The following is a 230686-nucleotide window of genomic DNA, read 5'->3' as shown; positions in this document are numbered from 1 at the left end:
TCCGGCGAGCCGACCGAATGGCGGCGCACCAGCGTCGGACTGAACAGATTGGTCACCTCCGGCAGCGGCTGGTTATTAGCCAGCGCTAACGCCAGCTCCGCTGCCTGCTGCGCCATGGTGACGATAGGGTAGCGCACCGTGGTCAGTCTCGGGCGGACATAGCGCGATACCAGCACATCATCAAAACCAATCAGCGACATCTCTTCCGGCACCCGCACGCCGTTATCGCTGAGTACCGCCAGCGCGCCCGCCGCCATTGAATCGTTATAGCAGGCTACGGCGCTAAAGGCCTTGCCGCGCCCCAGCAGCTCCGTCATCGCCTGTTCGCCGCCGATCTCATCCGGTTCGCCAAACGCGACCAGGCGATCGCTGCCCGGCAGATTGTGCTCCTTCAGCGCGTCGTAATAGCCCTGCAGCCGCTCGTCCGCATCGGAAATAGGGTGGTTTGAGCAGATAAAAGCGATGTTCTGATGGCCCTGTTGGATTAGATGGCGCGTTGCCAGCCACGAGCCGTAGCGATCGTCCAGCGCAATGCAGCGCTTTTCAAAACCCGGCAGCGCACGGTTAATCAATACCATGCCGGGGATCTGCTTCATCAGAGGGATCAGGTCGGCGTCCGGGATTTTTTTTGTATGCACCACCAGCGCGCCGCAGCGGTGCCGGATCAGCTGTTCAATCGCCTGGCGCTCTTTTTGCTCATTGTGATAACCGTTGCCAATCAGCAAAAAGTTGCCGGTACCGTAGGCGACCTGCTCGACCGCCTTAACCAGCGCGCCGAAAAAGGGATCGGAAACGTCGCCGACGACCAGCCCCATGGTTTCCGTTGACTGCTGCGCCAGCGCGCGCGCGTTAGCGTTGGGATGATACTGCAACTCTTCCATTGCGCTGTTAACGGCCTGGCGAGAAGCGTCGCTGGCTTTAGGCGAATTATTAATTACGCGAGAGACCGTAGCGACGGACACACCCGCCAGCCTGGCGACATCCTTAATGGTAGCCATAGTGACAAAGCCTTCCAGGGTAAACGTTTACATGGCTCCAGTGTTGCGGAAATTGCCAGCTACTTCAAGCAGGCAGAATGCTGCGAATGTCGCAAAGCCGATGAAAAAGGCGAGGTATTATCGGCGGATCCTTTTACCGGGCCGTCTTTCCCTTAACGCTTTGCCGCTTCCCGCGCACAAGTACGCCAGCCCAGGCATTTGCAAAGAGCAGCTTCAGTAATGTGCTTTTAGCGCATCAGGCACCGGGTCAGCGGGCTTTTACCACCGCATATCGGCCGCACAGAAGTTTGCTGAAACGCACCGGAAAAATGGTAGCCTGTAGGCTGACACGAACACCAGCCGGACTGCCTGCCATGACTCTAAAAAAAGTGCCGCATCTCGCCCACTGGGGCGCCTTTACCGCCGTTGTCGAAAACGGCAAACTGCAGCGCTGCGAACCCTTTTTCGCCGATCGCGATCCGTCGCCAATGCTTAACACTATTCCCGAGCTGGTCTATTCCGACCGGCGCATTCGTCAGCCGATGGTGCGCCGCTCCTGGCTTAAATCGCGCGAGAAAAGCGACCGTACGCTGCGGGGACGGGAAGATTTTGTGGCGGTGGACTGGGAAACAGCGCTGGATTTAGTGGCGGAAGAAAACCGTCGGGTGCGCGATCGCTACGGCGCCGCCGGTATTTTTAACGGTTCTTACGGCTGGTCTTCGGCGGGGCGCGTTAACCATGCCCGCACGCTGATCCGTCGCTTCTACTTTACCGGCGGCGGCGGCGTCGATCAGCTGGGCAACTACAGCTGGGGTGCCGCGCAGTTTTTCCTGCCCTATATCATCGGCACCTATATGCCGTTGACCGGTCGCGTTACCGACTGGCCGAGCGTGGTAGAACATTGCGAAATTTTTGTCGCCTTTGGCGGACTGGCGCTGAAAAATGGCCAGGTTGCCTCCGGCGGCGCAGGGGAGCACAGCCTGAAACCGGCGCTGCTTGAACTGGCGGCCAAAGGCACGCCGGTGATCAACATCAGCCCGATGCGGGATGACTGCCCGGAATTTGTTAACGCCGAATGGATCCCGATCCGACCTAATACCGACGTGGCGCTGATGCTGGCGCTGGGGTACGAAGTGGAGCGGCTGGGCGCGGCGGATCGCACTTTTCTGGCTTCGCACTGCGTTGGCTATCCGCAGCTGCGTGGCTATCTGCTGGGCGACAGCGACGGGGTGGCAAAAACCCCGCGCTGGGCCAGCGAGATCACCGGTATTCCGGCTGCGCGCATTGAACTGTTGGCCAGACAGCTGATCGGCAAACGCAGTTTTATGACCAGTTCTTATTCCGTGCAGCGCGCCCATCGCGGCGAACAGCCTTACTGGATGATGATCGCGCTCTCGTCGATGCTGGGCCAGCCGGGCCTGCCGGGCGCCGGGTTCTCTTTTGGACATGGTTCCATGAACAGCGTGGGCAACCCGCGCATTGACGGGCCGGCACCGATGATGTCAACCGGCGTCAATCCCATTGCCGACCAGGCGATCCCGGTAGCGCGCATCAGCGATATGCTGCTGCATCCGGGCGAGCCATACGCTTTCCAGGGCCAAACCCATACTTATCCCGATATTCAGCTGATCCACTGGGCGGGCGGCAATCCGTTTCATCATCATCAGCAGCTTAACCGGCTGGTCGAGGGCTGGCAGAAGCCGGAAACGGTTATCGTGCAGGATATCGTCTGGACGCCTGCGGCGCAGATGGCGGATATCGTGCTGCCGGTGACCACCTCGCTGGAGCGCAACGATATCGGCGGCTCGTCCCGCGACCGCTTTGTGCTGGCTATGCATCAGGCGATCGAACCGCAGCATCAGGCGCGTAACGACTTTGATATTTTTGCCGATCTGGCGGAGCGCCTGGGCTATCGCGACGCTTTTACCGAAAACCGGAACGAAGCGCAGTGGATTGAGCACCTTTACCAGCAGTGCGGGGTGGCGCACCAGCGTCGGGGCGTCGACTGGCCGGATTTCCAGACTTTCTGGGAACGGGGCTACGTGGAGGTGCCAGAAGGCGACAAGCCGTTTATTTTTATGGAGGATTTTCGCCGGGATCCGCAGCAAAACCCGATCCAGACCGCCAGCGGCAAAATTGAGCTGTTCAGCGAAACCATTGCGGGCTTTGGCCTGGTGGATTTTGCGCCGCATCCGGAATGGCAGCCGCCGCAGGAGTGGCTGGGAGCGGAAATCCGCCAGCGCTTCCCGCTGCATATGATCTCCATGCAGCCTGGCGATCGTCTGCACAGCCAGATGGATGCGACGCCGACGGTGCAGGCTAACAAAACGGCCGGAAGGGAAACGCTGTGGATGCATCCGGAAGATGCCGAAACGCGCGGGATTGCCGATGGCGACACCATTGAGGTCAGCAACGATCGCGGGCGGATGCTGGCTGGCGTCAGGCTTACGGACGGCGTCAGCCGCAGCGTGGTGCTGATCGCCACCGGCGCCTGGTTCGACCCGGGTTTTGGCAAAGCCTGGCTGCCGTATGACCAGGCGGGCAATCCCAACGTGCTGACGCTGGATATCGGCACCTCGTCGCTGACGCAGGGGCCAAACGCCATGAGCTGCCTGGTAGAGATCCGCAAGGCGACGGAAGTCTGATGCCAGCAACAAAACGGACACCACTCTGATAGTGCCAATAATCGTTGATAATGGAGTGAAAAAGATTAAAAATTAGCCTGCTGACAGACCGGGCAATACAGATAAAAACCGTAAAGATCGTTTCTGCTGTCCCGGGATGGATGGCAGTTTTGAAAGCCTTCAAGGGATTATCATCCGGTTGTCCGCCGCCTGGCTAAAAAATAGCCATGACATAGCTATCAGGGAGGGATAAATTATGTATGGAACTGAAATGGATGCGGTGTCGCTTTCCGGCTACCAGGAAAACAGCGGCGGCAGAGGGGGAAATATGCGTGGTCGTGTAAGGAAGCTGGAAGAAGACGTGGCGGGCATTCGGATTGATATTGCCGTCATCAAATCGAACTATGTGACAAAGCAGGATCCCGGCGTTTTCAGAGACGAACTGAAAGGGGATAACAGCCCCCCTTTAGAAGAGGTTCGCAAGTTGAACGTGGCAATTAGCGATGCAAAAAACGCAATTATTTTTTGGTGCGTCAGCGTCGTGATTTTTGCCCAGATCATACCCACTCTGCCAGCTATCCTGAAAATTCTCTTTCCTTCCTGAGTCCGGCAGTCATCCCGCTAAGGCGGGATGTAGCTTTCAGCAACCCACTAACGTTGCAAAAACACATAGAAATCACATGGCTGGTTACATTTTGCGGGTAACTGTTGCGAATGTGGGCTGGCGAGCAGGCTGGCCCGGTTGCTACAGTTTATGTCCCAGAGGTATTGATGGGTGAACATCAAAATAACTTTGTTTCACCGACCTGCGCAGATGCGCAGGTTTTTTTTACCTGACGCTTTTGCTAAACCGCACGGCAATAATCACGATCTGAAACACAGTTTTCCTGTTATCACCCCTGCATTTTTTGTATAACTCCCGGTCAGTTATCCGCTATTCGCCGACAGAAGAGCCATGCCCCGCTTAAAGAAATCACTGGCTAAAGACCAGGAGCCGTTTCATCCCGTTCGCTTTCGCCTGATTTGTCTTGGCGTGTTCGTTTCCATGCTGCTGCTGTTGCTCTGGGTAGGGGATTTGCAGCTGATTAATCATCCTATGCTGGAAAAACAGGCGGATGAGCGCTCGCTGCGCACGGTCACTATTCCGACTAATCGCGGCACGCTGTTGGATCGTAACGGCGAAGCGCTGGCGCTGAGCGTGCCCTCGCGCGATATTATTGCCGATCCGCAGCGCGTGCTGGAAGCCAATCCCGATTTTACCAGCGCGAAATGGGAATATCTGGCTAACGCTTTGGATCAGCGACCTGAAGAGATCGCCCGGCAGATCAAAGCCAATCCCAACCGTCGCTTTCTTTACCTGGGCCATAAAATCGAGCTGGGTATCGCTAAAGATATCGCCAAACTGCATCTTTCCGGCATTTCCACCGTCTATGACGACAGCCGCTTCTATCCGATGAGCGAGGCGACTGCGCCGCTGCTCGGCATTGTCGGCGCGGACAATAGCGGCCTGAACGGGCTGGAAAAAGGTTTTGATAAGGTGTTGCAGGGCACGGCAGGCGTAGAGAAATATCGTCAGGATGCCCACGGCAATATTATCGCCATGATTAACTATGAGCCGCCTCGCCAGCCGCCGACGGTGCAGCTCAGCATCGATAAATTCGATCAGTACACCCTGTACACTAAGCTGCGCGATGGCATACTGCTGAACAAAGCCGATTCCGGCGCGGCGGTGCTGGTTAAAGTCGATACCGGCGAAATTCTGGGGATGGCGTCTTATCCTTCCTATAATCCCAATAATTTCAGCAACGTTTCGCCTGACCAGATGCGTAATGCGGCCATTAACGACAGCTATGAACCCGGCTCAACGGTAAAACCGCTGGTGGTGATGGAAGGGCTGGCGCGCAAGCTGGTGCGCCCGGATTCCGTGCTGGATACCACGCCTTATCGCGTTAACGGCCACCTGATCCGCGACGTGGGCCACTGGCCGCGACTGACCATGACCGGCATCCTGCAAAAATCGAGCGATATCGGCGTATCGCATATCGCGCTGGCGATGCCCGCTGAAGTGCTGGTCAACACCTTCCACTCTTTTGGCCTGGGGAAACCCACCGGCCTGGGGCTGACCGGCGAAAGCGTAGGCTACTTCCCGCTGCACCGTGAACGCTGGGCCGATATCGAACGGGCCACTTTCTCCTTTGGCTATGGTCTGCGCGTCACGCCGCTGCAAATAGCGCGTGAATACGCCACGCTGGGATCTTTCGGCGTTTATCGTCCGCTTTCGATTACCAAAGTGACGCCGCCCGTGATCGGCACGCGGGTAGCAGACGAAGATATCGTGCGCTCGGTGGTCCATATGATGGAAAGCGACGCGCTGCCCGGCGGCAGCGGCGTGCGCGCGGCGGTGCCGGGCTATCGACTGGCAATTAAAACGGGAACGGCCGAAAAAATGGGCTCGAGCGGTAAATATGACGGCGGCTATATCAACTATACCGCGGGCGTAGCGCCAGCCAGTAATCCTCAGGTCGCGCTGGTGATTATGATCAACCACCCGACGGCAGGGGATCACTTTGGCGGCTCGGTCGCCGCGCCGGTCTTCGGCAATATTATCGGCCCCGTGCTCAAGCATATGAACGTGGCACCGGACGCGCTCTACTCCAAGCACAGCGGCACCTGATACTGTCCAATACCTGAGGCCGCCGTCAACAAGAAGCCCACGCCAGCGCGTGGGCTTTTTTTATCTTAGCCTCCCGTCATCCGCTCCGGCTTTAACGCACAAATACCTCTGTTAAACATCAGCTATTCTGACAATTGGAAATTGTGTGATCTATTAAAATATCAATATCTGTTATATCTCCAGATAAGATCTAAACTGTTTATATCAAAGCATGGATGGCTCTACTTTCATACGATCCAAGAGGACATTCGTGCACATTATCAGATCGACTCCTGACTTTCCGGCACCTTCTCAGCTATCGGTGCTGGCCGTTTTAATCAGTACGTTATTACTTGTCGGATGTGGTGGTGGTGGTGGCGGCGGCGGTGGTGGTGGCGAAACGCTGAACATGGCGCCGGCGCCTGTAAACAATCCCGCGCCAACGCCAACGCCGACGCCGACGCCAACGCCGACAACCGAACCCGTAGCCGAGACGACGCCGACTACCGATTCGGCGCCAACCCCAGAGCCGATGCCGGTTTCGCCAGTCGTTACCTACGGCAAGGTTAAAGTCGGTATTGTCGATTCGGGCCTGGCGGCCGGTCGTTCTGACATCAACTACGACAATGTCCATTTCGCCTCTTATCTTTCCGGCGGCAGCCAGACCCTGAACGATAATAACGGTCAGGCAGGGCACGGCACGTTGGTGGCGCTGACGGCGGCCGGCCTGGCCAGCGGGGCGTTTGCCGGCGGCGTGGCGCCGGACAGCGATTTATGGATAGCGCAGGCTTCCAGTAATAACCTTTTTTATTACCAGGATACGCAAAAGGCTATCAGCGGGCTGCTCAATAACGGCGTAAAAATAATTAACATGTCTTATGCTTCCGGCGAGCGGCTGGCTACCACGGCACAGCAGCAAAGCGCCAGAACCAGCGGGCGTTACGATCTGCTGCGTGACAGCCTGAGCAGCATCGTCAGCGCTAACGCGTTGGGCGTAGTGGTGACCGGCAACAACGGGACGTCCACGCCTTCGCCGAACGCGCAGATCCCTTTAATCTACAATGACCCCAGCCTGCAAAAAGGGCTGATCGCCGTGACCGGCTATGTGCCTGGCTATACCGTGGCGCAGGGCAGCCGTCCGCCGGAGCTGTTTGTGTTTGACGCCTGTGGCGATGTCGCCGCCTGGTGTCTGGCCGCGCCCGGCTATGCGGATTACCTGCAGGACAACGGCACGCTGGGTCGCAAATACGGCACTTCTTTCGCCGCACCTCGCGTGACCGGCGCGGCATCCCGTGTGTCGGCGCAGTTTCCGTGGATGACCGGCTACAACCTTCAGCAAACTTTGCTGACGACGGCGGATTACCACAGCGATGCCGTGGCGGGCGTCAGCCAGGACACCGCCAACGGGCGGCCCTATAACAACACCTTCGGCTGGGGAAATGTGAATGTCGATAAGGCGTTACGAGGCCCGGGGATGTTTTATGGCGATGACTTTACCGCCGCGCTGACCTACGGCAGCTACGTGTTTGCCAACGATATCAGCGGCAGCGGCGGCCTGATTGTCAGCGGCGCCAGCAACGCGGGCGGCAGCCTGACGCTGAGCGGCAATAACACCTACACCGGCGCAACACGGGTGGAAAGCAACAGTCTGTTTATCGACGGCAGCGTCGCCAGCGACGTGCGCGTAACGGGCAGCGGGCTGCTGGCAGGCTCGGGCCGGATCAACGGTAATCTGAGCAACCAGGGCACGGTGGTAACCACCGCCGCTGGCGGGCTGCGCGTGGTCGGCAGCTATCAGCAAAGCGCCGACGGCACGCTGCGGATAACGCTCTCTCAGCCGCTGACGGTTGCAGGCCCGGCGACGCTCAACGGCGCGCTTCAGGTTACCTTGCCTTCCGATACCTATATTGTGCAGACCAACGAATCGCTGCTGGAAAGCGGACAGGGCATCAGCGGGCAGTTCGCCAGCGTGGATACCGGCGTCTTCCTGAAAGGCACGGTGGCCTACAGCGCCAACAGCGTTACCGGACATTTTCAGCGAGTGAATACCGTTCAGGCGGCCCAGGCGGCGGGACTGACCGGCAAAGCAACGCTGCAAAGCGCCGCCAACGTCGAGCGGGCGTTGCAGGCGGCCGACAGGCTGTCGACGCAGTCGGGCCTTTCCGCGCAGCAAACCGAACTGTTGCAGGATGCGGCGGCTTTCCAGCGTATCGGCAGCGGCGCGGCGGCTGAAGCGGTGCTGGATTCGCTTTCCGGCCAGGCACACGCCAGCGGCAATGCTATTCTCTTCAACAGCCTGGATTACCAGAACCAGCTGCTGAATAACCGCCTCGATCCGGCGCGGCAAAAGCCTTACGGCATGTGGGCGGAAACGGGCACGCTGCACGGCGATTTGCAGCAGGATGGTTATCAGGGCAGCCACTACCGCACCAACACTACGGCGATTGGCGTGGACAGCAGTTTCGACGTGCCGGGACTGCGGGTAGGCGCGGCCGTCACCGATAGCGAAATCCGGGCCAGCTACGAAGGCAGCGGCGGCAACAGCACCAACAGTTTGCAGGGCGTTATGCTTTATGGACAGTATGCCGTAACGCCGGAATGGTTCTGGCAGGGCAACCTGAGCTATCAGCATGGCGAGACCGATCTCGATCGCGTGCTGCTGCTGAACGGCGTGCGTTCATCTTCATCAGAAACGCGCAACGACAGCTGGCAGGCGCTGGTCAAAACCGGCTACCGCTGGTCGCTGGACGACAGGCTGACGCTGCAACCTTATGTCGGCATGAAGCTGAGCCAGCTCTATACCGGCGGCTTTAACGATGAGGCCGGCGCGCTGGGACTGCAAGGCGACAGTGCCCGTTACAGCCGCACCGTTGGCCTCACCGGCCTTAACCTGAGCGCGCCTCTGCTTGAGGTCGATCAATGGTGGTCGCTGCTTTCCGTCTACGGCGAGCACCAGCACGCCTTTACCAATCCGTCGCTGGATGTGAACGCCCGCTGGACAGGCACCGGTTCTGAAGGCGACAGCTTCGCCATTCCGGGCATGACGCTGGACAGGGATTCTCAGTGGTACGGGATGCGGCTGGACGTAGGCAAAGCGAAAGATGCGCGCCTGTTCCTGCGAGTGGACAAGCACGTGGCGGAGAAAGGCGACGAGTCGGTCTTCCGCGGCGGCGTGGATATCGCCTTTTAATCGCGGCGCGACAATGACAGAAGCTGGCCTTGCTGCCAGCTTTTTTTTCGCCCGTGCCTTAAAATGCCCACGCCCTGACGGCAGATGGCAATAACGCGGCGGTCTGAATTCGACGGCTGAGACTTGTAAACCACCCTTAACGGAAACCTTACGTTCTGAGCATGGAATTTAATCAGCCTGCTCAATCATAATACCGCCGGGTCAGATGACCTGCTTTTTTCTGGCGGTGACGAGATGCTGCCGCTTCTTTGTTTTATTTGATCCGACTGAGCCTCATGACCTCTACAACAGCAAAACCCTTCCGTCGCAAACTTATCCTTGCCGCTCTTATTATTCTGGCCATTTTGCTGGTCTGGCGTTTCTGGCCGCACGGCAGCGGCGCGGGCAGGCCAGGCGGCCCCGGCATGATGATGGCCGGCCCGGTAGCGGTTCACGCCGGGCTGGTTACGACCGCCGACGTGCCGGTTTACCTGACCGCACTCGGCACGGTGATCCCTAATGCTACCGTTACCGTTACCAGCCGCGTGGACGGGCAGCTGATGAAAGTTTACTTTACGGAAGGGCAGCAGGTCGAAGCCGGCCAGCTGCTGGCGCAGATCGATCCACGCAGCTATGAGGCCACGCTGGCGCAGTACCAGGGCGATCTCAGCCAGAACCAGGCGCTGCTGCAAAGCGCGGAGCTGACGCTGGCGCGCTACCGCAAGCTCTATGCGCAGGACTCTTTAGCCCGCCAGGATTTGGATACGCAGGCCGCCACGGTGGGGCAGTATCGCGGGGCGGTCAAAGCCGACCAGGCGCAAATCGCCTCGGCAAAGCTGAATATTGAATTTACACGCATCACCGCGCCGGTTTCCGGGCGCGTTGGCCTGCGCCTGGTTGACGAAGGCAATATGGTGCAGAGCAGCGACACCACCGGCCTGGTGACCATTACCCAGATGCAGCCCGCCGCCGTAACTTTCAGCGTTCCGCAAAGCAACATTCCCACGCTGATTAAGGCGCTGCACAACGGGCAGACGCTGCCAGCAACCGCGTTCGATCAGGATGGCGATAAGGCGCTGGCTTCCGGCAGCGTGCGGTTTATCAGCAACCAGATCGACACCGCTACCGGCACGGTCGAGCTGAAAGCGCTGTTCGACAATCAGGACGAGGCGCTCTATCCCAACCAGTTTGTGGATCTGCGGCTGCAAACCGGCACCCTGAAGCAGGCGACCGTGATCCCGGCGCAGGCGTTGCAGCTCAGCAGCGACGGCAGCTTCGTCTACGTGATCGGCAGCGATAAAACGGTTACGCGCCGCGCGGTGAAAACCGGGCCGACGCTGGGCGACACGCAGCAGGCGATTACCGAAGGCGTGAAGGCGGGCGAGCAGGTCGTTACCGTAGGCATCGATCGGCTAAGCAACGGCAGCAAAGTCACTGTGGTTACGGCTGATGAAACTCCGGCCGCCAGCGACAAAGCGAAAGCGCAATGAATCCGTCCCGCATTTTTATCGCGCGTCCGGTCGCCACTATCCTGCTGATGATCGGCGTGCTGATCTCCGGCGTTTTCGCCTATAAGTTTCTTTCGACCTCCGCGCTGCCGCAGGTGGATTATCCGACCATTCAGGTCACCACGCTCTATCCGGGCGCGAGTCCGGACGTGATGGCATCGGGCGTTACCGCGCCGCTGGAAAGGCAGCTGGGGCAGATGGCGGGCCTGAGCCAGATGGCCTCCAGCAGCTCGGGCGGCTCGTCGGTGATCACGCTGAAGTTCTCGCTGGATCTGTCGCTGGACGTGGCGGAGCAGGAAGTGCAGGCGGCGATCAACGCCGCCAACAGCCTGCTGCCCTCCGACTTGCCTAATCCGCCAACCTATAAAAAGGTGAACCCGGCGGATACGGCGGTGATCACGCTGGCGGCCAGCTCGGATACGCTGCCGCTGATTAAAGTCCAGGACCTGGTCAACACCCGCGTCGCGCTGAAGCTGTCGCAAATCTCCGGCGTCGGCATGGTGACGCTGGCGGGCGGCCATCAGCCCGCTATCCGCGTGCAGATGGATCCCAAAGCGCTGGCGGCGCACGGGCTGACGCTGGAAGACGTCAATACGCTGATTAGCAACAGCAACGTCAACGGCTCGAAAGGCGGTTTCGACGGCAAATACCATTCGATAACCATCGACGCCAACGACCAGCTGCGCACCGCAGAGGAATACGGCAACCTGATCCTTACATATCAGAACGGCGCGGCGCTGCAGCTGAAGGATATCGCCCATATCGAAGAGGCGGCGGAAAACAGCTATCAGTCGGCCTGGGCCAACAACAGCCCGGCGATTGTGATTAGCGTCCAGCGCCAGCCCGGCGCCAACGTGATTGCGGTGGTGGACAACATTAAAAAGCAGCTGCCGACGCTCCAGGCCGCGCTGCCGGACGGGGTAAAAGTGCAGATCCTCTCCGACCGTACCCAGACCATTCGCGCCTCCATCAGCGACGTGCAGTTTGAGCTGATGCTGTCGATTGCGCTGGTGGTGATGGTGACCTTTCTGTTTCTGCGCAACGTGGCGGCGACGCTGATCCCGAGCGTGGCGGTGCCGCTGTCGCTGGTCGGCACCTTTGGCGTGATGTATCTGGCGGGCTTCAGCCTGAATAACCTGTCGCTGATGGCGCTGACTATCGCCACCGGTTTCGTTATTGATGACGCTATCGTAGTGGTGGAAAATATCTCAAGGCGGCTGGAGCAGGGCGAAACGCCGATGGAGGCGGCGCTGAAAGGCTCGGCGCAGATTGGGCTTCACCATTATCTCGCTGACCTTTTCGCTGATTGCGGTGCTGATCCCGCTGCTGTTTATGGGCGACGTGGTCGGACGGCTGTTTCGCGAGTTCGCCATTACACTGGCGGTGTCGATTCTGGTTTCCATGCTGGTTTCGCTGACGCTTACGCCGATGCTTTGCGCCTGTCTGCTGCGCCATATCCCGGAAGAGAAGCAGAGCCGCTTTTACCGCAAGGGCGGCCAGTTCTTCGATAAGCTGGTGGCCGGTTACGATCGCCTGCTGACGATAGTGCTCAACCATCAGCGCCTGACGCTGCTGGTGGCGCTGGCGACGCTGGCGCTGACCGCGCTGCTCTATCTGGTTATTCCCAAAGGCTTTTTCCCGGCGCAGGATACCGGGTTAATCCAGGGCGTGACCGTGGCTTCTCAGGACGTTTCTTTTGGTGAAATGGCGAAGCGGCAGCAGCAGCTGGCGGCTATCGTGCTGAAGAACCCGGCGGTGGCGAGTCTTTCTTCCACTATCGGCATCGACGGCAACAATACCAGCCTGAACAGCGGGCGGCTGCAAATCAACCTGAAGTCGTTTGACCAGCGCGACGAGCGGGCCGACCAGGTGATTGCCGAACTGCAACAGGCGACCCGCAGCGTGCCGGGCATTCAGCTTTATATGCAGGCCGCGCAGGATCTGACGGTCAACGATCGGGTCACGCCGGATCGCTATCAGTTCTCGCTGGACGACGCCGACAGCGAGAACCTGGTCGCCTGGACGCCGAAGCTGGTGGCCGCGCTGGAAAAACGGCCGGAGTTCAGCTCGGTGGTCAGCGATTTGCAGGATCAGGGGCAGGTCGCCTGGGTCGAACTGAACCGCGATGCGGCGGCGCGTTACGGCATTACCGCCGCCGACGTGGATACCGCGCTGTATAACGCTTTCGGCCAGCGGCTGGTCTCCACCATTTTTACCCAGTCGAATCAGTACCGGGTGGTGCTGGAGGTCGCGCCGCAGTATCAGCAGTCTCCGGCCTCGTTTAACGACATCTGGCTGGCGGCTGCCGCTTCGTCCTCGACCACCTCCACGAGCAGCGGCACCTCAAGCGATACCGACAGCAGCTCGTCTGACAGCGCTTCTTCAACCAGCAGCGGCGGCATGGTGCGGCTGACCTCAGTCGCCACCATTCATCAGCGCATCGGCTCGCTGGTGCATATGCGGCTGAACCAGTTCCCGGCGGTGACCGTCTCGTTCAATCTCAACGACGGCTACTCGCTGGAAGAGGCGCAAAAGGCGATAGCGGAGACGCAGCAAAGCCTGAAGGTGCCGTCCAGCATGACGCTGCGCTATCAGGGCGAAACCGAAGCTTTCCAGAACGCTACCGGCAACACGCTGTGGCTGATCCTGGCCGCGCTGCTGACCATGTACGTGGTGCTGGGCATTCTTTATGAAAGCTTTATTCATCCGGTGACCATTCTCTCCACGCTGCCGTCGGCGGCGGTCGGCGCGCTGCTGACGCTGCTGCTGGCGGGCACGGAATTCAGCCTGATTGCGCTGATTGGGGTGATATTGCTGATCGGCATTGTGAAAAAGAACGCGATTATGATGATCGACTTTGCGCTGGATGCGGAGAAAAAGCAGCACCTCAGCCCGCGGGAAGCGATCCATCAGGCCTGTCTGCTGCGCTTCCGCCCGATCCTGATGACCACCATGGCGGCGCTGCTTGGCGCGCTGCCGCTGATGCTGGCCTCCGGCTCGGGCGCTGAACTGCGCCAGCCGCTGGGGCTGGTGATTGTCGGCGGCCTGATCTTCAGCCAGGTGCTGACGCTGTTCTCCACACCCGTGATCTACCTGTGGTTCGATCGCCTGGCCGGGCGGGCACGCCGCAGAATGCGGGCGGCTAAATGATTACGCGCTTTTTTATCTTCCGGCCCGTTACCACGCTGCTGTTAACGCTGGCGCTGCTGCTGCTGGGCGCGCTGGGCTATCGTTTGCTGCCCGTTGCGCCGCTGCCGCAGGTCGATTTCCCGACCATTATGGTTTCCACCAGCCTGCCGGGCGCCAGCCCGGAGACGATGGCGGCCACGGTCGCCACGCCGCTGGAGCGCGCGCTGGGGCAAATCGCGGGCATTACCGAGATGACCTCCAGCAGCTCGCAGGGCTCCAGCAATATCATTTTGCAGTTTGAGCTGACCCGCGACATCAACGGCGCGGCGCGGGATGTACAGGCGGCGATCAACGCCTCGCGCAGCCTGCTGCCGAGCAGCATGCCGTCGCTGCCGACCTATCGTAAAGCCAACCCGTCCGACGCGCCGATTGTGATGCTGGCGCTGACGTCCACTACGCGTTCCAAAGGCGAGCTGTACGATATCGCCGAGAGCAAAATCGACCAGAAAATCGCGCAGGTGCAGGGCGTCGGCGACGTCTCGCTGATGGGCAGCGCGCTGCCGGCGGTCAGAATAGATCTACAGCCGCAAATGCTGGCCCATGCCGGGATCTCGCTGGATACGGTGCGCGCCGCTATCGCCAACAGCACCAGCAATCTGCCGAAAGGGATGTTGCAGGGCGCTAACCAGAGCTGGGTGATTGACGGCAACAGCCAGCTGGACGGCGCAAAGCAGTACCGCGATTTGGTGGTCAGCTACCAGAACGGCCGCGCTATCCGCCTCAGCGACGTCGCCACCGTTTACGATTCGGTAGAGGACCAGTACAACGTCGGTTACTTCAACGGTTCGCCGTCGGTGATGATCGGCGTCACGCGCCAGGCGGGCGCCAATATGCTGCAAACTATTGATGCCATCAAAGCGCAGCTGCCGGCGCTGGAGGAAAACCTGCCGGCCGACGTCTCGCTGAAAATCGTGGTTGACCGCTCTCCCAACGTGCGCGCGTCCCTTTATGACACCGAAGAAACGTTGCTGATCGCCATCGCGCTGGTGATTGGCGTGGTCTTTATTTTCTTACGCAATTTGCAGGCGGTGGCCATTCCCGCGCTGGCGCTGCCCGTTTCGCTGGTGGGCACCTGTGCGGTGATGTATTTGCTCGGCTACAGCCTGGATAACCTGTCGCTGATGGCGCTGATCATCGCCACCGGCTTTGTGGTGGACGACGCCATCGTGGTGCTGGAAAACATCACGCGCTATATAGAAGAGGGGCTAAGCCCGGTGCGCGCCGCGCTGAAAGGCGCGAACGAGGTGAGCTTTACCGTGCTGTCGATGACGCTGTCGCTGGTGGCGGTGTTTATCCCGATCCTGCTGATGGGCAGCATCGTTGGCCGCCTGTTTCGCGAGTTTGCGGTGACGCTGACCGTTTCGCTGATTATCTCTATGCTGGTGTCGCTCAGCCTCACGCCGATGCTCTGTTCGCGGCTGCTGAAGCGTAAACCCGGCGTCACCGCGCGGCCGCATCCGCTTTATCAGTGGATCGAAAACGGCCTTAATCGTCTGCTGGCCGCCTACGCCCGCGGGCTGAACTGGGTGATGCGCCATCAGCGGCTGACGCTGTTTAGCTTGATGCTGACGGTGATCCTCAATCTGTTTCTCTATTCGGTGGTGCAGAAAGGCTTTTTCCCCAATCAGGATACCGGTCTGCTGATGGGGATGCTGCGCGCCGATCAAAACGTCTCTTTCCAGGCGATGAAGCCGAAAATGGAGGCGTTCGCTAAGCTAATCCAGCAGGATCCGGCGGTGGACGGCGTGATGTCGTCAATGGGCAGCGGCGCGTTCGGTTCGCGCAACACCGCCAACTTTTTCGTGCATCTGAAAGACTTCGACCAGCGTGACGCGACGGCGACGGAAGTCGCTAACCGGCTGAGCGGTAAAACGCGCAACGTGCCGGGCGTGGAGCTGTTTCTGATGGCGGCGCAGGATATTCATATCGGCGGCCGCAGCGCCAACGCCAGCTATCAGTACAGTCTTCAGGCTGACGATCTGGAGACGCTGCGCGTCTGGACGCCGAAGGTCAAGGCCGCGCTGGAGGCGATCCCGCAGCTGACCAGCGTCGATTCCGACTCACAAACCGGCGGCCAGGAGGTAATGGTCACGATCGACCGCGACCGCGCCAAACGGCTGGGGGTCAACGTTGAGATGGTCGATACGCTGCTGAATAATTCGTTTGCGCAGCGCCAGGTCGCCACGCTGTACAAGACGCTGAATCAGTATCATGTGGTGATGTCATTGCAGGATACATGGACGCGCGATCCGGAAACGCTTAACAAGCTGTATGTGATTAACGATGCCGGCGGCCAGGTGCCGCTTTCGGCTTTCGCCCGCTTCAGCGGCGCCAACGCGCCGCTGTCGGTGGCGCATCAGGGGCAGTCGGCTACCAGCACGATTGCCTTTAACCTGGCGGACGGCGTTTCGCTGGAGCAGGCTTCAGCACTGATTAAAGCCGCGATGGCGAAAATTGCGCTGCCGGGCGATATTCAGGCCGGTTTCCAGGGCACGGCGAAAGCCTTTGGCGATCTCACTGCGTCCATGCCGTGGCTGATCCTTGCCGCGCTGGCGGCCGTCTATATCGTGCTGGGGATGCTCTATGAAAGCTATATTCATCCGCTGACCATCCTTTCCACGCTGCCGTCCGCAGGCGTTGGCGCGCTGTTGCTGCTGCTGCTGACCGGCACGCAGCTGACGGTGATCGCCTTGATAGGCATTCTGCTGCTGATCGGCATCGTAAAAAAGAACGCCATTATGATGATCGACTTCGCGTTGGCGGCGGAACGCAAGCAGGGCATGACGCCGCAGCAGGCAATTGTGCAGGCCTGCCTGATGCGCTTCCGCCCCATTATGATGACCACGCTGGCCGCCTTTTTCGGCGCGCTGCCGCTGGCGTTGGGCAGCGGCGGCGATGCCGATCTGCGCAGTCCGCTGGGCCTGGCCATCGCTGGCGGCCTGGCGCTGAGCCAGCTGTTAACACTGTTTACCACGCCGGTGGTTTACCTCTATCTCGATCGTGCCAGCCGCGCCGCTAAACGTCAGTGGGCGCGCCTCAGAGCTTAAATAATGACAATGAAAAAATTACCGTTTCTGTCCGGGCAAAGGACAAGTTCCAGGCTCGCGCCTGTTTTCCTGGCGCTGCTGCTGAGCGGCTGCGCCGTCGGCCCGGATTACCATCGTCCGGCGGTGAACGTGCCCGCGCACTATAAAGAAGCGCAGGGCTGGCGCGAGGCCGCACCGCAGGATGCACAAAGCAAAGGCGACTGGTGGTCGGTCTATCATGACAATACGCTGAGCGGTCTGCTGCGGCAGGTTGCCGTTTCAAACCAGAACGTGGCGCAGTATGAAGCGCAGTATCGCCAGGCCAGGGCGCTGGTCAGTGAAGCGCGCTCTGACCTTCTGCCCGGTGCGACCTATAGCGGTTCCTCAACGCGCAGCGGCAGCGCTTCGACGGGCACGGGCCAGCGCACCGCCAGCGACAGCCATTCGCTACAGGCCAGCGCCAGCTGGGAAGTGGATATCTGGGGCAAGCTGCGGCGCACGCTGGAAGAGAACAAAGCCAGCGCGCAGGCCAGCGAGGCGGAGCTGGCGAATATCACCCTCAGCGCCCAGTCCGAGCTGGCGCAGGATTATTTTCAGCTGCGCATTATGGACCAGCAGATCGTGCTGTATCAGCAAAGCGTTGAGGCTTACCAGCGCTACCTGACTATTATTGAGAATAAATATCAGGCTGGCAGCGAGTCTCGCGCCACGCTCGCGCAGGCGCAAATGCAGCTGGAAACCTCGCGGGCTTCGGCGCTCGACCTCAGCTGGCAGCGGGCGCAAACCGAACACGCTATCGCTATCCTGCTCGGTAAAACGCCGGCGGAATTCAGCCTGCCGGTAACGAAAGCGATGACCGCCACGCTGCCCGCCATCCCGCAGGCCGTGCCCTCGACGCTGCTTGAGCGCCGCCCGGATATCGCTTACGCAGAACGCACTGTGGCAGCGGCCAATGCCGCCGTTGGCGTGGCGATCGCAGGCTACTATCCCGACCTCACGCTGAGCGCCACCGGCGGCTTTACCAGCTCGGCGCTGCATAATTTGCTGTCGCTGCCGAATCGCGTCTGGTCGCTCGGGCCGTCGCTCAGCGGCACGCTGCTGGACTTTGGCGCCACCTCGGCGAAAGTGGAGCAGGCGAGAGCGGCCTATGACGCCGACGTGGCCAGCTATCGCCAGGCGGTGTTGACCGGCTTTGAGGAGGTGGAAAACTACCTGGTGGAGCTGCATACGCTGCAAAACGAAATCGTGGCGCAGCAAAACGCCACCTCGGCGGCGCAGGAGTCGGCCCGCGTCACGCGTAACCAGTATGAAGCGGGGATGATTGACTATCTGGATGTCGCCACCACTGAAAACAGCAGCCTGAGCCAGCAGCAGAGCCTGCTGGCGCTGCAAAGCACGCAGTGGGTCGCCAGCGTGCAGCTGATCGCCGCGCTGGGCGGCGGCTGGCGGGAGGCATCGCGCTAACATATGGGCGTTATCGCCCCGGCGGAAACAGGTCTGAAAAGCAATTGGAATATCAGCATGGCGGGCAGTATCATCGTTAAGACTGCCCGCATCACGAATACAAATTCCAGTGCCCACAAATATCGCCACTTTGGCCGTAAAATATCTCTGGCAGCCTTAACTACATTATTTCCCGGCCAGTTGGGCCGCTGCAGCCGGGTCGTAACCTACATTATTTACCCGCCAGTTGTGCCGCCAGAGCCGGGTCGTAACGACCATCAAGCTGAACGAACAGGATACGGCAGGACTCCTGCGATCGGTTGGACCACGCATGATTAGTGCCCCGCTGTACAACTACGCTGCCGGGCCTGAGCAGCACCTCTGAGTCATCAAGCACGAGATAAACTTCGCCGTGTACTATCACGCAATAATCGACCGCCTCGCTGCGGTGCATCATGGGGTGGGGCGAATCGGCTTTTACCGTCAGCCCGTCGGTATAGTTAACCTGTTCAAAAAGATCTTTAATGCGGTTATCTTCCTGATCCAGATAAGAGGCATCGGGCGGCAGATCGACGAAGCGAATACGCGTGCCGTTGGTTGGCGCGTTGTGCATTACCGGTCCGCTAGTGGGATCCGGATCGTTATTAACCGGCGCGGGCGATGCCGACGTTTCCCAGACCTCGTGAAAAATCAGCCCCGGGATCGCTTCCGTCTCAATGACCGAAGGCAGCGAACCCTCGCTATAAATCGTTGATTTTCCTTTGGCGTCGTGTCCGGTAACAATGCGGTGGATGGCGGGTAACGGCATAGCGTACTTCTCCTCTGCGGCGAAAAATATAAATGCTCAGGCAATCCGAACATCCCTTTATTTCAGCCAGTATGTTTAAACATCTGTGTGACAGCGTTATGGCTGATGCAGCATAAATTGGGACGCGCCCATATAGCACGTCCGAAAAGTTTTAATCGCGCGTTATTAATGCTGCCCGGATGGCTCGGTGAAGTAGCGCAGCGTCCTGCTGTCATTCAGCATATGATCGCGCATGTAGTCCATATCAGCGGTGCTGAAATCCTTTTTTGTCTCCTGGCTGGTTTTTATTTCATTGGCTGCCAGATCGACGGAAAGCGCAGAGTGCGCGGTAGAAACATGGACGTTATCGTCGTCCAGATCCAGATAATCATATTGCGACCTGAGATTTTGCTGAAGCGCTGCTAAACGGGTTTGCTGCTGGTCGGCAACGGCCGGATCTTTGTCGAGAACGGTAGCCAGCGTGAGATTAATTTCAGATTCAAAATGATCGTCGAACGCCTGGCGGACGTTGGCAGCAAAATCTTTGATATCCGCTTCCGGTTGCAGATGAGCAAGCAACCCGCTTGTTTCCCCGTCACGAGAACGATAAGTGATGCCTACGCCAATACAGGGGCCGCATCCACCTGTCTCCATCTGCTGATTATCTCCTTTAAGCAAGGCGACCTGTCCCATCCCCAACAATCCTTGCCGAAGGTTGTCAGGGGCAACGCTTCCTTTAATGCCAGCCGCGCCATGATGCAAGCCGTTTAGCGGCCCTTGTAAATGGCGGGTTGCAGAGGCTGCCTGTTTATTCTGCTCTGTAGCCAGAGCGGGCGCCGATATGCCTGAACGATTAACCTGCACGCGTCTTCCTCAATAAAAGTGATGTGATATGAGGGGGCTTTAGTGTCCTTAACGCGTCAACGGTTCCCGTAAAATAATGGAATGGCCAGCAACCCGGGCGGAGCAATCGTTGTAAGGAACCATAAGTTTCACGTCGCCACTAAAGCGCTTTAGAAAATAAGGTGAACTTATGAAATTCGTTTCCGGCCAGCTAAGGCCATACCAAAACCCGAGCCAGGGAAACAGGTTACGTGAGGAAAGCACTACGCCGTTGCGCAGCGGAGAGGCTCACCAGGCCGGGCGGCCTGGCGGGCGTCGTCACAGTATGGATAGCGGGTCGGCGAATTTACATCTGCAACAACAGGTTACTGAGCTTGAAGAGCAGGTTAATAAGATCCGGGCAAAGGACGATCTCGAAGCCGCGCCCGGCACGTTCAGCGCTGATTTGCATCAGCATATGCTGGGCCAGCGTCGCTATGAAAAAGCGGCCACGGCTGATTTTTTGGGAACGCAAACCTGGAAGCGTATGCGGTGCGCGCAATTGAACGCTACTCCGGGCGGGCAGGTGGCCGCCGCGCAGTATGGGCTGGGATTTGCGCATGATGAAACAAGCGGTAAAGTCCCGTTCGGCAAGCTGGAGATCGGGCATGAAATGAATGGCTACTATCAGCGTATGGCGCCTTCGGGAAAAACCCTCAATCTGTGCCACCAGCTCTACCAGCTGCGTTATCCGCAGGCGAAGCAGCAGCAGCGTCTGTTTATCAACAGCGAATTTATGACGGATAAAATTGTTAAACGTTTCCAGGCCCAGCATCCCGGGCACGGGCCGTTAAAACAGGAAGCCGTCGCGCCGGGTATTATTGCCATCAGCTGCGACAGTGTGGATGACTGGCAAGCGCTGGATTTACTCGCTGATAAATTCGGCGCCCGTCCTTCGGCTTATCAGGTGGCCCGGAACGCCGTCGGCGCACAGCAGCAGCCTTTCATCAACGACCCGCGAGTACAGAATCACCTGACTGTTGCGGCGCTTCGCTCTCCTCATGCCCAGGGGCCGGTTACGCAGCTGAGAAAGATACCTGACTCGCTCAGCACCAGCGTGCTGGCCCGGGCGGATGCGGATATGATCGACGAACTTACCCGCATACTCAGCTACCCGCAGCTGGCCCAGCGTCATCAGCAAAATCCTTTGGTTGCGCAGGGATTGCAGGGCATCCGCTTTATTGCCGAAGCCATGCCCGCGCTGGCTACGGACAGCACCCGATTCGGCAACGCTCACCGGGCGCTGATGGAGGAAATGCAGGTGTTGCTGGGCGCCATAAGCCCGTACAAGGCCAACGCCTTTAAGGCGTACGCTTCGCAGCGCATCCGCGAAGCGCTGCCGCCGCAGCAGGCGATGCAGCTCAATCCGATCGAACCTTTCTTGTTATCCTCAGGAATGCAGGCGCTTACGGAAGCCCTTGAGGCCGCCCTGATCGCCAGCCGCAGCGGATTAGCGCCCCTGAAGAACGGGGAAAAGTGCACGCAATTCTATTACGAGGCCGAGGAGTATGCGGACAGCTTCGGCAAGCTGGCCGATCCGCAAAAGCAGTCGCCTGCGTTTTACACCTCTTTCTGCGACAGCTTTGTCGCCCACAACAGTCAACCCGAACACAGTTGGTCTTTGCAGGATATGATTGAGGGCATCGGGCAGGAGATGAAAAACCGCAAAAATAAAGCGGAGCCGCTTAACGTGGTTATCGACACCACCATTGAAAAAGAAGGAGAAATGAAGGCGCTAATGGGGACCTTTAGCGAAGCGTTAGCCAATAATGAACTCCGCTTATTCCTGTGCAAAAGCCATCAAAAGTTCGGCAATCTGGGCGCAACCAAAGTGCTGGGAGGGAGCCTGACGCTGGTGGGCGCGAAAACAGAGGGAAACGAAGCCCTACAAAAGCGGTTTCGCCATTACGAGGCCAGCCAGAACTGGTTTCATCATGGTGAAGGCCAGCTCCTTACGCACATTACTCATGCAGCCATCAGGCATGAGCCAAAAATGCTACAGCAGTCCATTGATAACGGTAACTTTATTGCTCAACACTGTTTTAACGGCGAAAACGGGCACGGCCGTTTTGCTGGTCACGATACCGATAAGCCTTTTTCCATGCTGAACACCTATAGCCTCGAACCGGAAGCGCGCTATCCCAGCTTTAAATTGAACGCAAATTCAGGGAAGGCGCAGCGCTGGTCGTACAGTCCTGCTGAGGTTGTAGAGAGTGATTTGATTCGCGCCCGAGGCTCCTTTGGCTTTACCGAAAGTACGATTAGCTCGATAGGTAATCTGCCGGGTTATGACGACAGAATGCTGCGTCTCAGTCACGGCAGCGAAACGAAACCTGAAAGCATTGAAAGAAACTGGATGCTGAGCAGGGAAATGCAGCTGGATCGTCCTTCTCTCACTATTGGGTCAGCTCTGCATCTGGCAAAACAGCTGGTTAATGATTCCCTGACGCCGGAGCAGCGCCGCTCGCTGCACGACAGGCCCTTCAGCGAAAAGCTGCGCCAGGCGGGGAAAAATGCCGCTCCGGTAATCAGTAATCAACAAAGAAATGAAGCCAGCGTCGCGGAGCTGCGCGCTACGGCGGCCCTTCCTGAAAACTTCACGCTGAATAAAGTGGCTTCGATTGTGGGGTATCTTAACCACCTGATAAGCAGTGAGGATCTGACGGAGGAAGTGGCCTACTCGGACGATCGTCAGGCGCTGGATGAACTGCTGGGGGGATTTATCGATTCCGGCATGCCCGGCGTTTCCCGTACGGGTCGTGAACAGGCGGTCAGATTACGCTGTGAGCTGAGCCTTGAAGATATGTGGAGCGACGATCCCGAAACGCGGCGGCGCGGCACCGATCATCTGCTGGCGGCTTCCGACAGCCATATCAGCCGCGGCATGGGCGTGCTTAAAGAGGCGGTGCCGGATAAAGCCTGGCAGGAAATGCCGCAAAAAGTGCGGGACCGGTTGGTCAGCGTTATTTTCGACAGGCTGGATGTTAACAGTCAGCTCGAATTTCTGCACCATAACAGCCAGTTAACCGGGCGCGGGCAGTTTACCCAGGAGTGTGCCATGCGGCTGGCCGGCAGTCTGAACGCCAGTTCGCCGGAAGCAACAAGCCAGCACTGGCAGGCCACAATAATGCAGGCCATGCTGCGTCGGGGCATTATTACGCCGGGCAATAGCTGAGAAAGGCATGGGCCGCAGGAAAATCAGCTTGCTGAGCCGGGCTGCCATCGCCTGATTTTTTATGCTGCCGTGTAGCGCAGGTGCTAAAAAAGCGTGAGCGCTACTGGTTTTGGTTGTTCGCCAGCAGGAGCCTGTTTCTTCGGCCAGCGCCGCAAATCTTTTTGCAACGCTGCGGTATCCACACATAAATTGATTCAGCACATCCTGATTTTTATGTTCCGCCATTGTCATGCGCAGCCATATCCTGCATCGTTACAGGCAAATTTATCTGCTAAGGAGATGGCATGCTGCTTTCATTTTTCCGTCTGCTGGTTGGGGTGCTCTACCGTACCCGGCTGGCTGGCGATCTTTCCCCGCTGCACCAGCCAAAGGTGCTGATTGTGCCCAACCATATGTCGTTTCTGGACGGCATGCTGCTGGCGCTGTTTTTGCCGGTTAAGCCGGTATTTGCCGTCTACTCTTCCATCAGCGAAAAATGGTATATGCGCTGGGTGCGCCCGCTGGTGGATTTTGTGCCGCTGGATCCGGCAAAGCCGCTGTCGGTCAAGCGTCTGGTAAAAACAATCGCGCAGGGCCGTCCGGTGGTGATTTTTCCCGAGGGGCGAATTACCGTCACCGGATCGCTGATGAAAATTTACGACGGTGCCGGTTTTGTCGCGGCAAAGTCGCAGGCTACCGTTGTGCCGCTGCGGATAGAGGGCGCGGAGTTTTCGCCGTTTGGTCGCCTGGCCGGCGTGTTTAAGCGCCGCCTTTTCCCGCGTATCAGCATGACCGTGCTTCCTGCCACCACCATCCCGATGCCGGAGGCCAAAACCGCGCGGGAGCGCCGCAGGCTGGCGGGAGAGCATCTGCACCATATTATGATGGAAGCGCGGATGGCGGTGCGCCCGCGCGAGACGCTTTATCAGGCGTTTCTGGCTGCCCGCACGCGCTATGGCTATTTCAAATCCTGTATTGAAGACGTCAATTTGCAGCCTGACAGCTACACGGGGCTGCTGAAGAAATCGCTGGGCGTCGGCCGGATCCTGGAGCGTTATACGTCGTCAGGCGAATACATTGGCCTGTTGCTGCCGAATACCACGGTGACCGCCGCCGCGATCCTGGGCGCGTCGATGCGTGGCCGCGTTCCGGCGATGCTTAACTACACCGCTGGCGTTAAAGGCGTGGGCAGCGCGCTGAAAGCGGCAGAGGTAAAAACGGTTTTCACCTCCCGTCAGTTTCTGGACAAGGGCAAGCTCTGGCATCTGCCGGAGCAGCTTACCGGGGTAAAATGGATCTTTCTGGAAGATCTGAAAGGAACGGTTACCACGCAGGATAAACTCTGGATCCTCGGCCATCTTCTTCTGCCACGCCATGCTGAAGTGCAGCAGCAGCCGGAAGACGCGGCGATGGTGCTGTTTACCTCCGGCTCGGAAGGCCATCCTAAAGGCGTGGTGCATTCGCATAAAAGCCTGCTGGCGAATGTGGAACAAATCCGCACGGTGGCCGACTTTACGCCGCGCGATCGCTTTATGTCCGCGCTGCCGCTGTTTCACGCTTTCGGCCTGACCGTTGGGCTGTTTACGCCGCTAATGACCGGGGCAGAAGTGTTCCTTTATCCCAGCCCGCTGCACTATCGTATTATTCCGGAGCTGGTGTATGACCGAAACTGCACCGTACTGTTCGGCACCTCCACCTTTTTGGGCAACTACGCGCGCTTTGCTAATCCGTATGATTTCGCGCGCCTGCGCTACGTGGTGGCCGGCGCAGAAAAATTGCAGGAGGGCACGCGTCAGGTCTGGATGGAGAAATTCGGCATCCGCATTCTGGAAGGCTACGGCGTGACGGAGTGCGCGCCGGTGGTGGCCATCAACGTGCCGATGGCGGCGAAAAACCATACCGTCGGGCGTATCCTGCCGGGCATGGATTCTCGTCTGATTTCCGTGCCGGGGATTGAGCAGGGCGGGCTTCTGCAGCTGCGCGGGCCGAATATTATGAAAGGCTACCTCCGGGTAGAAAAACCAGGCGTGCTGGAAGCGCCGCAGGCGGATAACGGCGAAGGACAGATGGAAGCAGGCTGGTACGATACCGGTGATATCGTCAGCTTTGACGAGCATGGTTTTTGTCAGATCCAGGGGCGCGCAAAGCGGTTTGCTAAGCTGGCGGGCGAAATGGTGTCGCTGGAAATTGTCGAGCAGATTGCGCTGAAGGCATCGGCAGAAAAACAGCACGCCGCGTCGATAAAGCCCGACGGCAACCGTGGCGAAGCGCTGGTGCTGTTTACCACCGACGGCGAATTAACCCGCGACAGGCTGCAGAAGGCGGCTCGCGAGCTGGGCGCGCCGGAGCTGGCGGTGCCGCGCGATATTCGCGTGTTGCCGCAGCTGCCGCTGTTGGGCAGCGGGAAACCCGACTTCGTTACGCTGAAAAGCATGGCGGAACAGCCGGAAAAAGAGGCGGAAAATGCATAACTCATCCGGCAGCGAAAAGCTGCTTTCGCGCGGCATGATGGCGGTTATCGCCGCGCAGTTTTTGTCGGCTTTTGGCGATAATGCGCTGCTCTTCGCCACGCTGGCGGTGCTTAAAAACCAGGTCTATCCGGACTGGAGCCAGCCGGTGCTGCAAATGGTTTTTGTCGCCACCTATATCATCCTGGCACCTTTCGTCGGCCAGGTTGCGGACAGCTTCGCCAAAGGTCGGGTGATGATGGTCGCCAACGGCCTCAAGCTGCTGGGCGCGCTGACTATCTGTTTCGGCTTTAATCCTTTTATCGGCTATGCACTGGTTGGCGTTGGCGCGGCGGCCTATTCACCAGCCAAGTACGGCATTTTGGGCGAAATCACCGGCGGCGAAACGCTGGTCAAGGCAAACGGCCTGATGGAATCCTCAACCATTGCGGCTATTTTGCTGGGATCGATCGCGGGCGGCGTGCTGGCGGACTGGAACCTGACCGGCGCGCTTATCGCCTGCGTGCTGGCCTACGGGCTTGCCGTAGCGGCGAACGTGCTGATCCCAAAACTGGCGGCGGCGAGGGCGGGGCAAAGCTGGCATCCACTGCGCATGTCGCTCAGCTTTTTCCACGCCTGTCGCGAGCTGTGGCGCAATGGCGAAACGCGTTTTTCGCTGGTGGGCACCAGCCTCTTCTGGGGCGCGGGCGTCACCCTGCGTTTTCTGCTGGTGCTGTGGGTGCCGGTCGCGTTGGGTATTACCGATAACAAAACGCCCACGCTGCTGAATGCCATGGTCGCCATCGGCATTGTGTTCGGCGCAGGCGCGGCCGCGAAGCTGGTGACGCTGAAAACGGTCGGCAGATGCATGCCGGCAGGCGTGCTGATTGGCGTGGCGGTGGTCTTTTTCGCCTTGCAGCACACGGCGGCAGGGGCTTACGGATTACTGATAGTTATCGGCATGCTTGGCGGCTTCTTTGTGGTGCCGCTGAACGCGCTGTTGCAGATGCGCGGCAAGGAGAGCGTCGGCGCAGGCAACGCTATTGCGGTACAAAACCTGGGTGAGAACGGCGCGATGTTGATCATGCTGGGGCTTTACTCGCTGGCCGTGAAGCTGGGCGCGCCGCCGGTAGCCACCGGCGTGGGCTTCGGTGCGCTGTTTGCGCTGGCGATTGCCGTGCTGTGGGGCTGGCAGCTGGCGCAGCATCGCCACACCAGAGTGGGGAAATAAACGGATTTTCAGAGCAAAAAAGGGGCGGAATTATTCCGCCCCTTTTTACTGGCTACCGTTAACCGTTTTCGTCAAAAAACGAGTTAAGGCGACGGGAAGGTGTAGCGGCGATGGATAGCTTCCAGCCCCTGCATCACTTCCTCATCCAGCGTCAGATTATAGCTGTCGATATTCAGCTGCAGCTGTTCCAGGGTAGTCGCGCCCAGCAGCGTACTGGCGACGAAAGGCTGCTGACGGACAAAAGCCAGCGCCATCTGGGACGGGTCAAGATTATACTTTTTCGCCAGCGCCACATACTCGGCAATAGCCAGCTCGGCCTGTTCGCCGCTGTAGCGGGTAAAGCGGCTGAACAGCGTGTTGCGCGCGCCGGCAGGCTTAGCGCCGTTCAGGTATTTGCCGCTCAGCGTGCCAAAGGCCAGGCAGGAATAGGCCAGCAGCTCGACGCCTTCGTGCTGGCTGATTTCCGCCAGACCCACTTCAAAGCTGCGGTTCAGCAGGCTGTAGGGGTTCTGAATAGAGACAATGCGCGGCAGCTCGTGCTTTTCCGCCAGCTGTAAATAGCGCATCACGCCCCACGGCGTTTCGTTCGAGACGCCGATATAGCGTATTTTACCGGCACGAACCTGCTCGTTCAGCGCTTCCAGCGTCTCCAGCAGCGTGACCGTGGCGGTATCTTCCGCATATTCGTAGTTCAGCCGTCCGAAGTAGTTGGTCTGTCGCTGCGGCCAGTGCAGCTGGTAAAGATCCAGATAGTCGGTGTTCAGCCGCTTCAGGCTGGCGTCCAGCGCCTGACGGATGTTCTTGCGATCCAGCGCCTGGCCCGGTCGGATTGAAGCATCCGCACCGCGTACCGGCCCGGCGACTTTAGAGGCCAGCACCACTTTTTCGCGATTGCCGCGCGCCTTCAGCCAGCTGCCAATATAGGTTTCGGTTAACCCCTGCGTTTCCGGGCGCGGCGGCACCGGATACATCTCAGCGGTATCGATCAGGTTAATGCCGGAACGGAGCGCCAGATCAAGCTGCGCATGGGCATCGGCTTCACTGTTTTGCTCGCCAAACGTCATGGTGCCTAATCCCAGGCTGCTGATTTCCAGCGTACTGTGGGGGATGCGATGATAATGCATGTGCCGGCTTCCTTTTTTCATTATTAAAAGACCAGCCTGGCGTGCGGGGTAGAACTGTTGAAGCAAACGCCAGATCCGGCTTTTGACTATAACCGTCGGGCGCTACAGGGGGAAGAGCGGATTTATCGGGAAGTGCGGTGGGGGCCACCTGTCGGAAAGCGTCAGGTGGCGGGATTGGGCTTAGCGTTCAACAATCGATGAAACCTCATCGCCGTTGATTTGCAGCTCATGGCCGGAGCGATCGGTGTACTTCACCAGACCGGTATCCTGATCGATCTCCGGTTTACCCTGGGTCATAATCATCTTGCCTTCTTTTGTCGCCATCACGTAATCACTGCTGCAACCGCCGAGCAGCGTGGCCAGCATCAGAACGGCCGCGCCAGACATCAACTTCATACTTCGCTCCCTTAGCCTTCAATTTGCCTGCATCAGTAATAGCGCATTTTACAGAAAGCGTTAACCGCAGAACTCCTAAAAAGGCGTCACAGCACGACGAACTATTGACTTTGATCGTAAAAACAACGGGAAGAAGCCGACCGGCAGCGCCGGTCGGCCTGGTATCAGGCGTGGTTTTTTTTGCCGCGTAGCAGGTTAAGACACTCAACCGACATGGAGAAGAACATCGCGAAATAGATATAGCCTTTTGGCACGTGAATATTGAAGCTTTCCAGGATCAGGGTGAAACCTACCAGGATCAGGAAAGTCAGCGCCAGCATTTTTACTGAAGGATGGCGGTCAACAAATTCACCGATAGCGCGGGCGGCAAACATCATCACGCCCACTGCAATTACCACGGCCGCCATCATAATAATCAGATGATCGGACAGGCCAACGGCAGTAATTACCGAATCAAGACTGAAGATAATATCCAGCAGCATAATCTGCACAATCGCGCCGGCGAAGGAATGAACATTGCTTTTATGTTCTTCTTCACCGCCTTCTATTGTTTCATGGATCTCCATACTGGACTTCCACAGCAGAAAAAGCCCCCCGAACAGCAGGATTAAATCGCGCGCGGAAAAAGAGTGGTCCATCAACGTAAACAGCGGCGTGGTCAGGCGAATGACCCAGGCAATCGAGGCCAACAGACCCAGACGCATCAGCATGGCGCCCGCCAGGCCGATACGGCGCGCGGCGTTCTGCTGCTGTTTGGGAAGTTTAGCCACCACCAGAGAAAGAAAAATAATATTATCAATACCCAGAACGATTTCCAGAATCGTCAGTGTACCCAGCGCCAGCCAGGCGTTGGGATCGGCAATCCAGTCAAACATACAACGTTGCATCCTAAACGAAAGTTAAACGAAGAGTATACTCATCCGGATGCCGCTCAGCTAAAGCTTTACAGTAAAAAATGACGTGCCAGTAAGGGCGCGGTGAAAGCCTTTTTCAGGTAGAAGCCCCTGGGCAGCGTCATCACCGGCTGGCCGTTTTCGCCAATGCCTTCCGTCAGGGCTTTGCTGTTGGCGGCTTTGGGCCGGATTTGCAGCACTTCGCCGTGGCGGGCGGTAATACGCTCTACCTGTCCCAGCACGATCATATCCATCAGCTCTTCCCAGTCGCGCCGCAGCAGCAGCTCTTCTTCTTCACTGGGACTCCACAGCAGCGGGGCGCCGACGCGACGTTCGGCCAGCGGAATAGCCCGATCGCCTTCTACCGGTATCCACAATACTCTCGCCAGCTTATGTCGCACATGGCTGGTTTCCCAGACCAGACCGCTGTTGCCGGTCAACGGCGCCACGCAAACAAAGGTGGTTTCCAACGGGCGGCCCTGCGCGTCGACAGGAATAGTTTTCAGCTCCACGCCGATGTCGGCAAAATCCTGTTCCGGCTTGCTGCCTGCGCTGGCGCCCAGATAGCGTTCCAGCAGCATACCCACCCAGCCCTTATCGCGACGCAGGTCGCGCGGTATCGTAAGGCCCGCTCTCAACGCCAGTTCGCCCAGCGTAAAGCCAGCCAGCTGGCGCGCGCGTTCCAGTAACGCGGCTTCGTTTTCCGGCGGTAAAACCGGAGAAAAATAGTCTGGCATCGCCTGCTCTTGGTTGTTGGTTAAAAAATGAACAGTAGTTTTCCATATTAAAAAGGATGCGTTCATCCCTGAGGAAAAGCGCAATAATAGCATGATTAATCGCGGCTTTTTTTTGTCACTTTGCGGCCGCGATCGGGAAGTTGAAAAGGTTATGCCTGTCTGCGCACCGACAATGAACAGGATCTTACACGTAGTTATCCACAGAAAAATGGGATAAGTCGATTTTTAAAATAATACTGTTTCGATTTACAGGCTTGACGCGGCGGTTTTACCCGGGTTACCGCATTTTTTGCTTAGGATAGCAACATATCCTGTGGATAAAAAAATCGGTGTTCGATCTTTCGCCACCTGCCTGGTGTCGTTATTGATCGGGGGCCCTGAAACAGCCGAAGGACGCGGTAGAATTGGATAAATCTCAATATTTATAATGCGTTAACCAAAGTATTAACCTTAGGCTAAAAGGCGCCACTCTAAGTTTTCCCCAGCGGCCAGGAGAGTTCTGCACAAAGATATCCACAGAAAAGGTGAATAAGATCGCGCAAAAGTGGCGATTTCTGTTTATAACTCTACGAATGTTCGCAAGTTATCCCGCGAATGCCGTCAGTAACGGCCCAAAAGCAGTGGTTTACCGTCTGTAAGGAGTATGAAACAATCAGGCTATCCGAGTATTAGTTTTGAGGTAGTCCAGTGATCGATGATGATGGCTACCGCCCGAATGTTGGTATCGTAATTTGTAACAGGCAGGGACAAGTGTTGTGGGCCAGAAGGTATGGCCAGCACTCCTGGCAGTTTCCTCAGGGAGGCATCAACCCTGGCGAAACGGCAGAACAGGCGATGTATCGAGAACTCTTTGAGGAAGTCGGTTTGCACCGCAAAGATGTGCGCATCCTTGCCTCTACCCGGAACTGGTTACGCTATAAGTTGCCGAAACGTTTGGTGCGTTGGGACACAAAGCCGGTTTGTATCGGCCAGAAACAGAAGTGGTTTCTTCTGCAACTCTTGTGCAATGACGCGGATATCAACATGCAAACCAGCAGCACGCCGGAGTTCGACGGCTGGCGCTGGGTGAGCTTCTGGTATCCTGTACGTCAGGTTGTCTCTTTTAAACGCGACGTTTATCGCCGGGTGATGAAGGAGTTCGCCAGCGTGGTGATGCCCCTGCAGGAGAATGCCGTACCGCGAAATACGCCTTATCGACGGAAGAGAGGGTAAGCCGCTCAGATATGCTTATACAGCTGCGCGAGATAGTGGAGAAAGTGGCAGGAGCACCCCGGCTGACCGAGGCGCTCGACATTCTGGTCAGCGAAATCTGCCTGGCAATGGATACCGAAGTCTGTTCGGTCTACCTGGCCGATCACGACCGTCGCTGCTATTACCTGATGGCGACGCGCGGCCTGAAAAAGCCGCGCGGCCGCACCGTCGCGCTGGCTTTCGACGAAGGGATCGTCGGGCTGGTAGGGCGTCTGGCTGAACCTATCAACCTTGCCGATGCGCAAAGTCATCCCAGCTTCAAATATATTCCTTCCGTAAAAGAAGAGCGCTTCCGTTCTTTTCTCGGCGTGCCGGTTATCAGCCGCCGCCAGCTGCTGGGCGTACTGGTCGTTCAGCAGCGCGAGCACCGCCAGTTTGACGAGAGCGAAGAATCGTTTCTGGTGACGCTGGCTACGCAAATGGCCACTATTCTCTCTCAATCGCAGCTTAATACGCTGTTCGGACAGTACCGGCAAACCCGCGTGCGCGCCCTGGCCGCCGCGCCGGGCGTGGCGGTGGCCGCAGGCTGGGTAGAAAGTAACCAGCCGTCGCTGGATACCGTTTCGGCGGCCTCCACGCTGGATGCGGTGCGCGAGCGCGAAAGGCTGTCGCTGGCGATGGACGAGGCTTCCGGCGAGTTTCGCCGCTACAGCAAACGTTTCACCTCCAGCGTGCATAAAGAAAGCGCCGCCATTTTCGATCTCTATTCGCACCTGCTCAGCGACAACAGGCTGAAAAAAGATCTCTTTGCGGAGATCGACAACGGCTTCGTGGCGGAATGGGCGGTAAAGAAGGTCATTGAGAAGTTTGCCGCCCAGTTTGCCAGCCTGCAGGACAGCTATCTGCGTGAAAGGGCGGGCGATCTGCGCGCGCTGGGGCAGCGTTTGCTGTTTCACCTCGACGACACCATGCAGGGCACCAATACCTGGCCCGAACGCTTCGTGCTGGTGGCCGACGAGCTGACCGCCACGACGCTGGCCGAGCTGCCGCACGATCGCCTGGCAGGCGTGGTGGTCAGGGATGGCGCGGCCAACTCGCACGCGGCGATTATGGTGCGCGCGATGGGCATTCCGACCGTGATGGGCGCGGATATTCAGCCCGAGGCGCTCAACGGCAGGCTGCTGATCGTGGACGGCTATCGCGGCGAGCTGCTGGTGGATCCGGAACCGGTGCTGGTGCAGGAATATCAGCGGCTGATCAGCGAAGAAAACGAGCTGAGCAAGCTGGCGGAAGACGTGGTGGAGCGGCCTGCGACGCTGAAGTCGGGCGAGCCGGTAAAAGTGATGCTCAACGCGGGCCTGAGCGCGGAGCATGAGCAGGCGCAGGGCGGTCGCGTGGATGGCGTCGGGCTTTACCGTACGGAAATCCCCTTTATGCTGCAAAACGGTTTCCCTTCCGAAGAGGAGCAGGTCGCGCAGTATCAGGGGATGCTGCAACTCTTCCTGGAAAAGCCGGTTACGCTGCGCACGCTGGATATCGGCGCTGACAAACAGCTGCCCTACATGCCGATAAGCGAGGAGAACCCTTGCCTGGGCTGGCGCGGTATCCGACTAACGCTGGATCAGCCGGAGATTTTTCTGGTCCAGGTACGCGCCATGCTGCGCGCTAACGTCGCCAGCGACAACCTCAGCATTCTGCTGCCGATGATCACCAGCATTGATGAAATCGACGAGGCGCTCAGGCTAATCGAACGAGCCGGAAAGGAAGTGGAAGAGATGCTGGGCTACCCGATTCCCAGGCCGCGCGTCGGCGTGATGATTGAGGTACCCTCGATGATCTTTATGATCGGCCACCTGGCAAAGCGGGTCGATTTTATCTCCGTCGGCACTAACGATCTGACGCAGTACCTGCTGGCCGTCGATCGCAACAATACGCGCGTCGCCAGCCTTTACGACAGCCTGCATCCGGCGATGCTGCGCGCGCTGAAAACCATTGCGGAAGAGGCGAAGCGGGCCAATATCGAACTCTGTCTGTGCGGCGAAATGGCGGGCGATTCCAGCTGCGTCGCCCTGCTGGTGGGGCTGGGCTATCACCATCTGAGCATGAACGGACGCAACGTCGCCAGGGTGAAATATCTTCTGCATCATATTGATTACGAAGAGGCGCAGAAGCTGGCGGAAGCGGGCCTGCAGGCGGAACAGGCAAATGAGGTGCGCCACCTGGTCGCCGCCTTTATGGAACGGCGCGGGCTGGGCGGCCTGATCCGCGGTGGTCGATAGCTCTCTTATTAAAGTTTACAAAGTTCCATCGGGCCGCCTTCGTGCGGCCTGTGCTATGATGCGCGCCTCTGCGCGGCGCCGCACGCGCGCTTTATTCATTCCGTCACCTGAAATCAGGGACTATTAATAATGGTGAAAGATGACTAACGGCTATCTGGCTTTCCCCCAATTTGATCCGGTAATTTTCTCCGTCGGGCCGATCGCCCTGCACTGGTATGGCCTGATGTATCTGGTCGGCTTTATCTTTGCCATGTGGCTGGCCGTACGCCGCGCCAACAAGCCGGGCAGCGGCTGGAAAAAAGAAGAGGTTGAGAATCTGCTCTATGCGGGGTTCCTCGGCGTCTTCCTGGGCGGCCGCATCGGCTACGTGCTGTTTTATAATATGCCGCTGTTTCTGGATAATCCGCTCTATCTGTTCAAGGTCTGGGATGGCGGCATGTCGTTCCACGGCGGCCTGCTGGGCGTTATCTGCGTGATGCTGTGGTTCGCCCACCGTACCAAACGCAACTTTTTCCAGGTGGCGGATTTTATCGCGCCGCTGATCCCTTTCGGGCTGGGCGCCGGCCGTCTGGGCAACTTTATCAATGGTGAACTCTGGGGACGCGTAGCGCCCGATCTGCCATGGGCGATGCTGTTTCCCGGCTCGCGCGGCGAAGACGTAGCGCTGGCCGCCACCCATCCTGAATGGCAGTCGCTGCTGGCTACTTACGGCGTGCTGCCGCGCCATCCTTCTCAGCTCTATGAACTGCTGCTGGAAGGCGTGGTGCTGTTTATCATTTTGAACGTTTTTATCCGTAAAAATCGTCCGATGGGCGCGGTATCAGGCTTGTTCCTGATCGGCTACGGCGTATTCCGCTTTATCGTGGAGTATTTCCGTCAGCCAGACGCCCAGCTGGGCCTGTTCGACAATTTTATCAGCATGGGGCAAATCCTTTCGACGCCGATGATTATCGCCGGCGCGATTATGATGATTTGGGCGTATCGCCGCCGTACCGTGCAACACGTTCGTGAGGAAAAATGAAACAGTATCTGGAATTAATGCAGAAAGTGCTCAACGAGGGCACGCCGAAAAATGACCGTACCGGTACCGGCACGCTGTCGATTTTTGGTCATCAGATGCGTTTCAACCTGCAGGAAGGCTTTCCGCTGGTGACCACCAAGAAGTGCCATTTGCGTTCGATTATCCATGAGCTGCTGTGGTTTCTGAAGGGCGACACCAATATCGCCTATCTGAAAGAAAATAAAGTGACCATCTGGGACGAGTGGGCCGATAAAAACGGCGACCTTGGCCCGGTATATGGCAAGCAATGGCGCAGCTGGGGCGCGCCGGACGGCCGCCAGATTGATCAGCTGGCAAAAGTGATGGAGCAGCTGAAAAACGATCCGGACTCGCGCCGCATCATCGTCTCCGCGTGGAACGTGGGCGAGCTTGACGAGATGGCGCTGGCGCCGTGCCATGCCTTCTTCCAGTTCTACGTGGCGGACGGCAAGCTTTCCTGCCAGCTCTATCAGCGCTCTTGCGATGTGTTCCTTGGCCTGCCGTTTAATATCGCCAGCTATGCGCTGCTGGTGCATATGGTGGCGCAGCAGTGCGATCTGGAACCGGGCGACTTTGTCTGGACGGGCGGCGACACGCACCTCTACAGCAACCATCTGGAGCAGGCGAATCTGCAGCTGACCCGCGAGCCGCGTGAGATGCCGAAGCTGGTGATCAAACGTAAACCCGCTTCGCTGTTTGATTATCGTTTTGAAGATTTCGATATCGAAGGTTACGATCCGCATCCTGCCATTAAGGCGCCGGTCGCCATCTGACCGACTAAGGGAGCGAGCTTTCGCTCCCTTTTTTACGACCCGACAAAGCTGCTGCCGTTCTCTTTGCTGTACTAAATTTAAGTATCCCCGTGTTGCCACCGTTATTTCTGCCTCTTTATTTCCTGCCCAGAGCTTAAGCGCCGCTATCTTGCCGCTGCTGTTCTCTTAACCGCTTTCTTTTCTGCCCGGAGCTTAAGCGCCCACCTGTCTGAACTTTATTTTTGCCGACAGGATGGCGCGGTAAAACCGCAGCGGAAAAGGTTGTTTTTCCAATACAGGCCGCAAAAAAACAGGTAATGAAACATCCAAAGCGTAAACGGCCGGAAAGCCGCTCGCATGATGGCTTTTTGTGGCTGGCAACTTTGCTCGCCAACGGCACAATAGAGCACATGAACAGAGCAGGCTTTACCTTACCGGAATTGCTGATCGTCATGACTATCGCCAGCATGCTGATGGCCGGCGCGGTCGGTGGCTGGCAGCAGTGGCAGCAGACGCAGCGGCTAAACGCGAGCGCGCGGCAAATCCAGCATTTTTTACTGCGGCTGCGCAGCGAGACAAACTGGCATAACCGGCAGGCGCTGCTGTGGAAAACGGATGGCGCTTCGTGGTGCCTGGGCAGCGGCCCGGTGCAGGCGTCCTGCCATGGCCGCCAGCGCCGAACGTTAACTGCGCCCTGGCCTGCGATAAAAATAGCCTCGCTCACGGAGGGGATGGGATTTTATGGCCGCCGCAACGTGGCCAAACCGGGCCGGATCGTGATCGTCGGCGCGGCGGGCGAACGTCATATTATCCTGTCGTCGAGGGCAAGGGTGCGCATTTGTCAGGATGCCTGTCCGTGAAGCGCGGTGGTTTTACCCTGCCGGAAATGTTAGTGGCGTTGGCGATTAGCGGCGTACTGATGCTGGGCGCGGCAAAATTTCTGCCGCTGTTGCAGATCGGCAATCTGCGGATCCTGCTGACCTTTCAGCTTCACGAAGAGCTACAGCTGATGATGAGCACGCTGGAAAAAAGCGTGCGGCGCGCGGGCTACTGTCACGGCAAATGCCAGGGCGAAGGGCTGCAGACGATCGGCGAAAAAAACGCATGCCTGCTGGTGCGCTGGGACGAGAACAGCAACGGCCGCTGGGAAGGGCCGGGCAATGACAACAGCGACTACTATGGCTTCCGGCTGCGCGACGGCAATCTGGAGGCGCAGCGCGGCGTACAGAGCTGCGACAGCGGCGGATGGGAAAAAATGAACGACCCGGACAGCATAGTAATCAGCGATTTTCGCGTGCTTAAGCAGGCGAGACAGATCCGACTGCTGCTTGGCGGCTATGCCAGACGTTTTCCGCAGCTGCCGCTAACCGTCGAGCGCTGGATCACGGCGGAAAACTTGTGAATACGCAGCAGGGAAGCGGTGCGCTGCTGATGGCGATCCTGCTGTTGCTGATGTCGACGGCGCTGCTCAACGCCACCCGACAGCAGCTGGATGCATCGTTAAGCCTTGTGGCGGACGAGCGGCTTTATCTGCGGCAGGCCAGCCTGGCCGCTTCGGCGCTGGAGGCGGGGAAAAGGGAAAAATGGGCGTCGACGGTGGTTTGGCGCTGCCTTACGGCACGGCAGCAGCCTGACTGGCGGGCCTGTTTTAAAGTGACAACGAAAGGCGAAGCCTTATTACGTGGTGACGGCGGCAAAGACACTATCGCCTTTTATCAATGGGTAACCCACGATGAACAAAATGGCCGCGTACATCCACAGCCGCACGGCTGGCTTGATTTTTGTCCGTTGGCGCAGGAAGAAGACTGCCTGCCGGACAGGGAAACCGCAGGGCTTTAGCCTGCCGGAAACGCTGGTGGCGCTGCTGCTGTTTAGCCTGAGCTCGCTGGCGCTGGTTCAGTATCAGCTGGCGCTGGGAAGAAGCTTTCAGCTGCAGCTACAGCAGCGGGAAGCGGTCAGGCTGGCCCGGCAGCGGTTCGAAGGCTATCAGGCGCCCGGCTGGCAGACGATGCTGGAACAGCAAACGCTGACCGAAGGCTGCATGCTGTTAACGGCGCGGGTTATCAGTCCTGCCGGGGCTAAAGCTGCATTATCGCAGCTGAGCTGTAAAAGCGAAGACCAACAGGAAAGTGCAGAGCTGCACAGGTAGTTTATGCTGTCGTCGTTTTGAAAAAGCCTGAAAGCAGCCAGCGGCCGATTATCTCTTTATGAGAGATAACAGCCGGAAATCTTTTTTCTGCTGCCACAGAAAAAAACAAGCTGGCAAAATAGCGAAGGTTCGGGACGTAACTATCCATTACTTTCCCTGTCATAATATTTTTGTTTTTATCAAGTAACTTTGCTTTTCAGGCGGTTTTGAAAGTTTTTATAAAAATATCTTTTCCCGTGTCAGTATTAACACAGAACGGCAGCGGCTTTTTGTATTAAGGAGGTATACCAGGACGGTTAACTATCCCGACTGAATCTGCCTGGCAATTAATGCAGTCAGTAACAGGCTCTTTTAATAAACCTTCACGGATGAAACAAGATGAAAATAGCAACGAAACTTTTACTCTCCCTCTCTTTATCCGCGGTATTTCTTCCCCCGGCGGGCGCAGATGCCGTCAAAGATGTGACCGTGGATTATCGACACGGCTACCGCCTGCGCGACCGCACCCACTACGATAAGCTGGCGCTGGGTGCCAGCCTGCCTGATAATTACGTTTTTAGCGTCGAAACCAAATTTAAAACCGGCGGCCCGGACCCGAAAGATAAATATTATAACGACATAGTTTTGAACGTAGTCGAAATGACGCTGATGAAAAACTTTTTTTATGGCGACTGGACTTTTACCCCTTTTATTCAGCCAGAGTTCAGTTCGGTGAGAACGGAATGGAAATTTGGCGTCGTGCCCTGGTATAAAATTAATGACAGCTGGTCTGTTGGCGGTATGTATCGCCTGGAGCTAAGCGACTATGCGCATGACGGCCAGTGCGGTGAAGCCGGTCACGACTATTGCAGCCTGGACAAGCACCGTACCGTTAACCGCTTTGATGCCTATTTCCGCTACCGCTGGAAAGATTTAACCACCACCTATAAATACATTTATATGCACGGTGACGATTTACTGTTCGCCAATAAGAAAAATAACTACGAGCAGGAGCTACAGTTTGATTATGTAGTTGGCGCGAACAGAGAGTGGCGGCCTTATGTCACCTTCGCCGATATCGGCCGCAGCGCTTATTCCAGCGAGCGCCAGCTCCGCTTAAGGCTGGGGGTCGCTTACACCTTTAAATAACTTTCGGCTACATAAACGGTAAACGGCCTGACAGCCGCATTTGCAACAGCCTCCGGACGGGGTAGAGTGTGCACGCAGAGCGCAACACCGTACCAGGAGCAGGCATGTTTACCGTTTATCACTCGAATCAGCTGGATCTTTTAAAAACGCTGGCGGCTTTTCATATTGAAAACCAGCCGCTGCGCGATCCTTTCCAGTCCGAAGTGGTGCTGGTGCAGAGTCCCGGTATGGCGCAGTGGCTGCAAATGTCGCTGGCCGAGCAGTTCGGCATTGCGGCTAATATCGCCTTTCCGCTGCCCGCATCCTTTATCTGGGATATGTTTGTCCGCGTTCTGCCGGGCATTCCTAAAGAGAGCGCCTTCAGCAAAGCCAGCATGAGCTGGAAGCTGATGACTATCCTGCCGAAGCTGCTGTCGCGGCCGGAATTCGTTATGCTGAGCCACTACCTTTCCGATGATGAAGACAAGCGCAAATTGTTTCAGCTCGCGTCGCGGGTAGCCGATCTTTACGACCAGTATCTGGTTTACCGCTCGGAGTGGCTTAACAGCTGGGAAAAAGGGCAGCAGATCGAAGGGCTGGGCGAAGCGCAGCAGTGGCAGGCGCCGCTGTGGGCGGAGCTGGTTGCCTGGAACCGCGAGCTGGGCCATCCGGAATGGCACCGCGCCAATCTTTACGCGCGGTTTATCGCCACGCTGGAACAAAGCAGTACCCGGCCGCCAAACCTGCCGGATCGCGTATTTATCTGCGGCATCTCCGCGCTGCCGCCGGTGTACCTCCAGGCGCTTCAGGCGCTCGGCAAGCATATCGATATCCACCTGCTGTTTACCAACCCGTGCCGCCATTATTGGGGTGACATTCAGGATTACGCTTTTCTGGCTAAGCTGCAAAGCCGCCGCCGCGAGCACTACAAACAGCAGCGGGAAAGCGCGCTGTTTCGTGAAGAAGACGCCGCCAGCCTGTTTAACGAGGCGGGCGAGCAGCAGCTGAGCAATCCGCTGCTGGCTTCCTGGGGTAAGCTGGGGCGCGACAACCTGTTTTTGCTGGCGCAGATGGAGTGTCGGGAAATCGACGCCTTTGTCGATATCGAACCGACCACGCTGCTGCAAACGCTACAGCACGATCTGCTGGAGCTGGAAGACAATGCCGTGATCGGCCTGAAGCGGGAAGAGTGGGAATCCAGCCTGGGCAAGCGGGTGCTGGATCCCGACGACCAGTCGGTGACTTTTCACCTCTGCCACAGCCCGCAGCGCGAAGTGGAAGTGTTGCAGGACAGGCTATTGGCGATTATGGCGGAAGATCCGCAGCTTTCGCCGCGCGACATTATCGTGATGGTGGCGGATATCGACGCCTACACGCCGTTTATCCAGGCGGTTTTCGGCAATGCGCCTGCGGAACGCTGGCTGCCTTTTTCCATCTCCGACCGTCGCGCCAGCCAGGCGCATCCTGCTTTGCAGGCCTTTATTGCGCTGCTGAGCCTGCCGGACAGCCGCTTTACCTCCGAAAGCGTACTGGCACTGTTGGAAGTGCCGGCGGTTGCCAGCCGTTTCTCTGTTGATGAAGAAGGGCTGCGGCGGCTGCGGCACTGGGTCGGCGAGTGCGGCATTCGTTGGGGGCTGGATGACGACACGGTGCGCGAGCTGGATCTGCCGCCAACCGGACAGCATACCTGGCAGTTCGGCCTGACGAGAATGCTATTGGGCTACGCCATGCACAGCGATATCGGCCACTGGCAGGGCGTGCTGCCCTATGATGAATCCAGCGGCCTGATTGCCGAGCTGGTGGGGCACCTGGCCGAGCTGTTAATGCAGCTGCGTCGCTGGCGCGAGCGGCTGAGCGAGCCAAGAGCGCTGGAGGCGTGGCTGCCGCTCTGTCGCGAGCTGCTTGGCGATTTCTTTGAAGGCGATGCCGAGGCGGAAGCGGCGCTGGCGCTGATTGAAGAGCAGTGGCAGCAGGCCATCAGCTACGGTATTCAGGCCGAATATCAGCAGGCTATCCCGCTGTCGCTGCTGCGCGACGAACTGCGCGCCAGGCTGGATCAGGAGCGGATCAGCCAGCGCTTTCTTGCTGGCCCGGTTAACTTCTGTACGCTGATGCCGATGCGATCCATTCCCTTTAAGGTGGTTTGCCTGCTGGGCATGAACGACGGCGTCTACCCGCGCACGCTGCCGCCGCCGGGTTTCGATCTGATGAGCCAGCAGCCGAAAAAAGGCGACCGTAGCCGTCGCGACGACGACCGCTATCTGTTTCTGGAAGCCATTAACTCCGCTCAGCATCAGCTCTATATCAGCTATATCGGCCGCACCATTCAGGACAATTCGGAACGATTCCCTTCGGTGCTGGTCAGCGAGCTGGTGGATTATATCGGGCAAAGCTTCTGTCTGCCGGAAGACCGTCAGAGCGATGTGGATACCAGCGCGGCGCGGGTTATCGCGCATCTGCATCACCTACACAGCAGGATGCCGTTTGCGGCGGAAAACTTTCTGCCGCAGGCGCGTTATCAGAGCTATGCGGCGGAGTGGCTACCGGCAGCGAAGGCGAGCGGCGTGCCGCATCCGCCATTTATGCAGCCGCTGCCGGAGGAAAATATTACCGAGCTTAACTTCGACCAGCTGCTGCGTTTCTGGCGTCATCCGGTACGCGCCTTTTTCAGCCTGCGGTTGGGCGTCAGCTTCAGCGCGGAAGACATGGAACTGCCGGATGCGGAACCTTTTATTCTGGATAACCTCAGCCGTTACCAGCTCAATACCCAGCTGCTGAATACCCTGATTGAAGGCCAGCCGGGCGAACCGCTGTTCGATCGTCATCGCGCGGCGGGCAATCTGCCGTATGGCGCCTGGGGCGAACTGTTCTGGCAGGATCAGCTGGCGGATATGGCCGAACTGGCCGGCGTGGTGCGCGAGCAGCGCAAGGATGCCGTCAGCCAGGAAATCAATCTTCAGGTTGGCGGGCTTCAGCTGAGCGGCTGGCTGCCTGCCGTACAGGACGATGGCCTGCTGCGCTGGCGGCCAGGCCACCTTAACTTTACCGACGGGCTGGCGCTGTGGCTGGAACATCTGGTCTACTGCGTGCTGGGCGGCAGCGGCGCCAGCCGCATGTACGGACGTAAAGAGAGCCGCTGGTGGTTCCCGCCGCTCTCCGACATTGAGGCCAGCGGCTGGCTTGAACGCTATATCGAAGGCTATAAAGCAGGCATGTGCGCGCCGCTGCTGCTGCTGCCCAAAACCGGCGGTGCCTGGCTGGAGGCCTGCTATGACGAAAAGGCGGCGGCGGTCTCTTACGATGAGGCGACGCAGGCAAAAGCGCGCAATAAGCTGCTGCAGGCCTGGCAGGGCAATATGCAAATAGAAGGCGAGGGCAGCGATCCCTATCTGGCCCGGCTGTTCCGCACGCTGGATGAAGCAACGCTACAGCAAATCACGCACAACGCCGAAGTCTGGCTGCTGCCGCTGCTGCGGATGAATGACATTAACTGAGACATCCTGTAGTGTTACTTTATAACCCCATTTCGCTTTTTTTTCTGTCCGCTCTTAGCCAGCGGAGTCTTTAGGGTCGTCGTTTAGCTGTCGCCGCTTCGGGGGCGCAGAAAGCACGTTAGATTGTCGAGGAGTTTGAATGCGTCGTTATGCAGTCTGGTTCACCACGCTGTTTCTGCTTTTTACCTTCTGGAGTCCGCTGAGCCAGGCACAGTCAGGCTGGCAGCCGATCCCTGAAGCTATCCGCAAAAGTGAAAAAGATCCGCGCCAGTATCAGGCGATCAAACTCGACAACGGCATGACGGTACTGCTGGTTTCCGATCCGCAGGCGACAAAATCCCTGTCGGCGCTGACGCTGCCCATCGGCTCGCTGGACAACCCGCGTAACCAGCAGGGTCTGGCGCACTATCTTGAGCATATGCTGCTGATGGGGTCAAAACGCTATCCGCAGCCGGATAATCTGGCGGAGTTCCTGAAAAAGCACGGCGGCAGCCACAATGCCAGCACGGCGTCCTACCGCACGGCTTTCTACCTGGAAGTGGAAAACGATGCGCTGGCCCCGGCGGTGGATCGGCTGGCGGATGCCATCGCCGAACCGCTGCTGGATCCGGTTAATGCCGATCGCGAGCGCCATGCGGTGAATGCGGAGCTGACGATGGCGCGCTCGCGCGACGGCTTGCGCATGGCGCAGGTCGGCGCGGAAACGCTGAATCCTGACCATCCCAGCTCGCTTTTTTCCGGCGGCAACCTGGACACGCTGAAAGACAAACCGGACAGCAAGCTGCACGATGCGCTGAAGGATTTTTATCAGCGCTACTATTCGGCCAACCTTATGAAAGCAGTGATTTACAGCAATAAGCCGCTGGCGGAACTGCAAAAAATCGCGGCCACTACCTTTGGCAGAGTGGCGAACCACAATGCCGCAGTGCCTGCGATTACCGTGCCGGTGGTGACGGACCAGCAGAAAGGCATTGTGATCCACTACGTGCCGGCCCAGCCGCGCAAGCAGGTCAGGATCGAGTTTCGCATCGACAATAACAGCGACCAGTTTCGCAGCAAGACCGATACGTTAATCGCCTATCTGATCGGCAATCGCAGCAAAAATACGCTTTCCGACTGGCTGCAAAGCCAGGGCCTGGCCGATTCTATTGATGCCGGCGCCGATCCGGTTATCGATCGCAACGGCGGCGTCTTTTCCATCTCTATTTCGCTGACCGATCGGGGGCAGGCAAACCGCGATCGGGTGGTGGCCGCCGTGTTCAGCTATCTGAACAAGCTGCGTAACGAAGGCATCGACAAACGCTATTTTGATGAAATGGCGCACGTGCTGGATCTGGACTTCCGCTATCCGTCGATCACGCGTGACATGGACTATATCGAATGGCTGGTGGATACCATGCTGCGCGTGCCGGTTACCGACACGCTGGTCGCGTCCTATATCGCCGATCGCTACGATCCGCAGGCGATTAAAGCGCGTCTGGACGGCATGACGCCGCAGAACGCCCGGATCTGGTTTATCAGCCCGAACGAGCCGCACAATAAGACCGCCTATTTCGTTAATGCGCCTTATCAGGTCGATCGCATCACGCCGGAGCGTTTTGCCGCCTGGCAGAAGGAAAGCGCGGCTATTTCGCTGGATTTGCCCGTGCTGAATCCCTATATCCCGTCTGATTTCACGCTGATTAAACCGGCGCAGCAGGTTGACCGTCCGCAGACGCTGGTTAACCAGCCGGGCCTGCGCGTGTTTTATATGCCAAGCCGCTTTTACGCGGACGATCCCAAAGCCAACATCACGCTGGCGCTGCGGAATAAAGAGGCGATGAGTACCGCCAAAAATCAGGTACTGTTCGGCATGAATGACTACCTGGCAGGCCAGGCGCTGGACGAGCTGAACTCGCAGGCTTCGGTTGGCGGCATCAGCTTCTCCACCAGCGAAAACGACGGCGTAACCTTTAACGCCAGCGGCTTTACTCAGCACCTGCCGGAGCTGATGCAGACGCTGCTGAAACAGTACGCCAGCTATCAGCCAACGCAGCAGCAGCTGGATCAGGCGAAGTCATGGTATCTGGAGCGTCTGGACGCCGCCGAAAAAGGGAAGGCCTTCGAGCTGGCTATTCAGCCCGCGCAAATGCTGTCGCAGCTGCCCTATACCCAACGCAGCGAGCGCCGTAAGCTGGTGGCCGGTATTACGCTGGCCGATCTGAAGAATTACCGCAGTATGCTGTTGGAAAAAGCGACGCCGGAGCTGATGGTGGTCGGCAATATGACGCCGGAAAGCGTCAAGGCGCTGGCGACCACGCTGAAAGCGCAGCTTAACTGCGAAGGGCAGAGCAGCTGGCACAGCGATTATCTGACGGTGGATAAAACGGCAAACGCCAATTTACAACAGGCCGGCAGCAGCACCGATTCCGCGCTGGCCGCGCTGTACGTGCCGCTCGGCTATGAAGAGTTCGACAGCATCGCCAGCAGCGCCATGCTCAGCCAGATTGTGCAGCCGTGGTTCTATAACCAGCTGCGTACTGAGGAGCAGCTTGGCTATGCGGTATTCGCCTTCCAGATGCCGGTTGGTCGCCAGTGGGGCATCGGCTTCCTGCTGCAAAGCAACGTTAAGCAGCCCGCTTATCTGCTGCAGCGCTTTGAGGCGTTCTATCCGACGGCGGAAAAGCGCCTGCGCGAGATGAGCAAAGAGGATTTCGCCCAGTATCAGGCGGCAATGATCAACGAGCTGAAGCAGCGTCCGCAAACGCTGGATGAAGAAGCGGGCCGCTACAGTAAAGATTTCAACCGGCAGAACTACCGCTTCGACACACGTGAAAAAGTGGTTGCCCGTATTCAGGCGCTGACGCCAGAGAAGCTGGCGGCCTTTTTCCACGATGCGGTCAGCAAACCGCAGGGCCTGACGCTGCTGTCGCAGATCTCCGGCAGCCAGCACGACAAGGCCGACTATGCGAAGCCGGCGGGCTTTACCACCTGGCAGGAAGTGTCGAAGCTACAGCAATCTTTTCCGGTGCAAAGCGATAAATGAAGGTCCAGCGTCTCGATCCCCTGACGCTGCCGCTGAAAGGCGAAAGGCTGATAGAAGCCTCGGCGGGCACGGGGAAAACCTTTACCATCGGCCTGCTCTACCTGCGTCTGCTGCTGGGGCTGGGCGGCGAAGCGTCGTTCGGGCGGCCGCTGTCGGTTGAAGAGATCCTGGTGGTGACCTTTACCGAAGCGGCCACCGCAGAGCTGCGCGGCCGCATCCGTGAAAACATCCACCGGCTGCGTATCGCCTGCGTGCGCGGATATACGGCTGACGGCGTGCTGGCCCAGCTGCTGACGGAAATCGACGACCTGCCGCAGGCGGCCGCGCAGCTGCTGGCCGCAGAGCGCCAGATGGACGACGCCGGGATTTTTACCATCCACGGCTTCTGCCAGCGCATGCTGAACCTGAACGCCTTTGAGTCAGGCATGCTGTTTGAGCAGCAGCTGATTGAGGATGAGTTTCCGCTGCGCCGTCAGGCCGCCGCCGACTTCTGGCGCCGCTACTGCTATCCGCTGCCGCTGCCGATCGCGCGGGTAATGACCCAGATGTGGCAGGGGCCGGAGCAGCTGCTGACCACGCTGCTGCCCTGGCTGAACGGCGAAGCGCCGGTGCTGAAATATCCGCTTGATTTGCAGGAAACCTTTAGCGAACGTCACGACAAAATTATCGCGCAGATCGACGGCCTGAAAGCGGCCTGGCTGGCGGCCGGTAATTTGCACGATCTGATAGCGCAATCGGGCGTGGATAAGCGAAGCTACAGCAGTAAGCACTTACCTAACTGGCTGGACAAGCTGAACCAGTGGGCGATGGCGGAGACGCTGGACTATCTGTTTCCCAAAGAGCTGGAACGCTTTGGCCAGCGCGTGCTGCATGAAAAAACCAAAAAGGGCGAGCCGCCGCAGCATCCGCTGTTCGAAGAGATCGACCGTTTTCTGGCCGAGCCGCTGTCGCTGCGCGATTTAGTGATCGCCACCGCGCTGGAGGAAATCCGCCAGGCAACCCAGAAAGAGAAGCGCCAGAACGCGCTGCTGGGGTTTGACGATTTGCTACAGCGCCTCGACAGCGCGCTGCGGCAGCCGGGCGGCGAGGCGCTGGCGCAGGCGATCAGAACCCGCTATCCGGTCGCGCTGATTGATGAATTTCAGGATACCGACCCGCAGCAGTACCGTATTTTCCGCGGTATCTACGGCCAGCAGCCCGACAACGCGCTGCTGCTGATTGGCGATCCCAAACAGGCGATTTACGCTTTTCGCGGCGCGGATATTTTTACCTATATGAAAGCGCGTGGGGAAGTCAGCGCTCACTACACGCTGGAAACTAACTGGCGCTCGTCGCCGATGATGGTTAACAGCGTTAACCAGCTCTTTTCCCGCATGCAGGATCCCTTTCTGTTCAGCGAAATTCCCTTTATTCGCGTTGAGCCAGCCGCGCCCAACGCCGCGCTGAGCTTTACCGTTGAGGGCAAGGAGCAGCCCGCGCTGCGCTTCTGGCTACAGCCGGGCGACGGCGTGGGCGTGACGGAATATCAGCAGTTTATGGCGCGCCAGTGCGCGGCGGATATCTGCCGCTGGCTGAGCGCGGGACAGCAAGGCACGGCGCAGATCGGCAAGGGCGACGAGCTACGGCCGGTGCAGGCTTCGGACGTCACCGTGCTGGTGCGCAGCCGCAGCGAAGCCGCGCTGGTACGGGAAGCGCTCAACGCCCTGAATATTCCTTCGGTCTACCTTTCCAACCGCGACAGCGTGTTCGCCACCCAGGAAGCGCGTGAAATGCTGTGGCTGCTTCAGGCGGTGCTGGCGCCGGAGCAGGAACGCATTCTGCGCAGCGCGCTCGCTACCAGCATCTTCGGGCTGGATGCGCCGACCTTGCAGGATCTGAGCGAGGACGAGCGCAAATGGGATGCGCTGGTGGATGAGTTCGACCACTATCGTCAGCGCTGGCTGAAGCGGGGCGTGCTGCCGATGCTGCGCGAGCTGATGGTCAACCGGCAGATTGCGGAAAACCTGCTGGCTTCAGAAAGCGGCGAGCGCCGCCTGACCGATCTGCTGCATCTGGGCGAGCTGTTGCAGGAAGCTTCCGCGTCGCTCGACAGCGAGCACGCATTGGTGCGCTGGCTGGCGCAGGAAGTAGCGCAGCCCAACGGGCAGTCGGCCAGTCAGCAGCTGCGGCTGGAGAGCGATCGCCACCTGGTGCAGATCGTCACTATCCATAAATCGAAAGGTCTGCAATATCCGCTGGTGTGGCTGCCGTTTGTTGCCAACTATCGCGAAGCGGCCACGGGCATCTATCACGATCGACAGAATTATCAGGCGCTGCTGGATCTGCGCGAGGACGAGGAAAGCCTTGCGCTGGCCGAGCAGGAGCGGCTGGCCGAAGATCTGCGCCTGCTCTATGTGGCGCTGACGCGCTCCGTTCATCACTGTAGCGTGGGCGTTGCGCCGCTGATCAAGGGCAACCGTAAAAAAGAAGGCAACAGCGATCTGCACCGCAGCGCGCTGGGCTGGCTGTTGCAGCAGGGCGAACCGGCTGACGCCACCGCGCTACGCGAGCAGCTGCTTACAATGCAAAACGAGGCGGTAGAAACCGTGCTGGCGGAGACGCCGGAAAGCGCTCCCTGGCAGCCGCAGCAGCACGCCTTACACGCGCTCAGCAGCAAAGCGATGGCGCGCAAGCTGCGCGACGAGTGGCGGGTGACCAGCTATTCCGGGCTACAGCAGCACGGCCATTCCGTCACGCTGGATCTGCTGCCGCGCCTGGACGTTGACGCGGCGGGCGAGGCGCAAAGCCAGCAGGCTGCGCAATTGACGCCGCATACTTTTCCTCGCGGCGCGGCGCCGGGCACTTTTCTGCACGGCCTGTTTGAAAACCTCGACTTTACCCAGCCGGTGGATGAAGCCTGGCTGAGCGAACAGCTTGCCGGACAGGGGCACGACCTTGCCTGGCTGCCGGTGATGAAACAGTGGCTGGAAAACGTGCTGACCACGCCGCTGAATGAAACCGGCGTCAGCCTGAGCCAGCTACCGGCGGAAAGCCGTCAGGTGGAGCTACAATTTTATCTGCCCATCAAACAAATGCTGATGGCGGAAAAGCTGGATCGGCTGGTGCGCCATTACGATCCGCTGTCGGCCGGCTGCCCGCCGCTTAACTTTCAGCAGGTGCAGGGAATGCTGAAAGGTTTTATCGATCTGGTGTTTTGCTGGCAGGGAAAATATTATCTGCTGGATTATAAATCCAACTGGCTGGGCGAGTCGGGCGAGCACTACACGCCGGAAGCGATGGCGGAAGCGATGCGCGCGCACCGTTACGATCTGCAATATCAGCTTTATACGCTGGCGCTGCATCGCTATTTGCGTCATCGTCTGGCTGACTACGATTATCAGCGCCACTTCGGCGGCGTTATCTATCTTTTCCTGCGCGGCGTGGACGGTACGGCGCGTGAAAACGGCATCTTCCGCACCTGCCCGGAAGCGGCTTTTGTGCAGTCGCTCGACGCGCTGTTTGCCGGGGAATTTCAGGAGGAACTATGGCCATAGCGCAACTGCTGCTCTCCGCCTGTGAGGCGCGACTGCTGCGTCCGTTGGACGTGCAGTTCGCCCGCATGGTGGCGGGCGACGATCATCCCGCGCTGATGCTGGCTGCGGCCTGCGTCAGCGCCGAAGCGGGCGAGGGGCACGTGTGCCTGCCGCTGACGCATCTCAGCGAAGCGCTGCTGTTCGGCGGACGCCATCCTGAGCTGGCCGGTCAGCTGTGGCAGGCCGTTGGCGAGCCGGACTGGCATCACCTGCTGTCATCGGCGCAGGCCGTGGGCGACGGCACGACGGCAACGCCGCTGGTACTGCATCAGCAGCGGCTCTATCTGCATCGCATGTGGCAGTCGGAAGGGCAGGTGGCGCAGTTTATCGTGCGTGAAGCCCATACGCCCTTTGACGAACAGCGGCTGCGCAGCGCGCTCGACAGGCATTTTGGCGAGCAGCCGGATAACTGGCAGAAAATCGCCGCAGCGGTGGCGATCACGCGGCAAATTGCGGTGATCTCCGGCGGGCCGGGAACGGGCAAAACCACCACGGTAGCCAAACTGCTGGCGACGCTGCTGGAGCTTTCTTCCGGCTCGCTGCGTATTCGCCTGGCCGCCCCGACGGGTAAAGCGGCGGCGCGGCTGACCGAATCCCTGGGCAAAGCGTTGCAGCGGCTTGAAGTCAGCGAAGCGGAAAAACAGCGTTTTCCTGCCGAGGCCACCACGCTGCATCGCCTGCTGGGCGCGGTGCCCGGCAGCCAGCGGATGCGCTATCACGCGGGCAATCCGCTGCATCTGGATCTGTTAGTGGTGGATGAAGCTTCTATGGTGGATTTGCCGATGATGGCGAGCCTGATCGCCGCGCTGCCGCCGCACGCCAGGGTGATCTTTCTGGGCGATCGCGACCAGCTTGCCTCGGTGGAAGCGGGCGCGGTGCTCGGCGATATCTGCCGCTGCGCGGAGTCCGGCTACAGCAGCCAGCGCGCGGAAATGCTGATGCGCCTGACCGGCTGCGAGATTGCAGGCCAGGAGAACAAGCTGGCGCCAGCGGTGCGCGACAGCATTTGCCTGCTGCGTAAAAGCTACCGTTTCGACGCCTCATCGGGCATCGGGCAGCTGGCGCTGGCGGTCAACGCGGGCGATATCCATCAGGTTGAAAAAGTATTTAACGCGGATTTTGCTGATATTACCCGCTTTACGCTGAGCAGCAGCGCAGAGTATCAGCATCTGCTGGACACCAGCGTGGCAGGCTATCGCGACTATCTTGAGCAGATTGCCGACCAGGCGGAACCTCGCCGGGTGATTGAGGCGTTTGGCCGCTTTCAGCTGCTGTGTGCGCTGAGGGAGGGGCCGTTTGGCGTGTTCGGACTTAATGAGCGTATTGAGGCCGCCTTGCAGAAAAAACGGCTGATCCAGCGCCAGCCGGGCAGCAAATGGTATATCGGCAGGCCGGTAATGATCGCCCGCAACGACAGCGCGCTGGGGCTGTTTAACGGTGATATCGGCATTGCGATGAACGATGCGGAAGGCGCGCTGAAGGTGTTCTTCCCGCTGCCCGACGGCAGCATTCGGGCCGTGCAGCCCAGCCGCCTGCCGCCGCATGAAACCGCCTATGCGATGACCGTGCATAAATCACAGGGCTCGGAGTTTGATCATACGCTGCTGGTGCTGCCGAATCAGTTTGCGCCGGTACTGACGCGCGAGCTGGTTTACACCGCCATCACCCGCGCCAGAGAACGCCTGACGCTGTATGCGGATAATCAGGTGCTGAACAGCGCGGTGAAGATGCGCACGCGCCGCCGCAGCGGCCTGGTGGAACGGCTGGCGGGGTAAAGTGGGGCGAAATGTCATTAACGCTTGCGCATACTTTTGACGAACGCTGGATTTTAGCTGAGGCAAAATCGTATAATTACCAGGCAATTTGCAACAGGAGGCTAATTATGGCCGTTATGAGATTTAGGGCAGCAGGAAATGCCATTGAACATACCTCGGTGAAAAGACCTGATGAAGATCTCCGTTGTAGTAAAGCTCAGGCATTAAAGCGTGCTTATGAAGGAGCTGTTCCCCACGCTCCCGGGCATGGCATTTCTGAAGAGCGCGCGCTGGAAATTTCTCAGCAATTCGTTGATTTGTATGAAAATAAAGAAAAGCGCAGGAGAGGTTTTAAGCTGGCATGACGCTAAAGGGAGATGTTTATGTCAGCGAGAATTATGAATATCTGATGGAACAGGACATAAGCCAGGGAAAGACTGAGCTTGAAACAGCGCTTAATGATTTCAAAATATATTGGCCAGGCCCTGGCTTCCATCTGAGTTTTGGTAAAGATAATCAGTTCACTCGCCCTTATAGCCCCGCTCCGGGCATTTTAAGCTGTTCAATCAGGAAAGTGCATGTCAGGCCCGTTGTATTCACACCTGTTCATGGATGGAATGGAACTCGGGCTGCATGGGATCTGCAAAAAATTCCCCGCAAAGCGACCAGTAATACTTATCTTATCTATGCGGTTAATAGCAACAGGGACGCCCTGGTTATGGCGTTGCTAAAAAACGCTCATTATGCGACGCAGTCAAATGACCTTATGCAAGGTTTTATGGAAACAGCGGATAACTGGTATGCGGATATGGGCATAAAACCTCTTCCCGTTGCCGGCCACGATTCTGTCTGGTCTGTCCATATCTGGAAAAAATAATACCGTTCCTGTCCTGCTTATGTAAATCCGTGCCTTCCGCCATGACAGCAGGCTATGCACTTGCACGAGCCTTACTGCGCAATAAATCCCAGCAAAAGGTAAGCAGTGGATGATCAAGGGCTGAGCGAAACGATTAATAAGGCTCTGGCGGGTCCTTAATTTTATGAGGCCGGGTGCGTGCAACTAAATCAGCCCAATCTCAGTTACCGAAGCAGACCGGTATAAACTCATTCGTGCGGACTCGTTACGCGCGCCCCTGTGCGAAAATAGTCTACTTATCTGCCAGACCCCGATGTCAGCAAAAGGCGGGGAAACTATAAAAAAACGTAGCGTCCCGCGCTTTGTTAATCATCGCAATTTTTACGCCATCCGCGCATGGCTCAGATCGGCCATCAGCACCTTTGAGCGGCGCTGGTAGTTATACATCTGCTTTTTGCTTTCCGGCAGCTCTTCGATATCGACCGGCGTAAAGCCGCGCTCCTGGAACCAGTGAATGCTGCGTGTGGTCAGCACAAACAGCTTTTTCAGCCCCATCTGCCGCGCCTGCAGCGCCACTCTTTCCAGCAGCGCTTCGCCGCGCGACGAGCTGCGGTAGTCCGGGTGTACCGCGACGCAGGCCATCTCGCCGATTTTCTCTTCCGGGAAAGGGTAGAGCGCCGCGCAGCCGATGGTGAGGTTATCCCGCTCGATAATCGTAAATTTGTCGATTTCGATCTCTAACTGCTCGCGCGAGCGACGCACCAGAATGCCCTGCTGCTCCAGCGGGCGGATCAGCTCAAGGATGCCGCCGATGTCGTTGATGGTGGCGCGGCGGATCTGCTCGGCGCTTTCCATCACAATCTGCGTACCGATACCGTCACGCGAGAACAGTTCCTGCAACAGCGTGCCGTCCTCCTGATAGCTAATCAGGTGGCTGCGGCGCACGCCGCTGCGGCAGGCCTTCACCGCGCCGCGTAAAAAGCGCACGGTCGCAGACAGATAGTCATGGCCTTCTTCCAGCTCGATAATGCGCTGCTGCGCTTCGTTCGGGAACAGCTCGGAGATAATTGCGCCTTCGCTGTCGGTCACGCCCTGTTCCGCGCAGAAGCCGATCATTTTTTCCGCCTTCAGCTTGATCGCCAGCTGGGTGGCGACTTCTTCCGAGGTCAGGTTAAAGCTCTCGCCGGTCACGGAAACGGCAACCGGCCCCAGCAGCACGATAGCGCCGCTGTCGAGCTGGCGGTGAATAGCCTCTTCATCGATGCGGCGGATACGGCCGCTGTGGCAGTAATCCACGCCGTCATCCACGCCCAGCGGCTGCGCGATAATAAAGTTGCCGCTGACGACGTTGATATGCGCGCCCTGGAGCGGCGTGTTGTTCAGGCTCATCGACAGGCGCGCGGTGATATCCAGCTGTAAACGGCCTGCCGCCTGCTTAACCAGCTCCAGCGACTGCGCGTCGGTGACGCGGGTATGCTTGTGATAAACCGGCTCCAGCTGATGCTCCGCCAGATTGGCGTCAATCTGCGGCCTCGCACCGTATACCACCACCAGGCGAATGCCGAGGCTGTGCAGAAGGCCAATATCATTAACGATGCTTGAGAAGTTATCATGCTCAATGGCTTCGCCGCCCAGCATAATGACAAACGTCTTACCACGATGGGCATTGATATAGGGCACGGTATGGCGAAACCCCTGAACCAGCTCGGTACTCCGTTCCTTCACGGCAAACCCTCTATGAATTATTATTCGCTAAAAATGTATTTTTATTCTTTTATCGCGCGGGCGCAAGTGCCAATTTTCAACCTTCTCTTTAACGTAGCTTAACGCTGCGGCCCGTGAAGGGCTTTTGGGGGTGACACCGGCAGCAGGATTCGCTACAGTTTTGCGCCTGGTGGTTTTTTGGTTTTATTTTTCTTTACAAAACAGCAATTTCTTACTGGAGTGGCATGTCTGATTTACCTTCGCCCGGCCGACGTCGCTGGCTACAGGGCGCTGGCGCAGCGCTGCTGCTGAGCGTCAGCAAAGCGGGACTGGCGGCAAGCAGCCATATTGTGGCCGTGCGCATCTGGCCGTCTTCAACCTATTCCCGCGTCACGCTGGAATCCAATACTCCGCTGAAATATAAACAGTTTGCGTTAAGTCATCCTGAACGCATAGTGGTGGATATCTCCGGCGTGCACCTGAATCAGACCCTGCATCAGGTCGGGCATCTGGTGCGCAGCGACGATCCCTATATTAAAAGCGCGCGCGTCGGCCAGTTCGATCGCCATACGGTGCGGCTGGTGCTGGAGCTGAAGCAGAGCGTGACGCCAAAAGTCTTTACGCTCGATCCGGTCGCCGGCATCAAAAACCGCCTGGTGCTGGATCTCTATCCGGCCAGAAACCGCAGCCATAACCATGAAGACGATCCGCTGCTGGCGCTGTTGCAGGATTACAATAAAGGCGAGCTGGAAAGCGGCCAGCCCGCTTCCGCGCCGTTGCCCGGCAAAGCGGGGCGGGATCGTCCGATTATTATCATGATCGATCCCGGTCACGGCGGCGAAGATACCGGTGCTATCGGCAAGCATAAAACCAAAGAAAAGGACGTGGTGCTGAAAATCGCCCGTCGGTTGAAAGCGCTAATCGATAAGCAGCCCAATATGCGCGCGCATATGACACGCAGCGACGACGTATTTATTCCGTTGAAGGTGCGGGTGGCAAAAGCGCGCAGATTACGCGCCGATCTGTTTGTTTCTATTCATGCCGACGCCTTTACCAGCCGGGCGGCGCGAGGCTCTTCCGTGTTCGCGCTGTCGACTAAAGGCGCAACCAGCACCGCCGCGCGCTATCTGGCGCAAACGCAGAACGAATCGGATCTGATCGGCGGCGTCAGCATGAGCGGCGATCGCTACCTGGATCACACTATGTTCGATATGGTACAGAGCCTGACCGTTAACGACAGCCTGAAGTTCGGCAAGGAAGTGCTGGGACATATGGGCAAAATTAATCATCTGCACAAGAAGAAGGTGGAGCAGGCGGCTTTTGCGGTGTTGAAAGCGCCGGATATTCCTTCCATTCTGGTGGAAACGGCTTTTATCAGTAATCTGGAGGAGGAGCGCAAACTGCGTACGGCAGCGTTCCAGCGTCAGGTGGCGGAGTCGATTCTGGCAGGGATTAAAGGCTATTTTGCCCACGGCGCACCGTTAGCACCAAGATAGGAAAGCGGGCGGCGACAGGTCGTCCGATAAAATAAGAAAGTTGGAACGCCAGAAACAAAAAAACACCCGAAAGGGTGTTTAGTTGGTTGCGGGAGCCGGATTCGAACCGACGACCTTCGGGTTATGAGCCCGACGAGCTACCAGGCTGCTCCATCCCGCGTCCGATGCTGACGCTTCCATCACGGCAGACTTTTTTACTACTACATTTTCCTGAGAAAATGGTTGCGGGAGCCGGATTTGAACCGACGACCTTCGGGTTATGAGCCCGACGAGCTACCAGGCTGCTCCATCCCGCGTCCGAACTTCCTGGCGCTTCCATCACGACAGGTTTACTGCTTTTCCCCGGAGGGAATTGGTTGCGGGAGCCGGATTTGAACCGACGACCTTCGGGTTATGAGCCCGACGAGCTACCAGGCTGCTCCATCCCGCGTCCGTGGATGCGCACTATACTCTCCGGCGATTTTGTTGCAACCCTTTTTAGCAAATTAACGCCTGAAATCGCCCTTGCTGCTTAATTTGTCAGCCGATTGTTGTATTGTTGTGCAAAAACGACGCTTCTTTTTGGCGAGGACGTTTTAATCTGTGGGGCGCTTTGCTATCTTCGCCTGCAATTGCGTATAAAGGTAGAGAATAATGAAAGGACGTTGGGCAAAGTATATGGTCACCGGGGCGTTAATCGCCCTGCTTGCGGGATGTTCCTCCAAACCTACCGATCGCGGCCAGCAGTATAAGGACGGCAAGCTGCAGCAGCCGCTGGGGCTGGTTAATCAACCTAACGCCAAAGGGCGCCCCGTTAACGGCAAAGATTTTGCCGATCAGCTGCTGGAAATCCAGGCCGCTTCGCCAGCCATGTTTTCCCGCCAGCTTTCAACCTACAGCGCGCTAAAAAGCTGGCTGATGGCGGGCGGTGATACGCGGCAGCTGCGCCAGTACGGCGTGGATGCGTATCAGATGGAAGGCACCGACAATTATGGCAACGTGCAGTTTACCGGTTACTACACGCCGGTTATCCATGCCCGCTACACCCGCCAGGGCGAATTTCAGTATCCTTTATACCGCATGCCGCCGCGCGGCAAGCGCCGTTTGCCAAGCCGAGCGGAAATCTACAGCGGCGGCCTGGATGAACGTTACGTTATCGGTTACAGCAATTCGCTGATGGATAACTTTATTATGGACGTGCAGGGCAGCGGCTACGTTGACTACGGCGACGGCCGTCCTTTGACCTTCTTCGGCTACGGCGGCAAGAACGGCCATGCTTATCGCAGCATCGGTAAGGTGCTGATCGATCGCGGCGAAGTGAAGCGCGAAGATATGTCGATGCAGGCTATCCGCCAATGGGGCGAAAACCACAGCCCGGCCGAGGTGCGCGAGCTGCTGGAGCAGAACCCGTCCTTTGTCTTCTTTAAGCCGGAAGAGTTTGCGCCGGTACGCGGCGCGAGCGCGGTACCGCTGATCGCCAAAGCTTCGGTGGCCGCCGATCGTTCGCTGATCCCGCCGGGCACGGTACTGCTGGCGGAGGTGCCTTTGCTGAACGATAAAGGCAAGTTCAACGGCAAATATGAAATGCGCGTGATGGTGGCGCTCGACGTGGGCGGCGCTATTAAGGGCCAGCACTTTGATATCTATCAGGGTATCGGCGAGCAGGCGGGCCATATGGCAGGCTGGTATAACCACTACGGTCGCGTCTGGGTGCTGAAAGCGGCGCCGGGCGCGGGCGTTTCTCCTTTCTCTATGGCACAAAATGGCAATGCCGGTGCGGCGCTGGTCAGTCGATAATTAAGGTCAACGGGCCGGCGTTTCCGGCCCGTTTCCGACGTTGAGGTAAATCATGAGGGTTCTTTCCGACGCCTGGCTACAGCGCTTTGGCGGCACGGCACGCTTATATGGTCAGTCTGCTCTGCAACTTTTCGCCGACGCGCATATCTGCGTGATCGGCATTGGCGGCGTAGGCTCCTGGGCCGCTGAAGCGCTGGCGCGCACCGGTATCGGCGCCATCACGCTGATCGATATGGACGATGTCTGCGTGACCAATACCAACAGGCAGATCCACGCGCTGAAAGGCACAGTAGGGCAGGCGAAAACCGAGGTAATGGCGCAACGCATCCTGGCCATCAACCCGGAATGCAAAGTGACCTGCGTGGATGACTTTATCACTGCGGAAAATACGGCTGAGCTGATGAGCGGCGGCTTTACCTATGTGATTGACGCCATCGACAGCGTGCGGCCAAAAGCGGCGCTGCTGGCCTGGTGCCGCCGTAATAAAATCCCGCTGGTTACCACCGGCGGCGCAGGCGGTCAGATCGATCCCACGCAGATCCAGGTGGCGGATCTGGCGAAAACGATTCAGGATCCGCTGGCGGCTAAGCTGCGCGAACGGTTAAAAAGCGATTTCAATATCGTTAAAAACAGCAAGGGCAAGCTGGGTATTGACTGCGTGTTTTCCACCGAGGCGCTGATGTATCCGCAGCCGGACGGTTCCGTTTGCGCTTCACGCAGTACGGCGGAAGGGCCAAAGCGGATGGACTGCGCTTCCGGCTTCGGCGCGGCCACGATGGTCACCGCCACTTTCGGCTTCGTGGCCGTTTCCCACGTGCTGAAAAAAATGATGGCGAAAGCGGCGCGCGCCTGACGCCGCTTCTGATTTGCTTAACCCGCTTCGCTCGCCGCCTTCACTACCGCTGTCGCCAGTGCCGCCAGTCCGGCGCTGCGCGAGGCGCTGAGCTGATCGCGCAGCCCCAGGTCATCAAACAGCGCCAGCGGATCGCTCTGCAATATCTCTTCGGGCAGCTTTCCTTCCACGCTGACCAGCAGCACCGCCAGCAGTCCGCGCACGATGCGGCCTTCGCTGTCGCCGTAAAAGTGCAGGCTGCCGTCGGGCGACTGTCGATGTCCAAGCCAGACGCGGTTTTCACAGCCGCTGAGTTCGATTTCCGCCGTTTTCCACTCCTCCGCCAGTGCGGGCAGCTGTTTTCCCACCAAAATCAGCTGGCGATAGCGTTCTTCCCACTGCGTAAAGGCGGAAAAAGTCTGTTTTAAGCCGTCGGCGGTAATCAGCGTGCCGAACGGGTGCGGAGCCGGTAAAGTCGTCATAGTTAATCTGCCAAAAGTTCCAGTGCGGTGGTCATGGCGCTGACCAGCGCTTCAACATCGTTAAGCGTATTATAGGGCGCAAAAGAGGCGCGCAGGGTGCCGTTGACGCCAAGTGTCTGTAGCAGCGGCTGGGCGCAGTGCTGGCCGGCGCGCAGCGCGATGCCGCTTTCCGCCAGCAGCGTAACAATATCACTGTGGTGTACGCCCGCGATATCAAAGGCGAGCAGGCTGGAGCCGCTGGCTCGGAAGCTGCGAAAGCCGGGCAGATCCGCCAGCCGCTCTTCCGCCACGTCGGCCAGCCCGCAGCTCCAGCTTTCTGCCGCCGCCATATCCACTGTTTCCAGCCAGCTCAGCGCCGCGCTCAGCCCGATGACGCCCGCTACGTTGGGCGTGCCTGCCTCAAAGCGCCAGGGCACCGCCTGCGGCGTAAAGCCGTCAAAGCTGACGGTGGTCAGCATTTTGCCGCCGCCCTGCCAGGGCTGCATCGCTTCCAGCAGCGCCGTTTTGCCATAGAGCACGCCTGTCCCCATCGGCCCATAAAGCTTATGGGCGGAAAAAGCATAAAAGTCGATATCCAGCGCTGCTACGTCGGGCGGCCGATGCGCCACGCCCTGCGCGCCGTCTATAACTACCTTTGCGCCCGCGCGATGCGCCAGTGCGACGGCCTTGCTTACATCCGGGCAGCCACCGGTGACGTTGGACATTTGTCCAAGCGCCAGCACCCGCGTACGCGCATTCAGTAAGGTTTCCAGCGTCGCGATGCCGGGCAGCAAATCTTTGCCGATCGGCCACTTCACCACTTTGGCGCCGGTCTGCTCAGCCACCATCAGCCATGGCACCAGATTGGCGTGATGCTCGGCTTCGCTGACGACGATCTCATCGCCTGGCCGCAGGCGTGGTCGAAAATAGCCCTGGGCGATCAGGTTGATCGCTTCCGTGGTGCCTTTGGTCCAGACAATATTGCTGGCGAGCGGGGCATTCAGCAGTCGCGCCACCTGGCCACGGGCATTTTCATAGCGGTCGGTTAGCGCACGCGCGGCGGCAAACTGGCTGCGATGCACGGTTCCGGCCCCCTGACTGTAGAACGCCTGGGTGGCTTCAATCACCGCCGCTGGCTTCAGCGTGGTGGCCGCGCTGTCAAGATAGATGCCGGCTTCGTCCAGCGCGGGAAACTGCTGGCGAAAATGAACAGGCGAAAATATGCTCATGTTCTCCTCGAATAAGGGTGGATTGATGCGGTTTTTACCGAATCCAACTGAATTACAGGCGCTTTCCTGGCAATGTCTGAAAAGCGAGTTATCCTGATTTATGCAAGGTTTAAACTATTACCCGCAAATAAGCTTTCTCAGGACAGGCAATTTACTCGCTTTTTGCCTCGGGATCGCGCATTGCGGGTGGTTTATCGCATTACTATCTGCAAGGAGATATAAAGATGAAAAAATTTGCTGCTATTATGGCCGCCTGCGCCATGACTTTTGCCCTGGCTGCCTGCTCAAGCAATTATGTTATGCATACCAATGATGGCCGTACCATCGTCGCCGACGGCAAACCCGTAGTAGATGACGATACCGGTATGATCAGCTACAAAGATGCTAACGGCAACAAGCAGCAGATCAACCGTTCAGACGTAAAAGAAATGGTTGAAATGGGCCAGTAAGTTTCAGGCAAAAAAAAGCACCGCAATTTGCGGTGCTATTAAATCTCTATGGACAGACAGGGTAAATCTAAAAGCGGTAGTCGGACTACCCGATCTGCAAAAGGCAGATCAATTGCAAACACAACATCACGACCACAAGCCAAAAGCCTTCTAAAATCCCCGCGCAAGCGCTTCAATTTCAAACTGCTTTTCGTTCCGGCTCAGGAAGTGCGGCAACTATAGGTATTTGCTGGTGCATCCTCAACGGACAAATTATAATGGCTCGGATAAAAAAAACTAATACGTAAAGCTGCGTCAGCGGCCTTATGTCCGAAGCCAACATTCTGTAACCGGTAATCATGTCGAAACGTCTTCCTCCTTTAAATGCCCTGCGCGTATTTGATGCTGCCGCACGTCATCTCAGTTTTACCCGGGCCGCAGAAGAGCTTTTTGTGACCCAGGCGGCGGTAAGCCATCAGATCAAGTCACTGGAGGATTTTCTGGGCCTTAAGCTGTTCCGGCGGCGCAACCGCTCTTTATTGCTTACCGAGGAAGGCCAGAGCTACTACCTGGATATCAAAGAGATTTTCACCGCGCTGAACGACGCTACCCGCAAGCTTCAGGCACGGAGCGCGAAGGGCGCGCTGACCGTCAGCCTGCTGCCCAGCTTTGCGATCCAATGGCTGGTGCCGCGCCTGTCCAGCTTTAACTCAGCTTATCCGGGGATAGACGTGCGTATCCAGGCCGTCGATCGGGAAGAAGAGAAGCTGGCGGATGACGTAGACGTGGCTATTTTCTATGGGCGCGGCAACTGGCCGGGCCTGCGGGTGGAAAAACTTTATGCCGAATATTTGCTGCCTGTCTGTTCACCTTTGCTGTTAACCGGCGATAATCCTCTTAAAACGCCTGCCGATCTGACGCGCTTTACGCTGCTGCATGACGCTTCCCGTCGCGACTGGCAGGCCTATACGCGCCAGCTGGGCGTAAATATCAACGTGCAGCACGGCCCTATTTTCAGCCACAGCGCGATGGTTTTACAGGCGGCTATCCACGGCCAGGGCGTGGCGCTGGCGAACAACGTGATGGCGCAAACGGAGATAGAAGCGGGCAGGCTGGCCTGTCCCTTTAACGACGTGCTGGTAAGTAAAAACGCTTTTTATCTGGTTTGTCATGACAGTCAGGCAGAACTGGGTAAAATAGCCGCCTTTCGTCAGTGGATCCTGGCAAAAGCAGCCAGCGAACAGGAAAAATTCCGCTTCCGCTACGAAAGCTGAACCCTTAATCATGCGTTGCCAGGGCGGCGGCGCGTGCTGTCTCAGAGGATGATAAGAATGTCGAGTCGTGCAATGCTGATTTTTACGGCCATCAGCGGGTTTGTTTTTGTCATGCTGGGCGCATTTGGCGCTCATGTATTAAGCCGGTCACTGGGGCCGGGCGAAATGGCCTGGCTGAAAACCGGCCTGGAGTATCAGGGTTTCCACACGCTGGCGATCCTGGGCCTGGCGGCAGCGATGCGCAGCCGCGCCAATATCTGGTTTTACTGGAGCAGCGCGCTGCTGGCGCTGGGCACCGTACTGTTTAGCGGCAGCCTTTACTGTCTGGCGCTGTCCCATCTTAAGCTTTGGGTTTACGTTACGCCGGTAGGAGGCTTCTGCTTCCTGATTGGCTGGGTTTTAATGTTGATTGGCGCGCTGCGTCTGAAGAAAAGGGCAGAACGCCATGAATAAAGTTTTACTCTATTGCCGTCAGGGCTTTGAAAAAGAGTGCGCGGCGGAGATCACCGCGAAAGCCGCAGCCAGAGAAGTATTTGGCTTTGCGCGCGTAAAGGAAGATTCCGCTTACGTGCTGTTTGAATGCTATCAGCCTGAAGACGCCGAAAAACTGCTGCGCGAGCTGCCTTTCAGCGAGCTGATTTTTTCGCGTCAGATGATCGTCGTGGGCGAGCTGCTGCGCGATTTGCCTCCTGAGGATCGCGTCACGCCGGTGACGGGGATGCTGACCGGCGTGGTGGAAAAGGGCGGCGAGCTGCGGGTTGAAGTGCCGGACACTAACGAGAGCAAAGAGCTGCTGAAATTCTGCCGCAAGTTCACCGTGCCGCTGCGTTCCAGCCTGCGCTCGGCGGGCATCCTGCTGAATTACGAAAGCGACAAGCGTCCCGTGGTGCACGTCTTTTTTATCGCGCCGGGCTACTGCTACGTCGGCTACTCGCTGCCGCAGAACAACTCCCCGTTCTTTATGGGCATTCCACGGCTGAAGTTCCCGTCCGACGCGCCAAGCCGCTCGACGTTAAAGCTGGAAGAAGCGTTTCACGTTTTTGTACCGGCCGACGAATGGGAAGAACGCCTGGGCAGCGGCCTTTATGCGGTCGATTTGGGCGCCTGTCCCGGCGGCTGGACTTATCAGCTGGTGAAGCGCAGCATGATGGTGCACGCCGTTGATAACGGCCCGATGGCGCCGAGCCTGATGGATACCGGGCAGGTTTTCCACCATCGCGAGGACGGCTTTAAATATCGCCCGACGCGCAGCAACATCTACTGGCTGGTATGCGATATGGTGGAAAAACCGGTACGCGTGGCTAACCTGATGGCCGACTGGCTGGTGAACGGCTGGTGCCGTGAAGCGATCTTCAACCTCAAGCTGCCGATGAAAAAGCGTTATGAAGAGGTGTCGCAAAACCTGGCGATGATTGACGAGAAGCTGAAGGCCAACGGCATCAACGCACAAATTCAGGCGCGCCAGCTTTATCATGACCGCGAAGAAGTCACCGTGCATATTCGCCGCATCTGGGGCGCTACGCCAGGCCGCCGCGACGAGCGCTAAAGAGAGTCCGGGCCGCAGACCGCTGGTAAAAGACAGGCGGCAACTAAGTTGCCGCTATGTCCGTTAGCAACGCCAGTCCCTGGACGCGCGCTTGCCTTTACCGCAGCCGCAGCTCCTTCAGGTTGCCCGCCAGATGCAGATCGGTTTTCAGCGTTGCAACCTCCCGGCAGATCTGCGCCATCTCCTGCTGCTGCTCCAGTTTTTTGCGCCATTTATCCGCCACTTCCGGCAGCCGCTCGTAAATCGCCGCCAGCGAGCCGTAGGTTTGCAGCAGCTCTGCCGCGCTTTTCGCGCCGATGCCGGCCACGCCCGGGATCTTGCTGCTGCTGATACCGGCCAGCCCCCAGTAATCCGTCAGCTGCGCGGGCGCTACGCCAAACTCCTTTTCAATAAACGGCAAATCCAGCCAGCGCTTCTGAAAGTAGTCGCGGATTTGAATATTTGGTGCCAGCAGCTGGCAGTAGCCCTTATCGGTCGACACTATGGTTGCCTGATGGCCGCTGTCGGCAACCTTTACCGCCAAAGTGGCGGCCAGATCGTCCGCCTCTTCGCCCGGCGCGTGCCAGCAGGCCACGCCCGCCGCCTCAAACGCCGCCCGGATCTGCGGCATCTCTGTTTTTAACGTGTCCGGCATGGGCGCGCGTCCGGCTTTATAGTCCGGCAGGCGCTGATGACGCCAGCCTTCGTGGCGATCGTCGTCGTCAAACACCGCCACCGCATGGGTCGGCTTGCTGTGCAGGATAAGCTGTTGCACAGCATGGATACAGGTTTCCTGGCAGGGAGAATCCTGCACGGCGTGGATGCGACGAATCAGATTCAGCGCATCAATAATCAACAGATGAATAGTCATAGTGGATACTGAGCGGCACGGCTGCCGCTCCGCTGAGGGTTACTTAATGATTTCGTAGCAGGGGATGTAGGCCGTTCCCGGCAGCTTCATGCGGTGCTGGGCAACAAATCCCTGTAACAAATCGTCCATGCGGCGCATGATTTCTGCATCGCCGTGTATCTTATACGGGCCTTGTTCCTTAATCGCTTTGATCCCAGGCTCCTTGACGTTGCCCGCCACAATGCCGGAGAACGCGCGGCGCAGCGAGGCCGCCAGCTGTTCGGCAGGCTGATTGGGATAAAGATTAAGATTGGCCATATTTTCGTGCGTGGGCATAAACGGCACCTGCAAATTCGGCGCGATGCGGATTGACCAGTTAAAGCTATAGGCGTCGCCCGTCTCGCGCCGATGCTCTTTCACCTTCGGCATAGCGTTTTTCATCAGGCGCGCCACTTCCGCCGCGTCATCGATAATAATGGTGTAGTGCTGACGCGCGGCTTCGCCCAGCGTGCTGACGATAAACTCATCCAGCACGCGGAAGTAATCGGCGCTCTCTTTCGGGCCGGTGAGGATCAACGGCAGCACCTGATCGCGGTTCTGCGGATTCATCAGGATGCCCAGCAGATAGAGCAGCTCTTCCGCCGTACCCACGCCGCCCGGGAAAATAATGATGCCGTGGGCGATACGCACAAAGGCTTCCAGACGTTTTTCAATGTCCGGCATGATAATCAGTTCGTTGACCAGCGGATTCGGCGGCTCGGCGGCAATGATCGACGGTTCGGTCAGGCCGATAAAACGGCTCTCTTTGTAACGCTGCTGCGCGTGGCCCACGGCGGCGCCTTTCATCGGCGCTTCCATGACGCCCGGCCCGCAGCCGGTACAGATATTCAGCTCGCGCAGGCCCAGCTGCGAACCGACGTTGCGGCAGTACTGATATTCCACGGCGTTGATCGAGTGGCCGCCCCAGCAAACCACGGTATTCGGCAGCTCGCCGACGTGCAGCGCCCTGGCGTTACGCAGCAGCGAAAACACCAGGTTGGTGATGCGCACCGAGTCATCCACGTCCTGCTGCTGAAAGCCGCTGTCAAACTGACCATTTACAAACAGAATGTCGCGCAGCACGGCAAACAGGTTGGCCTGTAGCGAGCGAATGATGCGACCGTCGACAAAGGCTTCCTCCGGCGGATTAATCAGCTCCAGCTTGACGCCGCGCTCGCGCCGCAGCACGTTGATGTCAAAGTTTTCAAAACGCGACAGCAGTTCATGGCTGCTGTCCGTCTGGCTGCCGGAGTTAAGTACGGCAAGGGAACAGTTGCGGAAGAGTTGGTAAAGGTCGCTGCTGGCGGTGCGCTTCAGCATATCGACTTCCAGTTGAGACAACAGATCCATGGAGCCTAATGGGCTGATATGTGTGATCAAATTAACTCCTTTACACCCGTCCGGGCGGTGGTCGCTCCCCATCAAAAGCCCGCCGGATAAACGGCGAGCGTGACGGCGAAAAAATGTTCCCGGGCACCCGATGCCCGCTTCAGATTAGCCTTCTTCTCAAACAGTTAACAACGTTATCGTGCGTTTATGCGCGACGGTACGCAAAGTGCTACTGGCGTACCAGCCTGGACAGGCCGGGTTTAAATGCGCCGTTGCTGCGCCAGGGATTGATATCCAGGCCGCCGCGACGGGTATAGCGGGCATAAACGCTCAGGCTTTCCGGCTGGCAGAAGCGCAAGATATCATTGAAAATGCGCTCAACGCACTGCTCATGAAATTCGTTATGGTGCCGGAACGACACCAGGTAGCGCAGCAGCGCCTCACGCTGGATACGCGGGCCGCGATAGCTGATTTGCACTGAACCCCAGTCCGGCTGGTTGGTGATCAGACAGTTGGACTTCAGCAGATGGCTCACCAGTTTTTCTTCCACTACTTCCGGCTGCGTGGCCTGCTGGAGATAGTCGGTGCTGAAGGTATAGCTGTCGATCTCAATATCCTGCTCGTCAATGCAGTGGCCGCTGAAGTGGCCTATCGGCTGGCCTTCAATTTCCCGCAGCCGGAACAGCGCAACGCTGACCTCGCCCTGCGCGCAGGCGCTGAGGTCGCGCTCCAGCGTTGCCCGGACTTCGCCCCAGTCACCAAAGCGGGTCTGATTAAAGCTGTTAAGATAGAGCTTAAAGCTCTTGGACTCGATCAGGTTAACGCTGTGGGCATCCAGGCTGACTTCGCCAATCGCCACCTGCGGCAGGCCTTTGGCATTCAGCCAGGAGAGTTCGTACAGCGTCCAGATATCGGCGCCGTGGAAGGGCAAACTGTCAGGATAAAGCCCCAGCGGCTCACGGTTCATGCTTCTTGGCACCGCCTGGAGCAAAGAAGGCTGATACTGGTCGTGGTACTCTGTAGGTTTTCCTAACGTCAGGCCGCTCAGCGCCTGATGTGTATCTGAAGACATTGCATTACCTTATAGCCTGATATGACAGGTGAAGTGGTCAATCGTCTGCGGCCGGGAAGGCCCGGGCGACGCAACTAAAAACGTATAGCCTTAGTGTAACTCAGGCACCAGAGAGTGAAAAAAGAATGATTGATGAAACCTCCCGCGCCCTGGCTGATTTTACCCGCAACTATTGCGACCGGTGGGTCAGCGAATGCGGTCATCCGCCCGCCAGCAGCGAGCTGTATGGCGTTCCCTCGCCCTGCGTGCAGCAAACCGTTGGCGATGAGGTCTGGTGGCTACCGCAGCCCTTTACCCTCGCCAAAAACCTGGAAAACGTAGAGCGCGCGCTCGATTTACAAATTCAGCCTGCCGTCGTTGCCTGGTACACCTCGCAGTTTGCAGGCGATATGAAGACGCTGGTCAACGGCCAGCCCTGCACGCTGCTGCAAATATGGAGCGAAGACGATTTCGAGCGTATGCAGGAAAACTTGATCGGCCATCTGGTTATGAAGCGCCGTCTTAAACATTCGCCTACGTTTTTTATTGCTACCACACCATCCGAGCTGGAAATCATTTCCGTATGTAATTTGAGCGGGGAAGTGATTCTGGAAAAGCTGGGTACTAAAAAGCAGACGGTACTGGCCGCGAACCTGGAGCAATTCCTTGTTTCTTTACCGATTATTGATCCCTTAAGGTAAAGCGTCATTTATCTTGTGAGAGATCTCTTACAGAGTCTGTAAGAGATCGCTTTTATATCTTAAGAAAAAAAGGCGTTTTCTCCGGTAAAAGCAAAGCAAATCATAAAGTTGTTATAACGCTTTTCGTAAAAAAACCTGCCGGGGTCAAAAAAAAGTTTTCAGCCTATTGTTTGTCAGGTTCATTAAGGCAAACTTGATCCTGTCGCAAGGGATGGTGGCTTAAGGAACAAGCCGGTCGGTAGACTGAAAGCACCTGTTAAGGACTTCAGATCTGCGCAAGATATCTCAGGAGTGAGAAAAAGGGACACCTCCGGGAAGGAGAAACGTACTGCCGGAGAGCGGTAAGCCAGGATGCTCAGGGACATCGCCATTGACGGTGAAAGTGTAGGGAAAACTGCAGGACAAAGTTATCAGGGATGAGCAGGGAGCACTAAAAGTAGCTGGATTGCTGCGAACGAACCGGGAGCACTGTTTTTACAGTGCTCCCTTTTTTTCGTCCATACTTATCCCGTTGTCGGCGGTAATGCTATGCTTGCGACCCTTTAAAACTGACCAGGAGAGCTTAGATGAGCCGGGAACTTGAAATCCGCAATCGCCTGCAGGCTATTGAGCAGGCCTTACATGACGCCGGGCTGTGGCAAAACTGCGCGCCAAACGCCGAGGCGTTTGAAAGCACCGAGCCTTTTTGCGTAGATACCATGATGCCGATCCAGTGGCTACAGTGGGTTTTCCTGCCGCGTATGCAGGCGCTGCTGGATGCGCAGTCTGCTTTGCCGGTAAAGCTGGCTATCGCCCCTTATTATGAAGTGGCGCTGGAAGGTGCTATTCCGGGCCGCGCCAATCTGCTGCACATGCTGAACCAGCTTGATCAACTGTTCGAGCACGACGCCTGATGCTGGAGATCCTTTATCAGGACGAGTGGCTGGTCGCGGTGAATAAACCCTCAGGCTGGCTGGTGCACCGCAGTTGGCTCGACAGGCATGAAAGCGTTTTCGTGATGCAAACCGTGCGCGATCAGATAGGCCAGCACGTATTTACCGTTCATCGGCTCGATCGCCCCACGTCGGGCGTGCTGTTGATGGGCTTATCCAGCGAGGTCGCCCGCCTGCTTTCGCAGCAGTTTGAGCAGCACCAGCTGCAAAAAACCTATCATGCCGTGGTCAGAGGCTGGCTGGATGGCGAAGAAACGCTGGATTACGCATTAACTGAAGAGCTGGATAAGATCGCTGACAGGTTCAGCGAGCAGAATAAGGAACCGCAGCCTGCCGTGACCCACTGGCGCGCGCTGGATAAAGCGGAGCTGCCGGTGCCGGTCAGCCGATACGATACCTCGCGCTATACGCTGATGGAGCTGAAGCCGCAGACGGGCCGCAAGCACCAGCTGCGTCGGCATATGACCCATCTGCGCCATCCGATTATCGGCGACAGCGCGCACGGCGATCTGCGGCAGAATCGCAGCGCGGCACAGCACTTCGGCATGACGCGGCTGATGCTGCACGCCAGCGAACTGCGGCTGACGCATCCGGTAACGGGCGAGCCTTTGCTGCTGCGCGCGGGTCTGGACTCGGTCTGGCAGGGAATGATGGCGCAGTTTGGCTGGGAAGACGCTCTCCCCAATCTTCCCAGGGTTGAGTTTGCGGCATCTTGCCTGCAGGATAGCGGTTCAGACCAGGCAACGAGGAGATAAGCATGGCGCAAATAGGCATTTTTGTAGGGACGGTTTACGGTAACGCGCTGCTGGTGGCGGAAGAGGCGGAGCCTTTATTGACGGATGCCGGTCATCAGGTGGAAATTTTTGAAGATCCCACGCTTGAACAGTGGCAGCGTTACGCCGACGGCGTGGCATTGGTGATCACCTCGACCACGGCTCAGGGCGATCTGCCGGACAGCATCACGCCGCTGTTTTATGCTATCAAAGACAAGCTGGGCCATCAGCCCACTCTGCGCTACGGCGTGATTGCGCTGGGCGACAGCAACTACGATGATTTCTGCGGCGCGGGGAAAAAGTTCGATGTGCTGTTGCAGGAGCACTCGGCGAAGCGGGTCGGCGATGTACTGCTGATCGATGCTAACGACTATCCGGAGCCTGAAACGCTTTCTTCGCCGTGGGTTGAAGCCTGGCTGAAGCAGCTGGATTAATAGCCGGGCCTTCGCCTTAAAGGGAAGGCCCGCAGCATCAGGTAACCGGTGCCGGATTGAATACCGCCAGCGAGTTACGGATCCCCCAGCGGTCGGACCAGGTTTGTTTCCGGCCGCTGGCGATATCCAGGATCAGCTCAAACAGCCGCCAGCCTACCTGTTCTATGGTTTCCTCGCCCGTCGCAATCGTCCCCGCATTGATATCCATTAAGTCATGCCATCTTTCCGCCAGCGCGTTGCGCGTCGCCATTTTGATTACGGGGATAGCCGCCAGGCCGTAAGGCGTGCCGCGTCCTGTAGTAAACACCTGCAAAGTAATGCCGGAAGCCATCTGCTGCGTGCCGCAGACGAAATCACTGGCGGGTGTGGCGGCATAGATCAGGCCGCGTTTGGTGGGGCGCTGGCCTGGCGACAGCACCTCAACGATAGCGCTGCGGCCCGATTTGGCGATAGAACCCAGCGCCTTTTCCACCACGTTCGCCAGCCCGCCTTTCTTGTTGCCGGGCGAAGGGTTAGCGCTGCGATCGGTTTTGCCCATATTCAGATAGTCATCGTACCAGGCCATCTCTTCCAGCAGCCGCTGGCCGACTTCTTGTGTCGCCACGCGCGGCGTCAGCAGATGCACCGCATCGCGCACTTCGGTCACCTCGGAGAACATCACCGTCGCGCCGCAGCGCACCAGCAGATCGGAAGCGAAACCTACCGCCGGGTTGGCGGTTACGCCGGAAAAGGCATCGCTGCCGCCGCACTGCATACCGACGATCAGTTCCGCTGCCGGTACCGTTTCACGCTGGCGCTGGTTCAGGCGTTGCAGATGGCGTTCGGCAACCTGCAAAATATCGGCAACCATAGATTCAAAGCCAACATGCTTCTCATCCTGTAGGCGCACCACGTCATTATCATCCAGCGAAATCGCCTGTACGTCGGGCGTGCCTTCCAGCAGGCGCTCGGGTTGAAGTTTCTCACAGCCCAGGCCGACAATCATTACTTCGCCGCCGAAGTTGGCGTTCAGCGCCAGGTTGTGAATGGTACGGATCGGCACCACGGCGGCCGGCGCGTTGATCGCCACGCCGCAGCCGTAAAGGTGATTCAGCGCCACCACGCCATCGACGTTAGGATATTTTGGCAGCAATTCACGCTCAATAATCTGCACCACGTAATCGACCACGCCCGCCACGCAGTGCACGCTGGTAGTAATCCCCAGCAGGTTGCGCGTGCCCACGCTGCCGTCGGCGTTGCGATAGCCTTCAAAGGTGTAGCCTTCAAGCGGCGGCAGGGCGGGCGGCACATTGTTGGCCAGCGGCAGGCTGGCGAGATCCGGCGCTTCCGGCAACACCACCAGCGACTCGTCAATCCAGCCGCCGCGAGGAATATCGCGCACCGCATAACCAATCACTTCGCCATAGCGAATAATATCGCCGCCTTGCGTAATATCGTTTAATGCAACTTTATGTCCCTGGGGAATATGTTCTTTTAGTACCAGTCCGCATGAAAAAGTCGTACCAGCCTTTAATCCATTATTATTTACAACAATGGCGACGTTATCGTTTTCATGCACCTTTATATAAAGGGGAAGATCGTTTCTGGAAATGTTCATTGCTCGACAAGTCCTGAGATAAATGAATCGGCACGTTCTTTATTTTAAAGGTGGGTGAGAAGCGTTTTCGGGTGGAATTATTCTGCTGTTGGACAGTATAGAGAGGCTTCAGGCCGAAAACATTATGCAAATGTCCGACATGGCGCGGTAACAATCAGCGTATTTTCAGGCAAGAGTACAGGCGACAGTGAGGAGGCTCACAAAGAAAAAGGGAACGTGACCGCGCCCGCAGAACCCGCTGTTTCCGTGAGCCACTCCGCAACGAATTGGGCATATGCAAGAACATCTCTGGGTTTTTCCCGTTTTAATAGTGCTTTTTACCGGTGCTTTACCTGAGTGGCCTCCCTATACTTTTTAACAAACGGGACGAGAGCTTTGAACGTTGTGATTATTCTGCCACTTAATCGCTGTGTTTAACCTGACATCATTCTGATACCCAACGCGATGTGTATGCAGTCCAGAGTGAGTTTGCCTGACCGCTATATTTCAGGAGTGCATCATGGATTCAATCAGCAGTGCTGCGAGCACCGTGCAAAAAAGAACTAATGCTCGCTACTGGATAGTGGTGATGCTATTTATCGTCACCTCATTTAATTATGGCGACCGCGCCACTATCGCTATCGCCGGTTCGGCAATGTCGAAAGACATCGGGCTGGATCCGGTCGGGCTGGGCTATATCTTCTCCGCTTTCTCATGGGCTTACGTAATAGGGCAGATCCCCGGCGGCTGGCTGCTGGACCGGTTCGGCTCAAAGCGCGTCTATTTCTGGAGCATCTTCCTGTGGTCGCTGTTCACGCTGTTGCAGGGCTTTGTCGATCTGCTCAGCGGCTTCAGCATTATCGTCACGCTGTTTATGCTCAGGTTTATGGTCGGCCTGGCGGAAGCGCCTTCTTTTCCCGGCAACAGCCGCATCGTCGCCGCCTGGTTCCCCGCGCAGGAGCGCGGCACCGCCGTCGCTATTTTTAACTCGGCGCAGTACTTCGCCACGGTGATCTTCGCGCCGATCATGGGCTGGCTTACCTCCGAAGTCGGCTGGGCGCACGTGTTCTGGTTTATGGGCGGGCTGGGCATCATCATCAGCTTTATCTGGCTCAAAGTGATCCACGATCCGAACGACCATCCGGGCGTCAATAAAGCCGAGCTGGAATATATGGAGCAGGGCGGCGCGCTGATTAATATGGATATGAAAAAAGCCGAGCGTAAGGTCAGCTGGGCGGAGAAAAAAGCGCAGATAAAGCAGCTGATTACCTCAAGAATGATGATAGGTATCTACCTGGGTCAGTACTGCATTAACGCCTTAACCTACTTCTTTATCACCTGGTTCCCGGTTTATCTGGTGCAGGCGCGCGGCATGTCCATTCTGAAGGCCGGCATGGTGGCGTCGATTCCGGCCATCTGCGGTTTCCTGGGCGGCGTGCTGGGCGGCATTATTTCCGACTGGCTGATGCGTAAAACCGGCTCGCTGAATATCGCCCGTAAAACCCCAATCGTTCTCGGCATGCTGCTTTCTATCACCATGGTGGTCTGTAACTACGTCGATACGGAATGGGTGGTGGTGTTCTTTATGGCGCTGGCTTTCTTCGGCAAAGGGATTGGCGCGCTGGGCTGGGCGGTGATGGCGGATACCGCGCCGAAAGAGATCAGCGGGCTTAGCGGCGGGCTGTTCAATATGTTCGGCAACATTTCCGGCATCGTCACGCCGGTGGTGATCGGTTACATCATCGCCACGACCGGCTCCTATAACGGCGCGCTGATTTACGTTTGTATTCATGCGTTTGTCGCGGTAATGAGCTACCTGGTGCTGGTACGCGATATCAAGCGTATTGAACTGAAACCTTTGTAAGGACGAGTTATGACGACGCAAAGCAGCCCGACGATCACCGATATGAAAGTGATCCCGGTAGCGGGATACGACAGCATGTTGCTGAATATCGGCGGCGCGCACGGCGCTTACTTTACCCGCAATATCGTGGTGCTGACCGACAGCGCCGGACACACCGGCGTGGGAGAAGCGCCGGGCGGCGAGACGATTTACCAGACGCTGCTGGATGCCGTCCCCCAGGTCAAAGGGCGGGAAGTCGCCAGGATGAACCGGCTGGTGCAGGAGGTGCATCGGGGCAACCAGTCGGCGGATTTTGATAACTTCGGCAAAGGCGCGTGGACGTTTGAACTGCGCGTCAACGCGGTGGCCGCGCTGGAAGCGGCGCTGCTGGATCTGCTGGGACAGTGCCTGAACGTACCGGTCGCGGAACTGCTGGGGCCGGGCAAACAGCGTGATGAAGTGACGGTGCTGGGGTATCTGTTCTATATCGGCGACCGGGAAAAAACCGATCTTCCTTACCTGAACGGCGAGAACGCCCCGCACGACTGGTATCGCCTGCGTCATCAGAAGGCGATGGACAGCGAGGCCGTGGTGCGGCTGGCGGAAGCCGCGCAGGATAAATATGGCTTCAAGGATTTCAAGCTCAAAGGCGGCGTGCTGCCGGGCGAGCAGGAGATCGACGCGGTGAAAGCGATGAAAAAACGTTTTCCCGAAGCGCGCATCACCGTCGATCCCAACGGTGCCTGGCTGCTTGATGAAGCTATCGCGCTGTGTAAAGACATGCAGGGCATTCTGACCTATGCGGAAGATCCGTGCGGCGCGGAGCAGGGCTTTTCGGGCCGTGAGGTAATGGCGGAATTCCGCCGCGCGACCGGCCTGCCGGTTGCCACCAATATGATCGCCACTAACTGGCGGGAAATGAACCATGCCGTAATGCTGAACGCCGTCGATATTCCGCTGGCCGATCCGCACTTCTGGACGCTGAGCGGTGCGGTGCGTGTCGCCCAGCTGTGCGACGACTGGGGGCTGACCTGGGGCTGCCATTCCAATAACCACTTCGATATTTCGCTGGCGATGTTTACGCACGTGGGCGCCGCCGCGCCGGGCAAGCCGACGGCCATTGATACCCACTGGATCTGGCAGGAAGGCGATCAGCGCCTGACCAAAGAACCTTTGCAGATCCGCAACGGCAAGATCGCCGTGCCGGATGCGCCGGGGCTGGGCATTGAGCTGGACTGGGCGCAAATTGAAAAAGCCCACGCGCTTTATAAAACGCTGCCCGGCGGCGCGCGCAACGATGCCGCCGCCATGCAATACCTGATCCCCGGCTGGACATTCGATCGCAAACGCCCGGCCTTTGGGCGCTGAACCTTACAGAAGGAATACGTTATGAGTCAGGCTACTCCACTGATCACAGAAATGCAGGTCATCCCGGTCGCCGGTCACGACAGCATGTTGCTGAACCTCAGCGGCGCCCACGCGCCATTCTTTACCCGCAATATCGTTATCATTAAAGATAATTCCGGCCACACGGGCGTCGGTGAAATTCCCGGCGGCGAAAAAATTCGCAAGACGCTGGAAGAAGCGGCGGCGCTGCTGGTCGGCCACGGCATTGGCGAATATAAAAATCTGCTGAGCCACGTGCGCAACACCTTTGCCGATCGCGATGCGAGCGGGCGCGGCAACCAGACTTTCGATTTGCGTACCACTATCCACGTGGTGACCGGCATCGAAGCGGCGCTGCTGGACCTGCTGGGCCAGCACCTTGGCGTCAACGTTGCCTCTCTGCTGGGCGATGGGCAGCAGCGCGATCGCGTGGAAATGCTGGGCTATCTCTTTTACGTCGGCGATCGCCGTAAAACCTCGCTGCCTTATCAGAGCCAGCCGGACGACAGCTGCGACTGGTATCGCCTGCGTCATGAAGAGGCGCTGACGCCTGAAACCGTGGTGCGCCTGGCGGAAGCCGCCTATGAAAAATATGGCTTCAACGATTTCAAACTGAAGGGCGGCGTGCTGGCCGGGAGCGAAGAGGCCGAAGCGGTGACCGCGCTGGCGAAGCGTTTTCCCAAGGCGCGCATTACGCTCGATCCTAACGGCGCCTGGTCGCTCAACGAAGCGATCGAGCTGGGCAAGCAGCTGAAAGACGTGCTGGCCTACGCCGAAGATCCTTGCGGCGCGGAGCAGGGCTATTCCGGTCGCGAAGTGATGGCCGAGTTCCGTCGCGCAACGGGCATGCCAACGGCCACCAATATGATTGCCACCGACTGGCGTCAGATGGGGCACACGCTCTCTTTGCAGTCCGTCGACATTCCGCTGGCGGATCCGCACTTCTGGACGATGCAGGGTTCCGTACGCGTTGCGCAGATGTGTCATGACTTCGGCCTGACCTGGGGCTCCCACTCCAATAACCATTTTGACGTTTCGCTGGCGATGTTTACCCACGTTGCGGCGGCGGCACCCGGCAAAATCACCGCTATCGATACCCACTGGATCTGGCAGGAAGGCAACCAGCGCCTGACGCAGCAGCCTTTGCAAATCAAGGGCGGCATGGTACAGGTGCCGGACAGGCCGGGCCTGGGCGTAGAGCTGGATATGGATCGCGTTATGAAAGCGCACGAGCTTTACCTGAAACACGGTCTGGGCGCGCGCGACGACGCGCAGGCTATGCAATTCCTGGTGCCGGACTGGACGTTTGATAACAAACGCCCATGCCTGGTGCGCTAACCCAATTTCTGGAGAAACCGATGAGCTACGTAAATACGCCGAACAGCTTTCGTCAGCGCCTGCTGGCAGGCGAAACCTTAATCGGCAGCTGGTGCGCGCTGGCTAACCCGCTGACCACGGAAGTGTTAGGACTGGCAGGCTTCGACTGGCTGGTGCTGGATGGCGAACATGCGCCGAACGACATCACCACTTTTATTCCGCAGCTGATGGCGCTGAAGGGCAGCGTCAGCGCGCCGGTGGTGCGGCCGCCGACCAACGAGCCGGTCATCATCAAGCGCCTGCTGGATATCGGTTTTTCCAACTTCCTGATCCCGTTTGTCGAAACGGAAGAGGAAGCGGTGCGCGCGGTGGCCTCCACCCGCTATCCGCCGATGGGCATTCGCGGCGTATCGGTTTCGCACCGCAGCAATATGTACGGCACCGTGCCGCAGTACAACACCATCATCAACGACAACATCACCGTGCTGGTGCAGATCGAAACGCAGCAGGGCGTGGATAACATTGACGCTATCGCGGCGGTAGAAGGCGTGGACGGCATTTTCGTCGGGCCGGGCGATCTCTCGGCCGCGCTGGGCTACCTGGGGCAGCCCGCCCATCCGGAAGTGCTGAAGGTGATCAAATATATCTTTGAGCGCGCCAAAGCGGCCGGCAAGCCGAGCGGCATTCTGGCCCCGGTGGAGGCCGATGCCCGCCGCTATCTGGAATGGGGCGCCGGTTTTGTTGCGGTAGGCAGCGATTTAGGCGTATTCCGTGGCGCCACGCAGGCCCTGTGCGATCGCTTTAAAAAATAACCCACTGTTCAGGAGACAAAGATGAAAATCGGATTTATAGGTCTGGGTATCATGGGCAAGCCCATGAGCAAAAACTTAATTAAGGCCGGCTACTCGCTGGTGGTGCGCGATCACAATGCGGAAAGCGTGGCGGAGCTGGTTGCGCTGGGCGCGACGTCCGGCGATTCGGCAAAAGCGGTGGCGGAGCAGAGCGACGTGATTATCACCATGCTGCCCAACTCGCCGCACGTGAAAGAAGTGCTGCTGGGCGAAGGTGGCGTAATCGAAGGCGCGAAGGCGGGCACTATCGTGATCGATATGAGCTCCATCGCGCCGCTGGCGAGCCGTGAAATTCATGAAGCGCTGGCGAAAAAAAGCGTCGCGCTGCTGGATGCGCCGGTCAGCGGCGGCGAACCTAAAGCCATCGACGGCACGCTTTCGGTGATGGTCGGCGGCGACAAAGAGCTGTTCGATAAGTGCTACGATATTATGAAAGCGATGGCAGGCTCGGTGGTTCACACCGGCGAGATTGGCGCGGGCAACGTGACCAAGCTGGCTAACCAGGTGATTGTTGCGTTGAATATCGCGGCAATGGCGGAAGCGCTGACGCTGGCGACCAAAGCGGGCGTCAACCCGGATCTGGTCTACCAGGCGATACGCGGCGGCCTGGCGGGCAGCACGGTGCTGGATGCCAAAGCGCCAATGGTGATGAACCGCAACTTCAAGCCGGGTTTTCGTATCGATCTGCATATTAAAGATCTGGCTAACGCCCTGGATACGTCGCACGGCGTAGGCGCGCAGCTGCCGCTCACGGCGGCGGTAATGGAAATGATGCAGGCGCTGAAAGCTGACGGGCTGGGCACGGCCGATCACAGCGCGCTGGCCTGCTATTACGAAAAACTGGCGAAAGTCGAAATCAAATAGTCCCGTGGTCCGGCCTGCTGATCCAGGCCGGAACCTTCCCGGCCCCGCGCACGGATTAACGTATGAAAATAGTAATCGCACCGGATTCGTATAAAGAAAGCCTGTCGGCTCAGCAGGTCGCCACGCAAATCGAGCAGGGATTCAGGGAAATATTTCCCGAAGCTCAGTATGTCAAACTGCCCGTCGCGGACGGCGGCGAAGGCACGGTCGAGGCGATGGTGGCGGCGACGGGCGGCAAAACCGTACGCCTGCGCGTCACCGGCCCGCTGGGCGAAGAGGTCGACGCCTTTTACGGTCTTTCCGGTGACGACAGCTGCGCCTATATCGAAATGGCGGCGGCCAGCGGGCTGGAACTGGTGCCTGCGGCGCGGCGCGATCCGCTGATCACCACCTCCTTTGGCACCGGCGAACTGATCCGCAGCGCGCTGGATAAGGGCGTACAGCGTTTTATTATCGGCATCGGCGGCAGCGCAACCAATGACGGCGGCGCGGGTATGGTGCAGGCGCTGGGCGCAAAACTGCTCGACAGCCAGGGCAGACAAATCGGTTTAGGCGGCGGCAGGCTTAACGATCTGGCGACGATAGACATCAGCGAACTGGATGCGCGGATCAAAAACTGCCGTTTTGAGGTTGCCTGCGACGTCACCAATCCGCTGCTGGGTAAAGAGGGCGCTTCCGCCGTGTTCGGCCCGCAGAAAGGGGCTACGCCGGAGCTGGTGGAACAGCTGGATAACGCGCTGGCGCACTATGCCCGGATTATCCGGCGGGATCTGGATATCGACGTGCTGTCGATCCCTGGCGGCGGCGCGGCAGGCGGGATGGGCGTGGCGCTGCACGCTTTTTGCGGCGCGGAACTGCGGCGCGGCATTGAAATCGTGACCGAGGCGCTGGGGCTGGACGAGCTGGTGCGGGACGCCACGCTGGTGATCACCGGCGAAGGGCGCATTGACAGCCAGACCATTCACGGCAAAGTGCCGATCGGAGTAGCGAAAGTCGCCAAGCGCTATAACAAGCCGGTTATCGGCATCGCGGGCAGCCTGACCAAAGATGTCGCGGTCGTGCATCAGCACGGTCTGGATGCGGTATTCAGCGTTATTTACAGCATTTGTACGCTGGACGACGCGCTGGAAAATGCGGCGGATAACGTGCGCATGACGGCACGGAATATCGCCGCCGCGCTGGCGATTGGCCAGAAACTTTCCTGACTCGTTCACTACGTTTTGTTTGCCGTGGCCGGATGGGCAAGCGCGCCCGGTACAGTCTGAGAGCAAACAGGGCTTCTGTAACAACAAGCCTTTTGCATCGGCCTGCTGCTCCGCTGGTTTTCTCTCAGGCCGGGCCGTTGTGTTTTCCTTGCTGGCGCGACGCCTGGCCTCAGCGTCCCTTGCCCGCTACCCTCGTCAGCTTTTCCTGCGCCAGCCGGGCGACGTTTTGCATCTCGTCCAGTAGTTCAAACAGCTCCGGCTCGACGTCTTCAACGGGCATGCCGCCGCGCAGGCTTTGCTCCAGCTGCTGGCACAGCTGCTTCATGCGGGGAACGCCGCTGTAGCTGGCGCTGCCGTGCAGTTTATGAATGATATCGCGCAGCGCCCCGACGTCGCCTTCCGCCATATGGCTTTCAACCTGTTTCTGCACTTCAGGCAGGAAATCCACCAGCATTTGCAGCAGATCGCGCGCCAGATCGGGCTTGTTGGCCGCCTGACGCAGCGCCAGATCCCAGTCCAGAGAGGCAGAAAGCGTGCCCGGCGCGGCAAGAGGCTGCGCTTTGTGCGGCGCATAGCGCAGCAGCAGGTTTTCCAGCCTGGCCTCGTCGATAGGCTTGGCCAGATAATCGTTCATGCCCGCCTTAATCAGCTGCGCTCTTTCGCCATCCAGCGTATGCGCCGTCACGGCGACAATCGGCGTGGAGGCGTGCGCAGGCAGCTCGCGGATCAGCTCGCTGGCACGAATCCCGTCAATTTCCGGCATCTGAATATCCATCAGGATAACGTCCAGCGGCTGGGTTTTCGCCTGCTGGATCGCCATCATCGCGCTGTCGCACAGCACCACCCGTTCAACCTGTTCCTCCAGCAGAGCGCCGATCAGCTTCAGGTTCGCCGGATTGTCATCGACGGCCATCACCGTCAGCGGCAGCTTGTGGCGGCGGGGCAGATCGTTTTCTTCGCGGGTATGGTGATCGAGCAGCACCGGCAGCAGCCGCGACAGCGAAACCGGCTTCAGCAGGCAGGCACTGACGCCTTTATCTTTCAGCTCTTCCGCCCAGGTCTGCATCTGGCAGGGCAGAGCCATAATCACATTATCTGCACGCTCAAGCGCGGGCAGCGCCTGCCAGGGCAGCTGCCGCGAAGGTTCCTGGCTGACCGGCAAACCAATCAGCAGCGTGTCGTAATGCGCCTGCGGCAGCCCGGCAAGCGTTGGGCTATAGCTGACGGCCAGCGGCGTGCTGGCCAGCAGCGCCAGCGTGGCCTGCGCGGCGGCCGGATTCGCCTCTATATAAGCCAGCGTTTTGCCTTCCAGACAGGCTACGGCGCGCGGATCCTGAGCGGCATTCGGGTTCAGCGCCAGATTGACGTGAAACCAGAAGGTGGAGCCCTGATTCAACCGGCTATGAAAAGAGATCTCGCCGCCCATTTCGTTAACCAGCTTTTGCGTAATCACCAGCCCCAGCCCGGTGCCGCCATGGCGTCGGGAAATGCTGGCGTCGGCCTGGCGGAAAGCCTGGAACAGCTGCGACTGCTGCTTTTCAGCGATGCCGATGCCGGTATCGTGGATCTGCACCTCAAGGTCAACGCGGTTGTTGCTCTGGGAGCGCTTCTCAATGCAGATATCGATGTTGCCGTGTTCGGTAAACTTAATCGCATTGCCCAACAGGTTGACGATGATTTGCTGTAGGCGTAGCGGATCGCCGATAGTGTTGTCGGGCACGTCGGACTGAATGCTCAGCGTCAGCTCCAGCCCTTTTTCATGTGCGGACGGCGCCAGCAGGACGACGACTTCATCCAGGGTGGCGCGCAGCGGGAACGGGATGGTTTCCAGCACCAGCTTGCCCGCCTCCAGCTTGGAGAAATCCAGCACGTCGTTAATGATGCTCAGCAGGTTGTTGGCCGAACGCTCAATGGTATGCAGATAGTCGCGCTGTGTAATATTCAGCGGTGTTTTCAGCGTCTGGCGGGTAAAGCCAATTACGCCGTTAAGCGGCGTGCGCAGCTCGTGCGACATATTCGCCAGGAACTCCGACTTAATTCGCGCGGCCTCCTGGGCGCGTTTTTTAGCCAGATCCAGCTCGACGTTCTGGATCTCCATCTGTTCCAGGGTTTCGCGCAGATCGGACGTCGCCTGATCGATATTTTGCTGCATCTCTTCGTGATAGGCGGTCAGCGACATCGCCATTGAGTTAATGCCGTTTTTCAGCATATCCAGCTCGCCGAGCATATGGCCCGTGACGCGGCTGTCCAGCTGGCCGCGTCGAATACGATCGACGGTATTGACCATATCGCGGATCGGGCCGGTGACGTCGCGCATCAGACGATAGGCGAACAGCATGGCCAGGCAAAGGCAGAGCAGCAGCAGCAGGGGTGGAAACAAAAACTTCTTTATACTGCTGCAGCCGCACCGACTGCAGATCCAGTTCAATGGCGACATAGCCCAACGGATTGCCGTTGGGTTTGGCGTCCTCGACCGGCGACTCATCGGGATAATAGCTTTCCGATAAAATGGGCGTGCGCAAAATGACCGAATTGCCCAGCCGCTGATAGCTGAAGGGGGTAGAGAAGGTCGCGTCTGCCGGCAGACGCAGCTTGTCGGCGCTGGCGTGATAGTTGGACGTGACAAAAAGCTGATTCTGCGCGTCGAAAACGGTAATGGCGCGCACGATATCGGAATGGCGACGGTGGAGCAGGCTGACCAGCTGCCGCACCGCCTCTTTGCTGTGGAACGTCATGCCGTATTCGCTGGAAACCGCCAGCGGTTCGATAATATTGATGCCGGCATCCACCAGCTGGCGCTGCAGTTCGTTATAGCGATGCACGATAAAAAACGTGCTCAGCAGCAGCCCAATCATCAGCGTAGGCGCCAGAATCAAGATCATCATTCGTGCCCGCAGGCTGTATTTGGTCATAATTATCCTGTGGCGCCGTCGCCAGTCGAATTAATCCTGATGCTGGTGTAGGCTACGCGGGTTTAACCACTGTCGAGACAAAAGTAATGGCGCAATTCTACTCTGCAAAACGGCGCGTGACGACCCGCCAGATCATGACCGTGATGGTTACTGACCTTGACGGCTCCGGCCAGGGCGTGGCGCACCATCATGGCAAAACGCTGTTTGTCAGCGGTGCGCTGCCCGGCGAGCAGGCGGAAGTAGAAATCGTGGAAGAGAAACGCAGCTGGGCGCGGGCCAGGACGAAGCGCCTTCTGTCGACCAGCCCGGAACGGGTTGCGCCAGCCTGTCCTTACTTTGGCCGCTGCGGCGGCTGCCAGCAGCAGCACGCTTCGCCCGAGCTACAGCAGCGCAGCAAGGCCAAAGCGCTGTCGCGCCTGCTGAGCCAGCAAATTGGCGAGCCGGTGGCGGTGGAGAATATTATCGCCGGCAGCGCTTACGGCTACCGCCGCCGCGCTCGTCTGGGTCTGCACTATCATGCGCGCAGCCAGACGCTGCAAATGGGCTTTCGCCAGGCCGCCTCCAGCGAGCTGGTCGCCATTACGCAATGCCCCGTTTTGAAGCCCGAACTTGATGCACTGCTGCAGCCGTTGCACCAGGTACTAAGCAGCCTGCAGGCCGTAAGAAGGCTGGGCCATGCCGAGCTGGTACTGGCGGACAACGGCCCGCTGCTGGTGCTGCGCCATCTCGATCCGCTCAGCGCGGCGGACAGAGAGAAACTGGAACGGTTTTCGCATAGCCAGCAGGTCGCGCTTTTTCTGGCGCCGGACAGCGAAACGCTGGAGCAGATCGCTGGCGAGATGCCGTTCTATCAGCTCGACGGCCTGACGCTGACGTTCAGCCCGCGCGACTTTATTCAGGTCAACGGCGAGCTGAATCAGCAGATGGTGGCTCAGGCGATGGCGTGGCTGGATTTGCAGCCCACCGACCGCCTGCTGGATCTGTTCTGCGGCATGGGAAACTTTACGCTTCCTTCAGGAAAGCGGGTGGAAAATGTCACCGGTGTGGAGGGGGTTGCAGCATTAGTGGCAAAGGGTGCGTATAATGCGGGCCTGAATAATCTGAATAACATTGCATTTTATCAGCATAACCTGGAAGAAGAAGTGACGGCGCAGCCCTGGGCGGCGGAAGGTTTTAATAAGGTACTGCTGGATCCGGCCCGCGCTGGCGCGGCAGAAGCGATCCCTCACATTATTAAACTTGCGCCGGAAAGCGTGGTCTATGTTTCCTGTAATCCGACTACACTTGCCCGGGACAGCCAGATTTTCCTGGCTGCCGGCTATCGACCAGAAAGGATTACCCTGCTTGATATGTTTCCGCATACCGGGCACGTCGAATCCATGGTGTTATTCAGCCGAAAATAGCTTCCCGGAAGGAGGTTTGGAGAGGATATGGTTGCGGTAAGAAGTGCACATCTGAATACGGCCGGTGAGTTTGCGCTCGACCAGTGGATCACCAGTTTGGGGATCGCGAATCCCCAGTCATGCGAACGACTGGCTGATACCTGGCGCTATTGCGAAGAAACCACCCGCCATCATCCCGATGCGGCGCTCCTGCTCTGGCGCGGCGTCGAAATGGTGGAGATCCTCTCCATGCTCAGCATGGACAGCGAAAGCCTGCGCGCCGCGCTGCTTTTTCCTCTGGCGGACGCGGGCGTGGTGTCCGAAGAGGTGCTGGAAGAAAAGTACGGCAAAGCCATCGTCTCGCTGGTGCACGGCGTACGGGATATGGACGCCATCCGCCAGCTGAAAGCGACCCACAACGACTCTATGGCTTCGGAGCAGGTCGATAACGTCAGGCGCATGCTGCTGGCGATGGTGGAAGATTTCCGCTGCGTGGTAATCAAGCTGGCCGAGCGTATCGCCCATCTGCGCGAGGTGAAGGACGCGCCGGAAGACGAGCGCGTGCTTGCTGCCAAAGAGTGCACCAATATCTATGCGCCGCTTGCTAACCGTTTAGGGATAGGCCAGCTGAAATGGGAGCTGGAGGATTTCTGCTTCCGCTATCTGCACCCGGATGAATACAAACGCATCGCCAAACTGCTGCACGAGCGCCGCATCGACCGCGAGCAGTATATCGACACTTTCGTGCAGTCGCTGCGTGACGAGATCGTCAGGCAGGGCGTCAAAGCGGAAGTGTACGGCCGCCCGAAACATATCTACAGCATCTGGCGCAAGATGCAGAAAAAATCGCTGGCGTTCGACGAGCTGTTTGACGTGCGCGCCGTGCGTATCGTCGCCGAACGTTTGCAGGACTGCTACGGCGCATTGGGGATAGTGCATACGCTCTATCGCCACCTGCCCAGCGAATTTGACGACTACGTCGCCAATCCCAAGCCGAACGGCTATCAGTCGATTCATACCGTGGTGCTGGGGCCGAAGGGCAAAACCGTTGAGATCCAGATCCGCACGCGGCAGATGCATGAAGACGCCGAGCTGGGCGTGGCCGCACACTGGAAGTACAAAGAGGGCGGCACGACCGGCAGCGCGCGCGGCGCGTCGGGGCACGAAGAGCGTATCGCCTGGCTGCGTAAGCTGATTGCCTGGCAGGAAGAGATGGCGGACTCCGGCGAAATGCTGGACGAGGTGCGTAGCCAGGTCTTTGACGATCGCGTCTATGTGTTTACGCCTAAAGGCGACGTGGTGGATCTGCCCGCCGGCTCCACGCCGCTGGACTTTGCTTACCATATCCACAGCGATATCGGCCACCGCTGCATCGGCGCAAAAATCGGTGGCCGCATCGTGCCCTTTACCTATCAGCTGCAGATGGGCGATCAAATCGACATCATCACCCAAAAGCAGCCGAACCCAAGCCGCGACTGGCTGAATCCCAACCTGGGCTACGTCACCACCAGCCGTGGGCGATCAAAAATTCACGCCTGGTTCCGTAAGCAGGATCGCGATAAAAATATCGTCGCGGGCAAGCAGATCCTCGATAACGAGCTGGATCACCTGGATATCAGCCTGAAAGAGGCGGAAAAGCTGCTGCTGCCGCGCTATAACGTCAACTCGCTGGACGAGCTGCTGGCCGCTATCGGCGGCGGCGATATTCGTCTGAACCAGATGAGCAACTTCCTGCAATCGAAGCTGAACAAGCCGAGCGCGGAAGAAGAAGATCGCGAGGCGCTGCGCCAGCTGACGCTGAAATCCTCCGTGCCGCGCAGCAAGGAGAGCGGCCGCGTGGTGGTCGAGGGCGTCGGCAACCTGATGCACCATATCGCCCGCTGCTGCCAGCCGATCCCCGGCGACGATATCACCGGCTTTATCACCCAGGGACGCGGCATCTCTATCCACCGCGCCGACTGCGATCAGCTGACCGAGCTGATGTCGCACGCGCCGGAAAGAATTGTCGATGCGGTGTGGGGCGAAAGCTACTCCAGCGGCTACTCGCTGGTGGTGCGCGTCACCGCCAACGATCGCAGCGGCCTGCTGCGCGACATCACGACTATCCTCGCCAACGAGAAGGTCAACGTGCTGGGCGTCTCCAGCAGGAGCGATACCAAAAAGCAGCTGGCGACTATCGATATGGATATCGAAATTTACAATCAGCAGGTGCTGGGCCGCGTGCTGGCCAGGCTGAACCAGGTGCCGGATATCATTGACGCCAGAAGGCTGCATTAATGCCTTCCCCCTGCCCGGACAGGCCTGCTGAGGCGACGACCCTGCAAGCCTGCTGCCTGGTTGCCGTTTTGCGCGCCGGCCGCGTTTATCCCTGTCAGGGGATAGCGCGCTGGCCGGGCGCAGGTGGCCTGCTGATGACCGAAGCTTTATTCCTTTCCCTGCATGAATTTTGCCTTGCCATGCCGTATAGTCGTTTTTTTCTTCCTTACAAATGGACTCCGTTATGAACGCTATCGATCGCCTGCTGGGCATCATGAAAACCCTGCGCGATCCGCTAGCTGGCTGCCCGTGGGATCGTGAGCAGACCTTTGCCAGCATCGCGCCTTACACCCTTGAAGAAACCTATGAAGTGCTGGACGCCATCAGCCGCGAAGATTTTGACGACCTGCAGGGCGAGCTGGGCGATCTGCTGTTTCAGGTGGTGTTCTATGCGCAGATGGCGCAGGAAGAAGGGCGCTTTGACTTTAATGCCGTTTGCCAGACCATCAGCGACAAGCTGGAGCGTCGCCATCCGCATATCTTTGGCGATGCGCAGGTTCGCGACAGCAAAGAGGTGCTGGTGAACTGGGAAGCGATTAAAACGCAGGAACGTGCCGGTAAAGCGCAGCACTCGGCGCTGGACGATATTCCTCGCGCGCTGCCCGCGCTGATGCGCGCGCACAAAATCCAGAAGCGTTGCAGCAACGTCGGCTTTGACTGGCATACGCTTGGCCCGGTGCTGGACAAAGTTTACGAAGAAATTGATGAAGTGATGCACGAAGCCAAACAGGCGGTCATCGACCAGCAAAAGCTGGAAGAGGAGATTGGCGATCTGCTGTTTGCCACGGTTAATCTCTCGCGGCATCTGGGCAGCAAAGCGGAAACGGCGCTGCAAAAAGCCAACGATAAATTCGAGCGTCGCTTCCGTCAGGTAGAAGAAATTATCGCCGCACAGGGATTGCCAATGCAGGAGGCCACGCTGGAGCAAATGGAGGCCGCCTGGCAGCAGGTGAAGGCGAAGGAATAGCAGGGCCTGAAAAGGGAAAATCTGTTTCTCCCGTCCGTTAGCCCGTCTTTCGCGGCGGGCCAGCGCGCCCCTTTTGTTTTTTCCGCTTTGCTATCCTGGCAGCGGTCGAATTATTCCCTCGTGGCGAATAACTCGCTGACTCGATTCAACAAAAGTGTGATCGCAATCAACTTCAGCACGCAGAGAATCGGGTACTCTCGTGACGGTCAATACGATGGCTGGCACATAACCGGAAACGATTAATTGTGGCATGCAGGGGAATCCCGTATACTGTTTTCCCGTCCTGGTTATTCCATCGTCTTTAAACCTACTTTCTCAGGTTCAGCATGACAACGAACTATATTTTTGTGACCGGCGGGGTCGTATCCTCTCTGGGTAAAGGCATTGCCGCAGCCTCCCTGGCCGCCATTCTTGAAGCACGTGGTCTTAATGTGACCATCATGAAGCTGGACCCGTATATCAACGTGGATCCGGGTACCATGAGCCCTACTCAGCACGGCGAAGTCTTCGTCACCGATGACGGTGCGGAAACGGATCTCGATCTGGGCCACTATGAGCGCTTCATTCGCACCAAAATGAGCCGCCGCAACAACTTCACCACTGGCCGTATCTACTCGGAAGTGCTGCGCAAAGAGCGTCGCGGCGACTATCTGGGCGCGACCATTCAGGTGATCCCGCACATTACCAACGCCATTAAAGAACGCATCATCGAAGGTGGCGAAGGTCACGACGTGGTACTGGTGGAAATCGGCGGCACCGTCGGCGACATCGAATCCCTGCCGTTCCTTGAAGCGATCCGCCAGATGGCGGTTGACGTTGGCCGTGAGCACACCATGTACATGCACCTGACGCTGGTGCCTTATATGGCGGCGGCGGGTGAAGTCAAAACCAAGCCAACCCAGCACTCGGTGAAAGAGCTGCTCTCTATCGGCATCCAGCCTGACGTGCTGATCTGCCGTTCAGACCGCGCCGTGCCGGCCAACGAGCGGGCGAAAATCGCGCTGTTCTGTAACGTGCCGGAAAAAGCGGTTATTTCGCTGAAAGACGTTGATTCTATCTATAAAATTCCGGGTATGCTCAAATCGCAGGGCCTGGATGACTATATCTGCAAGCGCTTCAACCTTAACGCGCCGGAAGCGAACCTGGCCGAATGGGAACAGGTTATCTATGAAGAAGCCAATCCGGGCGGCGAAGTCACCATCGGCATGGTCGGCAAATATGTTGAGCTGCCGGATGCCTATAAGTCGGTGATTGAAGCGCTGAAGCACGGCGGCCTGAAAAACCGCGTAACGGTCAACATCAAGCTGATCGATTCGCAGGATGTGGAAAGCCGTGGCGTAGAAATTCTGAAAGATTTGGATGCTATCCTGATCCCTGGCGGCTTCGGCTACCGTGGCGTGGAAGGCAAGCTGATGACCGCTCGCTACGCGCGTGAAAACAATATTCCTTACCTGGGCATCTGCCTGGGGATGCAGGTCGCGCTGATGGAGTTCGCGCGTAACGTAGCCGGTATGGCGGATGCGAACTCAACGGAATTTGTGCCAGACTGTAAGTACCCGGTCGTGGCGCTGATCACCGAATGGCGCGACGAAGAGGGCAACGTTGAAGTGCGTTCTGAGAAGAGCGATCTGGGCGGCACCATGCGCCTGGGCAGCCAGCAGTGTCAGCTGACGCCGGACAGCCTGGTGCGCCAGCTGTATGGCTCTGACACCATCGTTGAGCGCCATCGCCACCGCTATGAAGTCAACAATATGCTGTTAAAGCAGATTGAAGCGGCCGGATTACGCGTTGCCGGACGTTCTGGTGACGATCAGCTGGTCGAGATCATTGAGATCCCGAACCATCCGTGGTTTGTTGCGTGTCAGTTCCACCCGGAATTCACCTCAACGCCGCGTGACGGTCATCCACTCTTCGCCGGCTTCGTTAAGGCAGCCAGCGAGCACCAGAAGCGTTTGGCGAAATAAGTAGTTTTCATGGCAGCGCGCGAATTTATACTTGCCAGGTTTTGAGCTGAAGCAAGGCGGCTATCGAGTGGATCCCCGGCGCTTACTTTAGTAAGTGACCGGGGTGAGCCAGCCAGCACCGCTCCGGCTCGAAAGATAAGAACTATTTTCGCGCGTTGTTTGTCTGAGTTTTAAGTTAACTTGTACTGAGGAAAAACTAATGTCCAAAATCGTTAAAGTCATCGGTCGCGAAATCATCGACTCTCGTGGCAACCCGACCGTTGAAGCAGAAGTGCATCTGGAAGGCGGTTTTGTCGGTATGGCGGCCGCACCATCAGGCGCTTCTACCGGTTCCCGTGAAGCGCTGGAACTGCGTGACGGTGACAAATCTCGTTTCCTGGGTAAAGGCGTGACCAAAGCCGTTGCAGCCGTTAACGGCCCAATCGCTGACGCGGTAACCGGCAAAGATGCCAAAGACCAGGCAAACATCGACAAGATCATGATCGATCTTGACGGCACCGAAAACAAATCCAAATTTGGCGCTAACGCCATTCTGGCCGTTTCTCTGGCTGCGGCTAAAGCTGCTGCTGCCGCTAAAGGCATGCCGCTGTATGAGCACATCGCCGAGCTGAACGGCACCCCGGGCAAATTCTCTATGCCGCTGCCAATGATGAACATCATCAACGGCGGTGAGCACGCCGACAACAACGTCGACATTCAGGAATTCATGATCCAGCCAGTAGGCGCGAAAACGCTGAAAGAAGCGATCCGCATGGGTTCTGAAGTGTTCCACACCCTGGCAAAAGTGCTGAAGTCTAAAGGCATGGGCACCGCTGTAGGCGACGAAGGCGGCTATGCGCCAAACCTGGGCTCCAACGCCGAAGCGCTGGCCGTTATCGCGGAAGCGGTAAAAGCAGCAGGCTACGAGCTGGGCAAAGACATCACGCTGGCGATGGACTGTGCGGCTTCTGAATTCTACAAAGACGGCAAATATGTACTGGCTGGCGAAGGCAACAAAGCCTTCACTTCCGAAGAGTTCACTCACTTCCTGGAAGATCTGACCAAACAGTACCCAATCGTCTCTATCGAAGACGGCCTGGACGAATCCGACTGGGACGGCTTTGCCTATCAGACCAAAGTGCTGGGCGACAAAATCCAGCTGGTGGGCGACGACCTGTTCGTGACCAACACCAAAATCCTGAAAGAAGGTATCGAGAAAGGCATCGCTAACTCCATTCTGATCAAATTCAACCAGATCGGTTCTCTGACCGAAACCCTGGCTGCAATCAAAATGGCGAAAGACGCGGGCTATACCGCAGTGATTTCTCACCGTTCAGGCGAAACCGAAGACGCAACTATTGCCGACCTGGCAGTAGGTACCGCAGCGGGCCAGATCAAAACCGGTTCTATGAGCCGTTCTGACCGTGTTGCCAAGTACAACCAGCTGATCCGTATCGAAGAATCGCTGGGCAGCCGTGCGCCGTTCAACGGTCTGAAAGAAGTTAAAGGTCAGTAAGCTGACGTTTTCCCGGCCTTAAAGGTCGGGATGATCTGAAAGCCCCGTCTCTGGACGGGGCTTTTTTATTGGCTATTTACCGGCCGTCACGCTTAGCCTTTCAGTTCAACCTTCAGGTTTTTGGTGCTGCTGCCCAGGGTGCTCGCATCATCGGAAGGGATAACATAGCCCTTGTCGGCGGCCACATGCTGCCGGTAATAATCCACTACCGCCGCGTCCTGCTGGTTTGAAGTCGTGGATTTTTTCAGGCCATAAACGTTGCCGTCCGCGTCTTTCGCTTTAATGCCGTCGGGCGCGTTTGAAACCAGATCGTCCAGCGTCCCGGAAACCCTGCCGTCGCCCTTCGCGGGGCCAATGGTCATGGCCGCGTTATTGCCTTCGATATAGCTGACGTCGTAATAAGTCTGTCCGCTGCCGCCGTCAAATTTCACCTCGCCCAGCGTCGCGTTGGCGCCGTCGCCTGCGGTGCTGCGGAAATTGCCCGACCAGTTGGCATCAAAGTTCTGCGTTTTGGTTTCGCCCGGTTGCAAGGTGAGATCGTCAGGCCTGGCGCTGCCGTCGGCGTTGGGCGTAAAGGCGATGGTCATGGGCTTGTCGCCTTTGTTTTCAAACGTCAGGCTGTTTTTGGCAGGATCGAGCGCTGTATTGCTGTTTACCGCCTGGCTGCTGCTGGTGGATGAGGCGGCCGTAACGTCAGCGTTTGCGGCCGTTGTGGTCTGCGACGGCGCGGCGGTTCCGTTGGCTAAGGGCGTGGTCGAAGGGCCATTAGCGACCGCTGGCGAGGCGGCGTTGATGCGTTCGGGCGAAGCGTGTGCCTTATTCACCTGCTGCGCCAGCGAATCGATAGCGGACAGCGCCGTCTGTAACAGTTTGCCAATCTGCTGCATAAACTGATTAAACGAAGAGCTGCCCGCGTCATCCTGCCCATTTTTACTCAGCTCCGGCAGATTACTGGTCGCGGGCGAGCCAAAGCTGATGCTGCCCGTGCGCGCGGCCTGCGCGCCGGACTGCTGCTGAGGCGGCTGGAACGCGCTCGACGCCTCGCTGCTGGCATTCAGCAGTACGCGATTCAGTAAACTGCTGATGGGCATGTTCATAGGATTACCTCAGAAAAGAGTGATGAGGTTAGGTGGGATAAAAAGTTGCCGGGTTCCCCCGCACAATGTGATTTGGTTAAAAAGCCGCTATCTGTCATACTTTGCGCCCTTATTTTTACAGTCAATTGAGAGCGTGATGCAGTACCCGATTAATGAAATGTTCCAGACGTTGCAGGGCGAAGGGTTTTATACCGGCGTTCCGGCAATTTTTATCCGCCTGCAGGGATGCCCGGTGGGCTGCAGCTGGTGTGATACCAAACACACCTGGGATAAGCTGGCCGATCGGGAAACCTCGCTGGGCGATATCTTGCTGAAGACGGTGGAAACCGATGCATGGGGCGCGGCGGACGCGGAGGCGTTACTGGCGGTAATTGCGCAGCGCGGCTGGACGGCCCGGCACGTGGTGATTACCGGCGGCGAGCCCTGCATTCACGATCTGACGCCGCTGACCGAAGCGCTGGAGCAGCAGGGCTTCAGCTGCCAGATTGAAACCAGCGGCACGCATCGGGTGCAGTGCAGCGAAAAAACCTGGGTTACCGTTTCGCCTAAGGTCAATATGCGCGGCGGCTATGATGTGCTGAACCAGGCGCTGGTTCGCGCTGATGAAGTGAAGCATCCGGTGGCCCGTCAGCGCGACGTAGAGGCGCTGGACGCCCTGCTGGCGACGCTGAGCGACAGCAAGCCGCGTATCATTGCCCTACAGCCGATCAGCCAGAAAGACGACGCGACCAAACTTTGCATTGAAACCTGCATCGCGCGCAACTGGCGCCTGTCGATGCAGACACACAAATACCTGAATATCGCCTGATAAAAAAAGGCGGCACCGAGGCCGCCTTTTTAGTTAATCCCTGTCATTGTTATCCATAGGCTTCGGCGACCTCTGCCGCCAGAGCATCAGCCTTTGTAAACGCAGCCCGCCGTGCAGGTCTCTTTGATCATCACGGCGCTGAGCAGAGGCAGCGTCGGCTTCATCCGATCCCAGATCCATTTTGCCAGCACTTCGCTGGTCGGGTTTTCCAGCCCTGGGATCTCGTTCAGATAATAGTGATCCAGCCTGTCGTAAAGCGGCCTGAAGGCCGCCTTCAGTTCGGCAAAATCCATGACCCAGCCGGTATGCGCGTCCACTTCGCCGGTGATTTCGAGCCGCACCAGGAAAGAGTGCCCGTGCAGGCGGCCGCATTTATGGCCTTCCGGCACGTTGGGCAGGTGGTGAGCCGCCTCGAATTGGAAATCTTTAAACAGCGTGGTAGCCATATGACAGTCTCGGTTATTTCTCAAAAAAACGGGCGAAGTCTACCTGAAAAAGCCTTTTTTCGCACCCGTTTCCCGGTCAATCCGCACATCCTGGCCCGTAGCAAAAGCGCCTTCTGACTAAGTTCATAATAAACAATAAGTTAATTAACCGGTTTCGCCGCTATCGCTTACTTGTAAAACCGTTTAGTCATTTTGGTTATTTTATATTACCAACCCTTCTTTAAGGGTTATTATGCCAGTCGTTACCCTAACGTTATCTTGCTGTCTTTACGGCCCTGACCACCGATACTGGAACTTTCAACGCAATGACGACTCAGGCACCTCCTGCTTCTCTGCTTCCGCTTAACCCGGAACAGCTTTCCCGTCTTCAGGCGGCAACCGGCGATTTCTCTACCACGCAGCTGGCCTGGCTCTCCGGCTACTTCTGGGGCATGGTCAATCAGGCGCCGGGCGCGGTAACCGCCAGCGCGCCAGCGCCGGTCGATGCGCCAACCATTACGCTGCTTTCCGCCTCGCAGACCGGCAACGCCCGTCGCGTCGCCGAGCAGCTGCGCGACGATCTGCTGGCGGCTAAGCTGAACGTGAACCTGGTCAACGCGGGCGACTACAAGTTCAAGCAGATCGCACAGGAGAAGCTGCTGGTCGTGGTTACCTCCACGCAGGGCGAGGGCGAGCCGCCGGAAGAAGCCGTGGCGCTGCATAAGTTTCTGATGTCAAAGAAAGCGCCGAAGCTGGCCGACACCGCTTTCGCAGTCTTTGGTCTGGGCGATACCTCTTATGAGTTCTTCAGCCAGGCCGGCAAAGATTTCGATAACAAGCTGAGCGAGCTGGGCGGCGAACGCCTGCTGGATCGCGTGGATGCCGATGTTGAATACGCGGCCGAAGCGGAACAGTGGCGTAAAAAGATTGTAGAGATCCTGAAAGCGCGCGTGCCGAGCGAATCGCCGGCCGCAGCGGCAGTCACCGCTACCGGCACGGTTAACGAAGTGCTTAGCAGCCCTTACACCAAAGAAGAGCCGCTGACCGCCAGCCTGGCCGTGAATCAGAAGATCACCGGCCGTAACTCCGACAAAGACGTGCGCCATATCGAAATCGACCTGGGCGATTCCGGGCTGCGCTATCAGCCGGGCGACGCGCTGGGCGTCTGGTATGAAAACGATCCTGCGCTGGTGCAGGAGCTGGTCGGGCTACTGTGGCTGAAAGGCAGTGAGCCCGTAGAGGTCAACGGCGCTACGCTGCCGCTCAGCGAAGCGCTGCAAAAGCATTTCGAGCTGACGGTCAATACCACGCAGATCGTCGAGCAGTACGGCAAGCTTAGCCGCGATGAAAATCTGCTGGCCCTGGTCGGCGATAAGAGCCGTTTGCAGCACTATGCGCAGACGACGCCGATCGTGGATATGGTGCGTCAGGCGCCAATCGAGCTGCGCGCCGAACAGCTGACGGCGCTGCTGCGTCCGCTGACGCCGCGTCTTTATTCTATCGCCTCTTCGCAGGCGGAGAGCGAAAGCGAAGTGCACATTACCGTCGGTGCGGTGCGCTATGACATCGATGGCCGCGCGCGCGCGGGCGGCGCTTCCAGCTTCCTGGCGGATCGGCTGGAAGAAGACGGCGAAGTCCGCGTCTTTATTGAACATAACGATAACTTCCGTCTGCCGGCCAATCCCGAAACGCCGGTCATTATGATTGGGCCGGGCACCGGCATCGCGCCGTTCCGCGCCTTTATGCAGCAGCGCGATAACGACGGCGCAGAAGGCAAAAACTGGCTCTTCTTCGGCAATCCGCACTTTACCGAAGACTTCCTGTACCAGGTCGAATGGCAGCGCTACGTGAAAGACGGCCTGCTGACCAATATCGATCTGGCGTGGTCGCGCGATCAGCAGCAAAAAGTTTACGTGCAGGACAAAATTCGCGCCAAAGGGGCGGAAGTGTGGCGCTGGATCCAGCAAGGCGCGCATATTTACGTGTGCGGCGACGCCAACCGTATGGCGAAGGATGTGGAGCAGGCCCTGCTGGAAGTGGTGGCGGAGCATGGCGGTATGGATACGGAAAGCGCCGACGAATTCTTAAGCGAGCTGCGTATCGAGCGCCGCTATCAGCGCGACGTCTACTAGCCGGCCCCGCCGGATATCCGGCGGCACTAACGAATATTAAAGAGAAAGCCTTATGAGCAATGAAAAACATCCTGGCCCGTTGGTGGTTGAAGGCAAGCTGACCGACGCCGAGCGCCTGAAAAAAGAGAGCAACTATCTGCGCGGCACCATCGCGGAAGATTTAGATAACGGCCTGACCGGCGGTTTCACCGGCGACAACTTTCTGCTGATCCGCTTCCACGGCATGTACCAGCAGGACGACCGCGATATTCGCGCCGAGCGCGCCGAGCAGAAGCTGGAGCCGCGTCACGCGATGATGCTGCGCTGCCGTCTGCCGGGCGGCATCATTACGCCGACGCAGTGGCTGGCTATCGATAAGTTCGCGGCGGACAACACGATTTACGGCAGCATTCGTCTGACCAACCGCCAGACCTTCCAGTTTCACGGCATCCTGAAGGGCAACGTCAAGCCTGCTCACCAGATGCTGAGCGAAGTCGGCCTGGACGCGCTGGCAACGGCGAACGACGTGAACCGTAACGTGCTGTGCACCTCGAACCCGATAGAATCCGAGCTGCATCAGGAAGCCTACGAATGGGCGAAAAAACTCTCCGAGCACCTGCTGCCGCAGACCCGCGCCTATGCGGAAATCTGGCTGGATCAGGAAAAGGTCGCCACCACGGATAAAGAGCCGATCCTGGGCGAAACCTATCTGCCGCGTAAGTTTAAAACCACCGTAGTGGTGCCGCCGCATAACGATGTGGATCTGCACGCTAACGATCTGAACTTTATTGCCATTGCCGAGAACGGCAGGCTGGTCGGCTTTAACCTGCTGGTGGGCGGCGGATTGTCTATCGATCACGGCAACAAAGCGACTTATGCGCGCACCGCCAGCGAGTTTGGCTATCTGCCGGTCGAAAAAATCCTCGACGTCGCGGAAGCGGTCGTCACCACGCAGCGCGACTGGGGCAACCGTACCGATCGTAAAAACGCCAAAACCAAGTACACGCTGGAGCGCGTGGGCGTGGAAACCTTTAAGCAGGAAGTGGAGCGCCGCGCCGGCCTGACCTTCGAGCCGATCCGCCCTTATGAATTCACCACGCGAGGCGACCGTTTCGGCTGGGTGAAAGGGATTGATAACAACTGGCATCTGACGCTGTTTATTGAAAATGGCCGCCTGCTGGACTATCCGGGCCGTCCGCTGAAAACCGGCCTGGCCGAAATTGCGAAGGTGCACAAAGGCGACTTCCGCCTGACCGCCAATCAGAACCTGATTGTGGCGGGCGTGCCGGAAGCGCACAAGCCGGCGATCGAAGCGCTGGCCCGCGAGCACGGCCTGATGGAAAACGTCACCGCGCAGCGCGAAAACTCGATGGCCTGCGTGGCGTTCCCGACCTGTCCGCTGGCGATGGCGGAAGCCGAACGTTTTCTGCCGTCGTTCGTGACCCGCGTGGAAGAGCTGATGACGGCGCACGGCGTGGGCGATGAGCATATCGTCCTGCGCGTAACCGGCTGTCCTAACGGCTGCGGCCGCGCGCTGCTGGCCGAGGTCGGCCTGGTCGGCAAAGCGCCGGGGCGCTATAACCTGCATCTGGGCGGCAACCGCATCGGCACGCGCATCCCGCGTATGTACCGTGAAAACATTACCGAAGATGAAATTTTAACCACCCTCGATCATCTGTTGGGTCGCTGGTCAAAAGAACGCGAAGCGGACGAAGGCTTTGGCGATTTCACTATCCGCGCTGGCGTGGTGGAACCTGTTCTCGATCCGGCTCGCGATTTTTGGGCATAACGGAGGCGCGAAATGGCTGTACTCGATCTCTCGGCACTGAATGCACTACCCAAAGTCGAACGCGTAATGGCGCTGGCGGAAATCAACACCAGGCTGGAAAAGCTGTCGGCACAGGATCGCGTTATTTGGGCGCTCGAAAATCTGCCCGGCGAGGCGGTGCTTTCTTCCAGCTTTGGCATCCAGGCGGCGGTGAGTCTGCATCTGGTGACCCAGGCGAAGCCGGATATTCCGGTGATCCTGACCGATACCGGCTATCTGTTCCCGGAAACCTATCAGTTTATTGACGAGCTGACCGATAAGCTCGGTCTGAACCTGAAGGTATTCCGCGCCGAACAGAGCGCGGCGTGGCAGGAAGCGCGCTACGGCAAGCTGTGGGAGCAGGGCGTGGAAGGCATCGAACGCTACAACGAGATCAACAAAGTTGAGCCGATGAACCGCGCGCTGGAAACGCTGCATGCGCAGACGTGGTTTGCCGGTCTGCGTCGCGATCAGTCCAGCAGCCGCGCCCATCTGCCGGTGCTGGCTATTCAGCGCGGCGTGTTCAAGGTGCTGCCGATTATCGACTGGGACAACCGCCAGGTTTATCAGTATCTGAAGGAGCACGGCCTGGGCTATCATCCGCTGTGGGATCAGGGCTATCTTTCGGTTGGCGACACGCACACCACGCGGAAGTGGGAGCCGGGCATGGCAGAAGAAGAAACGCGCTTCTTCGGCCTGAAACGCGAGTGCGGCCTGCACGAATAAGCCGCCAGCGGCGCGTTACCGAAGCAAAATTTCTGGCGCAGGGAAAGCGCCAGAAGAACCTGCAAAGAAAAGGCGCCGTTTCTGTCGTCAGCCGCTGTTTTTACTGCGGCTGACGCTTTTATGGTGTTGAATTAACCTTTTCCTTCCAGAAACGATTGCCCCTTTCCCGAAAACCTACAGTCCCACCAGCGCAGAAAAGTCCGCCGAGCCGCGCGTGACGTTCACTTTAGTGACCTCGTAATCCGCCACCTTCTGAAAAGCATCCTCTGCCAGAATACGATCCAGCCGAGCGCGATCGATATCCTTTATCAGGATCACGCCGCCAGTACGGGGATCTTTACGTCCGGCGGCAATAAAGGTGCCGTCGGCAAAGTAAGTATCCAGCCAGGCGATATGCGCATCCAGCGCCGCTTCCACTTCCGGCATCGGGCGGTTATAGGTCAGACTGACAATGTACATAGGCTTCCTTAAGCTTCAGGTTGAGGATTGGCTAACTCGCGGATCAGCGGCAGCAGGATTTTCACGCTGTCGCGCGTGCGGTGCGTGATGCGGCCAGGCAGCCAGCGATCGATCCAGGCAAGGTTATCGCAGCTGGCCTGCTGCTGACAGCTTCCCTGCGGAAAATGCGCGTTACTGGTATGCACCCGATGGCCTTTTTTATCCCAGTTGGCGGCGCGAACGCTCAGCAACGGAATGCCTGCCTTATCAAACGTCTCTACCGCCGGTTCATTTTTCACCGCTTTGCCCAGCGTGGCGGCAGGAATATGCGCCGAGCGCGCCAGCGCCAGCGCCCGATCGCGCGTCTGCCGCGCCACCGGTTCAGGCGTGTTGGTGCCGCTGTTGAACCAGAGCCGGTTGCCCACGAGCAGATCGTTTAGTTTTATCACCAGCAGCGTGTTCTTTTTCTCTTCCGGCTTCATGCGGGCGAGATAATCCTCTTCGCCATGCAGCGCCGAGGCGCTTAGCGCCACAAAGCGCAGGCTGTAGTGCAGCGGCGTCGACTGTAAACGCTCCGCCAGCTCCAGCATCACCGCCACCCCAGAAGCGTTATCGTCCGCGCCCTGTAAAGTCAGGCCGCCGCGGTTTTTTTGCCGATCGCTGTCGCTTAGCGGCAGCCAGGTATCGGCCTGCGCCAGAATAACTATCTGCTGCGGGACCTCGCCTGCGCGGGCGGCGATAACCGATGTCGCGATAACGCTGCGATCGCTAACGCGGCCATCCTGTGATTTATAGTGATAGTGCGCCGTAAAATCTCTTTTATTGCTCTCATAGCCCCACTGCTGAAACTGCTGTTGCAGATAGTCGGCGTTTAACATCTCGGCAGGACTGCCAGCCATACGTCCTGGAAAGTAAGTCGCGATATGGCGCAGCTGCTGTTCGGCAAGCTGACCTTCATTGGTCGCGGCGTGAAGCGGGGAAAGCACGCCCAGCGCCAGCAGGGCGCTCAGGCAAAGTCGGGAAAACATGTCACGTCCTTAATCGTCATCCTGTAACGAAACAGCGAAAATATTTTGCTGTCCCAGTATGAAAGTGTGACGGGCTCCGCACAATTACAATCCTTCTGAAAGCCCCTGAAATCGCTCCGCTAAGCACATTTTGTGCGTAGCTTTACCGTAACGTTATTCCATTCGGTAACTACTCATTCCAATTAGTAATTTCATAAGCCTCCGCCGCCGCCCTATAGTCGCGTTAACTTTTTGTTATTTAGCAAGGCTGACGTGGATTATCTTCCCCTTTTTGCAGACATCCGAAACAAACCGGTGCTGGTGGTTGGCGGCGGCGACGTAGCCGCGCGCAAAATCGAACTGCTGCGTCGCGCAGGCGCGCGGGTGCAGATTGCCGCACGCGAACTGTGTGAAGAGCTGACGGCGCTGCAGGAGAGCGGTGAAGTCGAGTGGATTGCTCGCGACTATCAGAGCGCCCAGCTCGACCTGGTCTATTTCGTGATTGCCGCCACCGACGACGGCGAACTGAACAGCCGCGTCTTTGACGATGCCAGCGAGCGCAGGCTGCTGGCTAACGTGGTCGATGACCAGCCTAAATGCTCTTTTATTTTCCCTTCTATTGTCGACCGGTCGCCGCTGGTCGTGGCTATTTCCTCCAGCGGCACGGCGCCCGTACTGGCGCGCCTGCTGCGTGAAAAGCTTGAGTCTCTGTTGCCCGCCCATCTGGGGCAGATGGCCGCGCTGGCCGGCAGCTGGCGCGACAGAGTTAAGCAGCGGCTGAGCAAAATGTCAGAGCGCCGCCGCTTCTGGGAAAAGGCGTTTAACGGTCTTTTCGCCAGCCAGGTCGCTTCCGGCAATCTGACGGGCGCGGAACAGACGCTGGCTCGCCAGCTGGACGATCCGGAGGCGAGCCAGGGCGAAATTATCCTGGTCGGCGCGGGGCCTGGCGATGCCGGCCTGCTGACGCTGCGCGGGCTGCAGGTGATGCAGCAGGCGGACGTGGTGCTGTACGACCATCTGGTCAGCGACGAGGTGCTGGATTTAGTCCGACGCGACGCCGACCGCATCTGCGTGGGCAAGCGCGCCAGCGCGCACAGCGTGCCGCAGGAAGAGACTAACCGGATGCTGGTCGAGCTGGCGAAGAAGGGCAAGCGGGTTGTGCGCCTGAAGGGCGGCGATCCCTTTATTTTTGGTCGCGGCGGCGAAGAGCTTCAGGCGGCGGTTGAGGCGGGCATTCCATTTCAGGTGGTGCCGGGCGTGACCGCAGCGGCAGGCGCGACGGCCTATGCCGGCATTCCGCTGACGCATCGCGACCATGCGCAAAGCGTGCTGTTTATCACCGGCCATTGCCGGGCCGACGGCGAAGAGATGGACTGGCCATCGCTTGCCCGAGCGCGGCAGACGCTGGCTATTTATATGGGCACGGTAAAAGCCGCCGAAATCTCGGCGCAGCTTATTGCCCATGGCCGCGACGCGCAAACGCCGGTAGCGGTGATCGGGCGCGGCACGCGTCAGGATCAGCAGGTGCTGACCGGCACGCTACAGGAATTAGAACAACTGGCACAACGTGCGCCAACGCCCGCCCTGTTAGTGATAGGGGAAGTGGTCAACCTGCATCAGCAGCTGGCGTGGTTTCAACATTCAGCGCAGCGGGCGTCCGCCGTTGTGAATTTGGCTTGAGGAAAAGTTATGGATCAAAAACGACTCACCCACCTGCGTCAACTGGAAGCGGAAAGTATCCATATCATCCGTGAAGTGGCGGCAGAGTTCGGCAATCCGGTCATGATGTACTCTATCGGCAAAGACTCTTCGGTGATGCTGCACCTGGCGCGTAAAGCGTTCTATCCGGGCACGCTGCCTTTCCCGCTGCTGCACGTGGATACCGGCTGGAAATTTCGTGAAATGTACGAATTCCGCGACCGTACGGTAAAAGAGATTGGCGCCGAGCTGCTGGTGCATAAAAACCCGGAAGGCGTGGCGATGGGCATCAATCCCTTCGTGCACGGCAGCGCCAAGCACACCGACATTATGAAAACCGAAGGGCTGAAGCAGGCGCTGAACAAATACGGCTTTGATGCCGCGTTCGGCGGCGCGCGTCGCGACGAGGAAAAATCCCGCGCGAAAGAGCGTATCTACTCCTTCCGTGACCGTTTCCACCGCTGGGATCCGAAAAACCAGCGTCCTGAGCTGTGGCACAACTACAACGGCCAGATCAATAAAGGCGAAAGCATTCGCGTTTTCCCGCTCTCTAACTGGACCGAGCTGGATATCTGGCAATATATCTTCCTGGAAAATATCGACATTGTTCCACTGTATCTGGCCGCTAAGCGTCCGGTACTGGAACGCGACGGCATGTTGATGATGATTGACGACGACCGTATCGATTTACAGCCTGGCGAGAAGATTGAGGAGCGGATGGTGCGTTTCCGTACGCTGGGCTGCTGGCCGCTAACCGGCGCGGTGGAATCTGAAGCGCAGACGCTGCCTTCGATCATCGAAGAGATGCTGGTTTCAACCACCAGCGAACGTCAGGGGCGCGTGATCGACCGCGATCAGTCCGGCTCGATGGAGCTGAAGAAACGCCAGGGTTATTTCTAAGGAGCCGAGATGAACAACGTCATTGCACAACAAATTGCCGACCAGGGCGGCGTGGAAGCCTGGCTGCACGCTCAGCAGCACAAAAGCCTGCTGCGTTTTCTGACCTGCGGCAGCGTCGACGACGGCAAAAGCACGCTGATTGGCCGCCTGCTGCACGACACGCGCCAGATTTATGAAGATCAGCTCTCTTCGCTGCACAACGACAGCAAGCGTCACGGTACCCAGGGCGAGAAACTGGATCTGGCGCTGCTGGTGGACGGCCTGCAGGCCGAGCGGGAACAGGGCATCACCATCGACGTGGCCTACCGCTATTTCTCCACTGAAAAGCGCAAATTTATTATTGCCGACACGCCGGGGCACGAGCAGTACACCCGCAATATGGCGACAGGCGCATCAACCTGCGACCTGGCCATTCTGCTGATCGACGCCCGTAAAGGCGTGCTGGATCAGACGCGTCGTCACAGCTTTATCTCCACGCTGCTGGGCATCAAGCACCTGGTGGTGGCTATTAATAAGATGGATCTGGTTGAGTACAGCGAAGAGAAGTTCGAGCAAATCAAACAGGACTATCTGGATTTTGCCGAACAGCTGCCGAACGATCTGGATATCCGCTTTGTGCCGCTGTCGGCGCTGGAAGGGGAAAACGTCGCTTCCGCGAGCGAGGCGATGGGCTGGTACACCGGTCCGACGCTGCTGGACGTGCTGGAAACCGTCGAGGTCAAGCGCGTGGTGGAACAGCAGCCGATGCGCTTCCCGGTGCAGTACGTCAACCGACCTAACCTGGATTTCCGCGGCTATGCGGGCACCCTGGCGTCGGGAACGGTACAGGTCGGCCAGCGCGTGAAGGTGCTGCCATCCGGCGTGGAATCTTCCATCGCCCGCATCGTGACCTTTGACGGCGATTTGCAGGCAGCGCAGGCCGGCGAAGCGATTACGCTGGTGCTGAAGGACGAAATCGATATCAGCCGCGGCGATCTGCTGGTAGATGCCAGTACAGAGCTGAAGCCCGTGCAGGCCGCCAGCGTGGACGTGGTATGGATGGCGGAACAGCCGCTGGCGCCGGGTCAGAGCTTCGATATTAAAATCGCCGGCAAGAAAACCCGCGCGCGCGTCGAAAAAATTCAGTATCAGGTGGAAATCAACAGTCTGGCCCAGCGTCAGGTGGAAAACCTGCCGCTGAACGGCATCGGTCTGGTGGATCTGACCTTTGACGAGCCGATGGTGCTGGATAAATACCAGCAGAATCCGGTTACCGGCGGCATGATCTTTATTGACCGTCTGAGCAACGTTACCGTCGGCGCAGGCATGATCCGCGAACCGAACGAGGAAGCGGCGCAGGCGACCGGTGATTTCAGCGCTTTTGAACTGGAATTTAACGCGCTGGTGCGTCGCCACTTCCCGCACTGGGGCGCTCGCGATATTTCAGGCGGTCAATAATGGCCGCTCACGATGAAAACGTCGTCTGGCATGCGCACGCGGTAACGCGTGCGGAGCGCGAACAGCTGCACGGTCATCAGGGCGCGGTGCTGTGGTTTACGGGGCTTTCCGGCTCCGGTAAATCCACCGTGGCGGGCGCGCTGGAGCAGGCGCTGCATCAGCTTGGCGCCAGCACCTATCTGCTGGATGGCGACAACGTGCGTCACGGCCTCTGCCGCGATCTGGGCTTCAGCGACGCCGATCGTAAAGAGAATATCCGGCGCGTCGGCGAAGTCGCAAAGCTGATGGTCGATGCGGGCCTGATCGTTCTGAGCGCCTTTATCTCTCCGCATCGGGAAGAGCGGCAGATGGTGCGCGACATGGTTGGGGAAGGGCGCTTTATTGAAGTCTTTGTCGACACGCCGCTGGCTATCTGCGAAGCGCGCGATCCCAAAGGCCTGTATAAAAAAGCGCGGGCCGGCGAGCTGCGTAATTTCACCGGCATTGACGCCGTTTATGAAGCGCCGGAACGTCCGGAAATCCGCCTGGATGGCGAACAATTGGTAACAAATTTACGGGTTCAAGTGTTAGATCTGCTGCGTGACCGCGATATTATCAAAGCCTGAGATAGCCGCGGCAAAACGCCTCAGAGCGGGCCGTATTACGCGTCAACAGGATACTTATGCATAACGTTACGCCCATGCTGGCCCGCAAAGATGACGGTCAGGAAGAGTCTTCCTGGTCGTTTCCCGGTGGAGTGGCAGGCTTTGCCTGCTACTGGTTCGCACTCGCGATCCCTTTTATGCTTTACGGCTCTAACACGCTGTTCTTCTTCCTCTATACCTGGCCCTTCTTTCTCGCGCTGCTGCCCGTTTCCGTTCTGGTCGGTATTATCGCCAGCGTGCTGCTGCGCGGCCATCTGATCTGGACGCTCCTGCTCACTGTCGTGGTGGTCATAGGCCTTTTCTGGCTGCTGTTTACGCTGCTGAGCGGTTGGTAATCGCCCTCATTGTGGTAAGGTTTGCCCGCCCGTGGGCAAAATCTGATGTCTGAATGCGCCCGGTGGTAACAGAAGGTTGCCTGACGACGCTGTTTAGCCCCGTGGAACGCTCACCGATTCGCCAAACGGCGGCAATTTCAAGGCCGCAGTGGAGTCGGGAGAAAAGTTATGGGATGATTGAGCCGTTTTTCAGGGGGCGGGGATGGGAAAACTTACGCTGCTGTTACTTGTACTACTCGGCTGGCTGCAATATTCGCTCTGGCTGGGCAAGAACGGCCTACATGACTATACGCGCGTTAACGACGATGTTGCGGTGCAGCAGAGCAGTAACGCCAAATTAAAAGCGCGCAACGATCGGCTGTTTGCGGAAATCGATGACCTGAATGGCGGTTCCGAAGCTATCGAAGAACGCGCGCGCAATGAGCTGGGCATGATCAAGCCCGGTGAGACCTTCTATCGCCTTGTGCCGGATCGCAGTAAAAACGCGCAGGCCAATCAACAACGATAAAACATGACTATCGCAGGTACTGAGGTGATTGCCGTTGTGCCCGCTGCCGGTGTCGGCAGCCGGATGCAGGCGGCCTGTCCTAAGCAATATCTTCGCATTAACGGCAAGAGCGTGCTTGAGCACGCCATTGACGGCCTGCTGGCGCATCCGCAGGTCAATCAGATTATCGTGGCTATCACGCCAGAAGATCCCTGGTTCTTTACGCTGCCGGTCGCTAAGGATCCTCGCGTGCGCTGGGTCGCCGGCGGCAAAGAACGAGCCGACTCGGTGCTGGCCGGTCTGCAAGCCGCGCCAGAGGCCCGTTGGGTGCTGGTGCACGACGCGGCGCGTCCCTGTCTGCATCCCGACGATTTACACCGCCTGCTGGCGATCACCGCGACCAGCCGCATCGGCGGCATTTTGGCCGCGCCCGTGCGTGACACCATGAAGCGCGCGGAACCCGGCTCGCCGGCAATTGCCCATACGGTGGAGCGGGAGGCGCTCTGGCACGCGCTGACGCCGCAGCTGTTTCCGCTGGAGCTGTTGCGTAGCTGTCTGCAGCGGGCGCTGCAGGAAGGTGCGTCCATCACGGACGAGGCCTCCGCGCTGGAATATTGCGGCTATCATCCCGAACTGATCGTCGGCCGCAGCGACAATATCAAGGTGACGCGACCGGAAGATCTGGCGCTGGCCGCTTTTTACCTGACTCAATTACATAATAAGGAGAGCGCATAATGCGTATCGGCCACGGTTTTGATGTACACGCGTTTGGCGGCGAAGGCCCGCTGATTATTGGCGGCGTGCGAATTCCTTATGAGAAAGGGCTGCTGGCCCATTCCGACGGCGACGTGGCGCTTCATGCGCTGACCGATGCGCTGCTGGGCGCGGCGGCGCTGGGCGATATCGGCAAGCTTTTCCCCGATACCGACGCGGCTTATAAAGGGGCAGACAGCCGCGAGCTGCTGCGTGAAGCCTGGCGCCAGATTGAGAAAAAAGGCTATCGCGTTGGTAACGTCGACGTGACTATTATCGCCCAGGCACCGAAAATGCTGCCGCACGTGCCGCAGATGCGCATTCATATCGCGGAAGATCTGGGCATCCATATGGACTGCGTCAATGTGAAAGCGACCACCACTGAAAAGCTGGGCTTTACCGGCCGTGGCGAGGGCATCGCCTGTGAAGCCGTTGCGCTGCTGATCAAGGCTGACGCTTAATGACCGCCTGGCTTTATGGGCAGCCCGCCGCCAGCGGCGTGGTCAAAGCGAACCCGGAAGATTTCGTGGTGATCGAAGATCTGGGCTACCGTCCGGACGGTGACGGTGAGCAGGTGCTGGTGCGCATTCGTAAAAACGGCTGCAATACCCGCTTTGTGGCCGAGGCGCTGGCAAAGTTCGCTAAAATTCATCCGCGCGACGTCAGCTTTGCCGGCATGAAAGATCGTCACGCCGTGACCGAGCAGTGGTTCTGCCTGCGCGTGCCCGGCAAAGAGACGCCGGATTTTACCGCTTTTCAGCTGGAAGGCTGTGAAGTGCTGGAGAGCGCGCGGCATCGTCGTAAGCTGCGTACCGGCGCGCTACAGGGCAATGCCTTTACGCTTATCCTGCGTCAGATTTCCGACCGGGCGTCCGTTGAGCAGCGTCTGCAGCAGATAGCGCAGGGCGGTTTCCCGAACTATTTTGGCGAGCAGCGCTTTGGCCATGCCAACAACAACCTGATTATGGCGCAGCGCTGGGCGGCGGATGAGATCCGCGTGCGCGAGCGCAACAAGCGCAGCTTTTTACTTTCCGCCGCGCGCAGCGCGCTGTTTAATCAGGTCGTCAGCGATCGCCTGAGTAAAATGGGATCGCTGACCCGCGTGATGCCGGGCGATGCGTTGCAGCTTACCGGACGCGGCAGCTGGTTTGTGGCCGCCGAAGAAGAGCTGCCTGGGCTGCAGGCGCGCACGGAGAATAACGAGCTGCGCGTGACGGCACCGCTGCCGGGCAGCGGCGATCCGGGCACCCAGGGCGAGGCGCTGGCGTTTGAGCAGCAAAGCCTGGCGCACGAAACGGCGCTGATTGCGCTGCTGGCGCGCGAGCGCGTAGAGGCGGCTCGCCGCGCCGCGCTGGTGGTGCCGCGTGATTTGCGCTGGAGCTGGTGGGATGATGTCACCGTCGAGCTTTCCTTCTGGCTGCCGGCGGGCAGTTTTGCCACCAGCCTGGTGCGCGAACTGCTTAACCAGCCGAACGGCGAGGCGGACGTAGCGGAATAGGCGCAAAAGGCGCGCCCCGGCGGCGGTCGGGGATGATATGATACCCAACAGATTGAAAAGAAGGGGTTAAATTCCAGATGCGAATATTGCTGAGTAATGATGACGGTATCCACGCGCCGGGTATTCAGACGCTGGCGGCCGCGCTGCGCGAGTTTGCAGAGGTGCAGGTGGTGGCGCCGGATCGCAACCGCAGCGGCGCATCTAACTCGCTGACGCTGGAAACGCCGCTCCGTACCTTCAGCTATCCCAACGGCGATATTGCGGTACAGATGGGCACGCCAACCGACTGCGTCTATTTGGGCGTGAACGCGCTGATGCGCCCCAAACCGGATATCGTCGTTTCCGGCATTAATGCGGGAGCGAACCTGGGCGACGACGTCATCTATTCCGGCACCGTGGCGGCGGCGATGGAAGGGCGCCATCTGGGCCTGCCCGCGCTGGCCGTCTCGCTGGACGGGCATCAGCATTACGACACCGCCGCCGCCGTAACCTGTTCTCTGCTGAGGGCGCTGCAGCGCGAGCCGTTGCGCACCGGCCGGATCCTGAACATCAACGTGCCGGATTTACCGCTCAGCGAAATTAAAGGTATCCGCATGACCCGCTGCGGCAGCCGTCATCCCAGCGATCAGGCTATCCCGCTACAGGATCCGCGCGGCCATACGCTGTACTGGATTGGCCCGCCGGGTGAAAAGTTCGACGCCGGTCCCGATACGGACTTTGCCGCCGTCGAAGAAGGTTACGTGTCGGTAACCGCGCTGCATGTCGATCTCACCGCGCATGGCGCGCAGGAGGTCGTTGCTTCATGGTTAGCCAGTTCGGGAGTTGAAAACGAATGGTAAACCGCCGCATTGAAACGCTGCTGGACCAGCTGCGCCAGCAGGGCATTACGGATGAAGCCTTGCTGAAGGCGATTGAAGCGGTGCCGCGCGAGCGTTTCGTTGATGAAGCTTTCGAGCATAAAGCCTGGGACAATACGGCGCTGCCGATTGGCTCCGGGCAAACCATTTCCCAACCCTATATCGTGGCGAAAATGACCTCGCTGCTGGCGTTGAAACCCGAGTCGCGCGTGCTGGAGATCGGCACCGGTTCGGGCTATCAAACCGCTATCCTCGCGCATCTTGTCGGGCATGTTTGCTCCGTCGAACGTATCAAAGGCCTGCAATGGCAGGCGAAACGGCGGCTGAAGCAGCTCGATCTGCACAATGTTTCCACCCGTCATGGCGATGGCTGGCAGGGCTGGCCGGCGCGCGGCCCTTTCGATGCGATTATCGTTACCGCTGCGCCGCCGGAGATCCCTGTCGAGCTGATGAACCAGCTTGATGAGGGCGGCATCATGGTGCTGCCGGTCGGCGACGAACAGCAGCAGCTCAAGCGCATCACCCGTAAAAACGGCGAATTTCTGGTGGAAACCATTGAGCCGGTGCGATTTGTGCCGCTGGTGCAGGGCGATCTGGCCTGAGCGCCCGGCCAATTGTACGCATCTGTTAATGGCTTCTATCTGTTAATGGCACGTGACGGCCGATATTGTTACTATTCAGTCTATTCAGAATTTAATGCTGCTGGCGCAGGTTTAGCCGAGCGCGGCCGCACAGTTTTGCCGTAGCGGGGGATATAAATGAGCACGGGAAGCCCGGTAGTAAAATTACGCCGTATTGCGGCGGTTTCACTCGTTGGTTTTTGGTTAGCTGGCTGTTCCAGCGATAACGCACAGGCGCCAATCAGCTCGGTAGGCGGCAATGGCAGCGCCAACAGCGGCGGGGGATTAATCAGCCAGCCACCGCCGATCGTTTCCGGTTCTGGCCGCGCCGCGCCCGCAGCGAGCGGCGGCAGAAGTGAAAATGTTGTTACGCAAAATGGGCGTATCATCTATAACCGCTCGTATGGGAATATTCCGAAAGGTAGCTACAGCGGCGAAACTTACACCGTTAAACGCGGCGATACGCTGTTCTATATTGCCTGGATTACCGGCAACGATTTCCGTGATTTAGCCGAACGAAATAACGTCTCTGCGCCTTACAGCCTCAATGTGGGCCAGCAGTTGCAGGTTAGTAACGGCTCCGGCGGCACCCTGACCGGCGGCAATGCCATCACCGCAGCGGATGCAACGGCGGGCGGCGTGCCCACTCAGCCGACCACTGCGCAAATGAAGAGCACAACGGTTGCACGTCAGCCGGTTATTACGTATTCTGAGGATTCAGGTAAACCAAGTGAAGGCAAAATGTTACCTTCAGCCGGTACAAATACTGTCGCAACGACGACAGCGCCGGTAAGTGCTCCGACCGTCAGCAGCACAACGAATAGCTCTACTCCGGTAGGCAGCTGGCGTTGGCCGACCGACGGGAAGATTATCGATAACTTTTCTGCTTCCGAAGGCGGCAACAAAGGTATCGATATCGCGGGATCGCGAGGACAGCCCGTTGTATCAACCGCCTCAGGGCGCGTTGTGTATGCCGGGAATGCGCTGCGCGGTTATGGCAACTTGATTATCATCAAACATAATGATGACTACCTGAGTGCATATGCCCATAACGACACGATGCTGGTCCGCGAGCAGCAGGAAGTAAAAGCGGGTCAGAAGATTGCGACAATGGGCAGTACCGGCACCAGTTCGGTTAGATTGCATTTTGAAATTCGTTACAAGGGGAAATCCGTAAACCCGTTGCGCTATTTGCCGCAGCGATAAACCGGCAGAACCCTGGTTGTTCTGCCCTGGGATCACGGGTAGGAGCCGCTAATGAGCCAGAATACGCTGAAAGTTAATGAGTTACATGAAGACGCGGAATTCGACGAAAACGGAGCTGAGATTTTTGATGAGAAGGCTCTTGTCGGAAATGAACCTGCTGATAACGATATAGCTGAAGAAGAGCTGTTGTCACAAGGCGCTACACAACGTGTTTTGGATGCGACGCAGCTCTACCTGGGGGAGATCGGTTATTCACCGCTCCTTACGGCAGAGGAAGAAGTTTTCTTCGCTCGTCGTGCTCTGCGTGGTGACATTCCGTCTCGTCGCCGCATGATTGAAAGTAACTTACGTCTGGTAGTGAAGATCGCCCGTCGTTACAGCAATCGTGGTCTGGCTTTGCTGGATCTGATTGAGGAAGGTAACCTGGGCCTGATCCGCGCGGTAGAGAAATTTGACCCTGAACGTGGGTTCCGTTTCTCTACTTACGCTACCTGGTGGATCCGTCAGACGATTGAACGGGCGATCATGAATCAAACCCGTACCATCCGTCTGCCAATCCACATTGTTAAAGAGCTGAACGTCTATCTGCGTACCGCCCGCGAACTGGCCCACAAGCTGGATCACGAGCCAAGCGCGGAAGAAATTGCCGAACAGCTGGACAAACCCGTTGATGACGTCAGCCGTATGCTGCGCCTCAACGAACGCATCACGTCAGTTGACACGCCGTTAGGCGGAGATTCTGAGAAAGCGCTGCTGGATATCCTGGCCGACGAGAAAGACAACGGTCCGGAAGATACCACCCAGGACGATGACATGAAGCAGAGCATCGTCAAATGGCTGTTCGAACTGAACGCCAAACAGCGTGAAGTGCTGGCGCGTCGTTTCGGCCTGTTAGGCTACGAAGCGGCAACGTTAGAAGATGTGGGTCGCGAAATCGGTCTGACCCGTGAACGTGTTCGCCAGATTCAGGTTGAAGGTCTTCGTCGTCTGCGGGAAATTCTGCAGGCTCAGGGACTGAACATTGAAGCCTTGTTTCGCGAATAATGCGGGCGCTTAAAGAGTGAAAGTGAAAAGCGGTGGTGCAAACCACCGCTTTTTTATTGCCTGTAAATCAGACAACTTCCTTAACTTTCTCTTTTGCGTCGGATTTCACATCCTGCATCGCATAGGTATCCATCACCGCGCCTTTATAAGCGCTCATCAACATCTGCATCGGCGTAACTTTGCCGGTCAACAGCCCTTGCGCCATGCCTTTTAGCGCGTCAAACGCGGTTTTCACGCCGCCCACGATGCCGCCTTTGATCACATCCCACGGATTGGTACTTTCTGCGCGACCCATCCCGGTCAGCACGTTGCTGAGTCCAGGAATAAAGGCCAGCGCCTTGCCCAGCTTCAGGCAAATGCCCTGAAAACCGCTTTTATTGGTGCCGTTCAGGTTGACCATTTCGTCGTTGGTGGTGGTTAAACGGCCGTCTTTGGGAAAGGCTTTATCCAGTCCCTGTTCCGCCACGTCTTTGACGATCGCCGCTTCCGTCCCGTGACGGGCATCGCCACTTTTGGTAAGGCCTTCGATTTTGCCGTTAGTGGAGATTTTACCGCGATCGCCGCCTTCCCGGTTATCCAGCGCCTTAACGTTATTTAAAAAGTACGACATGTTTTTGGCGGCCAGCGCCCGGCTTTTCTCGTCCGGGTTATTGGCCGTCCAGTCGCCGAACTGCTTTTTCAGCTCGCTCTGCTTGATATCTTTCTGATTGCCCAGGTTTTTCAACACCGGGTTCTCGTTGATGATTTGATCGGCGGTGCGGTTGTCGCCATCCATGTTTTTAAACAGCGTGCTGCTGGAAGGCGGAACGCTGGTGTCCTTTTCGCTGGCTGGCATCGTCTGCCCGCCGGCGTTCGCATCGGCAGTCCCGGTTGCGCCTGTGGCCGTCGCACCCAGCGAAGAGAGCAGCTCCTTAAGCTGAGACAGCGCGCTGCTGAGTTGCGTATCGGTTGTGCTGCTGTTGCCGGACGACTGCTGGCTCTCCTGGCTTTGTTTAAGCAGTTTGGTAATGCTGTCGAGCAGCATTTGCAGCTGCGACATCACGTTCTGCGTGTTTTTGGCGGAAGGGGAGCCGTTTTGCGCGCCGGTGCCTGAAGATTGCTGCTGCGCCAGCTGCTCCTTGAGCTTGCTCAGCTCCTCCTTGCCCTGCTTTAACAGCGAATCGATCAGCGTTTTATAATCGGCACTGAGCGAGGCCGTAGAGCTTTTCTGCGTAGTGGTGCCCTGCGCGCCGCCGTATTGCAACAGACTGGACTTTTCCGGTGCTGCGGCGAGGCTGCCGTTCTGCGCTTTACCCGGGCGCGCGGAGAACTGTCCCGCGTTAATCGCCTCGCTGTTTATCCCAACGGGATTCACTCTTAAATTCATGACACTCTCCACTGGATTAGATGAAATGACGCGGACAAAACGGCGCGATGCAGACCGCTAACGCTTTATCACTGTCATTACGTGGGAGAGAGGAGGGGGATAGTTCCATTGCAAAGAAAAGGCCCGCGTGAGGCGGGCCTGCGCTTAAACCATCAGCCTGCAACTAAACCAGCGATTTCAGACGATAGATCCATTCCAGCGCCTGACGCGGCGACAGCGTGTCGGGATCTAACGCTTCCAGCGCCTCAACGGCCGGGGACGTCTCTTCAACCAGCAGCGGCAGCTGTGGGCCTTCCGCGCTGCCTGCGGCCGCGCTGGCCGAGCTGGCTTCCAGCTCTTTCAGCTTCTGCCGCGCGCGCTTGATCACTTCTTTCGGCACGCCTGCCAGCGCGGCAACGGCCAGTCCGTAACTTTTGCTGGCCGCGCCGTCCTGCACGCTGTGCATAAAGGCGATGGTGTCGCCGTGCTCCACGGCATCCAGATGCACGTTGGCGACGCCTTCCATCTTCTCTTCCAGCGTGGTCAGCTCGAAATAGTGCGTGGCGAACAGCGTCATCGCTTTGATGCGGTTCGCCAGGTTTTCCGCGCAGGCCCAGGCAAGAGAAAGACCGTCGTAGGTCGAGGTGCCGCGGCCGATCTCGTCCATCAATACCAGGCTGTATTCCGTCGCGTTATGCAGAATATTGGCGGTTTCGGTCATTTCGACCATAAAGGTTGAGCGACCGGAGGCGAGATCGTCCGCCGCGCCAACGCGGGTGAAGATGCGGTCGATGGGGCCAATTACCGCTTCTTCCGCCGGAACGTAGCTGCCGATAAAGGCCATCAGCGCTATCAGCGCGGCCTGGCGCATATAGGTGCTTTTACCGCCCATGTTCGGCCCGGTGATCACCAACATGCGGCGCTGCGGTGACAGCGTCAGCGGGTTGGCGATAAACGGCTCTTTCAGCACCTGCTCGACCACCGGATGACGGCCGCCGGTCAGTCTGATGCCTGGCTTATCGGTAAAGGTTGGACAGTTGAAGTTCAGGGTCCAGGCGCGCTCGGCAAGGTTGCTCAATACGTCCAGCTCCGCCAGCGCGGCGGCGCTGATCTGTAGCGCTTCCAGATGCGGCAGCAGCAGATCGAACAGCCCGTCGTAAAGGGCCTTTTCCAGCGCCAGCGCCTTGCCTTTCGAGGTCAGAACCTTGTCTTCATACTCTTTCAGCTCGGGGATAATATAGCGCTCGGCGTTTTTCAGCGTCTGGCGACGCACGTAGTTGATCGGCACCAGATGGCTTTGCCCACGGCTGACCTGAATATAGTAGCCGTGCACGGCGTTAAAACCGACCTTGAGCGTATCCAGCCCCAGCTTTTCACGCTCGCGGATTTCCAGCTTGTCCAGATAGTCGGTGGCGCCGTCCGCCAGCGCGCGCCACTCGTCCAGCTCTTCGTTATAGCCTGGCGCAATCACGCCGCCATCGCGCACCAGCACCGGCGGTGCATCGATAATGGCATTTTCCAGCAGCTCGCGCAGCTCGTCGAACTGGCCCATCTGCTGGCGCAGCGTTTGCAGATGCGGCACGTCGCTGTCAACCAGCAGCGCGTCCAGCCCGGGCAGCTGCTGAAAAGCGTGACGCATTCTGGCCAGATCGCGCGGGCGCGCCGTGCGCAGCGCCAGCCTGGCGAGGATACGCTCCAGATCGCCGACCTGCCGCAGCAGCGGCGCCAGCTCGGCGGTAAAATCCTGTAGCGCGCCGATGCTTTGCTGCCGGTTGATAAGCGTTGCGGTGTCGCGGATCGGCATATGCAGCCAGCGTTTCAGCATGCGGCTGCCCATCGGCGTGACGGTTCTGTCCAGCACCGAAGCCAGCGTGTTATCGATGCCGCCCGCCAGGTTCTGGGTGATCTCCAGATTGCGGCGCGTGGCGGCGTCCATGATGATGCCGTCCTGCTGACGCTCCATCGTCAGCGAGCGGATATGCGGCAGCGAGGTGCGCTGGGTATCTTTTACATATTGCAGCAGGCAGCCTGCCGCACGCAGCGCAAACTGCGCCTGCTCGACGCCGAAGCCGTTCAGATCGCGGGTGCCGAACTGCATGTTCAGCTGCTGGCGCGCGGTATCCACCTCGAACTCCCACAGCGGACGACGACGTAAGCCACGACGATTTTCAATCAGCGACATGGCGGCAAAATCTTCGGGATAGAGCAGCTCCGCCGGATTGGTGCGCTGTAGCTCTGCCGCCATCGTTTCCAGATCGCTCGGCTCCGCCAGGCGGAAGCGGCCGGAGCTGATATCCAGCGTGGCGTAGCCGAAGCCGCGCGAACCCTGCCAGATGGCCGCCAGCAAATTGTCCTGACGCTCCTGCAGCAGCGCTTCGTCGCTGATGGTGCCGGGCGTGACGATGCGTACCACTTTACGCTCGACCGGGCCTTTGCTCAGCGCCGGATCGCCGATCTGTTCGCAGATCGCCACCGACTCGCCCAGCTGCACCAGTTTCGCGAGGTAGTTTTCCACGGCATGATGCGGGACGCCAGCCATCGGGATCGGTTCGCCAGCGGAAGCGCCGCGTTTGGTCAGCGAGATTTCCAACAGCTGAGAGGCGCGTTTAGCATCGTCATAAAACAGCTCGTAAAAATCGCCCATGCGGTAGAACAGCAGGATCTCCGGATGCTCGGCTTTCAAACGCAGGTACTGCTGCATCATTGGGGTGTGGGCGTCGAAATTCTCTAGTGTACTCATCAGTTTATGATGTCCATTTTCTTAAATTTTAATGAGTTAGTGATGTTTATTGTTCTCATTGAGTTTCACTTTGTCTCATTGGATCTCATGAAAACCTACATTTAAATGTAGGTTAAAGTGTAGCTTGCCAACCTATAGCCTGGTAAAATATGGCTACTTACAGCACAACCTACATTTTGTTTCATAAATGCGTAGGGAGCATGATAACGGAGTCTTTATGGCAGGAAAACAAGAGGCAAAGCCACTGTCGTTTAAAGCGATAGAAATGATGAAGCCGGGTGACAAAGATAAAGCTGATATTGGCGAAAATCGTGGTTTACGTGTCTCCTGTGGTGCTACTGGTGTTAAGTCTTTTTTCTACCGCTACACGAGCCCTGTGACTGGAAAACTTGCTCAGGTCAAAATTGGCAACTTTCCGCAGACTTCTCTCGCCGCTGCACGTCTTAAACTCAACGAATTGAAGCTGCTTCGTCAGGAAGGTCGGTGTCCTGCATCAGAACTCAAGCAGGAAAAGCAGCTTCGTGCAATCGAGGCTGAACAGGCCAAAGTACCTGAATTAACTGTGCAGGGATTAGTTGAACTGTATCTTACCGAGCGTATTGAGGATCGTAAAACGAAGGACGGGAAGATCATTCCCGGTGCGAGAAAGCCGAAAGGGCAGGCCGAGGTACGTCGTACTCTCTATGGTGATGCCGTTAAAAGCTTAGGAACCCGGAATGCTGCTGAGATTACGCGCCAGGATGTCATTAATTTAATCAATGGCATTGTAGCTCGAGGTGCAACCGTACAGGCAGGAAATGTACTGAGGGAACTTTCACTCGCATATGAATTTGCTATTGGCCTTGGGCGCTTTGATGACAGTTTTGCGAATCCAGCGTTGTTAGCAAAATCCAGCTTACGACAGACCAGAATCAAGCTCACAAATGGACGTGGAACACGAGTACTGAGTGAGGATGAGCTTGCTAAATTCCTTAATTGGCTTCCGGGCTCTGCTTATACGCCAACGATCAAAAACGTGTTACGTCTGACTCTCTGGACCGGGTGTCGTACCGGTGAAGTCTGCAATATGGCATGGAAGGATGTTGATCTTGAAAAAGGCACTATCCATCTGCGAGAAACCAAAACAGGGGTAGAGCGCTACGTACAGTTATCTGATCAGGCAATCGACTTTCTCAAAGTTTTACGCCTTACCTCTGACAAATATCTGTTTCCTTCGCAGGCGACTAAAAAGCCTATCCAGCAGAAATACCTGACTGAAAACTCATGGCGTTTACGTGAAAGCGGTCAAATGCTTGATATACCTCACTGGACGCCTCATGATCTGCGTCGTACTGTGCGGACAGGACTATCACGTTTGCAATGTCCAAATGAGGTGGCCGAGGCCATATTGGGGCATACGCGCGGTGGTGTTGAGGGGATTTATAACTTGTATAAGTATGATGCTGAGTGCCGGAAGTGGTTGCAGGTGTGGGCTGATTATTTAGACAAAGTTAAAATTTAAACTGCACCTTGAAATAATACTTTTCCGACTTTAATAGGTTAATTCTAAACAGTCGATGAATCCTTGTTTTTGAGCATTTGGGTGCGCTCTTATGTGACTATAAAAATTCGAGCTAGTAGAGAGTAAAACATTAGCCAAAAACTATTGCCTTAGAGGTCCCGTTTGATATGGCGACACAACAAATTCAATTGAAAACCGTTCATGAACTACGCACTTTCCTTGCAGATGGACAGCCCCAACGCTTTTTCATCCCAGCCTATCAGAGAGGGTACCGTTGGTCTTCGTTCCAGATAACACAGCTTTTGGATGACATCCACGAGTTCACTCAGCGACCCAACCCTCAGCCTCAGGAGTTCTACTGCTTACAGCCCTTAGTAATAAAATCGCGGCTACAAGGGGACTGGGAGGTAGTAGATGGTCAGCAACGGCTGACCACACTATTGTTGATCCTTCGTCACTTTAACGAACGTTTGGCCGAGCGCTTCCGTCAGCCACTCTATAAGCTGGATTATGAAACTCGCCCCAAACTGCCGGCCTTTTTAGAAGAGCCTTCCACTGAACTGGCGGAGACTAACGCTGACTATTTTCATCTTTATCTAGCTATGCAGACCATAGAGGACTGGTTTGCTCGACACGAGAGTGAGGTGGAAACGATCAAGGCTGCGATAATAAACCAGGTCAAGCTCATCTGGTTCGAGTTGGCAGAAGGAGATCATCCGGTTGAGGCTTTCACTAGGCTTAATGTAGGTAAGATACCGCTAACATCAGACGAACTTATCCGCGCGCTGTTTCTGCGTCGAAGCACCGGTGCCAGTGCTGATCCCACAAGCGCTCAGTTACGCATAGCCTACGAATGGGACCAGCTGGAAAAAGCCCTCCAAAATGATGCTTTTTGGTACTTCATAAGCAACAAGCCAGCTCCTGCCCAGAACCGCATTGGCCTATTGTTTGAACTGGTCGCGCAAGAAGACGGTTTATCGCACTTATGGCAGTATGACACCTATGCAACATTTCATCATGTCAATGGGCGGCTCAAGGCATCCGGTGCCAGCGTTAATGACGAGTGGGCACGCATTAAGTCCAGCTTCCTGCAGTTAGAAGAATGGTTTGAGGATCGTAGGCTCTTCCATATGGTGGGTTTTCTGGTTCATCAACGTGTCGGAATCAATGATATCCGTAAACTGGCGCAAGGCACGACTAAGAGCAGTTTCGAACTGACTTTGCGTCGTAAGATCTTCCACCTCGTTACAGGTGATGAGCTGTCTGTTCCTGTGAGCGAGGAGGTTGTACGAGAGCGCCTATCTACACATATGGATGGACTCAGCTACGATCGTAAGTCGAGTCACGGCCGCATTCGTGCTTGGCTGCTTCTATTCAACCTCGCAACCTTGTTGCAAGATGTGCGCTCAAATCTGCGTTTCCAGTTCGACAGTTTCAAGACCCAGTGCTGGGATATCGAGCATATTCGCTCCGTTAGCGATGACAGGCCTGGCCGTACGGACGCGCAAAGGACCTGGCTGGAACATTGCCTTAGATTTCTGGCTACGCAAGGCTCGAATAATGCTTTATACGAAGAGATTCGGATCAATTTAGTTGAACAAGCAGCCTCTAAGCTTCCTGAAGTGTTTGACAAACTATATGACAGAGTGCTGGAGTTTTTTTCCGAAGCGGGGGAGTGGGAGGAAGAGCATGGTTTGTGCAATCTGACTCTGCTGGATGAACATACCAATCGCAGTTACGGCAATGCCGTGTTTGCGGTAAAGCGCCAGAGATTACTATCCCTGGATCAGGCGGGTATCTTTGTGCCGCTGTGCACCCGCAACATTTTCCTGAAATGCTACAGCCCCCAGGTGGGCAATGCCCTGTTCTGGGCTGAGCATGACCGAGAAGCTTACGAAATAGCTATGCTGGATACACTCACCCACTTTATCTGCGGCAGCAAAAGGGAAATTCAATGAGCCTAGGCCAACAAATCACCTACATTCAGCTGCTGCAACAGCATATACATATCCAAATCCCGATTATTCAGCGTGACTACGCCCAAGGCCGACCTGATGAGCGAGAGGTTCGTGATACTTTCCTTGCCGCACTGGAAGATGCTCTGCTCAAGCCCGCTCATGACGTCAGCTTGCCGCTAAATTTAGACTTTATTTATGGCAGTGTTGAAGAATACCAAGGAAAGACACAGTTCCTCCCTTTGGACGGGCAGCAGCGTTTGACCACCTTGTTTCTGCTTCATTGGTATTTGGCATGGCGCGATAGCGCCTGGGAAGTATTTACAGCATTGTTCGTGGCAGAGGGAAAGTCTCGTTTCCGCTACGGAGTTCGGCCTAGTAGTAATGACTTTTTTGACCAGTTGGTGGTGTATCGTCCAACCGAAGCTGTGGACGAGGTGGTTTCGCTTGCGGACATTGTATGCGATCAACCTTGGTTTTTCCGAAGCTGGCTTCGCGACCCCTCTATCCAGTCTGTTCAAGGCATGATGGACGCCATCCATGAGCGCTTTGCAACCCATTCGAACTTATTCACTAGACTGGTAGACGAAGCTCGTCCAGCTGTCACATTTCAACTCCTAGGTCTGCATGACTTTGGCCTCTCGGATGACCTTTACATCAAGATGAATGCCCGGGGAAAGCCTCTCACTGAGTTCGAGAACTTCAAGGCTCGTTATGAGCAGTTGCTTAAAACTAAGTTTGTAGATCGCAGATTTTATATTGGTGACAGCTCATTCCCCATCCATGAATACGTGTCCATCCAACTGGACACGCATTGGGGGGACTTATTCTGGCAATTTCGTGACAAAGAAAGCAACCTATTTGATCAAGCTTTCCTTCGCATGTTTAGGGTGGTGGCTTTGGTAACTCGAGACTCTGGGGGAGAAGCATTCAATAAAGATACCGAGCTGTTGCGCAATCTATATAGCACATTGTCATTCCAAGACTATCACTACCAAGATTGGCTTGATGAGCGTTTTTCTATGTCGCTTATTTATTTGCTGGATACGTTACAAGCAGAAAAAAATAGATTGTACACGGGGTTGCTAAACGATCAGTTCTTTAATGAGTCATCCATACTAGGAAAAATTATTAGTCCGTACTTCACCTCCCTAAGCTATAGCGAAGCGGTGCAGTTCGCGGCCTATGTGGGCTATCTCCACAAACATAAGGGTAAGCCTGGGCCAGAGGCATTTCATCACTGGATGAGAGTTATCAAGAATCTGTCAGTGAATACTACCTATAACCGGGTAGATGATTTCCGGCGTAGCGTTGAAAGTGTAAATGCACTTTTGATTCATGCAGATAATATTCAGGAGTATCTAGCGAATCCTGACAACTCTGTGGATGGCTTCAATAGGCTTCAAATTAACGAGGAGCGCATCAAGTGTGCATTGATATTAGCCCATGAAGGGTGGGGGCCTCTTATCCAAACAGCAGAGGTGCATGGATACTTTACTGGACAAATTGACTTCCTAATAGAGTACTCAGGTGTTGCGGACCAGTTTAAAATGGTAGCTCCCTGTGACTGGACCGCTGATCAACATCTTGAACTCCAGCATACCTTTGAGCACTACTGGAGCTGGGCTCATGCTACCTTTTCGAATGTTGGCTTAAAGGAATTAGGTGCGTACTATTGGCTGCGGGCTCTGTTGAGTTTGGGGGACTGCTTGCTGCCAAAGGGAAAAAATCAGTCCTTCTTAGTTGATCGTGCAGATGATGAAGCCAGCTGGAAGCGATTCTTACGCTCTGAGGGAAAACGCGGTTTGCTGAAAAATCTGTGGGACCGAATGAATCCACATATTGACTTGTCGAATCAATTAGAAGATGTCATTTCTAGTGCGCCCCAGAGTGAGGACTGGCGACGATTGATTGTCGGTACTCCGGCAGTCATCAAGTTTTGTGAAGCTCGAGCCCTTCGCCTTGAATCTAACGAGAGGATTTACATACTAAAGCGCAGTCAACTTAATGGTGAACATGCCGAGTTGCTCACATTCTGCCTTTATCAGAAACTTAGGAATAAATTGCAAGCTTTTAACAATTTAAATATAACTTATATGACCGCAGTCGGTACTGCCTTCTGCCCTTATATCAGACTGAACTGCCTTCAGACTGAGGGGTGGCCTGAATTCAGCATCATCGCAGAACGCAGCCAATTCATCATAAGAACAATGTTACCTACAAAGGAAATTGATCTACAAATTGGCACCACGCTTAGAGACATTTTTCACTTCCAAGAAAATTATTATTTTCAAATAGCGACGGACAGCCGTGACATAGAACATGTGTTGGCGCAGCTAAATGGATACTCTGTCAGCAGCTAGCTGCTGTGGCTGTATGGACTGACCCATTAAGTTGGTCAGTCCACCGATCATTTATAAGGTTTACCGCCGCTCTTGAAAAAGGGACTATTCATTTGCTCATTTGCGAGAAACCAACACAAGAGCCGAGCCCTTCCTACGCCCAGTTATCCGATCAGGCTATCGACTTTCTCAAGGTTCTACGCCTTACTTCCGACAAATATCTGTTTCCTTCGCAGGCGACTTGACCTGCTCCTCATTGATTAACACACCACGATGTCAGTAATGTCTTCATCAGCAACGTGAGGGCAACCCTATGAAGAAGCGTTTTTCCGACGAACAGATCATCAGTATCCTCCGCGAGGCCGAAGCCGGAGTTTCTGTCGGTGAGCTCTGCCGTAAGGACGCAATATCAGACGCCACGTTTTACCGCCGCTTTCGGTATATCAGGCACTCAGGTCACACGTATTCTGGACAGTATTGCGCTGTTTCGCGGCTATCCGGCTACGATAAGAACTGACCAGGGGCCGGAGTTTACCTGCAGGGCACTGCACCAGTGGGCCTTTGAGCATGGCGTTGAGCTTCGGCTTATTCAGCCGAGCAAGCCGACACAGAACGGGTTTATCGAAAGCTTTAATGGTCGGTTTCGGGATGAGTGTCTGAATGAGCACTGGTTCAGCGATATTGTTCACGCCAGAAAAATCATTAACGACTGGCGGCAGAACTATAACGAGTGTCGGCCTCGTTCCTCACTAAATTATCTGACGCCAGCGGAGTTTGCAGCGGGCTGGCGAAATGCAAAAAATGAAGGTAAACAAACCGACATTACTAACTGACTATTGTGTTTAATACTGGGGGGAGGTCAAGGCCTATATCTATGCGTGTTTATCGCGCGGCTAAAGTGTAACTATTTGCTTGCCTGCAATCTCTTTTTGATCTTTAATAAATGCCTCTAACACCTCTTTATTATGGGCAAGTGTGTTTATATCGGTTTTTCCAGAAATAATACGAAAAATAAGGTGGTAATAATCCTTAAGTTTTTCATGTATTTCTAATGATATATTCCGGCCCCGATGATAATCCAATCCATTTGTAGAATCTATATTGGAAGAATTTGTTTTCATTACTAAGCTCATGAAATTATCTTTTAAGTCAAAGTACACTACTGGAATTTCATATTTTGCTAGAGTAGATGGCTTAACATAATCACCATAGCTAACCTTTATTTGTAAGCCCGCTTGGATTCCACTTAATTGGTTTCCGGAAATGGACATCATTAACTGGGATTTTTCATCATCCTTATCAATCCAAATAATATCTCGCTGAGTGTCTCCAGGATTGTATTTTTGTGGGTGGTTTAATTGAGTATATTTAAGTCCAGTGCCTAAGGCTTTATATTTATCATAAGATTTTTGAGGGGAGATATAACGTCTCGCTGCATTTGCCCATTTTGTGTTTTTTATACTATCTTTATTACATTCATCAACGATAAGAGCTTCCGCTATTTTTCCTAATATCCTCATGGTCGTTTTATGTGGATCAAGCTCTAGAACTATACGATGTTGAAGAAAACCTTTTTCGTCAACGGAGACCAAACCCAGTTCATTAGTTAATAATTGCAGCAAATCCATGCCATGTTGCACTGTAAGTAATTTAGGGTCTCGGTCGAGCAAACCGCCGTTGTTCCATAAGTCATACGATTGGGATGAGTCGAGGGAAATAGTGCCATCAGGTAACATAATAGCTACAACTAATTTCGATGTGGGTAAAGAAAATTTTTGTATTAAATGTTTCTCCGGTGTTTCTTTAAGCATAATCCAAAGGCCTTTGCATTCTTAATAATTGTTTGTAATCTTATCACAGGCTTACTGTATTCTGATATGAATTTTTTTTATTTAAATTTATTTTTTTTAATTAATAAGGTATTAAGTTATTCGAGGCTTATTGATTGCTTTTCTGTAATGATTTATTCTAATGAGTTCAATGAAATTTGGCATTATACATGGCGGAGTTTTAACCTACCACGAAAGTTTTTTAATTATGCTTATGTTATATATGTTAGGCATTAGCAATGCAGAGAGTTATCTGTGGTGCCATTTTCTTATTCTATTATTGGAGCGGGTGGTTGAAAAATAATAATGAAATGGTTAAATCTACTGTTAGTAGAGTCGCCTTTTGGGTTTGCATATTACTTATGCCACCCAAGAGGGATTTTAAAAGTCGCTAATATAATTATAAACCAGATACATTTATATAGAACTGGCCTTTACCTTCATCAGTTTTCTGAATCCGGTAGGTGATTGGCAGTGAATCTTTCAGATCAGGTTTTGTGAACGTTAAATCAGCCGCACACTGATAAACATCAAGCCCTGATTCATGGCTTATTGTTCTGACATTTTCTACTGTAATTCGTACATCCTTATCCAGTGTCATGCCCTTCTCGATTGTTTTTCTGGCAATGTCCACAACCAGATTTTTTGCATCATCACTACTGCATTTTGGCGTTTTCTCGCCGCAGCCAGCCAGCAAACCAGTAGCTATTAAAACCAGAAGCATTGTTCTTTTCATGTAAGATTCCTTCGCTAATTAAGACACTTTTTACTTCTTATTAAATAGACCATCCATTGCGCCTGCCGCAGAAGCCCCGCAGTATCCCTCGCAACCACGAGTCATAACGCTGGCCTTACCGTTTTTCAGTGCACTAATTACTGCAACACACTGGCTGGAATTGTCATTCCAGACCCAGCGACGCTTCTGGCTTTCTCCGGCAGCTATTTGCTGTGCTGTCCCCTCCATATTGCATACGCCCGAACCATCCCCCGTTGAGGCATTAATGCTGAATTCAGCATTGCCCTTTCCCGGATGCACGGTTAGAACCGCTCCGGGTTTTACGTACTGCTCTGCTGCGACAGGTAGCGTTATGGCTGCCATCAATAAGGCCAACAGTTTTCTGTTCATTATTTAATTCCCTGCTAAGTGATACGGATGTTTTTGGTGATTTTCCCCAGTGCCAGCGGCCTGCGTTTTTCCACAAAGAAATACACAACGTTGAAAGCTGATTTACGGTGATTCCCCCGACCCAGGGAGGGCCAGTTTCGGAAAGATTCGATCTGCTCTTCTGAATAGGGTGTGTCAGAGAAATCAAACAGTACAAGCAGGGCTTTACCATCGTGCTTCATCAGTTTCTTCACTTCCGTGCTGTTTACGGTTGCGGAGACATTGGAACGAGCTGCTGTTGGCTTACGGACTGCAAACTCAACGGCCACATCGTCAATCACAAAATCAATGAAACCATGACCGGATACCGTTCCTGGTAGTCTGCTTTTGACTTCTGGCGAGACGTTATCCGCAAACCAACCCAGTAAATAGCAACGTACTAATGGCAGTAATTCCCGCTCGCTGCATTCATTCAGACGCAGTGTTTTGACAAATTCACGCCGGTAAAGGGAGCTGAAAAAGTACTCAAAGCAATCCGTTATCTCAGTAATGGTGGTTGCCACAATGTTCCCCTTTCTGTCCACCTTTGTTCTAAGGCTTATCTGCTGGTCACTCAGCTCGTCAGTCTTAGTCTTGTTTTGTCTATAAATGAGTATTTACTGGATTTTAAGGTCATTATTGATGTTCATGCAAGAGTAAAAAAGACCCAAACTTCCGCTTATGGACGGACGGGAGAATAAATGATGGTTAAACTGGTTTCAGATTCAGCTGATAAGCTGGTAGGACAGCGTATTCAGAGCAGACGTAAAGAAGCCGGGTTAACCGCAGCTGAACTTGCAGAAATTATCGATATATCTCAACAGCAACTTTCCCGCTATGAACGAGGAACGAATAAGATCAATGTTGCGCATTTAGTGAAAATTGCAGTGTCTCTAAAGACACCAATAAGTTGGTTCTTTATTGATTGCATGGATGATCTGAATGCTTCTAATATCCCGTCTGACTATCTATCTGGGCTTGATAAAGAATTAAAACAACGCCTCGATCAAGTCTGGAACAAATTGGATTACGGCAAAAGGAAAAGCCTCCTCCTGTTTTTAGATGAATTCATAAAATAAATTTAAAATTAATTTCTATGTGAAATTATTTGCTTTAGAAGTATATTCCTGGTAAAATGTCATTACTGGATAGTGTCATATTATTCAGTAACTGATGCATAAACTAATAGCCAACTTAGCTTTTCATTTCATATCCCTTCTGGCGGGAGGACTTCCATCGTCTGAAAATTCAGTATGGGTTAGGTTTAATTAGTATTTATGTCATCAACCCAAACGCATATTTACCGGAATAAATACAATGAATATTATCCGTCAGGAAGGGCTGTCCATGCCCGTAAGTCAGGAGCTTATTAATATCATACTGGCTGAACTCAGTAAAAAACCGCCAGTTAAACCGAATGTTCGTGCTGTTACATTGCTGTTCAAAGATATCAATTACAGCGCTGAGAATGGTGGGTTTCATCCGGTCGAAATAAGGCTTATTTCCCGCAACGATGAATGGTATTTCGATTACATCACTGACTTTACATATATGGGGACAGATCCGGAGCTCGAAAAGGAAATCGATATCAGCTGGAGCCAGCGCTATGTCTTCCTGTCCTGTGCCGGTGATTTACCCCCGGGGGAAGGGCGCGACATTTTTGCACTCTGGCAGAGAAACTTCGTTCATTACCACTTCCTGAATATCTACACCCTCACCGTTATGTGGGAAAGCTAATCCCGCCACACTGACAGCTAATGATTGATGGAGATATTATCTGTGACTGCTAACAGAGGGATACACGCGTCTGTACAGGGAGAGCTTGACTGTCTTTGCGGCGCGTACTGTGTGGTGAATATGCTGAGCTGGCTGTATGACGGTCGGGTGAAGCGAAAACCACTCATGAACCGGCTTCTTCAGGCCTATCAGCAACGCTGGCCTTTGCATGAATGGCTGACCGAAGGGGTAGATGAAAACCGGCTCGACTGGCTGATTGCACAGGTACTCCTGAAAGGCCACTATCACCGCCAGTTTCCGGTCCAAATCAGCAAACCTTTCGAAGGAAGTCGCGGTCTTGTGGAAGGGCGGGTTTTCAGTGAAATGAGGCGGTTTCTGGCGGTAACAGACTACTCCCGTCTGATTATGCTCAGCGACCAGTTTCACTGGTCCCTTCTCACCAGAATGGACGAAGAAACGCTCTGGTTCTTTGACAGCAACGGGCGAACCTCCATGCCCCGTAAGGCCTTCTCCTTACGTGCTGGCGCGGCCCGCCGCCAGTTGTTTCCCGAAGCCATTTACTTCATCGAACGGGAGTTCTGAACATGACGACGTTTACCCTGCGTGAAACCCGCATCCTGGACCAGGCCCGCGACATTATCAGCCGGTGCTACCAGCGTGGCGTTCAGCTTTGCTCCCCTGATGATGTAAGGCGGTGCGTAATGTATGAAATGGCCCTGCTGGAGCATGAGGAGTTTGGCATCATCCTGCTCGATAACCAGCACCAGTTTCTGCATCGGGAAATGCTGTTCCGGGGCTCGTTAAACACGGTCAGCGTTTATCCCCGGGAGGTAATCAAGCGGGTACTCAGGCATAACGCTGCTGCTGTCATCCTTGTGCATAACCACCCCAGCGGTGAGGCAGAACCCAGCAAGTGCGATATCCAGATAACTAAGCGGCTGCAGGAGCTATTGCAAATGCTGGATGTACGGTTGCTGGACCACTTTATTGTGGCCGGGACGGAGACGGTGTCACTGGCTGAGCGAGGGCTGGTCTGATGCAGACAGTTACCTGGTTTAATACATGTTATAGCAGGTTAAACGCATGAGCAGGGCTGCGCTGCGTCAGGTCGCGACGGTGGTGGAAACCACCGTGATGGACGCCTATATCAGCGGTCTTGCCCCGTCGGGACGGCGGGGTATCACCAGCCTGTTAAACCGCAGCGCCAGCATACTCAAACGCGGTGCGGATGCTGCCAGTTACCCCTGGGAGCAGCTTAGCTTCGCCGCTGTCGCTAAAGTACGTGCGGCGTTGCTGGATGACGGTTACGCCGTGTCGTCGGTCAACATGGCGTTGTCAGCACTCCGGGGCATTGCGCAGACAGCCTTTAACCTCAATTGCCTGGAGGCAGACACGCTTGCCCGTATCCAGGCAGTCAAGCGCGTCAGCGGAGATAACCAGCGTAAGGGAAGGGCACTCCGCCGGGAGGAGGTTCGTGCACTCGTTCAGGCCGCTAAACGGCATCCGCAACGTATCCGATGTTGTCGTGATGCCGCCATTGTAATGACCCTTTGCGGTGCGGGTTTGCGGGCCGGGGAACTGGTCAGCCTTGAACGTCGGGACTATGACAATGGCATTCTTACAGTGAGGCAGGGGAAGGGGCGTAAATACCGGGAGATACACGTTGCGGCAGCGGTAGATAAAGCCATCCGCGCATGGATTAAAGCCAGTGGCGCAAAAGAGGCCGGGGATGCATTGTTTAACCGCATTCAGCGCAACGGCAGGGTCGCCAGCCAGCCGCTGACAACGACCGGTTTAACCGGCATCCTGGCGCAGTTACAGCATGATGCAGGCATGGCGCGTTTTACTCCTCACGACATGCGGCGCACCTTCATTACGCGCTTGTTAGAGCAAGGCGTGGATATTAACACCGTACGCCAGCTGGCAGGGCATAGCGACATATCCACGACTACCCGCTATGACTGCCGTGGGGATAAGGTAAAAGTCAGAGCCAGCCGACGGATTCAGTGCTACTAGAACATTCCCTTCTCTTACTCAATAATTAGCGGCTACCGTCGAAGCGAGCAGGTGCAGGACTGGCGGTGATTTTGATGTAATGCTTCAATGCCGGTGGACGCGAAACGCCCCGTGGATCGCCGATGAACGGGAGTTTCATAAAGGGCATCGCTGGTATTTCAACCCGCCATGTTGTATCGCCAATAAAGCTGAATTCAACTGCATTAGGTTGTATGTTCAGGTCCGTAAACGATCCTGTCAGATATGCGCCACCCAACGTCAGTATCTCTTTCACACCCTCTTTCAGGTCGAGCAGTGCGATTTTAAGTGCTTCTTCATAGGGAACGTCATCGGTAAGAAATAACAGCAGGCGTTTATCATCAACCTGAACAGCAGCTTCTATCACCTGTACTGGAACCATAATGCCCGTACCTTTTCCAGCAATCAGGACTTCATATTTTCCCATTGATGTCGGTGTAGGTTCTTCCCTGAGCATAAGTGTTACGTTGTCGAGCTGCTTAAACATAGTTAGTCCCAGAATCCGCTGATTTCCCATGCGGCAATCGCACCGCCAACAAAAGCACCAATAACAACGCAAACAGGTGCGCCAGGACCACACATCAGTCCCGCCAGCGCTCCTCCTCCCCACGCACCTGCAATCCCGGCGCTACTGATGGCAAGCTGCCGTTGAGTCTCAAGCACTCTATCCTCAGCTTCATAGATTTGGTAGACAGCTACTGCAAGAGAAAGGAATATCAATCCACGTCCGGCACCTGACAAACGCTGCATTTTGATATTTACTTCGAGGTTGGATTTACCAGCCGATTGCACCACGGCGCTGTAAACCGCGTTTTTCTGTGAAACAGAAAGATTATTAAAGTTAACTTTGTCGCCGTACAACGCCTTTGTTTTATAGGCTATCAGCTTATTGAGCGTCTTGCCCTGCGCCTTCATTTTTTGCGCCAGTGCTTTGCCAACAGGTGTGCTTCGGTAGCGGATGAGCTCCATCAGAAGGTTGCGCGTCTGGTTTGCTTCCTCTGCGGCTTTTTCCCAGCTAATGATCCCGCGTGAAGCTTTGGCATAGAGATCGTCAGACATGGCTTTGATGCGACGTGAGTACTCAAGTCTGAGCTTTGGATCAACATACAATACGCCCGAAGCAGCATTCACATCACCCTGTAGCGTTACGATTGCCCGCTCCAGCTTTTTCTTTCCTTCACCATCAAGAGACGCAAGTAAAGCAGTATCCATAGCGCTTCCACCATGTATTCATAGATCTAAAAATAGTAGCAACGAAGCGATGGATATGAAATGGCGTATGGGAGACTATCAAATGCCAAGAAAACTCAAACTACAGTCATTCCTTGTCCCCCAAGGGATTCGCACGTGTTCTTCGCTTTTTGAGCTAGTTGTCCTGGCCGTTCTAACGACTGCTACGGACTCCTGGCGCTCTTTTTCTCTGGGATCGTTTGTTCAACTTATCTAAATATTGTCTTAGAAGTTCGCCAGGCTGTGACCCATCCGCAAATAGCATGCGGACATCTCTTTTTTCCCAACGCGATATTTTGAAATTAATAGCGGTCAACGGTTTTGTTGAATACAGATCATCAGGAGTGGGATAACCAGCTTGATTTAAATAAGCAACGATCTCTGTAAGAGATTTGCCTTTGTCCTTCATTGTCGTAATTCGTTGAAATATATCATATAGCTTTTGTGCTTTAACCGTTTTCGGTGGCGGCAAAGCATCATAGATAGGGGGCATCGCACGCGATTTCTCCAGAATATTGTAAGTGGCTTCAATGCAATAACTTAATGTCTGGTTTAATGGGTCTCCGCTCTTGTTCCCTTCTCTGGCCCATTCCGGATAAAGCACAGAAGCGATAAATTGCAGCTTTCGTAGAGAATCTGCTCCAATCTTAGGGTAAATTGGGATTAAATCTTGTTCCTGCATGTAACATATCCTTTCTGTAGATGATCGTATCCGTTTTTTCGTTAATGAATACTCTGCATCGCCCACCAAGAAGTTGGAAGAAAAAAATACTCGATATTATGTGATGTAAATCACAAAACATTGATGCTTTTTAGGGCCGATAATTCGCGCATTAAAGAGGCAAACGATTGCTAATGGAAAGGTTTGAAATTCTTTTCTTTTTAATTCCAAGAGAGCCTCAAAACCATGCCGTAGGATCTTCCTATCAGATTTCAGGAGGAAGCATGGCAATAAAACGCTTGTTGAAAATTCACGATGTCTTGCACCGTTGCAGCATATCAAGATCGTCACTTTATCGCTTGATGGCTAAAGGATACTTCCCATCCCAGGTTCTATTATCACCCGAAGGACGCGGAGTCGGTTGGCTTGAAGAAGAGATTGAAGACTGGATCGCCAGTCGTAAACCTGTCAATGAGGTGAAGTTTAAATGAAAACATACAGGAATTATCCACGTAATCTTACAACCCAAATGGCCTTCCGCCCAGAACTGGAAAAGCTGGCAAAGAAGATCCGTGAGGTAATGCCGAACTTCGAAACGAAAGAAGATGCTCTAAAAGAAAATGCAATACGCGTGGGTACGTTACGTTCAGCTGGCCGGAAACTTGACAAGAAAGTTTGCCAACAACTGGCTGACAAACTGGAAAGTTGTTCTCCGGAAGAGCCATGCGGAAGTATGGCATGCAGTATTTGTCAGCATATTCGTCGATTAATTCATATTCCTGGATGGCAATCTTATATCGAAGAGCATCAGGATGAGTATGTTGCTGTAACGCTTATTTCTTACGTAGATATGGTACCAAATAATAAATTATTAGGCTGGGATTTCGATGCGATGAAAGAGCGTTATCGTAAGGCTATTTCTCGTATCGGATTTAGCTTGCCAGTTATTGGTGGTTTCGAAATGGACTACCACAACTATAGCCACGCTCCAGAAACGAGTCACTGGATGCCACATTTCCATCTATTGGTTCCCAATGAACCAGAAAAAATTGAGAGGCTGCATCACTACATGCTGAGGGGTAAAAATCTGCATGCTCGTAATGGACGCAAGAATCGACCTTTCAGGAAAGATCGTATTGATAACCCAGTTCGAGCATTGAGTTACTGCATATCAGGAATATGGATGGAGCACGTATGGTTTCGTAACGAAGAAAAGGAGGTGAAGAAACGCCGTAACCCAATACGTATAAGCGATGAGCGTATTTTTGCCAAATCACTTGTGAAGCTTGATCGCATGAGCGATGGACAACTCACATTTGGGGTAAATGTCCAGGCTATGCGGAAGAAGATATCAAGTTGATGCCACTAACTCGCTGGTTAGACGCATCGGGAGCATGAGCTGAGCCTATTATACGCATAACACTGTTTAGTTTTTATCTAACCTGGCAATGTAATTAGAAATAGCCATCATCAAAAGTGATTTGGTGATTGGCGTGTTTTCCCCAAAAATAATTAGGATATGATAATGACGGTAAGAAAGAATTTACCTGTGCGGTTGATTGCGCTTTCTGAAATGAAATCTAATATACATTCCTATCGTATAGTGAAGGTTAAAAATTGTTATAGTAATAAATTTCGGACAATTTTAATTCCTTCGCGGTTGGTTTATGATAAGCGAAAACTTATAGAGGTATTACTCAATAACGGGCTTGCTGCGGATCTCGACGTGAAAGAAATGAACGAAGTATTTGATGAGATAAAGCGTACCCCAAATATCTCTGTTCCGCTGCTAATTCGTCCTGGTTTTTACGAGCAAAAAGGCGAATTATGTTATGCAACAGGAAATGGAAAAATTATAGGTAATTATGAGGGGTTATCACCGAGACCTTACCCCGAAACCAAATCATTTAAAAATGACTGGCATCGTAAAGGTCGTCTGGTGGAATGGCAAGATAATGTTGCAACCGCTGCTATTCATAGCCCTCAGATTATGTTGTCATTATGTAGCTCCATTGCCGGTTTTTGTACCTTTTATATAAATATAGAATCAGGAGGTTTCCACATATATGGTGATAGTTCTAAAGGAAAAAGCACAGCTGTAATGGTTGCAGCTTCTGTTTATGGTGGAAGCGAATATGTTAGTGACTGGAATACAACAGAAGCTGCATTTGAAGAGTTAGCTGAATCCCGCAATCATTCCTTAGTTCTGCTGGACGAACTTGTTATGATTGATACAAGTGCTAAGGATTCTGCGCAAAAAAGGCAAAAGCTTGTTTATGCATTGGCATCCGGCCACGGAAAAGCGCGTTCAGGTAGCTATCAATCAAACAAAGCAGAATGGCGGCTTACTGTGGTCAGTAATGGCGAAAGTGCAATGGAACAGCACGCACTTGAGGGTGGTCAGAACAGGAAAAATGGAGAAAAGGCACGTCTGGTGGATGTTCCGGCAGACAGCGGCTACGGGATGGGGCTTTTCAGAACTATACCTGATGATCTATCTCCAAGCACGTATGCTGAAAGTATCATTGAGGCATGCGGACTTTATCATGGAATTGCTGGACCACTGTTTGTCAAAAAACTTCTTAGGAAAGATAAGTCTGTAGTTACTGCACTGCTTGAGGAACGAATGCAGCGTTTTTTAAATGCTATGAAAGTTGACGGTAATAATGGTCTGGAAAAGCGAATAGCTAAGCGTTTTGCATTTTCTTTCGCCGCTGGAAGTCTTGCTGCAAAATTTAAAATATTTCCATTTGGTGATGATGTAATCATGGAGGCAATCGCTTTTTGCTATATGAAAGCAGTTAGCGATGGCTCTGTTTTAAATGATTTTTTTAGCGAGAGATTGGAGTTTGAATTAAAAAATGCAACTTTCCAACCTTGTTACGAAAACTTGGATTCCAACGATTTAAACGATAAAAATGTTATTAAATATGAATTCAAAAATAAGAAGGATGATAGTAAAATAAAAGTACTGGCGGTAAAGGCGTCTTTCTTTAAAGAAAACCTCTTAGTTTCTTATGACTTGGCGATCTCTATGCTGAAAAAGCAAGGAAAGTTGCTACCAGATGCCTCTGGAAAGGCTACGCGACAAATAAATTACAAAGGTAGGGGCTTAAAAAGGCGTTATTGTCTCATTATGTAAAATGCCCGAAGAATTTTTATATTTTGATATGCCATCCGGGATTTTAGATTGGATGGCATATCATTTTAACGGTTTTAATTAACACCCAAAGCTTTATATACTGCGTCAACAGGGTCTGAGTAAAAGCTGACCTGGAACTTCGTAAAGAGCTCTGTCGGCACTGTGGGGATATCCATAGCAGAAGCCATAGGTAACAATACGCGCTTGGCACCGCTATCAAATGCCACCTGCAGGCATGCAGCCAGATCCTGCACCGGGTTAATCACACCGCCAAGCGTCATGTTACCCAGTACTACCATTTGCTCCTGAACAGGTTTAGCCAGCAACACCGAGCAGAAGGCAATCAACGCAGCAAGGCTGGTTGATATGCTGGGACCGGTACTATGGAGCTCTACAGCATGCAGATGATATTCATGGTCTGAGAACTTTGCAGTGGCACTGATACGGCTTAGATTGCCTTTGAAATAATCAAAGCCCACGCGGATAGCTTCTTTAGCGGCTGTGTTTGAACCAATCCCGGAAACCGAATGTTTACCATTTCCGGCGGTCATCTGTGTTTCGAATCGATACAGCCCGGTCATGTTACTTTCGGCCTGGGTAACCAAGTGGACAACGCCGGGTTTTGGCATACCCGCAGGGATGAGCTCACTGCCGCCTTGCTCCGGCACGCTAACAAAGAACTCTTCCAGCGTTTCGTTATCGATATAGCTAAAGTTCACATCAAAAAATTCCAGCCCACCTAGTTTTTTAAGCTGTTCTTTGACGCGACGGCGGACTTCCAATGCATATGTCAGGCAAACACGCACGTCCTCTTTGTTATAACTGCCGTGAGGATGGAGTAACTTGAGTAATCCCGAAACGGTACGGCGAACGGCGATAACATCGCGCTGATTGAGGTTGTTACCCAGTTTAAAGAATTTATCAATCGCATCGGAGAAGCTACGCTTGCGCATTTCCCGCATATATTCAGCGAGATAATCGGTGATCAGTCCGTAGCGATTGGTAAAGAATTCCGGGCGCATTTTCGGGATCTCCCAGCCAGGAATATAGGCATGGAAGCGATCGAAAAATGCGGTATCGATCATTGCCGCCGGGAATGGAGCCAGCAGGTGGCTGGTTTTTACCAATGTATCCACGCTCTGGTTGATATTACCGACAAATACCATAGAAGCTTTACCTTCAATGGAGTCTCTGCCACGAGAAAAAGAACCGGATGCCATATAATCTTTCATGATTTGCACGCCGTCCCGGTCTTTAAAAGTGATCCCGGCGACTTCATCGAATGCGACGACATCCCACATACCCACTAAACCTACCTGCCTGCTGGCCATGTTATAGAACAGGTTAGCAACGGTAGTTTGCCCACCGGAAACCAGCAATGAGTTTGGTGAGCACTCTTTATAAACATGGCTTTTACCTGTGCCGCGAGGCCCAAGCTCACAAACGTTGTAGTTATTTTCTACAAAAGGGATCATGCGGGTGATAAGGTGCCACTTTGTACGCTGCTCAATGTTGGCAGGCTCCATACCTACTGAACGTAGCAGCACGTCGATCCACTGATCGCAACTAAAGTGAGTCCGCGCGTTGAAGACTTCATCCATATCCATATTGGGCATCTGGATAGGTTTCAGCGTCATCAGTGAGAAAGGCGAAGTCTTTTGCCCTTCCTCGAAGTAATAGTTAACGGTGATCATGCACCAGATGCCGCCGGTCAGCAGTTTCTCGTTATCTTTGACCATCTGGGAAGGAACCAGTGCATCTTTAATGCCAAGGTTGGAAAGCTGGGCTTCGTAAACATCTTTCTTCTGGTTCAGCCTTACTGAAATTTTGTCGATGATTTTATAAGAGCCGCGCTCGCGGATGAGGGATTTCACCTTCTCCGCTTCGTCCGGGCGAACATAATTATCAGAAAGGATACGCTTAACGTTCTGCAAACCTTGCTCAACAATGCTGTCATCATCGGATGCACAATACATACCGAGCAGGTACTCCAGTACGTAGACGGGGACGTTCGCTCCTTCCTTGAGTTGTTTCGTAAGGTCCTTACGTACTACACGCCCCCGAAAATGTTGGTTCAGCAATGCATCCAGATCCTGTCCTTCGGTTGAGACGAGTTCCCCTTCGGATACGGCTGGAATGGGTAAATCATTATGGTTTTGCATATCGCCTCACTTAAAAGAAATCATCCTGAAACGCCAGATCGATAATGACAGGGTACTTCTGATAGCCGGTTTCGGTTTGCGCATCTTCCAGCATCAGCCAGTACTGATTCCGCCGGTTAAAGTTCGCGCCGATTAATTTTAACGTGACATCACGTACCCGTTTGTCCATGGCATCGTTATCACTGTCGAAGCTCACTTTCTCTTTACCCGACACGACATTATTTGCTTCATCAACGATAAAAATATTTAACGTTCGGGGTTCGTAAAGTTCACCAACAGGATGTGTCTGTAGCAGGCTCACCTTATCAATATTGTTCACCAGCTTGATCACGGGATGATAAGCAACAATATCGACCGGGCGACGCTGCAGTTGTTTTTCCGCTGCTGTTTTTTGCAACGCTTTTACCTGAAGCAGCGGGACACAGACTTCCTGCAGCATTGCGCCACCGTGGACAAAACGCGCGCCCCCGGAAAAGTGGAAACGTTGTATGCCTTTTGGCAACAGGAATTCACTGTCATCTGAGACACCAGCGGTATCGGCCAGTTTACCTTTCCAGCAAAAATCATCGGCAGGAAGCTGATGGCCGATAATAAAGCGCTTGTGGTTTTTAATCGTATCTTCCGGCTTGATAGCCAGAGTCGTTTTATCCTGCGTGGAAAGCTGTTGTTGCTGGAACAGGAAGCCATGATCGGCGGTGACAATAATACGCGTGGCATGGAGACGGTTAATAACGCGGGTCACCAGATCTTTTAATTCGTCCACTGCACTACGGCACGCTTCGAAGGTTTTCTCTTCCGTTGATGCACTGTCTCCCATCGCATCGATGGTGTTATGCCAGATGTAGACGACTTCAGCATCACGAATAATATCCCGGCCTTCCTGATTCTTCCATTTCAGCAGGTCGTCAGATTTTACCCCCATCCCTTTAAACTTTTTGAGGATAGTATCTCTGTTGGGGATGCCGGAAGTTGACAAGCCATCGGCATAGACAATATCGCTGTTACCTTGCTGGTAACTTAATTGCTCATGCGGTAGCAAAGCCGCCATCCCCAGCTGGGTATAGCTTGGTAATACGCCGGTCTGGGAACGTAACTCCGCGCTAAAGCGCTTCTCTTTATTGATCTGGTTGCTTAGCTCTTCGGCAACTTCATAACGCAGCGCATCCGAGATAATCACGAAGACACGCTTGATCTGCGGGTTATTAAATTGCGGCCTGACGACCTCTTTGTAAAAGTCCTGCTGCCGGGGAATACCTGGAATACGCCAATCCTGCATACGCTTTTCGTTTTCCAGCACTTTATTCCAGCTACGGCTAAGCTCAGCCAGATACCAGTTGGAATAGAGCGCTTCAATATAATCATCCAGGCTTTTAAGGATCATTGCGCCTTTACTGTGGACTAACAGTGCTGATTCGTTAAACAGGCGATAGGCCTGATCGAAGCGGAACAGCTCTTCACAATAGGCTTTCCAGAAGGTTGCGCTATCCGGATAGTGGAAACCATCAATATAGCGATTACGTAAATGCAACAGGCGCTCTGCCTGGCGCAGCGCATCGTAGATGGCATAATACTCCTGCCGCGTCTGACACCAGTATTTGCTCTGGCGCTCGGAAAGTAATTTCTTAAAGGCTTCGCGATCCAGCGTGGTGCTCTCTTCCTGTAGCTGAGTCACCAGCGCCCGGATAATCGTCTGCTCAATGCTTTCTGTGGTTTCGCATTCATGCAGCACGTAGGGAGAGCTCTGACGATAGTGATCTTCGGGATGCAGTGCTTCTTGTATCGACCGGGCGCAGTAATCGTAGGCTGATTTATAGCGACGGTCGGCACGCCAGCTAACCATAAACGCTAATGCTGAGGCCCGGCCGGATGGTGTGAGCAGGACATTTTTCTCCAGCCATTCGCGCTGTTGCGGATCGGCCTGCGCAGACAGGTCATTACAAAATAACTTCAGGATCAGGTTTTCCAGCGACGGTTGTTCAATCGGGTAACCCAATTCATCGTGTGCTATTTTCCACAATACACTGTCGAGATCGTGGCGCTTAAGCATGGCCTGGGTGTTTTCCAGCTCGCTGTCGTCATCTTGTTGCTGGTTCACATACTGATTAATCAGGCTGAACAGGATGTCCTCTGTTTTAAAAGATTTAGCTCCCGCAATGACAGCCAGCATTTTTTTATCCAGTGAATCTTCTGTTTCCTGTTCGGTGATCCACTGCTTCAGGGCCTGCGTGCGTTTGCCTTTAAAAAATGATTTACGACGTTGAATATGATCCCGCAGGCTAAGCTGCGGAATACCTAATGCATTAAGCGTAATAGCCGCAAAGTCGGCATGAAATTCCGTGCTGTAAAGTCGGATATCACGCAGCCAGTCAAGTTCAGGGGATGGCACATCATGCGGGAACCACAGCAGGAATTGCTGCTCTGGCTCATCAATTTCAATACGTTTTTTAGTTGCCAGCTGCGAGGCGTTGCTCATATTAAGCAGCGTGACGTTTTCAAGCGCCAGTTGATCGAGATCTTCAGCAAAACGTTGGTCGGGATCGTGCCAGAAAACGATGCGATAGTCGGTAAATTTTGCTTTTAGTCCGGCAGTAAGTTCCTGATTTTGCAAGGTTAAAATCCCGTGTTGTTACAGTGAATCCAGTGTAGAAAAACAGAACTACGATGTGTACGAGTTCTGATTTTTTATATGAGCGTTGGGTTTGTCTTTCATAACATCACGCATCAGCATTTTATCATGATCTGCTGCCAGGGTTGAGATGAATAAGTAAAGCACCATCGGCGGCGAACCGATGGTGCAAGAAGAGATTAAATTATTTCGGGGGCGTTACCGGTGATAGCTTTGACATCGGCTAACAGATCGCCAAATTTGCCATAGTTAACCTTTACGCCATCATCCAGATCGAGGGTGATGCGCATATCAGCGTAGTGGCGTAAGCGATCATCAAAGCTGCGCAGTTCGTTGAACTTTTTGCTTAAATTATCGCGTTCGCGCTTCAGCCGTGTCGCTTCGCCACCGGAAGATGTGTCGATCTGCTCGTTCAGACGATCGATATTCGCCTGATAACGCGCCAGCAGCGGTACTACATACTCGGTACGCATTCTCGCCAGCGTCGCGTCGTTATAACGATGCAGATAGACCAGGCACTCAAACGCTTTCTCTTTACCGGAGCTGAACAGCCAGTAGATCGGGCGCTTTTTATACATCTTCAGATGATCTTTCCAGAACTGCGTGGAAAGGTAGCGGCGGACAGTGTCCAGCGCAGATTCGCCTTTTTTCGGCTTGATCGCATACAAACAAAGACTTTCAGCGATAAATTCGAGGTTTTCCTGCAAGTGCTCCTCACCCCAGACGGTACGGACAAATTCCTTAACTCGGGTGGTAACATCGTCGTCAAACCAGGCATCATCCATCAGCGGCAGAATGCCGTCGTTATCGGCAGGGAAGGTTTTATAAGCACCTTCGGCGACAAGATCGGCAAAGCCCTGGTTGCCTTCATGGGCGTAGACCAGGCCTTCGCGATCGAGGGAGTAGCGGCCCATCATGCAGCCGATAGAATAGGATATAAATTCACGAAAAATGTCTGCTATAAAGCGTTCTCGAAGCTGGGTCAATTCTTCTTGACGATACCTGTAATATGGATTGATCGTCAAAGAAACTTTATGTAATTCGACTTCAGAATTTATTAGCTCTTCAAGGCTATAAGAATTGATTACTAAATTGTTTATTTTTTCTTCAATGTTCTTCAGTCTTTGAACATTTTCTTTTGCCCAACGAAGTGTATTTTCAAGGCTTTCTTTTAATGTGGTATTTTCTTTTATTAGAGGCGACGATTTAAATGTATTGTTTTTTTCAAAAACAGACCAGTCTTGTTTTGAGATTTCAATGGCTTGGTCTACAATGGATGTAAAATCATGAGTGTTCAGTGTGGCAATGACAGGTATTTTTTGCAAATCCCCAGCTTGGAAGTTTATTGTTGGATTTAATTCTTGTGTTAATTCTGTAAGCTTGGAGCAAAGCAATCCTAAAAGAAATTTTTCGTCTGTAGGGAATATTGCAGTGCAGGCATCTGAGTATATTTCATTTGTCTGTTTGATTCTAAATCCAAGACCGCCAGAGGTTATGCGTGACGTAAGTAAACCGTTGGAAAAATATGTTGATTCATTTTTGACCACAAGGCCAAAGTTGTTATTTAAATAAGGATATTGTGTACAGACATAATTTTTTATTTCTTCCCCATTATTCTCCCAGTTAACAACATGTTCTACGTTACCATACCATTTTCTATATTCCCCCCCTTTGGCAAAAGGAAACCATTTATGCTCTTTTAAATTATCTACTTCCCACCAGAATCTTAAAAATCGCTCAGAGTCACTAGTTTGCAATCCCGTCGATGCTTTTGAATAATCAACAATGGATTCATTATTAACGAATATATCTAAGAATTTTTCATTTACCCAATAAGCAATCGGAGAACCTGGTATTTTTTTAAACTCGCTTTGAATAAGATTGTAATAGCTATTACTCCGTGAAAGTAATAGTTCGTTCTTTTCTTTTTCATTTCCTAATGTTAAGCGGAAGTAGGTCGGCAAATAGTTACGCAACGGTGAGTTTCTAATAATCCAGGCGGTTGTTTGTACCACTTCACCGGAGATTTGGCTAAATGCACGTGAACCCAGATGTGACAATGTTATAATATATTTATTTGATAATATCCATTTGCGTAATTTTTCAAAACTAGGTAGAAACATCCAAGCTTGCATGTTAATTTGAGCATTGAATCTGTGCTCTTTGAGTAAATAGAATCCATGCTGCATAAACATCGAGAATAAGTCTGCTTTGCTTTCAGGGAAGTGGTTTTTAGCAAATTCTTTAAGATCACTGTTCATCCCTTTCGTACCCATATACGGCGGGTTCGCCACCACCGCATCATACCGCTGCGCCAGTATCCACGCCTGTTGAATATACGGAATAAACGCCTTCGCTGCGGCCTTTTGCTGGTAATCCCCTTCCAGTTCAAGGCGATACAGCGCTTCGAGAAACACCTTCAGTTCCGCTTCTTCTTCATGCGGAACCTGAATTAACGAACCCAGCGTTTTGGCATTGACAAATAATTTTAATGTACGCATTAGCAGCTGGTATTCCGGGCTATCTGTATGTGCCAGCTCGGTGCTTTCCGCAAACATATCTCCCATGCTGCCGGTCTGGCTTTTTCCATGGAAGTTCAGCTGTTGCCACAGTTTAGCGATATCCAGATGCAGGCTCTCCTGCAGGGAGAGAATATTCAGTCTTATATCGCGAGAGAATATTCGGCGGTCATCCTGCCGAGCCATCATCATTAATGCAAAGCCGGAAAGCTGCGCAGCACGATCGTCGATGTCGAGGCCGAAGATATTATTTTCCAGGATCAGCTGCGGAATATCACGCCCACGGTAACCACGCTCTTCGTAGATACTTTTCAGCACGTTGTAGGCTTCAATCAAAATATGCCCAGAGCCGCAGGCCGGGTCGAGGACTTTGATGCTTTCCGGTTCAATGCTGGATGGAGTAATCGCTGCCAGCTGCGCCTGTACTTCCGGCGTCTGCTCCGCAGGCTCAATGTAATAGTCCATTTTGCTTTTCAGCGGCGAATCCGGGTAGGTCTGTAACCACTGGCGACCGACAGAGTTCTGCACCAGATACTGCACGATCCAGTTCGGGGTAAACAGCTGGGTGGCGGCGGGGATATCTTCGCTTTTTACCACCTTGCCGATAACCGCATCTTTTTTCTCGGAGATATAGAACTGATACAGCCAGCCGATCACTTCGACCTGATCCCAGTCTTCTGGCGGGATATCGTCCACCAGATTACGCAAGATAGAGTCGGTACGGGTCAGGTTATCCGGCAGCAGCAGTTCAGCTTCATCGTCAACTGCCTCAAACAAAAACGGCATGGCGCGATGCAGCGCATGGCACTGGCCCAGCAGTAGCTCGCGATAAAGGTCTTCATCCTGATTACCGGAAAGTTTCATCTCTACTAAACGTGTTTTATCGAGCCCTAAGCTTTCGGCCACTTCCGGCACATGATCCAGCACCTCAAAACCTGTCGGGTTATCCGGGTGTGACAATACCTGGAAACCGTGATCGAGATAGCCGTGCCGTTCCATATAACGGATTGCACACAGGCGGTTAAACCAGGTATAGGCGCTGCGCTCGACCAGCACATCAAAACCCTGTTCGCGCGCGCATTTCGCCAGTTTTTCACGGCGGGGGAGGGATGATTTGTGATAGTCAAACTGCCCGTAACGCACCGTCTCGCCAATGATTTCAGCATCAGCAACCTGTAAGTGACCTTTTTTATCTATGGTGATACCCAGCGTCGTGAGCTTATCGATCACCGCATCACGGAATTGATTACGTGCCTTCGGGGCGTATTTTTTGATGTTATTGGTGTTCATAGAAAATCCTGCAAAGGGCAGCAGGACGCTGCCCTGAAATGGGTTTACTGAAGGCGAATGCGATCGCCCGCTTCAATGGTTGCCAGCAGCGTTTTACGCAGCATTTCCAGCGCTTTTTCGACCTGCTCTGCCGTTTCCAGCACCTCGCTACCTGTCGCTTTGCGCATTTCACCCGATACATTCACAAGGTGAGTTTTCTTCGGTACCGGCTGGATCGTGGCTGGTTTATCGGCGGTGTAGGGTTGCTGCGGTTCGGCAGCATGGTTTCCCTCATTGGCCTCATTTGACGCGCGCAGCTGTGCCTGCTGTTTTTTGCGTAGCTCATCAATCCACTGGTTGACCTGTTTGTCCGCTTCCGTTTGTAAAGCAATGGTTTCATGCTGTTCGGCAAGGATTTCAGGAATGGAGTGATTCTCTTCTGCACGCTTACGCGCTTTTTGCATCGGCAGCAGAATGCGGTTTTGCAGCTCCGCAGTGGCATGCGCTTCGAGTAACCGTTGGCGGGTTTCTTCAATACGCGCATCGATACGCTCTAATGCATGTTTACGATGCTGCTCAACAAGCCGCTGGTTAACACTCTGCACCTGCTCAATAAGCGGCGTAATACGGTTAAGATGTTTATACGGCTCCGTCATCTGCCAGATGCTTTCCAGCTCTGTGAGCGCTTTTAGCGCATCGGCATCTTTTTCCAGTGCGCTGCGGTTGGATTTAAAGCTACCCTGCAATGCAGCTCCCAGCTTCTGCCAGGTATTGAACTGCTTGCGGTAGAAGTCGACCAGGTCTTCACGATCTCCGCTGAAATCCAGCAGTGCATTAGCCTGGGTCGTGACTTTTTCAACCAGCGCGAAGTCTTCTTTCTCATTAAGGATAGAGTTAAGCAGCCCCAGCCCTTCTTCAATCTCCTGTTTGCCCGGGTTATTGCCCCCTTCGGCTTTAGCTTTGAAAACATCCAGCTCTTGTTTCCATGCACCCAGCACAGAACGAATATGTTCAACCAGCGCCGGTTCTTCACGTTCATTAAATGGCTGTTGGGCCACGTCTGCCATGATTTTGGCGGCTTTGAGGATCTGCGCTTCATCGTGGCGGCGAATTTTATGCAGACGTAGCTCGCTATGGCGGCGGCTGTTATTAAAGAGGTCCCACGCCTGTTTTAATTCGAGATTATTATTCTGCTGACTGAAGCTGATTTTGCGTTTTTGCGCCAGCCGCGCCACCAGTAGTTTGACTTCGTCCTCGGGCCAGCCATAAGGGCGGCGAGCGAAATGGTTGAGCACATCACGCAGGTACACTGGTTTGTGGTAATCAATACCCATGCTGATCCAGTTTTCCACTTCGCGCAGGGCGTCGCGATTGGATTCTTCCATCTCGCCCAGATTCAGCTCAGTATCATTTTCTACTGTCAGAAAGGCATGGATCTCACGGTTAATATCGCCGTTAAAGGATGTTAGAAGTTTCAGTTTGCCGAATGTGTTTTCAATCACATAACGGTAAGCTTCATCCACAATGCTGTTTGGCGTGGAGGATTTTTTCGGTAAGCGTTCACCTATCGCCCACAGTTCCGCCTCAGCCAGCAGGGACTCGATCTGGACACGTAACATTTTTTCACGCGCGTTATTTTCGCGTGCTTTCTCAGACAGCAGGCTGGCTTGTTCAGGACGTTGACCCGCATTGTCTTTGAGAAACTTCTCTGTCTGTACGACAAGATCGATATCAGTCCAGACACGCGAGTCCGCAGGCAGACGAATCAATACACAACCATTTCCTTCTGCGGTATACGGGCGGCAGGCTGCATCACTGCTATAAAAATCATACGTAGGATCTTTAGGTGTAATAATCTTCACCACCAGATCGTTGAGCATTGCGCCATCCAGCGGGTGACCGTTAAGGAAACGGCTGATATCAAAATCCTGCTTGTTTTCCGGGTAGCGATAGCGCTTATTTTTCAGGATGTCGTCAAAGATGATTGATGCGAGCTTTTTATTGATCGCTGAAAAATCCACTTCAACGTTGCGGATTTCGTTTTCAATCTCTTTCTCCTCATTGGTCAGGAAGACATATTTATCTTCCACACGGGCAATCAGCATCTCCCGTTCCAGCTTATCCAGGCTGTTCTCAACGCGGCGGCGCAGTTCTACTTTGTCGGTGTCGATCTTATCAATTGAGAGTGTTACCAGGTTATCGAGAGTACTTTTCAGCACATCGACATAACGGATCAGGAACAACGTTTTCAGCAGGTTGCCATCGAACTCGTCAAGCACGCCATTTTGACAAGCTTGTGTAATGGTCCGGCTTACCGCTGGTTCCAGGAAACTTTCAATGGCTGCGTAGAAACGCCAGAAGGGCACCAGGGAGTCGAGACCTTGTGTGGAAATCTGCTGGGCCGCTGTCTGGAAAGCTTCCAGTTGCGAACGCTCACCCATCGCCAGCTGTTTACCGGCAGCGCCTTTGGTACGAATAGACTCAAAGACTTTTTGCAGGATCTGGTAATGCCACGGGACAAACGGGTAGTTATCAATAAACTCTTCTTCACTGGTATAGGGGCGCAGTGAAGCCGTTGTCGTTGGATCAAACGCCAGTTGGTTACGCAGAATATCGCCTTTCTCCTGCCAGACTTTCGCCAGCGCAGCTTTTGCCGCATCGGTTTTTACCAGCAAACGTTTCTGGATAACTTCCGAGGTGTTGGAGCTGGAAAGTTGCAAACGCGTGGAGAAGCGACCCTGGATTTTAGAGAAATCCTGCCCGTCGCGACTGCTCATACCGCCAATAGCGGCATTGATATCAGCTTGTGAGGTGACAATCACCCAGGCGCGCCCACCGCAGATCACACCGAGGTTTTCGGTAATGGTCTGCAACTTAAGCATCATCTGCGTGTTTTTACCGATGAACTGGCCGACTTCGTCCACCATAAAGAGCAGATTTTTACCGTTCTCATCCAGCCACTCTTTCACCCACTGGCAAAAATTATTGATATCCAACGGGAAATTTTTATCCAGCTGTTCAACCCACTGGCGTGAGGCATCAATACTTTGACCAGTCGCCTGGCTTAATGCCTCTGCCATCTCATCACTAATGAAGTAGTAAGAGTCGCGCTCTTTTTCCCAGCTTGAGCCGTTGATCTTTAGAAAAGCTTCTTTAAACGTTTCGTACTGACCGCGCTTATCCAGCTCGCGCTCAAGATGAGCAATATGCGGGAAGTCTGCACAATAACCGACGCGCTCGTTAAATACTTTCAGGAAGACTTTAAGGATAGCGTCTTCTTTATCATCGACGTTGGCGCGGGAATCGATATTGAACAGGATGACTTCGGTAGGGTGATGCACTGCTTTGTTGATATCAGCCAGAAACAGCGCATCTTTGATTTTGTCTGCGAAGAAGGAGTAGGCATCGCGTTCTGAACCATCGTGGCTGACTTTTCTGTTAGACAGCAAGTACGACAGGATCTTGATAAAGTGTGACTTACCGGAGCCGAAGAAGCCTGAAACCCATACGCCAATTTTATTCTCCATTCGAATGCGCTCCGGGCCTGTTGCCGGAACATATGATTCAAAGAAGTGGCGCAGGTGGCCTTCTAACTCGCGGGTAATAACGTATTCATCCAGCTCAATCCACGCGCTGGCATCATCTGTCTGTTCGGCTTTTACGACGCCATTAATGTTACGTTTTAATGGCTTTTCAAAAATCTGTTCAATATCCATGCTGTGCTCTTCAATGAGGATTCAATGTTGCCGCTGGTCCATGCTCGGGCACCAGTCTGAAGGCGCGATAATAATTACGTGAATCAATACCTGCTAAAGGTTTAAGGTCATAGCCGCTGTAAGTGCCCGGGTAGAACATTAACAAGGGGGTAAAACCCATGACGTCCTGTAAAGCGCTCATCAGCTCATGCCCACGAACTAATGGCCAGGCATTCCCCATACCGGTAAGGATGACGAATTCCTGCGCTGGAAGATCGATTTTTTTTGCAATATATTCGGCGATTTTTTTCTGATTAAGCGGACCGGCGAGCTGCTTTTTCAGAGCCTCAGGACCGACTTTCACTTCTTGCTGACAAACGCGTTCAAACAATCCGCGCTCGGTCAACATATCGATAATGACCTGAAAAACATTCAGATGCGTAAAGTGGTGATCCTTTTCCAGGTTACGCAGCAGGTATTTCAGATGCCCGCGAACCTGCAGTTCATACTGCGCAGGGTAATCAAAGATCCAGAAACCAATCTCATTACCTGAGCCATTATTTTTAAGAAAGCGATCTTCCTCAATGCGGCTCTGAATCTGCGAAAGGCGGTAGTCAAGAACGGGATCGATCACCGTTTACCCTCCAGAATAGAAATCAAATCCTGTTGTTCAAGGCGCTGCAGCACTTCTTTAGTTTCCGGCAATAAAAAAAGTGGCTGCAGATTGCGACGGCGCGGTGTATCGAGATAACCCACCTCAGCAAGCGCTTTCACAAGATTGTTACCCATTTTAGTGATGGATGAGTCTGAGTAACTGGTAAGCACTGGGTACTGGCGTATGTGGTTAGTAACAAATTCACTCCAGCTATCACTTGGCAATTTCTCTTTAAATTGCCTGCGCAGATCATTCACCGTTTCGTCCAGAAAATCTTTCACTATTGGAGAGTGCAATATCAGGGCTATAAACAGTAGTTGAACACGTTCCCGCTCACTCCCTTCCGCAATCAACCTCCATGCGCCTTTATCCAGCATCATCAAGCGCAACCGGATCGTGGTTGCATAACGTTTTGCAGTATTAGAGGAGGAAGCCTGAAGGATGTTCTGCTCAACGATCTGTTGTTGCCAGCTGTTTTCATCCGGGTCGGACAACATCAGTTCCGCAATGACACGACTCTCCTTGCTCATCAGCGGCCCGCCCAGCAGGTCCCCAATCCATTTTTTGTCGTTATTCATCATTATCATTACCCCCAGAAAACTGCAAACTAGCCCGCAAAAAACAAAGAGAGATTGTAATGGCTAGGCGGGGGGATGTCATGGTGTGAATAGCAAGGAAACGACAGAGATTGACTGGCATTTTTATCCATCAGGCACAGGAAAAGTCAAAAGATGTGCTGCTCATTGTACGAAATTTTTATCGTCAAAAAGGTCTGAACCAGTGCGGAGCACCCTGGTGGTTTTGCTCATACTCTGTTGTCAGAGAAGCAGCATTTATCGAAGTTGTTACCAGGGGCATGCAGTTCCCTGTCATCGTTGATATAATGTAATCAGTGAATTTGTTAATCAGGAGTCGCTATGAGCAACAACAAAAAAACGCAGGTAGGTTATGTAAAACCGTCTCGTACAGACATTGTGCGTTCTGTGGCGACGTCAACGGCTGTTGAAACAGGGCAGCCTTCCTCCAGGGTTGAAGCTTCGCTGGAAGCCGCACGTAAAAAGTTTGCCCATCTTCGCCTTGCCTAACCCCTTCTTAATGCTTCACTGACCCAGTGTTTCATCGGCTCGTAGTCCATTGATACACCTGCATGAATAGCCGAGATATACTGGGTTTTGCTTTGCTCCCAGCTTTGATAATCCAGTGGTTTATATCCACCCTGAACGGCCATCACGTCGGCTAGCAGTCGCGACAGGCGCCCATTTCCCTCTCTGAATGGATGGATAAGTATCAGCTCGACATGGGTGATGGCGATAGCGGTGATGAGTTGTTCTTCGTCCATGCCGCTACATGGCGTGTATTGAGCCAGATACTTGCTGTCGAATTCGTTCAGCAGTTTTGGCAACTGCGCTGAGGGGGCAAACATAAAGCCGCCCTTACTGATATTGACCGCTCTTTCTTGTCCAGCCCACTCGTAGATGTTACCTAACCAGCGGCGGTGCCAGTTTTTCAGCATGGCTACGCTGAGCTGTCCTTCCGGGAACTGTTCTTCAAAAACGGACTGGTAGAGTTGTTCTAACAGGACAAGTTCAGCCTCATCCATCTCATCAGAAGTAGCGATCCCCAGCTTGTTAGCCAAAACTTGCTCGCCAGAGTCTTTCTCATACTGGCCTTCACTGCTGGATACATGGTATCGGCTCATGGAGATGCCCTGTGTTATTAGAGGGATAGGAATACAGAGGGATTATAACGCTGGATGAGGACAGCAAAAAATAATAGTAAAATCAGACGTTTAAATAAGTGTAGGTTAAAATATAGCTTTTGTAATGTTGTGGAAAATAACCTTTATTAATCAGCAGTAACACACCAATGCATCATGGGCGTATGGGAAGAAAGATTGTCAGTGGTCATTATCAGGTCTTCTTTTCCAGTCCATTGAATATAAAGTCGGCGCGGGACGCTGAGTTTTACTTCAAAACGGTGATTGGGCAGGCGCGCCAGCGAGGTCAGCGCAGGTGACGGGCACGAGAGCGGCGCCTTTTTCTGAGGGCTATAGTAACGCAGCGCGATCGATGCTGTCACAGGTAAAAGCCAGAGACGGGCCGCAAAGCGTAAAAATAGAGGGGGTAAAATGCGATAGCGTTGGCGAAACCGTTTAGCGACAGAGGGTGAAGCGCAGCCCTGTCCGGCGACTACTGCGGTGCCGGAAAAGCGGAGCGAAGAAAGTTTTTATCAGCCGTGGCCGTTTTGCAGCGCCCAGACGGCCGCTTCCACCCGGGATTTCAGCTTCATTTTTTTCAGCAGATGTTTAACGTGCACTTTTACCGTGCTTTCCGTAATCGACAGCTTGCGGGCAATGGCTTTATTGGTCATCCCCAGCGTGATCAGCTTCAGAATATCGCGTTCGCGGCGCGTCAGCTGTTCCACATCGCGCGCTTCTGTCGGGCGTGATTCACGCAGGCTGGCCACCAGCACGTTGGTCAGCTTTTCGCTTAACACCATCTGGCCGGCGGCGGCCTGATGCAGCGCTTTCAGCAACGCTTCCGGCTCCATATCCTTCAGCAGATAACCATCCGCGCCGTGTTTTAACGCGTTTACCACGTCATCTTCATGATCGGAAACGCTGAATACCACGATGCGCCCGGAAAGCTCGATGGTGCGCAGCTGCACCAGCGTATCCAGCCCGTTCATGCCTGGCATATTCAGATCCAAAAGGATCAGGTCGGGGTCATGCTGTTCCGCCAGTACGACGCCCTGCGCGCCGTCGCTGGCTTCTGCGATAACCTGCAAACTTTCTTCCATTTCAATCAACTGTTTAACGCCGTTCCGCAGCAGCGGATGATCGTCAATCAACAGGATAGTGGCGGCTTCTTCTTTCACGCTTGGATTTTCCACAGTCAGAGGGCGGCGAATGATTCCCGGTTAGCCTCTTAATCTTACCGATTAAAAACGTTAACCCTATACCACTAAGGGAGTAACCATAAATTTCTTCTTTCCGCAGTCTAACTGAAAAAAGCCCCCGCTGTGCGGAGTAATTACATGAATTTTATAAATATGTTTCCGATATGTCTCTACTCATCCAGGCGCAGCGGCAGCACGGAGGCAAAAGATCACCTGCATCCACGTTGATTTGCGTCAACCCGGCGTCAGAAGCGGTTAAGCAGAATGCGCTCCATTCAAACCGGAGATGACTATGACGCAACTTGCCCCTCTTCAACCCGAAGAAAACGGTGCCGTTATCCAGGACTGGCAGCCGGAAAACGAGCGGTTCTGGCAGCAGCGTGGAAAACGCATCGCCAACCGTAACCTGTGGATTTCCGTTTTCTGTTTGCTGCTCGCTTTCTGTGTCTGGATGCTGTTCAGCGCCGTTGCAGTGAACCTGAACAAAGTTGGCTTCACCTTTACCACCGAGCAGCTTTTTCTGCTGACGGCGCTGCCTTCCATTTCCGGCGCGCTGCTGCGGATCCCTTACTCTTTTGTGATCCCCGTGTTCGGCGGACGGCGCTGGACGGCTTTCAGCACCGGTATCCTGCTGGTCCCTTGCCTGTGGCTTGGGTTTGCCGTGCAGGACACCAGCACCGCTTTCAGCATTTTTGTGCTGATCGCGCTGCTGTGCGGCTTTGCGGGCGCGAACTTTGCCTCCAGCATGGGCAATATCAGCTTCTTTTTTCCTAAAGCGCAGCAGGGCGGGGCGCTGGGCATCAACGGCGGTCTGGGCAACCTGGGCGTCAGCGTAATGCAGTTCGCCGCCCCGCTGGCCGTTTCCATCGCCGTTTTCGGCGCCTTCGGCGGCGGCGCGCAGCACACCAGCAGCGGCGAAACGATCTGGCTGCAAAACGCCGCGTGGATCTGGGTGCCGTTCCTGCTTGTCGCGACGCTGGCGGCCTGGTTCGGCATGAACGACCTGGCGGCGGCGAAATCTTCTCTGCGCGAGCAGCTGCCGGTACTGAAACGCGGCCACCTGTGGGTGATGGCGCTGCTTTACCTGGCGACTTTTGGCTCTTTTATCGGCTTTTCCGCCGGTTTCGCCATGCTCGCCAAAACGCAGTTTCCGGATATCAGCATTCTTCACTACGCCTTTTTCGGCCCGCTGCTGGGCGCGCTGGCGCGGTCGGCGGGCGGCATTATTTCCGACAGGCTGGGCGGCGTACGCGTGACGCTGGCTAACTTTGTGCTGATGGCGCTGTTTGCCGCGCTGCTGTTCCTGACGCTGCCGGGCGAAGGCACCAGCGGATCCTTTAGCGCCTTTTTCGCCGTGTTTATGGGGTTGTTTTTAACCGCCGGCCTGGGCAGCGGCTCGACCTATCAGATGATCGCCGTGATTTTCCGCAAGCTCACCCTGGAGAAGGCGAGCGCGGAAGGGAAAGGCATAGAGACCGCACAGCGGGAAGCAGTGACCGAAACCTCCGCCGCGCTTGGCTTTATTTCCGCTATCGGCGCGCTGGGCGGCTTTTTCATCCCGCAGACGTTTGGCCTTTCGCTGTCCATGCTGGGCACGCCGACGGGCGCGATGAAAATCTTCCTCGCCTTCTATCTGCTTTGCGTTGGCGTCACCTGGCTGGTTTACGGCCGCAAAAATAAATTTTGATAACGTGCGGAGGCAATGTCCCTCCGCCGCCTGAGCAATATCACCTAAGCCTTCAGGAGTTTTCCGGATGAGCAAATTTCTCGACAGGTTTCGCTACTTTAAACAGCTGGCGGAACCCTTTGCTGGTCAACACGGCCAGACACTCAACACCAATCGCGACTGGGAAGAGGGCTACCGTAGCCGCTGGCAGCACGATAAAATCGTGCGCTCCACGCATGGCGTAAACTGCACCGGCTCCTGCAGCTGGAAAATTTACGTCAAAAATGGCCTCGTCACGTGGGAAACACAGCAAACCGACTATCCGCGCACCCGACCGGATTTGCCGAATCACGAGCCGCGCGGCTGTCCTCGCGGCGCCAGCTACTCCTGGTATCTCTACAGCGCCAACCGCCTGAAATATCCGCTGATGCGCAAAAAGCTGCTCAAGCTGTGGCGCGAAGCCAAAGCGGAGCATCAGGATCCGGTCGCGGCCTGGGGATCGATCGTCAGCGATCCGCAAAAAGCGCAGAGCTATAAGATCGCTCGCGGTCGCGGCGGCTTCGTCCGGTCAAGCTGGCAGGAGGTCAACGAGCTGATCGCGGCATCCAATATCTATACGGCGAAAACCTTCGGCCCGGATCGCATTATCGGCTTTTCACCGATCCCGGCGATGTCGATGGTTTCCTATGCCGCAGGCGCGCGCTATCTGTCGCTGATCGGCGGCGTCTGCCTGAGTTTTTATGACTGGTATTGCGATTTGCCGCCCGCTTCGCCCATGACCTGGGGCGAGCAGACCGACGTGCCGGAATCGGCCGACTGGTATAACTCTTCTTATATTATCGCCTGGGGCTCTAACGTGCCGCAGACGCGCACGCCGGATGCTCATTTCTTTACCGAGGTGCGCTACAAGGGCACCAAAACCGTGGCGATCACGCCTGACTATGCCGAGGTCGCCAAGCTGTGCGATCAGTGGCTGAATCCTAAGCAGGGCACCGACAGCGCGCTGGCGCTGGCTTTAGGACACGTGATGCTGAAGGAGTTTCACCTTGAGCGCGAGGTGCCTTATTTCCGTGACTACGTGCGCCGCTATACCGATATGCCGATGCTGGTGCTGCTGGAGCCGCGCGAGGGCGGCTACTACGCCGCCGGACGCCAGCTCCGCGCCAGCGATCTGATTGATAACCTGGGGCAGGAAAACAACCCGCAGTGGAAAACCATCGCCATCGACCAGGAGAGCGGTGAGCTGGTGGCGCCGCAGGGATCCATCGGCTATCGCTGGGGAGAAAAAGGCAAGTGGAACCTGGAGTCGCGTGAAGGCGGCTCGCAGCGGGAAGTCACGCTTCAGCTTAGCCTGCTGGGCAGCCATGACGAGATCGCCGAGGTCGGCTTTCCCTATTTCGGCGGCCTGGAAAGCGAAAACTTCAGCAGCGTGCCGCTGGAGGAGATCCTGCTGCACAAGCTGCCGGTGAAGCGTTTGCAGCTGGCCGACGGCAGCGCTGCGCTGGTCGCCAGCGTGTATGATCTGACGCTGGCGAACTACGGGCTGGATCGTGGTCTGCACGACGAAAACTGCGCAGGCAGCTATGACGAGATCAAAGCCTACAGCCCGGCCTGGGCCGAGCAGATCACCGGCGTGTCGCGGCAGAATATCATTCGGCTGGCGCGCGAGTTCGCCGACAACGCGGAAAAAACGCGTGGCCGCTCGATGATTATCGTCGGCGCCGGGATGAACCACTGGTATCACATGGATATGAACTACCGTGGGCTGATCAATATGCTGATCTTCTGCGGCTGCGTGGGGCAGAGCGGCGGCGGCTGGGCGCACTATGTCGGTCAGGAAAAACTGCGGCCGCAGACCGGCTGGACGCCGCTGGCTTTCGCGCTCGACTGGCAGCGTCCGCCGCGCCATATGAACAGCACCTCGTTCTTCTATAACCATTCCAGCCAGTGGCGCTACGAAACCGTGCAGACCAGCGAGCTGCTCTCGCCGCTGGCCGATAAAAAGCGCTACGGCGGCAGTTTAATCGACTTTAACGTGCGTTCCGAGCGCATGGGCTGGCTGCCTTCCGCGCCGCAGCTGAACGGCAATCCGCTGAACATCGCCGCGCAGGCGAAAGCGGCCGGGATGCCGCCGGTGGATTTCACCGTGGAAAGCCTGAAAACCGGCACGCTGCGCTTTGCCGCCGAGCAGCCGGACAATCCGCAGAACTTCCCGCGTAACCTGTTTGTCTGGCGCTCCAACCTGCTGGGATCGTCCGGCAAAGGCCATGAGTACATGCTCAAATATCTGCTGGGCACGGAAAACGGCATTCAGGGTAAAGATTTAGGCGTGCAGGGCGGCGTGAAGCCGGAAGAAGTGGAATGGCAGGAGAAAGGCGGCGAAGGCAAGCTGGATCTGGTGGTAACGCTGGATTTCCGCCTGTCCAGTACCTGTCTCTATTCCGATATCGTGCTGCCTACCGCCACCTGGTATGAAAAGGACGATATGAATACTTCGGATATGCATCCGTTTATTCATCCGCTGTCGGCGGCGGTCGATCCGGCCTGGGAAGCGAAAAGCGACTGGGAGATCTATAAAGACATCGCCAAACGCTTCTCGGAGCTTTGTCCGGGGCATCTCGGTGTGGAAACCGATATCGTCACGCTGCCGGTGCAGCACGATTCGCCGGCGGAGCTGGCGCAGCCTTTTGACGTTAAAGAGTGGAAAAAAGGCGAGTGCGACCTGATCCCCGGCAAAACCGCGCCGCACATTATTGCCGTAGAGCGCGACTATCCGGCCACCTGGGAACGCTTTACCTCGCTTGGCCCGCTGCTGGACAAGCTGGGCAACGGCGGTAAGGGCATCAGCTGGAACACGCAAAAAGAGGTCGATTTCCTTAAAGAGCTGAACTACGTCAAGACGGATGGCCCGGCCGCTGGCCGGCCGAATATCGACAGCGCCATCGATGCGGCCGAGGTCATTTTATCCCTCGCGCCGGAAACCAACGGTCAGGTAGCGGTAAAAGCCTGGCAGGCGCTGAGCGACATTACCGGCCGCGACCACACCCATCTGGCGCTGAACAAAGAAGACGAAAAAATTCGCTTCCGCGATATCCAGGCGCAGCCGCGCAAAATTATCTCCAGCCCCACCTGGTCAGGACTGGAAGACGAGCACGTCTCCTATAACGCCTGTTATACCAACGTGCATGAGCTGATCCCGTGGCGCACGCTCAGCGGACGCCAGCAGCTTTATCAGGATCACGAGTGGATGCGCGCCTTTGGCGAAAGCCTGCTGGTTTATCGTCCCCCTATTGATACCAGGGCGGCCAGGCCTTTGCTGAACAAAAAGCCGAACGGCAATCCGGAAAAGGCGCTGAACTTCCTGACGCCGCACCAGAAATGGGGCATTCACTCTACCTACAGCGACAACCTGCTGATGCTGACGCTGTCGCGCGGCGGCCCTATCGTCTGGATGAGTGAAGAAGACGCGCAGGAGCTGGGGATTGCGGACAACGACTGGATTGAAGCCTTTAACGCCAACGGATCGCTGACCGCTCGCGCAGTGGTCAGCCAGCGCGTACCGGCAGGCATGACCATGATGTACCACGCGCAGGAACGCATTGTGAACATTCCCGGTTCGGAAATTACCGGCCAGCGCGGCGGCATTCATAACTCCGTGACCCGCGCCTGTCCTAAACCAACCCATATGATCGGCGGCTACGCGCAGCTTTCCTACGGCTTTAACTATTACGGCACCGTAGGCTCCAATCGCGATGAGTTTGTGGTGGTGCGCAAAATGAATCACGTTCACTGGCTGGACGGTGAAGGTAACGACGACTGCCAGGGCGGCAAGGGGAGAAAATCATGAAAATTCGCTCGCAGGTCGGCATGGTGCTGAATCTGGATAAATGTATCGGCTGCCACACCTGTTCCGTGACCTGTAAAAACGTCTGGACCAGCCGTGAAGGGATGGAATACGCCTGGTTTAACAACGTTGAAAGCAAGCCGGGCGTCGGCTATCCGCAGGCATGGGAAGATCAGGAAAAATGGAAGGGCGGCTGGATCCGTAAAATCAACGGCAGGCTGGTGCCGCGCATGGGCAACCGCGTCGGGCTGCTGTCGAAAATTTTCGCTAACCCGGACGTGCCCGCGCTGGACGATTACTATGAGCCGTTCGACTACGACTATCAGCATTTACACAATGCGCCCGCCGGCAAACATCAGCCGATAGCGCGGCCGCGCTCGCTGATCACCGGCAAGCGGATGAAAAAAATCGAAAATGGCCCGAACTGGGAAGAGATCCTTGGCGGCGAGTTTTCCAAACGCTCGCAGGATAAAAATTTCGATAACATCCAGAAAGAGATGTACGGCCAGTTTGAACACACCTTTATGGCCTATCTGCCGCGCCTGTGCGAGCACTGCCTGAACCCGGCGTGCGTGGCGACCTGCCCGAGCGGCGCCATCTATAAGCGCGGCGAAGACGGTATCGTGCTGATCGATCAGGACAAGTGTCGCGGCTGGCGCATGTGTCTGACCGGCTGTCCCTATAAAAAAATCTACTTCAACTGGAAAAGCGGTAAATCGGAGAAGTGTATTTTCTGCTATCCGCGTATTGAAGCGGGCCAGCCCACGGTCTGTTCCGAAACCTGCGTAGGGCGCATCCGCTATCTTGGCGTGCTTTTGTACGACGCGGATCGTATTGAAGAAGCGGCAGCGAGCGAGCATGAACAGGATCTTTATGAAAGCCAGAGAGCGATCTTCCTCGATCCCCACGATCCCGATGTGGTTGCCGAAGCGTTAAAAGAAGGCATCCCGCAAAGCGTGATTGACGCAGCGCAACGCTCGCCGGTTTATAAAATGGCGATGGAGTGGAAGCTGGCGCTGCCGCTGCATCCGGAATACCGCACGCTGCCGATGGTCTGGTACGTGCCGCCGCTGTCGCCCATTCAGAGCGCGGCGGACGCGGGCGACCTGCCGCACAACGGTATTCTGCCGGACGTGGAAAGCCTGCGCATTCCCGTGCAGTACCTGGCGAACCTGCTGACGGCGGGCGATACCGCGCCGGTTTTGCTGGCGCTAAAGAGAATGCTGGCCATGCGTCATTATAAACGCGCGGAAACCGTCGATAACCTTGTCGACACGCGGGCGCTGGAACAGGTTGGCTTAAGCGAAGCGCAGGCGCAGGAGATGTACCGCTATCTGGCCATCGCCAATTACGAAGATCGTTTCGTGGTGCCTTCCAGCCATCGTGAACTGGCGCGGGAAGCCTTCCCGGAAAGCAAAGGCTGCGGCTTCAGCTTCGGCGATGGCTGCCACGGCAGCGACGGTCGCTTCAACCTGTTTAACAGCCGCCGTATCGACGCGATTGATATTGGCAAAAAAACGCAGGAGGAGCAGCCATGATTACACTACGTATCGTCGCCCGGCTGCTGGATTATCCCGATGAAGCGCTCTTTACGCATCAGGCTGAAATGCTGGCGGCGCTGGAAGCGGGCAGCGAGCTTGATGCCGCGCAGCGCGCGCAGCTCACCGATTTTATTACGGAATTCTGCGCAGGCTCGCTGCTGGACAGGCAGGCCGACTATTGCGAGCTGTTCGATCGCGGTCGGGCCACCTCTTTGCTGCTGTTCGAGCATGTTCACGGCGAGTCGCGCGATCGCGGCCAGGCAATGGTCGATCTGCTGGAGCAATATCGCGCCGACGGCCTGGAGCTGAGCGCGAAAGAGCTGCCCGATTTTCTGCCGCTCTATCTGGAGTATCTGGCCAGCCTTGACGTCACCCGCGCCCGCGCTGGCCTGGCCGACGTGGCGCCAATCCTCGCGCTGCTGGCCGCCAGGCTAAAACAGCGCCAAAGCCGCTATAGCGAGCTGTTCACCGTGCTGCTGGCGCTCTCCGGGGCCGGGCTGGCGGTAGATGACCTGACGCCGAAAATCCATAAAGAGGCCCGCGACGATACGCCAGCGGCGCTGGATGCGGTCTGGGAAGAGGAGCAGATTAAGTTTCTCGGCGAGCAGGGCTGTGCTTCCGCCCAACAGGCCGCGCATCAGCGCCGCTTTGCCGACGCCGTCGCGCCGCAGTATCTGGACGTGGCGGCAATGACAACATCCACGGGGCGTTCATCATGAATTTTCTCTCAGGTTTCTTTTTCGATATTTATCCTTATATCGCAGGCAGCGTTTTCCTGATTGGCAGCTGGCTGCGCTACGACTATGGCCAGTACAGCTGGCGCGCCGGCTCCAGCCAGATGCTGGATAAAAAAGGGATGCGGCTCGCCTCCAACCTGTTTCATATCGGCATCATTGGTATTCTCTTCGGCCATTTCGTCGGCCTGCTGACGCCGCACTGGATGTACGAGGCTTTTCTGCCGATCGCCGCCAAGCAGAAGCTGGCGATGGTGGCCGGCGGCGTTTGCGGTTTGCTGACGCTGGCGGGCGGCGGGCTGCTGCTTAAGCGTCGCCTGCTCAATCCGCGCGTCAGGGCCACCAGCAGCGCCGGCGATATCCTGATCCTGACGCTGCTGGTAGCGCAGGCCACGCTGGGGCTGCTGACCATTCCTTTCTCCGCGCAGCATATGGATGGCAGCGAAATGATGAAGCTGGTCGGCTGGGCGCAGGCGATCGTGACCTTCCATGCGGGCGCGTCGCAGCATCTGGAAGGCGTGGCGCTGATTTACCGCGTGCATATGGTACTGGGCATGACGCTGTTTCTGCTGTTTCCGTTCTGCCGCCTGGTGCATATCTGGAGCGTGCCGCTGGAATATTTGACGCGGCGCTATCAGCTGGTACGCAATCGCCGTTAGTTGTGCGGCGTTACCTTGTGCAAAAAAGGCGATCGTCTGGTTTGTTGCCAAAATGTTGAGATGTGGGTCAGCGTATCCGTTTTCCGTCTCGACTACACTGCCTGTTCTTCCGGGCCGCTCTCGCGGCTCGTTTACTTTGCTTCGCGATGAAGCCGAGCGTTTTAACAAGGCAGGAAACCAGATGATCATTTCCGCATCAACGGATTACCGGGCAGCGGCACGGCGCAGGCTGCCGCCTTTCCTTTTCCACTATATCGACGGCGGCGCCTATAGCGAGCACACCCTCAGGCGCAATACGGCCGATCTGGCCGATATCGCGCTACGCCAGCGCATCCTGAAAAATATGGCCGAGCTGAGCCTGGAAACCACGCTGTTCGACGAGAAGCTGGCGATGCCGGTCATTCTCGCGCCGGTAGGACTGACGGGCATGTATGCACGGCGTGGCGAAGTGCAGGCGGCGCGCGCGGCGGCAAAAATGGGCATTCCCTTTACGCTTTCCACCGTTTCCGTCTGTCCCATCGAAGAGGTCGCGCCTGCGATTTCACGGCCTATGTGGTTCCAGCTTTACGTCTTAAAAGACCGTGGCTTTATGCGAAACGCGCTGGAGCGGGCCAAAGCCGCAGGGGTAAAAACGCTGGTCTTTACCGTGGATATGCCGGTGCCTGGCGCGCGCTACCGCGATGCGCATTCCGGCATGAGCGGGCCGAACGCGGCTTTCCGCCGGATGGTGCAGGCCATGCTGCATCCGCAGTGGGCATGGGATGTGGGCCTGAACGGCAAGCCGCACGATCTGGGCAATGTCTCGGCCTATCGCGGCCATCCGACCACGCTGGAAGACTACATTGGCTGGCTGGGCGCCAACTTCGATCCCTCTATCTCCTGGAAAGATTTGGAGTGGATCCGTGAGTTCTGGCAAGGGCCAATGATCATTAAGGGCATTCTCGATCCGCAGGATGCGAAGGATGCCGTGAGCTTCGGCGCCGATGGCATTGTGGTGTCTAACCACGGCGGCCGTCAGCTGGACGGCGTGCTTTCTACCGCGCGTGCGCTGCCCGCCATTGCCGATGCGGTAAAAGGCGACATTAAGATCCTGGCGGATTCAGGGATACGAACCGGGTTGGACGTGGTGCGGATGCTGGCGCTGGGCGCGGACAGCGTGCTGCTGGGCCGAGCCTTTGTCTATGCGCTGGCCGCAGCGGGCGAAGCTGGCGTGGTGAATCTGCTCTCGCTGATGGAAAAAGAGATGCGCGTGGCGATGACGCTGACCGGCGCGAAATCGGTAGCCGACATCAGCCGCGAGTCGCTGACGCTGTAAAGGTTGGCAGGCGAGGGCGCCTGCCGACAGCACAGACTAGCTGGCGTTTAGCCCGCTGTAAGAGCGCCAGTGGTCAAAATAGATGTGGTCAGCCTGGAAATCGGCCGTTTCGGTATCGTCGGTCAGGCGCCAGGCCAGCTGAAAGGCGAACTCAAAACTTTTGCCCAGCCCTTTGCCGCTCAGCAGGTTGCCGTCTTCCACCACCTCCTCCGCACTATAAACGCCATCGGTAACGCCCTTATACAAATCACCTGAGCAGGTATAGCGACGGCCCTTCAACAGATGATTGCCGCCCAGCACGCGCGCGGCAGCGGAACAGATCGGCGCAATCCATTTTCCCGCTTCGTCATGACGGCGAATAAACGCCGTGACCAGCGGGTTGGCCGCCAGGTTAACGGTGCCTTCCGGCCCGCCAGGGATAACCACGGCGTCAAACTCTTTATCCAGGCCCGCCAGCAGAACATCCGCTACCACCGGCACGGCATGGTAGCTGGGCACCTCACGCGTATCATGGCAGGCGACAGTCGTTACCTTAACGTGCAGACGGTTTAATATATCAATAATAATAAAGGCCTCCGCCTCTTCGAATCCCGGCGCCAGCAGCACCGCAGCCTGTTTGCTCATTACTCCTCCTGATTTGATAAAATGCTATTTTCTATTAAATGAAATGGCGTTTTATTTTAATGGCAGCAGCGAGTTTACGCCGTCTGGCCGCGCAGGAAAAGAGAAAGGAAAAAAGCGGCAGATTTACATAACATCTGTTTTCAGAATGGCTGGCGATGTTCTAACATGAATGCTACTTTTCCGTTTTGCACTCTGGATATTCAATGCGTTATCTGGCCTCATTTTTGCCCGCGCTGCTGCTGCTTTCCGCCTGCAGCAGTAAAGCCCCTGCGCCTGAGCCTCACGGCAATCCTTTTCGGGGCAACAACAGCTTTTTACTGGATCCCGAGCATAACGTAGCGCCGCTGGACGGCGATTTCGCCAACAGCCCGACGGCCGAAGCCTTTATCGATAAAATGGTGCGCGAACACGGTTTTAACCGTCAGCAGCTGCATAACGTGCTGGCGCAGGCGAAGCGGCTGGATTGGGTGCTGCGGCTGATGGATCGGCAGGCGCCTTCTTATCAGGCACCCTCCGGCCCGAACGGCGCCTGGATCCGCTATCGCAAAAAATTTATCGTGCCGGATAACGTGCAGAACGGCGTCCAGTTCTGGAATCAATATCAGGACGCGCTCAATCGCGCCTCGGAAGTTTACGGCGTGCCGCCGGAAATCATCGTCGGCATTATCGGCGTCGAAACCCGCTGGGGACGCGTAATGGGTAAAACGCGTATTATCGATGCGCTGGCGACGCTGGCGTTCGCCTATCCTCGTCGCGCCGAGTACTTTAGCGGCGAGCTGGAAACCTTCCTGCTGATGGCGAAAGAAGAGAACGACGATCCGCTTGATTTACGCGGCTCGTTCGCTGGCGCCATGGGCTACGGCCAGTTTATGCCTTCTGCCTTTAAGCAATACGCCGTTGATTTCAATGGCGACGGCCATATCAATCTTTGGGATCCTGTAGACGCAATAGGCAGCGTGGCCCACTATTTCAGCGCGCACGGCTGGATAAAAGGCGGCACCGTAGCCGTACCGGCTAACGGCGAAGCGCCGCAGCTGGAAACGGGCTTCAAAACCCGCTATACGGCCGCGCAGCTCTCTGCCGCCGGTTTGTCGCCGCAGGTGCCGCTACAGGACAATCAGCAGGTCAGCCTGCTGCGTTTTGATATGGGCACTTACTATCAATACTGGTACGGGTTGCCGAATTTTTACGTTATTACCCGCTATAACCACAGCAATCACTATGCGATGGCCGTGTGGCAGCTGGGCCAGGCCGTACGCGACGCCCGTCAGTAACGTCAGTTTTACCTCCCGATCGCCCGGCGGCGCGTTGCCGGGCAATCGCCTGTTTCTACAACGCTTTTCCTGACTGACTTTATGAAAGCGGTTCGCAAATCCCGCCTTTGTCTCTTCGTGCCTGGCTAAAAAGTGCTAATCTTCATTCTTACGATAAGCAAGCAGGGAACAAGAATGACGGACAGCGAATTGCGCCTGTTAAGCCAGGAAATCGGTCAGCATTTACAGCGCCTTAATGCCACGGTTACCGCGGCGGAATCCTGTACGGGCGGTTGGATAGCAAAAGTGATTACCGACGTCGCCGGCAGTTCACAATGGTTTGAGCGGGGCTTTGTCACCTACAGCAATGAGGCCAAGCAGACGCTGGTGGGCGTGACGGCCGCCTCGCTGGAAAGCTTTGGCGCGGTCAGCGAACAGGTGGTGACAGAGATGGCGGAAGGGGCGCTTAAACAGGCCTGCGCGCAGTATGCCGTAGCCGTCAGCGGCATCGCTGGCCCCGATGGCGGAACGGCAGGAAAACCGGTGGGAACGGTGTGGTTCGGCTTCGCAGCGGAAGGCGCTAACTCGCTGGCGCAGCGCAAAATTTTTGCGGGCGACAGAGAGGCCGTTCGACGTCAGGCCACGGCTTATGCGCTGTTGACGCTACGTGACCATTTTCTTAAAAATTAAGCTTGATACTGTATGACTATACAGTATAATTGCACCCATATTGATTGAGACACGAAGCCGCGAAAGCGTGCTTTACCCCCACGTGATTAGGAGTGGAAATGGCTATTGACGAAAACAAGCAAAAAGCACTGGCAGCAGCGCTGGGCCAGATTGAAAAGCAATTTGGTAAAGGCTCCATCATGCGCCTGGGTGAAGACCGCACTATGGATGTGGAAACCATCTCTACCGGTTCGCTTTCGCTGGATATCGCGCTGGGCGCGGGCGGCCTGCCAATGGGCCGTATCGTCGAAATTTACGGGCCGGAATCTTCCGGTAAAACCACGCTGACGTTACAGGTTATCGCGTCTGCACAGCGCAAGGGCAAAACCTGCGCCTTTATCGATGCCGAGCATGCGCTCGATCCGGTTTACGCTAAAAAGCTGGGCGTGGACATTGATAATCTGCTCTGCTCGCAGCCGGACACCGGTGAGCAGGCGCTGGAAATCTGTGATGCGCTGGCGCGTTCCGGCGCGGTTGACGTAATCATCGTTGACTCCGTGGCGGCGCTGACGCCGAAAGCGGAAATCGAAGGCGAAATCGGCGACTCGCATATGGGTCTGGCGGCTCGTATGATGAGCCAGGCTATGCGTAAGCTGGCCGGTAACCTGAAGAACTCCAACACGCTGCTGATCTTCATCAACCAGATCCGTATGAAAATCGGCGTGATGTTCGGTAACCCGGAAACCACTACCGGCGGTAACGCGCTGAAATTCTACGCCTCTGTTCGTCTGGATATCCGCCGTATCGGCGCGATTAAAGAGGGTGACGAAGTCGTCGGTAGCGAAACCCGCGTGAAAGTGGTGAAAAACAAAATCGCCGCGCCGTTCAAGCAGGCTGAGTTCCAGATTATGTACGGCGAAGGCATCAATATCTACGGCGAGCTGGTAGACCTTGGCGTGAAGCACAAGCTGATTGAAAAAGCGGGTGCCTGGTACAGCTACAACGGCGATAAAATCGGTCAGGGTAAGGCAAACGCCGGCAACTTCCTGAAAGAGAACCCGGCTGTGGCTACCGAGATCGAAAACAAGCTGCGCGCTACGCTGATGAACAATCCGGACACGACGCCAGACTTCGTGGCTGACAAAGATGATGCCAATGAAGCCAGCGAAACTAACGAAAACTTCTGATTAGCAGCCCGCGAGGGCAGATAGTCGGAAAGCGCTGAAAAGGAGTGGCCCTGTGCCGCTCCTTTTTTATTTTCGACTTACGCTTTCTGAACCAGCTTGTTACGGCAGCAGCCAGGTTCTTTCTATTGCGCACACGCGCAAAAGAGCATTGTTTTCAGCGCTGTGAACCGCCCAGGCGAGTTTTTTTCCAGCGAACGAGCTGCCTTGTACTGATTTTTCCAGGGTACGAGTCGCCAGGCGCCCTCTGTTTTCAGCGTACGAATCACCTTGTATCAATTTTTTTCAGTGTACGAGCCGCCCGGCGGCGCCTGCTTTTAACGTACGAACTAACTTGTTTCAGGGGGCGAGCCGCCTGGCGCTACCTGTTTTAGCGTTACGAAACGCCTTGTATCACCTGTTTCCCGCTTACAAATCGCCTTTGCCGCCTTTCTCCACACATTAGCCAAAGCGCTTTGTTTCTTTTGCGGTTCCTCGCTACCCTTACCATGAGTTAATTTTTTGCATAACCGGAGCAAGATGTCTGACGCCACCGAACGAAGCCAGTTTACCCGCCTGTTAGATAGGGCCATGCGCATTCTGGCCATGCGCGATCACAGCGAGGCGGAATTTCGTCGCAAGCTTTCGCTCTCTGCAGAGCGGGCCGCGATGTATGCTAAAACGCAGGCGCAGCAGCCTGAATCCGTTACGCCAGAGCAAATCGATCGGGTCGTCGCCTGGTGTTATGAAAGCAATTATCTGGACGATGCCCGCTTTGCGGAGCGCTTTGTCGCCAGCCGCAGCCGTAAGGGCTACGGCCCGCAGCGCATCCGTATGGAGCTGGGGCAGAAGGGCGTGGCGAAGCCGCTGATCGATGAAACGCTGGCCAAAACGGAAATTGACTGGCAGCAAATGGCGTTCGACTCGGCGGAGCGGAAGTTTGGCCTGCCGCTGCCGACCGAATGGAAGGAAAAAGCCAAAGTGCAGCGCTATTTAATGACTAAAGGCTTCTTTTCCGAAGATATCCGCAGCGTTTTTTCAAATTTTGAAGATTGAGCGCCAATGGGATTTTACTTCGCACCGAAGAAAATTTATCTTATTCACCACTTTTTGTTCGTGTGTTGCTTAGCCTTACGGCAGGTTTAAACCCACGAAACGTTCGTTAGCGTGATTCCAGGACAATTATGAGCAAGAGCACTGCGGAGATTCGCCAGGCGTTTCTCGACTTTTTCCATAGCAAGGGACATCAGGTTGTAGCCAGTAGCTCCCTCGTCCCGACTAATGACCCGACGCTGCTGTTTACCAACGCCGGGATGAACCAGTTCAAAGACGTTTTCCTGGGCCAGGACAAGCGCAGCTACTCGCGCGCAACCACCTCGCAGCGCTGCGTGCGCGCAGGCGGTAAACATAATGACCTGGAAAACGTTGGCTATACCGCCCGTCACCATACCTTCTTTGAAATGCTGGGCAACTTCAGCTTCGGCGACTATTTCAAACGCGAAGCTATCGGTTTTGCGTGGGAGCTGCTGACCAGCGCGCAGTGGTTTAACCTGCCGAAAGAGAAGCTGTGGGTTACCGTCTACGAAACCGATGATGAAGCCTTCAATATCTGGGCAGATGAAATCGGCGTGCCGCGTGAGCGTATTATCCGCATCGGCGATAACAAGGGCGGTGCTTACGCCTCTGATAACTTCTGGCAGATGGGCGACACCGGCCCGTGCGGCCCGTGCAGCGAAATCTTCTTTGACCACGGCGACCATATCTGGGGCGGCCCGCCGGGCAGTCCGGAGGAAGACGGCGATCGCTTTATTGAGATCTGGAACATCGTCTTTATGCAGTTCAACCGTCAGCCTGACGGCACCATGCTGCCGCTGCCGAAGCCTTCCGTCGATACCGGTATGGGCCTGGAGCGTATCTCCGCCGTGTTGCAGCACGTTAACTCCAACTACGAAATCGATCTGTTCCAGAAGCTGATCAAGGCTGTTGCAGAAGCGACTGGTGCCACCGATCTGAGCAGCAAATCACTGCGCGTCATTGCCGACCATATCCGTTCCTGCGCTTTCCTGATTTGCGATGGCGTGATCCCATCCAACGAAAACCGCGGCTACGTGCTGCGCCGCATTATTCGCCGCGCTATTCGTCACGGCAACATGCTGGGCGCGCAGGGGTCCTTCTTCTGGAAACTGGTAGCGCCGCTGATTGACGTTATGGGCGCAGCGGGCGAAGAGCTGGCGAAGCAGCAGGCTCAGGTTGAGCAGGTGCTGAAAACCGAAGAAGAGCAGTTTGCGAAAACGCTGGAGCGCGGTCTGGCGCTGCTGGACGAAGAGCTGGAGAAGCTGCAGGGCGACACGCTGGACGGCGAAACCGTTTTCCGCCTGTATGACACCTTTGGCTTCCCGGTCGATTTAACCGCCGACGTCTGTCGCGAGCGTAATCTGAAAATTGACGAAGCGGGCTTCGAGAAAGCGATGGAGCAGCAGCGTCAGCGTGCTCGTGAAGCCAGTGGCTTTGGCGCGGACTACAGCAACGTTATCCGCATTGATGAAGCCTCGACCTTCAAAGGTTATGACCAGCTTGAGCTGAGCGCGACCGTTACCGCTATCTTTGTGGACGGTCAGCCTGCAAATGCGATCGCCGCCGGTCAGGAAGGCGTTATCGTGCTGGATGAAACGCCATTCTACGGCGAATCAGGCGGCCAGGTAGGCGATACCGGCGAGCTGCGTAACAACGACGCGGTGTTCACCGTTACCGACACGCAAAAATATGCGCAGGCGATTGGTCATATCGGCAAGCTGGCTTCCGGTCAGCTGCGGGTCGGCGATCGTCTGGCCGCGCACGTGGACGAAGAGCGTCGCGCGCGTATTCGTCTGAATCACTCAGCGACGCACCTGTTACACGCTGCGCTACGTCAGGTTCTGGGCCATCATGTGGCACAGAAAGGCTCACTGGTAAACGATAAATATCTGCGCTTCGACTTCTCCCATTCTGAAGCGATGAAGCCGCAGGAAATCCGTCAGGTTGAGGAAATCGTCAACGCACAGATCCGCCGTAACCTGGCGGTCGACACCAACGTGATGGAGCTGGAAAAAGCGAAAGCGCTGGGCGCGATGGCGCTGTTTGGCGAAAAATATGACGATCGCGTCCGCGTGCTGACGATGGGCGATTTCTCTACCGAACTTTGCGGCGGCACGCACGCCAGCCGCACGGGCGATATCGGCCTGTTCCGCATCACCTCTGAAGCCGGTACGGCGGCAGGTATTCGCCGTATTGAAGCGGTGACGGGCGAAGGCGCGTTAAAGCAGATGTATGCCCAGAGCGAGCAGCTGCAGGAGATCGCTCACCTGGTGAAAGCCAACAGCAGCAATCTGAATGAAAAAGTGCGTGGCCTGATGGATAACGTCCGCGCGCTGGAAAAAGAACTGCAGCAGCTGAAAGATCAGCAGGCCGCGCAGGAGAGCGCTTCTCTCAGCAGTAAAGCTATCGACGTCAAGGGCGTTAAGCTGCTGGTAAGCGAGTTGACTAACGTCGAGCCGAAAATGCTGCGTACGATGGTGGACGATCTGAAGAACCAGCTGAAGTCAGCCGTTATCGTGCTGGCTACCGTTGCGGAAGGAAAGGTTTCGCTGATTGCCGGCGTAACCAAAGATGTAACCGATCGCGTGAAAGCCGGCGAGCTGGTGGGCGAGCTGGCTCAGCAGGTTGGCGGTAAGGGCGGCGGCCGCCCGGATATGGCTCAGGCCGGCGGCACCGATGCCGGAGCACTACCAGGGGCTCTGGCCGGTGTTGAAAGCTGGGTGGCGGCAAAACTGTAACACTATAAAAAGGCATCCCGGAAAGCGCGGTGGGGCAGGGCTTCACCGCGTCATTCTGTCAGATGTTATCGCAAAAAACACAAAGTCAGGTTGATGGTGTGTATTTCGGCTAAACTAAGTATCAGCAGAATGTATTACCGTGATGATGCACTTGTTGTGCATTTGTCATAGTCTATATTTAGCGTTATATGATGGATAATGCCGGGCGACAGTTAACCCGACTCTTTTAATCTTTCAAGGAGCAAAGAATGCTTATTCTAACTCGTCGAGTTGGTGAAACCCTCATGATCGGTGATGAGGTGACTGTAACGGTGCTGGGAGTAAAAGGGAATCAGGTTCGCATCGGTGTGAATGCCCCTAAAGAAGTTTCGGTTCATCGCGAAGAGATTTATCAGCGTATTCAGGCCGAAAAAACTCAGCAAACGAGTTACTAACGGATCCAGCGCCTTGCCGCCCAGGCGAGGCGCTACCGGTTTTGTCCTTCTTTCCCGCCTTTCTTTGTTTTTCTTTCGCTGTATCTCTTCGGGCCTGTACACACTTCCTTGCTGTGAAAGGGCCGATTATTGTTGATAAATCACTCTTTTTGCTTTCCAAATACTCATTTTGGCTGGGAAATGCGCAATCAAACGCGAGAGTGAAAAAATATGTTTGACTTATAAGGCCCAGAAAGTAATATGTGCGCCACGCAGTGCCGATGAGCAGAAACAAGTTCAGAAGCACAGCTCGATAAGAGCGCGTATGGTGAGGTGGCCGAGAGGCTGAAGGCGCTCCCCTGCTAAGGGAGTATGCGGTCAAAAGCTGCATCCGGGGTTCGAATCCCCGCCTCACCGCCATTTGCATCCGTAGCTCAGCTGGATAGAGTACTCGGCTACGAACCGAGCGGTCGGAGGTTCGAATCCTCCCGGATGCACCATATTTAAGAAGTGTTGCAGCCATTGTGTTCTGGCAAAGCAGTAAGTATTAGCCGCCAGCACAAGGGATGATAACGTTGCTTTAGCAACGGCCCGTAAGGGTGAGGCGTAAGCCGAATCATCCTCCTGGATGCACCATATTTTATAAAGTGGCTTAGCAAGTCGCCGCTTTGTTTAAGTAGTACCGATACAGCGTTAGCAGCCTGTATCAAGGTGAGTCGTCAGCACCCCTGCGTTATACCAGAATTTGTTATGCATCCGTAGCTCAGCTGGATAGAGTACTCGGCTACGAACCGAGCGGTCGGAGGTTCGAATCCTCCCGGATGCACCATATTTTGTAGAAGTCGGCAGTAGCCTCTTCTGAGAAATGAAAAGATTTAAACGTCTGTCAGTTTCTTCTGTATCTCCTCAGGTTTGTCGCGTTATCTCCCCACTGTTTCTCAATGCATCCGTAGCTCAGCTGGATAGAGTACTCGGCTACGAACCGAGCGGTCGGAGGTTCGAATCCTCCCGGATGCACCATATTTTGCAAATCTGGTCGCAATAACGTACTGGCATAGCGCAAGCAGTTACCGCCAGCACAAGGGATGATAACGTTGCTTTAGCAACGGCCCGTAAGGGTGAGGCGCCAGCCGAATCATCCTCCCGGATGCACCATATTTTAGTAATGTGGCAGCAATATCTTAACTGACATACTGTGAAAAGCTTGCAGCGTGTACAGGGAGGATAACATCGCTAAGCGATGGCCCGAAGGGTGAGGCGTAAGCCGGATCATCCTCCCGGATGCACCCTATTCAGTTGTACCAGGCAGTATCTTTAGCTTTCCTCAATGCATCCGTAGCTCAGCTGGATAGAGTACTCGGCTACGAACCGAGCGGTCGGAGGTTCGAATCCTCCCGGATGCACCATATTTTAGTAATGCGGCAGCAATATCTTAACTGACATACTGTGAAAAGGTTGCAGCGTGTACAGGGAGGATAACATCGCTAAGCGATGGCCCGAAGGGTGAGGCGTAAGCCGAATCATCCTCCCGGATGCACCATATATTGCAAATCTGGTCGCAATAACGTACTCGCATAGCGCAAGCAGTTACCGCCAGCACAAGGGATGATAACGTTGCTTTAGCAACGGCCCGTAAGGGTGAGGCGCCAGCCGAATCATCCTCCCGGATGCACCATCTTCTGAATACCTCGTCGTAACACCTTTACTGACATACTGTGAAAAGCTTGCAGCTTGTACAGGAAGAGTAAAAACGCTTAGCAATGACCCGAAGCGCAAGCCGCATTATCCTCATCTTCTGTTATTCCAACTCATAGCCATTCTGAACAGCCATACCGTATAAAGCTTATAGCGCTGATGCTACAGCAACCCTTTACGATCGAATTGTAAAAAACCTGCCTGATGCTTTTCCAATACCCTTTCCGTATCCTCATACTTGCTGCCTTAACAAGGCGAAATTATCACGCCGCTTTATAATATACATTTCCTCACTTTCTGCTTTTGCCGTTATATACCCCCGTTAATTGCCGGTCCAGAGTAGGTTCCATAGTTACACTTTTGTGCTTTTTGGCCTCAATTAAGGCTATCTGTTAACAAGGATATAATCTGATAATAAAAAACCCTATATGTTTCAAGGCATTTGCGGATCCAAGCTGACAGCGACAAGTTCGGTGCTTTACGCTAAAGTAAACGTTCGTTGATTCAGGGACGGAGGCTTCCGTGTACGACAGTTATGACGGCTTGATATTTGATATGGACGGCACGATTCTGGATACGGAACCTACGCATCGTAAAGCCTGGCGAACCGTTCTGGCGCGCTACGATATGCGCTTTGACGACCTGTCGCTGATTAAGCTGAACGGCTCGCCAACGTGGCGGATAGCGGAAGCTATCATCAACAGCTATCAGAGCAGCCTGGATCCCCATCAGCTGGCCGCAGAAAAAACCGCGGCGCTGAAAGAGATGCTTTTCGATAGCGTCCAGCCGCTGCCGCTGGTTGACGTCGTTAAAGCTTACCGCGGTAAACGGCCTATGGCGGTCGGTACCGGCAGCGAGCACGCCGTAGCCGAAGCGCTGCTGCAACATTTAGGGCTTCGCGACTATTTTGACGCGGTTGTTGGTGCTGATGACGTTAAGCGTCATAAGCCGGAACCGGATACGTTTCTGCGCTGCGCCGAATTAATCGGTGTTGCGCCTGAGCGCTGTATCGTGTTTGAAGACGCCGATTTCGGTATTCAGGCCGCGCAGGCGGCAGGCATGGCTTTTGTCGACGTCAGGCGTCTGTGAGCGACTGGCTATACGGTTCAATGTTTGTCAGCGGTTTCCTGAGCGCCACGCTGCTGCCGGGAAACTCAGAAGTGCTGCTGGTTTCGCTGCTGCTGTCGGGAAAAGCTTCCGCGCTCGGCGTGACCGGCATTGCTGCCCTGGGGAATACCCTCGGCGGTTTAACCAACGTTATCATCGGCCGCTGTCTGCCGCTAAAACAGCAGGGGCGATGGCATAACACAGCAACAGCGTGGCTGCACCGCTGGGGGCCTGCTGCGTTACTTCTTAGCTGGTTGCCGGTTATTGGCGATCTGCTTTGCGTTCTCGCGGGTTGGCTTCGCTTCGCCTGGCTTCCGGTTGCGCTCTGGCTCGCCGTGGGCAAGACGTTGCGCTATGGCGTGCTGGCTTTCGCAACATTACAGGGCATGGAATGGTGGCAGTGATTCGCTAAGCGTCGCTATCATGATTAACATTATGCTGAACAATAATAAATTTTTCCCCAAGCGGGAGGTCAATTTGATCCCGGACGTATCACAGGCGCTTTCCTGGCTGGAAGCTCACCCTGAGGCAATGAAAGGTATTGGTCGCGGCATTGAACGCGAAACGCTGCGTGTTAAACCTGATGGCCATCTGGCCACCAGCGGACACCCTAAATCGCTGGGTTCAGCCTTGACCCATAAGTGGATTACCACTGATTTTGCTGAAACGCTGCTGGAATTTATTACGCCGGTAGATCGTGACATCGATCATCTGCTGGCTTTTCTGCGCGATATTCATCGTCACGTCTCACGCGATCTCGGCGCGGAGCGGATGTGGCCAATGAGTATGCCGTGCCTGATCGACGACAGCGATAAAATAGAGCTGGCGCAGTACGGGCGCTCCAATATCGGGCAGATGAAAACGCTCTATCGGCAGGGCCTGAAGAACCGCTATGGCGCGCTGATGCAGGTCATTTCCGGCGTGCACTATAACTTCTCGCTGCCGCTCTCTTTCTGGCAGGCCTGGACGGATGGCAAAGAAGGGCAGAGCAGCACCGACGCGATCTCGGAAGGCTATCTGCGCCTGATCCGTAACTACTATCGCTTTGGCTGGATCATTCCCTATCTGTTTGGCGCTTCGCCGGCCGTTTGTTCTTCTTTCCTGCAGGGGAAAGAGACGGACTTACCGTTTGAGCGTACCGAAAATGGTCTGCTCTATCTGCCTTACGCTACCTCTTTGCGCCTGAGTGACCTGGGTTATACCAATAAATCGCAGAGCGGACTGGGCATCACCTTCAATAATCTTCCTGACTATGTCAAAGCGCTGAAGGCGGCGATTAAAACGCCTTCGGAAGAGTACGCGCGTATGGGCGTGAAGGATGAGCAGGGCAACTGGCTGCAGCTCAACACTAACGTGTTGCAGATTGAAAACGAGCTGTATGCGCCGATCCGCCCGAAACGCGTTACGCGCTCCGGCGAAAATCCCTCCGATGCGCTGCTGCGCGGCGGCATCGAGTACATTGAAGTGCGCTCGCTGGATATTAACCCGTTCTCGCCGACAGGCGTGGATGAAAATCAGGTGCGCTTCCTCGATCTGTTCCTGATCTGGTGTACGCTGGCCGACGCGCCGGAAATGAGTAGCGAAGAGCTGCTCTGCACGCGCGCCAACTGGAACCGGGTCATTCTGGAAGGGCGCAAGCCGGGCCTGATGCTGGGTATCGGTTGCGAAGAAGCGCAGTTCCCGCTGGCGGAAGTCGGCAAAAACCTGTTTAAAGATCTGCAGCGCGTGGCGGAAACGCTCGATCGTCAGCAGGGCGATCGCCATTATCAGGCCGCCTGTGACCGTCTGGCCGCCTCGTTTGACGATCCTGACCTGACCTATTCGGCGCGTTTTTTGACAGCGCTGAAAGAAAACGGGCTGGCCGGTACGGGCCTGGCGCTGGCAGAGCAGTATCATGCTCAGTTGGCGAACGAGCAGCTGGAGATCCTGACGGAGAGCGACTTTGAGCAGGAGGCTATCCGTTCAAACGTTAGCCAGCAGGAAATCGAAGAAAGTGATACGCTTAGCTTTGAAGACTTTCTGAAAAGCCGAAGCTAACGCAAAAGAAAAAGGCCACATCAATGTGGCCAAATTAACATCTCTGTTGTCAGGGATGATGATAACAAAATGCGCGTCTTTCATAGATTCAGACCACGAGTCGACAGAGAAAGTTTCATCACTGCGAAAATAAATTTATCAGAGGTAACCATATGCCATTGCTGGATAGCTTTACCGTCGATCATACCATCATGGCGGCGCCTGCGGTTCGCGTAGCGAAAACCATGAACACGCCGCACGGCGATACCATTACCGTTTTCGATCTGCGCTTCTGCCGGCCAAACAAAGAAGTGATGCCGGAGCGCGGTATCCACACGCTGGAACATCTGTTTGCCGGTTTTATGCGTAACCATCTGAACGGCGACGGCGTTGAAATCATCGATATCTCGCCAATGGGCTGCCGCACCGGTTTCTATATGAGCCTGATTGGCACGCCGGACGAGCAGCGCGTGGCGAAAGCCTGGAAAGCCGCGATGCAGGACGTGCTGAAAGTGACCGATCAGCGCAAAATTCCTGAGCTGAACGAGTACCAGTGCGGCACCTATGAAATGCACTCTCTGGATGAAGCGCAGGATATCGCGCGTCACATCATTGAGCATGATATCGGCGTGAACCACAACGACGAGCTGGCACTGCCGCAGGATAAACTGCAGGAACTGCACATCTAGTCAGTTAACCGGGCTTCCCTTGCAGAAACCCGGTTGTTTATCCCATGGCGGCAGGGGATAGCTATCAGGAACCCACCGACTCCTTCAGCGGCTTTTGCGGCGTAACGCGAACCTGTTTAATCATATTCTCCTGCACGTCGAGGATATCGATCGCATAGTGACCGATATGCACCGTAGTGTTGGGCAGCGGAATATCTTCCAGCACTTCCAGAATCATGCCGTTAACCGTACGCGCTTCCTCTTCCGGCAGCTGCCAGTTAAAGGCCTTGTTCAGCTCGCGCACGTTAGCGCTGCCTTCAATCAGCACCGAGCCGTCATTCTGTGGCATCACTTCTTCCGCCAGCGTCGGGGACATGGAGGTGGTGAAATCGCCGACTATCTCTTCCAGAATGTCTTCAATGGTGATCAGGCCTTTAATATCGCCATATTCATCAACAACCAGACCTACTTTCTTCTTATTGCGCTGGAACTTCACCAGCTGGATGTTCAGCGGCGTGCCTTCCGGCACGTAGTAAATCTCATCCGCCGCGCGCAGCATGACTTCTTTGGTGAACTCTTTTTTCTCGGTCATCAGGCGGTAGGCTTCCCGCACGCGCAGCATACTGATGGTATCGTCCAGCGAATCGCGATAGAGCACGATGCGGCCATGCGGCGAGTGCGTCAGCTGCCGCACGATGGATTTCCAGTCATCGTTGATATTAATGCCCACAATTTCATTGCGCGGCACCATAATGTCGTCAACGTTCACTTTTTCCAGATCCAGCACGGACAGCAGCATATCCTGATTGCGATGCGACATCAGCGTGCGCGATTCATACACGATGGTGCGCAGCTCTTCTTTGCTCAGCGCGGAGGTGGCGGCGCTGTCGGTTTTCATGCCGACCATCCGCATCAGCACGCGGGTAATGGTATTCAGCAGCCAGACCAGCGGCATCATGATGATTTGCAGCGGGCCTAACAGCAGGCTGCTGGGGAAAGCGACTTTTTCAGGATAAAGCGCGGCAACGGTTTTCGGCAGTACTTCCGCAAACACCAGCACCACAAAAGTCAGGATGCCGGTAGCGATGGCTACGCCTTCATCGCCGTGCAGGCGCATCCCGACGATGGTTGCCAGCGCGGAGGCGAGGATATTAACGAGGTTGTTGCCGATCAGCACCAGGCTGAGCAGGCGATCGGGGCGACGCAGCAGTTTCTCTACCCGACGGGCGGCGCGATCGCCGTTTTTAGCCTGATGGCGCAGCTTATAGCGGTTGAGCGTCATCATGCCGGTTTCGGAGCCGGCAAACCACGCCGACACCAGCACCATAACGAAAAGAATAATAATCAGCGTGGTGGTTGAAACTTGTTCCAACGAGGGAATTCCTTGTAGTGGAGGATCAGGAGGACAAAAAGTGTTGCAGCATACGGCTGCCGAAATAGGCCATGGTCAGCAGGAACGCGCCGCCGAAATTGAACCAGGCCACGCGGCGACCGCGCCACCCTTCATGATAGTGACCCCAGAGCAAAACGATATAGACAAACCAGGCCAGAATCGACAGCACGGCTTTATCCACGTTTTCACGGCTGAACAGATCCTGCATATAAAACAGACCGGTACACAGCACCAGCGTCAGCAACACTACCCCGATCTGAGTGATATGGAACATTTTGCGCTCGATGGTCATCAGCGGCGGAATGTCCTTGCTGAAAGCCAGCTTTTTGTTTTTCAGCAGCCAGTCTATCCACGCCAGCTGTAGCGCATAAAGCGCCGCAATCATTAGCGTAGCATAGGCAAACAGCGCCAGCCCGATGTGCACCATCATGCCGGGCGTGGTTTCCAGATGCGTGATAAACGCGTTGGGCACAAAGGTGGCGAAAGCCAGGTTGATCAGCGCGAAGCTGTAGACCAAAGGCAGCAGGATCCAGCCGCGATTGCGCGAGGCCACGATGGTCATAATGGCGCAGATCAGCAGGCTGACCAGCGATCCGATATTCAACAGGCTAAGGTTCTGACCGCCTTCCGCTGTGAAAATACGCTGTTCCAGCGCGACGCCATGACACACCAGCGCGACGACGGCGGAGATAACGGCCATGCCTCGCCACGCGCTCTGCTTGCGCAGCAGGCTGGGAATAATCAGGGCAAGGCTGAAAGAGTAGGCGAGCAGCGCCAGGATCGCAAAAACGGACATAGGTGGTACCGGCAAGGCTATGAAAAAAAGCAGTATAGCGCCAGCGGCCGCTGGCTCCAAACGATCTCAACGCGGATGGCTGAGATCGCCGCGTCTTCATGTTATAATCTGCGCCATTGTGTCGCCTGGCGACCTCTCATTACGTTGAGCGAGAGACGATGTTTGATAATTTAACCGACAGATTGTCGCAGACCCTGCGCAATATCAGTGGCCGTGGACGGCTGACAGAAGACAACATTAAGGACACCCTGCGCGAAGTGCGCATGGCGCTGCTTGAGGCAGACGTTGCGCTGCCGGTAGTGCGTGACTTTATCGGCCGCGTTAAAGAGCGCGCCGTGGGTCACGACGTCAACAAGAGCCTGACGCCGGGTCAGGAATTTGTGAAGATCGTTCAGAATGAGCTGGTTGCCGCCATGGGCGCCGAGAACAACACGCTCAATCTGGCCGCTCAGCCACCGGCCGTGGTGCTGATGGCGGGCTTGCAGGGTGCGGGTAAAACCACCAGCGTCGGCAAGCTGGGTAAATTCCTGCGCGAGAAGCACAAGAAGAAAGTGCTGGTGGTGTCTGCCGACGTCTATCGCCCGGCGGCGATCAAACAGCTGGAAACCCTGGCGGAGCAGGTTGGCGTCGATTTCTGTCCGTCCGACCTGAGCCAGAAGCCGGTCGACATCGTTAAGAACGCGCTTCAGCAGGCAAAACTGAAGTTCTACGACGTGCTGCTGGTGGATACCGCCGGTCGTCTGCACGTTGACGAAGCGATGATGGACGAGATCAAACAGGTCCACTCCGCCATTAATCCGGTGGAAACGCTGTTTGTGGTCGACGCCATGACCGGTCAGGATGCGGCAAACACGGCGAAAGCCTTTAACGAAGCGCTGCCGCTGACCGGCGTTATCCTGACCAAGGTTGATGGTGATGCGCGCGGCGGTGCGGCGCTTTCTATCCGTCATATCACCGGCAAGCCGATTAAGTTTATGGGCGTCGGCGAAAAAACCGAGGCGCTGGAGCCGTTCTATCCGGATCGTATCGCTTCCCGTATTCTGGGCATGGGCGACGTCCTGTCACTGATTGAAGATATCGAAAGCAAAGTCGACCGCGCGCAGGCAGAGAAACTCGCCAGCAAGCTGAAAAAAGGCGACGGCTTCGATCTCAACGACTTCCTGGAGCAGCTCAAGCAGATGCGCAACATGGGCGGCATGGCCAGCCTGATGGGCAAACTGCCGGGCATGGGCCAGCTGCCGGACAACGTTAAATCGCAGATGGATGACAAAGTGCTGGTGCGCATGGAGGCGATGATCAACTCCATGACGCGCAAAGAGCGCGAGAAGCCGGAAATTATCAAAGGGTCCCGCAAGCGTCGTATCGCGACGGGTTCCGGTATGCAGGTGCAGGACGTCAACCGTTTGCTTAAGCAGTTTGACGACATGCAGCGCATGATGAAAAAGATGAAGAAGGGCGGAATGGCGAAGATGATGCGCGGCATGAAAGGTATGATGCCGCCGGGCTTCCCGGGCCGTTAATCGAGTCGGAAAAGCGCTCAGGCGAATTAGATTGCTTTTTACGCCAAAATGAGTAAAATTTTCGGGCTTTTTATATTGCACCCGGGCCCCGTTCCCTCAATGGGGCCCGGTTGTTTTATTAACTAAAGAGGATGTTATGGTAACAATTCGTTTGGCACGTCACGGCGCTAAAAAGCGTCCGTTTTATCAGGTAGTTGTCACTGACAGCCGCAACGCTCGCAACGGCCGCTTCATCGAGCGCGTTGGTTTCTTCAACCCGATCGCTTCTGGTCAGGCTGAAGCACTGCGTCTGGATCTGGACCGCATTGAGCACTGGGTTGGCCAGGGCGCTACTCTCTCTGATCGCGTTAACGCGCTGATCAAAGAAGCTAAGAAAGCAGCTTAATCTGTCACGGTGGTCAACATGAGCAAGCAACTCACCGCCCAGCCGCCCGCTAACCCGTTAACTCTGGGAAAGATGGGGTCGGCCTACGGTATTCGTGGTTGGCTCAAAGTGTTTTCCTCCACCGAAGATGCTGAAAGCATTTTTGACTACCAACCCTGGTTTATCCAGCGGGCGGGTCAATGGCAGCTTATCGAGCTGGAAGGCTGGAAGCGCCACAATCAGGACATGATCATCAAAGTCAAAGGCATTGACGATCGTGATGCGGCCACGTTACTCACCAATTGCGAAATTGTGGTAGACGCGGAGCAGCTGCCTCCTCTGGAAAGCGGTGACTATTACTGGAAAGACCTGATGGGCTGCCAGGTAGTAACCACGCAAGGATACGAGCTGGGCAAAGTCATTGATATGATGGAAACCGGTTCAAACGACGTTCTCGTCGTGAAGGCAAACCTGAAGGATGCGTTTGGTGCGAAGGAGCGGCTGATTCCGTTCCTTGATGGACAGGTTATCAAGAATGTCGATCTCACTACCGGCACCATCGAAGTAGATTGGGATCCTGGTTTTTGAGCTCCGGACAAGACGGTAACACTCCGGCGCAGTCGATGTGGATTGGCATAATCAGCCTGTTCCCTGAGATGTTTAGCGCAATTACCGAATACGGAGTAACTGGCCGGGCAGTAAAAAATGGCCTGCTCAGCATTCAGAGCTGGAGTCCTCGCGACTTCACTCATGACCGGCACCGTACCGTGGACGATCGTCCTTACGGCGGCGGACCGGGAATGCTAATGATGGTTCAGCCCTTACGGGATGCCATCCACGCAGCAAAAGCGGCGGCAGGAGAAGGCGCTAAGGTGATTTATCTTTCACCTCAGGGACGCAAACTCGATCAAGTGGGGGTTTGCGAGCTGGCGACCAGCGAGAAGTTAATTCTGGTGTGTGGTCGCTATGAAGGGATTGATGAGCGCGTCATCCAAACCGAAATCGATGAAGAGTGGTCGATCGGGGATTACGTGCTCAGCGGTGGGGAACTGCCGGCAATGACGCTGATTGATTCGGTCGCCCGGTTTATACCTGGCGTACTGGGCAAGCAGGCGTCCGCCGAGGAAGATTCGTTTTCCGAGGGGCTGCTGGACTGTCCGCACTACACCCGACCTGAAGTGTTAGAAGGGATGGAGGTTCCCGCCAGTTCTGCTGTCGGGCAACCATGCCGAAATTCGCCGCTGGCGCCTGAAACAGTCGCTGGGCCGTACCTGGCTAAGAAGACCTGAACTTCTGGAAAACCTGGCTCTGACTGAAGAGCAAGCAAAGTTGCTGAAGGAGTTCCAAAAGGAATTCAGACGGCAACATAACGATGATGGGCAGTCCGGGCAGTAGCCGCGGCGCCTGAATATCAGTTTACCCAGGATAAGAGATTTAATTATGAGCAACATTATCAAGCAAATCGAACAAGAGCAGATGAAACAGGACGTACCTTCATTCCGTCCGGGCGATTCCGTGGAAGTGAAAGTATGGGTTGTTGAAGGCTCCAAGAAGCGTCTGCAGGCATTCGAGGGCGTGGTTATCGCTATTCGTAACCGCGGTCTGCACTCTGCATTCACCGTTCGTAAAATTTCTAACGGCGAAGGTGTTGAGCGTGTATTCCAGACTCACTCACCTGTAATCGACAGCATTGCTGTTAAACGTCGTGGTGCCGTACGTAAGGCCAAACTGTACTACCTGCGTGAGCGTACCGGTAAGTCTGCACGTATCAAAGAACGTCTGGGCGCTAAAGCAGCATCCTAAGTTAATACGAAACAGGGGGCCGGTCGAAAGACCGGCCCTTTTTTTTGCCTGCCGTAACGCGTCAGGCCGTGCGGTTATTCCTCTCCAGCGCCTTGCTGAACGCTTCCCGTCGCTGACATCTTGCTACGTAACGGGTCAATTTATCGTTAACCGGCAATGCGCACAGTTGCGCCCACATCAGCGTATGCGAGAAGAAAATATCGGCCAGCGTAAAATGCTCACCTGCAATCCACTCTTGTTCAGCTGAAAAACGGATAGCGTCAAGCGTCTTGCTGGCGTCACGGAAAGTTGTCTCAATCACTCCTGGCGAACGTAGAGCCTCGGGCAGTAAAAATTTATGTTTAAGCAAATACCAGACTGGCGATTCAAGGTCTGTCAGAGAAAAGCTGAGCCACTCATTGACTTTGGCTTTTTGCAGCGCATCCGTCGGGTAAAGTTTCCCATCCCCTTTTTTTTCGCCCAGATACTGGCAGATAGCTGCCGTTTCAAAAATAAGGCTACCTTCGTCCTCCAGTACGGGCACTTTATGTAAGGGATGAGGAGAAGAGGCCGCTGGTTCTGTGGAAAAGAGCGCTACCGGAGAAGTGGTGTAATCTAATTTTAGCTCTTCCAGAGTCCATAGCACCCTCAAGGAGCGGCTTTTAGGAAATGTATAAACGTTCATTTAGCGCCCGGCCTCCGTAAGCAAAGCGACGACCAGCGGCGAAAGCGCATGACGCAGCGACGCCCGTTCGGATTGAAACAGCGTAGCGACAAAAAATCGGTGATGGGGCAATTCTATGCCGCGCACATCGCCTTGCCGATCTCTCGCGCTGATGCGCAGCGGAAAATCGGCCAGTTCGTTCCCGAAATCAGGGTTAACGCCAAAGTTACAATGATAGCCTTCATGCGTGCTGAGTTTGCCGTAGGCTTTTGCTATCGTCGAACCGGGTTCAATGACGATGTCGCCTGTTTGTTCAACCAGCGAGCAGCTAAGCGGCGCAATCACCATACGGCCTTCCGTATCCGTTTCCGCATGTGCCGCATCTTGCCAGCCCATCACGTTGCGCGCGTACTCAATAAGCGCATACTGAAAACCGCCGCAGGAACCAAGAAAAGGGATATTGTTTTCGCGCGCCCAGGTGATAGCCATAAAAGCGCCCTGGTCATGCTGATAAGGGCTGCCCGGCACGACCCAGATCGCATTAAAATTATGCAATACGTCAGTCGAGGTAATCTCTGGGGTGGGCAACCATTCTGCCTCTACCGAAATATTGAGCGAGTCGGCGGCAAGCTTGATAGCGGGTGGGATGGCCTGGTGCGCCACGGCATCAGGACGGAAATCGCCCACCAGGGCAAGACGGACAGATTGGTGCATGTTGTTTCCTGTTTGCAGAAAAAAGAGGCTATACGTTAGCCAGCAATCTGGCTTACGCTTTTGACTATTGAGCGCAGCCGTCAGGCGTATCGGCCCGATGAGTCATGGAAATATAAAACAACCCGAAGCACAGGGTTGCGGGTTTTCAGAAAATCAGCGCGTTCGATGAAAGCGGTAAATGGCCGTATCCGCCGGCCCACTATCCAGCACGATCAATCCATGCTTAATGCCCATAAAGGCTGCGCCGCATTTTTCCGCCACGCGGCGGCTGGCCATATTTTCCGCCACTGCCAGGATTTCTACCGTATCTTTTTCCTGATCCTGCCACGCCAGATCGAGAAGATAACGCACGGCCTGGCTGGCGATGCCCTGTCGCTGCTCGCTGCTGCGTACCCAGTAGCCTATCGAGCACAGATTTTTCTGATCGCTGGAATAGCGCAGTCCGGCACCGCCCAGCAAGCGGCCATCCCCGGCGAAAAGCCCCAGCTCGTTGGCTTCGCCTGTCTCACGCAGCATGTGGGTAGCGGCAAACCAGCGGCGAGCTTCTGCTGGACTAAAACCTTCATGCGCCCAGAGCAGCCAGGGACGCAACGTATCCAGTGAGGCATTCACGGCTTGCGCAAATTCAATGGCGTCGTCGTGACGGTAAGGGCGGTAAAGCACCTGCATATGGCTTTTCCTTCAGGCTTATTAATATTTATACGGCGTTATTAATGCAGACAGAAGCCCGAAAAAAGCGGCGGCTTAAGGCAATACGGCGGATGATGCAGGTTTTTAAAGCGACGCTGCCTTTATAAAATCCCAGGGTTATTTATAAACATTTCAACAGCGACAGATCAATCAATAAAAGTAGCTATGGCTAACCTGCTGATAGCCGTACGACGTCCTTTACTTCAGGTTATCGGGTAGACGTAAGGTTAACGCATATATTGGTGTAAATTTAACTTTACATGTAGGCGTTTTGGTTTCTGGTCTTATTTTTTTATTAACTATCTGATTAAAAATCATTTATTTTTGTTTTTCTTCTTGTTTATCTTTTGTGGTAATAAAAGTGTACATAGGAAGATTGAGTTTTGTACCGCTTCTGATACAGTATTCAAACCTTGATGACAGGCTGACGGGACCACTAGAGAGCTGACGACCATGCAAAAAGATGCGCTGAACAACGTTCATATCGCCGACGAACAGATTTTAATTACGCCGCAGGAGCTGAAAAACAAGTTCCCCCTGACCGACGCGCAGCAGACGCAGATCGCTGCTTCCCGTCAGACTATTTCAGACATTATCAGCGGAAAAGATCACCGTTTGCTGGTGGTGTGCGGCCCCTGTTCGATCCACGATACCGAAGCAGCGCTGGACTATGCGCGGCATCTGAAAGCGCTCTCTGACGATCTCAAAGACCAGCTCTATATCGTGATGCGCGTCTATTTTGAAAAGCCTCGCACCACCGTTGGCTGGAAAGGGCTGATCAACGATCCCTACATGGATAACTCTTTCGATATGGAAGCCGGTCTGCATATCGCCCGTCAGCTGCTGGTTGAACTGGTCGAGATGGGGCTGCCGCTGGCAACGGAAGCGCTGGATCCTAACAGTCCGCAATACCTGGGCGATCTGTTCAGCTGGTCGGCCATCGGCGCACGCACTACCGAGTCGCAAACGCACCGGGAAATGGCTTCCGGCCTCTCTATGCCGGTCGGCTTTAAAAACGGCACGGACGGCAGTCTGGGCACGGCGATTAACGCAATGCGCGCCGCCTCTATGCCGCACCGCTTTGTGGGTATCAACCAGAGCGGCCAGGTCTGCCTGTTGCAGACCCAGGGCAATCCGGATGGCCACGTCATCCTGCGCGGCGGCAAACAGCCAAACTACGGGCCGGAAGATGTTGCGCAGTGTGAAAAAGAGATGCTTCAGGCGGGACTCCGTCCGGCGCTGATGATAGATTGCAGCCATGGTAATTCTAACAAAGACTTCCGTCGCCAGTCCGGCGTAGCCGAGTCCGCCGTCTCGCAAATCAGAGACGGCAACCGTTCCGTGATTGGCCTGATGCTGGAAAGCCATCTGCACGAAGGCAGCCAGTCGTCCGAACAGCCCAAAAGCGCCATGCGCTACGGCGTTTCCGTGACCGATGCCTGCATCAACTGGGAAACGACCGAAACGCTGTTGCGAACAATTCATCAGGAACTGGACGGAGTACTGGCGGCGCGTCTGTCGCAAGAGGGTTAATTATGGTGGCTGAACTGACCGCGCTGCGCGATCAAATTGATGAAGTGGACAAAGCCCTGCTCGATCTGCTGGCCAAAAGGCTGAGTCTGGTCGCCGAGGTGGGCGAAGTAAAAAGCCGCTACGGTCTGCCGATTTACGTGCCGGAGCGCGAAGCTTCCATGCTGGCGTCACGGCGTAAAGAGGCGGAGACGCTTGGCGTGCCGCCAGACCTGATCGAAGATGTGCTGCGCCGCGTTATGCGCGAATCCTACGCCAGTGAAAACGATAAAGGCTTCAAAACGCTGCATCCGCAGCTTCGACCGGTAGTCATCGTTGGCGGCAAGGGCAAAATGGGGCGGCTGTTTGAAAAGATGCTGACCCTTTCCGGTTATCAGGTGAAAATCCTGGATAAAGAGGAGTGGGCGCAGGCGGAAAGCCTGCTGGCGGATGCGGGAATGGTGATCATCAGCGTGCCGATCCACCTGACGGAAAAAGCGATCGCCGATCTGCCGCCGCTGCCGGAAGACTGCATCCTGGTCGATCTCGCCTCGGTGAAAAACGGCCCGCTTCAGGCGATGCTGGCCGCGCACAGCGGCCCGGTGCTGGGGCTGCATCCGATGTTCGGACCGGACAGCGGTAGCCTGGCGAAACAGGTGGTGGTCTGGTGCGACGGCCGTCAGCCGGAAGCCTATCAGTGGTTTCTGGAACAGATCCAGGTCTGGGGCGCACGTCTGCACCGCATCAGCGCGGTAGAGCATGATCAGAACATGGCCTTTATTCAGGCGCTGCGTCACTTCGCCACCTTTGCCTATGGCCTGCATCTGGCGGAAGAGAACGTGAATCTTGAGCAGCTGCTGGCGCTTTCATCGCCTATTTACCGCCTGGAGCTGGCGATGGTGGGCAGACTCTTTGCGCAGGATCCTCAGCTCTATGCGGACATCATCATGTCCTCAGAAAATAATCTGGCGCTGATTAAACGTTACTATCAGCGCTTCGGCGAGGCTATTCAGCTGCTGGAGCGGGGCGACAAGCAGGCGTTCGTCGACAGTTTCCGTCGCGTAGAGCATTGGTTTGGCGATTACGCCCAGAGCTTTATGCTGGAAAGTCGTTCGCTGCTGCGTCAGGCCAACGACAGCCGCCGATAACGGCTTTGGATAAAATGCAGGCCCGATCGCGGCCTGTATTCTCGCCTCAGGCTCTCTTCTCCAGCGGAAGAAAGCCGTCTTTCGCTAAAATTCCCTGCGCCTCGGCGCTCAGTAAGAAATCTGCCAGCGGCTGTGCTTTTGCATGACACAGGGCAAAAGCATAGTCTGCGCGGATATGGAAAGGCGGCGGGATAGTAATAGTTTTAATCCCGGGCCGCGCGGCATAGCTCTGATAGCCGATAAAAATATCCGCCCGATCGCCGTTCAGCACCCAATTCGCTGCCGGTTCCCCAGCCGGAACAGCCGGGCTGAATGGGCCGCCAACCAGCCGTAGCGCCCGCTGTTTCAGCGCGGTTCCCACTCCCGCATAGCGACGTTCAATACGATCGAAAAGCTGCCAGGCGTAGTCGCCGGATGGATCGCTTAACGGCGTAGAGGTGGCGACGCGTAAGTGCGGATGGCTTAGCAGCTCCAGCCAGCTTTTGTTCGACGCGGCCAGGGCAGCAGGCACGCTCAGGCAGAGCTGATTGTGGACAAAGACGGCGCTGTCGAGTGCGATACCTGCCGCGATCAAAGATTGCGGATGCGTCAGATTGGCCGATAAAAAGAGATCGCAGCGCTTGCCCTGCTTAATTCGCTCGCACAGTAGCCCGGCCGGGCCAAACGCTACCCTGATTGGTTGACCATACGCTGAGGCCAGCGCCGGCCACACGGCGCGCAGGCTTCCGGCAGCCAGAACGGTAAGGCTCATCAGTTGCTACCCGTATAGTGGGTACGATAGAAGCGCTGATACCAGGTATCCGCTTTTTTCTGCATATCGACATCCTGGAATTTTTCCGGGTAAAGCTTTTTCGCCATCCATAATTCGCCCAGCGCCAGCGCTTCTGGCATCGGATAGCCCCAGGCCTTGGCATATTCAGGCATCAAATAAACGCGATGATGCTTAACGGCATCCACAGCCTGCCAGGCGGGCTGCTGGTTGATCTCGTCGATCACCTGCGGATAGCGATCCTGCACGAAGATCACCTGCGGATCCCAGGCGAGGATCTGCTCCATAGAAACCTGCTTATACCCTTTCACCGCTGCGGCGGCGACGTTCAGCGCACCGGCATGCGCCATCATCAGGCCGGTATATTTGCCGGAGCCGTAGGTCGTAAGGTCGGGATTAGCCATATAGACCCGAATGCGCTGCGAAGCAGGGATCGCCTGTAACCGGTTGCCCGTTTGCTGCCGTTGATTGAAAGTGGCTTTAACCAGCGTTTCGGCCTGCTGCTGGTGGTTTACCACCTCGCCAATCAGGCGAACGCCTTCTTTTAATCCTTCACTATAAGCCTGCTCTTCGTCAGCCAGATCGGGATTCAGACGGTTTTGCTGTTGGTTATCGGCGCGTAGCGAGATGGCGATAACGGCGATGCCGAGCTTCTGGATCAGGTCAATCATCTCCTGCGGCGCATAGTTAGTGACAAAAACCACCTGCGGATGTAGCGCAACCAGCTTTTCTACATCCACATGAGTTAAATCACCCAGCGTCGGCAGATGCGTCAGTTCCGGCGCCAGCCGCGAATAGCCGTCGCCGAGCTGCTGCTTCCAGTTGCCAAGGATGCCAACAAGGGTATTGGTGGCATCCAGCTCTACCAGAATATTGAGGGTTTGATGCTGCAAGACCACGACGCGATCGACGCGATCGGGAAGCGTGACCTGGCGGCCCAGCTGATCGGTAACCTGACGATCGGCAAAAGCGGAAAAGGCCAACAGGCCAAGCGAAAGCAACACTGCGGAGCGTAAAAAGTTGCGCATAAATTTCCCTGAGAAACGTTATATAGTCGATGATATAGCGTCAGGGCGGTGCAGGTAAATGATCCAGGCGAGGTATAGGCCAAAAGTTTCAGCCGCCTCTGAAAGCGGCTGAGGCGGTACTCAGGAAGGGTCGACCGGCAGCACGTTTTCGCTTGGGTAACAGCCCAGCACTTTCAGCGAACGCGTAATCGGTGCCAGTTCGCGTAACGCCTGCTGTACTTCTTCCGAGCGCAGGTTACCCTGAAAATCGATATAAAACATCTCTTCCCATGGATTGCCGTTAATCGGGCGTGATTCCAGTTTGCTCATCACCAGATTATGCTGACGCAGCACCAACAGTGCTTCTACCAATGCACCAGCCTGCTGTCCGGTCGCCATAATTAACGTGGTTTTGGCCGGAACCTGAAGCGTGACCTCAATGGGTTTGCGCGCGAGGATAACAAAGCGGGTGATATTCTGCTGCTGGTTAGCCAGATTGCGTTCAAGCACCTGCAGGTTATACAGCTCGCCGCCCGCCTGGCTGCCCAGCGCTGCGACCTTCGGTGAATTCAGCGCTGCAACCTGCTCCATCGCGGCCGCGGTGCTTTCAGTATATTCAATCTTCCAGTGCGGATAGCGATGGATAAACTCGCTGCACTGCTGGAAAGGCTGAGGATGGCTGTAAACGGTTTCTATCTGCTGCAAGTCCGTGCTGCCGGTAACCAGCACGCAGTGATCGATAGGGAGCGTCATCTCGCCAACCAGCGAAAGGCTGGTCTGCTGCAGCAAATCGTACACCTCATTGATCGAGCCGGAACTGGTGTTTTCGATCGGCAATACCGCGTAGTCGGCCTGGCCTGTTTCCACCTGATTAAAGATGTCGCGGAAGTTCAGACAGCCGCACTCAATAAACCTATCGAAGTGGCGAGCGGCATAGTTACGTGAGGCAAGATGCGAATAAGAGCCTTTTGGGCCAAGGAAGGCGATACGCGCCGACTGCGCACTGGTCTGGTTCAGATGCTTTTGCAGCAACGCCTGCTGCGTCAGCACGGAATCTTCAATAACCAGCTGAAAAAGTCGGGTGATGTAGTGCGCATCCAGCTGATGAGCTTTACCCAGCGTGACCAGATGTTCCAGCAGGTCGCGCTCGCGATCGATATCGCGTACGGGGCGGTGCGTGGCCATTTTCGCCTTCGCAACCTCAATCGCCAGCGCCCGACGGTTAGCCAGCAGGCTCAGCAGTTGTTCATCCAGCGCGCTGATTTTTTCGCGCAGGCCCAGCAGGGGATTTTCGGTGGTCATAGGCTACCTGTCAGATGTTCATAAAAAAAAAGCCTCCCGGTTGGGAGGCCTTGTTATTCGTCTTCGCATGCTTTCTTATACGACGAATTGCCTCCCGGTCAACGGAAGGTAAAAAAGAAGGCGAAGAAGAACGGCAGCTGTTTCATCAGAGTATCCACGATTGTCAGAAGGTTAAAGTAACCGCAGCGATTTAATGCTGTCAATAAAAAACGCGTTTCGGATGGCGGAGCGGCAAAGTGTCGTCAGGCGAAAGGGCTGGTAGTGCTGGCATAGGGCGAAAGAGCAAGGCTCTTCAAGGGGATTGCAGAGCGTTTCGCCAGGCATGAGCTGTAGCCGGGCAGGGAGCAGGTTGGCTGTCCACCCAGCCCTTCTGCTGACGTTTGAGATAAGCACATGGCATTTTCTACTCTCTCAACCCAAAGCCTTACTGAATATAGTTAATATTTTGTACTGATACATTTTATATAAAATCTGAGTAGCATTTAGAATAATCATTTATTGTGAAAATTCTCTGTTAATATAATGAATTCTGTTAATTAAATTTTTATATATTAACATTGAGACTACGTTAATTGGATTATTATCCTGTTTTTATGGTAAAGAGTATCTGATATTATGCCCTCGCTTCCTTATGGTATTTGCTATGAAGGGAAGCAAAGGTTAACATGTTATTTTCATGGAAGAAGTGCCTACAGTAAGGACATGTCTATGGACAAGGATGATATAAAGCGGATCCTGGTTATTCGCATCGATTTTTTAGGGGATATGATTTGTACTACACCTTTTTTGCGGGCGTTAAAGCAAAGGTGGCCGCAGGCGGAAATACATGTTCTTGCCAGTAAATATAACTCACCCGTTCTGGATAATAACCCTGCCGTAGCCAGGGTGCACCATTATGTCTATTCTAAAAACTATGAAAAAAATGTGCGGTCGGGATTTTTAAATTACCTTAAGGATAGAGTTAAGTTAATTTTCTCGCTTCGGAAAATAAAGTTTGATTTACTTATCATCCCCAGCGGAGGGATGAACAAAAATGCAATAAACTTTGCCCGACAGCTAAACGTTGCGGACTGCCGCTGGCATAACGCTGATACGGAGTTTGACGATCGTATACCTGCGCATATGCTGGCCCGACCTTTAATTCATGAAGCACTTGCCGGTTTCTGTCTTATGCCGGAAGTCAACACGCCGGATATTAACCAGATGAATCCCCAAATTTTCCCCTGCCAGGCTCGGGTTTTATACTGGCAGCAAAAGCTGGGAGAAAAAAACAGAGCCAGAGTGGGTTTATTCATTTCGAACAATAGCGCGGAACGTCGATGGCCAGAGCAAAAATGGCAGGCATTAACCGATGCGCTTAGCGGAAAATGTGAGTTTATTATTTTTCATTCACCTCAGGATAAATGTATTTCCAAATGGCGGAGAGATGAAAAAGCGCGCTGGGTCTCTACGCAAACCGTCGCCGATTTGATCGCGGCCATGACGCAGCTGGATATTGTTGTTTCTGCGGACAGCGCACCCGTACATTTTGCATCGGCATTGCAGATCCCTCTGGTGGCCTTGTTTGAGGATCGTCCTGAAAAATACAGACGCTGGCATCCGCTTGGGGTCAGGAATATCGTGCTGCATGAAGGCGGAAACGTCAGCAATATAGCCAGTAAGTCTGTTTCTGCAGCCGTCACCCAATTGCTAAGCGAAGTTAACAGGCCTGGTTATGAGAAAGAAAAATCGGAAAACAAGAAGGCAGGGCTGGTGGCAAAACAGTCAGCTGAAAAGGACCTGGTGCTATGAGAAAATTTATCGCCTTAAAATATTGCCAGGAGTGTGGGCTCAGGCGGCGTTTTTTTGCACGGCTGTTGGCCAATGACGATGCGCTGTGTGATGACTGCTACTACAAATTTATTACAACGGTGCGGGAAAGGCATGAGTGACCAGCACCAGGGAAAAGAGAAAACCAGTCTGCGAGCTGGCTTTTCTCTGGATACTTACACTTACTATTTTTTGTTAGGCCTGCGGTAGATCTCAACTCCAGCTTCATTAAATTCCACCAGTTTATATAACGATACGACATCGTTGTTCCGTGGAGAACGCCAGCATTCAGCTTGAACCTGGCATTCTTTTTGCGGTATATATCCTTCAGAAATAAGGTATTTACGGATCCTACTTGTCTCGGTTGTACCGTTAAAATGTATGCCAAATACAAAAGCCTGGGGCCCACTGATATTTGTATAGTGAAATTCATAATCTTTAGAAATTCTTGGCATTTTCTTCAATAATTCAGGTGTGTAATACTTATATTCGCGTTTATCCTGCTCGGTATAATGCGCACTACTGGCAAATTCCATTCTCAGAACTGGCCAGATAAAAACGAACGCTATTCCGCAGAGTAGTAGCACAACAGCAAGTACCGCTATAAATTTCTTCACAATCCCATCCTGCCATTCTCTGCTCCCAGAACAACAAATGTTTTATCATTACGGGAACGGATCACATTTCCTGATGAGAAGTTGCTATATGGGGTAACGTTTTGCATAAACTTTGGCAGTACTCCCATGCGCGGCCTTGCATGAGGGAATTTTTCCGGGTCGGGGAACAGCAGAGGCTGGAACGTATCGTTTTTCCAGTTGCCGATTTTACCATAATAATCCCAGCGCTTAAGAGCTTCTGCTTTACTGACCGGCCGTAATATGGGGAAGATGTTTTGATCGGATACGACGCGGTAAAATCCCAGCAGATCGGACACCAGATCTTCACCGCTAAATCCGCTATCAGTGACCAGGTTATTAGGGAATGAACTCTGAAATATTTCGAACTGTCTCGCTATAGCCATCATCATCGCCAGCGCGATACTTTTTTGTTCAGAGTAAGGGCGACCATGTCTTAAGCGCCACGTCATTACTTTTCCTGATCGAGCCAGTCCATATGAAGACGTCATACCCTGAGAGTAAGTCACATCATAAAATTCTTTTCCGGAAGCTTCCCCCTGTCGTATTTTCCTTAGCAATTCAATTATATCTGTACCCTGAGCATGTCCAAGATCTACCCAGCCCAGCACTTCCGTATAAACCAGGCCTCTATTGAAAACGGCAGCTTTTTTGCCATCAATTATTTCTGACCTTTGACTCATCCTGAATCTCCTTTCCTTATGATAAATACGATCGGCTACATGGCCAATTTATCATAAAACCCATACTGAAACGGAAGGATTTGGTATCCATCCCGGCTGTATAAAAATTAATATTATTCCACCCGGAGACCTGTGTAGATCAAAAAAAGCCCCGTCAAAAGGGGCTGGTTTGGTCGATGTGGTCGATATGTGGACATCTATTAAAATAAATCCTTTTATTTCATTTTATTAGAACAATAAAAAACGCGCCCGCAGGCGCGTTATTAACTTTAATCCAGTTCCTGATCGATAACGCTTATATCTTTAACGCTGGCCTGGGCGCGCTTCGCTTCGCCCTTGTGCTGAACCTTGTTCAGCTGACGCTCCAGCTTATTGATCAGTTCGTTGATGGCCGCATACATATCATCATGTTTGGCGCTGGCAATCAGCGGGCCGTTCGGCGTGTTGATAGTGGCATCGGCAACGTATTCTTTCGGCTCTTTGGAAAGCACGATATGCGGATTAATCAGATGGGTTTGCCATTTTTCCAGTTTGGCGAGACGCTCTTCGACATGTTGGCGGATAGCCGGGGTGATGTCCATTTGCTTGCTGGTAATGTTCAGAACCATAGTGCTTACCTCTAATCATTTCCGTCGAATGTAGAGTAAGCATATCCTGGAAAAGGGCGTAATGCGTGATTTGTATCACTTTATTTTGTCACTTTTTGTCAAAAGTGAAGATTTTGTGAGGCAGGCTGGTAATCGTAGCGAAGGCGCTTGTAGGGAGGTTTTTTCACAGGCATGATAGGTAAGTTAACTTACCGGTGGAACAGCGTAATATGCCAGACGCCGGTGAAAAAAAGGGCAGCGCGAACGCTGCCATTTTTATGTTAAGCCTGATTGGCCGCGATAAGTTTCGCTACTTTGTCCGCTTCTGCGGTCAGCTGCATCTTACGATAAGCATTTTCCATCAGCGGCAGCGCCTGGCGCGTCGCCTGCGTATCCGGATAATCTTTCATCATTTGCTCAACGCGATTAACAACAGCGACATAAGCTTCACGCTTGGTGTAGAATTGCGCCACGGAAAGCTCATACTTCGCCAGACGATCTTTCAGATAGATAAGGCGCTTTCTTGCGTCCGTCGCGTACTGACTGTTCGGGTAACCGCGCAGCAGCTGAGAGAAGTCGTGGAAGGCATCACGCGCGTGAGAAGGATCGCGATCGGAACGATCGATACCGAAAAAGCCCTGCAGCGCGCTGTCATCAAGCGCCATATCCGTCAGACCACGCATATAAATCACGTAATCGATATTCGGGTGGGTTGGATTCAGACGCATAAAGCGGTCGATCGCGGCCTGCGCCAGCGGTAAATCGGCATTTTTATAGTAAGCGTAGATCAGGTCCAGCTGAACTTGCTGGGAGTAAGGCCCGAACGGATAGCGGTTATCAAGCGCTTCCAGTTGCGTTATCGCTCCTTTAAAGTTACCGTCCTGCAGTTTTTGCTGGGCTGTGGCATAGATCTCGGAAGGCGGGCTATCGGGCACCGTATCCTTCGAGCCGGAACAACCCGCTAATGCCAGGCTCAACGTGGCTGCAGCCACCAGATATTTCATACGCGTCATGACGATTTGATTATCCTCAGAGTGTTATTCAGGAAGCTGTCCATGTAGCTCCCGATAGTGACCAGGTACAATAGCACATTATATTAAACGGCATCGCCGTGAAAACCCAACGTTAACGAAGAAGCTGTTTATGGCACAACAAGTAAAACTCAACGCAACGGTCTCCGAATCGCAACTCGGACAACGCTTAGATCAGGCTTTGGCCGAATTGTTCCCTGATTATTCAAGATCTCGTATAAAAGAGTGGATTCTCGACCGACGCATCAGCGTCAACGGCGTAATCATCGACAAACCGAGAGAAAAACTGCTCGGTGGCGAACAAATCGCTATCGAAGCGGAGATAGAAGAAGAAGCGCGCTGGGAAGCGCAAAACATCCCGCTGAACATCGTTTATGAAGATGACGATATTCTGGTTATCAACAAACCACGCGATCTGGTGGTGCATCCGGGCGCCGGTAATCCCGACGGTACGGTGCTGAACGCGCTGCTTTATCATTATCCGGCTATTGCAGATGTGCCGCGTGCGGGCATTGTGCACCGTCTGGACAAAGACACCACTGGCCTGATGGTGGTGGCTAAAACGGTACCTGCGCAGACGCACCTGGTAGAATCTTTACAGCTGCGTGAATTCACCCGTGAGTATGAAGCGGTGGCAATTGGCAGGATGACGGCGGGCGGCACGGTTAATGAGCCGATTAGCCGTCACTCGACCAAGCGGACGCATATGGCGGTTCATCCAATGGGCAAACCGGCTACCACGCACTATCGCATTATGGAGCATTTCCGTGCCCATACGCGCCTGCGTCTGCGTCTCGAAACGGGCCGTACTCACCAGATCCGCGTGCATATGTCTCATATCAGCCATCCGCTGGTGGGCGATCCGCTGTATGGCGGTCGTCCGCGTCCGCCAAAAGGCGCATCGGAGAATTTTATCGGTACGCTGCGTAAATTCGATCGTCAGGCGCTGCACGCCACCATGCTACGTCTTTATCATCCCGTCACCGGTATTGAGATGGAATGGCATGCGCCGCTGCCGCAGGACATGGTCGAATTGATTGAGGCGTTAAAAGCGGATACCGAAGAATTTAAAGATCAGCTGGACTGGTAATGAGCCTGCTTACGCCTGAATGGAATGCGCCCGCCAACGTGCGGGCCTGTAGCACCACGCGCCGTGATGGCGTCAGCCATGCTCCCTGGGATTCGCTGAACCTCGGGACGCATGTCGGCGATCGGGCCGCAGCGGTGCAGCACAATCGCGAGCGTCTGGTTACGCTGGCGTCAATGCCCGCTATGCCAGTCTGGCTGGAGCAGGTTCACGGCGTCAATGTCCTTGCGCTTACCGGTGAAGCACCCGCTTCCCTACAGGCTGATGCCGTTTATACCCGTCAGCCCGGCGTGGTTTGCGCGGTAATGACGGCGGATTGCCTGCCGGTTTTGTTCTGCTCGCAGGATGGGAAAGAGGTTGCTGCGGCTCATGCCGGCTGGCGGGGATTGTGCGCAGGCGTGCTGGAGGCGACGCTGGCGGCCTTTACGGCCCCGTCGGAAGAGATCATGGTCTGGTTCGGGCCGGCAATTGGCCCGCAGGCTTTTGAGGTCGGCGCGGAAGTGCGGCAGGCATTTATAGCGCAGGATGCGGAAGATGCCGCTGCTTTTACGCCCTCGGGCGATAAATATTACGCCGATATCTGGCAGCTTGCGCGTCTGCGGCTACAGCGCAAAGGCGTGCGCCACTTCACTGGTGGCGGGCTGTGCACTTTCTCGCAGCCTGACCAATTTTTTTCCTACAGACGCGATGGCGTAACAGGTCGAATGGCAAGTTTGGTCTGGCTGAGTTAACCTGTCCGCATAAGACGGTCCGGGTTGTGCTTTTTTTCACCAAAATATTCCGGTCATTTAACTTGAAAATTTGAGGGAAGACCTCATTTAATCTCCAGTAGCAATTTGACCTGAATGGGGGAATTATGCGTCTGGATCGTCTTACTAATAAATTCCAGCTTGCTCTCGCCGATGCCCAGTCTTTAGCGCTTGGGCGCGACAACCAATTTATTGAACCGCTGCATCTGATGAGCGCTCTGCTCAAACAGGAAGGCGGCTCTGTCTCTCCTTTACTGACTTCAGCCGGCGTGGATGTTGCCGCACTGCGCAACGGCGTTGAGCAGGCTATCAGCCGCTTGCCTCAGGTTGAAGGCGCGGATGGCGACGTACAGCCTTCCGCCGACCTGGTGCGCGTGCTGAATCTGTGCGACAAACTGGCGCAAAAGCGCGCCGACAACTTTATCTCATCGGAACTTTTTGTTCTGGCCGCGCTCGACTCGCGAGGCTCGCTGGCTGATTTGTTGAAATCTGCCGGGGCGACCAGCGAAAAACTCCAGCGCGCCATTGACCAGCTGCGTGGAGGCGAAACCGTGAACGATCAGGGAGCTGAAGATCAGCGCCAGGCCCTTAATAAATACACTATCGACCTGACCGAGCGAGCGGAGAAAGGAAAACTGGATCCGGTTATCGGCCGTGATGAGGAAATCCGTCGCACCATCCAGGTTCTGCAACGCCGTACCAAAAACAACCCGGTGCTGATTGGCGAGCCTGGCGTCGGTAAAACCGCAATTGTGGAAGGGCTGGCGCAGCGCATTATCAATGGCGAAGTGCCGGAAGGGCTGAAAGGTCGCCGGGTGCTGGCGCTGGATATGGGCGCGCTGGTGGCGGGCGCTAAGTATCGCGGCGAATTTGAAGAGCGCCTGAAAGGCGTGCTCAATGACCTGTCCAAACAGGAAGGCAACGTCATCCTGTTTATTGACGAGCTGCACACCATGGTTGGCGCGGGAAAAGCGGACGGCGCGATGGATGCCGGCAACATGCTGAAACCGGCGCTGGCTCGCGGTGAGCTGCACTGCGTCGGCGCCACCACGCTGGATGAGTATCGCCAGTATATAGAGAAGGATGCGGCGCTGGAGCGTCGTTTCCAGAAAGTCTTCGTGGCGGAGCCAAGCGTGGAAGACACCATCGCTATTCTGCGCGGGCTGAAAGAGCGCTACGAGCTGCATCACCATGTGCAGATTACCGACCCGGCTATCGTGGCTGCGGCTACGCTGTCGCACCGTTATATCGCCGACAGGCAGCTGCCGGATAAGGCTATCGACCTGATTGACGAGGCGGCTTCCAGCATTCGTATGCAGATTGACTCCAAGCCGGAAGCGCTGGATCGTCTGGAGCGTCGTATCATTCAGCTGAAGCTGGAACAGCAGGCGCTGAAAAAAGAGTCTGACGATGCCAGTATCAAACGGCTGGAGATGCTTGAAGAAGAGCTGAGTCAGAAAGAGCGCGACTATTCAGAGCTGGAAGAGGAATGGAAAGCAGAGAAGGCCTCGCTGTCCGGCACGCAAACTATTAAAGCGGATCTGGAACAGGCGAAGCTGTCGCTGGAGCAGGCGCGTCGCACTGGTGACCTGGCACAGATGTCGGAATTGCAATACGGCAAAATCCCGGAGCTGGAAAAACAGCTGGCTGCCGCCACGCAGGCGGAAGGGAAAACGATGCGGCTGCTGCGTAACCGCGTGACGGACGTCGAGATTGCGGACGTGCTGGCTCGCTGGACCGGTATCCCTGTGGATCGCATGATGGAAGGCGAGCGCGACAAGCTGCTGCGTATGGAACAGGAGCTGCATCAGCGCGTCATCGGACAGGATGAAGCTGTCGAAGCGGTTTCTAATGCAATCCGCCGCAGTCGTGCAGGTCTGGCCGATCCGAATCGCCCGATTGGCTCATTCCTGTTCCTTGGCCCGACGGGCGTGGGTAAAACCGAGCTGTGTAAAGCGCTGGCTAACTTTATGTTCGACAGCGATGACGCAATGGTGCGGCTGGATATGTCGGAGTTTATGGAAAAACATTCGGTATCGCGTCTGGTGGGCGCACCTCCTGGCTATGTTGGCTACGAAGAGGGCGGCTATCTGACCGAGGCCGTGCGCCGTCGCCCTTACTCCGTCATTTTGCTGGACGAGATAGAGAAAGCGCATCCGGACGTATTCAATATTCTGCTGCAGGTGCTGGATGACGGCCGCCTGACGGATGGACAGGGCAGAACGGTTGATTTCCGCAATACCGTGGTCATTATGACCTCGAACCTGGGTTCCGATCTGATTCAGGAACGTTTTGGCGCGTTAAGCTATGCGGAAATGAAAGATGTCGTCATGAATGTGGTAGGGCAGCATTTCCGTCCGGAATTTATCAACCGCATTGATGAGCTGGTGGTCTTCCATCCGCTGGGCGAAAAACACATTGCCTCTATTGCTAAAATTCAGCTGCAGCGTCTGTACGATCGTTTGACCGATCGCGGCTATGAGCTACATATTTCTGATGCCGCTCTGCAGCTGCTGGGCGAAAACGGTTATGATCCGGTATATGGGGCAAGGCCGTTAAAACGCGCAATTCAGCAGCAGATCGAGAACCCGCTGGCACAACAGATACTTTCTGGCCAGCTGGTTCCGGGGAAAACGATAGAAATGGACGTGCAGGATGGCGCTATAGTGGCTACGCAGTAACAGCCATAGCAAATAAAAATGGGCCTTCGGGCCCATTTTTGCTTATTAAGCCACCAATAACAGTGCTTTTTAGCCGTCAGAGCGCGTTTTTTAGTCGATCGAATGTTTTTTTGTAATTAGGGGTTGTCAGCCGTCAAGAACTCCCTATAATGCGCAACCACTGAGACGGCACAACGGCTTACAGGCCAGCGGCTCAGGAGGTTCAGGAAGCTGAATCGCCGGAGAAAAACTTCTGAAAAAGTGGTTGACTCTGAAGGAGGAAAGCGTAATATACGCCACCTCGCGGCAGGAAGCGAAAGCACTGCTCGCAACGCTCTTTAACAATTTATCAGACAATCTGTGTGGGCACTCGCAGGATTGATATCAAGCGTCTCCGGACGCAAAAAAAATATCAAGTCTTAAGAGTGAACACATAATGAAATTCATTATGACGTTTTACACTTGAGCATCGCTGCACTTGTTGCAGCAAATCGAACTTTTAATTGAAGAGTTTGATCATGGCTCAGATTGAACGCTGGCGGCAGGCCTAACACATGCAAGTCGAACGGTAGCACAGAGAAGCTTGCTTCTTGGGTGACGAGTGGCGGACGGGTGAGTAATGTCTGGGAAACTGCCCGATGGAGGGGGATAACTACTGGAAACGGTAGCTAATACCGCATAACGTCTTCGGACCAAAGTGGGGGACCTTCGGGCCTCACGCCATCGGATGTGCCCAGATGGGATTAGCTAGTAGGTGGGGTAACGGCTCACCTAGGCGACGATCCCTAGCTGGTCTGAGAGGATGACCAGCCACACTGGAACTGAGACACGGTCCAGACTCCTACGGGAGGCAGCAGTGGGGAATATTGCACAATGGGCGCAAGCCTGATGCAGCCATGCCGCGTGTATGAAGAAGGCCTTCGGGTTGTAAAGTACTTTCAGCGGGGAGGAAGGCGATGCGGTTAATAACCGCGTCGATTGACGTTACCCGCAGAAGAAGCACCGGCTAACTCCGTGCCAGCAGCCGCGGTAATACGGAGGGTGCAAGCGTTAATCGGAATTACTGGGCGTAAAGCGCACGCAGGCGGTCTGTCAAGTCAGATGTGAAATCCCCGGGCTTAACCTGGGAACTGCATTTGAAACTGGCAGGCTAGAGTCTTGTAGAGGGGGGTAGAATTCCAGGTGTAGCGGTGAAATGCGTAGAGATCTGGAGGAATACCGGTGGCGAAGGCGGCCCCCTGGACAAAGACTGACGCTCAGGTGCGAAAGCGTGGGGAGCAAACAGGATTAGATACCCTGGTAGTCCACGCCGTAAACGATGTCGACTTGGAGGCTGTTCCCTTGAGGAGTGGCTTCCGGAGCTAACGCGTTAAGTCGACCGCCTGGGGAGTACGGCCGCAAGGTTAAAACTCAAATGAATTGACGGGGGCCCGCACAAGCGGTGGAGCATGTGGTTTAATTCGATGCAACGCGAAGAACCTTACCTGGCCTTGACATCCAGAGAACTTAGCAGAGATGCTTTGGTGCCTTCGGGAACTCTGAGACAGGTGCTGCATGGCTGTCGTCAGCTCGTGTTGTGAAATGTTGGGTTAAGTCCCGCAACGAGCGCAACCCTTATCCTTTGTTGCCAGCGATTCGGTCGGGAACTCAAAGGAGACTGCCGGTGATAAACCGGAGGAAGGTGGGGATGACGTCAAGTCATCATGGCCCTTACGGCCAGGGCTACACACGTGCTACAATGGCGCATACAAAGAGAAGCGAACTCGCGAGAGCAAGCGGACCTCATAAAGTGCGTCGTAGTCCGGATCGGAGTCTGCAACTCGACTCCGTGAAGTCGGAATCGCTAGTAATCGTGGATCAGAATGCCACGGTGAATACGTTCCCGGGCCTTGTACACACCGCCCGTCACACCATGGGAGTGGGTTGCAAAAGAAGTAGGTAGCTTAACCTTCGGGAGGGCGCTTACCACTTTGTGATTCATGACTGGGGTGAAGTCGTAACAAGGTAACCGTAGGGGAACCTGCGGTTGGATCACCTCCTTACCTGAAGATACCTTCGTGCGCAGTGTCCACACAGATTGTCTGATAGAAAAGTAACGAGCAGAAAAAACCTCTACAGGCTTGTAGCTCAGGTGGTTAGAGCGCACCCCTGATAAGGGTGAGGTCGGTGGTTCAAGTCCACTCAGGCCTACCAAATTCTTTCCTGTCCTGCGTTGTGACTTCACTTGCATATCGTGATATGCGGCGCGAAGCCACGCCTTGACCAGAAAAGAATTACATTTCCCGTAAAAAGGACGTGTCACTCGCGGTTGAGTGGTAGTAGATGGTCTCTGCAGTAACTGTATGGGGCTATAGCTCAGCTGGGAGAGCGCCTGCCACTTGCACGCAGGAGGTCAGCGGTTCGATCCCGCTTAGCTCCACCATGCAGTTTACAAAAACTATCTCAAAACTGGCTTTCGAGTCACGTTTGAGATATTTGCTCTTTAACAATCCGGAACAAGCTGAAAATTGAAACGACATGTCGTTTTCATTCTCCGTAATAAGAATGAAGTCAACGATATGTTCGAGTCTCTCAAATGCTTGCAGCTGACAACCGTCTTTCGGGACGCTTGTGGGTTGTGAGGTTAAGTGACTAAGCGTACACGGTGGATGCCCTGGCAGTCAGAGGCGATGAAGGGCGTGCTAATCTGCGATAAGCGTCGGTAAGGTGATATGAACCGCAACAACCGACGATACCCGAATGGGGAAACCCGGTGCACTTGTGCATCATTGCAGCATGAATACATAGTGCTGCAAGGCGAACCTGGGGAACTGAAACATCTAAGTACCCAGAGGAAAAGAAATCAACCGAGATTCCCCCAGTAGCGGCGAGCGAACGGGGAACAGCCCGGAACCATCATCAGTTTGTGTGTCAGTGGAAGCGTCTGGAAAGTCGCAGGGTACAGGGTGATACTCCCGTACACAAAGGCATGCTTATTGTGGGTTCGAAGAGTAGGGCGGGACACGTGATATCCTGTCTGAAGATGGGGGGACCATCCTCCAAGGCTAAATACTCCTGACTGACCGATAGTGAACCAGTACCGTGAGGGAAAGGCGAAAAGAACCCCGGCGAGGGGAGTGAAACAGAACCTGAAACCGTGTACGTACAAGCAGTGGGAGCCTTCTTTATGGGGGTGACTGCGTACCTTTTGTATAATGGGTCAGCGACTTATATTCTGTAGCAAGGTTAACCGTATAGGGGAGCCGCAGGGAAACCGAGTCTTAACTGGGCGTTAAGTTGCAGGGTATAGACCCGAAACCCGGTGATCTAGCCATGGGCAGGTTGAAGGTTGGGTAACACTAACTGGAGGACCGAACCGACTAATGTTGAAAAATTAGCGGATGACCTGTGGCTGGGGGTGAAAGGCCAATCAAACCGGGAGATAGCTGGTTCTCCCCGAAAGCTATTTAGGTAGCGCCTCGTGAACTCATCTTCGGGGGTAGAGCACTGTTTCGGCTAGGGGGCCATCCCGGCTTACCAACCCGATGCAAACTGCGAATACCGAAGAATGTTATCACGGGAGACACACGGCGGGTGCTAACGTCCGTCGTGAAGAGGGAAACAACCCAGACCGCCAGCTAAGGTCCCAAAGTCATGGTTAAGTGGGAAACGATGTGGGAAGGCACAGACAGCCAGGATGTTGGCTTAGAAGCAGCCATCATTTAAAGAAAGCGTAATAGCTCACTGGTCGAGTCGGCCTGCGCGGAAGATGTAACGGGGCTAAACCATGCACCGAAGCTGCGGCAGCGACGCGAATGCGTTGTTGGGTAGGGGAGCGTTCTGTAAGCCGTCGAAGGTGGACTGTGAGGTCTGCTGGAGGTATCAGAAGTGCGAATGCTGACATAAGTAACGATAAAGCGGGTGAAAAGCCCGCTCGCCGGAAGACCAAGGGTTCCTGTCCAACGTTAATCGGGGCAGGGTGAGTCGACCCCTAAGGCGAGGCCGAAAGGCGTAGTCGATGGGAAACAGGTTAATATTCCTGTACTCGGTGTTACTGCGAAGGGGGGACGGAGAAGGCTATGTTGGCCGGGCGACGGTTGTCCCGGTTTAAGCGTGTAGGCTTGTGTTCCAGGCAAATCCGGAACACTTCAAGGCTGAGGCGTGATGACGAGGCACTACGGTGCTGAAGCAACAGATGCCCTGCTTCCAGGAAAAGCCTCTAAGCTCCAGGTAACACGGAATCGTACCCCAAACCGACACAGGTGGTCAGGTAGAGAATACCAAGGCGCTTGAGAGAACTCGGGTGAAGGAACTAGGCAAAATGGTGCCGTAACTTCGGGAGAAGGCACGCTGGCGCGTAGGTGGAGGGACTTGCTCCCCGAGCCGAGGCCAGTCGAAGATACCAGCTGGCTGCAACTGTTTATTAAAAACACAGCACTGTGCAAACACGAAAGTGGACGTATACGGTGTGACGCCTGCCCGGTGCCGGAAGGTTAATTGATGGGGTTATCCGCAAGGAGAAGCTCTTGATCGAAGCCCCGGTAAACGGCGGCCGTAACTATAACGGTCCTAAGGTAGCGAAATTCCTTGTCGGGTAAGTTCCGACCTGCACGAATGGCGTAATGATGGCCAGGCTGTCTCCACCCGAGACTCAGTGAAATTGAAATCGCTGTGAAGATGCAGTGTACCCGCGGCAAGACGGAAAGACCCCGTGAACCTTTACTACAGCTTGACACTGAACACTGGTCCTTGATGTGCAGGATAGGTGGGAGGCTTCGAAGCGTGGACGCCAGTCCGCGTGGAGCCGTCCTTGAAATACCACCCTTTAATGGCTGGTGTTCTAACGTGGCCCCGTAATCCGGGGTGCGGACAGTGTCTGGTGGGTAGTTTGACTGGGGCGGTCTCCTCCCAAAGAGTAACGGAGGAGCACGAAGGTCAGCTAATCACGGTCGGACATCGTGAGGTTAGTGCAATGGCATAAGCTGGCTTGACTGCGAGAGTGACGGCTCGAGCAGGTGCGAAAGCAGGTCATAGTGATCCGGTGGTTCTGTATGGAAGGGCCATCGCTCAACGGATAAAAGGTACTCCGGGGATAACAGGCTGATACCGCCCAAGAGTTCATATCGACGGCGGTGTTTGGCACCTCGATGTCGGCTCATCACATCCTGGGGCTGAAGTAGGTCCCAAGGGTACGGCTGTTCGCCGTTTAAAGTGGTACGCGAGCTGGGTTTAGAACGTCGTGAGACAGTTCGGTCCCTATCTGCCGTGGGCGCTGGAGAATTGAGAGGGGTTGCTCCTAGTACGAGAGGACCGGAGTGAACGCACCGCTGGTGTTCGGGTTGTCATGCCAATGGCACTGCCCGGTAGCTAAGTGCGGAAAAGATAAGCGCTGAAAGCATCTAAGCGCGAAACTTGCCTCGAGATGAGTTCTCCCTGTGGCTTTAAGCCACCTGAAGGGACGTTGAAGACGACGACGTTGATAGGCCGGGTGTGTAAGCGCAGCGATGCGTTGAGCTAACCGGTACTAATGACCCGTGAGGCTTAACCTTACAACGCCAGAAGCGTTCTGGTAAGCGTTATGAGAGACGCAGACAATTTTCAGCCTGTTCACGGATAAACCCGCGCGGCCTCAGGGCGGCGTGGGAAACAGAATTTGCCTGGCGGCTTTAGCGCGGTGGTCCCACCTGACCCCATGCCGAACTCAGAAGTGAAACGCCGTAGCGCCGATGGTAGTGTGGGGCCTCCCCATGCGAGAGTAGGGAACTGCCAGGCATCAAATTGCGATAACCCCGACCTCACGGTCGGGGTTTTTTGCGTTTGTGGGCCGGGAAAAAGCGGCCCCGCAGCGGATAAAGCGCGCAGGGGCCCGGAATTTCCCTTTACGGCCCGGCACGTATAAAAACCGCGCTTTATTCTCTTCAGGCGGAACTCTCGCATCATTTAACTGCTCAAAATAAAAGTTGTTATCGATCTTCTGACTCGCCTCTGCGGTTATGCCTTCATCGAGCATTTATACCCTCATCCAGTTCCTTTTTGTCGTCAGAAGAACGCTCTCCTCACGGCAAAGCAGCGCTAAAACGGATCTGCGTCACAAATCTATTCGTCTCTGAAAAAACATATTCTTAACATTACGCGGGTGCGGTTTACTGCTGGTTGCTGTTTCACTTTTGACGCTAATTATTAGCAAGGAAAAATGCGAGGAGGAATTATGTTCGATGCCGCATCGTCTAAGACAGACGCCGCCAGCACTTCTGTCATCACTACCCGTCAACGGATTTGGGCCATCGTAGGCGCTTCTTCAGGTAATCTTGTTGAATGGTTTGATTTTTATGTCTATTCCTTCTGCTCCCTCTATTTCGCCCATATCTTTTTTCCTTCGGGTAATGCCACCACGCAGCTGCTGCAAACAGCAGGCGTATTCGCCGCCGGTTTTTTAATGCGACCGGTCGGCGGGTGGCTGTTCGGCTATATTGGCGACAAACACGGGCGCAAAACTTCCATGCTGATCTCTGTTTGCATGATGTGTTTTGGCTCGCTGGTTATCGCTTGCCTGCCAGGCTACGCTGCGATTGGCGTTTGGGCGCCCGCGCTTCTGCTGCTGGCTCGTTTGTTTCAGGGATTATCAGTAGGAGGAGAATATGGCACCAGCGCGACCTATATGAGTGAAGTCGCGATTGAAGGTAAAAAGGGCTTCTATGCGTCATTCCAATACGTCACGCTGATCGGCGGTCAGCTGCTGGCTTTGCTGACCGTGGTCGTTCTGCAACAGCTTTTATCCGATGAAGATTTACGCGCATGGGGCTGGCGCATTCCTTTCGCGCTGGGCGCGCTACTTGCCGTTGTCGCGCTCTATTTACGCCGTTCTTTAAATGAAACCTCCGACAAAAAAAGCCGCACGCATCAGGATGCCGGATCGTTAAAAGGGCTCTGGAAGCACCGCCGTGCATTTATAATGGTATTAGGATTTACCGCTGGCGGTTCGTTAAGTTTTTATACTTTTACCACCTATATGCAGAAGTATCTGGTGAATACCTCAGGGATGGATACGCGCAGCGCCAGCGCATTAATGACGGCGGCACTTTTTATCTTTATGCTGATCCAGCCGTTGATCGGCGCGCTTTCCGATAAGATCGGCCGGAAAGGATCTATGCTGATCTTTGGTGGCATGGCGGCGATCTGCACCGTGCCGATCCTGACGATATTGCAAAACGTCCAAAGCAGTTGGGTCGCCTTTGCGCTGGTCATGCTTGCCCTGTTGATTACCAGTTTTTATACCTCAATTAGCGGTATCCTGAAGGCGGAGATGTTCCCGCCAGAGGTGCGTGCGTTGGGCGTGGGGCTTTCCTATGCGGTGGCTAACGCTTTATTTGGCGGATCGGCGGAATATGTGGCTCTGTCGCTTAAGGCGGCGGGAAGCGAGAATAGTTTTTTCTGGTATGTTTCCGCTATGGGCGCGGTTGCCTTCCTGGTATCGCTGCTGCTACATAAGAAAGGGAAGGGGATGAAGCTTTAACGAGCCGTATTCCAGAGAGCATAGCCGGTGGCAGCGCCGGCTATATCCCAGCTAAAATCTTTCAAGCTCCAGCCTGAACCCGCTTCGCGACTGTCATAAAACTCCTTGCCCGTGCCCAGGCTGATGGAGAACAGCAGGCCGAAACCGCCGCTGTGGCTTTCATGCCAGTTCTGACGTTCGCCGTAAGCGGTGCCCGCCGCAGAAAGAAACGCGGAAGAAAAGAAGTGTTCCGCTTTATCTTTACCTGTCCAGCTGTCTTGGGCCATATGGCTACAGCCGGAACAGCAAAGCAGAATAAGAGGAAGCAAGCGCATAAAAAAAGCCCTGTATGACTGACAGGGCTTAGTATAGCTGGCTTACAGAATACGGCTGATTAGCCTGTCGATGCGAATACGTCGCAGGCGGCGGATCAGCTTTCTGACCTTGACCGGATAGTCCGCAATGCTTTCCAAATCCCGATAGTGTTGCACAACCGTGGTATGTTCGCGGATCAGCGCCAGCTCTTTTTCGCGCTGTGCGGCCAGTTCCTGGAGCGGGTCATGGATCAACACGGCGTTTTCCAGGTCAAGCCGCCAGGCGCGCGGATTGAGGTTGTTGCCGGTGATCAGCATCCACTCTTCGTCCACCCACATGCCTTTCAGATGGTAGCTGTTCTCGCCATCTTTCCACAGCCGCACGGTCAGCTGACCGCTGGTGACATAATATTGCAGGCGGCTGAGGAAGCGGCGCAGGTTAATCTCATACAGATAAGGCAACGCGCCGATAATTTTAAAAGGCTGATCCTGCGGGATATAGAAATCATTTGCGGTCTTGTCGCCGACGATGATTTCAACGTCTTTGCCCCGGCGCAGCAGCCAGATAATATTACGGACCAGGATCGCGGGCAGGTTGAAATAGGGCGTACAAAGCGTCAGCTTCTGCTCGGCACAGGGCATCAGATGATAAATGGTTTTATTCAACAGGCTGCGTTTACCCAGCCCGACCAGCGGCGTGACCGCCAGCTGCTCGTTGTTGGCGTCGCCTTCGAAATCATAATCGAAGCCACGCAGTTCCTGACGAAACTGCCGCGTTTCGTTTTTTATCTCAGGGCTTTTCGGGCGCTCGCGCTGATCGAGCCGGTGAACGGCTTCGGCCTGAATAAGATTGGTGTCAATCCAGTTCAACAGCGTATCGGCCAGCGTGGGATTGGTAATCAGCTGGTAGCGATCGTAACGATAACGCTCGTGCTGATGCAGATAGACGTCGTTCAGACTCGCGCCCGTATAAAGCAGCGTATCGTCAATGACCGAGCCTTTCAGGTGCAGAACGCCCAGCGCTTCACGGGTATTTACCGGCACGCCGTATACAGGAATAGCGATATCGGCATTTTGTTCGGCCATCTCGCAATACCAGTCCGCGTTGGTTGCGCCGCGAGAAGCGCCGATACGGCCTCGCTGCGCGCGATGCCAGTCAACCAGAATGCGGACATCCAGCCCGGGCCGGAGGCGCTTTGCCTCGTACAGCGCGGAAAGAATAGCTCGTCCGCCGTCATCGTTTTCCAGATAGAGCGCCACAAGGCAGATACGTGTTGTCGCCGATGCTATTTTTTCCAGCAGCGTTTGGCGGAAGTCGGCAGGCGTATACAGCGTGGTAAAATCGGCAACCGACTGAGACAGTTTTGGCAGTTGCGCAAGGTGCTGTTGGTGCTTGTTACGTTTGAATTTAGACAGCATCACAGTGCGTTTCTTCTCTGTTCATGGAATAGCCTTTTGCCTTAAAATCATCGCCATAACCGCTAATGTTACCATCAGTCAGGCGGGATGTGGGCAGTTTTACGTTTCCAGACATTAACCGTTTTCCTGTAGCGTCAGGGAGAGCGCGACAATACCGTCCTCAAACTGGATATCCACGGTAAAACCCAGCTTGCGCGCCAGCGCTATCATGCCGCGATTATTCGGCATAGTAATGCCGTTGAGCTTCAGCAGACCATGTTGACGGGTATAGTCGATCATCTTTTCCAGCAGCTGACGCCCCAGGCCCAGCCCCTTCAAATCGGAACGCACCAGCACCGAAAACTCGGCGTCCACGTTGTCGGCGTCAGAGACCGCGCGGGTTACGCCGACGATCTCATGCTGACGCACCGCAACGATCGCCATCTCCCGATCGTAGTCGATCTGGGTCATGTTAGCCAAATCATCATGGGTGAACTCATTGATCTCGCTAAAGTAGCGATAATAAAGATCTTCTTTCGTCACCTGAGCAATAAACTGCTGTAGCAGTGGCTCATCTTCCGGCAGGATGGGCCGGAACAGCAGCGGTTCACCGTTTTTCAGCTGTGCCTGTTCTTCCAGCTGGTGCGGATACGGACGGATAGCCAGGCGCGCTTCGGGATCGCCGTCGAAAGGCGCCAGCTGCATAGTGACATCCAGTAACGAGAAGGTTTCGCCTGCCGCCAGCAAAGGATGGATATCAAGCCGCCTGATCTCCGGACAGTCCACGATCAGGTTGGACACCTGCACCAAAACCCGGCTAAGGCCCGAAATATCCAGCGGCGAAAGCGCGCTGCGTCCGCGTATTTTACCATTTTTAATGGCCTGAATAATCAGATAGCGGGCGAGCGCCATATTCAGCGGCGGCAAGGCTACGGCGGCCTGCCGCTCTGCCTGCCACTCAATGCCGCCTTCGCCCAGCATAATCACCGGCCCGAATACGGGATCCTGCTCCATCACGATACGCAGCTCCTGAGCGCCGGCGCGGTTGGCCATGCTCTGCACCAGCAGCCCGTCGATACGCGCCTGCGGCCAGGCGAGTTTGACCCGGTCGATAATGGCTTCCGCCGCCTGCTGCACCTCGCCAGCCGAGCGCAGATAGAGCATCACGCCCTGGACTTCCGATTTATGCGGGATATCGGGCGAGCGCAGCTTAAGCGCTACCGGATAGCCTGCCTGACTGGCTATCTGTACCGCCTCCACGCTGTCGCTGGCGATCCAGGTTGGCAACGTCGTTAAGCCATAGGCCTGCAAAATGCCCTGGACTTCGTGGGTATCCAGCGTGGTCACGCCCTCTTTCAGCGCCAGGTGAATGAGCTGGTGGGCTTCTGCCGTATTGGTCGCCAGATCGGCCGGAAGCGCGGGCGTTTCGCGCAGCTGCTTCTGATTACGGCGGTATTCCACCATATGCATAAACGCGGTGACCGCGCCTTCCGGCGTACGATAGGTGGGAATACCGGCCTCGCTGAAGTGGCGGCGCGCTTCAGGCGCAGAGAACTCGCCGCACCAGTTGGTCAGCAGGGCGATCTGTTTCGCTCGCGGATGCTTTGCCGTCACCTCTATTAATCGTTGCGCGGTGAGGGTAGCGGGCGCAACGGCGCTGGGCGCGTAAATCACCAGCAGCGCATCGATATCGTGGCTGCCGAGCAGCAGCGACACCACCTGCTGATAGCGTTCTGGCGTAGCGTCATCTTTCAGATCCAAAGGATTGCCGGCCTGGCAGCCGTCCGGCAGACAGCTTTGCAGCGCCGCCGTTAACGCCTCGCCCAGTGTTGCCAGTTTGCCGCCGCGCGCATCCAGCGCATCCAGCGCCAGCGCGGCAGGCGCGGCGCCGTTACTGATAATCATCAGTCGCTCACCGCGCAGCGGCCGCATATAGCTGAGGGTTTCCACCGCGGAAAAGAGCTCGTGCATATCCTGTACCCGCAGCAGGCCTGCACGCTGTATCGCCGCATCCCAGGCGCCGTCCATGCCGCCGGGCGCGCCCAGCAGCTGACGCGCCTGCTGCGAGCGCCCGCTTTTAATCACCAGCACCGGCTTGTTTCGGGCGGCGCTGCGGGCTGCCGAGACAAAGCGCCGTGCGTCGCTTAACTGCTCCAGACAGAGCAGAATAGCGCTGGTTTTGCCGTCGCGCGCCAGAAAATCCAGCAGGTCGTCCACGTCGATATCCAGACTGTCGCCGAGCGCGATAAACCAGGAGAAGCCCAGCTGCCGCTGCTGCGCCCAGTCGAGAATGGTATTAGAGACGGCGGCGGACTGCGAAATAAACGCCAGCCTGCCCTGATAAATAGGCACCGGGGAAAAGCTGGCGTTCAGCCCTTGCCAGGGCGCAAGCAGTCCCAGGCTGTTTGGCCCGAGCAGGCGGATCTGCAAACGGCTGGCGCACTCACGCAGCTCGTCATGCTGGCTGCCCGGCGAAGAGAGAATGATGCAGGCTTTGCAGCCGCGCTCGCCCAGCGCCTGGAGCAGGACGATATTATGGCGACTGTGCGTGCAGATTACCGCCAGGTCGGGGGCAAAGGGCAGGCTGGCGACATCGGGCCAGGCCATCACGCCGCATACGGCCTGATACTTCGGCGTGACCGGCAGAACGGAACCGCTAAACCCTCCCGCCAGCAGATTGCGCATCATCAGATAGCCCGCGCGTTCCGGGCGCGGCGAGGCACCAATAACCGCGATGGATTTGGGGCGTAACAGCGCTTCCAGCCCTCGTTGACTCATAGCCGTCTCCTGTGCAGAAAAAGTGAGTTTAACGCCAACCGACGTCTGGTGCCGTAGCCAGGCCGCAATCCTCGGCATCAGCTCACAAATTTATCTGGTTTACAGGCTGCCAGACAGCAGAGATGCAGCACGCCGTTGATTTTTTACCTGTGCCGTAGAGAAATTCTGTAATAACCGCGTTGATGTTAAAAAGGTTAAATTCTTAAAGGCTGAACGTTTTTATTTTGACGGACCGGCGCTGCCCGATAGTTACTTTTTTCTCTCTCTCAATTATTACTCTTCGACGGGTAATTATTAAGATTGAGTAAGCAGTGCCTGGCGCGTAATAATATGTCGTCAGCGAATGTTATCCGCCTTTAAGGGGAAGTGTTTTCACTGATGAATATGAATTAAATGAGTCGTCTGATTTTGTTGGTGATGGCAGGGCTTTTACTTTTCAAATAAACAAGTACCCTTGGCCTGTAACAGAAGCAGGCGGCTCATTTTCCCTTACGGGCACGCGGTTTTTCCCCTTATATCGGTACCTTCTGGAGGGCATCAGCCTGGCCTTTGCTGAGCTAAATCACCATAAGGCTGCGCAAGGGGTATCCTGTCTAAATTAACAAGTAGTGGCTTTATATCCGGCTGCTGGTTATTTTTTTTGAGTGGTTTCTGCCCAATTAGAATATCGATATAATATGTAACCGATAGTCCAGAAGAGCCGGAAATATATTATTTTAAACACACATAAAACCCAGAGAGCAGAAAAGGGCGGCCAGTATAAAGGCCGCCCTTTTTTAATCGTCGGATGTCACGGCCGCGCTTTGCTGATGAGACGGATGGTGCGGTTTACCCGCCAGATAGCGCTGGCGAAACAGATCGAAGTGCCGGAAGAGCGCCGTACCCGCTGCGGTATCGCCCGCCTGAAGCAGCAGCTCCGCCGCGACTTCGGCCGTACAGTGCTGGCCGTCGCCGTGCGACTCGCGCAGTTGATAGTTGGACGGGCGGCTGAGCGTCAGCGACATTACCGGCAACGTATCCAGCCACGGGCTTTTGCGGAACATCTTGCGCGCTTCGGTCCAGGTGCCGTCGAGCATAATAAACAGCGGGGGTTTACCGTTGACGGGAGGACGGTTTATCACCGGGCGATCCGCATCGGCGTAGGATTGCGGGAACACCACCAGCGGCTGCACGTCAGGATTTTTTACCGCGGCCAGCAGCCGGGGATCGGGCTCGGTGCGCGACCAGCCGAAAGCCTGCGTATCGGGCAGGATATCGGCAATCAGGCGGCCCGTGTTGCTGGGCTTCATCGGTTCGCTGTCAAACATCACCAGGCAAAAATGACTGCGCGCCGCTACCGGCTGTAGGGTCTCGCACAGGCAGTTCTTTTTTGGCAGCAGGCAGCGCTGACAGCGGGGGATACGATTGCCGCGAGCAAGAAAAGGACGGGTAGCCCGCGCAAGGCGCTCGGCGCGCAGGCGAAGAACGGCGTTTTCGATCATAGGAATTTATCTGGGGAAAACGCCATTCTGGCAGAAAAGCGGTAAAAACAGTAGTGGCCAGGCGAACCTGACCACCAGGGACTCAGAGGTTTTCGTCCAGCCACTCGTTGAAAGGGGCTTTAGGCATCGCGCCGCTGAGCATATCCACCATCTGACCCTGCTTAAAGATCATAATGGTCGGGATGCTGCGGATGCGAAAACGTGCGCTGATCTCCGGCTCCGCTTCGGTATTCACCTTCAGGAAGCGAACCTGGCCGCCGCGCTCTTGCGCAACGTCTTTATATACCGGCGCAAAGTTAACGCAGGGGCCGCACCACGGCGCCCAGAAATCCACGACAACCGGCAGATCGTCCTGTAAATATTTATCCAGCGTGGCTGTAGTGGCGTTAATGACCTCGCCATTGAAAAGCTCGTCGCCGCAGCGGCCGCACTTTGCGCCGTCTTCAATACGTTCCGGCGGCACGCGGTTGGTCGCCTGGCATGAAGCACAAACCGTATTCATGATACACCTCGGTAAGCGATCGCTTACTTTGTTATGATTAAGTAGCGGTAATTATGGTTCGGCTTTGCGTCAGCAACAAAGAGATTTGTTCGATGGGTACAATAGGTCGTGACTCACGCGATTTATGCTGTCTTAAAGGTCAGCACGGCACGGAAACGAGCCTTTAGCGGGAAGTTAATAGCTAAGCGGTGCCACATCAGGTAATCTGCGCGCTTCGCGCTCAGCCAGGTGGAGGGAAAATGAACGACGAATTTAAAGGTAAAAGCGGTAAAGTCAAAGTGATGTATGTCCGCGGCGATGATGAGAGCAGCAGCCGGACGGGAAATCCCCGTACCGGTAAAGGCGCGCCTCGTCCGGACGGCGACCGCCGTTCTTCACGTAATACAGAAAAGCCGCGTGGCGGGCGCGATCGCGACGTAGCAGGCGGTTCGCCATGGCGTACGGTTTCACGCGCGCCGTCAGCGGTAGATGACAAGCCCGATTACGGCGGCATCGGCGGCAAAAGCGGTATCGACCCGGAGCAGATCCGTCGTCAGCGTAATGAAGAAACGCGCGTCTATGGCGAAAACGCCTGTCAGGCGCTGTTCCAGAGCCGTCCCGACTGCATCGTGCGCGCCTGGTTCGTCCAGAGCGTGACGCCGCGTTTTCGCGATGCGCTGAAATGGATGGCCGCCAACCGTAAAGCCTACCATGTGGTAGACGATGCGGAGCTGGCGAAGGCGTCCGGCACCGAACATCACGGCGGCGTCTGCTTCCTGATCAAAAAGCGTCCCGGCATTCAGGTTCGCGAGTGGCTGGCTAAGGCACCAGAGAAAGATTGCGTGCTGGCGCTGGAAGATATCGGCAACCCGCATAACCTGGGCGGTATCATGCGCAGCTGCGCGCACTTCGGTGTGAAAGGGCTGCTGGTGCAGGATGCTTCGCTACTGGAATCCGGCGCGGCGGTACGCACGGCGGAAGGCGGCGCGGAACACGTGCAGGCTATCAGCGGTGAAAGCTTTGCTGAAGGTCTGGATGCGTTTCGCCGTGCCGGTTACGCCATCGTAACCACGTCCAGCCATCAGGGCGAGCCGCTGGCGCAGGCTGCGCTGCCCGCTAAGATGGTGCTGGTATTGGGTCAGGAGAGCGACGGCCTGTCCGACACCACGCTGGAGCAGGGCGACCTGAGCGTTTCTATCGGCGGCACCGGCAACGTGGAAAGCCTTAACGTTTCCGTAGCGACCGGCATTCTGCTGGCGGAATGGTGGCGTCAGAACGCCTGAGGCGAAGCGGGCCGTTAAGGTTCATGAAAGCTGACGGTTAAGCCATTAAAAACGGGCCATTGCGGCCCGTTTTTTTTATATCGACTCAGTGCGCGCCGCCGCCGCCGCTGCCGGAGCCAAACGGCGGCCGGGCAAACCAGACCAGCACCAGCAGAAACAGAAAGACGCCAGCGGAAGCCCAGAAAATCTCGTTGGCGGAGATAATCAGCCCCTGATTAGTGATCTGCTGCGCAATCCAGCCCGAAGCCTGATCGTGCGACATCCCCAGCTGATTCAGCTTGCCGTACATCTCCTGCGAATTGAAGTTGTAAGCGTTCACTGACTCCGTAAGCTGGCTGTGGTGCATCGCCTCGCGGTCGGTCCACATTGTGGTAGTGATCGAGGTGCCGATCGACCCGGCCAGCGTGCGCGTAAAGTTCGACAGGCTGGACGCGGCCGCCAGCCGCTCCGGCGGCAGCCCGGACAGCGTGATGGTGGTCAGCGGCATAAAGAAGCAGGCCACGGCAAAGCCCTGAATAAACTGCGGCCAGGCCGATGCGCCGAAATCCATGCCGGGTTCAAACGTATAGGCTCGCCAGTAAAAGCAAACCGCATACATAATGAAGCTGAAGGTGACCAGCTTGCGCATATCCAGCCGATGGGCGAACCGGCCGATAATAGGCGACAGGATCACCGGCAGGATGCCGACCGGCGCGGAAGCCAGCCCGGCCCAGGTGGCCGTGTAGCCGTAGACCTCCTGCAGCAGCTGCGGCAACAGCACTATCGACCCGAAATAGAGCATATAGGCCAGGCTGATACAGAGGCAGCCGATGGTGAAATTCCGCGACTTAAACAGCGACAGATCGATGATCGGATGGTCGTCCGTCAGCTCCCAGACCAGCAGCACCGCCAGCGCTATCACCGCGACAATGGTTAGCGTGATAATCTCCGGCGAGCTGAACCAGTCCAGTTCCTTGCCACGGTCGAGCATCATTTGCAGCGAGCCAATCCCGACGATCAGCAGCACCAGCCCGACCGTATCAATAGGCCGGATTGCCGTTGCCGTTTCCCGATTGCGCAACGTTTGCAGCGTCAGGATCACCACTACCACGCCGATAGGCACGTTGATAAAGAAGATCCAGCCCCAGTGATAGTTATCGCTGATCCAGCCGCCCAGGATCGGCCCGCAAATAGGCGCGACAATCACCGTCATCGCCCAGAGCGACAGGGCGATGCTGCGCTTCGCGGGCGGATAGTTGCTGAGCAGCAGGCTCTGCGACAGCGGGATCAATGGCCCGGCCACCACGCCCTGCAGGACGCGGAAGAAAATCAACATGCCCAGGCTATTGGACATGCCGCATAGCCAGGAGGCGACGGCGAAAGCGGCGGTCGCCCAGACAAAGAGCTTTACTTCACCCACGCGCTTCGCCAGCCAGCCGGTAATGGGAATAGAAATCGCGTTGGCGACGCCGAACGAGGTCACCACCCAAGTGCCCTGCGAGTTAGAGGCGCCCAGATTACCGGCGATAGTCGGAATAGCGACGTTGGCGATAGTGGAATCCAGCACCTGCATAAACGTCGCCAGCGACAGCGCGATGGTCATCAGAACCAGCTGGGCGCCTTCAAGCGGTTTTTGTGCCATAACAGCCTCCCGCGCGCTCAGCCCGCATTTGCGTGAATGATATCGGCAATCAGCTGGTTGACCGGAGCCAGATCCAACGCCAGCGCGTCGCTTTCATAAGCGGGTTTCTGGCGCACGCTGGTGGCAAGTACGCTGCCGTCTTTATTGCTGGTGTCGATTTTAACCAGCGTCGACAGACCGATGCGCAGCGGATGACGCGCGACCTCGTCAGGGTTTAGCTCGATACGCACCGGCAAACGCTGCACCACTTTGATCCAGTTGCCCGTTGCGTTCTGCGCGGGCAGCAGCGAGAACGCGCTGCCGGTGCCCATATCCAGCCCTACGACTTTGCCGTGATAAACCACGTCGTCGCCGTAAATATCGCTGACAACCGTGGCAGGCTGACCGATACGCACATCGGCCAGCTGCGTTTCTTTATAGTTGGCGTCTACCCAGAGATTTTTCTCCGGCACCACGGCCAGCAGCGGCGTAGTGGTTGAGATCTGCGAGCCAACCTGCACGCTGCGCCGGGAGATGAAACCGTCAATCGGGCTGACAATCTCGGTACGCTGCAAAGCCAGCCACGCGTCACGCAGTTCGGCCGCGCTCTGTTTCACCGCCGGCTGATTCTCCAGAGAGGTATTCAGGATTGCCGCCTGGTTGGCGTTATACTGCTCGATCGCCACCTCAAGCTGAGCCTGAGCCGTAGCGACGGCATCGCGCGCGTGCTGTAAATCTTCGCGTCCGATCAGGTTAGCGGCGCCCAGCGGTTCGCGACGTTTCAGATCGGCCTGCGCCTGCGCCAGCGCGGTTTTTTGCAGCTCAATCGTCGCCTGATACTGCTTGCCGTTGATAATCAGCTGGTGGGTCTGACGCACGCTGGTCGCCAGCGCGGTCTGCGCCTTCTCGAAAGCCTGTTCCGCGTCGGTTTTATCCAGCGTTACCAGCACGTCGCCTTTATGAACGTGGTCGGTATCGTCAAACCAGACCTTGTTGACGCTGCCCGATACCTGCGCCATGACCTGCACCTGATTGCCCGCCACGTAGGCGTCATCGGTTTCCTGGAAATGGCGCAGCACGATAAACCACCAGGCCAGCCATGCCAGCCCGGCGATAACGAATATCAACGCCAGCACGATTAGCGCGCCTTTGCGCTTCTTCTTTTTATTGTTGGGTTGCTGCTGTGCTTCTGCACTCATAAGGTTCTCCACGTTCATCCTGGCAGGCTCCGGAGGCCGGTTCCGGATCCGAAAATGCCAGCGCAAAAGCGCTGGCATCAGTTGGGTTGCGGCTAAAATAGCGATAAGCGGCGGCGGTTGTGTCGCACAATATGCTATTGCGGGAAAGCTTAGCGAGAAAGGGCGGCGATCGTCTCGTCTTCGTCCATTTTATCCAGACGCGTCAGTAGTTTACGCGTTATGCCTTCCAGCTGGCCTTTTTCTGCCGGACTGAGCGCGGACCAGAGCAGCTGCAGACACTGATGCTGCGGCGGCAGCAGCTGGCGCAGAAAATCATGGCCTTTCTCGGTTAAATGCAGATGCAGACAGCGGCGATCGTTATCGCTTTCACGGCGTTCGATCCAGCCGCGCTTTTCCAGCTCATCGGCGATACGGGTGGCGTTAGTACGGGACGAGCCCAGCGCGGAGCTGAGTTCTGAAGGCTGAATACTGTGGTTTTCCTGCGCGTCGAGCGTGATCAGCGCCATAAACAGCGTCTCGTTAATCCCCTGTGCCTTGAGCATTTTGTTGCGGTTTTCCAGCAGCTTGCTCTGCATATGCATGCAGAGGCGCGTCAGCATAATTTCCTGTAAAGGGAAATCTTTCTGACGGTTAGCGCGGAAATTCAGCATCTGTTCAATGGGGGCAAACGAACTTTCCATCTGGGGGAACCTCATAAGTTGCAACTGGTATTGTAACGACGGCGATATAATGTCGTGTCTGTCGGCTGGCATGGCCAGCCAACGCCATCTCTAATGTCCAGGTCACTCCATAACCCAGGGCGTTATGCAGCGCCGGAACGGGGCGCTGCTACAGGTTCTACCTGTCATGCCCGAACCCGGAGGTCGGGCGAAAACGGCAAACCGGCGGGAGTGGGCTGCCAAAAAACGTCAAACCCAATCGCCTGCCAGCAGGCCGGGGTAATCAGCGCGGGGCCGGTTACCCATTATTGCTACGCTATAGCCGAAAAAAATTCCGCATAGCGCCTGCGTAACAAGGGATGCTGTACCGTTAAGAATTTAATAGTTTCAATCGAAAAAGTAACTAACCTGAATAAGTGTCAGGCTAACCATACCAGACTGTGTAAACGCTTAACAGGGCGGCGGCGCTGAAAGTGTTGCAATACGTTATCAACGGGTTAATCCGTTGTCAGCTCGTAACGGGAGCCTCGCCACCAGCTCAACAGGTTAAGCACGGTGATGAAAGCACCCACCGCGCAGACGCCGTGCCAGCCAGCGTACTGATAGGCGGCGGCCGAGAGCAGCGAACCGGCGGCGCCGCCGATGAAATAGCTGGTCATATAACCGGCGGTAAGACGGTTGCGCGCCTCCGGCATAGCGCGGTAGATCACGCTCTGATTGGTAATATGTACGCCCTGTACGGCCAAATCGAGCAGGATAATGCCAATAACCAGCGCAGTCAGCGAGTGACCGCCCATCGCGGTGATCGCCCATGAGGCCAGCAGGATCAGCAGGCCGACGGTGGTGGTCAGGCGAGCCTTACCTTTATCTGCCAGCGAACCCGCCTGACGTGCCGCCAGCGCGCCTGCAGCGCCCACCAGCCCAAGCAGGCCGATTTCGCCTTCCGAGAAACCGTAAGGCGGCGAAGCCAGCAGGAAAGCCATTGAGGTCCACAGCATACTGAAGTTGGCGAACGCCAGGCAGCCGATAACCGCGCGGGTTCTTAAGATCGGCGTAGTAAAATAGAGCGTGAAGATTGAGCGCAGCAGCTGCGGATAGTTAAGCGCTACCGACTGCTTATAACGCGGCAGATAGCGCCATAACGCCAGCGCCATCAGTACCATCAGCGCGCTGGCAACCCAGTAAACGGTGCGCCAGCCGCCCAGCTGTGCCAGACCGCCTGCAATGGTGCGCGCCAGCAGAATGCCCAGCAGCAGTCCGCTCATTACGGTGCCGACGACCTTACCCCGTTTCTCCGGCGCGGCCAGCGTGGCCGCCAGCGGCACCAGGATCTGCGCCACCACCGAAAACAGCCCGGTCAGCGCCGTGCCCAGCAGCATAAAGACAATATTGGTGGAAAGCGCGGTGATCACCATGCCGCCCGCTGCCAGCAGGCTCATCACCACAATCAGCGCCCGGCGCTCCAGCATATCGCCCAGCGGTACCAGCAGCAGTAAGCCGACGGCGTAGCCAAGCTGTGCGGTGGTGACGATAAACCCCGCTTCGTTAACGGAAAGAGAAAAAGCGCGCGCGATGGTTTCCAGTAGCGGCTGCACATAATAGTTGCTGGCAACGGAAAGGCCGGTGGCGATCGACATCAGGGCAACAAGGGCAGAGCTAAGACCGTGCTGAGGGGATTTCATGGTGATAATCAGAAATTTAAAAAGAAGAATAGCTTGATAGTAACCTGAAAAACTATTTTATTTATAGAATTATTTACAATTGGCGCGGATTGCCGCCGAAAGCGGAAAGGGAACTTTTACCGCAACGCTGTAGCCAGGGAAACGAGAGAAGAGGGCGCGTGTCCCGCGCCGGAAACGACGCGGGGCACGGCAAACCGATTATCTTCTTTCACATAGCTATATCGTGGCAAACGGGCCGCGTTCTTTCACGTAGCTATATCGTGGCTAACCGGCCACATTCTTCTACATAGCTATATTGTGGCAGACGGGCCGCATGCTTCCACAGGGCTATGGCCGCGTTCTTTCACATAGCTATATCGTGGCAGACGGGCCGCATGCTTCCACATGGCTATGGCCGCGTTCTTTCACATAGCTATATCGTGGCAGACGGGCCGCATACTTCCACATGGCTATGGCCGCGTGCTTCCACATAGCTATATGATGGCTAGCCGGCCGTGCGCTTTCCCTTGTATCAAGCGGGTTTTTATTTAGCGGCGGCGAGCGCGTCGTGGATCCAGCCGTCAAACTGCGCCTGATGCGCTTTGATCCAGCCGTTGACGTGCGCATTGATATCCGCTTCGCTGGACTGACCCTGCTGCATACGCGCGTTCTGCGCATTGATATCCGCCAGCGGCAGTTTCATTTCGGCAAACAGTTTAGCCGCCGCCGGATTTTTCTCAGCCCAGGCCTTATTCGCCACGATATGCATACTGTTCACCGGGAAGCCGTAATTAGCGCCGTTCGGCAATTTAGTATCCAGAGCCTTTTGCTCACCAGGCATGGCGGAAAACGGCACCTGTAGCCAGACGACATCCCGACCGGGTACCAGCTTGTCGCTGACCCAGTAAGGCGTCCAGGTGTAGTAAAGGATCGGCTTGCCTTCTTTAAAGCGGGAAATCGTATCGGCAATCATTGCCGAATAGTTGCCCTGATTGTGTTCAACCGTATTGCTCAGGCCGTAGGCTTTGATCTGATGGTTGATAACCGCTTCGCAGCCCCAGCCTGGCGTACAGCCGGTCAGATCCGCTTTGCCGTCGTTGTTGCTGTCGAAAAGCTTCGCCAGCTCAGGATCTTTCAGCTGGTCGATTCGGGTAATATGATATTTTTCGGCGGTTTTCTTATCGATCAGATAGCCCTGCGCCGCGCCCTGCACATAGGTGCCCTGACGATAGAACTTCGCGTCGCCGCCTGCCGCTTTATACATATCGTCATGCAGCGGCTGCCAGTTGACGGCGGTAAAGGTGGCGTCGCCGGCGGCCAGCGAGGTATAGCCGACGTTGTAATCCACCTCGCTTGGCTCATCGACGGTATAGCCCAGCTTTTCCAGCGCGCGGCTGACCAGCAGCGTCTGAAAGGTTTCTTCCGAAATGGTGCTTTGAATAGGTTTAACGGTAATGCCTTTACCAGGCAAATCGGCGGCAAAAGCCGGAAGGGCCAGCGTGGAGAATGCGGCGGCTAACAGTGCTGTCTTACGCATAGAAGATCCTTGTTATTCAAAAGGCGGAGGCTGGCGACGACGTAACGCCGCCAGCAGGCAGGATTAGTGGATAAATGGACGGGTGATCAGGCCTAACGGGCCGCTGGCATACCAGCGACGGGCACCGCGGCTGCGGCTGTCGCGGCCAACGGACTGCGTCAGGCGGTCAAGGATGATGGCGAGGATAACAATGCCTACGCCGCCGACGGTGGCCAGCCCCATATCAAGACGGCCGATGCCGCGCAGCACCATCTGACCCAGGCCGCCAACGGCGATCATCGAGGCGATCACCACCATCGACAGCGCCAGCATCAGCGTCTGGTTAACGCCCGCCATAATGGTCGGCATCGCCAGCGGCAGCTGCACCTTAAATAGCATCTGGCGCGGGCTGGCACCAAAGGATTCGGCGGCTTCGGTTAAATCAGCCGGAACCTGTTTAATGCCCAGAATGGTCAGGCGCACAATCGGCGGCAGGGCGAAGATAATGGTCACCACCACGCCGGGCACGTTGCCAATGCCAAACAGCATCACGATCGGCACCAGATAGACGAACGCGGGCGTCGTCTGCATGGCATCCAGCAGGGGCCGGATAAATTTGGCGGCCTTATCGCTGCGCGCCAGCCAGATCCCCAGCGGCAGGCCAATCACCATGCAGAACAGCAGGGCAGTCAGCACCAGCGCCAGCGTCACCATCGCCTGCGACCAGGCGCCGATAGCGCCAATAATAACCAGCGAAATCAGCGTGGCGACGCCCATGCCGAAGCTGGATATCTGCCATGCGATCAGCGCAAACAGCACGATAGCGACGGGCGACGGCATCCCCAGCAGGAAGTGCTGAAAAGCGCTGAGGATATAATCAACCGGCACGCGGATGCCCTGGAACAGCGGACGGAAATGGCTGACGATCCAGTCGATCCCGCTGGTTACCCAGCTATCAAGCGGGATCAACGTTTTGTGAAAAGGATCGAACAGACTGAAATGCTCCGGCGCCGGGGCTGGCGTGCTGCTTAACCAGTCGCTGCTGCTGGCCGCCGCATCGTGACCGCCCGGCGTTCCCCAGGCATCTGCGCTGCTGGTTGAAGCGGCGTCAGCGGCTGGCGTGACGTCAGAAGGGGCGGCGGATGCGCTCTGCCACGGGTCGGTTACTGGTGTGCTCATGGCTGGCTCCCTTCACGATCTAATGCCTGTAACAACATGCCTTTGGAAATGATGCCGATATAGTGATTATCTTCGCCAACGATGGGCACCGCGCAGGGGGCCTGTGCGACATGCGACAGCAGATCGTTAAGCGACGTATCGCCGGGCATGGCGACAGGCGCGGGCAAAATAGCCTGATCCAGTCCGTTGCCTGCGGCCAGCGCAGCTTTCAGCGAATCGGTAGAGACCACGCCGACAAACTTTTGCTTTTCCAGCACGTAGCCATATTCGCGGTCTTCATCCTGCAACAGCTTGATGGCCGAACGCGGGCCAAAGCCCGGCGCTTTACGCATCAGCGCGCTGGCGCTGCGGCGGGCGATATCTTTGGCGCTGAAGACGTGGCTGATATCCACGCCGCGAAAGAAAGTGCGCACGTAGTCGTTGGCGGGATTATTCAGAATTTCATCCGGCGTGCCGACCTGAATCACTTCACCGCCTTGCATAATCGCAATACGGTCGCCAATGCGCATGGCCTCATCCAGATCGTGAGAAATAAAGACAATGGTGCGCTGGTGGCGGGATTGCAGTTTTACCAGCTCATCCTGCATCTCAGTACGGATTAAAGGATCGAGCGCGGAGAAGGCTTCATCCATCAATAATATATCCGGATTGATGGCCAGCGCGCGCGCTAATCCAACACGCTGACGCATTCCGCCGGATAATTCGTCCGGCCAGGCGTGGGCATAATTATCCAGCCCAACCTGACGCAGCGCCTCCAGCGCTTTTTCCTGCCGTTGCTGGAGCGGGACGCCAGCTAATTCCATGCCGAAAGCCGCATTATTTAAGACGGTAAGATGGGGCATCAGCGCAAATGACTGGAACACCATGCTGATTTTATTTCGGCGCACCTGACGTAATTCGCTGTCGGATATTTTCGCTATATCGACACCGTCAATAATGACCTGACCACGGGTGGGTTCTATCAGACGATTGAGAAGGCGAACCATGGTGGACTTGCCGGAGCCGGAAAGGCCCATGATCACAAATATCTCGCCTTCTTCAATGGCCAGACTGGCATTCTTTACGCCAAGCGAGAGGCCGGTTTTTTCCAGCAGTGCTTCTTTACCCATGCCTTTATCGATATACTTAAAAGCGCGATCGGGATTTTCCCCAAAAACCTTATAAAGATTTTTAACTTCAAGTTTAATAGCCATGTAATTATTTTATTCCTGAAAAATAGTTAATTTTCTTATATTTCAATCGGTCCTGGTAAAATATGAACGGTCTATACCCTAACACACTCTCAGGCTGAGGCAACCCTTTGCGCGGCCTGGCGGAATTGATCCTGAGACGTGCATCTCCGGTAATGCCAGTAAGGGTAAGGGATGACGAGGAATTTCAGACAGGGAAAATAGTGCGATATTTATTATAAAAAGACGTCCTGGAAGAGGTAATTTAGCGGGGATTTTTCGCTTGTAGACGGAATAAAGTAACGTAAAAAAGGAGAATATCTTTCAGTAAATTTTTATTGAATGTCCGATCAATAAAAATAATGCCAGCGGACGGCCAGCCAAAAAGCCGCCCGCATTTATTCAAAAATTCCAGTCCTCATCTTCGGTATCCACGGCTTTTCCCATCACATAGGAAGAGCCGGAGCCGGAGAAGAAATCGTGGTTCTCGTCGGCATTGGGAGAAAGCGCGGCCAAAATAGCGGGATCGACATTGGTTAGCTCTGGCGGGAACAGCGCCTCGTAACCTAAGTTCATCAGCGCCTTGTTAGCGTTATAGTGCAAAAACTTATTCACCTCTTCGCACCAGTCCGGGCCTTCATACAGATCCGCCGTATAGGCCAGCTCGTTTTCATACAGCGCCAGCATCAGTTCCATGGCGAACTGATGCAGCTCTTTGCGTCTGGCCTTGCTCTCTTTTTGCAGCGCCTTCTGGTATTTGTAGCCGATATAGTAGCCGTGTACCGCCTCGTCTTTGATAATCAGGCGGATCAGATCGGCGGTATTGGTCAGTTTGCCGCGGCTTGACCAGTACATCGGCAAATAAAAGCCGGAATAGAACAGAAAGGATTCCAGAAAAACGCTGGCGATTTTCTTTTTTAACGGATCGCTGTAATAATAGTGTTCCAGCACGATGTCGGCTTTTCGCTGCAAAAAGATATTATTTTCGCTCCATTCATAGGCCGCATCGACATCGCTGGTGTGGCACAGCGTGGAGAAGATAGAGCTGTAGGATCGCGCATGTACCGCTTCCATAAAGCTGATATTCGATATCACCGCTTCTTCATGCGGCGTCAGCGCATCCACCATCAGCGCCGGGGCGCCAACGGTGTTCTGAATGGTGTCCAGCAGCGTCAGTCCGGTATAGACGCGGATGGTGAGCTGCTGCTCCTGTGGGGTTAACCCGTTCCAGGCCGGAATATCGTTAGAAAGCGGAATTTTTTCCGGCAGCCAGAAGTTCGAGGTCAAACGGTTCCAGACTTCCAGATCTTTTTCGTCCTCGATCTGGTTCCAGTTAATAGCGTGCACGCGTTGTAGTTTCATCATATTTTTAGCGAATGCCTTCGCTCCCTTATGGTCAGGTTAGAGCGAGCAGGAAACACAGCCTTCGACTTCAGTGCCGAGCAGGGCCATCTGACGCAGGCGAATGTAATACAGGGTTTTGATGCCTTTCTTCCAGGCGTAAATCTGCGCCTTATTGATATCGCGCGTGGTGGCGGTATCGCGGAAGAAAAGCGTCAATGACAGCCCCTGATCGACATGGCGCGTCGCTTCGGCATAGGTATCGATAATCGCTTCCGGCCCGATATCGTAGGCGTCACGGTAAAACGCCTGGTTATCGTTGGTCATAAACGGCGCGGGATAGTAGACGCGGCCCGTTTTCCCTTCCTTACGGATCTCAATACGCGAGACGATAGGGTGAATACTCGACGTGGCGTGATTGATATAGGAGATCGAGCCGGTCGGCGGGATCGCCTGCAAATTTTGATTATAGATGCCGTAGTGCGTAACCATATCGCGCAGCTGCCGCCAGTCCTCTTGCGAAGGCAGCGTAATACCCGCTTTGGCAAACAGCGCGGCGGCTTCCGGCGTGCGCGGCTGCCAGGGCTGATTAACATACTGGTCAAAGTATTCGCCGCTGGCGTAGCGAGAGGCCGCAAAACCTGCAAACCGCTCGCCGCGTTCCCGGGCAATCAGGTTAGAAGTGCGCAGCGCGTGATAGGTGACGGCATAGAAGTAAAGATTGGTAAAGTCCAGCGCCGCCGGTGAACCGTAGTGGATGCCCTCACGCGCTAAATAGCCGTGCAGATTCATCTGGCCCAGGCCGATAGCGTGCGACTGCGCGTTGCCGTTTTCGATGGAAGGCACGGAGCGGATATGGCTCTGGTCGGAAACGGCCGTCAGGCCGCGTACCGCGATCTCCACCGTGCGGGCAAAGTCAGGCGAATCCATGGTATGCGCAATATTCAGCGACCCGAGGTTGCAGGAGATATCCTTGCCGATATGACGATAGCTTAAATCCTCATGGTATTCGGTCGGCGTATTTACCTGCAGGATCTCCGAGCAAAGGTTGCTCATATTAATCCTTCCCTTGATCGGGTTGGCGCGGTTAACCGTATCCTCAAACATAATATAGGGATAGCCGGACTCGAACTGGATTTCCGCCAGCGTCTGGAAGAACTCGCGTGGATTAATAAAGGTGCGGCGGATACGCTCGTCGGCCAGCATCTCCTCATATTTCTCGCTGATGCTGATATCGGCAAAGGGCAGGCCGTAAATACGCTCGACGTCGTAAGGCGAAAAGAGCGCCATCGGCTGATTGGCCTTCGCCAGCTGGAAGGTCACGTCCGGTATCACCACGCCCAGCGACAGCGTTTTGATACGGATTTTCTCGTCGGCATTTTCCCGTTTGGTATCCAGAAAGCGCAGGATATCGGGATGATGCGCGTGCAAATATACCGCGCCCGCGCCCTGACGCGCGCCCAGCTGATTGGCGTAGGAGAAAGCATCCTCCAGCATCTTCATCACCGGGATCACGCCGGAAGACTGGTTTTCAATACGCTTGATCGGTGCACCGGCCTCGCGCAGGTTAGAAAGCAGAAACGCCACGCCGCCGCCGCGTTTGGACAGCTGGAGCGCGGAGTTCACCGAACGGCCGATCGACTCCATATTGTCTTCAATACGCAGCAGAAAACAGGAAACCAGCTCGCCGCGCTGCTGCTTGCCGCAGTTCAGAAATGTTGGCGTGGCAGGCTGAAAACGGCCGGACAGCATCTCTTCCACCAGCGCCGTCGCCAGCGCCTGGTCACCTTTGGCCAGCGTCAGCGCCACCATGCAGACGCGCTCGGTAAAGCCTTCAAGATAGCGTTTGCCGTCGAAGGTTTTCAGCGTATAGCTGGTGTAAAACTTCCACGCGCCAAGGAAAGTCTGGAAGCGGAAGCGATGCTGGTAAGCCTGCTCAAACAGCGCATTGATAAAATCAAAAGAATAAGCGTTCAGCACCTCGGCTTCGTAATAGCCTTCCGCCACCAGGTATTGTAAGCGCTCACTAACAGAGTTGAACGTTACCGTATTTGGCAGCACGTGCTGTAAGAAATAGCGGCGCGTCGCCTCACGATCTTTCTCAAACTGAATATGGCCGTCTGCATCGTAAAGGTTGAGCATTGCGTTCAGGGAATGGTAGTCGGCCGTGGCTGGCGCTATGGGTGTGCTTTCTGTTGTTGCCAAAATTGGGTTACTCCCCTGGATACGTTGGCGATGTCTTCTTCAGTGCCCAGCAGCTCGAAACGGTAGAGGCACGGGACGCGGCATTTCTGCGCAATAATGCTGCCCGCCAGGCAGTAAGCTTCGCCAAAATTGCGGTTGCCGGCGGCGATTACGCCGCGAATGCCCTGGCGGTTATCGACATCGTTAAGAAACTGAATGACCTGCTTCGGCACGGCACCTTTGGCGGTGCCGCCGCCGTAGCTGGGCACCACCAGGATATAGGGCTCAGCCACGCGCAGCGGCTGGCCGCCGATCGGGATACGGCGACAGGGCAGGCCGGTACGCAGCACAAAGCGGTGCGTGTTTTCCGACTGGCTGGAAAAATAGACCAGCATGGCGTCAGCCCTGCGCGACGGCACGGCCCAGCGCGGCGATCTTATCGGGGCGGAAGCCGCTCCAGTGTTCGCCTTCCGCCATCACCACGGGAACCTGGCGATAGCCCAACGCTTTCAGCGTCTCCAGCTCGGTGGGATCCCGATCGAGGTTGATCAGCTGATACGCAATGCCCTGCTTATCCATCGCGCTTTTCGTCGCGCCGCACTGGACACAGTTATCTTTAGTGTAAATAATAATGCGCATGATTCGTATTTCCCTTTGTAGGCGGATTTCCGGCACGGATAAGGCTGACAGACTGCTGAACAAGCTTCCGGGCAGAAACGCCGCATAACCATATATTGTGTGTTGGTTGCTGTATTAAATACTAGATGTGGTGTTTATCGATTGCAACCTTATAGCTTGTGCGCTTATCAGCACTAAGCGGGGCAAAGCCTTGCCGCACCTGGATTTAGCGCGACAAAAAAATTTCAGGCTTTTTGCATGGCAGAACTGAAAGGGGATTCGGCAAACGGCGTGGCTAAAAAACAAGCGGTACGGCGCAATAAATTCATGACGAAGGCCGGATGCTGATGGCCAGCAGAGGCGGGGCGAGAAATATCCAGTAAGAGGTTATTGGGAAGGCTGTCATAAAACAGCAGGTATTGGATATAGCTGCTAAAGCAGGGCGGTAAACCACATAAACAAGATGTCGTGTAACTGTGGCAGCAGAACTTGCCGGCCGCAGCCACTTCTGCACTCTTATCCGGCAGAATTCGCCGTCCCGCAGAAATAACAATCCCCGCATAAGCGGGGACTGATCAGAGCATACAGGCGTAAAATTAATCGCGGGAAGTGCTGGTCGCAATCAGCGCGCCAAGGAAAACGCCGATCGCCGCGCCGATGCCGACGCCGTGCCACGGGTTATCCCGCACAAAGGTATCCACATGCTCGCCTGCGTCTTTAGCGACCTGAGACACGCGGTTGCCGCCGCCGTTAAGCTTAGCGCGGGTTTCTTTCAGCAGCGCCTGCGCTTTGCTGCGCGCATCGTCAACTTCTTCTTTCGATTTGCTGCCGTAGGATTTCAGCAGGCCATCAAGGGTATCAGCCAGCAGAGTGACGTCCTGGTTGATATCAATATCTTCGTTCTTTGTCGTCCGGTTAAACATTTAGCGCTCTCCTGGAAATGATACGGACTATTTACTATAGACTATCAGAGAGATATTTCGTGCGTCGGGCTGCCGCGCACCCTGTTTCTGGACAATTCCGAAAGCCCTGCGCCCTGGCGCTAAGGTAAGGTGACGGAGTTGGCAAGTATTAGAGGATTAAGCATGTATCTACGCCCTGATGAGGTCGCTCGCGTACTGGAAAAAGCGGGATTTGAAATGGACGCGGTCACCGCAAAAGCTTACGGCTATCGCCGAGGCGACAGCTATGTGTACGTAAATCGCGAAGCGCGTCTGGGACGCACCGCGCTGGTTATCCATCCCACGCTGAAGGAAAAAAGCCACAGCTTTGCGGAACCCGCGAACGAAATCAAAACCTGTGAGCACTACGTGCAGTTTCCCATGTACCTGGTCGGCGACAGCCGGGATCACTACGGTATTCCGCACGGCTTCAGCTCGCGCGCCGCGCTGGAACGCTATCTCGAATCCGTATTCGACTGATCGCCTGACGGGCTGAAAGCGCTGCTTTACGTTTCCTGACGTTGCATTACCGGCACAGACCAGGTATAACACCTGGCCTATGTAGAAGTTTAGACGTCTATACGGATAACAGGATGCAGCAGACTCAGCAGGACAATACGCAACAATTTAAACGCAGCATGAAGGCGCGCCATCTGGTAATGCTTTCGCTTGGCGGCGTGATCGGCACCGGCCTGTTTTTTAATACCGGCTATATTATTTCCACTACCGGTGCGGCGGGTACGCTGCTGGCCTATCTGATTGGCGCGCTGGTGGTCTATCTGGTGATGCTCAGCCTGGGCGAGCTTTCCGTCGCGATGCCCGAAACCGGCGCGTTTCACGTTTATGCCGCGCGCTACCTCAGCCCGGCGACCGGCTATACCGTGGCGTGGCTTTACTGGCTGACCTGGACCGTGGCGCTGGGATCGAGCCTGACGGCCGCCGGTTTCTGTATGCAGTACTGGTTCCCCCAGTCGCCGGTCTGGCTCTGGTGCCTGCTGTTCTGCGCGCTTATCTTCCTGCTTAACGTTATCTCTTCCCGCTTCTTCGCCGAAGGGGAGTTCTGGTTTTCGCTGATCAAGGTCATCACCATTCTGGCATTTATCGTGCTCGGCGCAGGCGCGATGTTCGGCTTTATTCCGTTAAAAGACGGCAGCAGCGCGCCGTTCTTCCACAACCTGACCGCGCACGGCTGGCTGCCGCACGGCGTGCTGCCAATTTTGATGACGATGGTGGCGGTAAACTTCGCGTTCTCCGGGACCGAGTTGATTGGCATTGCCGCTGGCGAGACGGAAAATCCGCACAAGGTGCTGCCGCTGGCGATACGCACCACGGTAGCGCGACTGATTATTTTCTTTATCGGCACCGTGCTGATCCTGGCCGCGCTGATCCCGATGGATCAGGCCGGCATTGTGAAAAGCCCGTTTGTGCTGGTGTTTGAGAAAATTGGTATCCCTTACGCGGCCGATATCTTTAACTTCGTTATCCTGACCGCGATTCTGTCAGCCGCTAATTCCGGCCTGTACGCCTCTGGCCGGATGCTCTGGTCGCTCTCCAATCAGAACACGCTGCCGCGCTGCTTTGCCCGCCTGACCCGTCGCGGCATTCCGCTGACCGCGATTTCCGTCAGTATGCTGGGCGGCCTGCTGGCGCTGTTCTCCAGCGTAATCGCGCCGGATACGGTGTTCGTCGCGCTTTCCGCTATCTCTGGCTTTGCCGTGGTGGCCGTGTGGCTGAGCATCTGCGCCGCGCACTTTTTCTTCCGCCGGGCGCATCTGCGCGCGGGTAAACCGCTTGCCGAACTGAAATATCGCGCGCCGTGGTATCCGCTAACGCCGATTTTAGGTTTTGTGCTCTGCCTGCTGGCCTGCGTCGGGCTGGCTTTCGATCCCGAGCAGCGCATCGCGCTCTACTGCGGGCTGCCTTTTATCGCCGTCTGTTACGGCGCTTACTACCTTACTCAGCTGCTGCAAAAACGCGAGCAGGCAAAGGAGACTCCACATGTTGTCGATTGATGCCGTAAAACAGCAGGTAGCCGCCGGACTGGTGCTTGATGGCGCGATGGCTACCGAGCTGGAAGCGCGCGGCTGCGACCTGAGCGACGCGCTCTGGTCTGCGAAAGTGCTGATTGAAAATCCTGAACTGATTTATCAGGTGCATTACGACTACTTTAAAGCGGGCGCGCAGGTGGCGATCACCGCCAGCTATCAGGCGACGCCGCAGGGTTTTGCGCAGCGCGGGCTGGATGAAACGGCTGCGCTGGCGCTGATTGCCCGAAGCGTGGCGCTGGCCGTGAAGGCCCGCGAGGACTATCTGGCCGCCGCGCCGCAGGCCGGGCCGCTGCTGGTTGCCGGCTCCGTAGGGCCTTACGGCGCGTTTCTGGCCGACGGTTCCGAGTATCGCGGCGACTATGCGCTGCCGCAGGCGGAGATGATGGCTTTCCACCGGCCGCGCGTGCGGGCGCTGGTGGCGGCGGGGGCGGATATTCTGGCCTGCGAAACGCTGCCTTCCTTCGCGGAGATCAAGGCGCTGATCGCGCTACTGGCAGAGTTTCCCGCCACGCCGGCCTGGTTTTCATTTACGCTGCGCGACAGCGAACATCTCAGCGACGGCACGCCGTTAGCTGAAGTCATCGCCTTTTTGGATGCGCAGCCGCAGGCGGTGGCGCTGGGGATCAACTGTATCGCGCTGGATAAGGTCACGGCCGCGCTGAAAGTTTTCTCCGCGCTGAGCGCGAAGCCGCTGGTGGTCTATCCCAATTCCGGCGAGCAGTACGATGCCGTTAGTAAAAGCTGGCACAGCGACGCCTCGACCTGCACGCTGGCGGATAACCTTGCCGAATGGCAGGCCGCCGGCGCCAGGCTGATTGGCGGCTGCTGCCGCACCACGCCCGCCGATATTAAAGCTATCGCCCAACGCTGCCGATAATACCTTCAGAGCTTTGCACCATAACGCCCGCAGCCGCCGGGCGTTATTCGCTGCGCCCAACTATTCTCACTATTTAACCTGGCAGGAAAGCTTATGAAACGTATTTTACCGGTGCTGTTTGCAGCGTGGCTGCTTGGCGGATGCGCCACTATCGTGGGCGACAAAACCCAGGATGTGAGCATTCAGAGCTGGCCACAAGGGGCAAAATTTGTGGTGCAGGATGAAACCGGCCGGGCGGTGGCGGAAGGCTACACGCCAAAGACCGTGACGCTGGCAAAATCGGACGGCAGCTACTTCGGCAAAAAGAAATTTCTGCTGATGCTGGAGCAGCCGGGCTTCGTGCCGCAAACCATTCCGCTAAACGAGAAGGCCAACCTCTGGTATCTGCTGGGTAATATCCCGCTTGGCGGCTTCCCCGGCTGGCTGCTGGTCGATCCATTTAACGGCGGCATGTACCACATCGAAGAACCGCCAGCCCGGATCATTATGAATCCTGTCGGTGCGCGCGGCTGACGGAAAACGTGGTGGCCCGCGCTGCTGGCGGGCCGGATAGCCGGAGCTACTGCGCGGTGGGCTTAACCATCGTATGCGGCGGGCGGTGCTTAGCCAGATACTGATGCTGGAAGATGCACATGCGGATGGTATTGCGGTACTCGCCGTTGATAAAAAACTCGTGGATCAGCTCGCCTTCAATTTCAAATCCCAGCTTGGTGTAGATATGGATAGCCTTTTTATTCTCTTTATCGACGATTAAATAAAGCTTGTAGAGATTGAGAACGGAGAAACCGTACTCCATGGCCAGCAGCGCGGCCTTGCTGGCAAGACCTTTGCCCTGATGGCCGGGCGCGATAATAATCTGAAACTCCGCGCGACGGTGAATATGGTTGATTTCGACCAGCTCCACCAGGCCCACTTTATCTTCCGCATACTCCACCACGAAACGCCGTTCGCTCTGATCGTGAATGTGCTTGTCATAGAGATCGGACAGCTCGACAAACGCCTCATAAGGTTCTTCAAACCAGTAGCGCATCACGCTGGCGTTGTTATCCAGCTGGTGGACAAAATGCAGATCTTCGCGTTCCAGCGGACGTAATTTTACCGATTGCTCGGCCGATAAAGCAGGCATACATCATCCTTTGTTACTGAGGCACCAGGGCAAGCAGTATAGGGCGTGCAGCGGGCGGGAAAAAGCGGGAAAACAGCACCGCCAGCGCGCAAAGGGCTGGCGGTTGAGGAAGCGTTGCGGATCAGAAGTTGTAGCCAGCCACCAGATAGTAGCCCCAGCCGGTGGATTTCACTTCAAAATTACCCGTGCCGAAGTTCAGCTCCTGGCCATCTGCCCACTGGCCGCCGTTGTGGAAGTAACGCGCCACCACAGAGTAGTGCCAGTGATCGTAAACCAGCGACAGCACGTGGCTGGAAGCGATGGAGTTGCTGGTGCGTGAAGCATCGCTCTTGTCGCGCAGATCGGAACCCCAGTCAAAGTTGGTAAAGCCGATATAGCTCAGGTTACCGCCCCACAGCGAAGTCAGCGGCACAAAGTATTTCACCTTAAAGCGATAGCCGTCCCAGCTGTTTTCGTTAGCGGCACCGTAGTTCTCCCACTGGTATTTAGCGTACACGTTCAGCGACAGGTTGACCGGCGTGTGGGTATCGATATCGGTGCCCAGGCCCATGTACCAGGTGTTCTGACGGTTGTCGCTGTTACGGCCCATATCGTAGATATAGTTGTTGGCGAAATACCACTCTTTCACCGGCCCGATGCTCAGATCGGTATTGGTCAGTTTGTCGATGGAGAAGCGCGGTTCGATCTCCATAAACATCGGCGAGCCGTGGTCGAAAATGCCGTTGGCGTTGGAGTTACCGGCACCGAAGAAGTTGGTCAGATCCAGGTAGCCGTAAAAATCAAACCAGTCTTTTTTGGCGAAGGCTTCATATTCCAGATAAACGTCGTTGTTAAACTGCGGCCCGAACCGGGTGTGATAGCTGCCTACCACGTTAACGCTCTGGTGCCACCAGTCGGAAACGTACTGCGGCTGCTCGGGGGCAGCAAAAGAAGCGGTGCTGTATGAAAGCGCCATCACTGCGCCAGCCATCAGAGATTTATATTTCATTATATTACCACATGCTTATCGACCATTTTCTGCAGCCCGCGCGATGGTCTTATCTGTCGTTATCCGGAACGGAACAGGAAGGCGGTTTCAGTGCCGAAAGCGCCCGTATAAATGCCGGAAAAGTGTGCCGTCATCCGCGCTTAAGGAAATAGATATCGCTCACAGTTGTCAAACTCTGTTTCATTTCACTTTAATTAAAGTGTGATGTAGATCACGCAAAGGACGGAACTTAAGCGGGCTGTTGCTTGTCTGCGCCGAAAAAGCCTGTTTGTCGCCAGGTAAACGTTTGCCTGTTGAAGTAAGGGGGAATGCTGAGAAAAAGAAAGCGGTGCGGGGTAAATGTTATGAGGTTTTGTTATAAGATAATCTTATATAAAGGGCAGGTTTTTGCGCATTTTTTAGCCATGTAAAGAGAGCGAAGTTGCCAGGCGGCAGGTAACGGCCGCCCCTGTTTCACGCCATCCTGGCTGGCAGTACGGCGGCGGATAATTACCGCCGCTTTGGTTTGGCAGTCCGGCAGCGGCAGATAATTACCGCCGCTTTGGCCTTTCAATCCAACAGCAGCAGATGATTGCTACTACTGTGGCCTTTTACTCCAGCGGGGCAGATAGCTGCTGGAGCCTTTCACTCCAGCAGGGGCAGAACAGCCTCCAGCCGCCCGGCATCCTCACGATCAATTGACGCCAGCGGCTGCGGCAGATTAACCGCTTCCGTCAGGCCCAGCCTGGCGGCCAGCGCGGCGACAACCCGCAAACTGCCATATTTTGCAAACAGCGCCCAGAGCGGGGCCAGCCGATCGGAAAGGTTTTGCGCCTCCAGCTGCTGACCCGCGGCGCTCAGCCGGATAATCCGCTGGCAAACCTGCGGAAACAGGCCGCCCAGCACGGAAAACCACAGCTCGCCGCCCGCATTCAGGCCTCGCGCGGCCAGCGCGTCGCCGCTGACGCCAATGGCTATTTTGTCCGGCAATAGCTGGCGCAGACGGTCTATCCGCGCTTTTGCCTGGGCGGCATCGTCCGGCACGCCGGGAATTTTAATAGCGGCGAGCCTGGAAAGCCCGGCGAGTCGACCATATAGCTCATCGCTGAAGGTAAATTGCGTGGTGCCGGGATTGTCATACAGGCACAGCGGCACGGAAATAGCGTCGTTAACGCTTTGATACAGCTGAAACACCTCTTCTACCCGCAGCTTCTGGTAGGAAACTGGTGCCAGCAGCAGCGCTTTGGCACCGGCCTGCTGCGCGTCTTCGGCCAGTTCCAGCACCTGACGCGTCCGCAGCGCGCCAATGCCCACCATCACCGGCACCTTTCCCGCTTCCTCGACGGCCAGCGAAACCACACGCTTTCTCTCCTCACGCGTCAGATAAGCGTAGTTGCCCGTCGAACCCAACACGCCAAGCGACGTCACTCCGGCTGCCGCCAGTCGCTGGATCAAACCGCGAAAAGCGCGCTCATCAATTTCTGTTTCATTCATTGGCGTTAAAGGGAACGCGCTGAGACCGGTAAACATAGAGGTTTCCTTAATAGCGTGACGGATAAACACGCAGCGTAGCACCAGAAGGATTTCGGTATAAGAGGGCAAACCGCAACGGGCATTTCCCGCGGGTTCCGCCAGCTCGAAAGCAACATTTTTCCGCCGTTTAGCGCGCCCTTAATGTTGCCTTAATATTCCTGCGGGAAACTCTTCTCACCAACCTGAGGAGAACACTATGAAACAGCCGCACAGCCGTCCGCTAAGTGAATATACCGCCGTGATTTTCAGCGGCCTTGTGATCCTGGCTTTTCTGCGGGTTTGGTTCGCCGCCTGAGCTGCCGTCAGGAAAATTTTACCGAGGCGCGACAACCGCCGGTTTGCGGCCGATTTTCGAGGAAAAACTGCGCCTTATGCAGCTGGGCAATGCGGCTGACGATGCTCAGGCCCAGCCCGATGCCGCCGTAACGGCTGTCCATCCGTACAAAAGCGCGGCTCAGCTCGCCGCTTTTGCTTTCGTCAATGCCCGGCCCGCAATCCTCCACCGCCAGCACCGCGCCGGAAACGTTTTCAATGCGAACGGTCACGACGGTGCCTTTTGGGCTGTAGCGATGGGCATTCTCAAGCAGGTTCCTCAGCAGGACGCTCAGCAGCGTGGCGTCGCCGCGCACCGTGACATCCTGCGTTGCCGCCACTTCCAGCGTTTGTCCACGCTGTTGCAGCATCGCCTGCATTTCCAGGCTCATCGGCGCGATCACATCCCGCATCAGCGAAACCTGCTGATAGTTGCCGGCGGTAAAGGATTGCCCGACGCGCGCCAGTTGGAGCAGCTGAGAGACGCTGTTGGTCATCTGATCCAGACGCTCGAGCAAAGGGCGCACGTTAACGGCGTGCTTTTTCTCTATCAGCTCCAGATGCAGCCGTAGTCCGGCCAGCGGCGTGCGCAGCTCGTGGGCGACATCGGCGGTAAACAGGCGTTCGCGCTCCAGACTGGTGGTCAGACGCGTAATCAGCTGATTAACAGCCTGGGTAACGGCATCCACTTCCCGCACCGAACGGGCACAGCTGATGGGATCGAGATCGTCCTCGCTGCGGTTTTCCAGCTGCTTTTGCAGTTCAGACAGCGGCCGCGTGATCCATTTCACCACCTGGAAACAGAGCAGCAGGGCGAGCGTAATCATAATCAGGCTCGGCACGGCCAGGCTGGCGACGGCCTCATGGATCTCTTTTTCCACGTGCTTGTGCTGGTCATGATTATGCAGCGCCGCGTCCACCAGCAGCTGGATCTGCTCTTTGCTTTCGTGCCACAGCCACGCCACGCTAATCACCTGGCAGAACAGCAAAATCAGGCCAACCGCCATCAGCAGGCGAAAGCGCATTGTGTTGCCTTGACGTTGAAAGAAAAATTTACTCATCCGTATCGGCCTTGATCAGGGCATAGCCAAAGCCGCGCACGGTGCGGATCGCCGACCGGCCGATTTTTTCGCGCAGGTTGTGGATATGCACCTCCAGCGTGTTGGTGGACGGCTCGGTTTCCCAGTTGTAGATATCGTTGTAGAGGATTTCGCGATGCACCGGCTGCCCGGCCTTAAGCATCAGCCGCGACAGAATAGCGTACTCTTTCGGCGTCAGCTCCAGCAGCCTGTCGGCAAGATGGATCTGGCGATGCGTCATATCCAGCGCCAGCTGGCCGAAAGTCAGCCTGCTGTCACCCTGGTTAACATCGCGGCGGATCAGCGCCCGGATGCGCGCCAGCAGCTCTTCCAGCGCAAAAGGCTTGATCAGATAATCGTCCGCGCCCGCGTCCAGCCCGGTGATGCGGTCGCCGACCGTATCGCGCGCGGTGAGGATCAGCACAGGATACTTTTTCTTCTGGCGACGCAGACGTAGCAAAAGGCGCAGGCCGTCCTCGTCCGGCAATCCCAAATCGAGGATCAGCAGGCTATAGAGGCCGCTGGCAAGCGCGGCCTGTGCGTCGTGGCTGGTGCTTACGCCGTCGCAAACGTAGCCTTCGCCTTCCAGCGCCATAAGCAAACCCTGTAGCAGCAGGGCATCGTCTTCCACCACCAGAATTTTCACCGATTTGTGCTCCGACAGGCCGTCAGGATATCGTCGCCAGGCACATACTCACGCGTCACCGTGCCGGTCAGCCCCAGCACCGTAGAGAACAGATTATCCTGCGACCACGTATTCTTCGTCAGTTTGTTCATACAGTCCATAGCCACCGCGTGGCGCTGCTGATAGTCGGGCGACAGCCAAATCAGCATCGGCACATGCTTCTGCTCTTCCGGCGCTATCGCGTAGGGCATACCATGCAGATAGACCCCGTTTTCGCCCAACGATTCCCCGTGATCGGAAAGATAGACCAGGCTGGTGGTAAAACGATCCTGATGTGATTTTAATACGTTAATGGCTTTATCGACGATGTAATCCACATAGAGCAGGGTATTGTCGTAGGTGTTGACCAGTTGCTCCCTGGAACAGTCCTGGATCTGGTTGGTGTCGCAGGTCGGCACAAAACGGCGGAACTGCGCCGGATAGCGATGATAATAGGTTGGGCCGTGGCTGCCGATAGTATGCAGCACGATAATGCCGTTGCCCTTCAGCTGGTTGATATAGTCATCCAGGCCGTGAAACAGCACGTCATCGTAGCATTCGCCGTCGATGCACTCGCCAGGCAGATCCAGGCGCGTCATATCCTGATGCGGCACCCTGTCACAGGCGCCTTTACAGCCGCCGTCGTTCTCATTCCACAGCACGCTCAGGCCCGCGCGCTGCACGATATCCAGCAGGCCTTCCCGATGGCTGGCAAGCACATCATCATAGTACGCGCGCGGCATCCCGGAAAACATGCAGGGCACCGACACTGCCGTAGAGGTGCCGCAGGATATGGTCTGCGGGAAATAGATAACGTTATCTTTCGCCAGCAGGGGGTTGGTCTGGTGCGGATAGCCGGAAAGCGAAAAATCCGCCGCGCGCGAGGTTTCGCCCAGCACAATAATGGTCAGGCTTTTTTTCGTGCTGTTGAGCATTTGCGGGCTTTGATGCGCATCTTCTCCCAGCCTGACCAGCGG

General features: G+C 55.4%; 184 protein-coding genes, 10 tRNA genes, 3 rRNA genes, 6 pseudogenes and 1 other annotated feature (2 of these 204 cut by a window edge). Of the genes and pseudogenes, 123 read left to right on the top strand and 80 right to left on the bottom strand.

Annotated features, from left to right (window positions below; translation table 11 throughout):
* On the bottom strand, positions 1-998 hold the 5' portion of the coding sequence (gene galR, locus ACVWZ0_RS18125; RefSeq protein WP_125287364.1) for an HTH-type transcriptional regulator GalR. It extends 4 nt beyond the left edge of the window; 998 of the gene's 1002 nt are visible here — the first part of the coding sequence; it begins with the start codon at positions 996-998; its stop codon lies off the left edge, out of view.
* A 353-nt stretch (positions 999-1351) separates the two neighbouring features.
* Between galR and ACVWZ0_RS18120 the strand changes: the two genes are divergently transcribed.
* From ACVWZ0_RS18120 to ACVWZ0_RS18085, 8 genes and pseudogenes are all read left to right on the top strand, one after another.
* On the top strand, positions 1352-3622 hold the full coding sequence (locus ACVWZ0_RS18120) for a molybdopterin guanine dinucleotide-containing S/N-oxide reductase (protein WP_253458696.1): 2271 nt from the start codon (positions 1352-1354) through the stop codon (positions 3620-3622).
* Between the two features lie 235 nt (positions 3623-3857).
* A complete protein-coding gene (locus ACVWZ0_RS18115) occupies positions 3858-4205 on the top strand; it encodes a hypothetical protein (RefSeq protein ID WP_253458699.1) in 348 nt (115 codons plus the stop codon).
* 351 nt (positions 4206-4556) lie between these two features.
* Entirely contained in the window at positions 4557-6275 is a 1719-nt protein-coding gene (locus ACVWZ0_RS18110) for a penicillin-binding transpeptidase domain-containing protein (protein WP_253458702.1), read from the top strand.
* 250 nt (positions 6276-6525) lie between these two features.
* A complete protein-coding gene (locus tag ACVWZ0_RS18105; protein WP_253458705.1) occupies positions 6526-9444 on the top strand; it encodes a S8 family serine peptidase in 2919 nt (972 codons plus the stop codon).
* A 275-nt stretch (positions 9445-9719) separates the two neighbouring features.
* Complete coding sequence (locus ACVWZ0_RS18100; protein WP_253458708.1) at positions 9720-10913, top strand: MdtA/MuxA family multidrug efflux RND transporter periplasmic adaptor subunit; 1194 nt, start codon at positions 9720-9722, stop codon at positions 10911-10913.
* Positions 10910-14081 (top strand): annotated as a pseudogene (locus tag ACVWZ0_RS18095) (efflux RND transporter permease subunit). The gene ACVWZ0_RS18100 and the pseudogene ACVWZ0_RS18095 overlap by 4 nt, the downstream one beginning before the upstream one ends.
* Entirely contained in the window at positions 14078-17167 is a 3090-nt protein-coding gene (locus tag ACVWZ0_RS18090) for a multidrug efflux RND transporter permease subunit (RefSeq protein WP_253458714.1), read from the top strand. Before ACVWZ0_RS18095 ends, ACVWZ0_RS18090 begins: the two are co-directional and overlap by 4 nt.
* 9 nt (positions 17168-17176) lie before the next feature.
* On the top strand, positions 17177-18610 hold the full coding sequence (locus tag ACVWZ0_RS18085; protein WP_253458718.1) for an efflux transporter outer membrane subunit: 1434 nt from the start codon (positions 17177-17179) through the stop codon (positions 18608-18610).
* Between the two features lie 211 nt (positions 18611-18821).
* On the opposite strand, the gene ACVWZ0_RS18080 is transcribed toward ACVWZ0_RS18085, so the two are convergent.
* The gene (locus tag ACVWZ0_RS18080) at positions 18822-19397 is read right to left on the bottom strand and encodes a cupin domain-containing protein (protein WP_253458721.1); all 576 of its coding nucleotides are present in this window, start codon (positions 19395-19397) and stop codon (positions 18822-18824) included.
* Positions 19398-19562: 165 nt separating this feature from the next.
* Complete coding sequence (locus ACVWZ0_RS18075) at positions 19563-20030, bottom strand: hypothetical protein (protein ID WP_253458725.1); 468 nt, start codon at positions 20028-20030, stop codon at positions 19563-19565.
* A 379-nt stretch (positions 20031-20409) separates the two neighbouring features.
* Here ACVWZ0_RS18075 and ACVWZ0_RS18070 point away from each other — a divergent pair, with 379 nt between their 5' ends.
* The 3 genes from ACVWZ0_RS18070 to lplT all read left to right on the top strand — a co-directional run bounded on the left by ACVWZ0_RS18070 (position 20410) and on the right by lplT (position 27090).
* Entirely contained in the window at positions 20410-23433 is a 3024-nt protein-coding gene (locus tag ACVWZ0_RS18070; protein WP_253458728.1) for a hypothetical protein, read from the top strand.
* A 284-nt stretch (positions 23434-23717) separates the two neighbouring features.
* Positions 23718-25883 (top strand): bifunctional acyl-ACP--phospholipid O-acyltransferase/long-chain-fatty-acid--ACP ligase, encoded by a 2166-nt coding sequence (gene aas / locus ACVWZ0_RS18065; RefSeq protein WP_253458732.1) that lies wholly within the window; start codon positions 23718-23720, stop codon positions 25881-25883.
* A complete protein-coding gene (gene lplT, locus ACVWZ0_RS18060; protein ID WP_253458737.1) occupies positions 25876-27090 on the top strand; it encodes a lysophospholipid transporter LplT in 1215 nt (404 codons plus the stop codon). The genes aas and lplT overlap by 8 nt, the downstream gene beginning before the upstream one ends.
* Positions 27091-27173: 83 nt before the next feature.
* Here lplT and ACVWZ0_RS18055 read toward each other — a convergent pair whose 3' ends face one another.
* The 4 genes from ACVWZ0_RS18055 to mutH form a co-directional block, all read right to left on the bottom strand.
* Positions 27174-28214 carry an NADP(H)-dependent aldo-keto reductase gene (locus tag ACVWZ0_RS18055; protein WP_253458739.1) on the bottom strand — a complete coding sequence of 347 codons (1041 nt, stop codon included), beginning with the start codon at positions 28212-28214 and terminating at the stop codon, positions 27174-27176.
* Positions 28215-28394: 180 nt separating this feature from the next.
* Positions 28395-28610 (bottom strand): YgdI/YgdR family lipoprotein, encoded by a 216-nt coding sequence (locus ACVWZ0_RS18050; RefSeq protein WP_125287384.1) that lies wholly within the window; start codon positions 28608-28610, stop codon positions 28395-28397.
* A gap of 164 nt (positions 28611-28774) precedes the next feature.
* Positions 28775-29485, bottom strand: a complete 711-nt coding sequence (locus ACVWZ0_RS18045; protein ID WP_253458743.1) for a TerC family protein — start codon at positions 29483-29485, stop codon at positions 28775-28777.
* Positions 29486-29553: 68 nt separating this feature from the next.
* Positions 29554-30240 (bottom strand): DNA mismatch repair endonuclease MutH, encoded by a 687-nt coding sequence (gene mutH / locus ACVWZ0_RS18040; protein ID WP_253458745.1) that lies wholly within the window; start codon positions 30238-30240, stop codon positions 29554-29556.
* Positions 30241-30927: 687 nt separating this feature from the next.
* Between mutH and rppH the strand changes: the two genes are divergently transcribed.
* The 8 genes from rppH (at position 30928) to ACVWZ0_RS18000 (ending at position 37650) form a co-directional block, all read left to right on the top strand.
* The gene (gene rppH / locus ACVWZ0_RS18035; RefSeq protein WP_125287387.1) at positions 30928-31452 is read left to right on the top strand and encodes an RNA pyrophosphohydrolase; all 525 of its coding nucleotides are present in this window, start codon (positions 30928-30930) and stop codon (positions 31450-31452) included.
* An 11-nt stretch (positions 31453-31463) separates the two neighbouring features.
* Positions 31464-33710 carry a phosphoenolpyruvate--protein phosphotransferase gene (ptsP, locus tag ACVWZ0_RS18030; RefSeq protein ID WP_253458747.1) on the top strand — a complete coding sequence of 749 codons (2247 nt, stop codon included), beginning with the start codon at positions 31464-31466 and terminating at the stop codon, positions 33708-33710.
* Positions 33711-33849: 139 nt separating this feature from the next.
* A complete protein-coding gene (gene lgt, locus ACVWZ0_RS18025) occupies positions 33850-34731 on the top strand; it encodes a prolipoprotein diacylglyceryl transferase (protein WP_253458750.1) in 882 nt (293 codons plus the stop codon).
* A complete protein-coding gene (thyA, locus tag ACVWZ0_RS18020; RefSeq protein WP_253458753.1) occupies positions 34728-35522 on the top strand; it encodes a thymidylate synthase in 795 nt (264 codons plus the stop codon). The genes lgt and thyA overlap by 4 nt, the downstream gene beginning before the upstream one ends.
* Positions 35523-35818: 296 nt before the next feature.
* Positions 35819-36361: a prepilin-type N-terminal cleavage/methylation domain-containing protein gene (locus ACVWZ0_RS18015; RefSeq protein WP_370734695.1), complete on the top strand. Its 543-nt coding sequence runs from the start codon at positions 35819-35821 to the stop codon at positions 36359-36361.
* Positions 36352-36903, top strand: a complete 552-nt coding sequence (locus tag ACVWZ0_RS18010) for a prepilin peptidase-dependent protein (protein WP_253461231.1) — start codon at positions 36352-36354, stop codon at positions 36901-36903. Before ACVWZ0_RS18015 ends, ACVWZ0_RS18010 begins: the two co-directional genes overlap by 10 nt.
* Positions 36900-37340 (top strand): DUF2509 family protein, encoded by a 441-nt coding sequence (locus tag ACVWZ0_RS18005; protein WP_253458756.1) that lies wholly within the window; start codon positions 36900-36902, stop codon positions 37338-37340. The genes ACVWZ0_RS18010 and ACVWZ0_RS18005 overlap by 4 nt, the downstream gene beginning before the upstream one ends.
* Before the next feature lie 16 nt (positions 37341-37356).
* Entirely contained in the window at positions 37357-37650 is a 294-nt protein-coding gene (locus ACVWZ0_RS18000; protein WP_253458758.1) for a prepilin-type N-terminal cleavage/methylation domain-containing protein, read from the top strand.
* A 1-nt stretch (position 37651) separates the two neighbouring features.
* Here ACVWZ0_RS18000 and ACVWZ0_RS17995 read toward each other — a convergent pair whose 3' ends face one another.
* A complete protein-coding gene (locus ACVWZ0_RS17995) occupies positions 37652-37798 on the bottom strand; it encodes a hypothetical protein (protein ID WP_253458761.1) in 147 nt (48 codons plus the stop codon).
* Positions 37799-38028: 230 nt separating this feature from the next.
* On the opposite strand from ACVWZ0_RS17995, the gene ACVWZ0_RS17990 reads away from it, so the two are divergent.
* From ACVWZ0_RS17990 to ACVWZ0_RS17960, 7 genes are all read left to right on the top strand, one after another.
* A complete protein-coding gene (locus tag ACVWZ0_RS17990) occupies positions 38029-38778 on the top strand; it encodes an oligogalacturonate-specific porin KdgM family protein (protein ID WP_253458764.1) in 750 nt (249 codons plus the stop codon).
* 104 nt (positions 38779-38882) lie between these two features.
* Positions 38883-42251, top strand: a complete 3369-nt coding sequence (gene recC / locus ACVWZ0_RS17985) for an exodeoxyribonuclease V subunit gamma (RefSeq protein WP_253458767.1) — start codon at positions 38883-38885, stop codon at positions 42249-42251.
* A 139-nt stretch (positions 42252-42390) separates the two neighbouring features.
* Positions 42391-45276, top strand: coding sequence for a pitrilysin (gene ptrA, locus ACVWZ0_RS17980; RefSeq protein WP_253458770.1), 2886 nt, complete (start codon positions 42391-42393; stop codon positions 45274-45276).
* Positions 45273-48809, top strand: a complete 3537-nt coding sequence (recB, locus tag ACVWZ0_RS17975; RefSeq protein ID WP_253458773.1) for an exodeoxyribonuclease V subunit beta — start codon at positions 45273-45275, stop codon at positions 48807-48809. The genes ptrA and recB overlap by 4 nt, the downstream gene beginning before the upstream one ends.
* Complete coding sequence (gene recD, locus ACVWZ0_RS17970) at positions 48800-50623, top strand: exodeoxyribonuclease V subunit alpha (RefSeq protein WP_253458776.1); 1824 nt, start codon at positions 48800-48802, stop codon at positions 50621-50623. Before recB ends, recD begins: the two co-directional genes overlap by 10 nt.
* Positions 50624-50634: 11 nt before the next feature.
* Positions 50635-50967, top strand: coding sequence for a hypothetical protein (locus ACVWZ0_RS17965; RefSeq protein ID WP_253458779.1), 333 nt, complete (start codon positions 50635-50637; stop codon positions 50965-50967).
* Complete coding sequence (locus ACVWZ0_RS17960) at positions 50964-51479, top strand: type II toxin-antitoxin system YafO family toxin (RefSeq protein WP_253458783.1); 516 nt, start codon at positions 50964-50966, stop codon at positions 51477-51479. The genes ACVWZ0_RS17965 and ACVWZ0_RS17960 overlap by 4 nt, the downstream gene beginning before the upstream one ends.
* A 360-nt stretch (positions 51480-51839) precedes the next feature.
* On the opposite strand, the gene argA is transcribed toward ACVWZ0_RS17960, so the two are convergent.
* Entirely contained in the window at positions 51840-53183 is a 1344-nt protein-coding gene (argA, locus tag ACVWZ0_RS17955; RefSeq protein ID WP_253458786.1) for an amino-acid N-acetyltransferase, read from the bottom strand.
* A 224-nt stretch (positions 53184-53407) separates the two neighbouring features.
* On the opposite strand from argA, the gene amiC reads away from it, so the two are divergent.
* A complete protein-coding gene (gene amiC, locus ACVWZ0_RS17950; RefSeq protein ID WP_253458789.1) occupies positions 53408-54658 on the top strand; it encodes an N-acetylmuramoyl-L-alanine amidase AmiC in 1251 nt (416 codons plus the stop codon).
* 83 nt (positions 54659-54741) lie between these two features.
* Here amiC and ACVWZ0_RS17945 read toward each other — a convergent pair.
* The 3 genes from ACVWZ0_RS17945 to ACVWZ0_RS17935 all read right to left on the bottom strand — a co-directional run bounded on the left by ACVWZ0_RS17945 (position 54742) and on the right by ACVWZ0_RS17935 (position 55088).
* Positions 54742-54818, bottom strand: a tRNA-Met gene (locus ACVWZ0_RS17945).
* A gap of 59 nt (positions 54819-54877) precedes the next feature.
* Positions 54878-54954 (bottom strand) — tRNA-Met (locus ACVWZ0_RS17940).
* A 57-nt stretch (positions 54955-55011) separates the two neighbouring features.
* Positions 55012-55088: transfer RNA gene (locus ACVWZ0_RS17935), tRNA-Met, on the bottom strand.
* Positions 55089-55291: 203 nt separating this feature from the next.
* Between ACVWZ0_RS17935 and mltA the strand changes: the two genes are divergently transcribed.
* Both mltA and tcdA read left to right on the top strand, forming a co-directional pair.
* Positions 55292-56434 (top strand): murein transglycosylase A, encoded by a 1143-nt coding sequence (mltA, locus tag ACVWZ0_RS17930; RefSeq protein ID WP_253458791.1) that lies wholly within the window; start codon positions 55292-55294, stop codon positions 56432-56434.
* Positions 56435-56486: 52 nt separating this feature from the next.
* Entirely contained in the window at positions 56487-57287 is an 801-nt protein-coding gene (gene tcdA, locus ACVWZ0_RS17925; protein WP_253458794.1) for a tRNA cyclic N6-threonylcarbamoyladenosine(37) synthase TcdA, read from the top strand.
* A 17-nt stretch (positions 57288-57304) separates the two neighbouring features.
* Here tcdA and csdE read toward each other — a convergent pair whose 3' ends face one another.
* Complete coding sequence (csdE, locus tag ACVWZ0_RS17920; RefSeq protein ID WP_253458796.1) at positions 57305-57748, bottom strand: cysteine desulfurase sulfur acceptor subunit CsdE; 444 nt, start codon at positions 57746-57748, stop codon at positions 57305-57307.
* Between the two features lie 2 nt (positions 57749-57750).
* On the bottom strand, positions 57751-58956 hold the full coding sequence (csdA, locus tag ACVWZ0_RS17915) for a cysteine desulfurase CsdA (protein WP_253458798.1): 1206 nt from the start codon (positions 58954-58956) through the stop codon (positions 57751-57753).
* A gap of 224 nt (positions 58957-59180) precedes the next feature.
* Here csdA and ACVWZ0_RS17910 point away from each other — a divergent pair, with 224 nt between their 5' ends.
* The 4 genes from ACVWZ0_RS17910 to rlmM all read left to right on the top strand — a co-directional run bounded on the left by ACVWZ0_RS17910 (position 59181) and on the right by rlmM (position 62204).
* Positions 59181-59405: a YgdI/YgdR family lipoprotein gene (locus tag ACVWZ0_RS17910; protein WP_253458800.1), complete on the top strand. Its 225-nt coding sequence runs from the start codon at positions 59181-59183 to the stop codon at positions 59403-59405.
* A gap of 338 nt (positions 59406-59743) precedes the next feature.
* Positions 59744-60658 (top strand): transcriptional regulator GcvA, encoded by a 915-nt coding sequence (locus ACVWZ0_RS17905; RefSeq protein WP_125287404.1) that lies wholly within the window; start codon positions 59744-59746, stop codon positions 60656-60658.
* A 57-nt stretch (positions 60659-60715) separates the two neighbouring features.
* Positions 60716-61111 carry a DUF423 domain-containing protein gene (locus ACVWZ0_RS17900; protein WP_253458802.1) on the top strand — a complete coding sequence of 132 codons (396 nt, stop codon included), beginning with the start codon at positions 60716-60718 and terminating at the stop codon, positions 61109-61111.
* Positions 61104-62204, top strand: coding sequence for a 23S rRNA (cytidine(2498)-2'-O)-methyltransferase RlmM (rlmM, locus tag ACVWZ0_RS17895; protein ID WP_253458804.1), 1101 nt, complete (start codon positions 61104-61106; stop codon positions 62202-62204). The genes ACVWZ0_RS17900 and rlmM overlap by 8 nt, the downstream gene beginning before the upstream one ends.
* Positions 62205-62301: 97 nt before the next feature.
* Here rlmM and xni read toward each other — a convergent pair whose 3' ends face one another.
* The 3 genes from xni to queF all read right to left on the bottom strand — a co-directional run bounded on the left by xni (position 62302) and on the right by queF (position 65473).
* Positions 62302-63054 (bottom strand): flap endonuclease Xni, encoded by a 753-nt coding sequence (gene xni / locus ACVWZ0_RS17890; RefSeq protein WP_253458807.1) that lies wholly within the window; start codon positions 63052-63054, stop codon positions 62302-62304.
* A 39-nt stretch (positions 63055-63093) separates the two neighbouring features.
* Positions 63094-64452, bottom strand: a complete 1359-nt coding sequence (gene ppnN / locus ACVWZ0_RS17885; protein WP_253458809.1) for a nucleotide 5'-monophosphate nucleosidase PpnN — start codon at positions 64450-64452, stop codon at positions 63094-63096.
* A gap of 178 nt (positions 64453-64630) precedes the next feature.
* Positions 64631-65473 (bottom strand): NADPH-dependent 7-cyano-7-deazaguanine reductase QueF, encoded by an 843-nt coding sequence (gene queF / locus ACVWZ0_RS17880; RefSeq protein ID WP_253458812.1) that lies wholly within the window; start codon positions 65471-65473, stop codon positions 64631-64633.
* Between the two features lie 125 nt (positions 65474-65598).
* On the opposite strand from queF, the gene syd reads away from it, so the two are divergent.
* The 4 genes from syd to ACVWZ0_RS17860 all read left to right on the top strand — a co-directional run bounded on the left by syd (position 65599) and on the right by ACVWZ0_RS17860 (position 68292).
* Positions 65599-66153, top strand: coding sequence for a SecY-interacting protein (syd, locus tag ACVWZ0_RS17875; protein WP_253458814.1), 555 nt, complete (start codon positions 65599-65601; stop codon positions 66151-66153).
* 566 nt (positions 66154-66719) lie between these two features.
* Entirely contained in the window at positions 66720-67046 is a 327-nt protein-coding gene (locus tag ACVWZ0_RS17870) for a YqcC family protein (protein WP_253458816.1), read from the top strand.
* Positions 67046-67840, top strand: a complete 795-nt coding sequence (gene truC / locus ACVWZ0_RS17865) for a tRNA pseudouridine(65) synthase TruC (RefSeq protein WP_253458817.1) — start codon at positions 67046-67048, stop codon at positions 67838-67840. The genes ACVWZ0_RS17870 and truC overlap by 1 nt, the downstream gene beginning before the upstream one ends.
* A 2-nt stretch (positions 67841-67842) precedes the next feature.
* Positions 67843-68292, top strand: a complete 450-nt coding sequence (locus ACVWZ0_RS17860) for a flavodoxin (protein WP_253458820.1) — start codon at positions 67843-67845, stop codon at positions 68290-68292.
* A 37-nt stretch (positions 68293-68329) separates the two neighbouring features.
* Here ACVWZ0_RS17860 and garD read toward each other — a convergent pair whose 3' ends face one another.
* Positions 68330-69889, bottom strand: a complete 1560-nt coding sequence (gene garD / locus ACVWZ0_RS17855; RefSeq protein WP_253458822.1) for a galactarate dehydratase — start codon at positions 69887-69889, stop codon at positions 68330-68332.
* Positions 69890-70388: 499 nt separating this feature from the next.
* On the opposite strand from garD, the gene ACVWZ0_RS17850 reads away from it, so the two are divergent.
* From ACVWZ0_RS17850 to ACVWZ0_RS17825, 6 genes are all read left to right on the top strand, one after another.
* Entirely contained in the window at positions 70389-71732 is a 1344-nt protein-coding gene (locus ACVWZ0_RS17850) for an MFS transporter (protein WP_253458824.1), read from the top strand.
* 9 nt (positions 71733-71741) lie between these two features.
* The gene (locus ACVWZ0_RS17845; protein ID WP_253458827.1) at positions 71742-73079 is read left to right on the top strand and encodes a glucarate dehydratase family protein; all 1338 of its coding nucleotides are present in this window, start codon (positions 71742-71744) and stop codon (positions 73077-73079) included.
* Positions 73080-73100: 21 nt separating this feature from the next.
* A complete protein-coding gene (gene gudD, locus ACVWZ0_RS17840; RefSeq protein ID WP_253458830.1) occupies positions 73101-74435 on the top strand; it encodes a glucarate dehydratase in 1335 nt (444 codons plus the stop codon).
* A gap of 20 nt (positions 74436-74455) precedes the next feature.
* Positions 74456-75226, top strand: a complete 771-nt coding sequence (gene garL, locus ACVWZ0_RS17835; RefSeq protein ID WP_253458833.1) for a 2-dehydro-3-deoxyglucarate aldolase — start codon at positions 74456-74458, stop codon at positions 75224-75226.
* Between the two features lie 21 nt (positions 75227-75247).
* Positions 75248-76129: a 2-hydroxy-3-oxopropionate reductase gene (gene garR / locus ACVWZ0_RS17830; protein ID WP_253458835.1), complete on the top strand. Its 882-nt coding sequence runs from the start codon at positions 75248-75250 to the stop codon at positions 76127-76129.
* A 62-nt stretch (positions 76130-76191) separates the two neighbouring features.
* Entirely contained in the window at positions 76192-77334 is a 1143-nt protein-coding gene (locus tag ACVWZ0_RS17825) for a glycerate kinase (RefSeq protein WP_253458838.1), read from the top strand.
* A 169-nt stretch (positions 77335-77503) separates the two neighbouring features.
* Here ACVWZ0_RS17825 and barA read toward each other — a convergent pair.
* Positions 77504-80246, bottom strand: a pseudogene (gene barA / locus ACVWZ0_RS17820) (two-component sensor histidine kinase BarA).
* An 86-nt stretch (positions 80247-80332) separates the two neighbouring features.
* Here barA and rlmD point away from each other — a divergent pair.
* The 5 genes from rlmD to eno all read left to right on the top strand — a co-directional run bounded on the left by rlmD (position 80333) and on the right by eno (position 88370).
* Positions 80333-81649, top strand: a complete 1317-nt coding sequence (gene rlmD / locus ACVWZ0_RS17815; RefSeq protein WP_253458844.1) for a 23S rRNA (uracil(1939)-C(5))-methyltransferase RlmD — start codon at positions 80333-80335, stop codon at positions 81647-81649.
* Positions 81650-81676: 27 nt separating this feature from the next.
* Positions 81677-83905 (top strand): GTP diphosphokinase, encoded by a 2229-nt coding sequence (relA, locus tag ACVWZ0_RS17810; protein WP_253458847.1) that lies wholly within the window; start codon positions 81677-81679, stop codon positions 83903-83905.
* 223 nt (positions 83906-84128) lie between these two features.
* The gene (gene mazG / locus ACVWZ0_RS17805) at positions 84129-84911 is read left to right on the top strand and encodes a nucleoside triphosphate pyrophosphohydrolase (protein WP_253458850.1); all 783 of its coding nucleotides are present in this window, start codon (positions 84129-84131) and stop codon (positions 84909-84911) included.
* Between the two features lie 326 nt (positions 84912-85237).
* Positions 85238-86875: a glutamine hydrolyzing CTP synthase gene (gene pyrG / locus ACVWZ0_RS17800; RefSeq protein ID WP_253458853.1), complete on the top strand. Its 1638-nt coding sequence runs from the start codon at positions 85238-85240 to the stop codon at positions 86873-86875.
* 199 nt (positions 86876-87074) lie between these two features.
* The gene (eno, locus tag ACVWZ0_RS17795; RefSeq protein ID WP_253458856.1) at positions 87075-88370 is read left to right on the top strand and encodes a phosphopyruvate hydratase; all 1296 of its coding nucleotides are present in this window, start codon (positions 87075-87077) and stop codon (positions 88368-88370) included.
* 92 nt (positions 88371-88462) lie between these two features.
* Here the strand turns inward: eno and ACVWZ0_RS17790 are convergent, their stop codons facing one another.
* A complete protein-coding gene (locus tag ACVWZ0_RS17790; protein ID WP_253458859.1) occupies positions 88463-89467 on the bottom strand; it encodes a glycoside hydrolase 64/thaumatin family protein in 1005 nt (334 codons plus the stop codon).
* Positions 89468-89603: 136 nt separating this feature from the next.
* Here ACVWZ0_RS17790 and queE point away from each other — a divergent pair, with 136 nt between their 5' ends.
* Positions 89604-90275, top strand: a complete 672-nt coding sequence (gene queE, locus ACVWZ0_RS17785) for a 7-carboxy-7-deazaguanine synthase QueE (RefSeq protein ID WP_253458861.1) — start codon at positions 89604-89606, stop codon at positions 90273-90275.
* An 86-nt stretch (positions 90276-90361) separates the two neighbouring features.
* Here queE and queD read toward each other — a convergent pair whose 3' ends face one another.
* Positions 90362-90721 (bottom strand): 6-carboxytetrahydropterin synthase QueD, encoded by a 360-nt coding sequence (gene queD / locus ACVWZ0_RS17780; protein WP_125287429.1) that lies wholly within the window; start codon positions 90719-90721, stop codon positions 90362-90364.
* A 305-nt stretch (positions 90722-91026) separates the two neighbouring features.
* Here queD and cysJ point away from each other — a divergent pair, with 305 nt between their 5' ends.
* The 3 genes from cysJ to cysH are packed head-to-tail and all read left to right on the top strand — an operon-like array spanning position 91027 to position 95344.
* Positions 91027-92832: an NADPH-dependent assimilatory sulfite reductase flavoprotein subunit gene (gene cysJ / locus ACVWZ0_RS17775; protein WP_253458864.1), complete on the top strand. Its 1806-nt coding sequence runs from the start codon at positions 91027-91029 to the stop codon at positions 92830-92832.
* 52 nt (positions 92833-92884) lie between these two features.
* Positions 92885-94600: an assimilatory sulfite reductase (NADPH) hemoprotein subunit gene (cysI, locus tag ACVWZ0_RS17770; RefSeq protein ID WP_253458867.1), complete on the top strand. Its 1716-nt coding sequence runs from the start codon at positions 92885-92887 to the stop codon at positions 94598-94600.
* A 12-nt stretch (positions 94601-94612) separates the two neighbouring features.
* Positions 94613-95344 (top strand): phosphoadenosine phosphosulfate reductase, encoded by a 732-nt coding sequence (gene cysH, locus ACVWZ0_RS17765; protein WP_253458870.1) that lies wholly within the window; start codon positions 94613-94615, stop codon positions 95342-95344.
* Positions 95345-95518: 174 nt separating this feature from the next.
* Here cysH and ACVWZ0_RS17760 read toward each other — a convergent pair whose 3' ends face one another.
* Both ACVWZ0_RS17760 and ACVWZ0_RS17755 read right to left on the bottom strand, forming a co-directional pair.
* Positions 95519-95803 (bottom strand): YciI family protein, encoded by a 285-nt coding sequence (locus tag ACVWZ0_RS17760; protein WP_125287434.1) that lies wholly within the window; start codon positions 95801-95803, stop codon positions 95519-95521.
* Positions 95804-95811: 8 nt separating this feature from the next.
* The gene (locus tag ACVWZ0_RS17755) at positions 95812-96810 is read right to left on the bottom strand and encodes an aminopeptidase (RefSeq protein ID WP_253458873.1); all 999 of its coding nucleotides are present in this window, start codon (positions 96808-96810) and stop codon (positions 95812-95814) included.
* 252 nt (positions 96811-97062) lie between these two features.
* On the opposite strand from ACVWZ0_RS17755, the gene cysG reads away from it, so the two are divergent.
* The 13 genes from cysG (at position 97063) to rpoS (ending at position 108268) form a co-directional block, all read left to right on the top strand.
* Positions 97063-98469, top strand: a complete 1407-nt coding sequence (gene cysG / locus ACVWZ0_RS17750) for a siroheme synthase CysG (protein WP_253458876.1) — start codon at positions 97063-97065, stop codon at positions 98467-98469.
* 9 nt (positions 98470-98478) lie between these two features.
* The gene (gene cysD, locus ACVWZ0_RS17745) at positions 98479-99387 is read left to right on the top strand and encodes a sulfate adenylyltransferase subunit CysD (protein ID WP_253458879.1); all 909 of its coding nucleotides are present in this window, start codon (positions 98479-98481) and stop codon (positions 99385-99387) included.
* A gap of 9 nt (positions 99388-99396) precedes the next feature.
* Entirely contained in the window at positions 99397-100824 is a 1428-nt protein-coding gene (gene cysN / locus ACVWZ0_RS17740) for a sulfate adenylyltransferase subunit CysN (RefSeq protein WP_253458881.1), read from the top strand.
* A complete protein-coding gene (cysC, locus tag ACVWZ0_RS17735; protein WP_253458883.1) occupies positions 100824-101429 on the top strand; it encodes an adenylyl-sulfate kinase in 606 nt (201 codons plus the stop codon). The genes cysN and cysC overlap by 1 nt, the downstream gene beginning before the upstream one ends.
* Before the next feature lie 56 nt (positions 101430-101485).
* Positions 101486-101803, top strand: coding sequence for a DUF3561 family protein (locus ACVWZ0_RS17730; protein WP_253458885.1), 318 nt, complete (start codon positions 101486-101488; stop codon positions 101801-101803).
* Between the two features lie 202 nt (positions 101804-102005).
* Entirely contained in the window at positions 102006-102311 is a 306-nt protein-coding gene (gene ftsB, locus ACVWZ0_RS17725; protein ID WP_125287441.1) for a cell division protein FtsB, read from the top strand.
* A gap of 3 nt (positions 102312-102314) precedes the next feature.
* Positions 102315-103025 carry a 2-C-methyl-D-erythritol 4-phosphate cytidylyltransferase gene (gene ispD / locus ACVWZ0_RS17720; RefSeq protein ID WP_253458887.1) on the top strand — a complete coding sequence of 237 codons (711 nt, stop codon included), beginning with the start codon at positions 102315-102317 and terminating at the stop codon, positions 103023-103025.
* On the top strand, positions 103025-103504 hold the full coding sequence (gene ispF, locus ACVWZ0_RS17715) for a 2-C-methyl-D-erythritol 2,4-cyclodiphosphate synthase (protein ID WP_125287443.1): 480 nt from the start codon (positions 103025-103027) through the stop codon (positions 103502-103504). The genes ispD and ispF overlap by 1 nt, the downstream gene beginning before the upstream one ends.
* Positions 103504-104541 (top strand): tRNA pseudouridine(13) synthase TruD, encoded by a 1038-nt coding sequence (gene truD, locus ACVWZ0_RS17710; RefSeq protein ID WP_253458889.1) that lies wholly within the window; start codon positions 103504-103506, stop codon positions 104539-104541. Before ispF ends, truD begins: the two co-directional genes overlap by 1 nt.
* Before the next feature lie 77 nt (positions 104542-104618).
* Positions 104619-105380 carry a 5'/3'-nucleotidase SurE gene (surE, locus tag ACVWZ0_RS17705; RefSeq protein ID WP_125287445.1) on the top strand — a complete coding sequence of 254 codons (762 nt, stop codon included), beginning with the start codon at positions 104619-104621 and terminating at the stop codon, positions 105378-105380.
* Entirely contained in the window at positions 105374-106000 is a 627-nt protein-coding gene (locus ACVWZ0_RS17700; protein ID WP_125287446.1) for a protein-L-isoaspartate(D-aspartate) O-methyltransferase, read from the top strand. Before surE ends, ACVWZ0_RS17700 begins: the two co-directional genes overlap by 7 nt.
* Positions 106001-106156: 156 nt before the next feature.
* Positions 106157-107224 carry a murein hydrolase activator NlpD gene (gene nlpD / locus ACVWZ0_RS17695; protein WP_253458892.1) on the top strand — a complete coding sequence of 356 codons (1068 nt, stop codon included), beginning with the start codon at positions 106157-106159 and terminating at the stop codon, positions 107222-107224.
* Between the two features lie 51 nt (positions 107225-107275).
* Positions 107276-108268: an RNA polymerase sigma factor RpoS gene (rpoS, locus tag ACVWZ0_RS17690; RefSeq protein ID WP_125287448.1), complete on the top strand. Its 993-nt coding sequence runs from the start codon at positions 107276-107278 to the stop codon at positions 108266-108268.
* 67 nt (positions 108269-108335) lie between these two features.
* Here the strand turns inward: rpoS and ACVWZ0_RS17685 are convergent, their stop codons facing one another.
* Together ACVWZ0_RS17685 and mutS are read right to left on the bottom strand one after the other, a co-directional pair.
* Positions 108336-109634, bottom strand: a complete 1299-nt coding sequence (locus tag ACVWZ0_RS17685; RefSeq protein WP_253458896.1) for a hypothetical protein — start codon at positions 109632-109634, stop codon at positions 108336-108338.
* Between the two features lie 163 nt (positions 109635-109797).
* A complete protein-coding gene (mutS, locus tag ACVWZ0_RS17680) occupies positions 109798-112353 on the bottom strand; it encodes a DNA mismatch repair protein MutS (RefSeq protein ID WP_253458899.1) in 2556 nt (851 codons plus the stop codon).
* 217 nt (positions 112354-112570) lie between these two features.
* On the opposite strand from mutS, the gene ACVWZ0_RS17675 reads away from it, so the two are divergent.
* The 6 genes and pseudogenes from ACVWZ0_RS17675 to ACVWZ0_RS17650 all read left to right on the top strand — a co-directional run.
* Positions 112571-113854 (top strand): tyrosine-type recombinase/integrase, encoded by a 1284-nt coding sequence (locus ACVWZ0_RS17675; protein ID WP_208789803.1) that lies wholly within the window; start codon positions 112571-112573, stop codon positions 113852-113854.
* Between the two features lie 167 nt (positions 113855-114021).
* Positions 114022-115812 carry a DUF262 domain-containing protein gene (locus tag ACVWZ0_RS17670; RefSeq protein ID WP_253458902.1) on the top strand — a complete coding sequence of 597 codons (1791 nt, stop codon included), beginning with the start codon at positions 114022-114024 and terminating at the stop codon, positions 115810-115812.
* The gene (locus ACVWZ0_RS17665; RefSeq protein ID WP_253458905.1) at positions 115809-118172 is read left to right on the top strand and encodes a DUF262 domain-containing protein; all 2364 of its coding nucleotides are present in this window, start codon (positions 115809-115811) and stop codon (positions 118170-118172) included. Before ACVWZ0_RS17670 ends, ACVWZ0_RS17665 begins: the two co-directional genes overlap by 4 nt.
* Positions 118173-118243: 71 nt before the next feature.
* A pseudogene (locus ACVWZ0_RS17660) lies at positions 118244-118393 on the top strand (tyrosine-type recombinase/integrase); the annotation flags it as partial.
* 71 nt (positions 118394-118464) lie between these two features.
* Positions 118465-118578: pseudogene (locus ACVWZ0_RS17655) on the top strand (transposase); the annotation flags it as partial.
* Positions 118577-118984: pseudogene (locus ACVWZ0_RS17650) on the top strand (integrase core domain-containing protein); the annotation flags it as partial. The pseudogenes ACVWZ0_RS17655 and ACVWZ0_RS17650, both read left to right, overlap by 2 nt.
* A gap of 60 nt (positions 118985-119044) precedes the next feature.
* Here ACVWZ0_RS17650 and ACVWZ0_RS17645 read toward each other — a convergent pair.
* The 4 genes from ACVWZ0_RS17645 to ACVWZ0_RS17630 all read right to left on the bottom strand — a co-directional run bounded on the left by ACVWZ0_RS17645 (position 119045) and on the right by ACVWZ0_RS17630 (position 121648).
* A complete protein-coding gene (locus ACVWZ0_RS17645; protein WP_253458907.1) occupies positions 119045-119962 on the bottom strand; it encodes a hypothetical protein in 918 nt (305 codons plus the stop codon).
* Between the two features lie 418 nt (positions 119963-120380).
* A complete protein-coding gene (locus tag ACVWZ0_RS17640) occupies positions 120381-120716 on the bottom strand; it encodes a hypothetical protein (protein ID WP_253458910.1) in 336 nt (111 codons plus the stop codon).
* Positions 120717-120746: 30 nt separating this feature from the next.
* A complete protein-coding gene (locus tag ACVWZ0_RS17635) occupies positions 120747-121106 on the bottom strand; it encodes an acyl-CoA dehydrogenase (protein ID WP_253458912.1) in 360 nt (119 codons plus the stop codon).
* A 14-nt stretch (positions 121107-121120) separates the two neighbouring features.
* Positions 121121-121648 (bottom strand): hypothetical protein, encoded by a 528-nt coding sequence (locus ACVWZ0_RS17630; RefSeq protein WP_253458915.1) that lies wholly within the window; start codon positions 121646-121648, stop codon positions 121121-121123.
* Positions 121649-121828: 180 nt separating this feature from the next.
* Here ACVWZ0_RS17630 and ACVWZ0_RS17625 point away from each other — a divergent pair, with 180 nt between their 5' ends.
* The 5 genes from ACVWZ0_RS17625 to ACVWZ0_RS17605 all read left to right on the top strand — a co-directional run bounded on the left by ACVWZ0_RS17625 (position 121829) and on the right by ACVWZ0_RS17605 (position 124877).
* Complete coding sequence (locus ACVWZ0_RS17625) at positions 121829-122203, top strand: helix-turn-helix domain-containing protein (RefSeq protein WP_253461233.1); 375 nt, start codon at positions 121829-121831, stop codon at positions 122201-122203.
* A 238-nt stretch (positions 122204-122441) separates the two neighbouring features.
* Complete coding sequence (locus ACVWZ0_RS17620) at positions 122442-122861, top strand: DUF2787 family protein (RefSeq protein ID WP_253458918.1); 420 nt, start codon at positions 122442-122444, stop codon at positions 122859-122861.
* A 120-nt stretch (positions 122862-122981) separates the two neighbouring features.
* Positions 122982-123443 (top strand): hypothetical protein, encoded by a 462-nt coding sequence (locus tag ACVWZ0_RS17615; RefSeq protein WP_253458921.1) that lies wholly within the window; start codon positions 122982-122984, stop codon positions 123441-123443.
* A gap of 2 nt (positions 123444-123445) precedes the next feature.
* Positions 123446-123898, top strand: a complete 453-nt coding sequence (gene radC, locus ACVWZ0_RS17610; protein WP_253458924.1) for a RadC family protein — start codon at positions 123446-123448, stop codon at positions 123896-123898.
* A gap of 46 nt (positions 123899-123944) precedes the next feature.
* Entirely contained in the window at positions 123945-124877 is a 933-nt protein-coding gene (locus ACVWZ0_RS17605) for a tyrosine-type recombinase/integrase (RefSeq protein WP_253458927.1), read from the top strand.
* 25 nt (positions 124878-124902) lie between these two features.
* Here ACVWZ0_RS17605 and ACVWZ0_RS17600 read toward each other — a convergent pair whose 3' ends face one another.
* The 3 genes from ACVWZ0_RS17600 to ACVWZ0_RS17590 form a co-directional block, all read right to left on the bottom strand.
* Positions 124903-125382 (bottom strand): hypothetical protein, encoded by a 480-nt coding sequence (locus tag ACVWZ0_RS17600; protein ID WP_045509460.1) that lies wholly within the window; start codon positions 125380-125382, stop codon positions 124903-124905.
* A 2-nt stretch (positions 125383-125384) separates the two neighbouring features.
* Positions 125385-126107, bottom strand: a complete 723-nt coding sequence (locus ACVWZ0_RS17595; protein ID WP_253458930.1) for a hypothetical protein — start codon at positions 126105-126107, stop codon at positions 125385-125387.
* Between the two features lie 172 nt (positions 126108-126279).
* Positions 126280-126807: a hypothetical protein gene (locus ACVWZ0_RS17590; RefSeq protein ID WP_075184073.1), complete on the bottom strand. Its 528-nt coding sequence runs from the start codon at positions 126805-126807 to the stop codon at positions 126280-126282.
* A 173-nt stretch (positions 126808-126980) separates the two neighbouring features.
* On the opposite strand from ACVWZ0_RS17590, the gene ACVWZ0_RS17585 reads away from it, so the two are divergent.
* The 3 genes from ACVWZ0_RS17585 (at position 126981) to ACVWZ0_RS17575 (ending at position 129928) form a co-directional block, all read left to right on the top strand.
* Complete coding sequence (locus ACVWZ0_RS17585) at positions 126981-127277, top strand: helix-turn-helix transcriptional regulator (RefSeq protein WP_235607504.1); 297 nt, start codon at positions 126981-126983, stop codon at positions 127275-127277.
* Positions 127274-128146, top strand: coding sequence for a hypothetical protein (locus tag ACVWZ0_RS17580; protein WP_131824856.1), 873 nt, complete (start codon positions 127274-127276; stop codon positions 128144-128146). The genes ACVWZ0_RS17585 and ACVWZ0_RS17580 overlap by 4 nt, the downstream gene beginning before the upstream one ends.
* A 165-nt stretch (positions 128147-128311) precedes the next feature.
* Complete coding sequence (locus tag ACVWZ0_RS17575; protein WP_253458932.1) at positions 128312-129928, top strand: DUF927 domain-containing protein; 1617 nt, start codon at positions 128312-128314, stop codon at positions 129926-129928.
* Between the two features lie 74 nt (positions 129929-130002).
* Here ACVWZ0_RS17575 and brxL read toward each other — a convergent pair whose 3' ends face one another.
* The 6 genes from brxL to ACVWZ0_RS17545 form a co-directional block, all read right to left on the bottom strand.
* Positions 130003-132090: a protease Lon-related BREX system protein BrxL gene (gene brxL / locus ACVWZ0_RS17570; RefSeq protein WP_253458934.1), complete on the bottom strand. Its 2088-nt coding sequence runs from the start codon at positions 132088-132090 to the stop codon at positions 130003-130005.
* A 10-nt stretch (positions 132091-132100) separates the two neighbouring features.
* On the bottom strand, positions 132101-134698 hold the full coding sequence (gene pglZ / locus ACVWZ0_RS17565) for a BREX-1 system phosphatase PglZ type A (RefSeq protein WP_253458935.1): 2598 nt from the start codon (positions 134696-134698) through the stop codon (positions 132101-132103).
* 197 nt (positions 134699-134895) lie between these two features.
* Positions 134896-138525, bottom strand: a complete 3630-nt coding sequence (gene pglX, locus ACVWZ0_RS17560; protein ID WP_253458937.1) for a BREX-1 system adenine-specific DNA-methyltransferase PglX — start codon at positions 138523-138525, stop codon at positions 134896-134898.
* A gap of 44 nt (positions 138526-138569) precedes the next feature.
* Positions 138570-142220, bottom strand: coding sequence for a BREX system P-loop protein BrxC (brxC, locus tag ACVWZ0_RS17555; RefSeq protein ID WP_253458939.1), 3651 nt, complete (start codon positions 142218-142220; stop codon positions 138570-138572).
* Between the two features lie 10 nt (positions 142221-142230).
* The gene (brxB, locus tag ACVWZ0_RS17550) at positions 142231-142833 is read right to left on the bottom strand and encodes a BREX-1 system protein BrxB (RefSeq protein ID WP_253458941.1); all 603 of its coding nucleotides are present in this window, start codon (positions 142831-142833) and stop codon (positions 142231-142233) included.
* Positions 142830-143432, bottom strand: a complete 603-nt coding sequence (locus ACVWZ0_RS17545; RefSeq protein ID WP_253461235.1) for a DUF1819 family protein — start codon at positions 143430-143432, stop codon at positions 142830-142832. The genes brxB and ACVWZ0_RS17545 overlap by 4 nt, the downstream gene beginning before the upstream one ends.
* A gap of 339 nt (positions 143433-143771) precedes the next feature.
* On the opposite strand from ACVWZ0_RS17545, the gene ACVWZ0_RS17540 reads away from it, so the two are divergent.
* The gene (locus ACVWZ0_RS17540) at positions 143772-143939 is read left to right on the top strand and encodes a hypothetical protein (protein WP_253458943.1); all 168 of its coding nucleotides are present in this window, start codon (positions 143772-143774) and stop codon (positions 143937-143939) included.
* On the opposite strand, the gene ACVWZ0_RS17535 is transcribed toward ACVWZ0_RS17540, so the two are convergent.
* The 3 genes from ACVWZ0_RS17535 to narL all read right to left on the bottom strand — a co-directional run bounded on the left by ACVWZ0_RS17535 (position 143936) and on the right by narL (position 145731).
* Positions 143936-144553, bottom strand: coding sequence for a Fic/DOC family protein (locus ACVWZ0_RS17535; protein WP_253458946.1), 618 nt, complete (start codon positions 144551-144553; stop codon positions 143936-143938). The two genes, ACVWZ0_RS17540 and ACVWZ0_RS17535, sit on opposite strands and share 4 nt — an antisense overlap.
* A gap of 146 nt (positions 144554-144699) precedes the next feature.
* Positions 144700-144933 carry a hypothetical protein gene (locus ACVWZ0_RS17530; protein WP_253458948.1) on the bottom strand — a complete coding sequence of 78 codons (234 nt, stop codon included), beginning with the start codon at positions 144931-144933 and terminating at the stop codon, positions 144700-144702.
* A 150-nt stretch (positions 144934-145083) separates the two neighbouring features.
* The gene (gene narL, locus ACVWZ0_RS17525) at positions 145084-145731 is read right to left on the bottom strand and encodes a two-component system response regulator NarL (RefSeq protein WP_253458950.1); all 648 of its coding nucleotides are present in this window, start codon (positions 145729-145731) and stop codon (positions 145084-145086) included.
* A 313-nt stretch (positions 145732-146044) separates the two neighbouring features.
* On the opposite strand from narL, the gene ACVWZ0_RS17520 reads away from it, so the two are divergent.
* The 6 genes from ACVWZ0_RS17520 to lldD all read left to right on the top strand — a co-directional run bounded on the left by ACVWZ0_RS17520 (position 146045) and on the right by lldD (position 155511).
* On the top strand, positions 146045-147439 hold the full coding sequence (locus tag ACVWZ0_RS17520; RefSeq protein ID WP_253458953.1) for a NarK family nitrate/nitrite MFS transporter: 1395 nt from the start codon (positions 146045-146047) through the stop codon (positions 147437-147439).
* A gap of 67 nt (positions 147440-147506) precedes the next feature.
* Positions 147507-151265 (top strand): nitrate reductase subunit alpha, encoded by a 3759-nt coding sequence (locus tag ACVWZ0_RS17515; RefSeq protein WP_253458956.1) that lies wholly within the window; start codon positions 147507-147509, stop codon positions 151263-151265.
* On the top strand, positions 151262-152800 hold the full coding sequence (narH, locus tag ACVWZ0_RS17510) for a nitrate reductase subunit beta (RefSeq protein ID WP_253458958.1): 1539 nt from the start codon (positions 151262-151264) through the stop codon (positions 152798-152800). Before ACVWZ0_RS17515 ends, narH begins: the two co-directional genes overlap by 4 nt.
* A complete protein-coding gene (gene narJ, locus ACVWZ0_RS17505) occupies positions 152797-153522 on the top strand; it encodes a nitrate reductase molybdenum cofactor assembly chaperone (protein WP_253458961.1) in 726 nt (241 codons plus the stop codon). Before narH ends, narJ begins: the two co-directional genes overlap by 4 nt.
* Positions 153519-154196 carry a respiratory nitrate reductase subunit gamma gene (gene narI, locus ACVWZ0_RS17500; protein ID WP_253458965.1) on the top strand — a complete coding sequence of 226 codons (678 nt, stop codon included), beginning with the start codon at positions 153519-153521 and terminating at the stop codon, positions 154194-154196. Before narJ ends, narI begins: the two co-directional genes overlap by 4 nt.
* A 181-nt stretch (positions 154197-154377) precedes the next feature.
* On the top strand, positions 154378-155511 hold the full coding sequence (lldD, locus tag ACVWZ0_RS17495; RefSeq protein ID WP_253458967.1) for an FMN-dependent L-lactate dehydrogenase LldD: 1134 nt from the start codon (positions 154378-154380) through the stop codon (positions 155509-155511).
* A gap of 36 nt (positions 155512-155547) precedes the next feature.
* On the opposite strand, the gene ACVWZ0_RS17490 is transcribed toward lldD, so the two are convergent.
* Positions 155548-156135 carry a DJ-1/PfpI family protein gene (locus tag ACVWZ0_RS17490; RefSeq protein WP_253458972.1) on the bottom strand — a complete coding sequence of 196 codons (588 nt, stop codon included), beginning with the start codon at positions 156133-156135 and terminating at the stop codon, positions 155548-155550.
* Between the two features lie 203 nt (positions 156136-156338).
* On the opposite strand from ACVWZ0_RS17490, the gene mltB reads away from it, so the two are divergent.
* From mltB to luxS, 15 genes are all read left to right on the top strand, one after another.
* Entirely contained in the window at positions 156339-157409 is a 1071-nt protein-coding gene (mltB, locus tag ACVWZ0_RS17485; RefSeq protein WP_253458975.1) for a lytic murein transglycosylase B, read from the top strand.
* A gap of 174 nt (positions 157410-157583) precedes the next feature.
* Positions 157584-158078 carry a nicotinamide-nucleotide amidase gene (gene pncC, locus ACVWZ0_RS17480; RefSeq protein ID WP_253458978.1) on the top strand — a complete coding sequence of 165 codons (495 nt, stop codon included), beginning with the start codon at positions 157584-157586 and terminating at the stop codon, positions 158076-158078.
* 98 nt (positions 158079-158176) lie between these two features.
* Entirely contained in the window at positions 158177-159244 is a 1068-nt protein-coding gene (gene recA, locus ACVWZ0_RS17475; RefSeq protein ID WP_253458981.1) for a recombinase RecA, read from the top strand.
* Positions 159245-159760: 516 nt separating this feature from the next.
* On the top strand, positions 159761-160276 hold the full coding sequence (locus ACVWZ0_RS17470; RefSeq protein ID WP_253458984.1) for a regulatory protein RecX: 516 nt from the start codon (positions 159761-159763) through the stop codon (positions 160274-160276).
* Between the two features lie 128 nt (positions 160277-160404).
* Positions 160405-163032, top strand: coding sequence for an alanine--tRNA ligase (alaS, locus tag ACVWZ0_RS17465; RefSeq protein ID WP_253458987.1), 2628 nt, complete (start codon positions 160405-160407; stop codon positions 163030-163032).
* Between the two features lie 248 nt (positions 163033-163280).
* Positions 163281-163466: a carbon storage regulator CsrA gene (csrA, locus tag ACVWZ0_RS17460; RefSeq protein ID WP_004155916.1), complete on the top strand. Its 186-nt coding sequence runs from the start codon at positions 163281-163283 to the stop codon at positions 163464-163466.
* 306 nt (positions 163467-163772) lie between these two features.
* Positions 163773-163865: transfer RNA gene (locus tag ACVWZ0_RS17455), tRNA-Ser, on the top strand.
* A gap of 3 nt (positions 163866-163868) precedes the next feature.
* A tRNA-Arg gene (locus ACVWZ0_RS17450) sits at positions 163869-163945 on the top strand.
* A gap of 252 nt (positions 163946-164197) precedes the next feature.
* Positions 164198-164274 (top strand) — tRNA-Arg (locus tag ACVWZ0_RS17445).
* A gap of 114 nt (positions 164275-164388) precedes the next feature.
* A tRNA-Arg gene (locus ACVWZ0_RS17440) sits at positions 164389-164465 on the top strand.
* A gap of 309 nt (positions 164466-164774) precedes the next feature.
* Positions 164775-164851, top strand: a tRNA-Arg gene (locus ACVWZ0_RS17435).
* Between the two features lie 811 nt (positions 164852-165662).
* The gene (gene yqaB, locus ACVWZ0_RS17430) at positions 165663-166229 is read left to right on the top strand and encodes a fructose-1-phosphate/6-phosphogluconate phosphatase (RefSeq protein WP_253458989.1); all 567 of its coding nucleotides are present in this window, start codon (positions 165663-165665) and stop codon (positions 166227-166229) included.
* Positions 166226-166651, top strand: a complete 426-nt coding sequence (locus ACVWZ0_RS17425; protein ID WP_125287465.1) for a YqaA family protein — start codon at positions 166226-166228, stop codon at positions 166649-166651. The genes yqaB and ACVWZ0_RS17425 overlap by 4 nt, the downstream gene beginning before the upstream one ends.
* A gap of 31 nt (positions 166652-166682) precedes the next feature.
* Positions 166683-168284, top strand: coding sequence for a glutamate--cysteine ligase (gene gshA / locus ACVWZ0_RS17420; protein ID WP_253458991.1), 1602 nt, complete (start codon positions 166683-166685; stop codon positions 168282-168284).
* A 152-nt stretch (positions 168285-168436) separates the two neighbouring features.
* A complete protein-coding gene (gene luxS / locus ACVWZ0_RS17415; RefSeq protein WP_125287466.1) occupies positions 168437-168952 on the top strand; it encodes an S-ribosylhomocysteine lyase in 516 nt (171 codons plus the stop codon).
* Between the two features lie 64 nt (positions 168953-169016).
* Here luxS and ACVWZ0_RS17410 read toward each other — a convergent pair whose 3' ends face one another.
* The gene (locus ACVWZ0_RS17410; RefSeq protein ID WP_125287467.1) at positions 169017-170303 is read right to left on the bottom strand and encodes an HlyC/CorC family transporter; all 1287 of its coding nucleotides are present in this window, start codon (positions 170301-170303) and stop codon (positions 169017-169019) included.
* 25 nt (positions 170304-170328) lie between these two features.
* The gene (locus ACVWZ0_RS17405; RefSeq protein WP_125287468.1) at positions 170329-171120 is read right to left on the bottom strand and encodes a cytochrome C assembly family protein; all 792 of its coding nucleotides are present in this window, start codon (positions 171118-171120) and stop codon (positions 170329-170331) included.
* Between the two features lie 158 nt (positions 171121-171278).
* On the opposite strand from ACVWZ0_RS17405, the gene ffh reads away from it, so the two are divergent.
* The 5 genes and pseudogenes from ffh to rplS all read left to right on the top strand — a co-directional run bounded on the left by ffh (position 171279) and on the right by rplS (position 174807).
* A complete protein-coding gene (gene ffh, locus ACVWZ0_RS17400; protein WP_253458993.1) occupies positions 171279-172640 on the top strand; it encodes a signal recognition particle protein in 1362 nt (453 codons plus the stop codon).
* Between the two features lie 136 nt (positions 172641-172776).
* Positions 172777-173025: a 30S ribosomal protein S16 gene (gene rpsP, locus ACVWZ0_RS17395; RefSeq protein WP_033739514.1), complete on the top strand. Its 249-nt coding sequence runs from the start codon at positions 172777-172779 to the stop codon at positions 173023-173025.
* 18 nt (positions 173026-173043) lie between these two features.
* The gene (gene rimM, locus ACVWZ0_RS17390; protein WP_253458995.1) at positions 173044-173592 is read left to right on the top strand and encodes a ribosome maturation factor RimM; all 549 of its coding nucleotides are present in this window, start codon (positions 173044-173046) and stop codon (positions 173590-173592) included.
* A gap of 35 nt (positions 173593-173627) precedes the next feature.
* A pseudogene (gene trmD / locus ACVWZ0_RS17385) lies at positions 173628-174399 on the top strand (tRNA (guanosine(37)-N1)-methyltransferase TrmD).
* A gap of 45 nt (positions 174400-174444) precedes the next feature.
* Complete coding sequence (gene rplS / locus ACVWZ0_RS17380) at positions 174445-174807, top strand: 50S ribosomal protein L19 (protein ID WP_024965502.1); 363 nt, start codon at positions 174445-174447, stop codon at positions 174805-174807.
* 61 nt (positions 174808-174868) lie between these two features.
* On the opposite strand, the gene ACVWZ0_RS17375 is transcribed toward rplS, so the two are convergent.
* From ACVWZ0_RS17375 to ACVWZ0_RS17365, 3 genes are all read right to left on the bottom strand, one after another.
* Positions 174869-175471 (bottom strand): glutathione S-transferase family protein, encoded by a 603-nt coding sequence (locus ACVWZ0_RS17375; RefSeq protein ID WP_253458997.1) that lies wholly within the window; start codon positions 175469-175471, stop codon positions 174869-174871.
* On the bottom strand, positions 175472-176164 hold the full coding sequence (locus ACVWZ0_RS17370; RefSeq protein WP_253458999.1) for a CTP synthase C-terminal region-related (seleno)protein: 693 nt from the start codon (positions 176162-176164) through the stop codon (positions 175472-175474).
* A gap of 153 nt (positions 176165-176317) precedes the next feature.
* Positions 176318-176833 (bottom strand): GNAT family N-acetyltransferase, encoded by a 516-nt coding sequence (locus ACVWZ0_RS17365; RefSeq protein ID WP_253459002.1) that lies wholly within the window; start codon positions 176831-176833, stop codon positions 176318-176320.
* 474 nt (positions 176834-177307) lie between these two features.
* Here ACVWZ0_RS17365 and ACVWZ0_RS17360 point away from each other — a divergent pair, with 474 nt between their 5' ends.
* On the top strand, positions 177308-178387 hold the full coding sequence (locus ACVWZ0_RS17360; protein WP_253459004.1) for a 3-deoxy-7-phosphoheptulonate synthase: 1080 nt from the start codon (positions 177308-177310) through the stop codon (positions 178385-178387).
* A 2-nt stretch (positions 178388-178389) separates the two neighbouring features.
* Positions 178390-179511: a bifunctional chorismate mutase/prephenate dehydrogenase gene (gene tyrA, locus ACVWZ0_RS17355; protein WP_253459007.1), complete on the top strand. Its 1122-nt coding sequence runs from the start codon at positions 178390-178392 to the stop codon at positions 179509-179511.
* A gap of 46 nt (positions 179512-179557) precedes the next feature.
* Here tyrA and ACVWZ0_RS17350 read toward each other — a convergent pair whose 3' ends face one another.
* The 4 genes from ACVWZ0_RS17350 to pheL all read right to left on the bottom strand — a co-directional run bounded on the left by ACVWZ0_RS17350 (position 179558) and on the right by pheL (position 182735).
* On the bottom strand, positions 179558-180262 hold the full coding sequence (locus ACVWZ0_RS17350) for a substrate-binding domain-containing protein (protein WP_367399474.1): 705 nt from the start codon (positions 180260-180262) through the stop codon (positions 179558-179560).
* The gene (locus tag ACVWZ0_RS17345; RefSeq protein WP_253459010.1) at positions 180262-181308 is read right to left on the bottom strand and encodes an ABC transporter substrate-binding protein; all 1047 of its coding nucleotides are present in this window, start codon (positions 181306-181308) and stop codon (positions 180262-180264) included. The genes ACVWZ0_RS17350 and ACVWZ0_RS17345 overlap by 1 nt, the downstream gene beginning before the upstream one ends.
* 120 nt (positions 181309-181428) lie before the next feature.
* Entirely contained in the window at positions 181429-182589 is a 1161-nt protein-coding gene (gene pheA / locus ACVWZ0_RS17340; protein ID WP_253459013.1) for a bifunctional chorismate mutase/prephenate dehydratase, read from the bottom strand.
* A 22-nt stretch (positions 182590-182611) separates the two neighbouring features.
* Positions 182612-182736 (bottom strand) — a sequence feature (Phe leader region).
* Positions 182688-182735, bottom strand: a complete 48-nt coding sequence (gene pheL / locus ACVWZ0_RS17335; RefSeq protein WP_199746341.1) for a pheA operon leader peptide PheL — start codon at positions 182733-182735, stop codon at positions 182688-182690. (Overlaps the previous feature by 48 nt.)
* A 576-nt stretch (positions 182737-183312) precedes the next feature.
* On the opposite strand from pheL, the gene ACVWZ0_RS17330 reads away from it, so the two are divergent.
* On the top strand, positions 183313-184380 hold the full coding sequence (locus ACVWZ0_RS17330; RefSeq protein ID WP_253461238.1) for a glycosyltransferase family 9 protein: 1068 nt from the start codon (positions 183313-183315) through the stop codon (positions 184378-184380).
* 203 nt (positions 184381-184583) lie between these two features.
* On the opposite strand, the gene ACVWZ0_RS17325 is transcribed toward ACVWZ0_RS17330, so the two are convergent.
* From ACVWZ0_RS17325 to bamD, 4 genes are all read right to left on the bottom strand, one after another.
* Positions 184584-185015 (bottom strand): hypothetical protein, encoded by a 432-nt coding sequence (locus ACVWZ0_RS17325; protein WP_253459016.1) that lies wholly within the window; start codon positions 185013-185015, stop codon positions 184584-184586.
* Positions 185012-185716 carry a hypothetical protein gene (locus ACVWZ0_RS17320; RefSeq protein ID WP_253459018.1) on the bottom strand — a complete coding sequence of 235 codons (705 nt, stop codon included), beginning with the start codon at positions 185714-185716 and terminating at the stop codon, positions 185012-185014. Before ACVWZ0_RS17320 ends, ACVWZ0_RS17325 begins: the two co-directional genes overlap by 4 nt.
* A gap of 269 nt (positions 185717-185985) precedes the next feature.
* The gene (gene raiA / locus ACVWZ0_RS17315) at positions 185986-186324 is read right to left on the bottom strand and encodes a ribosome-associated translation inhibitor RaiA (RefSeq protein ID WP_253459021.1); all 339 of its coding nucleotides are present in this window, start codon (positions 186322-186324) and stop codon (positions 185986-185988) included.
* Positions 186325-186584: 260 nt separating this feature from the next.
* Entirely contained in the window at positions 186585-187316 is a 732-nt protein-coding gene (gene bamD, locus ACVWZ0_RS17310; protein WP_125287479.1) for an outer membrane protein assembly factor BamD, read from the bottom strand.
* Between the two features lie 130 nt (positions 187317-187446).
* On the opposite strand from bamD, the gene rluD reads away from it, so the two are divergent.
* The 8 genes from rluD to rrf all read left to right on the top strand — a co-directional run bounded on the left by rluD (position 187447) and on the right by rrf (position 197581).
* Positions 187447-188424 carry a 23S rRNA pseudouridine(1911/1915/1917) synthase RluD gene (gene rluD, locus ACVWZ0_RS17305; RefSeq protein WP_253459024.1) on the top strand — a complete coding sequence of 326 codons (978 nt, stop codon included), beginning with the start codon at positions 187447-187449 and terminating at the stop codon, positions 188422-188424.
* Positions 188424-189152, top strand: coding sequence for a purine nucleoside phosphorylase YfiH (yfiH, locus tag ACVWZ0_RS17300; protein WP_253459027.1), 729 nt, complete (start codon positions 188424-188426; stop codon positions 189150-189152). Before rluD ends, yfiH begins: the two co-directional genes overlap by 1 nt.
* A 125-nt stretch (positions 189153-189277) precedes the next feature.
* Positions 189278-191851 (top strand): ATP-dependent chaperone ClpB, encoded by a 2574-nt coding sequence (clpB, locus tag ACVWZ0_RS17295; RefSeq protein WP_253459031.1) that lies wholly within the window; start codon positions 189278-189280, stop codon positions 191849-191851.
* 479 nt (positions 191852-192330) lie between these two features.
* Positions 192331-193872: ribosomal RNA gene (locus ACVWZ0_RS17290) — 16S ribosomal RNA — on the top strand.
* A 74-nt stretch (positions 193873-193946) separates the two neighbouring features.
* Positions 193947-194023 (top strand) — tRNA-Ile (locus ACVWZ0_RS17285).
* Positions 194024-194174: 151 nt separating this feature from the next.
* Positions 194175-194252 (top strand) — tRNA-OTHER (locus tag ACVWZ0_RS17280).
* A 199-nt stretch (positions 194253-194451) separates the two neighbouring features.
* Positions 194452-197358: ribosomal RNA gene (locus ACVWZ0_RS17275) — 23S ribosomal RNA — on the top strand.
* Positions 197359-197465: 107 nt separating this feature from the next.
* Positions 197466-197581 (top strand): 5S ribosomal RNA (rrf, locus tag ACVWZ0_RS17270).
* The 16S, 23S and 5S rRNA genes sit together here with 2 tRNA genes alongside, the layout of an rRNA operon.
* 1 nt (position 197582) lies before the next feature.
* On the opposite strand, the gene ACVWZ0_RS17265 is transcribed toward rrf, so the two are convergent.
* On the bottom strand, positions 197583-197819 hold the full coding sequence (locus ACVWZ0_RS17265) for a hypothetical protein (RefSeq protein ID WP_253459033.1): 237 nt from the start codon (positions 197817-197819) through the stop codon (positions 197583-197585).
* A gap of 198 nt (positions 197820-198017) precedes the next feature.
* Between ACVWZ0_RS17265 and ACVWZ0_RS17260 the strand changes: the two genes are divergently transcribed.
* Positions 198018-199322: an MFS family transporter gene (locus tag ACVWZ0_RS17260; RefSeq protein WP_253459036.1), complete on the top strand. Its 1305-nt coding sequence runs from the start codon at positions 198018-198020 to the stop codon at positions 199320-199322.
* On the opposite strand, the gene ACVWZ0_RS17255 is transcribed toward ACVWZ0_RS17260, so the two are convergent.
* The 5 genes from ACVWZ0_RS17255 to trxC form a co-directional block, all read right to left on the bottom strand.
* On the bottom strand, positions 199319-199636 hold the full coding sequence (locus tag ACVWZ0_RS17255) for a YfiM family lipoprotein (RefSeq protein ID WP_253459039.1): 318 nt from the start codon (positions 199634-199636) through the stop codon (positions 199319-199321). The two genes, ACVWZ0_RS17260 and ACVWZ0_RS17255, sit on opposite strands and share 4 nt — an antisense overlap.
* Before the next feature lie 42 nt (positions 199637-199678).
* Positions 199679-201034 carry a CDP-diacylglycerol--serine O-phosphatidyltransferase gene (pssA, locus tag ACVWZ0_RS17250; RefSeq protein WP_253461240.1) on the bottom strand — a complete coding sequence of 452 codons (1356 nt, stop codon included), beginning with the start codon at positions 201032-201034 and terminating at the stop codon, positions 199679-199681.
* Between the two features lie 114 nt (positions 201035-201148).
* A complete protein-coding gene (locus tag ACVWZ0_RS17245) occupies positions 201149-203791 on the bottom strand; it encodes a bifunctional acetate--CoA ligase family protein/GNAT family N-acetyltransferase (RefSeq protein WP_253459041.1) in 2643 nt (880 codons plus the stop codon).
* A gap of 776 nt (positions 203792-204567) precedes the next feature.
* Positions 204568-205272, bottom strand: coding sequence for a tRNA-uridine aminocarboxypropyltransferase (locus tag ACVWZ0_RS17240; RefSeq protein WP_253459044.1), 705 nt, complete (start codon positions 205270-205272; stop codon positions 204568-204570).
* Positions 205273-205354: 82 nt separating this feature from the next.
* The gene (gene trxC, locus ACVWZ0_RS17235; RefSeq protein WP_125289380.1) at positions 205355-205774 is read right to left on the bottom strand and encodes a thioredoxin TrxC; all 420 of its coding nucleotides are present in this window, start codon (positions 205772-205774) and stop codon (positions 205355-205357) included.
* A 239-nt stretch (positions 205775-206013) separates the two neighbouring features.
* On the opposite strand from trxC, the gene ACVWZ0_RS17230 reads away from it, so the two are divergent.
* On the top strand, positions 206014-207036 hold the full coding sequence (locus ACVWZ0_RS17230; RefSeq protein ID WP_253459047.1) for a tRNA/rRNA methyltransferase: 1023 nt from the start codon (positions 206014-206016) through the stop codon (positions 207034-207036).
* Positions 207037-207121: 85 nt separating this feature from the next.
* Here the strand turns inward: ACVWZ0_RS17230 and emrB are convergent, their stop codons facing one another.
* The 13 genes from emrB to ACVWZ0_RS17165 form a co-directional block, all read right to left on the bottom strand.
* Entirely contained in the window at positions 207122-208657 is a 1536-nt protein-coding gene (emrB, locus tag ACVWZ0_RS17225; protein ID WP_253459050.1) for a multidrug efflux MFS transporter permease subunit EmrB, read from the bottom strand.
* Between the two features lie 17 nt (positions 208658-208674).
* Positions 208675-209835: a multidrug efflux MFS transporter periplasmic adaptor subunit EmrA gene (emrA, locus tag ACVWZ0_RS17220; RefSeq protein WP_253459053.1), complete on the bottom strand. Its 1161-nt coding sequence runs from the start codon at positions 209833-209835 to the stop codon at positions 208675-208677.
* Positions 209836-209984: 149 nt separating this feature from the next.
* Complete coding sequence (gene mprA, locus ACVWZ0_RS17215) at positions 209985-210515, bottom strand: transcriptional repressor MprA (protein ID WP_253459056.1); 531 nt, start codon at positions 210513-210515, stop codon at positions 209985-209987.
* A 476-nt stretch (positions 210516-210991) separates the two neighbouring features.
* Complete coding sequence (locus tag ACVWZ0_RS17210) at positions 210992-212176, bottom strand: MFS transporter (RefSeq protein ID WP_253459059.1); 1185 nt, start codon at positions 212174-212176, stop codon at positions 210992-210994.
* A gap of 523 nt (positions 212177-212699) precedes the next feature.
* A complete protein-coding gene (gene proX / locus ACVWZ0_RS17205) occupies positions 212700-213692 on the bottom strand; it encodes a glycine betaine/L-proline ABC transporter substrate-binding protein ProX (protein WP_253459063.1) in 993 nt (330 codons plus the stop codon).
* A gap of 63 nt (positions 213693-213755) precedes the next feature.
* Positions 213756-214850: a glycine betaine/L-proline ABC transporter permease ProW gene (proW, locus tag ACVWZ0_RS17200; RefSeq protein WP_253459066.1), complete on the bottom strand. Its 1095-nt coding sequence runs from the start codon at positions 214848-214850 to the stop codon at positions 213756-213758.
* Positions 214847-216043, bottom strand: a complete 1197-nt coding sequence (gene proV / locus ACVWZ0_RS17195) for a glycine betaine/L-proline ABC transporter ATP-binding protein ProV (RefSeq protein ID WP_253459069.1) — start codon at positions 216041-216043, stop codon at positions 214847-214849. Before proV ends, proW begins: the two co-directional genes overlap by 4 nt.
* Positions 216044-216421: 378 nt before the next feature.
* The gene (nrdF, locus tag ACVWZ0_RS17190; RefSeq protein ID WP_253461242.1) at positions 216422-217381 is read right to left on the bottom strand and encodes a class 1b ribonucleoside-diphosphate reductase subunit beta; all 960 of its coding nucleotides are present in this window, start codon (positions 217379-217381) and stop codon (positions 216422-216424) included.
* 39 nt (positions 217382-217420) lie between these two features.
* The gene (gene nrdE / locus ACVWZ0_RS17185) at positions 217421-219565 is read right to left on the bottom strand and encodes a class 1b ribonucleoside-diphosphate reductase subunit alpha (RefSeq protein ID WP_253459071.1); all 2145 of its coding nucleotides are present in this window, start codon (positions 219563-219565) and stop codon (positions 217421-217423) included.
* Entirely contained in the window at positions 219538-219939 is a 402-nt protein-coding gene (gene nrdI, locus ACVWZ0_RS17180) for a class Ib ribonucleoside-diphosphate reductase assembly flavoprotein NrdI (protein ID WP_125289390.1), read from the bottom strand. Before nrdI ends, nrdE begins: the two co-directional genes overlap by 28 nt.
* 4 nt (positions 219940-219943) lie before the next feature.
* On the bottom strand, positions 219944-220183 hold the full coding sequence (gene nrdH / locus ACVWZ0_RS17175) for a glutaredoxin-like protein NrdH (RefSeq protein WP_125289391.1): 240 nt from the start codon (positions 220181-220183) through the stop codon (positions 219944-219946).
* 224 nt (positions 220184-220407) lie between these two features.
* On the bottom strand, positions 220408-220668 hold the full coding sequence (locus ACVWZ0_RS17170; protein ID WP_253459074.1) for a hypothetical protein: 261 nt from the start codon (positions 220666-220668) through the stop codon (positions 220408-220410).
* A 90-nt stretch (positions 220669-220758) separates the two neighbouring features.
* Entirely contained in the window at positions 220759-221085 is a 327-nt protein-coding gene (locus ACVWZ0_RS17165; RefSeq protein WP_125289392.1) for a DUF883 family protein, read from the bottom strand.
* Between the two features lie 162 nt (positions 221086-221247).
* Here ACVWZ0_RS17165 and ACVWZ0_RS17160 point away from each other — a divergent pair, with 162 nt between their 5' ends.
* The 4 genes from ACVWZ0_RS17160 to ACVWZ0_RS17145 all read left to right on the top strand — a co-directional run bounded on the left by ACVWZ0_RS17160 (position 221248) and on the right by ACVWZ0_RS17145 (position 224541).
* Positions 221248-221583: a DUF2002 family protein gene (locus tag ACVWZ0_RS17160; protein WP_125289393.1), complete on the top strand. Its 336-nt coding sequence runs from the start codon at positions 221248-221250 to the stop codon at positions 221581-221583.
* Positions 221584-221696: 113 nt separating this feature from the next.
* Positions 221697-223115, top strand: coding sequence for an S-methylmethionine permease (gene mmuP / locus ACVWZ0_RS17155; protein ID WP_253459077.1), 1419 nt, complete (start codon positions 221697-221699; stop codon positions 223113-223115).
* Positions 223102-224028 (top strand): homocysteine S-methyltransferase, encoded by a 927-nt coding sequence (gene mmuM, locus ACVWZ0_RS17150; RefSeq protein ID WP_253459080.1) that lies wholly within the window; start codon positions 223102-223104, stop codon positions 224026-224028. Before mmuP ends, mmuM begins: the two co-directional genes overlap by 14 nt.
* A gap of 93 nt (positions 224029-224121) precedes the next feature.
* Positions 224122-224541: a hypothetical protein gene (locus ACVWZ0_RS17145; RefSeq protein WP_125289397.1), complete on the top strand. Its 420-nt coding sequence runs from the start codon at positions 224122-224124 to the stop codon at positions 224539-224541.
* 46 nt (positions 224542-224587) lie between these two features.
* Here ACVWZ0_RS17145 and speG read toward each other — a convergent pair whose 3' ends face one another.
* The 6 genes from speG to eptA all read right to left on the bottom strand — a co-directional run.
* Positions 224588-225154, bottom strand: coding sequence for a spermidine N1-acetyltransferase (gene speG, locus ACVWZ0_RS17140; RefSeq protein ID WP_253459083.1), 567 nt, complete (start codon positions 225152-225154; stop codon positions 224588-224590).
* 121 nt (positions 225155-225275) lie between these two features.
* Entirely contained in the window at positions 225276-226142 is an 867-nt protein-coding gene (locus tag ACVWZ0_RS17135) for a nucleoside-specific channel-forming protein Tsx (RefSeq protein ID WP_253459086.1), read from the bottom strand.
* Positions 226143-226766: 624 nt separating this feature from the next.
* Positions 226767-227651: a dihydrodipicolinate synthase family protein gene (locus ACVWZ0_RS17130; RefSeq protein WP_253459090.1), complete on the bottom strand. Its 885-nt coding sequence runs from the start codon at positions 227649-227651 to the stop codon at positions 226767-226769.
* 305 nt (positions 227652-227956) lie between these two features.
* Positions 227957-229027: a two-component system sensor histidine kinase PmrB gene (gene pmrB / locus ACVWZ0_RS17125; protein ID WP_253459093.1), complete on the bottom strand. Its 1071-nt coding sequence runs from the start codon at positions 229025-229027 to the stop codon at positions 227957-227959.
* A complete protein-coding gene (gene pmrA, locus ACVWZ0_RS17120) occupies positions 229020-229691 on the bottom strand; it encodes a two-component system response regulator PmrA (RefSeq protein WP_253459096.1) in 672 nt (223 codons plus the stop codon). Before pmrA ends, pmrB begins: the two co-directional genes overlap by 8 nt.
* Positions 229688-230686, bottom strand: the 3' portion of a protein-coding gene (gene eptA / locus ACVWZ0_RS17115) for a phosphoethanolamine transferase EptA (RefSeq protein ID WP_253459099.1). The gene runs 642 nt beyond the window's last position; the window shows 999 of its 1641 coding nt (coding positions 643-1641); its start codon lies off the right edge, out of view; the stop codon is at positions 229688-229690. Before eptA ends, pmrA begins: the two co-directional genes overlap by 4 nt.

This window comes from Erwinia sp. TECH1, assembly GCF_054057575.1.
Note: the sequence above shows the minus strand (reverse complement) of the source record. Positions and strands in the feature narration are given on the sequence as shown.

Coding starts and splice junctions, on each gene's coding strand:
- ACVWZ0_RS18120 (WP_253458696.1), top strand. CDS start 1,352: ATGACTCTAAAAAAAGTGCCGCATCTCGCCCACTGGGGCGCCTTTACC.
- ACVWZ0_RS18115 (WP_253458699.1), top strand. CDS start 3,858: ATGTATGGAACTGAAATGGATGCGGTGTCGCTTTCCGGCTACCAGGAA.
- ACVWZ0_RS18110 (WP_253458702.1), top strand. CDS start 4,557: ATGCCCCGCTTAAAGAAATCACTGGCTAAAGACCAGGAGCCGTTTCAT.
- ACVWZ0_RS18100 (WP_253458708.1), top strand. CDS start 9,720: ATGACCTCTACAACAGCAAAACCCTTCCGTCGCAAACTTATCCTTGCC.
- ACVWZ0_RS18090 (WP_253458714.1), top strand. CDS start 14,078: ATGATTACGCGCTTTTTTATCTTCCGGCCCGTTACCACGCTGCTGTTA.
- ACVWZ0_RS18085 (WP_253458718.1), top strand. CDS start 17,177: ATGAAAAAATTACCGTTTCTGTCCGGGCAAAGGACAAGTTCCAGGCTC.
- ACVWZ0_RS18080 (WP_253458721.1), bottom strand. CDS start 19,397: ATGCCGTTACCCGCCATCCACCGCATTGTTACCGGACACGACGCCAAA.
- ACVWZ0_RS18075 (WP_253458725.1), bottom strand. CDS start 20,030: ATGGAGACAGGTGGATGCGGCCCCTGTATTGGCGTAGGCATCACTTAT.
- ACVWZ0_RS18070 (WP_253458728.1), top strand. CDS start 20,410: ATGAAATTCGTTTCCGGCCAGCTAAGGCCATACCAAAACCCGAGCCAG.
- aas (WP_253458732.1), top strand. CDS start 23,718: ATGCTGCTTTCATTTTTCCGTCTGCTGGTTGGGGTGCTCTACCGTACC.
- lplT (WP_253458737.1), top strand. CDS start 25,876: ATGCATAACTCATCCGGCAGCGAAAAGCTGCTTTCGCGCGGCATGATG.
- ACVWZ0_RS18055 (WP_253458739.1), bottom strand. CDS start 28,214: ATGCATTATCATCGCATCCCCCACAGTACGCTGGAAATCAGCAGCCTG.
- ACVWZ0_RS18050 (WP_125287384.1), bottom strand. CDS start 28,610: ATGAAGTTGATGTCTGGCGCGGCCGTTCTGATGCTGGCCACGCTGCTC.
- ACVWZ0_RS18045 (WP_253458743.1), bottom strand. CDS start 29,485: ATGTTTGACTGGATTGCCGATCCCAACGCCTGGCTGGCGCTGGGTACA.
- mutH (WP_253458745.1), bottom strand. CDS start 30,240: ATGCCAGACTATTTTTCTCCGGTTTTACCGCCGGAAAACGAAGCCGCG.
- ptsP (WP_253458747.1), top strand. CDS start 31,464: ATGCTTATACAGCTGCGCGAGATAGTGGAGAAAGTGGCAGGAGCACCC.
- lgt (WP_253458750.1), top strand. CDS start 33,850: ATGACTAACGGCTATCTGGCTTTCCCCCAATTTGATCCGGTAATTTTC.
- thyA (WP_253458753.1), top strand. CDS start 34,728: ATGAAACAGTATCTGGAATTAATGCAGAAAGTGCTCAACGAGGGCACG.
- ACVWZ0_RS18015 (WP_370734695.1), top strand. CDS start 35,819: ATGAAACATCCAAAGCGTAAACGGCCGGAAAGCCGCTCGCATGATGGC.
- ACVWZ0_RS17995 (WP_253458761.1), bottom strand. CDS start 37,798: ATGGATAGTTACGTCCCGAACCTTCGCTATTTTGCCAGCTTGTTTTTT.
- ACVWZ0_RS17990 (WP_253458764.1), top strand. CDS start 38,029: ATGAAAATAGCAACGAAACTTTTACTCTCCCTCTCTTTATCCGCGGTA.
- recC (WP_253458767.1), top strand. CDS start 38,883: ATGTTTACCGTTTATCACTCGAATCAGCTGGATCTTTTAAAAACGCTG.
- ptrA (WP_253458770.1), top strand. CDS start 42,391: ATGCGTCGTTATGCAGTCTGGTTCACCACGCTGTTTCTGCTTTTTACC.
- recB (WP_253458773.1), top strand. CDS start 45,273: ATGAAGGTCCAGCGTCTCGATCCCCTGACGCTGCCGCTGAAAGGCGAA.
- recD (WP_253458776.1), top strand. CDS start 48,800: ATGGCCATAGCGCAACTGCTGCTCTCCGCCTGTGAGGCGCGACTGCTG.
- ACVWZ0_RS17965 (WP_253458779.1), top strand. CDS start 50,635: ATGTCATTAACGCTTGCGCATACTTTTGACGAACGCTGGATTTTAGCT.
- ACVWZ0_RS17960 (WP_253458783.1), top strand. CDS start 50,964: ATGACGCTAAAGGGAGATGTTTATGTCAGCGAGAATTATGAATATCTG.
- amiC (WP_253458789.1), top strand. CDS start 53,408: ATGTCTGATTTACCTTCGCCCGGCCGACGTCGCTGGCTACAGGGCGCT.
- mltA (WP_253458791.1), top strand. CDS start 55,292: ATGAAAGGACGTTGGGCAAAGTATATGGTCACCGGGGCGTTAATCGCC.
- tcdA (WP_253458794.1), top strand. CDS start 56,487: ATGAGGGTTCTTTCCGACGCCTGGCTACAGCGCTTTGGCGGCACGGCA.
- csdE (WP_253458796.1), bottom strand. CDS start 57,748: ATGACGACTTTACCGGCTCCGCACCCGTTCGGCACGCTGATTACCGCC.
- csdA (WP_253458798.1), bottom strand. CDS start 58,956: ATGAGCATATTTTCGCCTGTTCATTTTCGCCAGCAGTTTCCCGCGCTG.
- ACVWZ0_RS17910 (WP_253458800.1), top strand. CDS start 59,181: ATGAAAAAATTTGCTGCTATTATGGCCGCCTGCGCCATGACTTTTGCC.
- ACVWZ0_RS17905 (WP_125287404.1), top strand. CDS start 59,744: ATGTCGAAACGTCTTCCTCCTTTAAATGCCCTGCGCGTATTTGATGCT.
- ACVWZ0_RS17900 (WP_253458802.1), top strand. CDS start 60,716: ATGTCGAGTCGTGCAATGCTGATTTTTACGGCCATCAGCGGGTTTGTT.
- rlmM (WP_253458804.1), top strand. CDS start 61,104: ATGAATAAAGTTTTACTCTATTGCCGTCAGGGCTTTGAAAAAGAGTGC.
- xni (WP_253458807.1), bottom strand. CDS start 63,054: ATGACTATTCATCTGTTGATTATTGATGCGCTGAATCTGATTCGTCGC.
- queF (WP_253458812.1), bottom strand. CDS start 65,473: ATGTCTTCAGATACACATCAGGCGCTGAGCGGCCTGACGTTAGGAAAA.
- syd (WP_253458814.1), top strand. CDS start 65,599: ATGATTGATGAAACCTCCCGCGCCCTGGCTGATTTTACCCGCAACTAT.
- ACVWZ0_RS17870 (WP_253458816.1), top strand. CDS start 66,720: ATGAGCCGGGAACTTGAAATCCGCAATCGCCTGCAGGCTATTGAGCAG.
- truC (WP_253458817.1), top strand. CDS start 67,046: ATGCTGGAGATCCTTTATCAGGACGAGTGGCTGGTCGCGGTGAATAAA.
- ACVWZ0_RS17860 (WP_253458820.1), top strand. CDS start 67,843: ATGGCGCAAATAGGCATTTTTGTAGGGACGGTTTACGGTAACGCGCTG.
- garD (WP_253458822.1), bottom strand. CDS start 69,889: ATGAACATTTCCAGAAACGATCTTCCCCTTTATATAAAGGTGCATGAA.
- ACVWZ0_RS17850 (WP_253458824.1), top strand. CDS start 70,389: ATGGATTCAATCAGCAGTGCTGCGAGCACCGTGCAAAAAAGAACTAAT.
- ACVWZ0_RS17845 (WP_253458827.1), top strand. CDS start 71,742: ATGACGACGCAAAGCAGCCCGACGATCACCGATATGAAAGTGATCCCG.
- gudD (WP_253458830.1), top strand. CDS start 73,101: ATGAGTCAGGCTACTCCACTGATCACAGAAATGCAGGTCATCCCGGTC.
- garL (WP_253458833.1), top strand. CDS start 74,456: ATGAGCTACGTAAATACGCCGAACAGCTTTCGTCAGCGCCTGCTGGCA.
- garR (WP_253458835.1), top strand. CDS start 75,248: ATGAAAATCGGATTTATAGGTCTGGGTATCATGGGCAAGCCCATGAGC.
- ACVWZ0_RS17825 (WP_253458838.1), top strand. CDS start 76,192: ATGAAAATAGTAATCGCACCGGATTCGTATAAAGAAAGCCTGTCGGCT.
- rlmD (WP_253458844.1), top strand. CDS start 80,333: ATGGCGCAATTCTACTCTGCAAAACGGCGCGTGACGACCCGCCAGATC.
- relA (WP_253458847.1), top strand. CDS start 81,677: ATGGTTGCGGTAAGAAGTGCACATCTGAATACGGCCGGTGAGTTTGCG.
- mazG (WP_253458850.1), top strand. CDS start 84,129: ATGAACGCTATCGATCGCCTGCTGGGCATCATGAAAACCCTGCGCGAT.
- pyrG (WP_253458853.1), top strand. CDS start 85,238: ATGACAACGAACTATATTTTTGTGACCGGCGGGGTCGTATCCTCTCTG.
- eno (WP_253458856.1), top strand. CDS start 87,075: ATGTCCAAAATCGTTAAAGTCATCGGTCGCGAAATCATCGACTCTCGT.
- ACVWZ0_RS17790 (WP_253458859.1), bottom strand. CDS start 89,467: ATGAACATGCCCATCAGCAGTTTACTGAATCGCGTACTGCTGAATGCC.
- queE (WP_253458861.1), top strand. CDS start 89,604: ATGCAGTACCCGATTAATGAAATGTTCCAGACGTTGCAGGGCGAAGGG.
- queD (WP_125287429.1), bottom strand. CDS start 90,721: ATGGCTACCACGCTGTTTAAAGATTTCCAATTCGAGGCGGCTCACCAC.
- cysJ (WP_253458864.1), top strand. CDS start 91,027: ATGACGACTCAGGCACCTCCTGCTTCTCTGCTTCCGCTTAACCCGGAA.
- cysI (WP_253458867.1), top strand. CDS start 92,885: ATGAGCAATGAAAAACATCCTGGCCCGTTGGTGGTTGAAGGCAAGCTG.
- cysH (WP_253458870.1), top strand. CDS start 94,613: ATGGCTGTACTCGATCTCTCGGCACTGAATGCACTACCCAAAGTCGAA.
- ACVWZ0_RS17760 (WP_125287434.1), bottom strand. CDS start 95,803: ATGTACATTGTCAGTCTGACCTATAACCGCCCGATGCCGGAAGTGGAA.
- ACVWZ0_RS17755 (WP_253458873.1), bottom strand. CDS start 96,810: ATGTTTTCCCGACTTTGCCTGAGCGCCCTGCTGGCGCTGGGCGTGCTT.
- cysD (WP_253458879.1), top strand. CDS start 98,479: ATGGATCAAAAACGACTCACCCACCTGCGTCAACTGGAAGCGGAAAGT.
- cysN (WP_253458881.1), top strand. CDS start 99,397: ATGAACAACGTCATTGCACAACAAATTGCCGACCAGGGCGGCGTGGAA.
- cysC (WP_253458883.1), top strand. CDS start 100,824: ATGGCCGCTCACGATGAAAACGTCGTCTGGCATGCGCACGCGGTAACG.
- ACVWZ0_RS17730 (WP_253458885.1), top strand. CDS start 101,486: ATGCATAACGTTACGCCCATGCTGGCCCGCAAAGATGACGGTCAGGAA.
- ftsB (WP_125287441.1), top strand. CDS start 102,006: ATGGGAAAACTTACGCTGCTGTTACTTGTACTACTCGGCTGGCTGCAA.
- ispD (WP_253458887.1), top strand. CDS start 102,315: ATGACTATCGCAGGTACTGAGGTGATTGCCGTTGTGCCCGCTGCCGGT.
- ispF (WP_125287443.1), top strand. CDS start 103,025: ATGCGTATCGGCCACGGTTTTGATGTACACGCGTTTGGCGGCGAAGGC.
- truD (WP_253458889.1), top strand. CDS start 103,504: ATGACCGCCTGGCTTTATGGGCAGCCCGCCGCCAGCGGCGTGGTCAAA.
- surE (WP_125287445.1), top strand. CDS start 104,619: ATGCGAATATTGCTGAGTAATGATGACGGTATCCACGCGCCGGGTATT.
- ACVWZ0_RS17700 (WP_125287446.1), top strand. CDS start 105,374: ATGGTAAACCGCCGCATTGAAACGCTGCTGGACCAGCTGCGCCAGCAG.
- nlpD (WP_253458892.1), top strand. CDS start 106,157: ATGAGCACGGGAAGCCCGGTAGTAAAATTACGCCGTATTGCGGCGGTT.
- rpoS (WP_125287448.1), top strand. CDS start 107,276: ATGAGCCAGAATACGCTGAAAGTTAATGAGTTACATGAAGACGCGGAA.
- ACVWZ0_RS17685 (WP_253458896.1), bottom strand. CDS start 109,634: ATGAATTTAAGAGTGAATCCCGTTGGGATAAACAGCGAGGCGATTAAC.
- mutS (WP_253458899.1), bottom strand. CDS start 112,353: ATGAGTACACTAGAGAATTTCGACGCCCACACCCCAATGATGCAGCAG.
- ACVWZ0_RS17675 (WP_208789803.1), top strand. CDS start 112,571: ATGGCAGGAAAACAAGAGGCAAAGCCACTGTCGTTTAAAGCGATAGAA.
- ACVWZ0_RS17670 (WP_253458902.1), top strand. CDS start 114,022: ATGGCGACACAACAAATTCAATTGAAAACCGTTCATGAACTACGCACT.
- ACVWZ0_RS17665 (WP_253458905.1), top strand. CDS start 115,809: ATGAGCCTAGGCCAACAAATCACCTACATTCAGCTGCTGCAACAGCAT.
- ACVWZ0_RS17645 (WP_253458907.1), bottom strand. CDS start 119,962: ATGCTTAAAGAAACACCGGAGAAACATTTAATACAAAAATTTTCTTTA.
- ACVWZ0_RS17640 (WP_253458910.1), bottom strand. CDS start 120,716: ATGAAAAGAACAATGCTTCTGGTTTTAATAGCTACTGGTTTGCTGGCT.
- ACVWZ0_RS17635 (WP_253458912.1), bottom strand. CDS start 121,106: ATGAACAGAAAACTGTTGGCCTTATTGATGGCAGCCATAACGCTACCT.
- ACVWZ0_RS17625 (WP_253461233.1), top strand. CDS start 121,829: ATGGTTAAACTGGTTTCAGATTCAGCTGATAAGCTGGTAGGACAGCGT.
- ACVWZ0_RS17620 (WP_253458918.1), top strand. CDS start 122,442: ATGAATATTATCCGTCAGGAAGGGCTGTCCATGCCCGTAAGTCAGGAG.
- ACVWZ0_RS17615 (WP_253458921.1), top strand. CDS start 122,982: ATGCTGAGCTGGCTGTATGACGGTCGGGTGAAGCGAAAACCACTCATG.
- radC (WP_253458924.1), top strand. CDS start 123,446: ATGACGACGTTTACCCTGCGTGAAACCCGCATCCTGGACCAGGCCCGC.
- ACVWZ0_RS17605 (WP_253458927.1), top strand. CDS start 123,945: ATGAGCAGGGCTGCGCTGCGTCAGGTCGCGACGGTGGTGGAAACCACC.
- ACVWZ0_RS17600 (WP_045509460.1), bottom strand. CDS start 125,382: ATGTTTAAGCAGCTCGACAACGTAACACTTATGCTCAGGGAAGAACCT.
- ACVWZ0_RS17595 (WP_253458930.1), bottom strand. CDS start 126,107: ATGGATACTGCTTTACTTGCGTCTCTTGATGGTGAAGGAAAGAAAAAG.
- ACVWZ0_RS17590 (WP_075184073.1), bottom strand. CDS start 126,807: ATGCAGGAACAAGATTTAATCCCAATTTACCCTAAGATTGGAGCAGAT.
- ACVWZ0_RS17585 (WP_235607504.1), top strand. CDS start 126,981: ATGGAAAGGTTTGAAATTCTTTTCTTTTTAATTCCAAGAGAGCCTCAA.
- ACVWZ0_RS17580 (WP_131824856.1), top strand. CDS start 127,274: ATGAAAACATACAGGAATTATCCACGTAATCTTACAACCCAAATGGCC.
- ACVWZ0_RS17575 (WP_253458932.1), top strand. CDS start 128,312: ATGACGGTAAGAAAGAATTTACCTGTGCGGTTGATTGCGCTTTCTGAA.
- brxL (WP_253458934.1), bottom strand. CDS start 132,090: ATGCAAAACCATAATGATTTACCCATTCCAGCCGTATCCGAAGGGGAA.
- pglX (WP_253458937.1), bottom strand. CDS start 138,525: ATGAACACCAATAACATCAAAAAATACGCCCCGAAGGCACGTAATCAA.
- brxC (WP_253458939.1), bottom strand. CDS start 142,220: ATGGATATTGAACAGATTTTTGAAAAGCCATTAAAACGTAACATTAAT.
- ACVWZ0_RS17545 (WP_253461235.1), bottom strand. CDS start 143,432: ATGAATAACGACAAAAAATGGATTGGGGACCTGCTGGGCGGGCCGCTG.
- ACVWZ0_RS17540 (WP_253458943.1), top strand. CDS start 143,772: ATGAGCAACAACAAAAAAACGCAGGTAGGTTATGTAAAACCGTCTCGT.
- ACVWZ0_RS17535 (WP_253458946.1), bottom strand. CDS start 144,553: ATGAGCCGATACCATGTATCCAGCAGTGAAGGCCAGTATGAGAAAGAC.
- ACVWZ0_RS17520 (WP_253458953.1), top strand. CDS start 146,045: ATGACGCAACTTGCCCCTCTTCAACCCGAAGAAAACGGTGCCGTTATC.
- ACVWZ0_RS17515 (WP_253458956.1), top strand. CDS start 147,507: ATGAGCAAATTTCTCGACAGGTTTCGCTACTTTAAACAGCTGGCGGAA.
- narH (WP_253458958.1), top strand. CDS start 151,262: ATGAAAATTCGCTCGCAGGTCGGCATGGTGCTGAATCTGGATAAATGT.
- narJ (WP_253458961.1), top strand. CDS start 152,797: ATGATTACACTACGTATCGTCGCCCGGCTGCTGGATTATCCCGATGAA.
- narI (WP_253458965.1), top strand. CDS start 153,519: ATGAATTTTCTCTCAGGTTTCTTTTTCGATATTTATCCTTATATCGCA.
- lldD (WP_253458967.1), top strand. CDS start 154,378: ATGATCATTTCCGCATCAACGGATTACCGGGCAGCGGCACGGCGCAGG.
- ACVWZ0_RS17490 (WP_253458972.1), bottom strand. CDS start 156,135: ATGAGCAAACAGGCTGCGGTGCTGCTGGCGCCGGGATTCGAAGAGGCG.
- mltB (WP_253458975.1), top strand. CDS start 156,339: ATGCGTTATCTGGCCTCATTTTTGCCCGCGCTGCTGCTGCTTTCCGCC.
- pncC (WP_253458978.1), top strand. CDS start 157,584: ATGACGGACAGCGAATTGCGCCTGTTAAGCCAGGAAATCGGTCAGCAT.
- recA (WP_253458981.1), top strand. CDS start 158,177: ATGGCTATTGACGAAAACAAGCAAAAAGCACTGGCAGCAGCGCTGGGC.
- ACVWZ0_RS17470 (WP_253458984.1), top strand. CDS start 159,761: ATGTCTGACGCCACCGAACGAAGCCAGTTTACCCGCCTGTTAGATAGG.
- alaS (WP_253458987.1), top strand. CDS start 160,405: ATGAGCAAGAGCACTGCGGAGATTCGCCAGGCGTTTCTCGACTTTTTC.
- csrA (WP_004155916.1), top strand. CDS start 163,281: ATGCTTATTCTAACTCGTCGAGTTGGTGAAACCCTCATGATCGGTGAT.
- gshA (WP_253458991.1), top strand. CDS start 166,683: ATGCTGAACAATAATAAATTTTTCCCCAAGCGGGAGGTCAATTTGATC.
- luxS (WP_125287466.1), top strand. CDS start 168,437: ATGCCATTGCTGGATAGCTTTACCGTCGATCATACCATCATGGCGGCG.
- ACVWZ0_RS17405 (WP_125287468.1), bottom strand. CDS start 171,120: ATGTCCGTTTTTGCGATCCTGGCGCTGCTCGCCTACTCTTTCAGCCTT.
- ffh (WP_253458993.1), top strand. CDS start 171,279: ATGTTTGATAATTTAACCGACAGATTGTCGCAGACCCTGCGCAATATC.
- rpsP (WP_033739514.1), top strand. CDS start 172,777: ATGGTAACAATTCGTTTGGCACGTCACGGCGCTAAAAAGCGTCCGTTT.
- rimM (WP_253458995.1), top strand. CDS start 173,044: ATGAGCAAGCAACTCACCGCCCAGCCGCCCGCTAACCCGTTAACTCTG.
- rplS (WP_024965502.1), top strand. CDS start 174,445: ATGAGCAACATTATCAAGCAAATCGAACAAGAGCAGATGAAACAGGAC.
- ACVWZ0_RS17375 (WP_253458997.1), bottom strand. CDS start 175,471: ATGAACGTTTATACATTTCCTAAAAGCCGCTCCTTGAGGGTGCTATGG.
- ACVWZ0_RS17370 (WP_253458999.1), bottom strand. CDS start 176,164: ATGCACCAATCTGTCCGTCTTGCCCTGGTGGGCGATTTCCGTCCTGAT.
- ACVWZ0_RS17365 (WP_253459002.1), bottom strand. CDS start 176,833: ATGCAGGTGCTTTACCGCCCTTACCGTCACGACGACGCCATTGAATTT.
- ACVWZ0_RS17360 (WP_253459004.1), top strand. CDS start 177,308: ATGCAAAAAGATGCGCTGAACAACGTTCATATCGCCGACGAACAGATT.
- tyrA (WP_253459007.1), top strand. CDS start 178,390: ATGGTGGCTGAACTGACCGCGCTGCGCGATCAAATTGATGAAGTGGAC.
- ACVWZ0_RS17350 (WP_367399474.1), bottom strand. CDS start 180,262: ATGAGCCTTACCGTTCTGGCTGCCGGAAGCCTGCGCGCCGTGTGGCCG.
- ACVWZ0_RS17345 (WP_253459010.1), bottom strand. CDS start 181,308: ATGCGCAACTTTTTACGCTCCGCAGTGTTGCTTTCGCTTGGCCTGTTG.
- pheA (WP_253459013.1), bottom strand. CDS start 182,589: ATGACCACCGAAAATCCCCTGCTGGGCCTGCGCGAAAAAATCAGCGCG.
- ACVWZ0_RS17320 (WP_253459018.1), bottom strand. CDS start 185,716: ATGAGTCAAAGGTCAGAAATAATTGATGGCAAAAAAGCTGCCGTTTTC.
- raiA (WP_253459021.1), bottom strand. CDS start 186,324: ATGGTTCTGAACATTACCAGCAAGCAAATGGACATCACCCCGGCTATC.
- bamD (WP_125287479.1), bottom strand. CDS start 187,316: ATGACGCGTATGAAATATCTGGTGGCTGCAGCCACGTTGAGCCTGGCA.
- rluD (WP_253459024.1), top strand. CDS start 187,447: ATGGCACAACAAGTAAAACTCAACGCAACGGTCTCCGAATCGCAACTC.
- yfiH (WP_253459027.1), top strand. CDS start 188,424: ATGAGCCTGCTTACGCCTGAATGGAATGCGCCCGCCAACGTGCGGGCC.
- clpB (WP_253459031.1), top strand. CDS start 189,278: ATGCGTCTGGATCGTCTTACTAATAAATTCCAGCTTGCTCTCGCCGAT.
- ACVWZ0_RS17265 (WP_253459033.1), bottom strand. CDS start 197,819: ATGCTCGATGAAGGCATAACCGCAGAGGCGAGTCAGAAGATCGATAAC.
- ACVWZ0_RS17260 (WP_253459036.1), top strand. CDS start 198,018: ATGTTCGATGCCGCATCGTCTAAGACAGACGCCGCCAGCACTTCTGTC.
- ACVWZ0_RS17255 (WP_253459039.1), bottom strand. CDS start 199,636: ATGCGCTTGCTTCCTCTTATTCTGCTTTGCTGTTCCGGCTGTAGCCAT.
- pssA (WP_253461240.1), bottom strand. CDS start 201,034: ATGCTGTCTAAATTCAAACGTAACAAGCACCAACAGCACCTTGCGCAA.
- ACVWZ0_RS17245 (WP_253459041.1), bottom strand. CDS start 203,791: ATGAGTCAACGAGGGCTGGAAGCGCTGTTACGCCCCAAATCCATCGCG.
- ACVWZ0_RS17240 (WP_253459044.1), bottom strand. CDS start 205,272: ATGATCGAAAACGCCGTTCTTCGCCTGCGCGCCGAGCGCCTTGCGCGG.
- trxC (WP_125289380.1), bottom strand. CDS start 205,774: ATGAATACGGTTTGTGCTTCATGCCAGGCGACCAACCGCGTGCCGCCG.
- ACVWZ0_RS17230 (WP_253459047.1), top strand. CDS start 206,014: ATGAACGACGAATTTAAAGGTAAAAGCGGTAAAGTCAAAGTGATGTAT.
- emrB (WP_253459050.1), bottom strand. CDS start 208,657: ATGGCACAAAAACCGCTTGAAGGCGCCCAGCTGGTTCTGATGACCATC.
- emrA (WP_253459053.1), bottom strand. CDS start 209,835: ATGAGTGCAGAAGCACAGCAGCAACCCAACAATAAAAAGAAGAAGCGC.
- mprA (WP_253459056.1), bottom strand. CDS start 210,515: ATGGAAAGTTCGTTTGCCCCCATTGAACAGATGCTGAATTTCCGCGCT.
- ACVWZ0_RS17210 (WP_253459059.1), bottom strand. CDS start 212,176: ATGAAATCCCCTCAGCACGGTCTTAGCTCTGCCCTTGTTGCCCTGATG.
- proX (WP_253459063.1), bottom strand. CDS start 213,692: ATGCGTAAGACAGCACTGTTAGCCGCCGCATTCTCCACGCTGGCCCTT.
- proW (WP_253459066.1), bottom strand. CDS start 214,850: ATGAGCACACCAGTAACCGACCCGTGGCAGAGCGCATCCGCCGCCCCT.
- proV (WP_253459069.1), bottom strand. CDS start 216,043: ATGGCTATTAAACTTGAAGTTAAAAATCTTTATAAGGTTTTTGGGGAA.
- nrdF (WP_253461242.1), bottom strand. CDS start 217,381: ATGAAACTACAACGCGTGCACGCTATTAACTGGAACCAGATCGAGGAC.
- nrdI (WP_125289390.1), bottom strand. CDS start 219,939: ATGCTGGTCTATTTTTCCAGCCAGTCGGAAAACACGCACCGCTTTGTG.
- nrdH (WP_125289391.1), bottom strand. CDS start 220,183: ATGCGCATTATTATTTACACTAAAGATAACTGTGTCCAGTGCGGCGCG.
- ACVWZ0_RS17165 (WP_125289392.1), bottom strand. CDS start 221,085: ATGTTTAACCGGACGACAAAGAACGAAGATATTGATATCAACCAGGAC.
- ACVWZ0_RS17160 (WP_125289393.1), top strand. CDS start 221,248: ATGTATCTACGCCCTGATGAGGTCGCTCGCGTACTGGAAAAAGCGGGA.
- mmuP (WP_253459077.1), top strand. CDS start 221,697: ATGCAGCAGACTCAGCAGGACAATACGCAACAATTTAAACGCAGCATG.
- mmuM (WP_253459080.1), top strand. CDS start 223,102: ATGTTGTCGATTGATGCCGTAAAACAGCAGGTAGCCGCCGGACTGGTG.
- ACVWZ0_RS17145 (WP_125289397.1), top strand. CDS start 224,122: ATGAAACGTATTTTACCGGTGCTGTTTGCAGCGTGGCTGCTTGGCGGA.
- speG (WP_253459083.1), bottom strand. CDS start 225,154: ATGCCTGCTTTATCGGCCGAGCAATCGGTAAAATTACGTCCGCTGGAA.
- ACVWZ0_RS17135 (WP_253459086.1), bottom strand. CDS start 226,142: ATGAAATATAAATCTCTGATGGCTGGCGCAGTGATGGCGCTTTCATAC.
- ACVWZ0_RS17130 (WP_253459090.1), bottom strand. CDS start 227,651: ATGTTTACCGGTCTCAGCGCGTTCCCTTTAACGCCAATGAATGAAACA.
- pmrB (WP_253459093.1), bottom strand. CDS start 229,027: ATGAGTAAATTTTTCTTTCAACGTCAAGGCAACACAATGCGCTTTCGC.